Below are 230,686 nucleotides of genomic sequence, written 5' to 3'. Positions count from 1 at the left end.
CAGGCATTGACCAGTTTTTGTCAATGGATTCGCGAACCATAAGAAGTTGATCATTTTTAAAAATGGCAGCACGTGTTGCCAGCTTGGGTGTTTGGTAACCATCTTCGCTGCTAAAAAGAGCTTTAACCTGCTTGATTGGCAAACCAGTTTTAGTGGCCATCATTTCTGTTGCAATTTCCCGAATTCGTGTGTAGCGCTCCAAGTCGAATCGGTCGTGACCGAATTCAAGGCCATCTTGAGCCAAACTTTGCAACTCAATCGCCCAGTCAGTAAATTGATCTCTTTTTTCCATAAGTCTTCTCTACAACTTCAGCTATTAAAAAAGCAACTAATTAGTTGCTTTTTTAATCACGTTTAATCAATGCTATCACGTTAAATCAATTTTATCAATGTCAATCATCCAGCCAATAGCAAAAGACTTTTCACCTAAGTGAGTTGCTACCACAGTACTAAACTTGGTAACTGAAATGTTCTTATTAGGAAAGTCCTTCTTTAACCAAACTTTGGCCTCTTCAACTTGCTCTTCATCATTTGAGTCAATAATGAATAATTTTATTTTGTCTTTATATGGTAACTCATTGATTTTGCTAACAGTTAATTTCTGAATTTTAGAAAAAGCACGTTTCATAGAACGTATTTTGTCAAATGCGACAATATTACCATCTTTGAAAGTCAGCAACGGTTTAATGTTGAGCATTGAACCAAAAAAGGCTCCAGCATTGCTCAAACGTCCTCCTCGACTAAGGTTTTTCAAGTCATTTACCACAAAAATCTCATCGATTGTAGAGCGAATCTTCTCAAGACGCTCAAGGATAGTATCCAATTCCAAGCCATTTTTAATCATTCTGGCTGCTGCTAAAACTAAGTCTCCTTGCAAGCGAACGGTCATTGTAGTATCGATTGGATGTAAATTATATTCTGGATTATTTTTGGCGATATTACACAAAGTATGATAAAAACCAGAAATTCCACTGGATAAAGTAATTGCAATAATTGCTTCATAGCCTTCTTTATGCAATTTATCAAAAAGGCGAATTAAATCGCCCATACTTGGTTGCGAAGTTTTAGGAAAGTCAGAACCTTGTCTTTGCATTTCAAATAGTTGGTCGCACGTAATATCAATTTCATCTAAGTACTCTTTGTTACCAATGATGATTGGGATGGGTACGACAACTATATTGTTTTCCTCAGCTTCTTTTTTAGTTATAACGCTTGTACTATCAGTAACTAATGCAATTTTCATCAAAATAACCTTTCGCTTTTTGTATGTACAACATAAAGAAAATTATAGCATAAAAAAACAAGTGGTTCGATATCTAGTTAATTGAATTCAGTTCGGTTTTCTTAACTAGTTTGTCAAAAACTTGATTAAAGACTTTGACTTCTTGATCTGAAAGGCCTGAAAGAAAAGCCTTTTCTAAATCGCCAAGTGTTTTCTCTAGTTCATCAATTTTTTCAATCCCAGTTTTGTTTAGGGCAACAATTTTACTTGAGTCACTCTCGGATCTGGTAATTTCAACAAAACTCAAAGTTTTCTTTTGCTGAAGTTGTCGACTTAGAGTTGAAAGTGAGATTTTTAGCCTTTCAGCTAAATCACCCATTTTAAGAGCAGTATTATTATTTTTGTAAAAATAAAGTAGGATTCGCGTTTGGGAAAGATTCAGCCCACATCTTTGGCTAATTTCTTTTTTGATATTTCCTGCGATTGTACTAAAAGATAAAATATCCATTTGATTTCCTTTTCTTTTGTCAAAAATCAAACCAAGCAAGTTTAAAAAAATGCTCTATAAATCAAGCTGATTCCAGCTTGGACAAAATGCATGTCTAATTTTTCATTGCGTGAAACAATGAACGCTGATATGAAAACAAGTCTATTACCAAAAAGCTATTATCATTTTTAGCTTATAGCTCTTTGTGATGATAATCATAAATCTATATTACCAGTATATCCACTTTTTGCAATAATTTCTTTAACAATTTGCAAAAAGTGGATTATATTAACAATGGTAACTTATTTTCAGGTCATCTCAGATATCCCTTTTACCTTATACATTAGTTCAGATAATTGGTATAATAGGTAACGAATTTTGAGGTGATATTATGGCATTTGATGGCTTGTTCATTCATAGTCTTTTAAACAGTATTCGACCTATTCTAATTAATGGACGGCTTTCTAAAATATACCAGCCGTTTGAACAAGATTTGGTTTTAACTTTTAGAAAAGACCGCAAGAACTACCAGTTACTAATTTCTGCTAATGCGCAGTATCCGCGTTTTTACATTACTAATCAAACCATTAGCAATCCTGATAAAGCTCCTACTTTCGTGATGGTTTTAAGAAAGTACTTAGAAGGCGCAGTATTACAATCAATTGAGCAAGTTGGTGTTGATCGTATTGTTAATTTTAGTTTTAGCAGCCGTAATGAGCTTGGTGACCATATTCAATTGGTCCTATCAGTTGAATTGATGGGACGACATAGTAACGTTATTTTGTATGATAAGGCTACTGACAATATTATTGATCTCCTTAAACGCATAAATCCTGATGAGAATCGAGCTAGAATTCTTCTACCTAAAGCAAAATATGAGCTACCTCCCCTTACCCCGAGTATCGATGGCTTGAAATTAACTGAGCCAGAATTTAAATTGCAATCTTTGACTAAGTCTCCTGTTGAATTTGCCAAGCTAATAGGTGGCCTTGATCGCGATGATCGAAATGAACTGGTTGGTTACTTAGAAGATGATTATTCCTATTCTTCTTTTACAACTTTTATTCAGCAATTTGATAAAAAAGGAGCCTTTATCCTATTAACTCCTAAAAATAAACGCCTGATATACCCTTACCTGCCCTACCATCTTGAATTGGTTAAAGAGAGCTATGACCCAGATATTAATCATGCGCTTGACGAATTTTATCTTTACCAAGCTAACCATGATTGGGTTAAGCAAAAGTCAAGTCAAATTGAGCGACTAGTTAAAAATGAGCGTAAAAAGTTAGTTAAAAAGGTCGATAAACTTAAAAAACAGCTTGAACAAGCAGAAAACTCGGAAGGTTATCGGATAAGAGGAGAAATTATTAATGCCAATATTGGTCAAGTTAAACCTGGAATGACTAAAATTGAGCTGCCTAATTATTATGACAACAATAATTTAATCGAGATTAAACTTGACGCTGCCCTTTCACCTGCTCGCAATGGGCAAAAATATTTTACTAAATATAAAAAATTACGTGACTCTATTAAACACGTTAAAGAACAAATCAAAATGGCCAATGACAATCTGTCCTATTTTGATTCAATTCAGACAGCAATTGACAACGCTGAACCGCAGGATATTGATCAAATTACTGACGAACTGACTAGTCAGGGCTATATCAAGCAATCACAAAAACAAAAGCGAAAAAAGAAAGTTACTGAGCAGAACTTAAATAAGTTTCGTTTATCTTCTGGAAAAACTGTTCTCGTTGGTAAAAATAACTATCAGAATGATTGGCTAACTTTAAAGAAAGCTGCTAAGAGTGATATCTGGTTTCATGTAAAGAATATTCCTGGTTCGCATGTGATTCTGCAGGACGCAAATCCAACCGATGAGGATATTGCTGAAACAGCTGAAATCGCTGCTTACTTTTCTAAAGCTAAGACTTCAGGTCATGTTCAGGTTGATTACGTTCAGGACAAACGGGTCAAAAAACCCAATGGCGCTAAGCCAGGATTTGTAATTTATACAGGTCAAAAGTCAATTGAAGTTACTCCAGAAAAAGAACAAGTTTTAAGTAAAAGAGTAGACTAAAAAACGAGGAAATTGTATATCCTCGTTTTTTATGTTGAAAAATTATTTTAAACTGGTTGCGTAGTCAAAGACAGAGATTCTAAAACTTCCAAGATTAATTCAGTTGTTTCGATACTGGAAAGAACTGGAATGTGAATGTTTAGTGCTTCATCTCTAATTCTAACTGCGTCATCGCTGGCAGTATCGGATAAATCAGTGATATTAATAACCATAACAATTTTGTGCCGGCGAATCTTTTCGAGCAAATTATTAGAATCAGAATGTACCTTAGTTACAACTCCAGTAGTAATACCTGCTTCAGCAAAATCGTTGGCTGTACCTTCAGTAGCAACAATTTTAAATCCTAGCCGCGAAAAGCGCTGAGCTAACTCAGTCATTCGTTTCTTATCTTCATCTCGAACAGAAATAAAAACAGTACCATAACTTGGTATACGTAAACCACTGGCTTCATAACCTTTATAAAGAGCTTTGGCAAGTTTAGTATCACGCCCCATTACGGATCCAGAAGATTTCATTTTAGAATCAAATGTGTTTTCGCTTCTATAGTCTATATACGAAAATACCGGCATTTTGATGTAAATGAAGTTACTTGAATGCCATAGTCCCGACTTATATCCTAAGTCTTTCAAGTTTTGCCCGGTAAGTACTTCCGTTGCACAACCTGCGATGTCTTTACCAAGTGATTGCGAAAGAAATGCAACATTATGTCCGGCGTAAGGCTTGATTTGTAAGAGATAGATGCTCTTATCAACCATTAAGAAATGTAAAGTAAAAATTCCCCGCATTTGAACTCGTTTAATCAGTTCAATAGCGTAATCTGTTAGTCTTTTCTTTCCGCTTTTTGAAAGATTCTGCGGTTGAAAAACAGCAATTGAATCTGAAGCGTGCGAGCCAGATTGTTCTAAATGCTCAATGATACCGGGAATCGTAACATCTTTACCATCTGAAATAGCAGTAATTTCATACTTATTTCCTTCAATAAAATGCGATAAAGAAACCTTTGAGAGCTGATTTTCGTCAAGATATTTTAGTAATGCTGGTCGATCGTAAACAACGGCAGACTTTTGCTTAATACCTTGGTTATTAAAGCCACCAATTAAAATCGGAAAATCATTTTCGTGAATAAAATTTTTAGCTTCTTCCCGGTCAACAGTTGTTAGCAATTCGTTTTGCTTTAATGATTTTAACGGAGTAGACAAAACTTGCTCAATTTTATCTCTAGGATTGATACTTTGATTACCAAAAATATGTAAGCCACTTTCAACAAGTTTTTTACTCAAAGCATTGATTTCTTTACCTGAAAATTGTAGCAAAACATCTTTTATTTGTTCTTTTTCGGCAACTTGCAAAATACTTTCGGTATTAATTGGTTCAAAATAAATTTTGTCAGCTTTTTTAAAGCTAGTAGCAACCGACTCATCATTATTTGAAATTAATACAGTGGCATAATTATTATTATGTAAAGTATCAATTGCATGACTTATCATATAATCAAATTCGCTGGTTACTGATACTTGTGACGGGAGCATGCCAATTATCAGTACTTTTTTAGCACTTTGGAGAGTGGTTGATTCATCCTGTACGCCAAATGCACTGTAATAAGCATGAACTCGGGGCTTATAAATACCGGCTGCCCCATCAATTTGTAGGTACGTTTGCTTTAGATGTAATTTTTCTAGTCGCTTTTTGATTGCATTAACATTAGTTCCAGTTAATTCTGAAATCAAAACATTGCGGAAACCACGCTTTTTAGCTTCGATTAATAGTTCATCTGTTAACTCTTCTTCAGCTAACTCATGGCCAATCTGCGCAAGATGTTCAAGTTTTTGATAGTAAACTGGATGGATACTAATAATCTGCTGTAGTTCTTGATAGGAAAAACCTTTTGAGATTGCAGCTAGCAGTTTAATTAAGTGTAATTCGTCGGGATGCAATAAATCTTGCACAATTTCGTCAAGGTCTTTTGCCTTTTCATCACGAAAAGTTTGTATTGCAGCCTTAACATTAATCATGGAAGCTAATCCTTTTAGAAAAGCCGACTCAAAATTTTGCCCAATCCCGATTGCTTCACCGCTTGCTTGCATTTTATTTCCAAGTAGATAGTGGTTGGTGCCTGATTGAGTTAGTGACCAAAAAGGCATCCTAATGGCCACTTTATCTTGCGCAGGTTCAATTGCAGCATTAAGGCCAGACAATGGATCAGTAATCTCATTTAAATGATAACCAATGGCCACTTTACAGACGACATAGCCTAAGCTATATAAACCAATTCTCTGCGACCAGATTGCACTGCGGGTCAAACGCGATTTAATTGTTAATATTCTGACGGTAAATCTAGTTCCTTGATGCTTAACCGCAAAATGAATGTTTAATATACCAACTGTTCCCAAGCCAGCTGCGATTTTCTTGGCAATACGACGTAATTCTTGTACTTGGTCATTATTTAGCGTCAAAGCAGGCATTACAGCTGCCGAATCACCTGAATCAATTGAAACTGGCTCGATTGTATCAGCTAAACTAGTAAAAAGTACATTTCCATTGCTGTCACGAATGATGTTAAGAATGACTTCTTCCCATGAGGAAAGATCTTCGGTTAGCTGATATTGATCAGCTGAGAAATCATCTTTTTGACGTTCCTTTTTAAGATGTTCAACAAGATCTGTGGCCGAACTAAAAACAACTTGCTTATTATTGGAGTATCGTTCTTCTTTAATGAGCATAACGGGAAAAGTAATCTGTTCAGTTAATTGCTTCTCAATATTATTGGTATCAAAAGAAGACAATTTCCAATAGCGATTGACCGGAACATCGTTTTGCTCTAAAAAGGTGGTCAACTTTTGGTGAGTATTAATTCCCAGAGTTTGTTTATTCAAAGTAAGCAAACGGATCCCCATTTGGTTTAAAATGCCGTCTTTGACTAGCTCACGCGTAACTTTAATGCCCATGGTCGAACCATATGCAGGAATAATTGCATTAGGCTCTTCCATCCGAATAATTCTTTTCAGAAAATCCAATGACATTGGTTCTAGGTAGACAGTAACACCGGGTTGTTTATCAGTCGAAATGGTTGCCGGGTTTGGATTTACAAGAACAACCTGAATGTCATCTTCTAAAAGTGCTTGGATTGCATCAGTGGTGAGCACATCAGTTTCAGAAACATTACCAATTAAGGTGGGACCTGCTCCGATAATTAATACTTTGTTTAAATCGTTATCTAAAGGCATTATTACACCATCATCTTTACAAAATCGTCAAAAACGCTGAGTGCGTCTAAACTTCCTGGTGCTCCTTCAGCATTGAAAGCCGTAGCAATCACTTTGTTTTCTTTATTACTAAAGCCAGCTAGTAAATCGCTGTGCAGGTCATAATATTCTTTTTCCATTTTCATCTGAACGCTGTTTGGTAAAATCAGCTGATCAATATTCATGGCAACTTGCCAAATTCGGTTAGTATTTTGGTCGATTACTGGATAATTTGTTCCATTGAAAGCCTCAGGTAAATTTACTAGTTCAAAGTTTAAGTAGTCACTTAATACTAAAAAGCCAAGCCCGATACCCCAAATTGGATATTGACCATAAAAAGCATCAAAAATAGGTTTGAGATTAGCTTTAACTTCTTCAACTTTACCTGGTCCGCCAGAAACAATAATACCTTCTGGGCGAAGATTTCTAATATCAGGTACGGAAACGTCATAAGGTAAGACAGTAGCGTTAACTTTTCGCAATGATAATTCCCGTAGCATCGAGTGCTTAAGTCCTAAATCAATGATAGCGACTGTTTTACCGACGTTAGGTACCGCATACGGGTTCTTAGTTGAGACCGATGCTGACTTATTTTTAGGTAAAACTAGTGCTTTAATTTGATCAAAAGAGTGTTCATCATTAGTATCCATGATTGAAGCTTTAATTGTTTTCTCTTTAATTAGACGATGAACTAGTGCCCTGGTATCGATGTTATAAATTGCGGGAATACCCTTTTCCTTTAAGAAAGAGTCCAAGTCTTGAAAATTTTCGCTATCCGAGATGTTACTTGCAACATCATTAGCAATAATTCCTTTTACAGTTGGATTGATACTTTCATAATCAATGGCATTAATGCCGTTGCCGCCAATCATAGGTGCAGTAAAAATCAAAATTTTACCAGCATTTGTTGGATCAGTTAAGGCCTCCTGATAACCAAAATTTCCGGTTTGAATTGCTAATTCACCAGTTGAAATAATTGAAGCTCCAAGCCCCTCACCTGCAAATGAACTACCATCTTCTAAAATTAGATATCGTTTCATTTCATCACTTTGTTTCTCTTAACTCAGCTAGTCTTTTTGTAAAAATTTCAGGCGGTCTAACTTTAAATTCAAGCCAATTTCCTGTTCGGGGATGATTAAAACCAAGAATCTCAGCGTGTAAAAACTGCCCCTTGCCCTTTAAAGTGTGGTGAGGTCCATATAATGGATCACCTGCTACTGGATGCCCAATATAGCTTAGATGTACCCTAATTTGATGGGTGCGTCCGGTTTCCAATTGACAGCAAATCAAACTGTAATCATTAAATTGTTCTAAAACCGTAAAACGAGTCACAGCTTTTTTGCCATTTTCGACTACTGCCATCTTTTTACGATTGTAATGGTCGCGTCCGATTGGCGCCTTAATTACTCCTGAATTTTCAGTGAAATTACCATGAACAATTGCTAAGTACTGGCGCTTGTTTGTCTTGTGAGCTAGCTGATCTTCAAGATTTTCGCGCGCACTTGCAGTTTTAGCAATCATTAATAAACCAGATGTATCTTTATCGATTCGATGAACAATTCCTGGACGAAAGCCTTCTGGGCTAGTAGCTAGTTCTGCAGTATGATACATGAGGGCATTTACTAGGGTATGCTCGGGATGCCCCGCAGAGGGATGAACGACCATTCCTTGCGGCTTATTGACAACAATTACATCATTATCTTCGTAAATAATATCAAGTGGAATGTTCTCTGGCAAAACTGAAAGTGGTTTAACCGCTGGAACAATCACCGTAACTAGATCGTTTTTTTGCACCTGATAGGACACTTTTTCGGTTTGCTCATTTACTAAAATGAACTTATCTTGGATTAGTTCTTTAATTCTGGTTCGAGATAAAGAGTTGATTTTTCCAGCAATGTATTTATCTAACCTACCGGTTTCCTGCTCTACTCTAAGGCTGTATTTTTTCATTTTCTTTTTTTTCACTCTTTTCCGATTTTTTATCAAAAATCAGCAAAGAGATAAACACAACAATAATACCAACTGTTATGGCAGAATCGGCAATATTAAAAATATTAAAGTTGATAAAATCGACTTGCAACATGTCAACTACATATTGCAAATGAATGCGATCAATCAAATTACCAATTATCCCGCCTATTACCAAAGCAAAACCAACAGCTAAAAGAGCACTTTTGTTGTAAAAATTAAATAGGTAATAAAGACAGACTATAATTGAAAACCCACTCATAATATAAAAAAGCCACATTTGTCCCGGTAAAATATTCCAAGCAGCTCCATTATTTTGAACGTAATTAAACGATAAAATTCCAGGAATAACTTGATGTACTTCACCTAGGTGATAATTATCAACAATAAAGGACTTTAGGCCTTGATCGGCGACAACCACTATTAAAGAAATAAGTAAATATAAAAATTGCATAGGTATAACTTAAAATAATCCGCTAATTTTGCCGTTACTATCAATATTAATATCAAGAGCAGCTGGATGCTTAGGCAAACCAGGCATGTCTAAAACATGACCAGTAGTAATTACGATGAAACCAGCACCATTTTTGAGACTAGCACCTTTTACGTGCAAAGTGAAATCAGATGGCGCACCCAAGAGTTTTTGATTATCAGTAAACGAATATTGTGTTTTAGCGATAATAACAGGCAATTTATCTTTACCAATTTGCACTAATTCACGAATATCCGTTTCAGCTTTGTCACTATATTCAACAGCTTTGGCATGATAAATTTTCTGAGCTATTTTTTCAATCTTAGTTTTAAGTGAGTCACTTTCATTGTAAGTCGATTCTAAATTAGCTTTTCCAGAATTTGCAAGCTCCACAACAGCTTGAGCAGCTTCAATGCCACCTTTTGAACCTCTTTCATGGTAGTCAACTACCATTGCTTTAATTCCTTGCTTTTGAACGAGTTCTTGTAATAAATTCAGCTCAGCTTGAGTATCAGTTGCGAAATGATTAATCAAAACGATGACTGGTACATTGTAGTTTCGCATATTATTCATATGTCGTTCTAAGTTCTTGAACCCTTTGCTTAAGGCATCCAGGTTTTCTTCGTTTAAATGCTCGGTAGAACCTTCGGCTTGATATTTTAAAGCACGCACTGTTGCTACGACAACACTAACATCAGGTTTTTTATCCAGATGCTTAGAAACAAAGTCCATAAATTTTTGACCACCAAGGTCACTACCAAATCCCGCTTCAGTTAAAGTATAATCACTTAAATGAAGTGCTAGATTAGTAGCCATTACTGTATTAGCGCCATGGGCAATGTTTGCAAATGGCCCACCGTGTACAAGTGCAGGAGTGTGTTCAAGTGTTTGTACTAGATTGGGTTTTAAAGCATTTGAAAGAAGTACAGCGATCGCACCTTCAAATTGCAAATCTTTAACGTAAACTGGCTGATTGTCAGTAGTATAGCCAACTAACATTAAGCCGATTCGTTTCTTTAAGTCGTCAATACTAGTCGCTAAGCACAAAATAGCCATTAGCTCATTAGCAACCGTAATGGCAAAACTAGACTTGTGCTCAACTCCATTGAACTTCGAGCCTTGTCCAATGGTAATATTACGCAAACTACGATCATTAACGTCTATTCCGCGTTTTAACAAAATTCGATTAGGATCAAGACCAATTTCATTTCCTTGATATATGTAGTTATCTACTAAGGCCGCAAGTGTATCAATGGCCGAAGTTAAGGCATGCATGTCACCAGTAAAGTGCAGGTTAATGTCTTCCATCGGGATAACCTGAGCTTGTCCTCCACCAGTTGCACCGCCTTTTAGCCCAAATACTGGACCCATTGATGGTTCGCGCAAGGCTATCATAGTTTTTTGATTAAGTTGCTGGCTAATTGCGTCGCCAAGACCAATTGTCATGGTTGACTTACCTTCGCCAGCAGGAGTTGGCGAAATTGAAGTCACTAAAATTAACTTACCTAAGTGATTATTAGAAGAAAATTTGTTAATAGCTGACCAATTAATTTTGGCTTTGTCATTGCCATACGGTTCAATATCATCTACGGTTAAGCCGATTTTGGCAGCAATTTCTTTAATCGGTAATGCGTGAGCTTCTTGAGCAATTTGAATATCTGTTTTCATTACGCATCCTTCTTTCTATAATACAAAAATAAACTGTTATTTAGTCATTTTCCTTTTCATATTAGAATCTAGGTCACACCCTTTTATCAATCAGTCTTAATTATAACAAACTTTTGGTAAGAAACATTGGATATGGTGAATGAAAACAGATTTTTAGGATATAAACTACTGTATAGTTATAAATTGCGGGGCTGGTATTTAAATTTTGCTTTTAATAACTAGTTTCTTTTTTCAAATCTTAATAAATAGTATTTTTCTAAGTCAGTTACTTTGACTTCATATATTCTGAAGATTTGCCAATTATAAACTAATTTAGGGGCTAGGTTTTTCTTAACCTTTTTGGTAAATGGCAACTTTAAACTGTCTTTCGTCCAAAATGATGTCATAAATGTATACAACAGCAATATTCCAAAAACTAGAAAAATTACTATTGCCGGCCAATTAACTGCCTTTGTACTTTCATAAGCTAAAATTAGACTAACGAATAAAACGATTAGCAGCCAACTGTAATACACTAATCCAACGCGTCCTAAAATAAAAAAATGTTTTTTGTTCATTAATACTTCTTCTTTAATAATCTATTTTTGCGTGTAAATTGCTATGATTGGTTGTATCATACAACGATTTAATATATTTAGTAAAACGTGGGTGTTGTTTCACTAGGGTTTTGAATTCTGGAGAAGCATACAATTGATGAAGTTCTTCTTCACTAATATGATTGTGACCAGTGAAATAGTTATAATTCATATCAATAAACAAGCGGTTAATGTTTTGCTGCAGAGATGACTCCGGTTTTCCAATTTTAACTTTGCGTTTAGAGTTATTTGCTAGGTTGCGTAATTGAATTTCTTTTAAATAATCATGAAAATGAGTCAATGTATAATCACTTTGCTCATTTTCAGTTAAAAAGCTAGTCATTTCAAAAGTCTGCCGATCATAAGTCAAACCATCTGGATGTACTTTTACTACTCCGTATGCTTGATCATAAGAACAAAAACTAGAAGTGGCAATTTCAGTAGTTGGTGTTTGTCCTTGTGGCCCAACTATATTCTGAGCATGAATATGTCCAGAAAAAGCGAGTTTTATATCAAAGTCCTTACAGAACTGTCGCAAAAACGGAGCATTGTTTAAAACAAATCCACGATTAACCGCTGGATTATGAATGTACAAGTTATGATGTAAAAACAAAAGAGGTCTTAAATTGCTTGCTTTTGCATAGTTAAGCTGCTTTTCCAGCCAGACGAGCTGCTCTTCGTTAATCTGCCCCTCAGTATTTGGCGCACCACTGACTTCATGAGTTCCGTAGATATTTGAGTCAAGAAGTAGCAGTAAATACTGTGGATTCAATTGGACGCTATATGCTAAAGAAAATGCGTCCTCATTTAATGCACAATTATAAGACTCACTAAAAATACTCTTCCAGTTTATCGGGCTGATTTGCTCTGTATAAAGTTGTTTTGATCCCTTAAAACTGCGCGCCCAACCATCAAAAATGTCATGATTCCCTGGTAAAATTAACAGCTTGGTATCAGTTAAAGAGCTAAAAATTTCTTGAAATTTCTGCGCAGATATTAATTCACCGTTAAAAGTAACATCACCTGTGACAATTAGCGCGGCTGGCTTTTTTAGATTAATTAACTTGCAAAAAGCCTTAAGAGCAATTTCCTGGTAAACCAAGTCTTTACCTTGGCTAGTTGTTTGAATATCCTGAAATGCTTTACCATTATCATGAAGCTCATCAGCAATCAAATGGGTATCAGTAATCACCCAAAATTCAGTGTTTAACTTGTCCGTAATCATTTTTGCTTGCCCAGTACTGATAAAAATCAACTCGAAGATTACCATTAAATAATTTACGTTTTTTGGTTGCTTGTTTTCCAAAGCACTTTTCAAAGTCAGGGTCACCGACTAAGTAATATTGGCTGAAGTCATTGTACTTAAGAAAAGTCTCTCCCATTTGCGTATATAGTTCTTCAGCAGTTTTCTTTTCTTTTAAACGTTTACCATATGGTGGATTAGCAATAATTATGCCATTTTTAAGGTCAGTTGCAAAATCTTTTACCGCAATTTGTTTAAAGTAGATGTCTTGTAAAACACCTGCATTATTAGCGTTTAACTTAGCAATTTCTAAGATTGATTGATCAATATCGCAGGCCCAAATTGTCTGCTCAAGCGGTTTTATTTTGGCTTTAGCGTCTTTAATTGCTTCATTATGAAATTCGGGATTAAACCAATCAAAGTCATCAAATGCAAATTTACGCCATAAACCTGGAGCAATGTTTTTTCCAATTAATGCGGCTTCGATTGCCAATGTTCCCGAACCAGTCATTGGATCAATTAAAGGATGACTACCATCATACGGCGTTAGCTTAATTAAAGCTGCGGCAAAATTCTCTTTAAGTGGTGCTCCACCATGTTCAATGCGGTATCCACGTTTAAAAAGACTTGCTCCTGTTGTATCAAGAGAAACGCGCGCCTTATCTTTATAGATATGTATGTCAAGCGGATACTCACTGCCACTTTCTGGTAAGAAACCGCGACGATGGTATTGCTCCGACATTTTGTTGACGATAGCTTTTTTGACAATTGACTGAATACCAGGCTCAGAATGCAGCTTTGAACGTACGGATCTTCCTTGAACCGGGAACTTGGCATCAACCGGTAAAAGTTCGGCCCAGTCAATTTCATAAACTTGATCATATAGTGTTTCAAAATCTACTGCCTTGAATTCTTTTAGTAGTATCTTAACCCGATCAGCTGTTCTAAGCCATAAATTGGTTTTGACAATGTCAGATTGATCACCTTTAAAAAAAACTCGACCATTTTCGGTTTGCGTATCATAGCCAAGAGATTGTAGTTCTTTGGCAACAACGCTTTCAAAGCCTGCTCCCATTGTTGTGTAAAGTTGGTACTTATTCATTTTTATTCTTTCATTTCTAAAAAAAGCGTTGAGCCCTTTGAAAAGCTCAACGCTGCCAGTGCAAATTTCTATAAGCCACGTTCTGTTCGAGTTGTTTTTGGCATAAACAACTTTTGGCAGCCATCTATCTTTGCTAAAATAGCAATCTAGCCTTTAGTTCAATTCCCTAGACTAGACGCCCCCACCAAATTTGGGTTGCACGCTCGCAGGGTTTACCTCGTTCCACCAAGAGTGTTTCCACTCGAGCTTCGTCACTGTGGCACTTTTCAGAATATTCATGCATATCAAAAGACTTAGCACTTTTTTCGCCGTAATTTGTAATAAAAATTCTTTAGCTTATTGGGCTAAATACGATCACTACAAGCATCTCAGCCTGTGCGTGCGTGGACTTTCCTCAGCTTGACCTTAAAGGATCAAACCGCGACTGCTCAAAATTTGCACTATTAAAAATTATACCAGAGCTTATTGTTTTTGTAATCCGTAAACTCTTTGTTCCAAGTTATAAACTTTGCGTTCCAGCGTTGAAATACGTTGAATTATAGCCATGTTAGTTGAATTTTCAGTCGGCGATTCTTCACTAAGGGTGCTAAAAGCAGCACTAGAATTTTGACTTGGAATATATGTCTTAACATTTTCCTGAGGTTCCGAACTAACTGGGGGCATTTTTCTAGTTCTTTGCTCTTGAACTTCCTTTTCTTTATGGTTGTCACTCATTAGTTCGCCTTGTAATTTACCAATCTGTCCATACAAGTCTTCAATAATTTGTTCAAATGTATCGTAATCGGCAATTACTTGGTCTAAAAAAGCATCAACTTCATCTGGGTCTATTCCCTTAACTTTTGTTCTAAATTGTTTTTTTAATATATCTTGTGTAGATAATTTAACATCATTTAAATCTGCCATAGCTATGACGCTCCTTTATTATTCCTACTCTATTCTAGCAAAAAGCAAAGTTTCTTAACACTGAAAAGTTAAGTTTAGCAAAAGTTTTAAGATTATTCATTAAAAAAATCATCTTCCAGGTTTGACTGATATTCTTCGGCTGCATCCTGAAGATCATAAAAATCAATTAATTCTAATGCATAATCATTTGTTTTTTGATATTTTTTGATTAAATTATAATCAAACTGGGGTTTGCCAGGATTTTCTAAATCATAAACCATTAATGCTCCATCGGTATGGGTTAACATGAAGTTCTGGTAATTTCGCAGTTGAACCGGACTTTGGTATGTTTGATTAGAAGTCGAAGCAAAAAAATCAACCTGTTTTTTCAAATTGAAAAATTTTTCTTGGTTAGTTTCATTCCATCTGTTAGTGAACTCTTCATAAGGAATAATCATTGAAACACGCAATGGATATGTTTTGCGCAGCTTAATTGCAACTTCACTAGCCCACTGCTCTATCCCAAGATTAGCGCCAGTGATTACCCAATCAAGTTGTTGGCTTTCCAGCAATTCGATTAATTGTTTTTCAATAACCAGTTTTATAATTTTGATTTTTGGATCTTTATCGCCAAAAGTATTCATTTCGTAATTTCGGTATCCGGTTACCCATAGACGTTGCATATTGAAATAGGTAGCTCCTTGTTCAAAAACTTTTTCTTTTTGCTATAATGCTAGCAGGAGTGAGATTGATGGTCAAATATCCAAACGGCAGTTCAGCTGAATTTCATAAATCTGAAAAAGATCTTAAGCTTAGAAAAAAATACACGCTTCGTAAGAATGCGAGCTTTTCTGATCGTGGAATGACACTTGAACAGATGATTAACGAATCAAATAAATATTATCGTAATAAGGAGATAGCGGTTGTTCATAAAAAACCAACGCCGATTCAAATCGTTAAGGTAGACTATCCTAAAAGATCCAGAGCGGTCATTAAGGAAGCATATTTTCGTCAAGAGTCTACGACAGATTATAATGGTGTATATAAAGGCTACTATTTGGATTTTGAAGCTAAAGAAACTAAAAATAAGACTAGTTTTCCTTTAAAAAATTTCCATGAACATCAAATTCTCCACCTAGAGCAGTGCTTGAAACAAAAAGGTATTTGTTTTACGATTATCGGTTTTACTACTTTGAACAGGTATTTTGTCACTCCTGCAAGTGCAGTGATTAAAGCCTGGTGGACTAAAGGAAAAGGTTCTGTAACGTTAAAAGAAGTTGAAGAATGGTCAGTCGAAATTAAAAGTAGCTTTCAGCCTACTCTACCGTATCTAGTCGCAGTAGATCAATTTATCGCAGATAGGAAATTTAATAATGGCAAACAGAAGTTATAATTCAAATAATGGACGCGAATCACGACAAAATTACCGAGAAAATTTGCCCAAACCATTGTGGCGACGAATTGTCAAATGGTCTTTTATGGTTATATTTTTAATTTTACTTTCGGGAGTCGGCCTTTTTGCTTTTTATGCAAAAGATGCACCTAATATCAGTCGTGCTCAACTTGAAAGTGGCGGTTCAACCGGACTTTATACAACTAGTGGTAAATTTTTATTATCACTGGGTTCGGAAAAAAGGATTTATGCCAAAGACAATGATGATATGCAATTGTTAAAAGATGCCATTGTTTCTGTTGAAGATAAACGCTTTTATAATGATAACTTAGGTGTTGATCCCATCAGAATCGTTGCTTCGATGCTAACAAATGCGCAAAGTCAGAGCATTTCAGCTGGTGGTTCAACAATTACGCAGCAGCTCGTTAAACTGACAGTTTTTTCGACTGATCCATCGCAAAGAACTCTTCGCCGTAAAGCGCAAGAGGCTTGGTTAGCAATGCGAGTTCAACGTGAGTACACTCATGATGAAATCTTGGAATTTTACATTAACAAGGTTTATATGAATTATGGTAATTACGGAATCGGTACCGCAGCTAATTATTACTACGGTAAGAAAATTGGTGAATTAGACCTTTCACAGACTGCTCTACTTGCTGGAATGCCTAACCGTCCAACGGCATATAATCCATATACATATCCTAAGTATGCGAAATATCGTCGCGATATTGTTTTACAAGCGATGCTTGAGAATAAGAAAATTACTCAGGCCCAGTATAATCAAGCTAAAAATGAGAGTATTAAAAAAGGTTTGAAACCTCATCAACAAAAAACACAGTCGAATTTACGTAAAATTTACGATCCTTATATTAAGGAAACAATTCAGGAAGTTAAAGATAAAGGCTTTGATCCTTACCGAGATAACTTAAAAATCACGGTAAATATGAACCAAAATGCTCAAAAGAAACTATATCAGTTAGTTAATGACAATCAGGTTCCGTTTACTGATGGTAAGATGCAAGTCGGAGCTTCCGTAGTTGACCCAAGCAACGGTCATGTGGTTGCAATTATTGGTGGACGCCATATCCCTTCTACGGTTCAACTTGGTCTTGACCGTGCGGTTCAAACTAGTCGTTCAACAGGTTCTTCTATTAAACCAGTGCTGGATTATGCTCCAGCAATTGAGTATCTCAATTGGTCAACCGCGAAAGTAATTGATGATAGTAAGTACATTTATCCTGGGACCAATGTCCAGTTATATGACTGGGATAATAAGTATGAAGGTTTAATTAACATTCGTCATGCCTTAGAGCAGTCAAGAAATGTTCCTGCTGTTAAAACTCTAAAAGAAGTTGGTATTCGGCGAGCTTCTAAATTTGCTAGAAAAATGGACATCAACGTTCCAAAGGACTCCGGTTTGGCTGTAGCCATTGGAGCTGATGCCTCTAGTTTACAAATGGCTGGTGCATACAGCGCTTTTGCGACGATGGGAGTTTACCATAAACCGCAGTTTGTTTCTAAAATTGAAACGCCAGATGGTCTAACCAGAAATTATGATTCTGAAGGAATTCGCGTAATGAGTAAGTCAACAGCTTACATGATTACTGATATGCTCAAGGGTGTGATTAAGCGCGGCTCCGGTACTAATGCGCAGATTAAGGGACTTTATCATGCAGGTAAGACAGGTTCAGTTAAATACTCAAACGAAGAATTAGCTCGTTACCCAGCTTATGGTGCAACTCCGAAAGATTCCTGGTTCGTGGGCTATACGCAAAACTACTCAATTGGTATTTGGACTGGTTATGATAATCTCAAAGATGGCACAATTTCAGGTGTCGGCCAACAGTCTGCTCAATTACTCTATAAGAATATGATGACCTATTTGATGCAAGATAAAGAAAATGTAGATTGGCAAAAGCCAGATTCCGTAATTAGAGCAAAAATCCGCAAAAACTCAAATCCTCCGGAGGTCTCTCCTACTGGTGAATGGCAGTTGTTTGTTCGTGGACATGCTCCTGCTGGCATTGTTGATGATACCAGTGATGATGATGGAAGTGAAGCGCAGACAAGTGACCAATCCTCATACTCTCAGCAGAAAAAAACAATCAAGCGTAAGAAAAACCCTTCTGAAACCCAATCGGATGATAATCCTAATAATTCTGGTCATGACAAAGATCAAAATCCTAATAATAACAATAATCAGTCACCGGAGCAAAATAAAGATAAGGACGAAAATCAATCTGAAGAATCCGGAAGCCATGATAAAAAGCCAAACGAAAATGGCTCGCCGGGTATTGAACAAGGTGATCATCATTAAAGTAAATTAAAAGAGTATAGCTTTTTATTAAGCTATACTCTTTTCTTTATTTTGTTTTCAAATAGCTGTATGGGTCTTCTTTATCCCGAGCAGTCATTGAGTAACGACCAAACAATATCATTGCATGGTGAGTGTGAACCCACTCTTTTTTGGGCAAAATTTCTTCAAGTCTTTTTTCAATTTCAAGTGGCTTGGCATCCTGAGGAACAATATGAAATCTCTTCGAAATACGAGACACATGTGTGTCAACAGCAATTGCCGGTATGCCATATCCATCTGCTAAAACGACATTGGCAGTTTTCTCACCTACCCCAGGAAGCGTTACTAATAAGTTTTTATCTTTTGGAATCACACCGTTGTACTTTTTGACTAAAATCTTAGCAGTTTCTTTGAGATGTTTTGCTTTTGAGTGATAAAGTCCAATTTTTGAAATATGCTCTTCAATATCTTTAATTGTGGCCTGGGCTAAATCCTTTGGTTCAGGATAGTCACTAATAAATCTAGGCATAACCCGGTTGACCATCTTGTCAGTCGTTTGGGCACTCATCAGGACGGCGCAAAGCAAGTGAAATTTATTATCCCAAACTAATTCACTTTTGGCATCAGGATACATATTGTTGATAGCATTTAGCACTTTTCGTGCCTCTTTTGCGCTTAATAATTTCTCATCAGGCATTTTTACCGATTCCTTTGTAAAAACTTTTGTACTTCACTAGTTGTTTTTAGATTATGTCTTTGCCAATTAAGCAATACTCGGTCAACGTACTTTATACTATAGGCTTGAGATAAGACCGCCTCTCTTAACGCCATTTTAATTATTTCTGGATCGTAATGGTCAACATTAAGCCAACCAGCAATTTCTTCGCGTTCAATTGGACTTAAATAACGACCAAATTCAATTTCAAATTGGCGCATTAGCTGATTTAGGGGACTATTATCTACGTTGGTAGCAGGCTTTTCATTTTCAGCTGAGTCATTTGGTGTTAGGTTTTTAGCTAATAGATCATCTAACTTTAAATAGAGCTGATCAAGATTATAACGATTTCCAATACGTCCCTTATCATCAGTTATTTGATCAATTGTTAGATTACCTTCTTCAATTAGCTGTTGAATGATGCTGGCAACTTCAGTAGTTGAAAAGTTCATATTACTTGCGAGCGATTCATTAGAAGGAAATGTTTCTCCCTTTTGAGCAAACATTTCTAGTTGAATAACTAAAACCAACTCGGCATCACTAATTTTAAGTTGAGAATAATACGCAAGGAGGCCATTTGAAAGCGTAGTAAAACCTAAAGTACGGTATTTATTATAATGCAAAATAACTTCTCCTTTTAAAAAAGCTGAACTAAAATTAGTTCAACTTTTTAAGTAATTGATTAATATCTTTATGGCTCAATACGGTTGATCATTCTTGGGAACGGAATAGTCTCGCGCACATGATCTAACTTGCAAATCCAAGCAATTACACGCTCAAAACCCATGCCGAAGCCAGAGTGAGGCACACTACCATATTTACGCAGGTCTAAGTACCAGCTATAGTTTTCTTCGTTTAAGCCAGCTGCTTTAATTTGCTCTTTTAGTGTGTCGTAGTCGCTCTCACGTTCAGATCCACCCATGATTTCGCCATATCCCTCAGGTGCTAATACATCAGCACAGAGATATTCCTTGGGATTTTCAGGATTTTTCTTCATGTAAAATGGTTTAATGGCAGTTGGATAATTAACAATAAAGAACGGACGATCAAACCTTTCAGAAATAAAAGCTTCATCAGGAGCGCCAAAATCTTCTCCCCACTTAAAGTCACGACCATCTTCTTGGAGCATTTTAACCGCGTCATCGTATGATAAACGTGTGTAGTTGCCTTCAGCAGCAGGTTGCAATTTCTTAGGATCACGACCAAGTATTTCTAATTCGTATTGACAATTATCCAGTACTTGTTTAACAACATAAGAAAGGAATCGTTCTTGAAGATCGAGCGACTCATCTTGATGCATCCAAGCCATCTCTGGTTCCATCATCCAAAATTCAGTCAAATGACGTCTAGTTTTTGATTCTTCAGCTCTAAAAGTTGGACCAAAAGTAAAAATCTTACCAAAAGCCTCTGCCCCAACTTCACCATATAATTGACCAGATTGAGAAAGATAAGCATCTCCGCCAAAGTATTCAGTATGGAATAGTTCAGTAGTGCCTTCAGGTGCTGAATGCATAAAAATCGGAGCGTCAAATTTAACAAAGCCCTCGTTTTCAAAGAAATCGACCGTTGCTTTGTAAATCATGTTTCTAATCCGCATGATAGCGAATGGGCGTCTGCTTCGAAGCCAAAGGTGACGATGATCAAGCAAGAACTCAATACCATGTTCTTTGTTTCCAATTGGGTATCCTTCATTGTTGGTAAACACTTTTAAGTCAGAAATTTGAATTTCATAACCAAAGTGAGAACGTTCATCCTGATGAACTGTACCAGTAATGTAAAAACTTGCTTCTTGATGCAAAGATTTAGCAGTTTCAAAAACTTCTTCGGAAACGTCATTTTTGCGGATAATACCTTGAAAGAATGCCGTACCATCACGTAGTTGTAAGAAAACAATTTTACCGCTTGATCGTTTGTCAGTTAACCAAACATGCATCTGGACCTCTTCGTCTACATGCTTGGAACAATCTCTAATTGAAATTAATTTTGTCATAAACTCTTATTCCACTTTCCTTATCGTATCAACTTAATAATACCAAAGTTTCTTTTAATTAGCGACTTAACCTATTAATTTTCCACTTTTAAATTCGTAGAGTTGGTAGTGATAGTCACCCATTGCATTTTTACTGGTAACTTCCCAGACGGCTTGATTGCGATACCAACCCAGATTTACTTTTGAAATTTGATCAGATGGACGTTTTGTAGCAAACTTTTTACGAACAGTTTGCTCACTAACACCTTTGGTAGCAGGAAACAGATATGCCTTTTTTGAACCCGGTAAATAAATAAAATAATACTTACTGTGATCTTTTGCAGTACCCGCTAGCGCGTAGCTATTAGTTCCCCGATTTAAATGATAGTTCTTTTTAATTTGTCTAATTGGTGATTTTTGCAACGCAATTTGGTTCATTTGGCGTGTTTCATTACGTTCCGGACTACTTGATTTGTAAAAAATAACCAAGAACGCAAAGTAAATAAAGACAATTATTCCAACTAACCACGCTACAAACTCAATTGTTTGTCTTGTATCGTCTTTTATCATAGTTATCTAACTTGTTCCGTAATTCTTTTAAACTTATTTTTTGGGTATTTACAGGAATTGCATTTAAAAATACTTTACCATAATCTTTCGTCCAAATGCGCGAATCTAAAATTAAAAATTGACCATAGTCGTTTTCGCCACGGATTAGGCGCCCCATTCCCTGCCTAAATCTAATTACTGCTCGGGGCATCGTATCATTTTGAAAGACATTAATACCCTGATTTTGCAGTTGACGCTGCCGAAGCCTAACTTCTGGTAGATCGGGTGATTCAAATGGTAATTTAGCAACAATCACTAAATCAATACCACAGTCATGGAAGTCGATGCCTTCCCAAAAACTGTCCGCCCCAATTAAAATAGCTTTTTTTGCAATAGCAAAGCGCTTAGTAATCCGATTATTTGATCCTGAGACACCTTGAGCTAAGATTTCAAAGTCGCGCAAACTTGGTGAATTTAAAATAGCACTGAAAATTTCTCTAATTTTATCCAAATTAGTCATCAACACAAGAATATGATCTTTTTTAGACAAATCATTTTCTAAGATTTGTGCGAGTGTTTTGTCAAACTGTTGGTTGGCAATGTCCGGTAGATCAGTGACTGAAAGAACTTGCAGGTGTTCGGCTAATTTAAATGTGCTAACTCCAATGTATTTTTGTGGATTAAGGTCAGATAATGCGAGTTGCTTAATTGTAAACGCGAAATCATTTTCACTAGTTAAAGTTGCACTAACAAAAGCAAGATGATTAAAACGCTCATATATTTGCTTAAGTTCATTTGAAGCATCAAGCATCAACCAACTTAAGTTGACACTTAAAGGATCTTGCGGGTTTGTTAAAGTGACCAAAAATCCTTCTTGCTTCAGATTAGCCGGCGAATGTAGTAAGTCAGACAGTTGGTAGCTTTTAGTGATGTAGTAATCCAAGTGGTCGATTTGGGTTGTTATTTCACTTAAAACAGCATCGCGATCGGCGCCAGAGCTATCAGTTTCATTATATAATTTAAATAAAATTTGATTAGTTTGTTGGCGAACATCTTCAAGCCTACGCTGGAATTCCATTAACTCGCTTAAAAATTTGCCCGTCTTTGGAAATAAATCTAATGCTTCAAAGCTCAACAACAAATTGCTATTTGATAAAACATTTTTGTTAATTGCTTTACCCCGCTTGGAATAAAGCAGTTTTTGCAACCGATTGATCACACTGATTAATTCCAAAATTGCCGGGTCCAGTTTTTCTAGTAAAAAATTAAGTTGAACATCGCTACCATACTGGCTAAGAATGCTATCTTCGGCATAGAAGAGTAAGTTACGCAAATGATTTAGCGTTCCCCATAATGATTCAAACTGAAATGAGTCGTTTCTCGAATTGATGACGTTATCGACAAACCGGTGAGCTTCATCGACTACTAAATAAGGATTCTGTCCCCAAATTGTGTCATTATAGTGATTTGCCAGATAGGCATGGTTTGTAACCAGGATATCGGCTTCTTCTTGTCTTTGGCGCGCTAGGTTCCAAAAATCAACATTGGCAAAACTACTTCCAACACGTGCATCTCCGGGATGACTAATTTGGATAAACAGTGGCGCCTTATAATTAGTTAGTTGCAATTCGTCTAAATCACCAGTTTTTGTTTCTGTTAACCAAACTAAAATCCGCATTTGTAAAACCAAAGTTAGTTTATTAGGTGTTCCTTGGTATAGACTTTGGTAAAAACCATCTAAATCAAGGTAATGACTGCTTGATTTAACCACTTCAGCGGCTAAATCTAAGTTAGTCACATCAAGTAGCTGAGGAATTTCTTGGCTGACGATTTGGTCTTGTAAAACTTTGGTTGGTGTTGCTACTACTAGTTTTCGACTTGTATATAATTGATAAGAGTATGCAAAAAGATAAGAAAAAGTTTTACCAGTTCCGTTTGGTGCTTCAACCAGTAATGCTTTTTGAGTTGGGTCTTCAACAAATTGGTTAATGCGATTGATTAAATCAACTTGCGGCTGTCGATAGTTAATTTTCCCTTTAAAAAGCTTATGTTTTGCTTTATTACTAGAAGGAAAAACCGAATCAGCAGGATTTTCATGTTTTGAAGGAATCGTTTGCTGTTTTTGCAAGATAATGTTACGCACTTGAATATGGTCTTTACTGAGCGGCCGCTTTTTTTTGCGTGATTCATCGGCTATTGTAGTAAAAATCCATGAAGTATCTCTAATTAATCCGTGCGCTAGCGAACTTAATGTGTTTAAGGTAGCTTGCGGTAGTTTTTCCAGCTTTTGGATGATTTTAAGTAGCAAGACTGCCGTACCATAGGCATCAGAATCGGCTTTGTGCGGATTAAGATGTTCAATTTTTAATTGATTAGTTAAATCAGTCAATTTATATGAAGGTGATGTAGGAAAAGCAATTTTAGCTAACTCAACGGTATCGATTGCGCGATTCGTCAGGGCCTCATATCCATGTTGAACGAGTTCATAATTTAAAAACGGCAAATCAAAGTTGACGTTATGCGCAACAAAAACCGTGTCTTTCAATATTTCGACAATTTTTGGTGCATAATAGGAAAAATCTTTCTGATTGGCAACGTCAGAATTATGAATATGGGTTAAATTTTGAATTGCTAAAGGAATTTCACGATGCGGATTAATCATGAACGAATATGTCTTGACCACTTCCATATTTTTAATAATTGCGCAGCCAAACTGGATAATATGGTTATTGTCTTCGCGCTGAGTGCCAGTAGTTTCAAGGTCAACTACTGCAAAGGTGTCCTTAGCAAATAAGGTCATTATTGGTTTTTCTCCTTTCTATATATTTATTTGATTTCTACAATTTTCTTCGCATCAAGTAGAATCAGATATTTTTGACTTACTTTCTGGTCAGCAAAAGAATTGAGTGCTTTTTCATACAAACGTAATTGTCCAGTATATTTTTGCTTAACTAGGTCAATCGCTAAGTCAATGTGATTCTGATCAATGTGATCAGTTTTGTAATCAAATAATATTATGCCATCATTATTAATAAAATAACCGTCAATTGTTCCATGAATTAAAATTTTAGCATTTGGATCGCTAAAGTTACTAAACAAAGTTTGTGCTGACAATAAACTTGAAAATTCAATTTCACGTTTAAGGTTCTCAGGCTTTTGCCAGAATTCACGAGCAAAGTCACTGTGAACAAACCAGTTAATTTGATCCTTGTTTAAACTCGAAACAATTTCAGGATTTAGTTTATCTTGATCAATTAAATTTTGAATTTCTTGTTCGAGTTGCTGTTTGTCACCTTTCCCCCGATAGTCATAATACTGCAGGATTAGGTGGGTTGCTGTACCAATTTCAGCGCCAGTAAATTTAGTTTCAAATAAAAAGCTCGGCTTGGTTTCAATTGGTTGCAAATAGCGATTAGTTGATGATAAAAGATGTGCGTTTTCCAGCTCAGATTCTAACGGGTCATTAAAAGCTTTTTTTATTTCGGAAACGGATTGATAAGCTGTAGTCGAACTGGCATCTTTAAAGGGATAAGTAAAGTCATATAGTTTTTGAGCAGTCTGGTTTAAAAGCTCAAAATTATCATCTTGACTGCTTTCGTCTTTTTTAGTCGAATCAGCTGAAATTTGTTCACCTTGATAATGAAGTAATAAAAAATCCGTACTTTCATCTAACTCACTGGTTACATCGCCTATTTCATGACTAACAACTTTTTCGAGTCGAAGGCTAGGACCTATCAGACTCAATGGACGGGATGCACTTAACTTGTTAGAGAGTGTTAATTTACCCTGGCTGTCTAACATTTTACGCCATTTTTGAACTGTTTTTTCGTAATTGTCAATGTCTGCAATTAAGATTAGTTTTTGACGTGCTCTAGTCATTCCTACATAAAGAATTCGCGCCTCTTCTTCAAGAAGTTGCTTTTTCTTAGCAATATTATCATAAGATTTTACTAGTGAATCGGCGCGGTAGTGCTCACAGCGAATTGTCAAACCAACGTTATCGGGACTAATAATGTAGTTGCCAGTTACGTCACTTGTTTGAAAACGGTGTTGTAATCCAATATAAAAAACAATTGGAAATTCCAGTCCTTTTGATCCGTGAACTGTCATCAACCTAACTGAGTTTCCAGCTTCCTTAGTTAGTAAGGGCTGGGCTAAGTCTTTTTGGCTACGACGCATCCGCTCAATAAAGTTGATAAATTGATAAAGACCTTTGAATCCAGCACTTTCATATGAGCTAGCGCGCTCATACAAGGCTTCTAGGTTTACTCGGCGCTGTTTTCCATTAGGCAATGCGGTCATAATTTCTAATAAATTAGTGCGCTCATAGATACTCCAAATCAATTCGGAAATACGATGATTGGCCGCAAATTGCCGTAATTGCTCTAGTTGATTCAGAAATTCTTTAATAATTTGGCTTAATTCATCATTAACGGCAATATATGTGGTTAATGCTTCATAAAAACTAGCATTTTTATTATGAACTCTGATTTTAGCTAAATCGGACTCCGAAAAGTTAAAGAGCGGCGAACGCAAAACTGCAACTAACGGAATATCTTGGTCAGGATTATCAATAACGCGTAGATAATCTAGTACAACAGTCAATTCTAAAGTTTGAAAATAATTTTTGGCATCAGTCACTAGCAGCGGGAGATCATTTTTAGCAAACTCTTGCATGATGGCTAAGTTGTCAGAGCGGCTTCTGGTTAAGATGGCAATATCACTGTACGCAAACGGGCGTGTTTTGCCCAACTGCGGATCGTATACTTGGAAATTTTCGTTTTTAAATTGTTTAATGCGGTTAATTATTATTGCGATTTCTGCTGAGTCAATTTCCGCATCGCTTTCTTGCCCCGCTTCGCCCTTATCATGATAAATAAACTCGCTTGCTTGAGGAAGATTTTCCGGATAGTACTTAGCCCCTAAAACCAGTTGACTCTCTTTTTTATAGTCAATCCCGCCAAAATCAGGTGTTAAAATACTATCGAAAACTTGATTGACCGTTTTAACTACTGGATTAGTTGAACGAAAGTTCTCGGAAAGTAAAATCCGTTCGTCACCTTCATTCTCTTTTTTAGCGGCTTCTTGATATTTATGCAAAAATAGAGTTGGTTCTGCTTGACGGAAGCCATAAATGGATTGCTTGACATCGCCTACCATAAATAAGTTATTTTGACCGTCTTTTTTAATTATTTGTAGAATACGTTCTTGGAGAGGGTTAATATCCTGATATTCATCTACTAAAATTTCTTCGAATTTATTACGGTAAAAAGAACGCGCTAGTTGTGAGTTAGAAGTGTCTTGGCTAAGAATTTGGTAAGCAAATTGTTCCATATCACTATAATCTACTAAATTTTCGGCTTTCTTTAATTCCCCAAACCGTTCAATCAGTGCTTTTTCAGCTTTAGTAAGAGCAATCATGATCTGCTGACCTTTTTTAAGAAGGCTAACTTGTTCTTGTTCATCAGCAGCATAAAAAGCAGTAAAGGTATCATAAATTGTTTTATTTATTTCGCTTTTTAAATCTGAACATTCTTGATAAAAATCAAGCAGATCTTCATCCCATTTTGAAGATTTGCTAAATCTTGTAAAGGTACAGTTTCTGAGCAATTCACGTTGTTGGTTATAATTATCATCATTTTCAAGACTGTTTAGATAGAGCTTTAGACATTTTTGCAACAGTAAATAGCTCTCTTTAACTTTGGCTAACTCTTTAGTTTCAATGATTGAACTTGAACTAATATGCGTAATTTTTGCGTTTAAGTCAGAAAATGTAGAAAGTAAATACGGTTTAATCTCATTTTGCCATAATTTTGAAGAGATGATGTTTTCGTTAACTTCATACTTTTCAGACAAGCTTTTGAGCCATTTGTCGTAATCAGGCTTAGCCATGGCATATTGGTATAGATCTAGCAATAAATCTTGTGCCGACTCAGCATCTCGATCACCAGCAAAATTATTGTAAAAGGCAATGAAGTCTTGGTCGTCATTTTCTAAAAATTCACTCTCTATTTCACGTAATGCGCGTTCACGTAAAAGAGCTGCTTGGGTTTCATCAGTTAAAACACTAAAACTGGGATCAAGGTCAATAACATAGTAAAAACGGTGAATTACATCAAGGCAAAAAGCATCAACAGTAGAAATATTTGCAGTATCAACTAAGTTGAGTTGTTCACGTAAATAGCGGTGTTGCTTAATTTCTGCTGTTTTACTCATTTCATTTTGCAAAACTGTTTTGATACGATTTTTCATTTCCTGAGCCGCAGCTTTGGTAAAAGTTACAACTAGTAGTTTATCAACACCAGTTCCAGCTAAAATTTCTTGCAGCAATCGTTGAACTAAAACGGTAGTTTTACCGCTACCAGCGGAGGCAGAGACTAATATATCAAGGTCGTGATCATCAATGGCCTTTTTCTGTTGTTTTGTAAACTGGGTCATTACTTAATCTTCCTCTCTTGTTTTATCTTCAATGTTTGCTAACAATTCTTTTTTAGTTAAACTACCAATTTGATGATATTTATTATTTGGAAGCATTGCGTCAAAAAAGAAAATATCACGATAATCTGAATAAGTTAAAGCACTTATCCCCTTACCCGCTCTGTATGGATTAAGTTTGATTTCTCCAGCTAAAATTTGGCGAGCGGCTTCAGCTATTAACTTTTCGTCATATTCAAACAAAGCCCTGATTTCTGTTTCAGTAAAGAATCGATCTCTAGGAAAACTTAGTTCACCATTGTTTTTTTGGCGAACACTCGCATATAACTGAGAAGATTGACCCGGTTTTAAGTTGGGTTCAGCAGCTAATACGCTGGCTTGATCACTGTTAATCAAACCAGTGTATTTCAAGCGTTCTTTGCCATCTAGTTTTTCTGTTTTAAGTTGCATCTGGCTATTATATAAATCGTTTCCATTCAGACGCTCAGTCTGTCGGGTTATTGTTTGGTAAAAGGCTCCCAGCAATGATAACGGAGTATCACCAGTGAAAAAGGTTTGGTTTTTCGCTAATACATCAAGATATGAAACCATTTGTAAAGAAATTCCATGATAAAACAATCCCAAATCAAATTTTTTGGCGGACGATTTATAGTCTATAACCTGAGCTATATACTCATTTTGGTCAGACACTTTTGCCAGATCAACTCGGTCCATTTTTCCTCGTAGGTTAACCTGATGGTCCCCAGAAAGATCAGGAACCTGTAAATCAATTCCCTTTACTTTCTCACCAGAGCCAAAACTTAACTCTGAATATTTGGCCCGCAGCGGCGTTTGCTGGACGGCTTTTTGCCAATTGAACGCTACTTTAGTAGTAGTTTTATCAAGGCAAGTAAACAAAAACTCATTAAATGGGTCATTACGCAGCTGCTTATATTTAGCCTCGTCTTTCATTTTGGCTCGAGCCAATTCAAGTAGTTGATTAAGGGTTGGGCTATCTATTGTAGCTAAGTCTAACGACTGGGCGTTAAGCTCTTTGACTAAACGGTCAAAAGTTTCGTGAAAATAATTTCCAGCTTGGATAATATCAAACTCGTTTTCAAAACGTTTCCGCAGACGTAACCCATAATTTAAAAAATACTCATATGAGTTTTCATAAAAGGTTTCCAGCTGCGAAACCGATGAATTCAGGTTTTGTCCATAGAGCTCTTGAGCAAGATTAGCTCCAATATTAGCTGGTCGATTATCAAATTTGCTCGCTGCAAGGACTAGTTTTGTTCTATATGGTATACGGTCTCGAGTTAATTGCAGAAGATAATTGAGGTTGACTGGCTGCTCAGTTTGCTTGAGATAAGTTAAATAACCAAGACTAGCTTCGGGATTCGTCAAAAAGGTCAACAGTTCTTGAAGTTTTTCGGGTAAATTGTGCTGATTAAACTCTGGCGCACCAGCGTTCTTAAAGCGCTCATAGTAAATAGATGGATCTACTGTTTCATTTTCTGCATTTGTTACTGAATAAGAAAGATAAACTTTGTCTTGAGCTAACGCTAAGCAAAGTCCAAATTGATAATTTTGATCTAAATTACTCAGTTGCTGCCGGTCCTCTATATATGAATCTTCACCAAAAGATGAGCTCAATTTTTCAATGTTTTCAGTACTCAAAAAGCCCGGAGTGTTTTGTATTTTTGGTAGACCAGAGCTAGTGGCGCCTAAGATGAAAACTTGCTTGTAACCATCTACTTGGACGATACCAGTTTCAGATATATCGACCGCGTCAATGGTTGAAGGAATCTGGGCAAAAGTTGCCTCCTTGAAGCCGCTGATTAAGACCTCAAAAAAACTAACTGGGTTAAATTCTGTGGGATTGATTAGTAAATAGTCATGAAGCAAATTAATTAATAGGTCCCACACTTGTTCGGATTGACGCGCCTGTTGTAAGTCCCCTTCTTCTTGAGAAGCTTCGCGCCAGCTTTCTAAGACAACATTGACCTTATTATTCGTCAAAAAAGTAAAAAAGTTGGTGATTGCTTTTTGCGAATTTTTTTCTGCTTTTAAGTTATCAAGCAACAATTCGATTTGGTTGATAAAGTAATCTTTTAGCTTACTGATTTTAGCAACTTCGTCGGGTACTTTATCTAAACGAATGACTTCCGCAGCAACATAATCGGTAAAATCACGTTTCCATAACTGGTGGTTAATGCCGTGTGCCAAAACGAAATTTTCTAGTTCGTCAACATCATGAATAAAAGAAACTTCGTCTTTATACCAGTCAGGAATAATCAAATGGGTTTTCATAAGTGCTAGTATGTTTTGCGTTTGAAAAGGATGCTGTAAAAGTTGGGCAATGTTCTCTATTAATACAACCAAGGGATGATATTTCATTTCTTGTTGTAGGTCATTGAAAAACGGAATACGATTCTGTCGCAAGATTGGGGTTAGATAAGTTTCGTATTCATGTAAATTAGGCGCTAAAATCAAGAAGTCACGATAGCGGTAGTTACTTAATGCTACTTGCTGATATATTGTGCGTGCAACAAAATAAGCTTCCGCATACCGATTATCAGCACGAACAAGTTGAACTTGGTCGTGCTGATCGATAGCAGGAACTGCTCCTGTCCAAAATTCATTGATTAATTCTCTGTTGGTTGGATTAGGTGCAATTGGCATTTTTTCAATCTGGTAACTGAGATTATGCTGTTGCATGTAATGGACTAGTTGATTTATTGTCTTTTGAATTACATAATCATAATCACCCGGTTGAATGTTAGGTTCAACATCGCCAACTTTGGTTTTAAAAGCAACTGTAACACTGTGCGCATGCATCATGAGCAGCTTAATTGTTAAGCACTCTTGAAGTGAAAAATGCGAAAAATCACTAAAATAAAAATCAGTCTGCCCTAAATTGCTTTTTTCAGCTAGATATTCATTTAACTGCAGTTGAACTTCATTTGCGGTTGAAAATTTATCTGTTATAGCTGAGATAAACGCTGCATAAATGATTTTTAAATCAGCAATTTTATTTTTAGTTTCAAGATCTAAATTATCTTCGTCAACATCGTCTAGATCAAGGTTACCCTCGCGAATCTGCAAGATAGTGTCATAAAGTTGGTTAACTAATCCGGGACTGGCACTGACATTTTTAAAAAGGTGCAAGTCACTGCGTTTTTCTTCAATAATTTTGGTCAAAATCATCGCAGCAGCAGCGTTATCAAGTTGGGTCAACATCCCCTTATCGGCATTTTTAAGGAAAAACCAAGCAAGTCGAGAAAAAGACAAAACTTGTAGATTTTTGACAGATTGTTCAGTATTGCCTTGATTAACAGCAAGTTTATTTATTGCTCTTACTTCTGTGGTAAACTTAATGTGATTAGGAACAATGACAAAAGTTTGATGTTCTGGGAAGTTCTGGTAGTTATCGACAGCTTCTTGCAAGATTTTTTCTTGTAAAAAATCAGTTTGCCGACCGACTATAATTTTGATCATTTGTTCTCTTCTCCTTTGCTATTTATTTTAGCATAGGCGGTCAGTTTTTTTTCACAAACATTAAGGATCTTTAAGTAAAATGAAATCTAGTTATTTAGCCCATGGAAAAGTGATTTTAATTGGTGAACATTCGGTAGTATATGGTTATGATGCCTTGGCCATGCCGATTATGTCACTCAATATTAAAACGACCGTTGAACCAGCCAATGAAATGTGGATGAATACGGCTCGTTATCAAGGGCCTTTTTTTCTGGCTCCAAGTGAATATGATGGACTAAAATACGTGGTTCAAACATGTTTAAAGAAAGCATCAAAAAAGGATCAGCTTAAGATTACGTATTCCGGCGAAATTCCAATTGAACGAGGACTAGGTTCTAGTGCGACGGTGGCCCTAGCGACAACGAGAGCGTTAGATGACTATTTTGATTTGAAGCTTAGCGAAGACGAAATAATTGCAATTACTAATCATGCTGAAATGATTAACCACGGTAAAGCTTCTGGTTTAGACGCCGCAACCGTTAATTCAGATCATTTAATCTTTTTTAACCAAAAAAAAGGAGCCCAAGTTTTGAAACAAAAACTGCATGCGACTCTTTTAATTATGGATACTGGTGAGTTAGGCAGTACTAAACAAGCTGTTAGTCAAGTTCATGAACAAATGAAACAATCCTCTGACGCAGTTGAGCGTATTAAAACTCTTGGTCAATTAGCCGATAAGACGCGAGATGCTTGGCTTAAACAAGATTGTCAAGAAGTAGGACGGATTTTTACCCATGCTCAGGAAATCTTGCATACGTTTAATCTTTCGACAAAGAAAATTGATGACTTAGAACACATTGCTCTAGAGAATGGTGCCTTAGGATTTAAGTTGTCAGGCAGTGGTCTTGGTGGTATAGTTATTGCCTTGTGCGATAGTAATGAGACAGCTAAAAAAATTAGGCAAAAATGTCAACGCATTATCGAAAAATCGTGGATTGAGGAAATTTAATGGGAGAAATAGTTCGGGCACATAGCAATATTGCTTTAATTAAGTACTGGGGTAAAGCCAATTCTGAGCTGCGCCTGCCTTTAATGTCCAGTCTTTCAATGACACTTGATGAGTTTTATACGGACACCAAAATAACTGATAGCGAAACTAATTGCTTTTATTTAAATGGAATTAAACAAACTGGTAGTAACTTTGATCGGGTATTTTCATTTTTGAAAATGTTGCAAAGGCGATTTGGAGTGCAAGGGAATTTAAGCGTCGAGTCTTTTAATCACGTTCCCACTGCTGCAGGACTTGCTTCATCTAGCTCTGCTTTTGCTGCCCTTGCCGGCGCATTTTGCTCGCATTATGCCATTTTAATCGACAAAAAAGAATTGTCTCGTCTTGCCCGTCTTGGCTCGGGATCGGCATGTCGCTCGGTTTTTGGCGGGTTTTCAGTTTGGCAAAAAGGAAATGACGATGAATCTTCTTTTGCCTACCCTTTAGATGAAAACCCGAAAATGGACTTACATCTTATAGCGATTGAATTAAATCAAAAACCTAAGAAGTTATCTTCAACTGAGGGAATGAAACAAGCTCAATCTTCGCCATTTTTTAAACCGTGGCTTGAGCGCAATCAACATGAATTAAATGATATGATTAGTGCAATTAAAAAAGATGATTTTTCTGCCTTAGGGATGCTTGCTGAAATGAATGCAAATGAAATGCATGCAATAAATTTAAGTGCTCAACCGGGGTTTACCTATTTTGAGCCAAACACAGTTCGCGCAATTAAGCTAGTAGAGCAAATGCGCCGCGAAGGAGTAGAATGTTACTACACAATTGATGCTGGTCCAAATGTAAAAGTAATGAGTCGTTTAAAAAATGTAAAAGAAATTACTAATAAGTTTGTATCGGAATTTGACAATGTTAATATAGTTAATGCAAGTTTTGGTCCTGGAATTTCTAGGACTAGCTAAGAAAGTTTAATTGGTTAGGAGATTAAATTCTTTTGATAACAGAACAAGCACCTGGAAAACTGTATATTGCCGGCGAATATGCTGTGTTAGAACAAGACTGTCCTGCAGTTTTAGTGGCAGTAAATCAGTTTATTCGGGTTTCAATTACTGAAACAAAATCATCTACCGGTTTAATTCACTCAAAACAATATTCGCAAGATTCGATTCACTGGGAACGGCGCGGTGCCAAAATGGTTATTGATAATCGTGACAATCCTTTTGAATATATTTTAGCAGCAATTTCCTTTACTGAGCGTTTCTGCATTGAACAGCACATCAAAATGAAAGTATATGATTTGCACATCAATTCTGATCTTGACTCAGCCGATGGCAAGAAATACGGTTTAGGCTCTAGTGCAGCAGTGACTGTAGCTACAGTCAAAGCCATTTTGCGCTTTTACCATGTTTCATTTACGAATGAATTAGTGTACAAGTTGTCTGCTATTTCCCACTATTCAGTTCAAGGAAACGGTTCAGCTGGCGATATTGCTGCCAGTGTATATGGTGGCTGGATTGCTTACCAAACTTTTGATAAAGCTTGGCTAAATCGAGAACTAGCTCAAAAGCAATTGTCGGACGTTGTTAATGAAGCTTGGCCGGGTTTAAAAATTCAGTTATTAACACCACCTGAAGGCATGAATTTAATGATTGGGTGGAGTCAAAAGCCTGCTTCTACCTCCCGCCTTGTTGATGAAACTAACGCTAATAAAGCAGCGTTAAATGGCAAATATAAAGAATTTTTACGTTTATCACGTGAATGCGTGCTAAAAATGATTGTTGGTTTTGAACAAAATGATATTGGATTAATAAAAAAACAGATTCGAAAAAATCGCCGTCTATTACAACACTTCGCTCAAATTAACCAAATTACAATTGAAATCCCGCGGTTATCAAAACTAATCAATATTGCTGAATCGTTTGGCGGAGCAGCTAAGACTTCGGGTGCAGGAAACGGAGATTGTGGAATTGTTATTACAGATGCAAACACAAACGTGGTTGCTCTTGAACAAGAATGGCGCAAAAACGGAATTATGCCTTTAGGTCTTCGGGTTCACCAAGTAAAACTCACACAATAAGAGGAAATTATGTCTATTAGGTCCAAGCGCAAAGAAGAACATCTCGCTCTAGCCCATAAATTTTATGAGCCCCAAAAATCAAACAGTTTTGATCAGATGCATTTAGTGCGCCCTGCTCTTCCGGAAAGTGAAGTTGTTGCGTCTTCGACTGAAACGACCATGTTTAACAAAAAAGTTGCTGCCCCCTTCTTCATTAATGCAATGACTGGTGGTTCGCGTCAATCGCGAGCGATTAACCAGGCACTTGGCAAGATTTCTCAAAAAGCGCAAATTGGTCTTGCCTTAGGCTCTGCAAGTATTTTAATTAAAGAACCTGAACAACTTGACAGCTTTTTGATTGCCCGTGAAGAAAACCCTAGCGGTGTTGTCATTGCGAATATTAATGCTAAAACAAGTCCTGATAATGCAGCAAAAATCATACAAGAACTGAATGCTGATGCACTGCAAATTCACTTAAATGCCGTGCAGGAAATTGCTATGCCGGAAGGTGAACGCGACTTTTATTGGTTGGATAATTTGCAGGCTCTAAGACAAAAAATTACTGTACCAATTATTATTAAAGAAGTTGGCAGTGGATTAGATACTAAGAGTATACACAAGTTAAAGGAAACCGGTTTTTCTCTCTTCGATGTCGCTGGAAGTGGCGGAACAAATTTTGCCCAAATAGAAGCTGCTCGCAATCCAAGCGATTTATCTTACTTACAGGATACGGGCTTACCAACTGTGATTTCAGCAATGATGGCGACCAAAGAGCAAGTTGATTTTATAGTTTCCGGTGGTGTGCGTAATCCGCTTGATGTCTTCAAGGGTCTTTGTCTTGGTGGCAAATTTGTGGGGATCTCAAACGTTTTCTTACAAGCTTTAGTTCAAAATGACGAGCAATACTTACTTAACATGATTCAAAATTGGAAAAATGAACTTGCTGGATTGCTCTCGATATATGGTCAGCATGATTTGGCTGATTTGACCAATATCGAACAATATTATGACCTACCGTTAAAGAATCTAATTGATCAATTGATTTAGTTTAACATAATTAAAAATATGCAAAGTACAAATTAAGTACTTTGCATATTTTTTCGCTTATAATTCAAGCGTTTAGTAAATGCCAAATTTCTTTTTGAACAGCGCTCTCATTACTTGAGCCAATAACCCGATTTGCAGCGCTTTTAGCCACAGGTAAAGCTGTTTTAGTTGCAAAACTATGACCGGCATACTTGAGCATGCCCACATCATTCCCACTATCGCCAAAAGCAACCATTTCGCGCGGATTAATGTGATATTTTTCGCTCAAATACTTTAAACCGACTGCTTTATTCATACCTTTAGTTGAAATATCAATTGAAGTGGATGAACCAGAGACAAAGTCAATTTGAGTATATTTTTGCTTAAGCTCCGCAAGTATCTTTGGCATTCTATCTTCCGGAACATCTAAGGTAACTTTGAAGATCTTATCATCTAAATGATTAAAGTTTGGCACGACGATTAGTTTTTCGTAGTATTTTCGCAGTTCGCGGGCATATTCAGGCCCATCGCTTTCTAAAACATATGCACTTGCTAAACCAGAAACTGTAACTTTTTCTTCTGAGTATTCGCGAGTTATTTGCAAAATAGTTTGAAAATCTTCGTCAGATAAGCTATCTGTGTGAAGCACCTGCCTCCCCTTAGCGACAAGTGCGCCATTTTCAGCGATAAAGAACATTTTTCGCGCAGTTCTTGGAAAACGCGAATAAATGTTTTCGTATTGGTTTCCGCTCGCGATAACAAATTTAATATCACGTTCTTGCATTACTGCAAATTCTTGCAAAAATAATTCTTCATCATAAGTTTTGTTGTCAGACAGCCATGTACCATCCATGTCAGTTGCAATTAGTTTAATCATTAATCTATCAATCTTTCTTAAGTGTCCGTAATCCTTTAGGATAAAAGTTCTTTAAAATACCATTTCCAGTAATTTTACCAAAACTAAAGATAAAATCACGACAGCTTACTAATACAAATCCTTTTAAATGGGATTTGACCGGTAAAGTTTCTCCATGGAGGTAACTCGCAAATTCTTCGTCAGTTAAGTTCAATACACGAGTTTGCTCAATTTGTCCCAGTACCATTGCTAAATGATGACTAGGTTCAAAGCGGTTTTTCTTTAAAACGCCAAGTTCAATACCATTATCTAGAATTTTCGTGTGTAAATCTTGGGTTTTTATAGCTGGAATAAAAACATGGTCATGGCTGACACAAGCACTTTTTTTCCAATCGCTAATTGAATTAGGTAGCTCAAATTGGTTTAAAATTTCACTGACAAATAATGTTTGTTGGCGCAATAAACTGTTATTACCAATTTTTTTCTTGTTAAACCTAACCTTTTTAGAAGAAGAAGCAATCGTTGTTTCATTTGGCTTTACAAGTTTTGCAACAAATTGCCCTTCACCCAAATTGTCATAGGGCCAAAATCGTAGGGCATTTTTAAGGTCAGTATTTCCATTTGACCAATTAGGATGGCCATGATCAACAGACGAGTTTAAAAGTTCAATTGGCAAAATTTTAAATCCGTATTCATCCATTAACCAAGAAACAACTTGCTCATTTTCTTCAGGAGCAAATGTACAGGTTGAATATATTAGTTCACCACCTGCTTTTAGCATCTTAATGGCTTCAGTTAAAATTTTCTTCTGACGATTTTGGCAAACCAGAACATAGTCTTGTGACCAGTATTCTGTAGCAGCAATATTCTTGCGGAACATACCCTCTCCACTACACGGAGCGTCAACAAGTATCTTATCAAAAAAACCAGGAAATTGCTTAGCCAGTTTTTCGGGACTATCGTTTGTAATTAGGGAATTTGTAATACCCCAACGTTCTATGTTCTCCCGCAAAATTCTGGCACGAGAATTTGAAATTTCGTTAGCAACTAAAATCCCTTTTCCCGCTAGCTGCTCGCCTAAAGCGGTACTTTTTCCTCCAGGTGCTGCACAAAGATCTAGAATTCGCTGACCCGGCTGAGCTTGAGTAATTACTGCTGGAAACATTGCCGCTGGATCTTGTGAGTACACTGTACCACTTACCCACTCTGGGTCTTGACCACTAATTTGCCCGTAATACGCATTACTAATACTTAAAACAGGATTACTGGTAGAATATCGGATTGATTTTAATTCTTTTAAAGAGTTGATTCGAAAAGCTTTGCGTTCGGGCTGCTTGATTGCGTTGAATAATTGTTCAGACTTTTCGGTTCCCAACAATTTACGGTATTTATCAATAAACTCCTTAGGCAATTTAGGCATTCATTTTTTCCTTTCGCAAGAAATAAAAAATACTGTAGCAATAAGTTAAAGTGATAACTAACCAGTTTCCTAACAAGAGCAGTAATAAATGCTCAGGTTTTGATAAAAATGCTCGCCAGCACAAGAAAAAGTAAGAGCAGCATGCCAGTAACAATTCAGACAAAATAGTTCTTATGCCGTGGTTAATCAGCCAATTACGCAGTAGACTACCACTAAGATGGGTTTTCTTAACAGTTTGCCAGTCCAGATAAGCCAAAATAGCGTTACTAAAAATAGCAATAATAACAAATAAGAATGCGAGTAAGATTTCTTTAATTATAGAAAATTGGTGATTTTGATGGCTTTTGACAAAATCTGGTGTTTTGACTTTTACGCCATAATGCGCTGCGATGCGCCGAATTACTCTATTTGAACTATCAATGATTATTGTATAGTTCTTTAATTTAAATTGACCTGTTGGCTGCATAGGTCCAGTAGTTAGATAGTATCCGTTTTGCTTCATTTGGCGGTAGTGCTTAAGTGTGCCAATGACGGTATAATATTTGTCTTTTAGTACAATGTACTCGTTTCCTTGGGTAGAATACTTATTTACTTTTGCGTTGAGTCCTAATACTCCAAACGAAACATGACCTTTAAAGTCATCTAAAGTAAAATAACGACCAGATTCTGTTGGCAGCGACAAAACATCGTGATTGGACCAAATTAAAGTTTGGTTATCTGCACGTTTACTGGTTAATTGTAATTGAATTTTATTTTTGGGGAATCTAGTTTCTAAATAACGTAAAAAACTACTAACTTTTTGCTCACTCTTGATTTCAATATAGCGGGTATTGTTACTCAAGCCGTATGCTTCAAGAAGTTGATCAGCTTCTTGTGATTGTATATTGGAAAGTAAAGAGCCAACACCTAAAAAGGTTAGCAAAATAGTAAGTAACAAGAGTATCTTTTTAAATCGCATGTTCTATCTCAAATATTTGTTCATCAATAAAGTCAAAACTAGTAAAGGATTGATTAATTTTTTTAAGTTCGTAAGAGTTCTTAAATTTCATACGTTGCCAAAATTGTGGCGAATTAGTAACACCATTTTTTTCACCAATAAAAAGCAAATGACTAGTAGGATTGAACTCTTTCCAGGCTTTGACAACTTGTAAATCACTTTGATCAAAGTTAGGCGCCCAAGAGCAAATTACCAAGTCAACATCTGAAAAGCGCTTAATTGCCTCAGCAGCATTCAAATCCAAAATAGGGATAATTGGCCTACTCCCTGTTTTAGACGTCTTAGACCACTCCAGAGAGTCAGTAGCGACTGTTTTTATGCCAGCTTGACTCAGTGCTTTTGCCCAATAAGCGTTGCCAGCCATAATTTCAAGTGCCGAACCAATTCTCAGTTGGTCTTTGATTAATCTTGCTGTTGTTAAGTTAGGTAAAGACCAAACACCACAATTAATTGACAAAAACTGTCGCACGCTGTTAAACAATTGATTAATAATTTTTAATTTTGGCTTGGCTTTTAAGTCAACCTGCGACAATATCTGTTCCATTTCATCTGGTAGAAACCCAATTGATTTTGGAGCTGACTTCAAAATTTCTTTTTGTCTAGTTTGTAACACAATTTGTTCGACTTTCAAAGCTTGTTTATGGACTCGAAAGTCACTAATTTCTGCATCTAACTGCTTAATTTTCTTTAAAAAATCTGTCATATCAAATACCTATATTGATTTTACCATTCAAATGAAATGATTTCAGTTATAATAAAAGATAACTTAATAAAGGAGAATATTTTATGGCAAAAAATGTAACTAAAAAACAAGATCCGGAAGAAGAAAGCCTAGGAAAATTCATCTTAGATGTTTTAATCATGATGGTTGTAATTCTAGGGGTCTTTTATGCCTTGTTTCATTTTGTTCTTTCAAATGATCGGGTTTCTGGGCCTTCAATGCAACCAACTTTTGAAAACAATGATCGGCTTATTTCTGTACGACATTTTACTCCTAAGAGAAATGATGTAGTTGTATTACTAGCCCCAAAAGCTGCCAATGATACTCCTGGTGCTTTATATATCAAGCGCGTAATTGGCCTTCCCGGCGACAAAGTTGTTTCTAAAAACGACAAGATGTATGTTAATGGCAAACTCATTGATGAACCATACTTGAACAACAAGTATAAAAAAGCTGATAATGCAGCTGGCCAAAATTATACGGCTAACTTCACCTGCAAAGTACCAAAAGGTTACTACTGGGTAATGGGTGATCACCGTGATATTTCCAAAGATTCGCATATTTTTGGTCCTGTAAAACGAGATAATCTGGTTGGCAAAGTCGTATTCAGATATTGGCCGTTTAATAAAATTCAGGGATTTTAGTGTCACTTTTCTTTGAATTTGCGGGTTTTTTCGCTAAAATAAAGTTGTAAAGGAGATTTTTATTATGAATCAGCAACTAGAAGAATTGTCCGGTGCAATTATTAATTATCAAATTAAACATCATGTTACTGACACAGACTTGGCTTTTGCTAGTCACCTTTCAGTAGAAAAAATTCACGCAATGAAAACCGGCGAAGGAGAATTTACGACTGAGGAAATCAATCAACTTTATGACTATCTCTCAGCTAATCGCTAATTTTATCACTAAAAAAGGCATCAAGGTTAAACTTGATGCCTTTTTGGTGCGAATTTACTTTTTTTGCCATGCTTCATAAAATTTGTTATATAGAAGTAAGTTGATACCTAAGAGAATAGCATTTAAAGTAATCATTACTAGGAGGCTTCCAGCCAAAGAAAAGTTTGAGTCTAGTACACTACCAAATATAACATCTATTGGAAAAAGTAATGCTTGTCTTAAAAAGCCACTAACTCTAGTTATTGCCCAAGTTACAATACAAATTAGGAAAATCGTGGTAATTCGAATGTACTTACCTCCTCGTTTTACTGGAATAAAGTCTGTAATTGAACGACTTGAAAAATTCAAAAAATCAGCTATGAAGTAAAATAAAAATCCAATCAAAATTATTAGAATCAAGCTTTCAACCATATCTCCAACAAGTTCTGCAATCTGACTGGTAGACATCCTTGTAAAAGCATCTTGAATATCTTTAATTACGATTGTTACTTGTTGATAGAATTTCTTGTCTACTAGCATTGCAAAAAGACAAAGTCCAACATTGATTAGTGCTTCGTAAATTGCAAAGCAGAGAGCTGAAACAAATGAGCTAAGCATATTATCAGTGTACAAAGCTATACTGCTTAGCGGAATTAGGCGCCAGGTTTGATTTCCATTAATCTGTTCATGAGTAATGCAAGTTACGCAGTAAAAGACTATAAAAAGAAGAAAGGATACGAAGAAGAAGCAAGCAACCCATAAAGTCATAAAGCTCAATTGATTAGGCTTTTGTACTAATCTGCCAGATTCAAATTTAAATGAGGAAAATACAGTAAGAGCAAACGATCCAATAAGTCCAATAAGCATCAATAGATTAGCTTTTTTAATTTTAGTTTTGAATAACTCAGTAAAGCTACGATAAAAAATCGACATTAGTCTTCCTCCTTCAGGTATAGCCCTTCATAGTAACTTTCAATGCTTTCATTATTAGCTCTGATTTCTTCAGTAGATTTATGTGAATAAATTGTCTTATCTTTAATAATAACTACTTCGTCAAGTAATGAAGAAATTTCATTAACAAAGTGATCTGAAATCAAAATTGTTGAGTTTTCAGATTTCCAAAGAATAATTGAGTTAATGATTTTTTTTCGAGCCATAACATCGATTCCTGAAAAAGGTTCGTCAAGTAAATATAAATCAGTTTTACGCGCAAAAGTTAATGCAATAATCAACTTCTCACGCATACCTTTTGATATTTCAGATAAACTCTGTTCAGAGTCTAGTTTCATGAATTCGCTTAATTTATCAAACTCTTCCATTTCAAAGTCTTGATAAATTACTTGATAGAATTTAACAATTTCTTTTATTTTGGTTGAATCCGAAAATCCGGATAAGCTATCCGTAAATGATAAGTGCTTCTTTATGTCAGATTCTTTTGTTTGCTCGGCTACGCTTACACTTCCACGGTAGTTTTTAGCTACCCTACTGATGATCCGCATTAATGTGGTTTTTCCTGCCCCATTCTCACCTAAAAGGGCGACAATTTTCCCAGTCTGTATATTCAAATTGATATTTTTTAAAATTGTTTTTTGATTCTTTTTATAGGTTAGATCTTTAATTTCTAAAAGATTTTCCATAGCAATACTCCTACTTTAAATAATTCGCTAAGATTGAGGCAATTTGATTTTCGTTAATTCCTAGTGCTTCCATGTTCTGAACGAATTTATCCAGTTCAGTATGAATTAACTTTTCCTTTGTTTTTTCAAGCATTTCTTGATCCTCCGTAACAAAATTGCCCTCACCTCGTTTAGTATAAAGCACGCCTTCATTATTCATTTGCATCAGAGCGCGTTGTACAGTGTTAATATTCACCGTTAACTGCATGGCTAAATCTCTGACTGAAGGAACTTTATTGCCAGGACCTAGCGTACCAGAAATAATCTGACGATAAAGGTACCGTTTAATCTGCAAGTATATGGGCATATTATCTTTAAATTCCATAAGTTATCCCCTTTTACTGTATTATATTTCTAACACACTATTATATTAAACCACTTTAGTTTATTATGCAATCTTTTTTTAAACTAAAAATCTAATAACAAAAGCCCCAAAGTCAATTGAGATTTTGGGGCTTTTGTTATTAGATTATAGAACCAGTTATTATCGCTCTCTTGGTTCGAAAAATTTCTCAAATAAAAATAAATCTGCTGCTAGAAAAACCATATCGATGACAAACAGCCAAATATTGGCAATTGCTAGGTCACTAATAGTACTTTTACCTATTCCGTTACCACTAAAAAAAGGACCGTTTGAGCTGATAATTGTGCCTAAAAAGTTAAATGCTCTTGAGATTAACCATGCTATTAATAGGATTACTATTATGCGAATAATGCCTAACACTATGCGATTTGACGTTCCAGGTAAAAAGTTCATAATTGTCCGACTAGTGAAGTTTAAAAAACTAACTATAAAATAAATATAAAAGCAGAAAAGGATCAATATGAAGAATAAATTGGCATATGTGAGGTAAAATTCAAAATTTAACTTTGGCAGGGTTGTAATCAATTGGTTTAATGTATTAATTGTATTTTGTCTAAAATCGTTATTTAGCAAGTAGGATATCCCAGAGAGCAGTGCCAAACAAACTATTTCCAAAAATACAAAGTAAACTAAAGCCGCAAAAGAACTAAGAATATTGTTTAGATAATACTTTGAATCACTTAGCGGAATTAATCTAAATGATTGGTTGCGGTTATCACGTTCATTTTGAATGATTGTGAATAAATAATAGTAAAATCCAATAAAAAAGGCAAAAAATAAAAATATCGTGAGTATTTCAGGAAAAAAACTGCTGGTGTCGTTAGTAAGATAAAAGTGCCAGTTGCTAAAACGGACGAAAATGAAAATTGTACACGCCAGTGCTACTACAAACTGAATCAAGATCATTGTGTATGCTCTTTTGCTTCTCATCTTAAATTGGATTTTAAAAAGTCGACCAAACATTATTCATCCTCCGTTTCGTACAGGCTTTCATAAAAGTTTTCAATGCTTTCATTATTAGTTCTAATTTCCTCAGTAGATTTATGGGTGAATATTGTCTTGTCTTTGATTACCACGATCTCATCTAGAATTGTCGCAATTTCATTAACAAAATGATCGGAAATTAGAATAGTTGCATTATCAGTTTTCCAACGAATGATTGAACTGATAATTTTTTTGCGTGCCATCGCATCAATTCCTGAAAATGGTTCATCTAAAAGATAAAGATCAGTTTTACGAGAAAAAGTTAGTGCGATTATCAATTTTTCACGCATTCCCTTAGACATTTCGGATAAGCGTAAATTGTCGTTTAATTTCATGAAATCGCGGAGTTGCGCAAATTCGCTTTTATCAAAATCATCATAAATAACTTCGTAAAAGTTAACGATTCCATTAATTCTATTTCCTTCTGCAAATCCAGACAAACTGTCCGTAAATGATAAATGAGCTTGCCGTTCAAAGTCTTTTACTTGGCCAGCTAAACATACACTTCCGTGGTAATTCTTGGCAATACCACCAATCACGCGCATCAAAGTAGTCTTTCCAGCCCCATTTTCGCCTAAAAGAGCAACAATTTTTCCTGGTTTTAAGGTCAAATTGATACTGTCTAAAATTGTTTTTTGATTTTTCTTATAGGTTAAATTCTTAATGTCTAAGAGATTTTCCATCAAATACACTCCTACTTGAAATACTCGGTCAAAATTTTAGTAATCTGATTATTCGTAACACCTAAATCGTGCATACTCTGAACAAATTTACTTAGCTCCTCAGTAATTAGGTCTTGCTTAGTTTTTTCTAGCAAGTCAACATCTTCAGTGACGAAGTTGCCCTCACCACGTTTTGTATATAAGATACCTTCAACATTCATCTGTTGCAATGCTCTTTGTACTGTATTTACGTTAACTGTTAATTGAACAGCAAGATCACGTACAGAAGGGATTTTTTGCCCTGGTTCTAGTTCACCAGTAACAATTTGCCGGTAAAGATATTGCTTAATTTGTAGATAAATGGGAATGTTATCCTTGAATTCCACAAGTCCACCATCCTTTTTTTGCTGTATTACAATTCTAATACGCTGTAATAATAGCGCAGTTTTTCCTATTGTGCAATCTTTTTATTTATACGATTGTAAATCTTTATTTATTGTTAAGTGTTCCACGTCTTAGCTAAATTGGACTAGACAGAGTTAAAGAGCCCGTAAAACCTATTTTATCAATGATTTTATGGGCTCTATTTTACCATCATACTAGATGTGCATAATTTTAACGACTAGTCTAAAGGTCATTTTTCCTTACTAATTTTAGCTTTTTTTAGTTTAATTAAAATTTGTAGAAAAGATTTTTTACGCAGTTTTGTTTCACTTGCGATTATTTGCGGCGTTCATTTCCGTCATGGCAACCATGACATCTACGGCTTTATACATAGATTCTAACACAGTATACTCGTAGCGACCATGCATGTTTTCCTGTCCAGAAAATAGGTTTGGACAAGGCAATCCTTTGTAGGTTAGTTGCGAGCCATCTGTACCACCTCTAATTGGATCTTCATTAATTTCGTTAAGTCCCTCTTTACGATATGCGTCTCGAGCTAAATTAACGATATCCATGTGCTTTTCCAGTTCATCTGCCATATTGTAGTATTGATCTCTCATGGTCAGTTTTATGCGCTCTGTTCCAAACTCATCGTTCATTTTTTTGACAATTGCCTTAACTAAATCTTTGCGGTTCTCAAGGCCATCACGCTCAAAGTCACGTATAATGTACTCTAATTGAGCATTATCAACTGAACCTTGAAAGTTAGTTAAATGGAAAAAGCCCTCTCGCCCACTTGTTTTTTCAGGAACTTCAGAGCTAGGCAGTTGATTTTGAAAATCGATACCGATTTGAATAGCATTAATCATTTGGTCTTTAGCTACTGATGGGTGTACATTTACTCCTTGAATATCAAGTGTAAACGTTGCGGCCGAAAAAGTTCCCCAATCAAGTTTCCCTGGCGCTGCTCCATCTAAAGTGTACGCAAATTCTGCTCCAAAATCTTCCACGTCGAAATGAGGGGCGCCCATACCAATTTCTTCATCAGGTGTAAAACCAATGCGAATTTTGCCATGCTTAATTTCAGGGTGATCAAGCAAATACTCGGCTAAAGTAACAACTTCAGCTACCCCACATTTGTCGTCTCCACCAAGCAATGTATCACCAGAAGTCGTGATTAAAGTCTTACCTTGGTATTTTTTCAAATTAGGAAATACTTCCGGATCCAAATAAAATTCGGAATCACCTAATCGGATTTTTGACTTACCGTCATAATTTTCATGAATCTGTGGTTTAACATTTTCTGCGTTGAAATCAGCAGTATCAACATGAGCTAAAAACCCCATTACTGGCACGTCATAGTCAACTGTTGCAGGAATTTCAGCAATTACACATCCTGATTCAGGGTTATAGTGGACGTCGCTTAAACCTAGCTTTTCAAGATCTTTCATGATTACTTGTTTTTGAAAATCATCCTGACGTTTAGTTGAAGGAAAACGATCTGAATGTTCATCGGAACGCGTGTTAACTTTGACATATTTTATAAATCTTGGTAATAAATTTGGATACTCCATTTACTTTTCTCCTATACTAAAATAAATCCTGAAACGGATTAGTTGAAACCTTAGATTTCATAACTTTAATATTCCAACAATTTTCAGTATTCCATTTAACTATTTTTTCGTAGATTTTCTGACTAAATACCTTTTCAGTATAATGTCCTGGATCTACGACCGTCAAGCCTGCTGAAATCATATCATGGCCGGTATGGTAATAAACATCTCCTGTAATAAAAGCATCAATGTTATCTTCGACTGCATTATGCCAGTATTTTCCACCATCACCACAAATAAAACTAACGGTAGAAATTTCTTTTTGATTATCTGCTGCAATCAGGCGTACCATTTTAACCTTCAATTTGTCTTTAACATAATAGGCGAAATCATACGCAGACATTGGTTGTGGGAGTTTACCTTTACGACCAATGGCAATTCCATCGTCATCTAAACAAAACGGTTCGACTTCGGTTAGTCTTAATTCTTCAGCTTGCCAGTCACTTGATCCGCCTTGCGCTTTATCGGAGTTAGTGTGAATAGAGTATACCGTGATACCATTAGCAATTATTTTACCGTACATTTCATATTGTGGATTCGCAAAATTTAAATTTGCTGCAGGGTGAAACATTAAAGGATGATGGCTAATAATCAAGTCCACTCCTTCTTTAATTGCTTCTTCAACAACTTGCGGACGTACGTCTAAAGTCGTCATTAGCTTGGTAACTCTTTGTTCTAATGAACCAATTTGGATTCCAACGGGATCTCCTTGACTTGCGATTTCTTCAGGAAAGTTTGCTTGTAGAATTAGAACAATATCTTTAACTTTGGTCATTTAATGCTCCTTTAATCATCTCAATATGACGCTCTACTTGGTTGATAAGGGTTTTATTTTTATGCTTGGCTTTATTGAGATTAACTAGTAGCTTACGCTGATACTCTAGTTGTCCTTGCCATTTTTGATAAAAAACCTGATTTCGATTTTTCAGTAAAATTGGGCCAAAATATAATTCTTCAGAAGTTAGTTTGACGATGGCGGAATATTTTTGCGCCTTTATGAGCTCGTATACGTGACCAGCTTCAGCAACAATCTTTTCATCTTCGATTAGATATTTATGACTAGTAAGCCACTTACGTACACCACATTCGCCTACATTTGGCTCAAGAATTAGCGTTTCAAACTGTAAACTATTTTGCCAAGCGTCATCTAGAATCTGGGTTATTAATTTTCCACCCATTCCGGCGATAACGACAGTGTCTATATTGTCTTGCGGTTTTATAGTCATTAAACCAGCACCAAGCCGAGTTTCAATTTGATTTTCTAAGCCTGCTTTAGTAATGTCCTGCTTAGCATTTTCAAGGGGTCCTTTGGCAACATCGCTTGCAATTGCAAAACTAACTTTACCAGATTTTACAAGTTCAATTGGCAAGTATGCGTGGTCAGTACCGATATCAGCAATCCGACTACCGGCGCCAACCATATTTGCTAAAGTATTTAAACGTAAATTCACTTTATAGCCTACTTTCTTTGTATAAAAAATTTTAGCATAATCTAATGATAGTTTGTGAAAAATAACTAGAAACTACTATATTTTTACTCTTTAAAAGTCATATAATGAAAGCAACTTGTTTTTAAGGAGAGGGGCTTTTTAATGGACAGAACTGAACCTGTAACTTTAACTAATATGTGCATGATTACAGATAATAATAAAATCTTAGTTTTAAATCGCAATGATCCATACTGGCCTGGCTTAACTTTTCCTGGCGGACATGTTGAGGCCCATGAGTCTTTTTTTGATTCAGTTGTTCGAGAAGTAAAAGAAGAAACTAATTTAGTAATTACTAATCCAAAACTTTCAGGAATTAAACAATTTTATGATGAAAATGATCATCGTTATATTGTATTTTTTTATACTGCAACTGATTTTAGTGGGAAAGTTAAGGCTTCAAGAGAAGGTAAATTAACTTGGATGACCAAAGAAGAACTGTTAAACGAAAAACTTGCTTATAACTTTGACCGAGATTTACTTGTTTATTTTAATCAAAACATTGATGAGCACATTCTTGATGATGAAAGAGACGAACTGTTTTAAAAACTATCTTCTACCAGTCATATTGAGCTACTTTAAAGCACGTTTTCCTAACAAAAAAGACACTTCGCATAAAGCGAAATGTCTTTTTTAATTATTCTAATCTAAAAAGTCTCGTAATTGATTTGATCGACTAGGATGACGTAACTTACGAAGTGCTTTGGCTTCAATTTGACGAATCCGTTCACGGGTCACGCCAAAGACCTTGCCTACTTCTTCCAAAGTTCTGGTTCTACCATCATCAAGTCCAAAACGTAGTCGCAGCACGTTTTCTTCTCGATCAGTTAAAGTGTCGAGTACTTCTTCCAACTGTTCTTTAAGCATTTCATATGAAGCATGTTGCTCCGGACTTGTAGCATCTTTATCCTTGATAAAGTCACCCAAATGAGAATCGTCTTCTTCACCAATCGGCGTTTCAAGTGAAACTGGTTCTTGAGCAATTTTTAGAATGTCGCGCACTTTGCTTGTTGGCATATCCATTTCGGCACCAATTTCTTCTGGAGTAGGTTCGCGACCGAGATCTTGAAGTAGCTGTCTTTGAATTCTGATTAACTTATTAATGGTTTCCACCATGTGAACTGGAATTCTGATTGTACGCGCTTGATCAGCAATTGCTCGGGTAATTGCTTGTCTAATCCACCAAGTTGCATAAGTTGAGAACTTAAAGCCCAAGCTATAATCAAACTTGTCAACCGCCTTCATTAGTCCCATATTACCTTCTTGAATCAAATCAAGGAAAGACATACCACGACCAACATAGCGCTTGGCAATTGAAACGACTAATCGAAGATTAGCTTCAGCTAATTCTTGTTTAGCTTCTTCGTCGCCTTTTTCAATTCTCTTTGCCAATGAAATTTCCTGATCAGCATTAAGAAGTGGAACACGTCCTATCTCCTTTAAATACATCCTAACGGGATCATTCATCCTAACGCTTGACGGAGCTGACATATCCTTTAATTCAGCTTTTTCAACATCTTTTTGCTTTTTCAAAGCTAATTTAGATGGTTCACCGTCTTCATCAACAATACTGATACCATTGTCTTCAAATTCTTGAACTAACTGATCAACTGCTTTACCCTGCAGTTTGTAGGGCTTGACAAGACGGTCAACAAACTCATCTTCAGTAATTGCCTTTTCTTTTTTAACAGCTTTGACAACTTCCTTTACCACTTTATCTAAAGATGGCTGTTCTTTCTTGTTTGTGCTTTTCTTTTCTACCACTATAAGCCCCCCTTTAACCCTGGATTCTTTTTAACTGTAAAATTTTTTGAGTAATGGAAATAATCTCATCAGTATCCATTTTTCTTTTGGCGTCTTGCAAATTATTCATTAATTTACTAAGCTCTGCGTTAATTTGGCGCTTTTTTAAAGCGTTAATTTGCTCATCAATTTCACGGTCAGAAAAATCCTGAGGCATGTCTGTCATTTCAGCATTAACTATTATACCTTGAAGTTGTCCAGGAATAAAATCTAAAAACCCATTAACAGTTGATTTTTTTTCTGCTTTACTATAATTTAACCATAATTCCGCTAATTTTTGATAATCTTGATCCGGAAATAAGAACTTTTGCTTAATTAAATAATCACGTGCATGCTCGGAATGTAAAAACAAATATAAAAGTCGTGTTTGCACCGGATCATTTACTGTGTTTTGCTCAATGTCACTTTCAAGTGAAATATCGCCGGAAAATTCTGGTGAAGGTGCAAACTGATTGCCTTGGTGTTGCTTTGCGGCATTCAACTGCCGACGATATTTCACAAGATTTACTTTTAAGGAATCCTTTGAAACGCCTTGTTGCTGCGAAATTCTATCTAAGTATAAATCTTGTTCCACTGGATTTGTAAGTTGGGCAATCTCTTTTACAGCTTCATCTAAGTAGGTTAACTTTTCGCGATCGTTGTCCAGGTTGTATTTTTGAGCAAGCCGTTTAAGAAAGAAATCGGTAGGAGTTAATGCACCTTTAATCTCGTCTTGATACTTCTTTTCACCATACTTTTTTACATACTCGTCAGGGTCAAGTTTCTCTGGAAGAATGACAATTCCGAGGTCAAATCCACCTGTTTTGTCAAACAATTTTACTGCACGTTCTTCGGCATGGACTCCTGGTTCATCACCATCATAGTTAATAATAACGTTTTTGGTAATTCGTTTAATCATATATATTTGCTGATCCGTCAAACTGGTGCCCATTGAAGCAATACCTGATTTTACTCCTGCCTGGTAGGCAGCAATCACGTCCATGTAACCTTCATATAGAACTAAGTGTCCTTCCACACGAGCGGCTTTTTTAGCTTCAGCAAAGTTAAAAAGAACTTTCGACTTTTCAAAAATTTTAGTTTCCGGACTGTTGATATATTTGGCTTCTGTTTTATCAGTTGATAACCTTCGTCCCGAAAAACCAATAGCATAACTGCCTTCATTGGTAAGGGTGAACATTAATCGATCGCGAAAACGGTCAAACATTTCGCCTTTTTTTGACTGAACGAATAAGCCGCTTGCAGCTAAGTCTTCATCTTGGTAATCTTTACCACGCAAATACGTTAATAAAAGATTATTTTGTTTTGGCGCATAACCAATTCGAAAGTGATCAATTATTTCTTCGTCAAGTCCGCGTTTATGGGCATAATCAAGTCCTCTTTTACCCGCGTTTGTTGAAACTAGTACACGATGATAAAAATCGGCAGCATCCTCATTGATTTTAATTAAAATGTTGGAGTACTTAGGCTGATGATTACTAAATTCGCCAATTTCAATATGCGCAAATTCAGCTGCTTTTTGAACGCTCTCAGGAAAGGTCAGATTTTCTTTTTCCATTAGAAAAGTGAAAACGTTACCGCCTTTACCACATCCAAAACACTTAAAGAACTGTTTGCCTTCATTAACGGTAAAAGATGGGGTTTTTTCTTCGTGAAAAGGACAAAGTCCAATAAAATCCTTGCCCTTTTTTTCAAGTGAAACATATTGGCTGATTACATTTACAATATTGACATTATTACGAATTTTAGTAATTGTCTCTTCAGGTATTAATCCAGCCATTTTTTCACCTACCTTTATCAAACTATTTGATTACCAGTTTGCTTAAATCACCCAAGTGCTCAGCTAGTTGAGCGACTGAGCTAAGCTGATCTAAGCGGTTATTTTTAACCGCTTCATCTTTATCCATAATCATGTTGGTATTAAAGTACAACTCAATTATTGGCATTAATTTTACAAACCCTTTATACAATTCGGTCAAATTAGTGACGGTTTGTAATGCGTTAACGCCTTGATATAATTCGGTCTCGCTGTCGCTTTCGAATAAGTCTGGATTAACCGCATGCTTGCCCTTGTATTTTGCTTTTTTCAAAATATTATTAATTCTAATGAGGCTTTCAACTACAGGCTTAAATTGTTCGTCGTCATGGTGTAATTGTAGAACATTTGCAGCCGCTAAAATTTGAATTGGATCTTGCTGACTAGATGCCAAAACAGCATCAATAATATCATATCGGTAGTTATTCTTTTGTAAATACTGATTAATTCGATCTCTAACAAATGATGCAATTTCATTATCTTGATCGTTTGTTTTTGGTAATTTTGCTGGAGTTTTACCTTCAAGTGCTGAAACTATTTCAGGTAAAACCTCATTGAATGGTAGCGACCATTTTTGTTCAAGTAGAATGCGAACAATTCCATAGGCGTAACGCCGAAGAGCATACGGATCATTTGAAGAACTTGGAATCATTCCAGCGGCAAAGAAAGTAATAACTGTGTCCAATTTATCAGCCACTGATAAGAGAGAACCAACGGTTGTTTTAGGAAGCTCTCCCTCAGAAGTCGTTGGCATGTAATGTTCTTTGATTGCAACAGCAACATCTTCTTTTTCTCCAGCGAGTATAGCATAGTGCATACCCATTACGCCTTGTAATTCAGCAAACTCTCCCACCATTTGAGTAACAAGATCGAATTTATACAGTTCACTTGCTCGATCAAAATCTGCAATAGTTTGTTCGTCGAACCCCCAGCGTTTAGCCAGTATATCCCCAATTATTTGAACTCGTTTCATTTTCTCAGACATTGAACCAATTTTATCGTGGAAAGAAACATTCTTTAATTTATCGACAAAATGGCTTAGGGGATATTTACGATCTTCATCATAAAAGAATTGCGCATCATCTAAACGAGCAACTAGAACTTTTTCATTGCCTGAAACCACATTTTCAAGATAATTCTTATTACCATTTCTGACTGAAATAAAGTAATTGATTAAGTTACCATCTTGATTGTAAACCTCAAAGTAACGTTGATTATCCTTCATTGATGTTATCAAAACTTCTTGAGGCATCTTCAAGTACTTTTCATCAAATGAACCTGAAAAAACAGTTGGGTATTCAACTAGGTTAGTGACTTCTTCTAGCAAGTTTTCATCGATTTTAATTTGCCAATTATGTTGTTTAACTAAATCATTCATTTGGTCGACAATCATTTCTTTACGTTTGTCGGCATCAACAATCACAAATTGATCCTTTAGCGCTTCTTCGTAATCAGCAGTATTAGCTAAAACAACAGAATCACCTAAAAAACGATGTCCTTCAGTTTTGCGACCAGCAGTAATATCAAGGATTTTAACTGGGATTATTTCGTTACCAAATAAAGATACTAGCCAGTGAATTGGCCGAACAAACTCAAAGTCTTGTGAGTTTCCCCAGCGCATTTTGGTTGGAAAAGTCATTGACTTAATGATGTCGCTCATGCCAAGAAGTATATCGTTTGCTTTTTTCCCTTCTTTTTTGACGTGAACATAGGCATATTCCGTGCCCTTAAGTTCTTCAAAGTAGATGTCATCGGTAGTCATACTCTGACCACGAACAAAACCCTCAGCAGCCTTTGTCCAGTTCTTATCACTATCTAAAGCTATCTTCTTAGCTGGTCCTTTTTTAACTTCATCTATATCATTCTGCTTTTCGGCCAGTTCTTCAACCAAAATTGTAAGTCTACGTGGCGTAGAAAAGGTCTTGATATCTTTAAAACTTAGACCATTTTCTTTTAAATATTTTCGAGTTCTTTCAGCTAATTGCTTAACGCTGCGCGTAACAACATGCGCAGGCATCTCTTCAGTACCAATTTCAAATAAATAATCTTTAGCCATTTTCTTGTCCCGCTTTCTTTTCTTCAGCATTTTTCAACAGCGGAAAGCCTCTTTTTTCACGCTCTTCGACAAAACAGACCGCTACTTCATGAGCTAAATTTCTGATTCTTGCCAAATATCCTGCGCGTTCAGTGACGGAAACTGCACCGCGAGCATCAAGTAAATTGAATGTTTGCGAACACTTCAAGATATAATCATATGCAGGCTGAACCAGATTCAAACCAATTAGTTCTTTTGCAGTTCTTTCGTATACTTCAAAGAAATTGAGCAAGTCTTCTTGGTTTGATTCTTCAAATGCATATTTAGAATTTTCGTATTCTGCCTCTTTAAATATATCGCGATAAAGAATCCCATTGCCCCATTCTAAGTCAAAAACAGAATTAACATCTTGTATGTACGAAGCGAGGCGTTCAACACCATAGGTGATTTCACTCATCGTTGGCTTAACGTCTAGCTCTCCGACAGTTTGGAAATAAGTAAACTGGCTTACTTCCATTCCATCAAGCCAGACTTCCCAGCCAACTCCAGCACACCCCATTGAGGGATTTTCCCAGTTGTCTTCGACGAATCTAATATCGTGCTCAAGTGGATTAATCCCTAAAATTTTTAGACTATCTAAGTAATATTGCTGTATTTCCTTTGGCGCAGGTTTAATTACAACTTGAAATTGGTGGTGCTGAAATAAACGATTGGGATTATCACCGTAACGACCGTCAGCTGGACGACGAGAAGGTTCTACATAGCAAGCTGCCCACGGTTCCGGACCAACAGCACGCAAAAATGTATAAGGGCTCATAGTACCTGCCCCCTTTTCAACATCATATGAAGGCATTACCATACAACCTTTAGAAGCCCAGAATTCTTCTAGTTTAAAAATCATGTCTTGAATTGTTAGTTTTTTGTTTGCCATTTTTGTTCCTCCCTGCATCAGGCCATAAAAAAAGCCTATGCAAAACTTGCATAGGGACGATCTAATCGCGGTTCCACCCTAATTCAGGGAAAAACTCCCTGCTCTCAATTAGCTTGACTAGAGGTGCCTTTTCCTATGTGTCCTTGCACTATCTAACACTCGCTGCACTAGTACTTTTTAAATCCTCATCATTGTCAAAATACAATTATATTTTATCATAAACAGGCTCTAACCTAAAGTGCTAGTCAAACAAATTAAGCTCATCAAGAAATTTCTTAGTTTTTAAGTTTAAATCAATCGTTTCTTGATATATTAGATCTATTGCTCTTCTTGTTGCCTTTTTGGTTTCTTTATTAAGTTTGATTGCCCCCAATCGTCTAGTAGGCAAAAGTGCTATTGTTCGTAAAACTGAAGTTTCTTTCGGTTTTAAACGTAATCTTGTTGTATCAGCGTAGAAGTGTTTACTACATAAAATTCCACCTAGTTTAATGGAATAATCAAAATCGCCTTGTTGTTCACTACAAACAACGCAATGATGCATTTGAGGCTCTACTCCATATGCTGATAAAAGTTTCATCTGAACCATCTGTGTAATCATCTCAGAATCAACACCGGCATCAATTTTCTGCAAGGCAAACTCAGTTAAGTCGTAGTACGTACCTAAATTCTGATATTCACTAAAGGCGTGGTCCACTAGGTCTAGTATAAAAGACGCATAAGCATTTTTGGCTAAATCGGTAAAAATGCCATCAAATTGTCTGACTCCTTTATACGTTCGCAAACTACTTAGTCCCTGTCCGGAGTAATAAATAACATAAGTGCCGTACGAGAAGTTGAGCAAACTAGCTCCTAATTTTGATTTAGGTTTTAATGCGCCCCGCGCAATCATTGTGATTATACCGCTATCTTTAGTCATAATTTTAGCCAGTAAATCAGCCTCATGGTACTTTTGGCGCTTAAATATAATTCCCTGAACTTCTTTAAGCTCACGAGTCATTTTTAAGAAAAGTCCTTAGAATTGTAGCCAATTTGCTTTAAAAATCTAGGATCCGAGCGCCAGTTGCGTTGCACTTTAACCCATAAGTGTAGGTTAACTTTCTCTCCTAATAAGTCTTCAATTTGACGACGCGAATTGATTCCAATTTGCTTAAGCATGCTACCTTTTTTACCAATAATGATTCCTTTTTGACCACTTTTTTCAACATAAATTGTAGCTTCTATTTGGAGTTTGTTTTTTTCATGCTTATTCATCTGTTCAACCCAAACTGCAGCCGCATGGGGAACTTCTTCAGCCGTCAATTTTAATATTTGTTCGCGAATCAGCTCTGCTACTAGAAAGTATTCAGGCCGGTCAGTAATTTGTTCAGGATCATAATAATCAGGACCTTCAGGAAGATAATCACGTAAAACCTGAATTAAGTCCTGAATCCCAATACCTTGAGTTGCAGAAATTGGCAAAAACTCTTTAAAAATATTTAATTTGCGATAATCATCAATTATTGGCAATAAATCGTTAGGGTTTACTTGGTCAACCTTGTTAATTAGTAATAAAACTGGCACTTTTACTTTCTTTAAAAGGTCAACAATATACTGATCACCTTTTCCCATTTTCTCAGGTTCAATCATAAACAAAACGAGGTCAACATCGTTTAAGCTTGAGATGCTAGCCTTATCCATATAGTCATCAAGTTCTAAGCGAGGTTTAAAAATTCCTGGAGTGTCAACAAAAACTACCTGCATATCATTAGCGGTATAAATACCAGAAATTTTGTTTCTGGTAGTTTGTGGTTTATTAGAAGTAATTGCAACTTTTTGTCCTACCAGAAAGTTCATTAGTGTTGATTTACCGACATTTGGTCGACCAACAAGAGCCACAAAACCAGATTTATTTTTCTTTTCTTCAGCCATTATTTACCTCTGCCTTCATCTAATTGTTCTGGATATAATGGTAAGCCGTATTCTTCTAATATTTTACCCTGAATTCTAAACATTGTTTTAGCTTCTTCTGAATCAATGTGGTCAAAACCGTTCAAGTGTAAAAAGCCGTGAACAAGAGTGTAGCCAAATTCTCGTTTCCACCCGGTGCCATATTCTTTACTATGTCGTTGGATAACACTTGGGCACATGAACAAATCACCAATATCCTCTTGAAAATCTGGGTCTTGGCCAAATGCTAAAAAGTCGATTGAATCATCACCATCTTCGATTGCAAAAGAAATAACATCAGTTGGTCGATCTTTTTCACGGTATTTTTTATTAATTGTTTGACTACGCGTTTCATCGACAAAATTAATACTCATTTCCAGATTGCTTTTTTGATTGATTTCTTTTTTGGCGAGTATAAGTAGGTCAAAAATCCACTTTTTCCAATCTATTTCTTGATTATCCAAAAAACCAATTTCATCATTATAGGTAATATCAATTGGCGTCATTAATTCTGTTCTTCTTCCTTTTCATAAGCACTAATAATTTTGGCAACAACTGGGTGACGCACTACGTCATTTGCCGAAAAATGAATAAACTTAATTTGTTCAATGTTTTTTAGGATATGCTGAGCATCAATTAAGCCACTACGTTGTTTACCCGGCAAATCTACCTGAGTCATGTCACCATTAACAATCATTTTTGAATTAAATCCTAAACGAGTTAAGAACATCTTCATTTGCGCATCAGTGGTATTCTGTGCTTCATCAAGAATAACAAAGGCATCATCAAGTGTTCGCCCACGCATATATGCTAACGGTGCAACTTCGATAATCCCTCTTTCCATTAAATGGTCAGTAGTATTTGTTCCCAATATTGAATATAGAGAGTCATAAATTGGTCTTAAATATGGATCGACTTTTTCTTTTAAATCTCCAGGTAAAAAACCAAGCGATTCACCTGCTTCAACTGCAGGTCTGGTAAGAACAATTCGAGAAACTTCTCCTTTTTTAAAAGCAGCAATTGCACAAACAACCGCCAAGAAAGTTTTACCGGTACCAGCAGGTCCGATACCAAATACAACATCATTTTTGGCTATTGCATCTACATAGTTCTTTTGACCCACATTTTTTACTCTAATCGGTTTGCCTTTAGCATCTCGAATTAAAATCTGTTTATACAGGTCAGGAAAGTATTCAGTTGTACCTTTATCAGCCATTTTCATTGCACTAACAACATCAGTAGCACCGATGTTAATATTAATGCTCACAATGTCATCCAGCGCTTTCAGTACAGCTAGTACCTTTTTTGCACTAGTATCATTACCTTCAATTTCAATCTGATTTCCGGTATCAACTACACTGACATCATATCCTTCAGCTAAAAGAGAAAGATTACTGTCGTTAACTCCAACTAATTTTTGGATATTTCCAGGATTCTTAGGTATAAAAGTGGTTTGGGTCAAATAACTCTGCTCCTTTTTTGATTAATTTAGTTGATTGCGTACGGTAGCAGAAGCTGCTTTTCCATCTGCTTTGCCCTTAATTTTAGGCATAATTGCTTTCATGACTTTACCAAAATCAGACTTTCCGGTTGCGCCAACTTCTTTAATTGTATCAGCAACAATTTCTTTAAGTTCTTCGGCTGAAAGTTGCTTAGGCAGATAACTTTCGACAATTTTTAATTCCTGCTTGGTTTCGTCTGCTAGATCATTTCGGTTGGCATGCGTAAATTCAGCAATGGATTCTTCACGTTGCTTTTTTTCGCGATTAAGTACGGTTAATTCTTCGTCAGAGCTCAATTCATGTCCAACTTTAATTTTTTCATTCATAAGGGCTGACTTGATCATCCGCACGGTATTTAGCTTAACCTTATCACGCGCTTTCATAGCATCTTTCAAATCAGATGCAATTTGTTCTGATAAATTCAAAGTAACTCCTTCTTTCTAACCAAAATCTATGTAAATTATACCAAATTCTGATCGTTAATTGATAAAAAACAATTAGATTGCTTAAGCTTGTTTTTCAAAAACAAAAAAGACAACTATCTAATGATAGATGTCTTTTTCTATTTGATTAATAATGTTTACGTTTGCGAGCTGCTTCAGACTTCAGCTTTCTACGAACACTAGGTTTTTCGTAAAATTCGCGCTTACGGTATTCTTGTAAAGTACCACTTCTTGAAACGGAACGTTTGAAACGACGAAGAGCATCATCAATAGACTCGTTTTCGTGAACGACTGTCTTGGCCATATGTGATCCCTCCTTCCATTTCTTGACGTTACCGCCATGCATTTATTTAAATTATATCAAACCACACTAATCGGTCAATACAAACGAACGATATTTTTTTAAAAAAATTATTTCTTTTTCATTTATTTATACTAAATCTGTAAAAGAAGTTCGTTAAATTGTATAATTAAAACAAAAACAAGGAGCAAATAATGGTTGAAGAAACACCTAAAGTAGAGGTAAATATTGTAATTATATCTGATTCAGCTGGCGATACTGCCTTTAACAATGCAGTTGCAGCCGCTGCCCAATTCCCAGAGGCTCAAATAAATTATCGTCGTTACCCTTTTATTATTAATAAAGAAAAGCTCGACGAAACTTTTAATGAAATTGAACAATTTCCAAATTTGATAATTATTTATAGCTTGGCAAAAGATGAAATGCAGATTCCAGTCATTCGCTTTGGTCGCGAGCACCATATTGAGACCGTTGACATACTTTCACCTTCAATGGAGGCAATCCAAAAAACTACTGGTCTCCATCCTCAAAAGAAAATTGGGGCTCAGCACAAAATGAATCAAAAATACTTTGATCGAATTTCGGCAATGGAATTTGCTGTTATGTATGATGATGGTAAAGATCCTAAGGGCTTTTTAGAGGCAGATGTTGTCTTATTAGGTGTCTCAAGAACTTCGAAAACACCGTTGTCGCTTTTTCTTGCCAACAAAAATTTAAAAGTGGCAAACTTGCCGCTTGTTCCAGATACTCACATTCCTAAAGAAATCTACCAAATTGATCCTAAAAAAATTATTGGCTTAACTAACGATCTTTCTGTGTTAAATGAAATTAGACGACAAAGAATGATTTCTTATGGCTTAAATCCTGACACAACCTATTCAAATACTGATGCGATTAAAGCTGAACTTGATTCTGCAAAAAAACTTTACGATAAGCTTGGTTGTTACGTAATTAATGTTGCTCATCGTTCTATTGAAGAAACAGCAGCCTTAATTTTGAATCATCTTGGTATTGAGGATTAAAAATAATTTTTTGCGAGTCGCAATTTTGAGTTTTGAATTTTCTTTCAAAACCCTTTATATAAGCACAATAATTGCATAATTTAAGTTTCTGAAATAGAATCTGTTCAATACCTTGAACTAAAGAAAGCGTGATGCGAATGTCAAATAAAAATCACACTAATTCAAACTTTGACACGGCAATTTTTGCGGGTGGTTGTTTTTGGTGTATGGTTGAACCTTTTGATTCTTTACCTGGAATTGAAAAAGTTGTTTCTGGTTATACCGGTGGTCACGTAAAAAATCCCACCTACGAACAAGTTTCTACTGGAGAGACTGGCCATACTGAAGCCGTTGAAATAACATTTGACCCAGCAATAATATCCTATGAGAAACTTCTGGAATATTATTGGCAAGTCACTGATCCAACGGATGCTGCTGGTCAATTTCAGGATCGCGGACAAAATTATCGTCCGGTTATTTATTATAATTCTCCTGCTCAGAAGCAAGCAGCCGAAAAGTCAAAGCAGCAGTTACAAGACAGCAAAAAATTTGCTGAACCAATTGTTACTGCAATTGAACCCGCTCAACCGTTTTATTTGGCTGAAGAATATCATCAAGATTTTTACAAGAAGGATCCTGAACGCTACCAACTTGAAGAAGCTGGCGGTCGAGCTGACTTTATTAATAAACATTGGAATTAATATAAAATAGTTTATTAATTTTGACATTCACGGATTATCAAAATGGTGCTAGTATATTTACGGACTTTATTAAATAAGCATTTTACTAAGTTTATCAGTGTGCTCTCCTCTAACGAGTGCAGGCTTTAGGTGAAGGGGTTTATAATTAAATGGATCAACTTGACACATTTAATCGGCGTTACAATCTATTATCGAAAATTTCGGCATCACTTTTTTATTCAATAGCGGTTGCAGTTGCGTTAAACTTTTTTTGGCAGCCTGGTCATATGTATTCGTCGGGAATTACCGGCTTTGCCCAATTGATTAATACCTTAAGTGAAAGGTTTTTGCCAGTCACCTTCTCAACTTCAGTCTTATATTTAGCTTTAAACTTGCCTTTGCTTTTACTTGCGTGGTTTAAAATTGGTCATAAATTTACTTTTTTTACGATTATTACCGTCATTCTCGGTTCAATTATGATGCGCGCAATTCACCCAATTAATATGCAAGTCGACCCGCTAGTTTGTGCAATCTTTGGTGGAATGATCAACGGCATGGGTACTGGCTTCGCTCTAAAAAATGGAATATCTACTGGTGGACTGGACATTATCGGGATAGTAATTAGGAGAAAAACTGGTGCAAGTTACGGAAAAGTAAATATTCTAATTAATTTAGTCATTATTGTGGCCGCAGGGTTTACCTTTGGCTGGAATCGTGCCCTCTATTCTGCTTTAACAATTTTTATTAACGGTCGGGTAATTGACGGCGTTTATACTCAACATCAAAAACTCCAAGTAACGATTGTTACTGAACAACCACAAGCAATTATTGATGGCATTCAAGAAAAAATGCACCGTGGTATAACCATTTTTCATGACGTTGAAGGCGCGTATAGCCATATCGAAAAAAAAGTTTTGATTACCGTGATTGATCGTTATGATATGTATGACATCCTTCAAATCGTAAAAAAGAGTGATCCGTATGCTTTTATGAGCGTAACCGAAGTTGAACGAGTTTATGGTAGTTTTAAGGAACAAGAGATAGTTTAAAATGAAAACTGCACCTAACAACTAAGGTGCAGTTTTTTATTTTAATCAATTAAATAATTTGCGGTATTCGCCGTATCCTTCTTGGTCAAGTTGATTGAAAGGAATGAACTTTAATGCTGAAGAATTGATGCAATATCTTAGGCCACCCTTATCTTTTGGGCCATCCGTAAAGACATGGCCTAAATGAGAATCAGCATGGGGACTTTTAACTTCTGTTCTTTCCATGCCTAACGACTGGTCTCGATTATAAACCAATTTTTCGATTGGCTTAGTAAAACTTGGCCAACCGCAGCCTGAATCATATTTGTCTTCGCTTGAAAACAATGGCTCACCAGAAACTACATCGACGTATATGCCCTTTTGATAGAAGTCATCGTATTTCCCCTTAAAGGGATAATCTGTCGCAGCATGCTGAGTAACTTCGAATTGCTCATCAGTTAAGGCTTCTATGCGTTTACTCTTTTCTTCTTGATCCATATTTAATCACCGCCTCAAAGTAACTATAACAGAATTTCTATTAAAAACCTTAAAAGCAGCTCAATAATTTAATACTAATTTAAACTTCCGTAGAACTAATACTGGGTTATAATTATACCTGAACAAAAATACAAGAAAGGTCCTTTTTATGCCAACTTTAGCAAAAAGTTTATCTGAAGAAATCAATACAGAAATTAATAAAATACCTAAATCTGAAATTCGCGCTTTTAGTGATCGGATTTCCCAAATTCCTGGAATGATCAAACTGACTGTTGGTGAGCCAGATTTGAAAACACCAGAGCATATAAAAAAGGCCGCGATGGACGACATCGCTCAAGATGATTCTCATTATGCACCAGAAGCAGGAAAAGAAGAGTATTTAAATTCAGTCAGCAACTACCTTGACAAAAGTCTAGGCGTTTTTTATGACCCTAGTTCTGAAATTTGCGCAACAGTTGGAGTTACTGAAGCGCTGAACGTATCTTTCATGTCAATTTTAAACCCCGGAGATAAAGTTATAGTCCCTACTCCAGTTTGGGGTGTTTACTTTGGTATTATCCGAATGGCAGGTGGCGTTCCAGTTGAAGTGGATACCTCTGATAATAATTTTATTCTTGATGGTCAAACCTTGAAAAGAGTAATGGAACATGAAGGAAAAGGTGCCAAAGCAATTATTATAACAGATCCTTCTAATCCAACCGGTCGCGTTTACGAAAGAAGTGAATTAGCAAGTTTAGCCAAGGTTATCAATGATTACAACTTGTATGCACTAAGTGACGAAATTTATGCGGAATTGATATATGGTGATAAGGAACACTTTTCGTTAGCTCAGATAATTCCTGAGCGCACCATTCTGGTGTCTGGCTTATCCAAAAACTTTGCCATGACTGGATGGAGAATTGGGTACATAGCTGCTCCTGCAGAAATTATGAGATCAATTATTAAAGTAAATTCATTTATGATTACTGCTGTTACCGACAACGTTCAAATTGGAGCTGCGGAAGCTTTAAATAATGGTGAGGAAGACTACGTTAGAGCACGTAGTATTTATGCTGGTCGTCTCCGAATTGTTCAAGAAGGATTGGAAAAAAATGGCTTTAAGATGGCTACACCTGAAGGTGCCTTCTATGTTTTTGCTAAAATTCCAGGTAAGTTTGGCGAAGACGATGTAGCTTTTGCCAATGATTTAGCTGCAAAGGCTAAAGTTGGAGTTTTACCAGGAAGATACTTTGGTGAAGGTGGCGAAGGCTTTGTTCGCCTCTCCTATGCCTATTCTGAAGAGGACTTAAGAACTGCAATTGACCGAATTACTGACTATGTTGAGGCTCTTTAAAAATAAAGTGCTTATTATTAGGTTCATTAGTAAAAATTAGTTTAAAATTTAAAATATAATATTGTTCTTTAATCAAAGAAAGGCCAAAAAAATGCAAATTACAAGATTTGATAAACCAATGTCTACCAATGGTGAACCACCTGTTGTTGATCAGAAAATGCCAGATTTTAAAGTCAGTAAAGCTGATGGCACCTTGGTTACCACAAGCGATTTAATAACTAAGCCAACATTAATTAGTGTAGTTCCCAATATTAATACTAGCGTCTGCAGCATCTCCACAAAGCGTTTTAATGGCGAGGTTGATAAATACGGAAATATTAACTTCTATACCATTTCAACTAATACGCCAGCGGAACAAAAAGATTGGTGTGCTGCTGAAGACGTTACCAACATGAAACTTCTATCTGACCAAAATCTTGATTTTGGAAAGAAAATGGGACTTTATATTAAAGAAGCAAATGTTGACTCAAGAAGTATTTGGATTATTGATTCCGACAAGAAAATATTGTACCGAGAATTGGTTATTGAAATGACTCATGAACCTAATTATGATGCAGCTTTAGACTTTTTAACTAACTTAAAATAAATATAAAAAGGCAACCAAAAAGTTGCCTTTTTATATTTAGAAAGCCGGTTGATCGAGTACTTTCCATTCTGCAAAAGTCTGATCTGCTAAAGTAAAAGTGTTTTTATTAGTTAAAAAAGCTTTCGCTAAAATAACTAAGGGTGAGGAATTAGCAATAGTCAGTTTTTCCAAATTTATTCTAATTGCTCCAAGAGAATCCTGACCCTTAAATTGGCGCACTTCGGGTTGAAGCTCTCCTTTAATTTTCTTAATATCATATAAAACGCAAATGTGTTGGTTATAATGCCATTTTTTATAATTCCAGGGATAGCGAAAAGAAGTGACCCCGACTTGTTCATACTGCAAAATTATTAAACCCGTTTCTTCATTTATTTCGCGAATTACAGCTTTATCAATTTCTTCCCCATCCTCAAGACTTCCACCCGGTAAGTCATAACGATTGATATAGGGACCACCTAACTTTTTAATTACAACTAGTTCTTTTCTGTTTCCAATCCCATAACACCCAAAAGCACGATGAAAGTTACCTGACATATTAATTTCTCCTAAAAACATAGTTAATAATGAGATTTAACTATAACATATAAGAAGAGAAAAAGTACTATACATAAAACCAAAGTAAAAGCCTGAACTCTTAGTTCAGGCTTTTTTTGATATTTATCTCTAATTTTCTTTCCAAGTTGAATGACTTGCATAGTCTTTAACAGCTTGTTTTTGCAAGTCCTCATCAGTTTTAGCGACACTTTCCTGATATTGGTCTTCAATCTCAATTCCAAGATCAGATAGTTGTTGCTCAGCAACTGGTGCTGGAGCATGCATCATTGGTTCTGAAGCATTGGCGTTCTTTGGAAAAGCTAAAACATCGCGAATATTATCTTTTTCAGCTAACAACATTGCAAAACGATCTAAACCAATTGCTAAGCCGGCATGTGGTGGGAATCCCATGTCTAAAGCTTCAAGCAAATAACCAAATTGTTCGTAAGCACGCTTTTTGGTAAAGCCAAGTGCTTTAAACATCTTTTCTTGGATTGAGCGCTTGTGAATACGTATCGATCCACCACCAAGTTCATCACCGTTCATAACAATATCATAACTACGAGCATGTGCCTTATGCGGATCAGTATCTAATAAAGCAATACCTTCATCATCAGGCATTGTGAATGGATGATGGGCAGCAATCCATCTACCTAGACCTTCATCATATTCAAATAATGGCCAATCAACTATCCAAACGAAATCAAACTCGTGTTTTGGAATAATATTTGTTTCTTTAGCAAATTCACGCCTTAGATGGTCAAGTGAGTCGCAACAAACCTTCCATTTGTCAGCAACAAATACTATGAGTTCATCTCCAGTCAAACTAAATTCTTTGATTAAAGCCATCTGATTTGTTTCAGTTAAAAAGCGTGCTATTGGACCTGAAAATTCGCCATTTTCAAATTTTACCCAAGCCAGACCTTTAGCATGGAAACGCTTGATATATTCCTGTTTCTTTTCAATTTGCTTACGTGAATATGCCTGAGCACCATTTTTAACCGCAATTCCTTTAACGAAACCACCGTCTGCAATTGCATTAGAAAAAACTTTGAAATCACTATTTTTAAAAATTGGACTTAAATCATGAATTAACATATCAAAACGAATATCAGGTTTATCTGTTCCGTAGTTATTCATCGCATCTTCCCATGAAATACGGTCAATCGGTGTCTTTAAATCGATTCCCATGACATCTTTCATGATTTTCTTTAATAAGCCTTCAGTATAATTTTGAACTTGCTTTTCATCCGTAAAAGAAGTTTCCAAGTCAATTTGCGTAAACTCAGGTTGACGATCACCACGCAAATCTTCATCACGGAAACATCTTGCCAATTGGTAATACTTGTCAAAACCTGCTCCCATGAGAAGTTGCTTAAATAACTGCGGAGATTGCGGTAAGGCATAAAAGCTACCGGGATAGATTCTCGAAGGAACTAGATAGTCTCGAGCTCCCTCTGGCGAAGATTTACCTAAAATAGGAGTTTCAATGTTAATAAAACCATTTTGGTCAAAGTATTCATGAGTTGCTTGAAGAATTTTTGATCTTAAAATAATTGCTTTTTGTAAATTCGGTCGACGTAAATCAAGGTAGCGATACTTTAGCCTTGTCTGCTCGCTGACTTCAGCGTCATCTTTAACTTCGAAAGGTGGTACTTGAGACTTATTCAAGATAACGACTTCACTGGCTTCAACTTCAACTTCTCCAGTTTTCATGTCCGAATTAACACTTGAGCGCTTTACAACTTTTCCTTTAACTTGAATAACGTACTCATTACCAAGAGAATCAGCTATTTCCATTAGCTCTTGACCTGAATCATGATTAATGACAACCTGAACGATTCCCTCACGATCACGCAAGTCAATAAATACAAGATTACCAAGATTTCGTACGCGTTGCACCCAACCGTATAAGTTAAAATCTTTTCCAATATATTCAGCAGTTATATTACCGCAATAATTTGTTCTCAGTTCCATTTCTAATCCTTTAATTCTTTCAAGATACTTTTCATGTTAGCGATGTCCGCAAGTTTTAATTCTCGCGTTTTTCCATCAGTAAGCCGTTTAATATTTAGAACTCCATTGGTTAATTCTCTTGCCCCAAGAGTAATCACATACTTTGCATTTACACGATCAGCTTTTTTAAACTGCGCTTTAAGTTTCTTTTGGTCAACATCATATTGTACTTTATAGCCCTGACTACGTAGCGAACGCGCGAACTCTACTGCTTTTAATTCAGTACCGTCACCAATGTTAGCGATGAAGAAATCGATTCCTTGATCTTTAAACAAATCTGGATTCTGTTTTTGTAGTACCAACATTAATCGTTCTTCACCGATTCCAAAGCCAACTGCAGGAGTTGCCGGTCCGTCAAATTCTTCTACAAGATTGTCATAACGACCGCCACCTAATATCGCAGTAGCAGATTCCCATAAACTAGGATCATTGACCAGGAATTCAAAAATAATTCCTGAATAATAGTCTAATCCACGAACTAAATCATTATCGATTGTATATGAAATGCCGAGTTGATCAAGCATCTGCGTAATTTCGTTAAAATTCTTTCTTGCATCATCATTAAGATAATCGATTATTTTAGGGGCATTTGGTAAAAATTGTTTATCTTGTTCATCTTTAGAATCTAAAATCCGCAGTGGATTCTTTTCTAATCGACGCTTAGAATCGTCCGATAATTGCTCTTTTAATGGTCTAAAGTAATCAACTAAAGCATCATGATAATCTTGCCGAGCCTGAGCATTACCCAAGGTATTAATGTGTAATTCGTAATTTTTAACACCAAGTTCTGCTAGTAAATCATGAGCCAAAACAATTGTTTCAACATCAGCTAATGGATTTTTGGAACCAAAACTTTCAATGCCAATTTGGTGAAATTCACGTTGGCGACCAGCTTGTGGTCTTTCATAGCGAAAAAATGATTCAATATAATAGACATTATAAGGCTTAACCATTTCTGGAGCATATAGCTTATCTTCAACATACGCTCTAACTACCCCAGCTGTTCCTTCTGGGCGAAGAGCAACGTGTCGTCCACCTTTGTCATTAAAATCATACATTTCTTTCTCAACGACATCTGAAGTTTCGCCACTAGAACGGGAAAAGACTTCATAATTTTCAAAACTAGGTGTTCGAATTTCCCGATAATTAGCCTGCTTAAAAAAATCACGCAGTATTTGTTCAACTTTTTCCCAAGAACCAGATTGGTCTGGCAAAATATCAACTGTTCCCTTTGGTCTTTGAACTCTCATTTAATCATCCTTTTTAATAAAAAAGCACCCTTGAATAAGAATCAAGGGCGCTCTGAATTAGCACGGTACCACCTTTTGCCTGCTGCGAAATAACGCTCGCGATGCGGTTATTATCTGGTAAAGGGGTCACAGTTAGCTTTTTTAATCCACTCTTTTCAGCAAAGCGAGTAGTCTCTAAAATAAAAATGCTAAACTTCAGTCTTCGTCATTGATAATTCTTGTTTTAGCTTATAGTTTTAACGTAAAAATGTCAACCAAAACTGGCAGTCAGGACAAACTATTTTTACATATCTAAAACAATTGTAAACGGTCCATCATTTTCAAGATTAACCTTCATATCAGCACCAAATTCTCCAGTTTCAACTTTTAAACCAGTATTTTCAAGTTCATGATTAAATGCTTGCCACAATTGGTCTGATTTTGGCGGTTTCATTGCTTGAATAAAACTTGGGCGATTGCCCTTTTTAGTATCGGCTAGTAATGTAAACTGGCTAACACTTAAGATTTCACCTTCAACATCTTTAATGCCTAAGTTGGTTTTGCCAGTTTCATCCTCAAAAATACGCATCTTAGCAATCTTAGCAGCAGTTTTTTTAACTACTTCAAGGTCGTCATTTTCTTTAAGACCAACAAAAAGTAGCAGCCCTTTTTTAATTTGGCCAACAATTTTTCCGTTAATTTTAACATCAGCGTGGTTGACTCGCTGAATTACAACTCGCATTAGTTGTCTGCCCTTCTTGTTTCATATACGTCAGGAATATCACGTAATTTGGATAAAATTCCATCTAGCTGATTGGAATTAGTTACCGCAACAGTTGCGTATATATGAGCTATATTGTCATCGTTTACTTTTCCTGATAGGTTATTAATATTAGGCGTTAAAGAGTTCAGTTTAGTCAAAACATCACTTAGAAGTCTGCTACGATTGTAGCCGAAGACCTCAATGTTTGCGTTAAATGCTTGCTGATTACTCTCTTCAACATTTTCCCATTCTACTTCAACTAGGCGTCCTTGACTATCATTATTGTTAGTAATATTGCGACAATCTTTGCGGTGAATTGTAACACCACGCCCCTTAGTTACATAGCCAACAATTTCATCACCAGGAACCGGATTACAGCACTTAGCTAGATGAAGCATCAAGTCGCTAACGCCTTGAATCATTACTCCATTTTTATGCTTGATTTTCATCGATGAAGAGTGGTTCTTGTTACCTGTATCAGTAATCGATTTTTGTCCTGAATTTAAAATTTGCTCTTCAAGCTGCTTTTGCCGCTTTTTTTCATCTTCATGACGAATATCCGCAGTAAGTCGATTAACTACACTGATTGCTGATAAATCACCAAAACCAACGGATGCGTACATTTCGTCTGCAGTATGATAATTAAGCTGCTCTAAGAGCTGCTCAATGTGCTCTTTATCCATAAACTCTTTAGGTGAGTAGTTTTGCTCGCGCAAATTATCTGCAATCATTTGCTCACCTTGTTCGATGTTGCTTTCACGATCAAGGCTTCTAAAGTAGCGGCGAATTTTATTTCGAGCTCGGGAAGTTTTAACCATATCAATCCAGTCGGTTGATGGACTTGCATTTGATTGGGTCATGATGTCAATAACATCACCATTTTTCAATTTGTAGTCCAGCGGAACTAACTTACCGTTAACTTTAGCCCCCACTGCGTGACTACCAACTTGAGTATGAATTTCGTAGGCAAAATCAAGAGTTACTGATCCTTTGGGAAGTTCGTAAACTTCGCCTTTGGGGGTGAAGACGTAAACACGATCTGAAAAAATTTCACTCTTTACATTCTTCATGAATTCGCCAGCGTCTTGTGTTTCATCCTTTAGCTCAAGGATTTCTCGTACCATATCTAGTTTTTCATTTGAACTAGTTTGTTCGACTCCAGTAAAATTCCCCTGTTTATAAGCCCAGTGAGCAGCCACACCGTACTCGGCAACTTCATGCATTTGTTCAGTTCTTATCTGAATTTCTAGCGGACGACCGCCTGGGCCGATAATTGTCGTATGTAATGATTGATAACCATTAACTTTAGGAACGGCAATGTAGTCTTTAAAACGACCTGGCATTGGTTTCCACTTAGTATGAACTGCTCCTAAAACGGCATAACAATCTTTAACGGTCTGAACAACTACCCGAACTGCTAATAAATCATAGATTTCGTTGAAATCTTTATGCTTATCAAGCATTTTTTTATAAATTGAATAAATGTGCTTGGGCCGCCCGTAAATTTCGTACTTAATACCAAGACTGTCCAAACTCTTCTTTAGGGTCTGTGTAGTTTCTTGAATGTAGCCTTCACGCTCACTACGTTTTAAACTCATTAAATTGACAATTTGGTAATACGCTTCAGGATTTAAATAATGAAAACTGAGATCTTCTAATTCCCATTTGATTGTACCAATACCTAACCGGTCAGCTAGAGGAGCATAAATGTCCATGGTTTCAGAAGCAATTCGGCGTTGCTTATCTGGACGCAAATGCTCAAGCGTGTGCATATTATGCAACCGGTCAGCTAATTTAACCATGATAACCCGAATGTCCTTTGCCATTGCAATTAACATTTTTCGGTGGTTCTCAGCTAAAAACTCTTGATGCGATTTATATTCGTATTTATTTAGCTTGGTTACCCCATCAACAATAAAGGCAACATCCTTGCCAAACTTTTCCTTGATATCATCATTGGTAACTTCAGTATCTTCAACTGTGTCATGTAAAAAGCCGGCAGCAATAGTATCAGCGTCCAAACTCAAACGAGCTAAAGTACCTGCTACCTGAGTTGGATGGACAATATATGGTTGGCCAGACGCGCGTTTTTGTTCCTTATGCGCCTCTTTTGCAAATTCATAAGCTTTTTCAATAAAAGCAATTTGCTCTTCAGTCATATATTTTTTACAGGTATCAATTACTTGGTCATGAGTCATTTCAACATACTTTGACATAGAACCCGGCCCTTCTATTTATATATTTGTTTGTCCATTAAGCCAAAAATTTCGAAAATAAGATAAATCAAGCCAAACAAGAAGTTATATTTCGCATATTTCATCAAAACAATCAAGCAAAAGCAGATGGGCAATAATAATAACCAGTATCGCTTTAAATTGATTGTTTTGATTAATTTACCTACGTGATAGCTAACCACGCAATTAAATACAATAAACAACAGTCCGACTCGCCAAATAACTGAAATTCTCAATAGACTGAAAACAAGTGGTAAGACTGTAACCAGCATAGTCCACCAAATAATTGGCATCGGCTGATATTGATTTAGTTTTCGAATTAATGGTATTTGTTTGAATTTATCAATCAATTCGCTTTTTCCTTACTTAGTTTAATTTCTTATTATAACTCTTTTAATGTTCTTTTCGCTCAATTATTAATCCAATCCACCGATCTTGCTTCATGGTCAAATTGATTTTGAAACCATTCTGAGTAAGGGCTTGTTTAATTTTATCCAATTGTAAGTAATCAATTCCTGAAAAAATTACCTTACCATTCGCAGCTAAGTGTTCATCAAGTTGCGGAATCAAATCAAGCAAAATCTCTGCCAAAATATTAGCAACGATCACGTCAAATTTACCATCAATATTCTTTAATAAACTTGTTTTCTTGATTTTAACATTGTTCAAATGATTCAATGCAATATTCTCTTGTGCGGCTGTAACTGCCTCCTCTGTAATATCTGTTCCTAATACTTGGCTAGCCCCAAGTAAGGAAGCGGCAATTGCTAAAATACCAGATCCAGTGCCAACATCAATCACACTCTTAGGCTTGTCAAGAACACGTTCTAAGCCCATCATTGATAGTTGTGTAGTTGTATGACCACCTGTTCCAAAAGCAAGTCCAGGATCTAAATTAATTAACTTTTGATCAGGAAATTGCGGTTGGTAGTTTTCCCACTCAGGTACGACTGCCAAATACCGCGAAAAATTAATTACATGATAGAACTTCTGCCAAACAGTATTCCAATCACGATCTTCAATATATGAAGCACTAACTTCGGCAAGGCCTACATTCAAGCCATAGCTTTTTAATTCAAGTAGTTTATCTTGATATTTTTTAATTAGTTCCTTTCGGTTAGCATCTTCATTAAAATATGCCAAAAATTGCATATCGACAGGCAAATTTTCAATTTCAGACAAATCAACAGTGCTTGAGTCGTTTTCCCAACCTATTTCTTCAAAATCTGAGCGTTTGCGCGTTTCTGTTCCCAGACAATGTAAGATGTCCTGGCTGTAAACGCTGAGAGCATCTTCTACTTCGTGACTAGTTTCAATTTTTATAATAAGTAACTTCATGCTTCAAACTCCTTTATCAAACTTTCTGATCAATGCTATTATTAAATTGGTGAGATTTATGTCTAAGAAAAAAAATAAAATCGAAAAAACGCTAGTGGAAAAAATTCTTGATCGAAACAAAGTAAAATATCGACAGGTAGAGTTTGCTACATCAGAGGATTCAGGTGGCGTAGCGCAAATAGATACTTCTATTTTAAACGAGAATGAGCATTTGGTCTACAAGACGCTTGTTTGCACTGGTAACAAAACCGGAGTAATTGTTGGTGTTGTCCCGATAACCAAGCATCTAAGTATGAAAAAACTGGCAAAGCATTCTGGAAACAAGAAATGCGAAATGCTACCTTTAAAAGAACTGGAAAAAACTACCGGTTATGTTCATGGAGCAAACACTCCAATTGGAATCTCTTTTAACCATCATTTCCCTATTTATCTTGATAATAGCATGATAAATGAAACTGAAATTGGTGTTTCAAGTGGTAAAGTTGGAAGAAGTGTCTTTTTAAAGCCAAGTGATTTGCAAAAAATTACAAAGGCAGAATTTTGCGATTTGGTTGAGAGAAGTAATTAAGTGTTTTTTCCTAGTTCAATTTACTCTAGTAACTAAAAACTATATTTAATCTTAAAAATTATTTACAAGGATAGTATTAGTAGCATCTTTTGTACTATAATTTGAGATAATAGGAAAGTTGAAGGGATAGACAAATGACACTATTACCGGATGAGCAATTAGCTAACATTGCACACGATTATTTTCTTAGTAAGTTAACTATTGCGGATATATCCCAAAAATATAACCTTTCTCGCTATTTGATTTCCAAGGCAATTGATGAGGCCAAAGATAAGGGAATTGTAAAAATCACCATTTCTCAAAGTCCAAAAAGATCAGAAAAATTAGAGCGTAAATTTCAAGAGCTATTCCAGCTTAAGGAAGTATATATTCTCAAAAATTTAGCTACTAAAAATCAAGACCAAGAAATGATTGTTAATTACGCAGCTAAGCAAATCCAAAATTACACCAACTCAGCTCATGTAGTTGGTTTAACATGGGGAACGTTGATTAAAGACATCATTGACAATTTTTCAGAAGTTAACCGTGATGACCTGACTTTTGTTCAGCTTGTTGGCCAAATAGTGAATTCAAGTAAACTGCAAAACCAAGTCACTCAAGAAGCCGCTGATAAGTTCAAAGCCAAATGTTTAGCCTTCCCAGCCCCGCTTTATTCAATAAATTCTCAATTAGTAGAGAATATTAGAAAAGAACCATTTTATCAATATAACGAAAAGGAATTTTCACAATTAGACTTAGTATTTGCAAGTATCGGAACCGCTCAGTCACTAGAAACTGACCAGTTTTTTATGGACCACTATACTAAAGAATTGTTAAAAAATGTAGATAAAGACCAAATTGCTGGAATTATTCTTGGACGGCCGTATGATATCAACGGCAATTTTTATAAACCAATTGAGTCGCATATTTGTGGTATCAGTATAGAAGACTTTATGCATATACCTATCCGTTTTGTAATTGTTAAGAACCGCTTTAAAGAAGATGCTCTTTTAGGTGCTCTCAGAAGTGGTATCATCACCCATTTAGTAACTAATTCTGAAATTGCCGAAGCAGTTTTACGAAAAAATCAGAGTTTCACTTAGTCTTCTTAATTTAAATAGTCGTTTTAAGTAACGGCTATTTTTTTGCTGTTGAATATTTTTGGTCGGAAAATTCTTTGCACGAAACTGTTTTTCTTGCTTGATTATATTTAGGCTCTCTTACCTAGTTTAGATTAATTCCATCTAGAATTTCTTGCATTTTATCAGCTGAATCATTCATTTTCACGAGTTCTCGTTTAGACAATTTTGCTTCAATCACATGATTGATTCCCGATCCGTCTATGACGGTTGGCGTACCCAAATACAAATCATGCTTAATGCCATACTCACCATTAATTGGTGCAGAAAGCGGTAAGACAACTGCCCGATTATTTAAAATTGCACTAACAATTTGTGTTAACATAACGGCAATTCCATAAAAAGTAGCACCTTTATTTTCAATGATTTTGCTCCCCTTTTGTCGAATATCAGTTTCAATTTCTTTTAAAACTTTATCATCAATTTCATTGAATTTACGTAAAGGCTTATCGGCAACAGTAGATTCATCAAAATTTTCAAATGAAGTATCACCGTGTTCACCAAGAACCATTGAATTAACTGCGGTAACTGGAACCTGTAGTTTTCTGGCTAATTGGACTTGAAGGCGAGCTGAATCAAGTGAAGTTCCTGTTCCAATAACCTTATTCTTTGGAAACCCAGATAATTTTTGAGTCAATGTAGTCAAAATATCAACTGGATTAGCCGAAACTATAAATATTCCAGCAAAACCTGATTTAATTACTGGATTAATAATGCTTTTTAAAATGGCGACATTTTTATTAACTAAGTCCAGCCTAGTCTCACCTGGTTTACGGGGAATTCCAGCAGTAATTACTACGATATCTGCATCCTGTGCATCGGAGTATTCGCCCGCATGAACATTGCATTCACCTGTAAAAGGAGTAATATCTTCCAAATCCAGCGAATCTCCAATTGGACGCTGCTTAACTACATCGGTAATAACCAGTTCGTCAACTCTAGTATGTTGTAATAAATCATTGGCAAAAGTTGAACCAACCGCCCCGTCACCGACAAGCATTACTTTTCTATTCATAGTTCTTTCCTTTCATGTTAGCAACCATAGTCATCAAATACGTTTCACATTATAAAAGTGATAGCTACCTTTAGCAATATTAGTTTTTTAAAATTAAACACAAACAAATAAAAAGCACTTAGATAGATCTAAGTGTTTTTTTAAGTATTAACTTTTCTTTCCTGAATAAACAAACTTACTTATTTGCATCCCGGCTTGTCGACCAAAAATAACAGTTTCAGCAATCGAGTTACCACCAATTCGGTTGTTGCCGTGAAGACCACCAGAGACTTCACCAGCAGCATACAAACCAGGTATTACCTCTCCATTAGTATCTAATACTTCGGTCTTGGTATTGATATGAATACCTCCCATTGTGTAATGAATTGCTGGATTAACATGAATTGCAAAAAATGGTCCATCGTTAATTGCTCGTTCCATTCCCGTCATTCGTCCAAACTCCTTATCGTTCTTGGTTGCAACTGACTCATTCCAAGTTTTAATGGAAGTGGCCAAACTAGATGGATCAACACCTATTTCGTTAGCAATATCATTTAAAGTAGCCCCAGTTTTTACCAGACCAATATGATCATAAAACTCAACCGCAGAAAAATTATTGCGAATATTCTGATCAAAAATGAGAAAAGCACCATTTTCATGCAAATTATTAATTGCATTAGAAACGATTTTTCGCGTATTCATTTCATTAACAAATCTCTTTCCAGATTTATTAACTAAAATCGCTCCCTCACCTCGCAATCCTTCACCGATTAAATATACATGATCCCTATCGGTCTGGGCAGTTGGATGAACCTGAATAAAGTCCATCTGCTCAAGCTGTGCACCCACCTGGCTTGCAAGAAAAAGGCCATCACCTGTTGTTCCGGGCTGATTAGTAGTTTTAAAGCCAATTAAGTCAGGTCGATATTGTTCAATTAACTTTTTAGAAGATCCAAAGCCCCCAGACGCTAACAAAACTGCTTTTGCATTTACTGTCTTATTTCCGTTATCAGTTTCTAGTTGAATCCCTAAAATGCTTTTATTTTGGTCTTGAATTAGTTTGGTTACTTTAGAATTATTAAAAACCGGTATGTTGTTTTTTTGTACTTGTTTTAAGGCGCCTGTTATCAAGTAGTTACCAACTGGAGCCATTGAACCGGGACGATGAGCCCTTTTTTTACTCATTCCGCCAGTAATGGTTAAGTTAGTTAATTCGATGTCATGATCTTTTAACCAGTCAATCGCTATAGCAGAATGGTCAACAAAATAACGTAATAATTCTGGGTCATTTAGACGACCTCCACCTTGCATAGTCTCTTGATAAAAATCTGCTTTGTCATCGATTATGCCTGCATTTATTTGAACTAGACTTTCTGAAGCATTCATACCCGAGGAAGCCCGACTGGTATTGCCACCAAGCTCAGTGTTTTTTTCAAAAACGGCAACCTTTAATCCCAGCTCATTTGCTTGAATCCCCGCGGTTAGACCTGCTCCGCCGCTTCCAATGATAACTGCATCGTAATATTCTTCAATTTCAGAACTTTTATTTGGGGTAAAAATAAATTTAGCCATTAATTTATTATTCTCCTTTATTTTTCTGGTTCAGTTCGATCTAAATTAGTCATTTTCATATAGTTCATCCATTCGTCATATTGTTCAGCAGTAACCTCTTTACTCTTTAAAGCCGCCTCTTTTAAAGTAATTCCTTCTTTATCAGCCTTTTGCGCAATTTTTGCAGCCGCGTGATAACCAATATGTGGCGATAATGCGGTAACTGTCATCAGGGAATTTTCTAGTAACTCATCCATCTTTTCTGGGTTAACGGTTAAACCAACAATCAATTTTTCTGTAAAACCTATAATTGTCCCAGTTAAAATGTCGCAAGAATCTAAAAAAGCAGCAATCATTACCGTCTTAAAAACGTTCATTTCAAAGTTTCCCTGCGAAGCCGCAAAGGTAATGGTAGTATCGTTGCCAAAAACTTTTGCAGCTGCCATTGTTACAGCTTCAGCTTGGGTAGGATTAACTTTACCAGGCATAATTGACGAGCCAGGCTCGTTTGCTGGTATATTTAATTCGTGGTAGGCAGCTCTTGGTCCAGAAGCTAAAAACCGAATATCCTGTGCAATCTTAAACATATCAGCAGCTAATGTTTTTAAAGCGCCATGAACTACATCAATACCAGAATGGTGAGCTAGTCCCCAGAATTTATTAGTTTTAACTTTAAATTCATGCCCATATACCTTGGATAATTTGCTTACTATTCTCTCGGTCATGTCTGGAGCAGCGTTTAAACCAGTTCCTACAGCAGTGCCACCAATAGCTAATTCGTACAAAGTAGGCTTAAGTTCTTGAATGTACTCTAAATCATGTTTTAAGGCAGAAATATATCCAGAAATTTCTTGCCCAAAAGTAATTGGTGTGGCATCTTGAAGGTGAGTTCGCCCAACTTTAACTGTTTTCCAATATTTGTTTTGTTTGATTTTTAGTTCATCGATTAATCGCTTAATTGCGGGTTCTAAACAGTCAAGTGCTTCAACTGCTACAATGTTCATTGCAGTTGGATAGGTATCATTTGATGACTGGCCGCGATTAACATCGTCATTTGGCAGGATGTTAAGATCTGGATGAAGTTTATTTGCCAGATTAGCGACTACTTCGTTAACATTCATGTTGCTTTGTGTTCCCGAACCAGTTTGCAAAACATGCAAGGGAAAATCTTTACGTAAATCTTCATCACTCAATTTTAATAGTTGGTCAATTGCATCCTTAATTGCATTACCCTTTTTTTCAGGTTCTTCACCAACTTCAACATTTGATTCAGCAGCAGCTTTTTTCAAGTTAAGAAATGCCCGAATAATTGCTAAGGGCATTAGTTCACCACTTGTAAAATTGTTGCGACTTCGCTCAGTTTGCGGGCCCCATAAAGCTTCTTTGGGAATTTTGACTGGACCTATAGTGTCTTCTTCAATGCGATATTCTACTTCACCCATTTAATTTTCCTTTTTTATTTGTCTCAATAGTGTATTTATCCTTGTATCATGATAACTGTTATTGCCACAGTTCTCAATGCTTTAAAAAGTGTATGCCTTCTGAATATTTTAAAATAGCTTTTAATTTACCAAAAAAAAAACACTTCAGTGGAAGTGCTTCTTAGTACTAATTTAGATTTTTAAGGTTTCGGCATTAATTGCAACAATCACTGTTGATAGTGACATGAGTAAAGCTCCGATTGCTGGCGGAAGAATAATTCCAACTGGTGCTAAGATACCAGCAGCTAAAGGTAAAGCAATAATGTTATATCCTGCTCCCCACCATAAATTCTGAATTGTCTTTTTTTGCGTATTCTGAGCTAGTTTTAAAAAACTAATGATATCGGTTGGCTCACTATTAACCAAAACAACATCTGCGGAATCAACTGCGACATCAGTTCCAGCTCCGATAGCTACCCCAATGTCGGCTTTAGCCAAACTTGGCGCATCATTAATTCCGTCACCAACCATCATTACCTTATTGTTTTCCTCTTGTAATTGAGCGACAATTTTTTGCTTATCTTCAGGCATCAATTCTGAGTATACTTCAGTAATTCCTAACTTGCTGGCAATGCTCTCAGCGGCTTTTTGGTTATCGCCAGTCAACATAACTGGAGTGATATTTAGTTGTTTGACTTGTTTAATCAGAGAAAGATCCGAAGATTTAATTTGGTCTCCAACTGCAATATAACCAAGAAGTTGCGTGTCATGAATCAAGTAACTCACAGTGTAGCTGGAAACATCGATTTCAGGAAAATTTTCAATTTGAGTTCGGGCAGTTTTTTCGTTAACTAATTGGTAGTTTTGACCATTTATTGTACCAGTAATACCTTTGCCAGCCATATCTTTACTGTTTGAAACAGGAAGTATTTCAGTCTTTTTTTCTTTAGCAAACTGTAAAATACTCTGGGCAATTGGATGCGTTGAATCTTGTTCAATGGATGCAATTATTCTTAATATCTCTTCTTGACTGTACTTTCTATTCAAAGTTCCAAATTTTCGCACTTGGAATTTGCCTTCCGTTAAGGTACCAGTTTTATCCATTAATAGATAATTAAGTTTAGAACTTACACTAATCACGTTCCGGTTTCTAACTAGTAGCCCTTTTTTGGCACCAATCGATGTACTTTTAGCATTTACCAACGGAATAGCTAATCCTAAAGCGTGCGGACAAGCAATAACTAAAACTGTTACCATTCTTTCCAATCCGTTAGCTATTCCTTGCAAACCAGTCCAAACTATAAAAGCAATGATTCCTATAATTAAAGCCGCGTAAAACAGCCATCCAGATACCTGATCAGCCAGGTTTTGCAGCTTTGATTTATTCATTTGTGCCGTTTGTACAAGTTTATTAACGTTAGCTAGAAAACCTGAATCAGCCGAATTTGCAACTTTAACAGTTAGTGTTCCTGAACCGTTAATCGATCCACCAATCACTTTATCATTTTTTGACCTAGTAACATCTTTTGATTCTCCAGTCACTAAGGATTCATTTACATCACTTGCGCCAGCTAAAATTTGACCATCAAGCGGAATGCTCTCACCTGGTTTGACAATAATTATTGTATCTTTTTTAACACTATTAAGATTAATATCTTCAATGTGACCATCACTTTGAACATGGACTTTATCTGGAAGCAGCTTAGCCAAATCATTAACTGAACTATTAGCACTCATGACGGAAGACATTTCAATCCAGTGACCCAACAACATAATCAAAATAAGCGTTGCTAGTTCCCAAAAAAAGTCCATAACATGGTTTTGATTCCGTAAAATACTATTTTGCACAAAGGCATATAAACTATAAATATATGCGGTACTAATCCCCAGAGAAATCAGTGTCATCATTTCCGGTTTTCGTTCCTTAAGTTCATAGTAGGCACCTTTAAGAAAAGGCTCTCCGCCATAAATAAACAAAATTGTTGCGAAGATAACTACAATCCACTCAGAACCTGGAAATGAAAATTGAAATGGCAGCTTTACTCCCATCGCTGGTGCTAGAAAAAGAATCGGAACGGAAAGTATTGCCGAAACCCAAAACTTCTGTTTTAAATTGCCCATGTGCATCATGCGACCACCATGCATCATCATGTCGCTGCCCATCTTCATTGAAGAATTGTTTGACATTGAGTGCATTTGTTCTTTATCGTGATCCTTGTTCATGTTCATATTGTTCAAATTAACCAGTCCAATCTTCTATTCATTAACTGCATATCCGTTTACTTAAATCTACTTTCATACGCAGCTGATGTCAAAGAAGAGGCTCTATTATTTGAACCATTTGATTAATTACTTAGGCTTTTTTAGATTTTTTATTTTGATAAAAATGTACGATCAAGCCAATTGCTAATCCAATAACTGCAGGAATTACCCAGTCCATACCGATATCAGCAAATGGTAAAAAGCGAAGTTGAATAGACTTCAACTGAAGGGCCCAGGGTTGTTGGCTAACAACAGGTGGGAACGATGCAAGCATATCAAAAACTGCAGGAATTAAAGTTAAGCCAACGCCCCAAATGTAAACTATTGGATCATAGTTAAACAGTGTGCCTGTAATAGATAAAATAATAAGTACTATAGCTATTGGATAAAGAAACATCAGCATTGGGGTTGACCAAGAAATAATTGTATCTAATCCAAAATTAGCAGTAATAAAGGAAGCAAAAGTCATAATTGCTAGCCAAGCATGATAGCTAATCTTACTAAAGCTACGGTGAAAATCTTGCGCAAAAGCAGCTAATAACCCAACTGCCGTAGTTAAACAGGTTAATGTAACTAAAGTGGCAAGAAGAGCGTGTCCAATGTCACCTAAATAGTAAGTAACAATTTGATTAAAAACTGTTCCTCCTTCAGGAGAAATTTTAAAGTGGTTAAGTGTAGTTGCACCAAGCCAAATTAAACCGATATAAATAATACCAATTGCCCCGGTTGCTATTACACCGGCAATTGCGGTTACTTTAGCATTACTTTTAGCAGAAGTTTTTCCTAATTGTTTGACTGCTGAAACAATTGTATAGCCGAATGCTAGCCCAGCTAATGCATCCATAGTATTATAGCCTTCTAAAAATCCATTAAAAAATGGCTGAGCTTGGTAAGCTGAAGTAACAGCTTGATTACTTGCTTTTCCCATTGGTGCAAAAGCTGCTAACAGAAAAATTGAGAATAGCAAAATTAAAAACAAAGGGTTTAAAATCCTGCCAATACTATCTAAAATAGAAGATTGCTTATACGCAATAATAAATGCCAAAATGAAGAAAATAGCTGAGAAAACCAAGAGACTAATTTTTGCATATTTCTGTGGCAAAACTGGTGCTAAACCGACTGAAAAAGAAATACTTGCTGTACGAGGAGTGGCAAATAAAGGACCAAGCGTCAAGTGAATTAAGACCATAAAAGCTAAAGCAAATTTTGATCCCAATGGTAAGCCAATATCATAGACTCCTTTGGCATGGCTAGCACTAATTGCTAAAACAGCTAACAAAGGCAAAAGGACGGCTGTAACCAAGAAGCCAAAAGTGGCAACTCCCCAATTTGCTCCGGCTAGTTGACCTAAGTGAATTGGAAAAATTAAATTTCCTGCTCCAAAGAACAAACCAAATAATAACGAAGCGACAACTAAATACTGTTTCCAAGTCAACGGCTTTTTATTTAAATCTTGCTCAAAATCTCCCATATTTTTCCTCCAATTAGAGCTCCTCTTCAATTTAAAATTGAAGTTAAACATATTTGTTACTTACGGCTTTGTCTTTATTAATAAAAATGATATTGAGTTTGGTGATAGTTTACTTGAGCACTAAAAAGCACCCTTGATTAAATCAAGGGTGCTTTTGGCACGGTACCACCTAACTTACTGATAAATCACTTGCTGATTTATCAAGTCACTTCACACACGGCAATATTGCGATGCGCTAACACGTTAATGGGTGTTACCAATATAAGCTACTTAAATTTCACCATATAGCTCAAAGCTACTTTCAATTTGTCTTCACGGTTCTTTTTCAGCAATCAGAACTCTCTATGACGTTACATACAAATCTACTCTTCTTTTCATTGCTTTATTAATATTAATAATATTTTAATCATGGTCTTAACTATTGTCAACAAAAAATTGCTTCATTTACGAACTTATTGTGATTTTCTAATAACCAGGCAGCAAAATGCTTTGCAATTTTGGTAACACCATAGTTAAGCACAGCAAGACCATAATGGGGTTTAGTCTCATATTCTAAAAGTAAGCTATGCTCATTTTGATCTTTCGCACTAGAAACAAAATTAGCCCAAATGCCAACGCCTAAATCTGCTTTTACCATGATGCTTGAGTTTAAAATGTTATTTGCATATACCAAATTTGTTTTTTCATTTACTTTTTTGATTTCTTTTTGTAAATCATTTTGAGATGGCGGACACCATTGACTATCTAAAAAAATCAATCTGAATTTACTCAATTCTGATAACTTTATAGTTTTTTTCTCACTAGACTTTAGCTTTTCATGAAAATTAGCACAATACGAACCTACTGTTAGATCATAGTATTTTATGTTCTCCATTTTTGAGACGATATCGGGCATAGTTAGAATTACGTCACAATCACCATTTAATAAATGATCTTTCAAAGCATTGTGTGCGAAATTCTCTAAGTAAACATTAATATTCTCAAATGGACACTCCCGATTATATTCTTTAATTATCTTAGGTAAAATAGATATTTCAAAAGGTGTTCCGCTATATCCAATTGTTAAATCATGTTCCCTTCTCTGCTCTATTCTTTGAGCCCTTTGAACTGATTTATTGTAAAAGTTTAACATTGGCTTCATAGATTGATAGAAGTCTTCACCGCTTTTTGTCAATCTAACTTGTTTTCTCGTACGGTAAAATAACAAAATATTAAGTTCTCTTTCCATAGTTGAAATTGTTTGTGAAACCGCAGATTGAGAAATATTCATTTGAAGTGCAGTCTGAGAAAAGTTCAGAGTTTCAGCCAAATTTAGAAAAACTGCTAAGTGATCATGATTCATTTTTTCTCCTTTTATAAGTAAAACTGATTAATAATAATAAAACTGATTATATGTGATTTCTTTATCAATGTTATATTAACTATGTAATTGTTAGCAAGTACTAATTAATATTATTTTTATAGGAGAAAAATATGCCAAGTTTAAAATCAGGTAATTATTCAGTTATTGCCAAAGAATATGAAAGTGAAAGCATGCCACTTGAAATTAGTATAGATAATAATAAAATTACCAAAATAACTCCAAAACGAGAGATGATACCAGGTAGCTTAGAAGAAACAGTATTTACTAAAATACCAAACGAGATTATCAATAAACAGAGCCTTGAAGTTGATGCAATTTCAGGAGCCACTCATTCAGTAAATGGTCTAATAAATGCCGTAGGCAAAGTAATAAAACAAGCTGGAGGCAACTTCGATACTTTTAAACCGATTTTAAAAGAAAAAGATACACAGAATACGAAAACAAGTAATATCACTAATGAAAAACAAGCTAAATACTCAAAATGGCAATCAAAGCCAAATAAAATCTATAAAGAATATGATACAGATTTATTAATTGTAGGAGCAGGAATTTCTGGATTAGCAGCTGCAGTTCAGTCTCGACAATTAGGAATGGAAACTATTGTTATTGATAAAAACGGTTTTGTCGCTGGAAACGGTGGTGGCGTTGAAGGAATTTTTGGAATTAACACTCAAATGCAGCAAAAAGCTGGAATTCATGCAAATAAAGAAGAAATTATTTCTAAGGAAACAGAATTAGGACAATATCGGGTAGATGGATCTTTTTGGGTAGACTTAATAAATAACTCTGCATCAAATATTGAATGGTTATTAGATTTAGGCGTAAAGCTAACCAATGTTGATGACTACCATGGAACTTGCATGTTTCCGACATTTCATTGGTTTAAGGGGGGCTTTGCATCAGTTGGTTATGTTCCATACATGAAGAAAAAAGCCGATGAACTAGGCGTTAAGTTTTTATTGGAAACATCTGCAACGAGTATAATTTATGATGATAGTAAAGTAATTGGAATTTATGCTAAAACTCCACAAGGTTTTATAAAGATTAATGCCAAAGCAACGTTACTATCAACTGGAGGTGTCGGACATAATCCTAAGCTTCTTGAGGAACAAGGATGGTCAACAGAAAACATTCATTATTGCTCAATGCCAAGTAACACCGGAGATGGATATCAAATGGCTATGTCGGTTGGAGCAAAAGATATGTTGAAAGAATCACCGGAATTTATGATGAACTATATTCAAGCTTTTCCACATGAAGGTGTGCATTTGTACCTTGATCCTATTAACGGGTTTATGTCACTTCCTTCAGGTGGTCCAGTTGTTTTTGTCAACCAAGATGGACGAAGAATTGTTGATGAAAATGTTAAAAAATATAACCTACTTTACCAACGCATGGCTATTAAATCCACAAAGGTAACTTATGAAATCTTTAATCAGAAAATCTACGAGAAGTTAACAGAAAATGTTGAAAACGCTAATAGTATTTTAAATGAAGCAGTAGAAACTAATGAAGGCGAATCCCTATTTAAAGCTGATAATATTAGTGACTTAGCAAAAGCTGTTGATTTATCACCTGAAGTTCTAGTTCGCACAATGAGTAATTACAATGATTTTTGCAAGGCAGGTCGTGATTTAGAATTTAATAAAGATAAAGAAATGCTTGTTTCAATGGAAAATGGTCCATACTATATTGCCAGACTTGATCCCTCTAACTTAATTGGAGTTGGTGGTATCGGTTCAAACCAAAAGTTTGAAGTTATTACTGAGAAATTTGAAAAAATTTCAGGATTATATGTTTCGGGTATGGACTCTACTATGCAATACCGGGACGTTTACACCATTACATTAGGTGGCTCAGCTTGTGCTCATAATGTTAACTCTGGCAGACATGCTGCTATGAATGCGAAAGAATATATTACTAATCTATAAAAAATATAAAAAAGCTTTCTTTTAAAGAAAGCTTTTTGTTTGCTTTATTAAGAGTTGACTACTTTAGTTCCGTGTAGCTGATTGACGCCTAAAACTTGCACTATTTTGTTTTGGTTAACTGTAGTTATTCCGCCGCCTGGTAATATTTCAATTTTATTTTGGGCCCATTCTACAAGTTCTTTTAAGTGAGCAAAATTGTCTGAGATTGGTTTTTCCAAGTTTCCACCATGAGTTAGAATGCGTTTTACCCCTTTTTCTGCCAGCCAGTTTAAAGAGTCTCTTTGATTACTGACTGGTATTTCATCAAAAGCCATGTGCATTACAACTTCTAAGCTAGAAAACTCAGCCATGTTAATTAACTCACTCATTTGAGTTTTATTTAATTGCTTATCAGTATTCAAACAGCCAAAAGCTACTCCATCTGCCCCAAGTAAACCAACTGCCTGAAGATCATCTCTCATTATCTGAAATTCATCGTGATTGTAGACAAAGTCACCACCTCGTGGTCTAATCATTACTACAACAGGAGTGCTCTTTTCATGTGCATATTCAACAGATTTTTTGATTACACCAAAAGACGGAGTCGTTCCACCTGCTGACAAATCATTGTTTAGCTCAATTCGGTTAGCTCCAGCTGCAATTACACTTGGAATATTTGAGAAATTTTCAACACAAGCTTCCTTTAGCATTTTATCACCGTTTTCTTTTTGTGAATTAAACTTAGTCGATAGTCATATGTCTCTTTTTTTCATAATCGTCAAGCCATTTTTGTGACGCAGGAAAAATCGTAGTTGAGCCGTGTCCACTTGGTTCTGCGATCATAATTTTCGGTTCTTCTTGCTTAGTTGCTACACAAAATGCAAACTCAACGTTGGTAGCAACTCCCCATTCCCCATTCTTATTTAAGGCAATAAGAGAAATTGCATCACAAGTTCCGTATCTGGCCGTTAGTTTCTGAACAAACGGAAAAAGTGACTGATCACAAGCTTCTTGTGGCGATAAGCCATCAGCCATTTTTCTGACAATTTCGTATGACAAACACCCCTTCATTATGTCCTCACCTAAACCAGTAGCTGCAGCGCCACCTACTTGGCTATCGGCGTAAAATCCCGATCCTGAAAGTGGCGAATCGCCAATACGACCATTTTTCTTCATAAAGAGACCGGAAGTTGAAGTTGCGGCAGCTATCGAACCACTTTCGTCAAGCGCTACTGCACCAACAGTATCATGACCATCATAAGCAGTTAGTTGCCCTTGATAGCGGTCTTGGACCTTTTTTTGCCAAGTTGATTTTGCCTTATCAGTAAGCATATTAGTCATTTCAAAACCATTTTGCATGGCAAATTTGGTTGCTCCTTCGCCAACTAAAAAACTATTTGTTTTGTTATGACTGAGCAGGCGAGCTACTGACACAGCATTTTTAACGTTTTCAATTGCTGCAACAGATCCTTGGGCTAAAGTATCACCATTCATAAAAGCGGCATCCATTTGAACAACACCATCTTCATTTGGCAAACCGCCGTAACCAACTGATTTATATTCAGGAGTTGATTCAACTAAATTAATCAGTTTTTCCACTGCGTTTCCAGCTGATTCGTTTTTACTTAAAAGTGAACTCGCTTTTTTTAAACCGTCAAATGACATTCTCCAAGTCGATATGGTTGCCCAAGTCATAACATTAACCTTCCTTGATAATTAAACTTCTAAGTCATATATTAGCAAAAAGATTGACCTAATTGCACCCCTTAGAACATAAAAAAGGTTTTGAACTTGGGGTATAAAAAGTTCAAAACCTTTAAAATTTTAATTACCACATACCAATCACTTTAGTCCAAACTAGCCCACCTCCTAACCAGATGATATTAAGTACAACACCAATTATTGCACTTAATTTCCACCAGTCTTTGTTAGAAACATAACCAGTCGATGATAGCAGTGCAGCTGGTCCAGCTGAATAGCTAGAAGTTGACAAGTAAAGTGAGCCATCTAAAGCTAACATTAAGGCAGCCATCACCGGTGGAACTCCTGCTCCAATTGCGATAGACAAAAAGCCGGCGTAAAGTGCAGAAATTTGGGTTGAAACGCTTGGGAACAAGTAGTGTAAGTAAAAGTATGCTAAGTATAGAATTACTAAAACCAGTACCCAGTTCATGCCATGAAGCATGCTTCCCAAGGTTTTTGAAAACCACGGGAAAAAGCCTAAAGTCATTAGTTTTTTTGACATTAACATAATTATTGATAACCAAGTCAGAATATTCCAGGCAAAACTCTGGCCCAAGATGTCCTTTACATTAATTACTCCACAAACAAGTAACAGTGCCACAGCAATAAAACTTACTAAAGTGGCATCAATTTCAAATTCAGGTCCAATTAACCAAAGCACAACCGAAAGTAAAAATACAACTCCCATAATCTTCTCGGCAGATGTCATTTTACCCAGTTCCTTCATCTTACTATCGGCCCAGGCATGAGCATTAGGAGTTTCCTTAATCTTGGGTGGGTAAATCGTGTATAAAATAAACGGTACAACAAGCAGTGAAATCAAGCCTGGGACAATTGCTGCCATAAACCATTGCATCCACGAAATTGTGATATTTTGTGTTTTAGCAATACCCAAAGCAACCATATTACCTGCAAGACCAGTCAAGAACATTGTTGAAGTAACTATGTTAACTTCATATTCATTGAAAACTAGAAACGAACCCATGTCACGTTCAGTACCCTTTTTAGGATCTGAACCCATCTCTTTTGAGAGGTTATCGATGATGGGATACATAATGCCATTTACACGGGCATTATTACTTGGAATACCGATTGCTAAAACTGTCTCCACTAATGAAAGTGCATAAGCTAATCCCAAAGTTCTTTTGCCAAAAGTTTTTACAAAAAAGTAAGCAATTCTCTTGCCTAAGCCTGACTTGATAAAGCCGGCTGCCAAGAACATACACATCGCAACCATCCATGCTGTAGAGTTGCCAAAGCCAGCAGTAACTTCTTCCATTTTAAAAATGCCGGTTAGCGTTGCGATAACAACTGCAATAATTGTAGTGGCCATCATTGGTAATGGTTTAGTCACACATGCAACAATTGTAGCAATAAAAATTGCAAACAAATGCCAAGCTTGGACATTGATTCCTACAGGTTTAATTGGCGTAAGTACCCACAGTATGAGTCCTGTTGCCAGTGGTAAAATCCACTTTTTCCATTCAAATTTATCTAACATTTTTTCTCCTCGCATATTTATTTTTCTGCTTTTTGGATTGCTCGATTGACAGCTTCTTCTAACGCTTTAGTAGTAGTTGAAGCGCCGGAAATCACGTCGACATTTGTTGAATTCTGTTTGACCATTTCTTGTGGTATACGCTCTATTGCCACCGCACCAATCCCTTCTGTCTCATGGTTTTCCAAAACTTCAATACGTCTAATTGTATTGTTTTCATAAGTAACTCGTACTAAAATGCGACCACCTATTCCTGATTCAGAAGAACCCAAATACTGATTTTCTTTCAAATCAATTTGCTCTTCTTTACTACCATTTACTAAATCGTTAATTTTGGGAACCTGATCAGTCAAAGGAACTTTTTCAAGTGGTACCATTTTTGCAGAGTTCTCACCAGCAATTTTTCCAAAGATGAGACATTCTGCTAAATTACCGCCTCCTTGGTATCGATTAACACACATTCCTCCCAATTCGCCTGCACTGTACAAGCGACTAATCGGATGGTTAGCAGTACTCAAAACACGAGCCTGCTCATCATGTTCAGGTCCCCCTTGAGTATTTAAAACTGCTGGCGCTAATTTAACTGCATAAACAGACCCAGTAATGTCAAAAGCTTCAAGGGTTTCTGGCGAGCGACCAAATTCTATATCATTGCCATTAAGAGCAAACTGATTAAATTTAAGAACGGTATCTTTTAAATTCTTGACTGGTATCGCGATTTTTTCTGCTAATTTATCTACTGAGCTCGCCTTAATTACTTTGTCAAAGAACTTCTGATATTTTAAAGTTTGGTTATCGTGCTCTTGAACAAATTTGTCATACTGCTTTTGATCAAATACTAGCCAAGCATTGTCATACGCATGCGGTAACAGATAATCACCATGTTGATAAATGTGACCATGCCTGAATTTAGCATCTTCTCGCATAAACCGAGAACCATCATCAGCAATAGCAAAAATTGAACCAGACTTAATATTTTTCCAGCCACTCACTTGACGTCCGCGTTCGTTTTCATCTTCAGCAATGACGTAACTTGGAACAAGTCCCAGAGATTCGTAGTTAGCTAGATGCCACATTTTGGCACCTACTTCAGCAGCCATTTTTATACCGTCACCTTTGTTGTACAAGGTGCCAAGTGGAGTTAATTTGGTAATGTGTAAGTAATCTTGTTGCATTTGCTGGTTGTTTTCAAAACCACCAGTTGCCAATACAACTCCTCGTCTGGCATGAATATAATAATCTCTGTGATTGCGATTAATTATGACCCCACAAACTTCTCCGCTTTCGGAATCTTGTAAAAGATTCTTAGCAGCTGAATTAAGCCAAATATCAATTTTTTCTTTGCGATCCAATACTTTTTGACGAATTATTTTCCATAACTCAGCATCGAAATCACGATTATGAACAAGCGCAAAGTCAAAAGTATCCGCTCCTTCATATTCAGGATATTCACATAAATTTTTCTTCTTTGCCAAATGGTCCTCTGGTTTGCAGTCAGTTGACCAAATAAATGGATCAATATTATAGTATTTTTTGAAATATTCTGGCATCTGAACAAAACCATCTAGATAAACATCCATAGTTTTCTCGTCAACTGCAAATGGTGCGGCAAGCTGTTGATAATACGTAGAGATTTTTCCTTTATCATGAGCCATTGCTACATGCTGAGCCGAATAACGTGTATTTCCGCCTTCATGACCATAAGGAGCAGCATCAACTAATAAAACCTTAATGCCATTATCGGCTGCAAATCTTGCAGCTGTCCCACCAGCTCCGCCAAAACCTAAAACAATTACATCGTATTCTCCGTTCCATTTAGTTTTTTTATCAATTTTCATTTTTGTTCTTCTTTGCTACTTTTAATGTTATCAATTGCCTGCTTAACAGCATCTTTAAAGGCAGAACTCGTTGTACTTGCACCACTGACAGCATCAATATCCGTTGTTTGTTTTTCAAGCATCGCTTTAGTCAAAACTGGTATTGCTTTTCCGCCAAGATATGGCGTTTCTTTTTGCTGAAGAGTTTCAATATTGATTAATTTACCTTCATCAACGGTTACCCGAACTACAATTGGTGTATCATTGATTCCATTTTCACTGATACCTATACCTTGATTTTCATTAGTTTCATAATTTGTAGTTGAAAAATGGGCATCAGATTTTAAGTCAGAATTGTTTGAAGCTGCGGTTACAACATCAAGATTGACTTTATCGATTTTGCGCTTTGGCTTTGCCGCGTTTTCACCAGCAATTTTTCCTGAAATAAGTAAATCAGCAATACTGTTAGCACCTACATACTTTGTAGCAAAAATATCGCCAAGTTCACCCGCTTCATAAAGGTGCGGAATGACATTATTTTCTAAATCTAAAACTTCACAATTCTCGTTGCGACGAGCTCCACCATGCGTATGCAAAATATTATGACGAATCGGAATTGCGTAATATGGTCCATTTTTAAAACTACGCATAGTTTTAATGCTTCGGTTTAAGAGCATATCTCGTTTCTTTTCAGCAGCTAGGAAGTTAAAGTCTGCAACTGCTTCGGGTAGTTTAGGTGCTTTAATTTGGTCAGCTAATTCGGCGATTGTTTTGGCTTTAATTGCATAAGAAATCAATTCTTTAACTTGTGTTGAATTAGCGGAATCATCATTCAGAAGCTGCTCGTATTGCTTTTGATCCATGATGATATGGGGATGATTTTGGTTAGGTAACATAATCCAGTTACCGTGATTGTACTTGTAACCGTGTCGATCTTCTTCATCTTCACGATAATATCGAGTACCATCATCTCCAGCAACAAAAATACTGCCGTCGAACAAGCTCTTCCAGTTGATCATGTAAGCAAATTTTTCTCTAGGCTTACCTTCATTTAGAGAAAATCCATGAGAATCATAATTGGTCATGTGCCATAGGCGTGCGCCTGCTTCAACTGCTAAGTCGATGCCCTTTCCCTTATTGTACAGAGATCCGATTGGTGCTAATGAACCTTGTCCTAAAAACGTCTGTACCATATCTTGATTATTCTCAAATCCACCACAGGATAAGACAACTCCATTTTTAGCCGCTATATTTCGATTAATTCCTTTATGTTTAATCTGAACGCCAATTATCGTTTTCGTATCGGGGTCTTGAATCAAGTGCTCTGCTGGACTTGAGAACCAAATATCAATTTTATCCAAACGCTCGTATACTTTTTTTCGAAGCAATTTCCAAAAACCGCCGTTATACATTCCGACAGTCATACTTTGAGAGCGCATGGTGTCCGCATGAGCGTATTCAGGATATTCACCTTTTGGTCGTCTTCCTGTATATTGCGCATCAATGCCAAAGTACTTTTTGGAGTATTCTTTCATCTTTAAGACATTGCTGACAAAAGCATCTAGCGCTTTAGGATCGTACTTAAACGGAAAATAGGTTTGTTTATAGTAGTCGCGTAAATCACTAAAATTATCGCTCCAAGCAAATGCACCACCGGCATAGCGTGTATTACCACCTTCGTCTCCTTCAGGAGCAGCGTCAACCAGCAAAACCCTAGCATCTTGATCGGCCGCAAATCTTGCTGCCCCAGCACCTGCTCCACCAAATCCAACTACGATTACATCGTAAGTCGAATCCCATTTAACTGTTGAATCGTAGATCATTTATTTGCCACACTTTCTTAACACTCTATTTATAAATGAAATATATCCTGTTTCATTTATGTAGTCCAATTTATTTTCACACTGGTTTAGTAATACTTATCTGTAAATAAATGTTGATGTTATAAGGTTTATTGCAATTATGGGTTAGATTTAATATAATCAAAAAAGATAAGATTATAAAAATTATTTATTTAATTCTAGGAGATCATAAATGAACGAAAAAGATCTGCTTTATTTTTGCAAATTAGTCGAAACAGGTAATTATACTGCCACTGCTGCTATCTTTGATGTGACTCAGCCAACTATCTCAATGGCAATTAAGCGATTAGCTGATAAATTTGATGACCCCCTTATTTTGCAAAAAAATCGAAAGAGCAAAATTACTTTAACCGATGCTGGAACACTGCTTTACCAAAAAGCCAAAATCTTATTACGAGAAATTTCTAGCATCGATCATGACGTTAGACATGCCAGCGATAAAAAAATCCGGCTTGCCTTCTCAGGTGAAGCCGGAAATTACTTTATTGCGGATATTATTGCCGAATTTTATCAAGCTGGATTAACTAATCTTATCGAAACAAATATTGAAAGATCAGCAGATGCCTTTTCAGATTTGACTAATGGAGAAGTTGATGTGGCAATATATTCGTGGATGGTTCCCATCAACGATCCAGAGTATTTTGTTCATAATCTTAAACGAACTGAATTGGTGATTATCACAAGCCAAGAAGATGCTTGGAAAGATGTTCTTGAAATAAGTGCTTCCGACTTACGTGAACGAAAATTTGTTGCCCGGTCTCGCGGTTTTTTAACCAGGGAATGTCTTGAGGAAGTTGGAAAGTTGGGTAATTTCTCACCCAATGTAATATACACTACTAAAACTATGCAAACGATGATTAACTTAGTCAAAAGAAATGTGGGCATTGCATTAGCAATGGAAAGTAGCCTAAAAGACCAAAGCGGTCTTCATATTATTAGGATGAAACCAGAGCAAAAAATATACGCTTATATGCAAATTGCAATGCGCAAAAGCTTTGTACCAAATAAGTATCAACGAAAAGGAATTGAGATTTTACGTCATTTTAAACCATGATGTTTTTAAAAACCTGCTAAAGGCAGCCTTTATGAATAAAAATCACTTTAAAGTAAAAAAACTCATGATTGTGAAATCATGAGTTTTATTATTAAGCTAATACATTGAATAATAATGCAGCTAATCCACTACCGACTAACGGTGCAACAACTGGAATCCAACTATAGGACCAGTCAGATTTACCTTTATTAGCGATTGGCATTAACTGATGGGCTAATCTTGGACCGAAGTCACGTGCTGGATTAATAGCAATTCCCGTAGGCCCACCAAGTGATAAACAAATCGAAGTGATTAGGAAACCTGCTAGTAACGGATTCAAGCCATCAGCTAAATCTCCGTTTGTCAGCGCTAGTAAGCCATACACCAAAACAAAAGTTGCAATTCCTTCGGTAAAGAAGTTCCAAACGTAATTCCGAATCGCTGGAATTGTTGCAAAGGAACCCAAAATTGCTTCTTGATCATTAGTTTCGGCCCAGTGAGGATAGTATGTTAACCATACTAAGATTGCTCCAACAAAAGCACCTGCAATTTGTACCAAAAAGTATGGTGCAACTGATGACCACGGCAATTTGTGTGCAATCGCCATACCAAAAGTTACAGCAGGATTATAATGACCTGGACAAAGCCAACGAGCACAATACACACTGAAAGCAACTGCAAAGCCCCAACCAAACGAAGTAACAATCCAGCCACTTCCTTTAGCCTTTGACTTGTTCAAGTTTCCACCTGCACAAACCCCATCACCTAGCAGAACTAGAATGGCCGTACCCAAGAACTCGCCTACCAATTGCATCGTAAAGTTATTATTCATTTTTCTACTCCTACATCGATTATTTGGCTACAAAGTAGTCTTTTGAAATAATTATCTGTAGTAAATTACTCCCGCATTAAATATATAACTTTATTCAATGTTTGTAAATTGGGTCTTCTATTTTGTACGAGTTTTCATCTTGTTTTCTTAGAAAAATTCTGGTTAAAATTAGGATTTATAGTGCAACGTTCAAAATCTAACCACAACTTACTTACTTTATTCTTTAATAGTTAGCGGCCGAAGCTGTTCTTCTATCTGCTCAATATTTACACCAGCTTGTACGAGGCTGGCTGCAGTGTATGATCCTTCAATAAAAGCTGTGTCATATACATGAACTGTTTTGTCAGTCATTTCAACTGCCATCTCTAAGTTCATCTTTGCGCTGCCTAAATCATAAAAAGCCAGTATTTCGTTGGCTTTGTTGTCATTAAAGGCTTGCAAAATTTTATCCATACTAGTGCCAATATCTTCATTATTTGTACCACCAGCTGTCGTTATTGAAACGTCCTGAGCAACTTGATCTAACAGTTTTTTAATACCAAAAGCAATTTCTGGTACATGAGATACAATTGTAATTCCTAAGTTCATAAGATACCGTCTGTTTCTATCAACGCTTCAAATAAATATCCACTTGACTGGGATCCGGGGTCGACATGTCCTGCAGAACGATCGCCTAAGTAGGAAGCTCGTCCCTTTTTGGCAATCATTGGCTTAGTTGCTTCAACCGCAGCAGTTATTTTACCCTCAGTCAACGTTTGATTCTTAATTTCCGGTAACAAGCTTGTCCAGACATCAACCATTGTTTTATCGCCAGGTCTAGCACCACCACGTTTTTCGATTCCAGCTAAACCAGCCTCAAGCAGGTCATAAATATCATTGGTAGAACTACTTTTTTTAGCCATTTCAAGAAAAGCTGTACCGTATAAAGGGCCCGAAGCACCACCAACTGTTGAAATTAAAGTCATGGCTATTTGTTTAAAAGCATCAGTAATTGTTGCAGGCTGATCAGTTAACTTTTTACTGACTGCTTCCATACCGCGATTCATATTGAAGCCATGGTCTCCATCACCAATCGGTGTATCTAAATCACTTAAAAACTGCTTATTATCAGCAATTTTTTGGGTGAATTTGTTCATCCATACGGTTAAATTTCCAACTGTTATTGCCATTTAATTATTTTCCTTTCTTTTTTACCATGCCATCGTCTCAACAGGAGTATTCAAATATTTTAGCCATTTATCATCTTGCAATTCAAAAAGTGTAAGTGAGATACCTGCCATATCAAGTGAAGTCATATAATTACCAATTTTTATAAAGGCTGGCCTAACACTATATTCAGCAAGTTTATCATAAAGATCATTTGTAAAAATATACTGCTCCATTAGTGGAGTCGCTCCCATTCCGTTAACCAAAACTGCATATTTCTTTTGGCCATCAAGGCTCATTTCATCATTTAGTTTGCCTACTAGCTCAGTAACCAACTCTTTAGCCGGTTTGCTTTTTTCGCGGCGGTAACCAGGCTCGGAGTGAATGCCAACGCCAAATTCAATTTCATCGTCATTTAATACGAAACCAGGCTTGCCAGTTTCCGGGTTAGTTGCCGCCGATAAGGCAACGGCAATTGTTTTGATATTTGGCAAAACCTTTTCGGCTAATTCGGCAATTTCGTCTAAACTGGCTCCGCTTTGGGCGGCTGCACCAAGAATTTTATGCATAAAAATTGTTCCAGCAACGCCACGCCTCCCCTGCGTATATGTACTATTTTCAACAGCAATATCATCATCAACCACAATTGATTTAACCTTAATATCATCCATATTAGCCATATCTTTGGCCATATCAAAGTTCATCACGTCGCCAGAATAATTTTTAATAATTAAAAAGACTCCTTCTCCTTGATCAACCGCCTTGATAGCAGCATAAATTTGATCCGGAGTGGGCGAAGTGAAAACTTGCCCGCAAACTGCCGCACTGAGCATTCCTTTGCCTACAAAGCCTGCGTGCGTTGGTTCGTGACCTGAGCCTCCGCCACTAACTAGACCAACTTTTCCCTTCATTGAATCCTTGTTAGAGCGCACAACTGCCTCTGTATCTTCAGCACGTTCAATGTATTGGGGATATGCTTTAAGCATACCGTTGACCATTTCCGAAACCACATCACTTGGATTATTAATTATTTTTTTCATTTTAAAAGCTGCCTCCATTAAATTAGTAGCAATATATGATAATTATAACAATAAGCGCTTTCATCTACTATAAATAAAATAAAAAAGTGAAGTTTTTAACTTCACTTTTTCTACTTACTTTCTGGTAATTTTGTACCTGTTTGATCGATCAGAATTTGGATGCTCTGCCGCATAACCACAAGCAACAATGACACTTGCTTCGTAATCTTCCGATATGTCTAAATTATTTTTTAACTCAGCATCGGAATTTAAAATTCTAGCTGCATTCATTAAGTAAACTGAACCTAAACCTAAACTAGTTGCCTCAATCATAATATTTTCTGCGGCAACTGAAGCATCGCGTTCACCAAAAATACTGCTTCTCTTTACGCTTATTACAAATAAAAGTGGAGCACCATAACAAGCATTTTCGGTTAAGGTTTCAATTTTGTTAAGTAGGTGATTATCTTGAACAACGGTCATTCTCATGTCATCTGTTTGATGCATTCCACATGGCGCTGCTTGGAAAGCAACGATTAATTTCTCAACATCACCTGCAGCGACTTTGTCATTCATATATTTCCTGATTGCCACCCTTTTTAAGATTGGATCATCCATTTTTAAGCATCTCTTTTCAAAAGCCAGATATTAAAAGTTAAGCAGAAAGTACTTTTGCACTCTTTTTATCCAAGGTTGACCACTTGATTAAGTAGTTACCATTAACTACAACATACTTAACACCATTAATCTTTTTGGTTTTAGTAACGATAACTTTAGCGCCTTTTTTAATGTAAAATCTGTTGTTACGCTGACCATTAAGATCATAGACATACGCATTTGTCTTTAGCTTATATTGAACTGCCTTAAACAGTTCAACATTCTTGACACTGATATATCTATTTTTCTTCCCATTATATCCAATAAGAACTTTACCATTAGTGGTTGTAATTGTTCCAACCGCAATCACAGTACCTTTTTTTAACTTCTCGTTTTTAACACGCTCGCCTTTTCCGTTGTATACATAAGAAGTTTTAGTTAATTTTGCATATTTATTTCTTAAGGAAATAGCCTTATTAAGGTCCTCAGTATTAATTGTTTGTGAACCGGTATTGTTATTTCCGGTATTCGGACTTTGCGAATCATCAGTACTTGGCTTAGTTTGATCATTGGCTGCAGTCGTACTATTAGCCGGAGTTGAAGTAGTATCAGCTAAAATTGGAGTAACAGCGTTTAAACTCAATACAATTGCTGCAGCACTTGTTATACTTAACATTACTTTTTTCTTCATATTAATACCTCATTATAAAAATTATCTAAATACATTTTACTACTTTAGATTACCAATTTCTTAGGTAAAATATTTTTAAACGCTAAAAACTAGCTTAAATTTATAATTTCTTTTAAGGTATAAGAATAAGATTTGCTTTATACTAGTCAGGTAAAGAAATCAAATTCACTGACAAGGAAGGTCAACATGGAACAGGAAAAAAGCGAAACTATCGAGATTTTAGTCACTATTGATCAAAATTACATTAAACCACTCGAAGTAATGATGTATTCGATGAGACTTAATAACTTAGACGAAACACTGCGAGTTTGGCTTATACACGATAATATTGATAACTCTGCCCTCTCCGGTTTAGAAAAATTTGGCGAAAAAATTAATATTGAAATTAAAACCGTAGCTATGAACGAAAATATTATTTTCCCAGATTCGTTACTTAATTTTCATGATTATCCTAAAGAAATGTACTTTAGACTTCTTTCTAGCCAAGTTTTGCCTAATGATTTACACCGAGTAATTTATCTTGATCCAGATATTTTGGTGATTAACTCGATTAAACCGCTTTGGGATTTAGATTTAAAGGGTCAAATGTTTGCCGCTTCAGTACACGAAGGTTTAACTGATATTATGAGCTCCATTAACAATATCAGACTAGGAACATCAACTGGCTACTTTAACTCCGGAATAATGCTCATGGATCTTGATAAAATGCGTCAAAAAATCAAAATTGAAGACATTACTAAGGCAATTGAGGAGCATCATGATACCCTTATTTTGCCTGATCAAGATATTCTAAACTACCTGTATGGCGAAGATATTTTGAAGATTCCTGAAACGCGCTGGAATTACGATGCTCGCGCTTACTCAGTTTATCTTACTAGAAGTACCGGAACGTGTAATATAGAATGGGTTATGGAGAATACTTCTATATTACATTTTTGCGGTAAGCCCAAGCCTTGGCAAAAAGAAAAGCATTCGCGTTTTAAAACACTATATTTAAACTATCAGCAAATGGTCAATCGCACATTAAATCAACAAAAATAAATTAAAGATTTTGCTTTTTTTTCTTGAAGCGTGGACGAACTGTGATAAAATATAAGAAGTTGTCGGATATCAAGCGACACAAAGCATCACGTGCTTTATGCTTAGTTTAATGTAAGTGATGTTTAAAGAATATTTTTTAGAAAAGAGAAGAGAACATGGCATCAATTAATAAATCTGAACTCACTAAGGAAGTTTCAGCAAAAACTGGTCTTAAGCAAAAAGACGCAGAAAAAGTTATCGATTCATTAATCGAATCAATCAAGGACAACTTGTCAAAAGGCGAAAAAGTCCAAATTATCGGCTTTGGTTCATTTGAAGTTCGCGATCGTGCTGAAAGAAAAGGTCGAAACCCTCAAACTGGTAAGACTTTAACTATTCCTGCTACTAAAGTACCTGCTTTCAAGCCAGGTAAAGCTTTAAAGGATGCTGTTAAATAATTTTATTTAATCAAAAAAACAACAGGTTGTTGGCACCTGTTGTTTTTTTGTGCTAGCGACTTTGATGATTCAATCGCTTGGCTAAGAAATCTCCTATAATCTGTACAATAAAAATTAAAATGATTACCAATGCGGTAGCAACAAAAGTAACATCATTATTAAAGCGCTGATATCCATATGAAATTGCTGTATTACCTAAGCCACCGGAACCAATAGCTCCTGCCATTGCAGTTAATCCAATTAAACTAATAATAGTTACAGTCGAAACTCGTGCTATTTCAGAACGTGCTTCATTTAAGTAAACGTTAAAAATAATATCCCAAGTTGTGGCTCCTAAACTCTGCGCAGCTTCAATTTTGCCATGGTCGACACTTTCAAGTGCCACTTGAATTTGTCTAGCATAAAATGGAAAAACGCCTAAAGTCAACGGTACAAGTGCAGCATTGATACCAATTTGTGTTTTAGCAATTATTTGCGTAACAGGTGCAATAAAGGCCAATAGAATAATAAAAGGTATTGCTCGAAAAATCGAAACAATTTTATCACAAATATTGAAGATAATTTTATTCGGTCGAATACCATCGTCTTTGGTCAGTACGAGAATCAACCCAAAGATAATTCCTAATAGACCGCCAAATATACCTGACCAAAAGGTCATAAATAGTGTTTGATAAATGCTTGTGGCCCAGCCAGTATCTCCGGTCCAACCAAGACTGACTACATTTGGAAAAACTCTATTAAACCAACTAATCATATGGATTCCCCTTTTCATTTAACCGTGTAACTGCTACTTCTTCTTTTTGAAGAAATTCCACGGTCTGCTTTTGCTTTTCACTATCACCTTTAACTAAAACTAATAAAGTCCCAATTGGTTCATCATCAAGCAATTCTACATTACCATACAGCATGCTTGCTTCTACTCCAACTTCACGATATAGATCGATAATAATTGTTTTTGTTACATTAGCCACGCTATAAACTAACTGGTAAATAGCTTCACTGTCGCTTAGTGAATTCAAATTAAGCGATTGTAAGGTATTAATGACTTCAAGCGAACCGCCAACAAAGCTCTTAGTTAGTTCATTCTTGGGATGAAGAACAACATCCCTTAATCTTCCTTTTTCAACTACCTTACCTTGCTGCATTACTGCCACTTTATCACAAATCTTTTTTACTGCACTCATTTCATGCGTAATAATTACAATAGTTAAACCAAGTTCTTCTTTTAGTTTTTTTAGTAAAGTCAAAATTTGTTGGGTATTTTGTGGGTCTAGTGCGCTTGTAGCTTCATCAGAAATTAAGATATCAGGATCATTTGCTAAGGCTCTAGCTATTGCTACACGCTGTTGCTGTCCCCCAGATAATTGAGCAGGATAAAAGTCAGCTTTCTCCTTTAGGTCAACTAATTCTAGTAACTTAAAAGACTTTTCTTCAACCTCTTTTTCTTTTAAGCCTGAGTGCTTGAGCGCAAATGCAACATTTTCTACTACAGTTATTTCGTTTAGCAAATTGAAGTTTTGAAAAATCATTCCAATTTTCCGACGGGCTAACTGTAAGTCTTTATTTGAAATGGCTTGCTCCCCGTCTCTAATAAAGTCAGTTCCATTAACTTTAATATTGCCTGCGGTTGGTTTTTGAAGCAGATTAATCGTCCTAACCAAAGTTGACTTACCTGCTCCCGAAAATCCCACTATTCCATAAATATCTCCTTTTTCAACGGTTATATTTACGTCATGAACAGCATGAACAACTTTTCGTTTTTTTTCAGAAAAATCAACATTGACATGTTGCAGTTCGATAATACCCATTACAATCTCTCCGTTCGCTTAAACTAACTAAAACTTAATGTCCCAAGCAGTTTTTTGCATATCACCATAGTATTTTTTATCAAGACGCTTAGTTTCTTCTGTTTGGTAAGCTTTAACAACTGCCAAGTAATCCTTTTTCTTTTCTTCGCCTTTACGAGAACAAATGATATTAACCCACTTTAATGAATCTTTATTTACGGGTTCAACAAAGATTGTTTCTTTCTTACCTAAACCTGCAGGACGAGCAAAGTCATTGTTAACAACCGCTGCATCTACAGAATCAATTACCCGACCACATTGGTCAGCATTAATTTCTTTAATCTTCAAATTCTTTGGATTCTTCACAATATCTGCAACTGTAGCAAGTTCTTTTCCTTTACGTAAATCAATTAAACCAGCGTTCTTTAAAACAAAGAGAGCACGTGATTCATTGCTGGCATCATTTGGAACTGCAATAGTTGCACCATTTGGTAAATCTGAGATTTTATGGTACTTCTTTGAATATAAACGAATTGGGTTAATTTCAGTACGCCCAATGGCAACAACACCGCCTTTGTTTGCTTTATTCCAAGCGTTTAAAAATGCGTAATGCTGAAAGGCATTTAGATCTATATCACCATTTTTAACGGCCTTATTTGGTTGGTTGTAATCCGTAAAGTTTTTAATCTTTATAGTCACTCCATATTTCTTTTTGGCAGTCGCCGCTACATGATTCCAAATATCCCGTTTTGGTTTTGACTCACTAACAATTCCAACAGTTACTACGTGATCGCCACCAGCTTTTTCATTATTTGGTTTTGGTCCAAAACTAAACCAGCCAATAATTATTAAAATTACAGCAACAATTACTCCAATAATAATATTTCTATTTCTCTTCTTCGACATTTGAGAAACCTCCAAAATAAAACAAAAAAGCACTCATCCTATTAACAAGGACGAGTGCTTCGTGTTACCACCTTAAATTTATTTATTACTCACGTAATAAAACTCAACAGCTATCAATCAATAGCTTGCAATGCTATCGGATGCAACTCCGCCGAAAGCTAAATATCACTATCGGTCATCAATTAGAAGCCCATGTTCACTATGCCTTGCTGTCTGACTCTCACCAAACTGTCAGCTCTCTTTATCAACAAAAGAAATAGTTACTCTGCTTTTCAAGATGTATTAATTATTTAATTGTTTATTAATTTAGCATTTGATTTTATATCTGTCAACAAGTAAATTCGAAAAAATTATTTTATTAGAATCATTATGCTGATTCAGATAGATATTCTCTACAATCATAATATATATCACATTTATCCACAATCAAAAATATAGCCTACATTTTAATTTACAAATTTCCATTCGTTAAGTGCAAAATATTAACTTTTAAACCTAGATGGATAATTTAAAGAACTTTTCATTTTGCTTTTTTTGTTTAAGTTAAATTAAAAACTGACCCAATTAGGATATTTTTGTGATTGTTTTTAAGCGTATTTTTAACCAAAATTATGACAGTAAAATCATCGGCATTATGCTATAGTAAGTAAAGAAAGGAAGCTAATTATGAATAAGTCAACCGAGAAGTTTTCCGAAGAAAAATTTAATAACTTGAAAATTACTGAAGCCGACTTGGTACGCGATTTACAAGCTGTGGTTAAAGACCCTGATAAAGAAGCTGATTTAAAGGATGATATTTTTAAAAATCACCAAAAATGGCTAAAACTAGTAATGCCCAACTACACCCCTGAAGTTCACCTTGAACTGGTTAATAGCTATGAACAAAATGAGCGATACCAATCTTACTACGATGATAAGGCTGGGAAAGGAGCAGCAAAGATATTAATCAGAGTAGTCAAGGAACATTTAACTAAATAAAAGGAGAAGTTTTTTATAACAGGCTTCTCTTTTTTAATTACTATTATTTAATGAAACCAGTGTATTCGTTTATCAGTAAAAGCTAACACGTTATTGCTAATATACAAAACGTAAGTGCAAAATAGTGTTAAGTTCGTATCTCCTTGAAAAGCAGTTACACCACATTAGCATAATTTTGTGCATTAATTGAAATTACAATATAGATAATCGTTGATAATAGTCCTAAAACGCCATTAATAGGTATAGCATTTAGTAATTGCAAGTGTACAAGTAAACCATAATACCGCAACAACCATAGTAATCAGAGAAATATAATTTAAGGGCGAAGAAATGGTCGATCCAATTTTTAGCCCTATTCCGAGCATTAAAATCAGGTAAGTCTTAAGCTTCACCCACGCATTAGGTTAATGTACCAACCAAAGTAAAAAAATCAGTTTGCAATTAAAAATCATCTCTTCTATCTGTTTTTCTTAATTGTACTAACAAGAACTTGACATATATCATCTAGAGCAAAAAATCAAAATTATTTAGCTCGATACTTTATTATTGCTATAACCAATAGTAAATTTCAGAAATAAAGGTGCAATTACAGTTGTAAGCACAATTACCCCTACCACAGTTGAGTACGCTGAAGAAGTAAGTAGATGGCTGCTTAAACCAATCTGCGCTATAACTAATGCCATTTCCCCACGAGAAATCATTCCGGAAGCAACTCGAAACGAACTAATAAATGAAAAGCCAGCTATTTTTGCTCCAATTCCGGCTCCAAGAAGTTTTGATAAGATACTGCTAATTAAAAGAACAAAAAAGAAAGCTAAATTACGAAAAATTCCAGTTAAACTCATTTCAAGCCCAATACTGGCAAAAAAAACAGGAATAAAAGTGCTATATCCAAGGTCAGTAAAGCTTGTCTGTAACCTGTCTTTAAAAGAAGATTGACTTAAGGATAATCCAACAAAAAAAGCACCAATTGCACTACTTAGGTCTATTTGTTCCGCACTTACCGACACCGCTAAAACAATTATTATACACATCACTATGTCCGCAGAAGGTAACGAAATATTACGGGAAATTTTAATCAACCAAGGAAAAAGAATAAATCCAACAGAAACTAAGATAACTAAAAAGCCAACTTGAAGTATCAGTGACCAAATCAAGGTTGACTGTGTTGATGAACTAGCTTTTGTCGTTTTAATAATATTAGTTAAAATGCTTAGTAGAAAAACAGCCAGTATATCATCAACCACAGCTGCTCCTAAAATAGTCATCCCCTCTTTTGTTTCTAGACAATTCATTTCCTGCAAAACAGCAACTGAAATAGAAACAGATGTTGCCGCGAAAGTTACGCCTAAAAATAAACTACTCATTTTAGAAAATTGAAAAAGAACCCCAATCCAATAGGCTATCAAAATCGGTATAATCACACCAAGTGTTGCTACTAAAATACTGGGGCGCCATAATTTTTTTAGAATTTCTAAATCACTTTCCAAACCCGCTAAAAACATCAAGAGAATTACGCCAAGATCTGCAAAACTCTTTATTAAACTATTAGGCTGAACAAAATTAAGTAGCGCTGGTCCAATAACAATTCCCGCTAATAGTTCTCCAATAACTGCTGGTAATTTACATTTAACGCTTACTTGCCCACCTATCATCGTTGATAGAAGTATTAATCCTAATGAACCAATTGCTTTCATTACCCTTCCAACTTTCCAAACCAAAAAGGCTCTCAAAAATTGTCTAGGCAACCCAAACCTAGTGACAATTCTTGAAAGCCAATGACTCCAACCGAAATTATTTTTAATTATTATAACGACAATTCATGAAAAATGTAAACTAGTTTCTATATGATATATTCTTTACATGTAGAAGATAGATATAAATTATCCTTTTAAAAACAAAGCTTTATCATCTTTAATCTTTTAGTCAAGCTTTTAAAAAATTGTTTTTAAATTAAACGCAGTATAGCTAATGAAACTATTCCTACTGCAACTATTACTAGCAGCGATTTAGTAATCATTGCGGCCAAAAAAGTTGGCAATGAAGCTAACAAGTAGTCAAAGTTAACTTTTGGCAAATGTCCGGGAACAGCAATAAATAAGTTGCTAAACCACAAGGCAGCCATTATTACAATCGGTACAAAGGAAAGAAAGTCAATAACTATTTTGGGTAAAGTAAACTTTTTTAGTAAAACAAATGGCAAAACTCGAGAAAGCCAGGTTGCTAACCCACAACCAATTATCGTTATTATTGTCTTATTAGTAGAAAGCATGTTTAATCACCATCCCTAAAATACACCCAATTACTGTAACAGCAATAATAACTAAATTAGCTGGCAAAATTGTTGTAAGTATATATGTTAAGACCATAGTTAAAATGATAACAATAACTTGAAGTGATTTCTTTAGCTTCTGATCACTAATTACTTGAAGATATAATAAGCCAATAAACATTGCTACTATTGCAAAATCAAGTCCAAATTTTCTTGGATCTGAAATGAATCCACCAAGTAAAGAACCAACTAAGGTAGCCACAAGCCATGTTATGTAGGAAACAATATTGGCCGTATTAAACCACTCAAAGGTCATTTTTCCTTTAGTGTAATTTAACTTGTTAATTCCAAGAGCAAAACTTTCATCAGTTAATAATGTACCAATTAGTATACTCTTTCCTAGACTCTTTTTTCTGAAATGTGGTGCTATAGTAGTACTCATTAATATAACTCTTGAGTTAACTAAAAAGGTAGCCAGAATTATAGAAGCAATGGGACTTCCCGCTGCTAGCATGCTTACCGTAGTAAATTGGGCTGACCCTGCATAAATAATAACCGACATCAGAAAAACTTCAAAAGTTGAAAAACCGCTAGCGCGACCAATAACACCAAAGGCAATTCCAATCCCCAAGTAACCAAAAACTGTTGGTATAGTATCAATAACTGCTGCTCTTTTGGTAAGAGAACTATCCACTTTAACACTTCCTTTTAGAACAATCTAGTTAATAAAATATCTCAAGTTTAAATCGGTTATAATTTCACGTCAATATTTTTTAAGTTCGGAAAAGCTCACTTAAGTTCTACGAGCTAGTCACACTGTCAGCTGTTCAGATTTTAAATCAATAGTTAATTCAGCTGTCTAGTGAAAAATCTAAAAGAACCAAACTTTCTAAGAGAATAAAATAATAGGTGCTTAACTGCACTCTATTTTTCTTTCAATAGGAAATATGGAAAAAAGATCTGGAAATTTTGCATTAGTTAATAGCAAACTAAAATATAAAGACAGAACTAATTTTTAATATATATAATGGGAACTCATTGACAAACTTCTATAGAAGTTATGGGAGCCTATCTGTTATTTTATATTTTATTAATATAATAAAATCAATAATATTAACTCTATTATTAACCTAGTTTGGCTTACTGATAAAGAGTATAATTTATATAGTATATAATGCTGTAATGCCAATTTTACAACTATAATATTGGAGGACTAATGAATGAATCTCAAAAAAATGATTATTGCTACTTTAAGTCTTTTGGCAGTAGTATCAGTTGTCGGTTGCTCAAATAACAAATCAAGTAAATCAGGTGTTAATAACAAAACTGAGCAAAAAGCAGATCCAAATCAGGCAAAACTTGGTCTTAAAGCAAAATATGACCAAATAAAAGTTGGTTATCGGATAGACACATTCAAAAACAAGAAGTTCAAAAAGATAAAGGGAGCAACTTATAAAGAAGTAAAAGAGATTTTGGGTGAGCCAGATATCGCCTCAGTTTCTAAGTACAAGAATATAAAAACAACAGAGTATAGGTGGGAAAAGAAAAAAAGAGCTATTATAGTTGAGTTTGCTAATGGCAGAGCCGTTGGTAAAGATATTACCGTCTTAAAGAGTAAAGATGAACATGAAATTACTGTTAAAGAGTTTAATGCGGTAAAAGTTGGAAGTTCGTACGCTAGCATAATTAAGAAACTTGGTGAGCCCACCACACTAACTGAAGACATTAGATATGACGGCAAAAAACGGGTGTCGGCTGATTATGAATATTATAATAACAATAAAAAAAATGGAAGCAACCAAACTAAAGATAGTAAAATCTTCTATCTGCAATTTATTAATAATAAATTAGTAAGTAAATCTCGATATAACTCTAAATAACTTAAAAAACACTTTGAACAATTCAAAGTGTTTTTATATGCAATAATTGAGTTTATATTCAAAAAGTCTATGAAAAAGATGAGAAAACTGAAACTTGATTTGGATATTGTGCAGTAAGTAGTCTTGAAGAATTTAATATTGATAAATGGCTTATTTTATCTATAAAAACAGAGTTCTGAGTGATAGATACCCACACTGCCCTTATCCTACCCGTTACATGGAAAGTAAAAAGAGAATTCAAGATGATATCTTTCTAGTTCATTAATAACTCAAATAACATTATACCTATTTCGTATATTATTGATATAATTAATTAAGTACTGTACTAAATTACCTTTACAGTTTCAAAGGTGGAGAGTAATAGAGTTATTAACGAAGTCGTAAGCATTCTATATACGGCCTTGTCAATGGAGGAATAATGAAACGGATAAAGAAAATTATTATTGCTGCTTTTAGCGTTCTAATCGCAGTTTCAATAGTTGGCTGTTCGAATAAATCAAGCCAAAAAGCTGATCCAAACCAGTTCAGACGGGAATATAAAGAAAAATATGACAAAGTAAAAATCGGATCATATGATAAAGATGATACTAAAGGTACTACTATAAAAGAAGCAACCGATATTTTGGGCAAACCTAATTCTACTTTAACTACCAAAGACAGCCAAGGCACAAAGATTATAAAGATTAAGTTATATACCTGGAAGAAAAAGAAAATGCAAATTGCTGTTTATTTCAAAAAAAATAAGGCAGTTACGAAAGGCATTACTGGATTGGACTGGAAAAGAGACCAGAAAAACACTGTTAAGGACTTTGACGCTGTAAAACTTGAGAGCTCTTACAAGAGTGTAATTAAAAAATTGGGCGAACCTGATAGCATGGGCGAAGTTCGTGTACTAGATAATAAAAGTGTCACTTTAATTTATAATTTAGACACACCAAAAAATAAAGACAAAAAAGTCAAAACAGTAGGTAGGCTCATGTTCGATGATAATGATGAACTAATATATAAAGTAAAATCTAAAGTAAAATCTGCTGATTAACAAAAGGAACACTTCATTAGTTTGAAGTGTTTTTTGTTTGCTGAAACTCTGAAAGCAATTATTAACTATTACGCCCAATGTAACCTTAATTGAAACAGCAGTGGTTTAAAACTGTTAATCGAGATTGCTGATTTAAATGCTGTAATTAAATATTGAAAGGTTATAAAATCAGCAAAAAGAAAAATGTGCGTTATAGTATCGAACTCCTTTGTCCAATCTTGCGTAAGAACTTATCTAATCTTTTCGGTGTGCCAAGATAATCTGAAAAATAAAAAGCAGAAAAAATAATGAGACGTTACTTTTTTCTGCTTTTTACTCTAAATCAATTAATTTGAACGTCCCCTTTTGCTTTTACTTTCCCTTCTGATTTCTTTTTTTGAATATCTCTTGGCTACATTAAAGGCATTTAGCACTTTAAGAAAAACAGACCGAAAATTTTGCATTCGTTAATAACAGACTAAAAATATAGAAAGAGAACTGGTTTTTAATATTGACATATAATGAGAACTTATAGATAAAATAAAATGAAATTTTATAAAAAAATGGAAGCAACCAAACTAAAGATAGTAAAATCTTCTATCTGCAATTTATTAATAATAAATTAGTAAGTAAATCTCGATATAAATTTAAATAACTTAAAAAACACTTTGAACAATTCAAAGTGTTTTTATATGCAAATAATTTAGTTTATATTCAAAAAGTCTATGAAAAAGATGAGAAAACTGAAACTTGATTTGGATATTGTGCAGTATGTAGTCTTGAAGAATTTAATATTGATAAATGGCTTATTTTATCTATAAAAACAGAGTTCTGAGTGATAGACACCCACACTGCCCTTATCCTACCCGTTACATGGAAAGTAAAAAGATAATTCAAGATGATGTCTTTCTAGTTCATTAATAACTCAAATAATATTATACCTATTTCCTATTTCGTATATTATTGATATAATTAGTTAAGTATTGTACTAAATTACTTTTACTGTTTCAAAGGTGGAGAGTAAAAGAATTATTAACGGAGTCGCAAGCATTCTATATACGGCTTTGTCAATGGAGGAATAATGAAAAGGATAAAGAAAATTATTATTGCTGCTTTTAGCGTTCTAATCGCAGTTTCAATTGTGGGCTGTTCAAATAATGGAGCAAATAAATCAGGCCAAAAAGCTGATCCAAACCAGTTCAGACGTGAATATAAAGAAAAATACGACAAATTAAAAATCGGATCATATGATAAAGATGATACTAAAGGTGCTACTATAAAAGAAGCAACCAATATTTTGGGCAAACCTAATTCTACTTCAACTACCAAAAACAGCCAAGGCGCAAAGATTAAGTCCTATATTTGGAAGAAAAAGAAAATGCAAATTGGTGTTTCATTCGTAAAAAATAAAGCAATTATGAAAGTCATTGCTGGATTGGACTGGAAAAGAGACCAGAAAATCACTGCTAAGGACTTTGACGCTGTAAAAGATGAGAGCTCTTACAAGAGTGTAATTAAAAAATTTGGTGAACCTGATGGCATAGCTGAAGCTCGTGTACTAGATAATAAAAGTGTCACTTTAATTTATAATTTAGACACACCAAAAAATAAAGACAAAAAAGTCAAAACAGTAGGTAGTTTCATATTCAATAATGATGTATTAATATCTAAAACAAAATCCGCTGAGTAACAAAAAGAACACTTCAAATTAATGGAGTGTTTTTTGTTTGCTGAAACTCTGAAAGCAATTATTAACTATTACGCCCAATGTAACCTTAATTGAAACAGCAGTGGTTTAAAACTGTTAATCGAGATTGCTGATTTAAATGCTGTAATTAAATATTGAAAAATTTTTGTCTAGCAAAAAGAAAAATGTGCATTATAGTACCGAACTCTTTTATCTAATTTTGCGTAAGACCTTATCTAATCTTTTCGGTGTGCCAAGATAATCTGAAAAATAAAAAGCAGAAAAAATAATGAGACATTACTTTTTTCTGCTTTTTACTCTAAATCAATTAGTTTGAGCGCCCCCTTTTGCTTTTACTTTCCCTTCTGATCTCTTTTTTTGAATATCTCTTGGCTAGATTAAAGGCATTTAGCACTTTAAGAATAACAGACCGTAAATTTTGCATTCGTTAATAACAGACTAAAAATATAGAAAGAGAACTGGTTTTTAATATTGACATATAATGAGAACTTATAGATAAAATAAAATGAAATTTTATTAAAAAGTAGACTATGGAACTTATTTGTTGCTTTTTTAATTATTGATATAATGAAACTGATCAGCACGAAAGTGCTCATATTAACTCTGCTATTAGCTTAATTTAGTTTTCTTAGCAAAGAAAATATATAAATGTCGTAAAGCGAATTTTACAACTCTAATTATCGGAGGATTAATAAATGAATTTTAAAAAAGTGATTACTGCTACTTTAAGTCTTTTGGCAGTATTATCAGTTGTCGGCTGCTCAAATAGCAAATCAAGTAAATCAGGTGTTAATAACAAAAGTGAGCAAAAAGCAGATCCAGATCAAGCAAAACTTGATTTTAAAGCAAAATACGACCAAATAAAACTTGGTAATGATGCTGAGCAATTAAAAGGAAAGAAGGTCAAAAAGGTCAAAGGAGCAACCTATAAGAAAGTAAAAAAGATTTTGGGTGAACCAAATTCCGTCTCAACTCCCAAGTATAGTGATGTAAAAAAGATTTATAAGTGGAAAAAGAAAGAAATGGCTATTGAAGTTGGTTTTAATAAAGGCAACAGGGCTATTTCAAAAGGTATTTCTGGTTTAACGTGGAATGACGAACATAAAATTACTGCTAAAGAGTTTAATGAGATAAAAGTTGGAAGTTCGTACGCTAGCATAATTAAGAAATTCGGTAAGCCTAACCAACAGGACGAAACCTATATTTACGGCAAAAAAGAGGCAGATGCCCTTTATTTTCACAGATACTCTATAGATCGTAAAATCGTCTACTTTATATTTGTTAATGATAGACTAACAAGTAAAACTCGGAGTAACTTAAAAAACACTTTGAACAATTCAAGATAATATTTTAATTCATGTAACTCAAAAACAATACTGTTAATCAAGATTGTAGTTTAAAATGCTATAGATAAATATTTAAAGGATTTGTTTAGCAAAAAGAGAAATATTCATTTCACTGAAATTTCGTATAAGAGTTTACCTAATCATTTTTAGTAAAATGATTAGATGAAAAAAAGCAGAAAAAAGTAGTGTCATACTCTTTTCTGCTTTTTACTTTAATACAGTTAATTTGAGCGCCCTTTTTACTAGTTACTCGCCCTTCTCATCTCTTTCTTTAAAAACTTCTTTAGCTACATTAACCGCATTTAGCACTTTAGGAAAGCCAACGTAAGGAATAGCTTGAATAAAGGTTTCAATAACTTCTTCCCTTGTTAATCCTACATTTAGAGCTCCGTTAATATGTACATTAAGTTGTGGTTCAGTGTCACCTTGCGATAATAAACTGGTAATAGTAATCATTTCTCTTTGCTTTAAGTCTAAAACTCCTCGATCATAAATATCACCAAAAGCAAATTCAATAATATACCTGCCCACGTCTTCTGGTAAGCCTGCTAATGAGTCAATAACTGCTTGTCCTGACTCTTTATCTACTTTATTTAAATTCTCTAATCCGCGATCATAACGTTCTGAATTTGTCATTTTTATTCTCCTTAATTTAACTGTTTAAAACAGAATAAATCCTGGAGTGCACTCCACGTCAACTGATTTCAAAAATTCATTTGACAATTAAAAGTCACAAGCGTACTTTTTAGAAATAATTAGTATTTAGATAAAGGAAGTTAATATGCAGTATTCAATTGGGGAATTTTCAAAATTATGTGGACTTTCGATTGACACTTTACGCTTTTATGAAAAGCAAGGATTAGTTTTTTCCAATCGTAGAAAAAATAACCGTCGATTTTACACGGATAAAGATCTTGCTTGGGTTGAGTTCATTATCCGACTAAAAAAGACTGGTATGAGTATTAAAAACATGCAAGAATATGCAAAACTGCGCTATAAAGGTGATGAAACTATTCCTCAACGGCTAAAATTGCTATTTGATCAATTGGATTCTTTACACTATCAACAAAAGCAACTTGATGAAAACATCGACTTTATTGAACATAAAATCAAAACATATTTGAATTTAAATGATCAATAAGTCGACAACAAAGATTCTGAACATAGCATAATACAGCCCTCACGTTTGATTTTCACCCAATCTTGAGAGCTATTTTTATGTATTACAAAAACCTCTTGTGTTGCACCAGTTTCCTTATGGTTTTTATACTAACACCAAAAAAATAAAATTAGCTCGGTTTGTCGACAGCATTTCATAACAAAAAAACTCGATTTTTAATCGAGTTTTTGCTTTTTGCATAACTTGTTTTCCGCATTGTCAATGTTTGGCCCTAAAGTGCTGTAAAAAAAGCTAAAAGTCCAAAAACAAACCCAACAGAGTTACATGCTGCAATCGGAATATCACGTTCTTCCTTAAAAAGAGCATAAACTATCCAAAAGAAAGTATTGATTGTTGCGGCTAGAGGCTGAATAGGGTTCCCTTTTACTCCCTGCAAGTTACTTATGATTTGCGGTATATAAGATACATACATGATAATTGCAGTAATTGATGCAACCCATCCTAAAATTTTCATTGCTTTTTCTAGTTTCACTTTTTCATCACCCAGCGCTATATCCTATCATTGGCTACTCTTCCTCTCCAGAGTATTTAGTGTTTCTTTCAATTCCAACTTTATAGTTTCAGTTATCGCTTTCAAGTGTTTTCATCTTCGTAACTTTAATTCAGAAGTATTTTCGAGTATTTAAGATCCAGCCAAAGAAAGTTTCTTTTGCAAGCAATTAACTTGCATATAAAAAAGAGATTTCAGGTTTCTAATAGTAAAAAGGTAATCCTAATCTGATGACTAGGAGTTGAACACTTATGTAGTTATAATCCAGTCTATATTATATTTTTAAAATAATGTTACTATAATTTATTGATATTTTTGTATCATATATGATACATTAACGTTAATTTATTAAAATAAAGATAGGAAAGAAAAATATGAATATGCGTAGTAATAAGAACCGCCGTGGCGAAAAATTATTATTTAGCAGTTTAACTGCAGCTGCTTTAGCTATGGTTAGTACAAATCCCAAGTTAGTTAAAGCCGATAATATTTCATCTAATAAAGTATCAGTCAAGTCCAAAAATATATGCTCTCCAGACAAAAGGATAAAGTACAGCCGATCTATCAAAACGGAGACACTAAATACTTTAAAATCTGAAGAAAACGTACCTGCAGAAACTGATTCGGCTGATAAGAATGTCGACGAATCTCAAGATTCTGTTCCTGAAATTTCAACAACTCAATCAGCTAGAGAGACTTCGCCGAGTATATCCCCGAAGTCCAGCACTAAATGGAATAATCTCGATGTGGATTTTGATACCGGCATTCTTACTATCTATGGTAATGACCAGACTATTGCAAATCCAGATTGCATTTTTTCTAATCTCGATAATATAAGTGATAGAAGTATTACTAAAATTAAACTTGATGGCAAACTGAAAATCACTGGTTCCGCAAAGGATTTATTTAGCTACTTGAGTAATCTAGAAGAAATTCAGGGTTTAGAAAATCTTGACACTTCCGAAGTTACTAATATGTCTTCTATGTTTGCACATATTAACGTAAGCTCCCTTGATTTAAGCAACTTTGATACCTCAAAAGTAGAGAACATGAGCAATATGTTTTCAGGGTGTTCATCTTTAAAGCAATTGGATTTAAGCAACTTTGTAACAACAAAAGTAACAGACATGAGCAATATGTTCTCTTTATGTGAAAGCTTAACTGAATTGGACTTAAGAAGCTTTGAAACTGCTATAGTTGAAAACATGTCCGAAATGTTCTATGAGTGCTATGATCTTGCGCTTTTAAACATTGATACTAATAAATTCAATACTAAAAATGTAGTTGATATGTCTGGCATGTTTTCTAATTGTGAGAATTTGACGACTGTCGATGTCAGCAAATTTGATACCAAAAAAGTAACTAGTATGAGCTGTATGTTCATGGACTGTGAGAACTTAGCAGCTATAAACGTAAGCAATTTTGACACTCAAGTTGTAGAAGACATGTCAGGAATGTTTTACGGTTGTAGAAATTTAAAGGTTCTAGATTTACGCAATTTTTACTTTAATGAAGATACCCAAACACATCCGGAAATGATGTTAGCTGACTTAGATAAATTAAATACCTTAAGGCTTGGCCCAAATTTTCTATATGAATTAACTACATACACTGAGCTTAATACCGAAGGAATTTGGTTAAATGTCGGTAACCAAACCGAAACTGATCCTCAGGGTACTCAAAGATGGACTTCTAGAGAATTAATAGAAAATTATGATAAAGATCATCCTGATACCTATGTCCGTATTGGACATGTTAATGTTCATTATGTTAATAAAGACACTAACGAGACTATCTCTCCTGATAAAATCTCTAAAGGGAAAACTGGCGATTCCGGAGTTATTACTGCCCCTGTTTTGAATGGTTATACCATCAATTCTAAAAAAATTAATGATGCCCCTACGACCTCTTCTAGCCCAGATACTGCAGATGTTGTTTATGGTAATATTAGTGAAACTTCTCAGGAAGTCACTTTCTTTTATACTGAAGATCCGTTGGCGGCAAATGGTAGTGTTACTGTCCGCTACCAAGACGAAAATGGCAACCAAATTTCATCTGATACTGAACTAATTGGTACCATTGGCGAAATTTATACCACTTCAGCTAAAACTATTGCAGGCTATACTTTAAAAACTACTCCTGCTAATGCGACTGGTTTGTTCACTGAAACGCCGCAAACTGTTATCTATATTTACTCTAGTGATTTCGTTACTCCTGAGCCACCAGCTGAAAATGGTCTCGTTAACGTTCATTATCAAGATGAAGATGGGAACCAAATTTCACCAAACTCAGTTTTAAGTGGCAAGGTAGGTACAAGCTATGTCACATCAGCTAAGACCATTACGGGCTATACACTTAAAAGCACCCCAAGTAATGCAACCGGATTGTTTTCTGCACTACCTCAAGAAGTAATTTATATTTATGAAAAAGAAAATTCAAACCCAGAAACACCATCGAAAACTGGTGTGGTAACTGTCCACTATCAAGATAAAAACGGTAATTCCATTGCCTCTAATACTGTGTTGACAGGTAAAATAGGTACAAGCTACGTTACGTCAGCAAAAGTTATCAAGGGCTATACACTAAAAATTTCGCCTGCTAATGCCAAAGGTCTCTTTAACGAAACACCGCAAACTGTTGTTTATGTTTACTCAAAAATTATTGTTGATACTTCGCAAGTTAATAAAAAACCTCATCTAAGCAACGCAGTTTTAAAGAACCCTACTCCTAACATCAGTAAAGATACCGCTATTGATTCAAATGAGTTACCAAAAACTGGTTTAAATAATCAATCCAAGTTAATTTCATTAATTTTAGGAACTTTATCTTTAATTGGAACCTTATCTGGAGTTTGGTTAAATCGCAAAAAAAGTAAATTAAAGTAAATATATAAAAATGCTAACGAGATTATTAATACTCGTAAGCGTTTTTTATTTGGAATACTAATTTCATATAAGAAGAATATTGTTGGAAAAGCTATATCTTTTGAAGTATTTAAAAAATCGCTAAAACTTATATACGTATTTATTTGTTCTCAATATACTCTATGATTATAAAACATCAATTACTAAATATTGATTTATGCACTTTTTTGTATTCTGTGCTATATTTATATTAAGTATCATTTTAAATTGGGAAAGAAAAGTGGAAAATGGAAAAGTATAAAAAAATAGAGCAATTCAGAAAGAAAGTCTTAACTGCCACAACTATTGCGAGTTTAGGCCTGATTGCAACTAATGCTGACTTGGTGAAAGCCGACAATCAGCAAGTAACAGCTGAATCTAATTCTATAAGTGAAATAGATTCTCAGGAATGCCAACAATCAACAAGTGACAGCAACCAACGTACGATACGACAAACAATTGCAAATGAAACATCTTCTTTGCTCAGAAATACATATACCGGGCAACCAGTTACTGTTCGTTATATAAGTTTTGAAACTGGTCAAGATGTTGCACCTTCTGTTACTATGAACGGTGATTTAGGAGCATCTTATTTCTGCGATGAGAAATGGGTCCGGAATCACAGGCTAAAAGAAGTTAGAGGTAATCGCACTGGAACATACACTAACAGTCCTCAGACAGTTACGTTTGTTTATACTAATCAAGGGGCACCTGTTACCTTTCGTAATCACGATGAAGATGGTAATGAAATTATACCGGACCAAATTACGACAGGTAGTTTTGGTTCGGCTTGGAGTATAGTTCCTCGCTCTAGAGAACCAGAATTTACGTACGTAAGAACCGAAACAACAGGGCCTGTTAATCCTGGAAGTCTCTTTCCCGCTGGTAATTATGGCTCCTATCCTACAATTGTTACTTTTATTTATCATAGAAATCCAGTGAGTCCTGTTACTCCAACGGAACCTGTTAGTCGAACTAGCACAGTTACCGTTCATTACCAAGATGAAAATGGCAACCAGATTGCTACTAGTGAAGTATTAACAGGCAAAGTTGGTGATGGCTATGTATCATCGACTAAAGAAATTAGTGGCTATACATTAAAAGTTCGCCCTGATAATGCGACAGGATTTTTCACTGAAGCTCAACAAGTAGTTACTTATATTTATTCTGCTAACGTTGAAGAACCTGATGATTCCAAACAGCCAAGTACAAATCACCAAAAGCTAGTAGTTACTCCTGCTAATAAGCATCAATCACGTAACAGTGAGGTTCGCCCTATTTCAAAAGATCCTAGTAATAGAAAGAAACAGTTACCGCAAACCGGTGCTGATGAACAAACGGATTACTCATTGCTTGCTCTCGGGATAACAATCTCGCTTTTGAGTAGTTTTGTTGGCTACATCTTTACGCGGAGAAAAAGAGAGAACTAATATTAAATAAGAGCGGTATTTAATATAAAGTAAAAAGACCTATCTATTATCCTAGATAGGTCTTTTTCTACACTGATTATATAAGTCAGTGTCCTTCTGTTAATATTATTTTTGTTTACGTTTTAGCCAAGCTCTACCTGCCGTACTAATCAGCAACTTCATACTGCCTAAAACAGATAAGATAACTTCATCTTATCTGTTTTAGGCCCATTTGAAAGTGGTTGACTTTCTTTTGGTTTTTCAATGGACTATTTTCTTGATTTGTTATGTTTAACTGACTCAGTAGCATTTGTAGTTTCAATACTATTTTTAGTATATATAAGTTACTGTTTGATTATTAGTGGCAAAGAAAACAGTAGCATTGCCTTTAACTTCTTTAAAGGTATAACCAAAAATAGATTTTGCTCAATCTACTTTCCCAACTTAAAAATAATCAAAATCTAGTTTTCACAAATAGCAATGGTAAAGTCCCTTCACAAGCTGGCATAAATAAATTTTTTCACGCTCATTTAAAGGAAAGTGATATTGATCGCAACGGTTCCCACTTTCGCAGTTTAAGACATACACACGTTGCTCTTTTACTATTTAAGGTGTGTTGACCTCTTTAATCAACTTCAAAACGCTTAGATTATTCAAATATTACTATAACTGCTAAAACATATGCTTACATGCTAGACGAATATAAAGCTCAACAAGATGATATTATAGAGGAAATTCTTGATGAAATATAAAAAAACTATCTAAATAAAAAGATAGTTTTTTTATACTTCAGCGAATATTTGGCGAACTACATAGAGTTAAATGCTATAATATCAATGGTTTAAGCCACTATTATAAGGAGAGTACAGGATTTGAACCTGCGCGCCAAGGAAAACTTGGTTCGCCGGATTTCGAGTCCGGTGCATTACCACTCTGCCAACTCTCCACAACGAAATTAATTATACATTATCTGACCTTAATTTCCAAATAACATTTATTTTTTTGACTACATTTTTAGAGTAGTTAAGATGCTCCATTGAATTTTTGTATTTCTTAAATTTTACTCAAGAGTAATCGCAAAATAGAGTCGCACTATTGTTAGCTGTTAAAATGTTTTTGAATAGTATCACTATAGGTGGGGATTTGATTTGCATACTTATATCTGGCTTACATTAATATCAGCAATAACATTGCTAATACTCATTTTTAGCCTTAGAAATTCTCGGCGCTTCAACTTATTTGATCATTGGTTACATCATAAACTAGTCAGAAGACATGATGGCTTTAGCTGGAAAGTAATTGCCTTTATCAACGATCCAAAGTTATTAGTGATTTTAGACATTTTTATTGCTAGTTTTTTAATTAATGAAGAAAAAGAACTACTAGCGTTTTGGGCCCTTTTCACTCTTGGCTTTACAGATATGGTTGGACTGCTTTTAAAAAAATGGATGCATCGCAAACGACCAATTAAACACTTGAGCCTTGAAACAGGATATAGTTTTCCGAGTGGACATGTATTAGGAACAACTATTATGGTTCTAATTGTCTGGGAACTCTTTAAAGCTAGGTTTGGTGCTGCCTTTGTCATTGCTCTAATGGCAATTTGGATTATGGTAGTTATTTCACGTATTAGCTTGAAGGCGCATTATCCTTCTGATGTACTGGGTGCGACGACACTTGCAGTATTCTGCTTTGGCATTTCTCAGCAGCTTTTCTTGTTAATCTAAATTGAACTTCCTTTTAAAAATATTACCTATCTAACTCAAAACTAATTGAACATAAAAAGACAAATTCTTTAATTAAAGAATTTGTCTTTTTATGTTCTTTATTTTAGATAACAAACAAAAGTTCCTTCTATAAAATGTAAACATTTCCAAAGCTCCCAATCTGCCAAAGTTTTTACTAATTTTAAATGGCACTATTATTTATAGATACTATTTTTTCTATTGCTTAAAAAAGTAAAAACATGTAAAGCAAATAAATAACATTAAAATTAAAACCACAATAGTAATAACTTATGATATACTAAAGCTCGTTCCGGTATCATTTGCGATACTGAAAGGTTATAAGTAACATTACTTTTAAAATTATCAAAAAGGTGAAACCCTCAATAAAGTAGACCTACTAATTGACAGTTTATTCTAAATAAATCAACTTTTTACGTAAAATAAGGAAATTAGTCAAAATGAAATATAATAAAGATAACAAGAAAACAAAATTAGGCATACGTACCCTTACCTACTGTACGCTGATTTCAGCTTCTTTACTCTCGGCTAATCAAGTACATGCCGCCACTGATTCTTCTGCTTCAACGACAAGCGCGCAAGCTTCAACTAACGAGTCAACTGAATACCAGTCGGAAGGTGCAAGTACTTCTCAGACTCAAGAGCCTTCTCAAACAACTAGCAATGAAGAAACACCAGATATTTCTGCACCCGAATCATCTTCAAATAGCAATATTGTAAGAGCTTCAAGTGAATCTATTGATGATTGGATGCCAGACAAGAACTTACAAAAAGCAGTAGCTGAGAATTATGGCGTTGAAGTAAATCAATTAACTAAGGAACTTGTAGCTAATCATCATTGGGTAGTTTTAAGATTAACTGACGATATAGATAAAGCTGAAAACGATGGAAGCTATTATGTTAAAAGTTTAAAAGGTCTAGAGTATATACCGCAGCTGACTTGTAACATAAGATTGTACAATACTACTAATGAAGGTATGAGTATTGATTTATCTTACTTTCTTACCATTAAAAACAATCCCAATATAAGCCACAACATCATGCTCAGTAACGAAAACGCTGATTTTACAAATTTTCACCTTTTCTGGGATTATTTGAATTCTAGCAATAATGAAGTTACTTTTTCCGGTTTAACACTATTTGATTCAAATTTTGTTAATCGATATTCATTTCCATCTCTCGAAGCTAAATTAAGTGACTATCAAGAGTTAATCTTACCTATTTCCAATTTTTATAATAAAGGAACTGCTTTTGCAAACGGTTCAGAACACGGTGGCGCAGTACTAGTAATTAATCCAATGAGACTTCCAAATAGCCTTGATTTTGACACAACAGATGAGGACAATTCTGCTAATTTCTTAACTTACACGCTCTTTAATGACGGTCATAATGACTTAATTTACGCTGTATATTTAGAAGATGACAACCTGGTTTTTAAACTAAAGAAAGGTAGTCTGCAAAGCTCAGTAAACTCAGTAACTCTAAGTACCAGATTTCACTTTACACACATGACTCGCCTTGCATATAGTGTAGTTTCTGTTACGAGTAATTACTACTTCCATACCGATGTATCGCTTAACATTACATTGAACTCAAACGGAACTGTTAAAGTTAACTATGAAGATGAGAATGGAACCCCTATTGCAGCTAGTGAAACTTTAACTGGAGCTGTGGGAGCTTCATATACCAGTGTGCAAAAAACAATACCAGGCTACACTTACAGAAATTTAAAAGCTGGTAGTGCCAGTGCATCTGGAGTATATACTACCAGCGACCAAGTAGTGACATATGTTTATACTCGGAATTTTATTCCCAACCCTACTAGTTCTTCAAAACTAACCGTTCATTACCAAGATACCGATGGTAATAAAATTGCCGATAGTAAAACCATCTTTGGCAATGTTGGAGATAGCTATGATGTATCTGAAAATGCAGGTTATAAGTTAAACATTGCAGGCTACACCTTTAAAGAAATCAAAGGCTCTCCTACTGGTACTTTAACTGACACTGAACAAACAGTCATTTATGTCTACACCAAAGATCAAACAGACAAACCCGAAATTGAAATCACTATTGTCGATAAAAATGACAAGCATAAAAAGAATGAAAAAGAAGTTAACAAGAAGTACATCAATAACACTAAGCAACCAACTCCTACTCAGAAGAACAGCCTTCCTAAAACAGGAAAGACTTCTGGTATAGCGCAGGTATTAGCTGGCATTGCCGTTCTATTTACTACTTTTGGTGCTTGGGCATTTAAGCGTAAGCAATAGTGAGTAAGACGTAATATTCTCTTTAGACTATTCAAATTATAATAATTCAACCCCAGGCTAATTTGTTAACCTGGGGTTTTTGGCTACGACCTTTACTTTCATATAAGTAATTACAAGCTATACCAAATGGCGTGAATGTCCTAAGTATACAAATTTAGCAACATATGCTAGCTATGAAAATATTAATGACACAGTCATAGAGATAAAAGGTAGAAGTTAGTTTTCAAACTTGCTATTAAAAAATGCCAATAAAAAAACATAAAAGTACAACAAATATGGTATACTAAAAATCATCAGTATCATATATGATACTGATGATTTGCAAACAAATTATAATTTTGTAAAAACTAACATAGAAGGAATAAAGGAAATTAGTCAAAATGAAATATAATAAAGATAACAAGAAAACAAAATTAGGCATACGTACCCTTACCTACTGTACGCTGATTTCAGCTTCTTTACTCTCGGCTAATCAAGTACATGCCGCCACTGATTCTTCTGCTTCAACGACAAGCGCGCAAGCTTCAACTAACGAGTCAACTGAACACCAACCAGAAGGTGCATGTACTTCTCAGACTCAAGAGCCTTCTCAAACAACTAACAATGAAGAAACACCAGATATTTCTGCACCCGAATCATCTTCAAATAACAATATTGTAAGAGCTTCAAGTGAATCTATTGATGATTGGATGCCAGACAAGAACTTACAAAAAGCAGTAGCTGCACAGTATGGAATTACTGTAAGTGAGTTAACTAAAGATTATATAGCCTCTAATTGGCGATATGTGTCGTTGAACCTTACTGACGACGAAGACAAAGCTAATACTGACAGCAGCTTTTACTATGTACGCACTCTGAAAGGTCTTGAATTTATACCTGAATTACGATGTTACATTGAGTTGCATCACACCACAAATCAAGCTTTGAGCGTTGATTTGTCATACTTCCTAACTATCAAAAACGATTCCACCAAGCGCCATCATTTTGACATTGATAATGAGAACGCTGATTTTACAAATTTTCACCTTTTCTGGGATTATTTGAATTATAGCAGCGAAAGTGAGGCTCAACGTTCTAGTTCTTCAGTGTCACTAAATGACGGCGGTATTACCAGAACTCCATCAGTCTCACTCGAAAAAGCAATTAATGACTATCAGAAACTGGTTCTACCTATTTCGTCCTTTTATAATAAAGGGACAGATTATGCATTAGGACCTGGTTATAATGTCGCAACCTTATCCCTTACACCGGATAGAACCCCATCTGATGACGATCTTGATTTTGACACAACAGATGAAGATAATTCTGCTAATTTCTTAACTTACACGCTCTTTAATGACGGTCATAATGACTTAATTTACGCTGTATATTTAGAAGATGACAACTTGGTTTTTAAATTAAAGAAAGGTAGTATTGCGAATTCAGATGGTCCTGTAAATTTAACTTCAAAATTTAGTTTCTTACATGAAACGGTGCCATTATTTAGTAGTTTTTTGAACGGTTCTTATTCCTTCAGAACTGAAGTATCGCTTAATGTTGCATTGAGCTCAGCTATAAATTCAAACGGAACCGTTAAAGTTAACTATGAAGATGAGAATGGAACCCCTATTGCAGCTAGTGAAACTTTAACTGGAGCTGTGGGAACTTCATATACCAGTGTGCAAAAAACAATACCAGGTTACACTTTCAGAAATTTAAAAGCTGGTAGTGCCAGTGCATCTGGAGTATATACTACCAGCGACCAAGTAGTGACTTATGTTTATACTCGGAATTTTATTCCCAACCCTACTAGTTCTTCAAAACTAACCGTTCATTACCAAGATACCGATGGTAATAAAATTGCCGATAGTAAAACCATCTTTGGCAATGTTGGAGATAGCTATGATGTATCTGAAAATGCAGGTTATAAGTTAAACATTGCAGGCTACACCTTTAAAGAAATCAAAGGCTCTCCTACTGGTACTTTAACTGACACTGAACAAACAGTCATTTATGTCTACACCAAAGATCAAACAGACAAACCCGAAATTGAAATCACTATTGTCGATAAAAATGACAAGCATAAAAAGAATGAAAAAGAAGTTAACAAGAAGTACATCAATAACACTAAGCAACCAACTCCTACTCAGAAGAACAGCCTTCCTAAAACAGGAAAGACTTCTGGTATAGCGCAGGTATTAGCTGGCATTGCCGTTCTATTTACTACTTTTGGTGCTTGGGCATTTAAGCGTAAGCAATAGAGAATATTTTAATTAACAGTCTTTGTAAAAAACAGTCAATAAAATTTTATGACTGATTTAGCCCTGAACCACATAGTAGTTCAGGGCTTTTTTAGTGACCATAGTATTTCCCAGGAGTTTATTTTACGACTGTTAACTTCAAATCAACAGATGGATTGATATTGACTACAAACAAAAACCTGTTAATAGAATATAGGAACTAGCCTACCTTCTCGATTAACAGGAATTAATGCTAAATAATTTGCTTTTATTTTTATAGCAAGCTAAACGCTTTACCTAGAACAAACACAATTACACATAAAACTAGAGTATACAGCGCACAATAAGGCAAGGCTTTTTTCAAAAGAACGCCTTCTTTACCTTCAAGTTTAGTGGCTCCAGTAGCAATGGCAATACTTTGGGGGGAAATCATTTTACCTGCAGTAGCTCCGGCCATGTTTGCAGCCGCTAACCAGTAAGGGCTTACGTGTAGCGCATTTGCTGCTTGTACCTGCAGCGCCCCAAAAAGAACATTTGCGGAAGTATCACTACCAGTAATGAAAATTCCAAGTACTCCGATAATCGGAGAAATTACTGGATAAAATGCTCCAGTTAATTTTACTAAGCTAATCGCAATAGTAGCAATCATACCACTATAGCCCATTACTTTTGACAAACCTACGATTGCGCATACTGTGACAATTGTCTTAGTTAATTGTTTAATTGTATTAAATAGTACTGAGAATATCTCTTTCAATGATAGTCCTTGAATTAAACCGCCAACAAAGCTAGACAGTAAGATTAATGTACCTGGTGAAGATAACCAGTCAATATCTACAGGTTTAGCATTAGGACCATGATAAAAGTGAAAGCTCGTTTTAATACTTGCTAAAGCACCTTTAATTGTTGGAAACAGCGACGAAGTAAAGATGATTAATACGAAAACCAAAATGAACGGTAGCCAAGCTTTAATTTTATCGCCAGTTGATTTAGTTTCCGTATCATTTTCTGACTCGTCTTCCTCTTCGTTTCTGCCATAAAATCTCGTAATTAAAACAAGCGCTAAAATACAAATAATTGCACCAACAATTGATGGCAATTCGGGTCCCATATACTTAGTAATAAATATTTGCGGCACTGCAAAGGTAAAACCTGCCAGTAAAGTGGAAGCTAGTACCCCATTCCCTTTAAATGATTTTAGTCCCTTGCCATCAGTAACAAGTACTAAAACAAAAGGAATGATCATAATTAATACAAACAGTTGAATCGCAACAAAATACGATAGCTGAGTTGCACCAAGCCCCGTAACTTTTGCCAACGTTGTGATCGGTAAGCCGACAGCACCAAAGGCAGTTGGTGCCGTATTAGCAATCAAGCAAACAACCGCAGCTTTAAGCGGGTTCATTCCTAAAATGATGAGAATGCTTGCCGGAATGGCTACGGATGTACCAAAGCCAGCAACTGCTTCTAAGAACCCACCTAAGCCCCAGGCCAAAATCAATACGAGTATTCTCATATCTTTGGTAATTGAGGTGAGCATCGACATAATCGTGTCAAGTCCACCAGACTTTTTACTAATATTATAAATAAAAAGAGCCGATATGATTACATAAATGATGGGCCAAATTGCCATCATTATTCCATCTAAACCGGCAGTTATACTATTTATAAATGAAAAGTTAAAGCCGATAATACTCAATGCAATTGCACCAACGAATCCAATCGCACACGCAACATCTCCTCGCACATGAAATACGCCTAAAGAGATTATTAACCAAATTATCGGAACTAGGGCAATAACAGTTTTTAATAAATCCATTCTAATTTCCTCCGTTAATCTCGTTCAAAATTAACAAGATAATTTCTTCAAAATTCTGAAAAAATTACACGAAACAGTGTCTATCGCGTGATAAGACACAACAAACAAATTAAAATGTAAATTACCCTTAAACGTATTCTATCACGCTATTAATTTCATTAAAAGTAGGTTGAGCGGATTTTTAGTAATCGCTTTCAAAATCTATTTTTTAAAAATAAAGTAAAAGCCTAACGTAATTTAATTACGTTAGGCTTTCTAGCAATGACAAATTTTCAAAAATTAGTTAACTCACACGATTTATAAATCGTCAAAGCCAACCATTAAGCTACCTTCTTCAGCATAAAAACTACAGATTCCGCGCATAGAGCGAATCACAATTTCTGCTTTTGGATATAATGCCTGAATTCTCTCTTTCAGACTCTTGGCATCTTTTTCATTTTTGCATTGATCGATGACGATTCGACCACCCTTATATTTTCTTTCTTCCATTAATCTCAAAGTCTCTTTAAAAGCACGTTTCATCCCCCGTACTTTTGAAATTGGTTCGAGCTTTCCCTCATCACTAGCTGTTCCAATAATATCAATATTTAACATTTTGACCATTTTAGCAACTGCCATGTTAACGCGACCATTCAAAGCAAGGTTATGTAGAGACTGGAAAATAACTAACAAGTGGGTATGCGTTTTATACTCTGATATCTTTTGCTCGATATCAACAAAACGTGTATGCCCGTCAACTAAACGCTCAATTTCTCTTTGGATAACTGATTCTTCTGGACCTGCAGTGCGTGAGTCAACTACAATCACTTTGCTGCCAGGGTTCTCTTTTTCATAGATTTGTTTTGCCTGATAAGCAGATGAAAAGCAGCCACTCAAGCCACTGGTAATTGTTAGTAAAATTGCCCGCTTGCTACCTTCAAGAGCTTTAAGCCAATCGTCAATACTTGGGCAAGATGTTCGTCCCTCTTCCGTATTTTTTTTCATACTTTCGAGAAATTCATCCATATTAAGGTCTTCGTTATCGAGGAAGTCCCGACCCGCAATAGTAATCGTTAACGGAACAACCGTTAACTTTTCGCTAGCATTTTCGTTAGCGCCAGAATCTATTATAAATTTTACTTCTTCCATAATTAGAAACTTCCTTAGATTAAAAATAAACCAATTTATCTTAAAATTGTATAGATAAATAATAATACAATTTAATTTAAAAAGCGACTAAATATTATTTAAACTTTTTTAATGCTAGAAATCGTTTACAAAAGTTTACATAATCACAAACTTAAGCTAAAATTTGTCTTGTAGAGATGGAGCCTTTGCTCCTCTTAATGTATGTACTAGCTGTTAGTACAGCATTTATTATTTAGGAGGTTTTTAGATGTTAAAATCAGTCATTGAAAATGTTCATGCACTGGAAATCTATGATTCACGTGGTAACCCAACTGTAGAAGCTTTTGTTACTCTTTCAAACGGTGTCGTAGGAAAGGCTGAAGTTCCATCAGGTGCTTCAACTGGTGAAAACGAAGCGGTTGAATTGCGTGATGGCGGTAAACGTGTTGGCGGTAAAGGTGTTTCCAAAGCTGTTAACAATGTTAATACTGAAATTGCTAAAGCTTTAAAGGGTTTAGACCCTCACGACCAAGCTAATATCGATCGGGTAATGATTGAATTAGATGGTACGCCAAATAAAGCTAAGCTTGGTGCTAACGCTATTTTAGGTGTTTCAATGGCAACTGCAGATGCAGCTGCTAAAGACAGCAACCAACCATTATACAGATACCTTGGCGGTACTGATCTTGAAATGCCACAAACTTTCCACAACGTTATTAACGGTGGTGAGCATGCTGACAACGGTATTGATGTTCAAGAATTCATGATTACGCCAGTTAAAAAGACATCATTCCGTGATGGTTTTGAAAAGATCGTTAACACATACCATACTTTAAAGAAGGTTCTTGAAGACATGGGTTACGAAACTGGCCTTGGCGACGAAGGTGGTTTTGCTCCTAGCATGAAGAGCTCTGAAGAAGCTTTACAAGCCCTTCATGATGCGATTGTTAAAGCAGGTTATAAGCCTGGTGAAGACATTGCTATTGCTTGTGACTGTGCTGCTTCGTACTTCTACAACAAAGAAGACGGCAAATACCACTTTGAAGGCAAAGTATTTGATGATGATCAATTAGCAGCATACTACGACAAGCTACTCGATGAGTTCCCTGAATTAATTTCGATTGAAGACCCATATGATGAAAACGATGTTGAAGGTATGATTAAGTTTACCCAGAGTCATAAAGACAGAATTCAAATTGTTTTAGATGACTTCATTTGCACTAACCCTAAGCTTTTAACTAAAGCTATCAAGGAAGGTGCGGGTAACGCTTCATTAATTAAATTGAACCAAATCGGTACTGTTACTGAAACTTTGGAAACTATTCGTCTTTCTCGTAAGAATGGTTACAACACCATGATTTCTCACCGTTCAGGTGAAACTGGTGATACCTTTATCGCTGACTTCGCCGTTGCAATCAATGGTGGTCAACTTAAGACTGGTGCTCCAGCACGTTCAGAACGTGTTGAAAAGTATAACCGTTTACTTGAAATCGAAGAAGAACTCGGTGATGGCGAACGTTTAGCTACTTTTCCAGATAGCGTTGACAAAGATTAATTAGTTTAAGCTATTAAAAACAAAAGCTTGCAAGTACTGCAGGCTTTTTGTTTGCTTATTTTATATGTTGTCTATTATGGTAAAATTTGAAGAAGATACAAACTGAATAAAGTGAATTGACTAAAAAACAGTCTGATATCACACCATTCTGATAAGTTGCGTTTAAATAAAAAAACTCGCCATTATTGACGAGTTTTTTTAATCCTTTTGCTTGGCGTTTTTTGGTTAAATGCTTGAACATAGTATATTTTTGCGTGCTTTTTGGAACTTCAGCACAAATAATAGTTTCTTGAACAATCGGGTTAATTCTATCGGTTAGTGAGTTATGAATCATCATTGGTAAACTCGTTAAAACTAAAATAATGCCAATTACTATTCCGGCTGATTTTCTAATTGACATAAACTACTCCTCTATCAATAATTTTATTTTGTCTTTGTTGTAATAGTGCGCTAGTATTTCAAACACTTTTTAAATTTCGTGATTGGAGGCATGTGCTTTTCTTATTTGCTAGAAATAGCAGTACAATTGTGCTAACTTAGATTATGAATTATTTAGTTAAGGAAGGTAAATTATGGCTGAAAAAAATGATGGTTTAACGCAAGCCGAAGCAGATAAGCTCCTTAAACAAGATGGATTAAACGAAGTTCCGGAACCTCAATTCAACTTCTTCAAGGAATTTTTATCTAAATTATGGAATTTGTCAGCTTGGATCTTAGAAGCCGCATTAATTTTAGAGTGTATTTTGGGCAAATGGGTGCAATCTTTATTTGTTTTATTAATGTTGCTATTTGCTGCTTGGAATGGCGCTTCAAAGAAAAAGCAATCACGAACGGTTCTAAATAATATATCACATAAACTGACTCCGAAAGTTTCTGTTCAACGTGATGGCAAATGGCAGAATATTGATTCTAAATACCTCGTAGTTGGAGATTTAATTAGTGTTCAAGCCGGTGATGTTCTGGCTGCAGACGTTAAATTAATCAGTGGTCAAGTTTCTTTTGATGAAAGCTCAATTACGGGTGAAGCTAAAACCGTTAAAAAAGGTATCAATGATACAGGCTTTGCGGGCACCACTATCGTTGATGGAAACGGCTTAGCAGTAGTTACGGCAACTGGGGCTAATTCTCGTTCCGGTAAAACCATCAACTTAATCAACAATTCAGCTGCACCAGGACATTTACAACAGCTATTAACTAAAATTATTTACTATTTATGTATCTTAGACGGAATTTTAACTCTAGTAATTATTATTGCCTCGTTCTTTAAGGGCGGCGATTTTAATAATTTCATTAATATGCTACCGTTTTTGGCAATGATGTTCATCGCTTCAATTCCTGTAGCTATGCCTTCAACCTTTGCCCTTTCAAATTCATTTGAAGCTACAAGATTAAGTAAAGAAGGCGTCTTAACCTCTGATTTAACAGGTATTCAAGATGCTGCTAACCTAAATCTATTGCTGCTTGATAAAACTGGCACGATTACTGAAAATAAAACTGCGGTTGCTAGTTGGACAAATTTTAGCGATATAGACAATACCACCCTGCTTGAACTTGCCTCCGCCGCAACTGACCAAAGAAATAAAAAGATCATTGATAATGCGATTGATGATTATGTTTCGGAACTTGGTTTGACAATAAAAACGAGCGACGATTTCACTCCTTTTACTTCAAGCACAGGTTATTCAATGGCCAATATAGAAGGTCATAATGTCAAACTAGGATCATTTAAGCAGTTGTCCCTGATTGACTCAACAGCTAGTGCCAAAGTGAAAGATATCGACTTTGGTGCAGGACGTTCAGTTGCATTGCTGGTTGATGACAAATTAGCAGGTGTGTTTATTCTTCAAGATAAAGTTCGTCCTGATTCAAAAGCAGCTCTTGCTGAACTTAAAAAACGTGGCGTTTTACCAATTATGCTAACCGGTGACAACCAAAAGACCGCCCAAGCAGTTGCCCAAGAAGTTGGTCTTAAAGGCGACGTTATTTCAATTCACGATTTTACTGATAATACTGATACTAGTCAGCTAGCCGGTATTGCTGACGTTTTACCTGAAGATAAATTACGGATGGTTAAATTCTTTCAAAAGGAAGGATACATTGTCGGTATGACTGGTGACGGGGTTAATGACTCACCTGCCCTACGCCAAGCTGAAGTTGGGATAGCAGTTTCCAATGCTGCTGACGTAGCCAAACGTTCTGGCAAGATGGTTTTACTTAATGATGGTCTTACCTCAATTGTTAAAATATTAGACGCGGGACATCGCGTTTATCAAAGGATGACAACTTGGTCTTTAACTAAGTTGGCTAGAACTGCCCAGCTTACTATGCTGTTAACTTTTGGCTATCTGTTCTTTGACTATATCCCAATGGCACTAAATGCAATGGTCATTTACACGATTATGAATAATATGGTAACCATGATGATTGGTACTGATCGCACTCATATTACTTACAAACCAGAAAACTGGAACATGGCCAAACTAGCGAAAATTGCATTTTCCCTGGCTTCTGGTTGGACAATTGTTGGTATTGTGGCAATTGCCTACCTTAATACGCATGGCTGGAATCATGGCACTATTTCAACGATGGTTTATGTATACCTGGTCTTGAGTGCAATGTTTATCATTTTAATCACTAGAACAAAGCGCTACTTTTGGCAGGATTATCCTTCAAAAGCGGTTGGACTGACACAGTTAGGTGATATTATTTTGACAATTATTCTTGCATTATTTGGCATTGCTATGACTAAAATTAATTGGCTAAACTTGTTATTAGTCTTCATTGTTGCTTTACTGGCAGCAATTGTCATCGACTTGTTCTATCAACCAATCATGAAAAACAGATAAATTGCAATATCTAAAAAGCTGAGCCTTTTCGATTAGGCTCAGCTTTTTTATTCTAAATAAATGCTGTAAACAATAAAAGATCACAATTAGGATCTTTTCCTTTTAAAAACAGTTATTTTTTCATCTCGTATACATAAGAAGTTTCTTTTGGACGATAAACTCCATGAAGTTCTCCTACACGTGTAAAGCCCATTTTATTAATTAAATGCTGCATGGCCTTATTATTTTCATGGGTATCTATTCTAATTGAATCAACCTGTTCGCGTTCTTTAGCTTCTTGAATTACAGAATCTAATAACTGCGTAGCATACCCTTTTCCAGCATGCTCAGACTTAATTGCTACACGGTGAATGACCACATAATTGTCTGTATTACATAGCCAATGACCACTTAAATGATCATAAACATGATCAGGACCATCAACAACGGCAATTGCTCCTACTGTTTCTTGATCATTGGAAACAGCCAAGTATGCCCAGCCGTTTTGGATATCCTCTTTAATCTGATCAGTTGAAGGATAAACACCTTGCCATTGATCGACACCTCTTTCTGCTAACTGATTAGCTCCGTCTTTTAAAATAGTTATAATTTGGTCAAAATCGGCCATAGTTGCTCTTCTTAATTGCAAATTATTCTATTCTCCTTTTTTTGAAATACTGTACCATTATATATATTCGACCTCGTCTTGTAAAAAGTTTTATCTCTTAATTTCAAAAAAATTTTGATAAAAATAAAATACCGTTTTTACTGTTGTAAAGCGGCTTTTATTTAGAATAATTACTTAAATAATTTAGATTTTAAAAATAGTCTGCAAACTCAAAAATGTTTTCCTTGTAAAAGCACGTCTATTTTACTTACCAAGGTTTCAAATATATATTGCAAATTAACTAGTGATGACATAAGATTAAATTGTTCTTTAACAAATGGTCATATCTATAAAAAATGGAGTCTAAAGTGGATAAAAAAAATAATAATGAACATAGTTCAAGTTTAAGCTCAAACTCTAACCAAAAGCCATTGTATAAAAAAAGCTGGTTCTGGATTGCACTCGCAATTGCAATTGTTATTTTGATAATTGGTTCTTGGTTTTTAATAAACAGAAAGAGTAAAAACTCTAATAATGCCAATAATTCTATTAAAGTTGAACAAAAAGCAAAAAAGAGAGCAAAGGGTCCATTTGATAGTGTTGAAACCGATAAACCCGGTGTTTACAGAAATCGCTTTGGAGATGAAACCAGTAAAGGCAACTTTGTCATCTGGGAAATTTTTTACAACATTATTCTGAATAAAGATAAAGGCAGAAGAGCAAACTCTAAAGAGGTTGCCTCTATGTTTGGTTCTAAGCCATCAGGTTCTATTAAAATAAATCCAACTTCAAAAGACAAAATTGAGGCAAAAAGCTGGAAATTTAAGGATATTATGGTAGTTGTTTATTTCAAAAACGATATTGCTTTTAAAGTTCAGTCAGCTAATTTTCGTTGGAATTCACGTGGTCATAAATTGGATCTTAAAGCATACAAGTCACTTAGTGATTTAAGTGACTTTAAAAAAGAACCTACTAAATACACAGCGTTTATCAAAAAATACGGTATGCCTGATAATTTGACAATCCTTGCTTCAGAGCCTGATAAAAATCACAAAAAAGAAGACTATTCTATAACAGCATACTGGTCAACAGGTATTAATGGCAAATCCAAAAAATCAGAAGTAATACTGTGGTTTACGAATAATCAGCTCTTATTAAAAAAAGAAAAAGGCTTAAAGTAGTTAGTAAATAAAGCTAGCAGCCTTAAAATATAGTTACTCAACTATTTAAAAACAAAGAAAAAACCGATGAAACTATCATCGGTTTTTTCTTTTCTTAAGCACCATGAAATTGCACGAGTGAATATACATCAAGACCCGGCAATTTTTCTTTTCCTTTTAAGTCAGGAAGTTCAACATAGAAGGCAGCACCGACTAATTCAGCACCAAGATCTTCAACTAATTGCTTACATGCCCGTAAAGTACCAGCAGTAGCCAGTAAGTCATCACAGATAACTACTTTCTGACCAGGTTTAAATGCATCTTTGTGCATTTCCAGACTATTTGAACCATATTCCAAGTCATAAGAAGCACGTTCAACTTCACGAGGAAGCTTGTGTGGCTTTCTCGCAGGAACAAACCCAATTCCTAATTCAGTTGCAACTGGACAACCAACGATAAAGCCACGAGCTTCAGGACCAACGATTACATCAGCCCCTCTACTTTTAGCGTATTCAGCCAATTTATGAGTGGCTTCTTGAAACAACTTACCGTCTTGCAGTATCGGGGTAATATCACGAAAGATAATGCCCTTGTTGGGAAAGTCCTTAACACTTGCAATGTGTTTTTCAAAATTGTTTGTCATAAGAAGAAAATCCTCCAAAACTCTAATTGCTTTTCTAAAGCTTCTTTTGACCTACTTATTCTAGCAGACTTTCGCAATAAAAGCATTAAATGCCAAGAACTAATGTGGTTTTAAGTGTTGATTTACATACTGTAATAACTTTGAAGTCGACATTTGTCTGATTTCTTGAACAAAGTTGATTTGCGAGTGAGTTGCGCAAAAATACTTAGACGAGTTTAACGGTTTTTTTGCGGGATTAGGAATAGCATATATTTTGCCTTGCTCCATTTTGATAAATTTCAATTCAAAGAAAACACGCAAAATAAATAGAAGATTGCGATAATCGAGATTCAAAAATGGTGCAACTTGACGATAATCTTCCGCTGATAATCCCGGATGTTGATGCACATACTTTAAAACCTGTTCAAAGGATAATTTATCAGGTATATGCTGCACCGGGAGCTGATCAAGTAAAAACCGAAGATATAACTGCTCAAAGCTATTATTATCTAATGCCAAATCAAACTCTTTTTGGTTATGCGGAACATCTAAGAATACAACAACTTCTCCTTCGCTGTTGTATTCATTTATCAAAGTAACCTTTTCAGGGTCGATATCATAGCGGTTAATTGCAATTGCTTTGTTCTTTTCATCAAACAGTAGGTACTTATCCGCAAACCCCATCACGTATTCTTCTTGACGAAGATCAATAACGGCGGGTATAGCAATGCTAGATCTTGGTGCCGAAAAAATCATTCCCTTCATTATTCCTTGAAGATTAACCTGGTTGCGATAACAATTCTCTCCCAGCTGAATAAAAATTTGATCAATATATGGTAAAAGCGTTCTGGTAAGATATTTTTTATTAAAGCCAACGACTTCTAGCTTGTTATTATTTCTGGACACGGTTAATTTAATGTGGCTTTTGTCCTTGCCCATGAAAAAACAGCTATTGATATTGGGATGAGTAATGCTAAAAACTGGCTGAATATTATCTGTTCCAAAGGGACCTACTTGGTTAATTTCAGCCATCGTATCAACACTAAGATTTGCAAGCGGCAGCTCAAAATCATAGTATTCAACCACATTTGTCTTTTTACCAGTAAAACTACCTTCAAAGGCCTCTCTTAAGGGCTCTATCTTTGTTTCGGTCATTGACAAACCACAAGCAAAATCATGACCACCAAATTTAGTAAAAAGTTCGTTTTTTAATGGATCAAGTGCATTAAACAAATTAAAACCAGAAATTGATCTCCCAGAACCTTTAATTTGACCGGCAGCATTTTTAGTTAACACAATTGTTGGCTTATGAACTTGTTCAACAAGTTTATTTGCCACTAAACCCAGAACTCCTTCATGAAAATCAGGATCATAAATAACCAGAGTATTTTTAGTCTGCCAACCATTTGATTTAATTTGCTTCAAACAGCTTTGAAAAACTTCCTCAGTAAGTTCTTTACGAGTTTCGTTTAGCTGCTCAATTTGATCTGCTAGGCTCTGCGCTTCTTCTTCATTTTCGCTTAAAAGAAGATCAACTGCCAAGCTGGCATTATCGAGCCTACCAACTGCATTTAAACGCGGAGCGATATTAAAACCTACATCAGTTTCATTAATTTGTCCCAGATTTAGACCAGCATTTTTAATTAAAGCACGAAGACCAGGTCTTTCAGTTTGATTAAGCACTTCTAAACCACGTTTAACAATAATATGCCCTTCTCCAGAAACCTTAACCATGTCGCCTATTGTACCAATCATTGCTAGTTCAAGTAGTTCGCTCATTGAATCTTGCATCAATTCTCGGCAAATTGTATATGCAACACCCGCGCCGCAATAGTCATCAAATGGATAAGTTTGACCAGGATAGTTGCAATGAACTAGTGCATAACTTTCGGGAATTTTTTCCTGAATCTTGTGGTGATCAGTAATAATCGTATCTACACCATTGCTTTTAGCATAGGCGACTTCTTCAATGCCTGTAATACCATTATCTACCGTAATGATAAGTTTGGTGCCATTAGCAACAATTTTCTTATATGCATTAAGGTTAGGACCATAACCATCACTAAAGCGATTAGGAATATAAAAATCCACATCAGCACCAAGAATACTTAAGGTTTCCATCATAATAGTAGTAGCTGTGATGCCATCAGCATCATAGTCACCATAAATAGTGATTTTTTCACCATTGTCAATTGCTTGATTAATCCGTTCAACTGCTTTTGACATATCATGCATCAAGGAAGGATCAGCAAGGTCATTTTCCGTAGCGTTGAACCAAAAGTTTAATTTCTCATCAGTGTTAACATCACGCAAAGAAAATAACTTAGCTTGAATTTCACTAAGCTGATATTTTTCTACTAACTTGGGGTCTAACTCTGCTCCAGAGCGTTGTTTCCAGTCTATCATTTAATTATTAAGCCTTTTTCTAAAAAGTGAATCATTATGAGTTGGGATTAAACTAAAATTAGGCAGTTTTTTAAACCGCCCAAAAATAACTAATTTAAATCATCATCGTTCATTCGCAATACAGCCATAAACGCATCTTGAGGAACTTCAACACGACCGACTGCTTTCATCCGTTTCTTACCGCGTTTTTGTTTTTCTAATAGCTTTGCTCGTCGATCTGGATCACCGGTATGAATCTTCCAGGTAACATCCTTTCGATATGGTTTAACTGTTGCACGAGAAATTATTTTTGCCCCAATGGCGCCCTGAATATCGACCTCAAAGTTCTGTCGAGGAATTAATTTCTTTAAAAGCGAAGTCATTTGACGAGCGCGATTTTGCGCTTCATCCCTATGAGCTATGAAGCTTAATGCGTCAATTACCTGCTTGTTAAGCAAAATATCAATTTTTACTAGGTCCGTTGCACGATAACCAGTTATTTCATAATCTAATGAAGCATAACCTTTTGTAGAAGATTTTAAATCATCAAAAAAATCATAAATGATTTCCGCAAGTGGCATATTGTAAATTACATTTACCCGATACTTATCCAAGTAATCCATTGTTACAAAATCGCCGCGCTTTTTCTGGCATAACTCCATAACTGGACCAACAAAGTCATTTGGCACCATTACCTCAGCTTTCACATAAGGTTCCTGTACCTCTTTATATTCTCCAGCCGACGGTAAATCTGATGGATTATCAATAATTTTAGTCGAGCCATCATTCATAATCGCGTGGTAGTCAACCGAAGGAGCTGTCATTATTAAATCAAGATCAAATTCTTGCTCTAAACGTTCTTGAACTACATCCATATGCAATAGTCCCAAGAACCCACAGCGAAAACCAAAACCCAGCGCGGTGGATGTTTCCGGCTCAAACTCTAAAGCCGCATCATTTAACTGCAACTTTTGTAAAGCCTCTTTTAAGTCATCATACTTAGAATTGTCCACCGGGTACATACCAGAGTATACCATCGGAGGAATCTGACGATAACCAGGTAGTGGTTCCGCCGTAGGATGTGCAGCCGAAGTAATCGTGTCACCAACTCCAGTTTCGCGAACTGACTTAATATTAGCAGTTAAATAGCCTACGTCACCAGCAATCAAGATGTCCTTTTTGACTGGATGCGGACTGGAAACTCCAACCTCGGTAACTTCGTACTCTTTGTCGGTGTTCATAATTTTAATACGATCACCGGGTTGAACAGTTCCTTCTTTAATTCTCACAGATAAAACGACACCACGATAGTCATCATATTTAGAGTCAAAAATCAGTGCTTTTAATGGATCTTCTAAATTGCCATCAGGGGCTGGAATTGTCTGCACAATTTGCTCAAGTAATTCTTCAATTCCCTGACCAGTTTTTCCAGAAACTTCAGCAGCGTTTGAAGCATCGATACCAAGCATTTCCGTAATTTCTTCTTTGGCCTGTTCTGGATTAGCTGATGGTAAATCAATTTTATTAATTACAGGTAAAATCTCTAAGTCATTATCAATTGCCAAATAGGTATTAGCAAGCGTCTGCGCTTGCACCCCTTGTGAAGCATCAACCACTAAAAGCGCACCTTCACATGCAGCCAGGGAACGCGATACTTCATAGGAAAAGTCAACGTGTCCCGGAGTATCGATTAAGTGAAAAATATAATCTTCACCATTTTTAGCATGATACTTGATTTCAACTGAGTTCATTTTAATCGTAATGCCTCGTTGACGCTCAAGAGGCATATCATCAAGCATTTGATTCTTTAATTGACGCTCAGAAACTGTATCCGTTAATTCTAAAATTCGATCCGCAATAGTCGATTTACCATGATCAATGTGCGCTACAATCGAAAAGTTGCGAATATGCTGTTGATAGTCTTGCAGTTTTTTAATATCCATAAATTATTTGCACCCTTTTTCTGTCTTTACTATTATAGCAAATTCAATAGTAGGTATAAAACGAATTGAAGAAAACTATTATTTTGGTTTATATCTAAAAAAGCGTCAAGCTACTTAAAAGCCTGACGCTTAATTGTTTATTAAACTCCACTAAAATGATTGGTCAAAAACCGTGTTACTGTAATTTCTCTTTTAATCTTTCGAAAAAGCCTTTTTCTTGTGGAGTGATTGAGCCTCCACCTGCTTTAACAAAATCAACTAACGCCTGTTTTTGTTTCTCATTAATCGTCTTAGGTATCTGAACCTGAATGGTGGTAATTTGATCCCCATTACCGTTACCACGTAAATAAGGTACACCTTCATTGTGTAAAGTAAACTTCTTATTCGGCTGCGTTCCTGCCGGAATCTTTAACTTCTTTTCACCATGAACGGTTTTAACATTTATCTCATCACCTAAAGTAGCTTGAGCAAACGAAATTGGTACCGTAGTATAAATGGTACTGCCATTACGCTCAAAGTCCTTAGAAGGTTTTATTCGATAGCTAATATATAAGTCTCCGTATGGGCCGCCATTTCTACCAGCTTCGCCTTGACCTTCATAGCGTAACTGTTGGCCATTATCAATACCAGCTGGAATATTAACTTCAATTGTGTTTTTACCATCAACAATCCCATTGCCGTGACAAGTTGGACATGGATGCTCAATAATCACGCCTCGTCCACGACACTTGTCGCAGGCGGTTTGCCGGCGAATAACTCCAATCATTGATTTTTGGCTAACCGTTATAAAGCCACTACCATTGCATTTATCACAAATAATCGGCTGCGTACCCTTTGCAGCACCATTACCGTGACAAGTTGAGCAAATCTCACTACGCGTGTAAGAAACCTGGGTCTTTTTACCATTGATTGCATCCATAAAGTCAATTGTTAGGGTGTAATCAAGATCTTCTCCACGACTAGGCGCTTTTGGATCAACATGACTCGAAGTACCAGCATTATTGAACAAATCACTAAAGATATCGCCAAAGTCACCGAAACCGCCAAAATCGCTGTAGCCCTGACCTGCTCCGCCGCCAAAACCGCCTTGACCATTTACTCCAGCAGAACCGAATTGGTCATATTGGGAACGCTTTTGCGGATCATGTAAGACTTCATAAGCTTCGTTAATTTCTTTATATTTTTGTTCCGCACCTGGCTCATGATTAATGTCTGGATGGTATTTTTTGGCTAATTTACGGTACGCAGAATTAATTTCTTTATCACTAGCATTTCGATCAACGCCTAGCACATTATAATAATCTTCTTGTGCCATCTAAAAGCTCCTTACTTTCCAAAAGAAAAGAACTACTTATACGGCAGTTCTTTTCTAGTTTATTCAATTATAAACCCTTTACTTATCTGGGTCTACTTTATGAAATTCACCTTCATCAGCTGAACCATTATTTGCGTTGCCATCTTGTGAGCCTGGGTTTTGTGGGCCTGCCTGTGGACCAGCTTGACCAGCTGCACCTTGATCTCCACCATTAGCTTGATATAACTTAACAGCTAAGTCTTGAGCAACTTTTGATAGTTCATCCTTTTTAGCTTTCATTTCGTCAAGATCATTGTCTTTTTGAGCCTTCTTTAATGCATCTAAAGCTTCTTGAACCTTCTTCGTATCATCCTCAGATACCTTATCCTTAACTTCACTTAAAGTCTTTTCAGTTGAGAAGATTAATTGGTCAACTTCGTTACGAAGATCAACCTCTTCTTTCTTCTTGTTATCTTCTTCAGCATGTTCTTCGGCTTCTTTTTGCATCTTTTGAATTTCTTCGTCAGATAATCCGGATGAACTCTTAATGGTAATCTTTTGTTCTTTTCCAGTGCCCATGTCTTTAGCAGAAACATTTACGATTCCGTTCTTATCAATGTCGAAAGTAACTTGAATTTGTGGCACACCACGAGGAGCAGCAGGGATATCAGTTAATTCAAAACGTCCTAAAGTCTTATCATCAGCAGCCATTGGACGTTCACCTTGTAATACGTGAACATCAACGGCAGGTTGATTATCAGCAGCAGTTGAAAAGATTTGACTCTTTGAAGTTGGAATAGTTGTATTCTTTTCAATCAACTTGGTGAAAACTCCACCCATTGTTTCAATACCAAGTGAAAGTGGCGTAACATCTAACAAAACAACATCTTTAACGTCACCAGAAATAACTCCGCCTTGAATTGCAGCACCCAAAGCAACAGCTTCATCAGGATTGATTGAGTGATCAGGTTCTTTACCAGCCCATTTCTTAACTGCTTCTTGAACAGCAGGAATACGAGTAGAACCACCATTCAAGATAACCTTATCAATATCATTAACTGTTAATTCAGCATCTTTCAGTGCATTGTCAAATGGAACTTTAGTACGGTCAACTAAGTCAGATGTTAATTCATCAAATTTAGCACGAGTTAAATCAGCTTCTAGATGAAGCGGACCTGACTCACCAGCAGAAATAAACGGAAGAGAAATGTGAGTTGAAGACACGCCAGACAAATCTTTCTTAGCTTTTTCAGCAGCGTCCTTTAGTCGTTGCAAAGCCATCTTGTCTTTAGAAAGATCAACACCATTCTCATCTTTAAAATTCTTGACGAGCCAGTCAATAATCTTATTATCAAAATCATCACCACCAAGGTGAGTGTCACCATTGGTTGAAAGTACTTGAAAGACTCCATCACCTAATTGTAGAACAGAAACATCGAAGGTACCACCACCGAGGTCGTATACCAAAACTTTTTCATCTTCGGCATCTTTATCAAGACCATAAGCAAGTGAAGATGCAGTTGGCTCATTGATAATTCGCTTAACTTCCAAACCAGCAATCTTACCAGCATCTTTAGTAGCTTGACGTTGCGCATCATTAAAGTAGGCCGGAACAGTAATAACTGCTTCAGTAACCTTTTCACCTAAATAATCTTCAGAAAATTTCTTGATATATTGTAAAATCATTGCTGAAATTTCTTGAGGAGTATAGGCTTTGTCACCTATCTTAACTTTATAATCAGCTTCACCCATATGACGCTTAATTGAAGAAATTGTGTTTGGATTAGTAATTGCTTGTCTTTTTGCAACTTCACCAACTTGAATTTCACCATCTTTAAAGGCAACTACAGATGGAGTGGTACGATTCCCTTCTGGGTTAGTAATAATCTTTGGTTCTTTTCCTTCAAGAACGGCAACTGCAGAGTTAGTAGTTCCGAGGTCAATACCGATAACTTTTGACATTAATAATCTTCCTTTCAATTACTGTGCAACAACAACCATTGCTGGTCTTAATGTACGGTCTTTATATAAATATCCTTTTTGTAATACTTGAACAACATGGTCTTTTTGTTCATCAGTTTCAGCTTCAACTGTTTGAACAGCTTGGTGTAAATTAGGATCAAATTTGGCACCTTCAGCGTCAATTTCGCTAATGCCATGATCTTTCATCGCTTTAACTAGAGCATCTAGAGTCATTTGAACTCCCTTTTTAAGCTGTCTTGAAGCATCATCATCAACTTCAGTGTCTAAAGCTCGTTCTAAATTGTCCATAGCTGGTAGAACATCTTTAGCTAGTGATTGCGATTCATACTTTATTAGTTGGGCACGTTCATTATTATAGCGGTTTTGCATATTCTGTATTTCCGCTTGACTACGTAAAAACTTATCTTCCAAGTTTTTCTTTTCTTCTTGTGCCTTTAATAATTCTTCCTTGATTTGTTTCTCAGGGGATTTTTTTTCGTCAGCCATAGTGTCTACTTTAGCTTTTTTACTCGACTTAGATTTTTCTTCAGTCTGTTCTTTATTAAGATCTTTTTCGCTAATATATTTATCCTTACTCACGGCTAACCTCCTTTACTTAAATCTACCATAATATTCGAGTAACTTTTTAGCCAATTCGTTTCTGAAATACTCTAAAAGGCTAATTACTTGCGAATAAGGCATATTGTTAGGGCCAAGTAAAGCGATTACTCCTTTACCATGTGAGCCGACGCTGTACTCTGCCGTAAGCAGACTATAATCTTTTAACAAGTCATTTGACAATTCTGAACCCAGACTAACCCGAATTGGATACTTGCCACCCTGAGAAGTCGCAGTTTCATCCAAAATACTAGAAATCAGATCATTATGGTCAATCAGTTCGTATAATGAGCGCAAACTAGATGCATCGGCTAAAGACGTGTTATTAAGCAAATTAATTTGCCCATCAACATACATCTGTTCACTAGCAGCATCATTAATAACATCTTCTACTAGATCAATTAACTCCGTTGCATGATTATTAGTGAGTCTCTTCCCCAACGTACTATTGAGCAAGGATGGAGTGACTTCATCTAAAGTCTTTCCAACTAACTCATCATTAATCATCCGCACAGCTTTCTCGATTTCATCACCATATACATTATACGGCAAACTATAAACCTGATTATGTACATTGCCGTCACTGGTAACTAAAATTGCCATAATCTGACGACTAAACAGTGGTACAATTCGAAAACCAGTAATAGTTAGAGCACTACTTTCAGGACCTTCGGCAAAAGCTGTATAATTGGTTAAATCAGATAAAATTTTTGCAGCTTCTTGAACAATCTCATTAACTTGATGAAAAGGTTGATCCAACTGACTTCCAATTTTTTCATAAACAGAAGATGGAATCTGCAAAGGTTCAAGCAAGTTATCAAGATAATAACGATAACCTTCAGTTGATGGTACTCGCCCACTCGAAAGGTGTGTTTTTTCAAGCAAACCTTTATCTTCCAAAACAGCCATTTCATTGCGAATAGTTGCACTCGAAACCTTGATTGGCAGTTGATTCATGACAGTCTTAGAACCGACCGGATCGTGTGTCTGCGTAAAATCGTTAATAATTGTTTTTAAAATTAATTCTTGACGTTCGGTCAACATAAACATCGCCCTCACTTTTAGCACTCATACTTCTTCGGTGCTAACAATTATTATGATACTAGCTTTTAGCAGAATGTCAAGCTGAGTGCTAAAAAAATTGTAAATAAATTTAATTGCTGAGTTTTAGCCTTTTTCAGCAAAATATTTCTTTATTTCCAATTCATCTTGTTCCATCTGCTTTTTCAGATCTTTTAAGTTGTCGAACTTAATTTCACCACGGGTATATTTGTACCAAGCAATGACCATATCTTTATCGTATGCTTCTTCATCAAAACCAAACAGATTAGATTCAATAAAGATTTTTTTACTATCATGAATCGTTACATTATAACCGACGCTTGTCATTGACTCGTACCATTGACCATCAATTTTGGTTTTGGTAGCATAAACTCCTACTTTAGGAATAACTTTACTTCCTGTCCATACTAGATTAGCAGTTGGAAATCCAAGCTTATGACCATTCCTGAGTCCATGACCGATAGTTCCTGACATTACATATGGTTCACCAAGCAATTCTTCAGCAAGACCCATATTACCCGCAGTTATCGCTTTTTTGATCTCAGTTGAACCAATTTTTTGCCCCTCATATGATTGCTTGGGAACGTCAACAATCTTGAATCTGTTTTTAGCAAATTTAGGGAAATTAGCCATATTAGCAATATCTCTAGGACCGTATGTATAGTCAAAACCAGCGACAACTGTATCTGCTTTCAACTTCACAATAATATTATCGACAAATTCTTGAGCCGCTAGTTTACGAAATTGATTATTGAAGTGCATCACCACTAAAAAATCAACTCCAAGTTTCTCCATCTTATAAGCTTTTTCAGCTAAATTATCAATATAAGTTACATCAGTATTTTGATAAACTTCTTTTGGATGGCGATCAAAAGTCATTACCACTAAGGGAAGATGCTTTTCAACCGACTTATCCTTCGCTATTCTAATTAAATGTTGATGTCCGCGATGGACACCATCGAAAAAGCCCAAAACTAAAATAATTCTAGTTTGGAATACCTCTTTTTTAATTGGATAAGTTAAATGGATAATTTGCACAATAAAACCTTCATTCCACCTATTCGTTTTGCAACAACATTAAAAATGGTCGGTAAACGGCATTATCTTTCTGGTATATTGCCTTAATGCTATTATTGTACCGTAACGCAATGCTTTTTGCATCCGTTTTCAAAACGATTGAATTGCCATTTTTAACCTTTAACCATTGTCCTTGATTTAAGTTAACTTGATCATAGTCTTTAAAAAAGGTATCAATGGGTTGAACTAATTCGTTTGCTTTTGCTGGATTATTGATAATCTCGTCTAGCTTGACTGCTTGACTAAGGTTAAAGCCGGAACTAGCTGTCCGTCTCAATGTTTGCATAACTGCCGGAACGCCAAGCTTTGCGCCCAAGTCATTAACTAGTGACCTTACATAAGTTCCTTTACTACATTCAATTTCAAAATCAAACGTTTCTTGGTTACTATTTTGATCAAAAATAGGCTCAGACTTAATATCATATGAATAAACTTGAACAGTTCTTTTAGGTCTTTCAACTGCAATACCTGCACGAGCATATTCGTATAAATGTTTACCATTAACTCGAACAGCAGAGTATAACGGAGGAACCTGGTCTATTGTACCAACAAAGTCTTGCATTTTATTCTGAATTTCTGACTTAGCAATCGGATTAACCAACTTTTGGGACTCCGTAACTGTACCACTCACATCATAACTATCTGTTGCATAACCCAAAATACCAGTTCCTTCGTATTTCTTGTTTTGCGCATGCATTAATTCAATTAGCTTAGTAGCTTGCCCAATCGCAATTGGCAAAACTCCAGTTACATCTGGATCAAGGGTTCCTGCATGACCAATTTTTTTAATATGTAGTGCCTTACGCAAATGGTAAACTACATCAGCACTTGTCATGCCCTTGTCTTTATCGATTACTAAAATTCCGTTTATCATTTTACCTTATCCATCTAAAAAAGCGCCATAAACGGCGCTTTTTTTGTTAATTATCTCGATCGGCATCCTGTTTTTTCACTTCAGCGATTAAACGATCGATTTTGCTTCCATACTTAACCGAATTGTCGCGCTTAAAAATTAGCTCAGGCACTTTGTATACCGTTAAAATTTGACCGAGCAGATGGCGCATCATGCCTTTAGACTTTTCCAATCCAGCCGCAACTTCTTGTTCTTTTTCAGTGTCTTCAGAAAGTATGCTGTAGTATACAGTTGCGTAAGATAAATCATTAGTGCATTCAACCGCAGTAATTGTAACGTCGCTGACACGCGGATCTCTAATATCTTTACGCAAAATTTTAGTTAATTCACGGAGGATTTCTCCTTCAACGCGACCCACTCTGTGCTTCATTTTCGCCTCCTAGTTAAACTTAGCTAGGTTTAACTTCTTGCTGTTCAACTGCTTCAAGCTCATCACCGACTTTAATGTCATTGTAGCCTTCAATTGTTAAACCACAATCGAATCCTTGCTTAACAATTTTAGCATCATCCTTAAAACGTTTAAGCGAAGCAACTTTACCACTGTAAATTACTACACCGTCACGAATTAGGTTAACATCTGCATCCCGTGAGACGTAACCTGAGTCAACAAAAGCTCCAGCAATTGTACCAACTTTAGATACTTTCCAAGTTTCACGTACAGTCAAATTACCGACAACTTTATCTTCGTATGTTGGTTCAAGCATACCTTGCATAGCTGCCTTAACATCATCTATTGCCTTATAAATAATGCTGTATAAGCGGATATCAACACCATCAGTTTCAGCTTGAGATTTAGCAGTTGCTGTAGGGCGAACATTAAAACCAATAATGAATGCATTTGAAGCACCGGCAAGTGTAACATCAGACTCATTAACTGCCCCAACTCCGGCATGGATAATATTTACCCGCACGCCTTCAACTTCAATCTTTTCAAGTGATTGTTGTAAAGCTTCTGCTGAACCTTGAACATCTGCTTTCAAGACCACGCCAACTTCTTTCATGTTCTCTTTCTTCATTGTATCGAATAAATTATCAAGAGTAACATGTTGTACATTTTCACGCGATTGTTGCAATGCTTGCTGAGCTCTTTGCTCACCAACACTACGAGCAGTCTTCTCATCTTCAAAGACAACAATCTTATCAGCTGATTCTGGCACATCATTTAAACCAGTAATTTCGACTGGCATTGATGGTGTTGCTTTGTCAACCTGACGACCACGATCATTAGTCATAACTCTAACGCGACCAAAGCGATTACCAACAACAATTGGGTCACCTGTATGCAAAGTACCTTGTTGAACTAGTAAATCGGCCACAGGACCACGCCCTCTTGACAAACGCGCTTCAATAACAGTTCCGATTGCCTTCTGCTTTGGATCAGCTTTGAGTTCCATGACATCAGCCTGCAACAGTATCATTTGCAACAATTCATCAACATTATCACCTGTTTTAGCCGAAATGTTTACAAATATGGTGTCACCACCATAGTCCTCTGGAATTAAGTTATACTTCATTAATTGCTCGGTAACATGCTGAGGATTAGCACCAGGTGCATCCATCTTGTTAATGGCAACAATGATCGGAACTTTCGCACTCTTAGCATGATCAATTGCTTCAATAGTTTGTGGCATTACGCCGTCATCAGCAGCTACTACCAATACAACAATATCAGTAATCTCGGCACCACGTTCACGCATGTTTGAAAAAGCGGCATGTCCTGGAGTATCCAAAAAAGTAATCAAGTGGTTATCAAATCTGACTTGATAAGCACCTATTTTTTGGGTAATACCGCCAGCTTCATGATCAGTTACGTGAGTATGGCGTAACCGATCGAGCAAAGTCGTTTTACCATGGTCAACGTGCCCCATAATTGTTACTACTGGTGGACGTTTAATTTGATGCTTAGATTTCTCAGAGGCTTCCATACGCTTGCTGTATAAGTTGTCAATATCAGCAATGTCCTCATGCACTTTTTCTTCGGCATTTATGCCATATTCGGCGGCAATTAACTCAATTGCATCTTTATCTAATGACTGGTTTTGGTTAGTCATCACACCAAGCATAAACAACTTTTTAACAATTTCAGCTGGCTCACGGTGTAAAGTTTTGCCTAAGTCTTGCGCATTCATCCCAACTTCATAAACTAAAGTTTCAGGTAATGGACGCTCTTTTCTTTGAGTAGGTTGCTTTTTAGGTATTTGTTCAACCTGACGCTTCTTATTTTTATTTTTGCGCTTTTCCTGATGCTTTGAATAGGTATTATTTGTACCATAGGCTTGGTTTTTCCCTTTACGACCAGGTTTACCACCATTGCGAGAATTGTGACCATTTCCACGGCGATTTTCTTCTTTGACTGGTTCAGGAACCGCAGCAGTATCAACCGTTCTATCTCTATACTGATCAGAATTCGAGTTAGTCTGGCTTTGCTTCATTCTTGCCGGCGAAGGCTTAATAATCTTAGGGCCAACAACTTCGGTTGTTTGGGCTTCAACTTTAGTATCTTTTACTTCAGTCCTTCTAGTTGTTTTTACTTCATCTTTGGCAGTTTTTTGTTTATTTTGCTTATTGATATAAGACTCATGAGCCTGTTCAGCTTGTTGGTTTAACGTATTTTCTTCAACTCTCTGCTTTTGTTTTAATTGCTTAAGTAAATCTTGAGCCGCAGGTTTTTGGGTTCTTTGCGTATTTCTTGGATTAGAACGTTGTTGAGTTTGCTCTTGCCCTTGACGATTGCGGTTATTAAAGCGCTGGTTATTATTGCTACGCCGGTTACTTTTTGCGCTTTTACCGTCTTCGTTACTTTTTTCATTTTTCCGAATCGAAGTAACAGAAATCTTAATCTTACTGCTCTTTTTGGCAGGTTTCTCTTGCTGCTTAGCGGGAGCGGGTTTACTAAAACTACCCTTTAATTGATCTACTTGTGAATCTTCTAGTGATGACATATGGTTTTTTACATCAAAGCCAAGGTCTTTCGCCTTTTTGACCACGTCTTTATTATCGATGCCTAAATCTTTTGCAATTTCATAAATTCTTTTCTTAGCCATCAAATCACACTCCTTCATTAATCTTTTGTACTAGCGCTTCGCAAAAACCTGTATCAGTAATCCCTAATACTTTTCGTTTTTTACCAATCGCCTGTGACATTTCTCTACTATCAAAACAAGAGATAACTTTAACATTGTTCTGTTGAGCAACTCTTGAAAGTTTTTCGCTCGTATCAGCGTGACTGTCATTAGCTAAAACCACAATTTTAACTTTTTTAGCTTTTAGACCAACAATAACTAGTTCAAGTCCTGAAACTAATTTTCCAGCTCGTTCAGCAAGCCCAAGCAAATTTAATGCTTTTTGTCTATTTTGCAAATCTACTTATCACCAAACAATTCTTTCCTAGCCTTTTGATGATCTACATAAGAATACAACTCTTCGTAAAACGAATCTGGAATTTTGGATCCTAAACTTCTTTCAAGCAGACCCTTTTCCTGGGCTTGCTTAATCATACTCGGATCTAGTGAAACGTAAGCTCCTCGTCCTGGCTTTTTGCCAGTTGGATCAACGGAAACTTTTTTTTCCTTATCAATCACAATGCGAACCAGTTCTTTTTTTGGTTGCATGCTGTTTGTCAGCAAATCTTTTCGCATTGGAATTCTTCTTTTTTTCAAAAGAACTCACCCCTCAACTTGTTATTCGTCGGTTGCTTCCTCTTCATCAGTAACTAATTCCGAATCTGAATTTTCGTCAGTTTCTTCGTCCGCTATCGAACTATTTTCATCAGTAACTGAATCAGCTATATCTTCAACGGCTTCGTTTACAGCCTCACTAACTACCTCATCTTCGTTTTCTTCGTTAGCCTCATTTGGAGTTTCATCAACAAATTCAACTTCAGACTCTGGTCTAATATCGATCTTGTACCCAGTTAACCGAGCTGCCAAACGAACATTTTGCCCTTTTTTACCAATAGCAAGCGATAATTGATAGTCTGGCACAATGACTAATGCACTCTTTTCATCATCCTCATCACCAAACTGAACCGCAATAACTTCAGCTGGGTTTAAAGCATTAGCAATAAAATCAGAAGGATCTTCTTCATATTTAACAACATCAATATTTTCGCCATCGAGTTCATTTACGACATTTTGCACACGGGCTCCGCGCTGACCAACACAAGTTCCAACCGGATCTATATTAGGGTCGTTTGACTTAACAGCAATCTTAGTTCGGTCACCGGCTTCCCGAGCGATTGAAACAATTTCAACTGTTCCATCATAGATTTCCGGAACTTCCTGTTCAAACAATCGTTTAACCATATCAGGTGCTGTACGGGAAACGGTAATTTGTGCTCCCTTAGAATCTGAACCAACATGGGTAACTAGTACACGAATTTGATCTTGAGGATTGTAATTCTCATTTGGCATTTGATCATTTCTTGGCATTACAGCTTCGACATTATCAATTTTAACATAAACAAAGCGATTATCGCGTCTTTCGACTGTACCAGTAATTAATTCGTCTTCATATTGTGAATACTCATTAATGATGTGATTTCTTTCAGCTTCACGCAAATGTTGCATAATAACTTGTTTAGCAGTTTGTGCAGCAATTCGACCAAAGTTCTTAGGAGCAACTTCAAAGCGAATTGTATCGCCAAGCTCATATGCTTTATTTATTACTAATGCATCTTTTAAACTGACTTCGAGCCGGTCATCATGAACCTCTTCAACCACAACTTTCTCGGTCATTAATTTAAAGTCGCCCTTGTTTTTATCAAATTCAACTACTACATTCGTTGCTTGATTATAGTTCTTTTTATAAGCCGCAACAAGCGCAGCCTCTATAGCCTCGACAATAACGTCTTGTTTGATACCCTTGGTTTTTTCTAAAGTCGCAAACGCCTCTAGCATTTCTTTAGACATAAGTTTTAATCAGCCTTTCTAAAATTCAATTGCAAAACGAATATTTGCAATCAACTTACGGAGAATCTTTATTTGTTTCCGTCTTGTTTTTATCTTGACTTCCAGTTCGATTTCATCATCATTATATGACTTCAGAATTCCTTCAAACTCCTTTTCACCAGAAACCTTTTGGTAGAGCCCAACATGAATATAATTATTTAATGCTGCTTGCCAATCGTTTTCGGTTTTTATTGGACGCTCGATGCCAGGAGAAGATAGTTCTAAAACGTAAGGATCAGGAAACGGATCAGGTTCAATTTCATCAAGCTTAGCTGAAATCAGTTCGCTAAGACCAGCAATTTCATCCATATCTATTCCATTTTCACGGTCAACGTATATTCTTAAATAATTCTGACCTTTTTCTTTTACGTATTCAATATCCACCAATTCATCATTGCGTGAAGCAATAATGGGCTTGATTTCTGCAAGAACAGAATCTTTAACTTTCGCCAAGTACTTTCCTCCGTAATAAAAAGAGTGAGCACAAATTGCTCACTCCGAATCACTTATTCGAACTTCTTTAAGAAGTATACCATAACTAGATAAATACTGCAAAATTTTAGAAAAGAGAAAGCTGATTTTGATCTGGCATCCCTTCTAAAACTTCGTTTTCTTCCAAGTAGTCCATAATTGTTTGCGATACTTTGCCTCGATTTGCCAAATCCTCTTTTGATAAAAATGCCTGTTCACCTCTGGCAGCAACAATTTGTTTGGCAGCATTATTACCAAGACCAGGAACAGCATTGAATGGAGCTAAAATCGTGTGATCATCCAGAATTTTGAAATTCATAGCTTCTGACTCATTAATATCCACCATTTTAATCTTAATTCCCCGTTCCAAACATTCGTTAGCTATCTCCAAAACAGTTAACAAACTTTTATCTTTAGCAGTCGCATCGTTTCCTTTTCCTTGGATGTCGGCCATGGCTTTTTTAACCGTGTTCTTACCATGACTCATCGCAACCAGGTCGAACAAGTCAGCACGAACTGAGAAGTAAGCAGCATAATATATTTCAGGATAATAGACTTTAAACCAAGCAATTCTTAAAGCCATCAAAATATAGGCAGTTGCATGTGCCTTTGGGAACATATACTTGATTTTGAGACAAGATTGAATATACCAGTCAGGTATTTTATCGTTTTGCTTTAAAACTTCCATGTCTTCATCACTGATACCTCGTCCATGTCGTACCGATTCCATTGTGGAAAAGGCCACTTCTGGTTTAACGCCCCAGTGAATTAAGTCTGTCATGATGTTGTCCCGACAACCAATAACGTCTTTTAATACGCAAGTTCCGTTATTAATTAATTCTTCTGCATTACCAAGCCAAACATCAGTACCATGTGATAATCCAGAAATCTGCAATAATTCAGAAAATGTGGTCGGCTTCGTTTCTTCGAGCATTCCCCGAACAAATCTGGTTCCAAATTCAGGTACGCCTAAAGTGCCAGTTTCCGATTGAATTTGTTCCGGAGTAACATCAAGAATTTTTGGACTTGAAAATAGCGACATTACTCCAGGATCATCGGTTGGAATAGTAAGTGGATCAACACCTGATAAATCCTGTAGCATTCTAATCATTGTTGGATCATCATGTCCAAGAATATCAAATTTTAAGATGTTATCGTGAATTGAATGGAAATCAAAGTGGGTTGTTTTCCAAGCCGCATTAGTATCATCAGCAGGATATTGAACAGGAGTAAAATCATAAATATCCATATCATCAGGTACAACGACAATTCCTGCTGGATGTTGACCTGTTGTTCTTTTAACACCACTGACACCAGCCGCTAAACGATCAAGTTCTGCTTTACGCAGATTAAGTTCTTTTTCATCATCATAATGTTTTGCGTAACCGTATGCAGTTTTGTCAGCAACTGTTGCAATTGTCCCAGCTCGATACGAATTACCTGGACCAAACATTACTCGAATAAAGTTATGGGCAACTGGCTGATAATCTCCAGAAAAGTTCAAATCGATATCAGGTACTTTATCTCCATGAAAACCTAAGAACGTAGCAAACGGAATATCTTGTCCATCTTTAACTAAATCAGTCCCACATTTCGGACATTTTTTATCAGGTAAATCGTAGCCAGAACCATATTCACCATTTTCAAAAAATTCAACATATTTACATTCAGGACAACGATAATGCGGTGCTAGCGGATTAACTTCCGTAATACCGGACATGGTAGCTACCAAACTTGAACCAACTGAGCCTCGCGAACCAACTAAATATCCATCTTTATTTGACTTCGCAACTAGCCTTTGCGAGATTAAGTAAATAACAGCATAACCGTTAGAAATAATTGAGTTTAGTTCCATATCTAAACGATCTTGAACGATTTTAGGAAGTGGCTTGCCATATAGTTCATATGCTTTGTCATAGGTTAGCTTTTTCATCTCTTCATCAGAGTTTTCGATGTGTGGCGGATAGAGCCCATCTTTAATCGGAGAAATTTCCTCAACAGATTCGGCAATCTTATTTGGGTTGGTAATTACAATTTCTTTAGCTGCTGCTTCACCTAAGAAACTAAAGGCGTCTAACATTTCTTGCGTAGTATAAAAATGCAAATCAGGTTGCTTTTTATTACGATCAGGGTTACTTCTTTGAGCTGAAATTAAAATGGTACGGTAAATTGCATCATGCTCTTCTAAATAATGCACATCACCAGTTGCTACAACAGGTTTTTCCAGTTCTTTTCCTAGTTTATAAATGTTGGTCAGGATTTCTTTAAGTTCAGCCTCGTCAGAAATTAAATGGTCTTCAATTAACTCAGCATAGCTTGCCGGAGGTTGCACTTCAATATAATCATAGAATCGAGCCTTTTTGCGTGCTTCTTCATAGCCTTTTTGCATCATAGCTACAAAAACTTCACCCTCCGCGCAACCAGATCCGTATAATAAACCTTGATGATTTTTAACTAAATCTGACTTTGGCGTACGCGGAATGCGGTAAAAATATTTTGTATTTGCAATTGATACAAGACGATACATATTCTTTAAACCGGCTTGGTTTTTGGCCAAAATGGTCATGTGCTGCGGTCGCGCTCTTTGGAAAACTTTGCCATGGGCAGCATAATCGTTCATTTTTCCAAGATCATCTTCATCGTACTTTTTAGTAAAAGCCTCAAGCAATTTGAACATTAGATAGCCAGTAGCCTCAGCATCCTGATTTGCGCGATGATGGTGTTCAAGAACTACATTATACTTTTTGGCAAGTGAATCCAATGTATGACGAGTTTGTTCAGGATGAAGTAAGCGAGATATTTCCAGCGTATCAACCACCGGTTGCGTTATTTCCGCTAAATTTGCCCGACGTAAGGCCGCATTAATAAAACCAACGTCAAATTGAACATTATGACCACATAAAGGGCGGTCTCCATAAAAATCTTGAAACTGCTTAATGACAGTATCTTCGTTATCGGCTGAACTAACCATTTCATCTGTAATTGAAGTCAGATTAATAGTTTGTTCGCTCAACGGGTGATGTGGATTAATAAACTTGTCAAACCGCTCAATTACTTCACCGTTCTTCATTTTTACGGCGCCAATTTCAATAATTGTGTCGTATACGGAAGAAAGCCCGGTGGTTTCGACATCAAAAATCACAAATTCTTGGTCCTCATATTTCATTGGAGCAGGATTGAGAACCAAAAGAGCATGATCATCAATCATATTTGCTTCAAGCCCATAAACAATTTTTACATCATTTTTTTTGCCCGCATTGTATGCTTCAGGGAATGCTTGAACATCAGCATGGTCCGTGATAGCAACTGCTTTTTGCCCAAACTTTTTAGCTGCCAGAACAAAATCAGTTGCTGTATTAGTGGCATCCAACTGACTCATATTAGTGTGAAGATGTAGTTCAACTCGCTTTTCATCATCTTCATATTTTTCTTGGCGACCAACATGCTGAACCGACTCAAAACTCGAAATATTAAAAACAACATCATGACTCCACTGATCTTCTGTAGCAGAGCCTTGCATTTTCGCCCATGAACCCGGTTTTAATTCACTAATGCTCTTTAACTGGTCCTTATCTGAAATAAATTTTTTGAATGAAATTGAATCAGTATAATCAGTAATTTCTCCAGTATAAATTACTGTACCGGTTTTTAGTTCTCGAGAGTCTATATTAAAAATATTACCCTCAATAACAACATTAGTAGTGCCGTCAACAACATCCTTAATTTGTGTTATTGGCAAGCTTTCATCAAGTTTACGGTTTCCATAACGTGTTTTCTTTGTTGGGTAGATCTGAGATTGTGGCTTTTCTTTGATTGGAGCAGTATTATATGCTTCCTGCATAATTTGCTCGTGTTGTTCGTGAAGCTGTTCCAAACTATCTAAATTACTTTGAGAATTTACTTCGTCAATTTCAGTAACGAATTTGAGATTGAAAAAGCCATAATCTCTCATTTCTTCAGCTAGCTGGTCGAGTAGCTTTTGTTCAATTAGACCGTCAACTACCAGGTTATCAACCGGAATAATCCAGCGACCATTTTCTTTTTTAGGTTTATGACTAGAAATAAACTCACGAGCAACAGGTTGTAGTATCTCAGAATTTTGAACAGCATATTGCCAATAATCAGTTAAATATGCATCAAGCCCGTCTTCAGTTCGCACAAAAAGGCTCACTTCCACAAAAGAAGAAAAGTTAGCTTTTATTGCTTTGCTCAAAGCATCATAGGTTTCAAATTTAAGGGGTGTAGTAAAAAGAACATGGATATCCCACTTATGTTCGTTAGCGTATACATCCACGTTCTCAATTTCGCCTTTTTGCAATAAATCATTATCCTCAAATTGATCTGGAAAATGGATTTGTTGTAAAAGTCGTAAGAAAAGTTCGTTTTTATCAGTCACGAAAATTATCCTAACTCTTTAGTAACAAAATCATCTAGTTCAGCTAATGTCATTTCAACAGCTTTCTCATCTGTCGAACGCTTAACTTCAACGATTCCTTCAACAGCTTTTTTCCCAATTGTGATTCGAATTGGAGCACCAAGTAAATCAGCATCAGCAAATTTAACTCCTGCCCTTTCTTTTCGATCATCATATATTACATCATAATCAGTACTGTACTTTTGTTCAAGTTGCTCAGCTAATTTTAATTGCGTATCATCGTTCATTTTCATTTGCACGATATGAATATCAAATGGCGCTATTTCTTTTGGCCAAGCAATTCCAAATTTAGTTAAGTGCTGCTCAATTGCAGCTGATAAAACTCGCGTTACGCCAATTCCGTACGAACCCATGATCACTGGCTGAGCTTTACCATTTTGATCTAAGAAATTTGCCCCCATCGTTTTAGTGTAATAAGTACCCAGTTTAAAAATATGACCGACTTCAATTGAAGTAGTGAATTGTAATGGCAAATGATCAACTGGGTCAGGCTCACCCTCAGCGGCAACACGCAAATCGCCAAATTCGCTAACTTTAAAATCACGATTCAAATTGGCATTCTTAAACTGAGTATCCTGCTTATTTGCTCCTACAATAACATTATAGAGATTTTTAACCGTGTTATCAGCAATGATCTTATCAGCCCAGTCGGCATTCACAGGACCAACTCCGCCCTTGCCAACACCAGTTGCTTTTGCAAGTTCGTCATCAGTAGCGACACGCAAGGAATCAGCATTAAGAAAATGAGTTAGCTTAATTTCATTAATTTGCTTGTCACCTCGAATTAAAACTAAAACATGTTCTGTTTCATTTACCACATAAAGAACACTCTTAACAATTCTAGTTTCGGGTACTTGTAAAAAGCTAGCCAAATCAGCAATTGTTTCTTGTTCCGGAGTAGCGACTTCTTCTAGTTCACTGAGTTCTTCAGGATCCTGCTTAAATGTATCAACACTAGCAGCCATTTCTAAGTTGGCTGAGTATGTATTCGTCTCATTTGTTGCAATTGTGTCTTCTCCTATTGCAGCAGGTGCTTGGAATTCAGTGGAATTTCTACCTCCCATTGTTCCTGAATCGGCAATTACTGGTGTAACTTTCACGCCGCAACGATGAAATATAGCTTCAAATGCATGTTTTTCATCTTCAAATTGTTTATCAAGTTGTTCAGTAGTCGCCGCGAAACTATATGCATCAAGCATGATAAATTCACGAGTTCTTAACAGACCAAAGCGCGGGCGATTCTCATCACGAAACTTAGTTTGAATTTGGTAAAGAGCAATTGGCATTTGTTTATAGCTCTTTAAATTCTTTGCCACAATTTCAGTGAAGGTTTCTTCATGCGTTGGACCTAGAAGGCTTAAACGACCATGACGATCCTTTAACTGAAACATTATTGGACCGTATTTTTGCCAACGACCAGACTCTTCCCACAAAGTAGCAGGCAATAGTTCAGGCATTGCCATTTCAGGCACGTTGATTTTAGCCATTTCTTCTTCCATTATCTTTTCGACTTTGTTTAAAACACGGTAGCCTAACGGCAAATATGCGTAAACTCCTGCCGTAACTTGGCGGATATAACCGCCACGAAGCATTAGTTTGTGGCTTTCCGCAACAGCATCAGCTGGTGCTTCTTTTAAAGTAGGCATAAATATTTTAGATTGACGCATTAAATTTTCTCCCAGAAAAAACAATTTTTACATTTTTTACTTAATGAAATAGCGATAAATATCGTTGCCGGTAACGGCAATTATTAATAGTAACAATAAGCCAAATCCAACTAGTTCAACCATAGCTTCATGATCTTCAGAAATTGGTTTACCACGGAATATTTCGATGATATTTAATAGAAATTTACCACCATCTAGGCCAGGAATCGGAACCATGTTCACAATACCTAAGTTAATTGAAATCATTGCTAAAAAAGCTAGCAAATATGAAAAACCCATTTGCGAGACTTGCGAGGTCTGTGAATAAATTCCAACTGGACCTGATAGTTTGTTTAAACTGAAGTGGCTAATTAAGCCTCCAAGGGCATTAAATATCATTCCGGTAGTTGACACCGAAGTATCCCAACCCCGCTTCACTCTTGCAATAAAACTATTATCGCTTTTAGCTTTAATACCGATTTGATAAACAGTCTGTTTTTGAATCTTAACGGCTTTGGGTCGAACTTTGACACTTTTTTCTTGACCATTTTTGGCTAAAAGAATATTGAGATCTTTACCTTTACTTAAATCGATTTGGTTGGAAATCTCGTCAAAAGTGGTTGTTTTATGTCCATTAATTGAAATAACTTTTGAGCCTGGCTCAATCTTAGCTGTTTCTGCTGGCGATCCAGAAACAACAGTTGCAATAGTTGTAGTCGCTGGACCAGGAATAGTAAATGTCCAAATCATAAAGACAACAAAACCCAAAATGATATTCATCATGGGGCCAGCAATATTTGTCGCAAGTTTCTGCCATACATTTGCCTCTTGAAACTGCGTATCGCGCGGAGCAATGATTAATTCTGTTTTTGATTGATCGATAACAGTTGCATCATGGTTGACGGAATAAGTAACTAGTTTTTCGTCATCACCATTTTCAAAACCCTTGATAAATAAAGCATCTACTAAATCAACTTCTGTAATCTGGATTGGAATTCCTTCAATTGGTATATCCGACTCAGATGCATCAATTCTAACCACTTCATTTTGATTATTTAGTTGGCAAATAACAGTCATGCCAGCTGCAAGTTGTGTTTCGTCATCCTTACTTGCCAAACGAACATAACCACCAAGTGGAAGCCAGCGAATAGTGTAGGTAGTTGGATTACGTCTAACCTGAAAAAGTTTAGGTCCCATTCCAATTGAAAATTCACGCACTAAAATACCACTCTTTTTTGCCACGATAAAGTGCCCAAATTCATGAACAAAAACTAGCAAGCCGAATACAACTAAAAAAATTAGTATACCTCTCATGGAGTTCTCCTAATGTACAATTCCAAGTAATGCTGCAAAAACTGGAAGAACAAAGAGCATACTATCAAAACGATCTAAAATACCGCCATGACCAGGTAAAATTTTTCCTGAATCTTTCACGCCATAAAAGCGTTTATATGCTGACTCGACCAAATCTCCCATTTGCCCCACAATTGAAAGAACAAAGGCAAAAATTAGCATTTGCCATAAGGGAAAACCGACTTTAACAAAATATACGTAAATAGCCGCACAAATTACTGCACAAACGGTACCGCCAATTGAGCCTTCCCAGGTTTTGTTAGGACTAATTACCGGCCATAGTTTGTGCTTGCCAATTTCTCTACCAATCATATAAGCTCCGGTATCAGTTAACCAAACGACCACGAAAACATAGCACAGAAGCGCTAAACCATTAGAACTATTTCGAATGCTTGCCATATAGTGGAAACCTGTACCAATGTAAAGTGAGCCAAGGGTATAAACTCCAACGTCATCAAAGGTTGTCTTATTTTTTGATAAAACCGTCCAAGTGAGCATCATCATAATTAATGCAAAATAAATACCATACTTTGTCCAATGAAATGGCATTCCCTTAATAAAATTGTCTGGAACAGCCCAAGTAATGGTTGCCAAAAGAGCAAGTAAAAAGTTAACGGAAACTAATATTTGCTTCCTCATTAAGAAAATCTCACTAATACCCACTGCTGCAAAGGCAACGGTTAGCCAGTCCATCCAAAGACCACCAGCAATAACGATTGGAATAAATAAAATTAAAGCAATAACTGCAGTGATTACACGTTGTTTCATAAAATAACTACCTAACTATCCGATTCATCTAATTTACCATAACGGCGATGACGCTTTTGAAAATCAATAACAAAGTTTTGAAGGTCTTCTTTTGTAAAATCTGGCCAGTTTTTCGGACTAAATGCCAGTTCAGAATATGCTAGCTGCCAAAGCATGAAATTAGAAATACGTTGCTCTCCAGAAGTTCTTATTAATAAGTCCGGATCCCGGTATTGTTCAAAGCTAGCTGTCATTAACCGACTAGAAATCATTTCCTCATCAATTTGATTACTTGAAATAGCGCCAGTTTCAATTTGCTTACCAATTTCTTTAACAGCAGAAGTGATTTCGCTTCTGGAACCATAATTAAAGGCAAAATTCAAAACTAAGCCCGTATTATTGGCTGTTTGTGCCATTGCGCGCTGGACTACTTCATAAGTTTTAGGAGGTAATTCATTTAAATAACCCATAATATTAACTTTAACGTTTTTTTCCAATAAAGTTGGCATGAACTTATCAAAAAAGCGAACCGGTAAATTCATCAGGTAAGCTACTTCTTCTTTAGGACGAGCCCAGTTTTCAGTGGAAAAAGCATATAAAGAAAGTACTTTTATTCCAAGTTCATCAGCAGCTAAAGTAATTCGTTCGACGTTATTCATGCCCTCGTAATGACCAGCAATGCGTCGTTTTCCTTGCTTAGTTGCCCAACGACCATTACCGTCCATAATAATCGCAAGGTGATTTAATTGATTTTTATTCGCTGCCATCAGTTAGCCTTGAGTAATTTCTTTACGCTTCTGTTCGGCAAGTTCATCAACCTTCTTAGTAGCTTGATCAGTTACTTTTTGAACTTCTTTTTCAAGATTACGTTGCTCATCTTCAGTGATTTCGTCATCTTTTTGTTGCTTTTTTAAGCTGTTCATCGCATCACGGCGAATGTTCCTGATGGCAATTTTGCCTTCTTCAGCCAACTTATTCACTTCTTTAGCAATTTCCTGACGTCTTTCACCAGTTAATTGCGGAATAACCAATCTAATAACTTTTCCATCATTAGCTGGGGTTAACCCTAAATTTGACGCTAAAAGAGCATGTTCAATGTCATCCACACTATTTTGATCATATGGAGTAATCAAAAGTACGCGCGGCTCCGGAATAGTTACACTTGACATTTGAGTAAGGGGAGTTGGGGCTCCGTAATAATCAACTTTAACGCCATCAAGTAAAGCAGCATTGGCCACTCCTGCACGAATTGAGCCTAAATTGTTTTCAAAAACTGTAACCGACTTATCCATACTTTTTTTTGCTTTAGATATTACTTCATTATTCATTATTTGCCTCCTTCGATCACGGTTCCGATGTTTTCTCCAACAACAACCTTTTTGATGTTGCCTTCAGTATTGACGTTGAAAACGATTAGCGGAATATTTGTATCCATCGATAGCGAACTAGCGGTTCGGTCCATAACTTTTAAGTCTTTCGAAATAACATCAAGTTGGGTCAGTTCATTATATTTTTTAGCACTTGGGTCAATTTTTGGATCAGCGGAGTAAACCCCGTCAACACCATTTTTAGCCATTAAAATGACATCGGCCCCAATTTCAGCAGCTCGTAGAGCAGCAGTAGTATCGGTTGAGAAATATGGATTACCTGTTCCTCCGCCCATAATTACTACTCGACCCTTTTCTAAGTGGCGGATTGCTTTTCTTCTTATGTATGGTTCAGCAATTTGCCTCATCTCTATTGAGGTTTGCAGTCTAGTTGGGACACCAACATGCTCCAAACCATCTTGAAGCGCTAAACCGTTCATGATGGTGGCAAGCATTCCCATATAGTCAGCTTGTGAACGTTCCATACCAAGCTTTTCACCGGTTTCGCCGCGCCACATGTTACCGCCGCCACAGACAATACCGATTTCAACTCCTAAATCGTGAACTGACTTAATTTCTTCAGCTAAATGGCTGATAACCGTTGGGTCAATCCCGGTTCCATTATCGCCAGCCAATGCTTCTCCAGAAATCTTTAAAACAACTCGCTTATATTTAACTTGAGTCATGACACCCTCCTCTATTAACTTCAATTATTCTAACATATAAAGAAGTCAAATGTAGATTAACAAAATAAAAGACGGAAATTTTATTAAAAAATTAGTAAGCGATTTTTCGGTAAATTGTTCAAACTAATTAGCATGCATTTAATGTAATTTGGTTAGTTTACGTTTTAAAAACTATATTTCACCCAACCATTTCAACCGGCTTTAGTTTTTTTCTAACAAAAAACCCTGCTACATTGAAGCAGGGACTTTTAATTAAACTACTTTAAGTACTTTTGAGCATGTCGTGCTGCATTTCTACCTGAATAAAAAGCATATCCAGCACAAGTTCCTGGCATGTTAGGGCCGTACGTGTCGCCTATTAATCCGGCGGCATCATTTCCAGTAGCATAAACACCTTCTATTGGTTTACCTTTTTCATCCTCAATTTCGTTATTTGGAGTTATTCTTAAACCACCCAGAGTACAAAATGCGCCAATAGATAGTTCAAAGCCATAAAATGGGCCTTTTTCAACTTTTCTAAGGAATTTACTCTCTTTTCCGTAAACCTTGTCTTTTCCTGCATCAACGTAGCCATTATATTCACTAATTGTATTGACAAGAGTTTCTTTTGACAGATTCATTTTTTCGGCTAATTCTTCAATCGTATTGGCTTTAAAAATGAAAGATTTTTTTTGACGAACTGCATCATTTATTTCAGTTTGAAGTTTATCCATTTTATGCCCACGCTTAATATAAACGCCAAGACCCATAAAGTTCCCTTTTTCAGCCATTTCTTCGATGTTCTTAGTATCTAAAATACTGTAGACCTTGTTTTGACTATATAAAGCATTACCAGCATACGAGAAGTTATAAACAACGGATTCATCAACAAATCTTTCGCCGTTTTCATTTACCCATAAAAGTGGTTGTTGTCCAGCTGCAACATTCATCTGACTTCTCATCATCTTAAATGATGGTTCTCCTGAATCTTTCAAATAGCCTCCAAATAGCATCGCGGTGCCCATTCCGTATTTCTGACCACCAACATGCCAGCCCAGCCTCAAACCATCTCCAGTACCCTTTCCACAAGATACGGTGATCATTCTAGATAAATCATAGTTCGTTTCTTTAGCCATCATTTCGTCGTTATTTAAGTAGCCTCCTGAAGCAAGAATTACTACTTTAGCAGTGATAGTATCAATATCGCCATTTACTTCATTTCGAATAGTTACTTTCTTATTACCATCATAATCAACTTCTAAATTTATAGCAGAAGTTGAAGTTAAAAGTTCGCCACCGAGTTCTTTAAACTTTGGTTCCAAAGCGCTGTGCATCGCACCATCACCGTATCCTTTATAGATGTGCCAGGTTGCTTCTCCTGCCCCCATTGCTTGGACTCCTTCATATTCAACACCTTCATCGTGAAGCCATTTAACGTTTTCAGCACTGGTATCTAAGTATCTACGCCAAATTCTGGAGTCAGCTTTAAAATTAGAATACTCAACTTCTTCTTTTAGAACATCTATAGTTGAAACATCAATGCCTTTCTCTTTCTGAAGATAAGAGCCTACTGCAAATAATCCTTCACTGTAATTTGCCGAACCACCAGTGTGGCGACCTTTTTCTAGCATTAAAACACTATTTCCGCTTTCAACGGCTGTCAGCGCAGCTGCTTGACCTGCAGCACCAGATCCTACAACAACTACATCGTATTCATTCAACCTTGATATAACCATAAATAATAACCTCCTGAAATTTAATTTTTGCTTTAATTGTATCTGCTTACAACATATAATTATAGGTATAATCTATTTCGTCAGCCGAAGATAGGAGTTCGTCTAATAATGAATTTTAATCAGCTAAGTACTTTTCTCACCGTGGTAGAAACCGGTAGCTTTCAAAAGACTGCAGAAGTGCAATACATCAGTCAACGAGCAGTTTCTCAATCAATGCAAAAGCTTGAAGATGAACTCGGCTTTAAGCTGTTTGAACGCGGTATAAACAAAATTTCTATCACTGAACAAGGAGAAGCTTTTTTCTTAAAAACCAAAGACCTAATGCATAGTTTTTCGGTCGAGATTAATTCGCTGAGACATCAAACGTCAGCAACTTATAAAGAAATAAAAGTTGGATACTTTTCTCCGTTCGAAGGAACATTAGTGCTTCACAAAATTTATCAATTCAATAAAAAAGATTCTTCAGTTAAATTTAAAATAACTGAAGAAAATATTGAACATTTGATATCCGATGTATCATTGGGGATTCTAGATTTAGCTTTTATTTTAGACTACGGGTCCCAGGAGTTTTTAACTAACAATCTTACCAATAGAAGTGTATTTCAAAGCACTATGATAATAGGCGTCAGCAAACTTAATCCATTAAGTAAAAAAAACGCTTTTCCTTTATCCGCTTTAAGCGAAAAGCCAATGCTTTATTATGGTCCTGAAAAAACCAATTATTTAAAGCACGCTTTTTTAGCAACGCTGCCGGAAAGTTACCGAAATATCCCAGTTGCACGTGTATCAACAATTGAGCAGATGCAAATACTAGTTGCCACCAATCAAGCACATGCCTATTATCCTGACGAATTAGTACAACGTACATCTCCGCCAAACTCAAAAATTAAATATTTACCTCTAGATAGCCTTGACAACAATAGAATTACACAAAAATATAGGGTTCAAGCAATTTACAAAAGGCGTAGTAAGAAAGCTAACCTAATTGATGATTTTTTAAATTCGGAAAAATAAAAATCCATTCAGCATGAATGGATTTTGTGAGTTAAATTCTTTTATTTCTTGTTTGCAACAACAAATTGTATAACGAGCCATATAAATTGGACTCATTTCTATATTTGGCAGCTACAATTTTAGGCTTAATTAAAGTTGAGCCAATAATCGAATTATATTCATTAACTAGTCGATCATATGCTTGGTTAATTCCTTCAATTAGAATTGGCTGAGCACTTATTCCGCCTCCAATAGCAACTTTGCTTGGATCAGTTACAGTTTGCATATTGAGAATTAATGTCGCAATGGATAGACAATATTCATCAAAAATTTCAACTGCCCTAGGCACTTTATTTTTAATTGCTTCAAAAGCATGAACACCGTCATTTTCTTCCGCATAAGCCAGTTTACGATTTATTTCTTTAACAAAACGTACCGCAGAGCAAAGTCGGCCAACGCTACCCTGCATGTTTTTAGGAGCAGAAACATTACAAATCATAAAGCTCATTTCACCAGCTTGATAATGAGCACCCTGTAAAAGATGACCATCAGCAATAATACCACCACCAACTCCGGTGCCTAAAGTTAGTACTGCACAGTTCTTTTCATCTTTTAGACTACCAAGCCAGCTTTCAGCAAGAATGCTAGCTTTACCATCATTGATTACAGTTACGGGGAAATTTTCAGTTTGATAAATTCTTCCAAAATCAATCCCATCAAGAAAAGATATTGCCCCACCAAACCTGATAGTCGTGTCTTCAATTTTACCTGGGGCACAAATTGCAAGACCTTCTATATCCCTGGAATACTTCTTAACAATTCGATCAACTTTATCGAGAAAATCCACTCTGTTATCCGGAGTACTTACTTTACCCTTCTCTCGAATGTTTCCTAACGCATCTATTTGCGCAAACTTTATCTCTGTCCCACCAATATCAACACTTAAATAAATCTTCATACTAACTCTTCACCAAAAATTCTAGTTATACATTTTTGAATAGCACTTTATCAATTGGCTATAATAAAGTACTTTTTACGCTTAAAATTATAACTTAATTAGAGAGTTGCTTTAACTGAATTTATTTTTTCTTTAGTTGTTTTCCAGCGTTTCGACCAAAAGTCTGTGCGTGACTTGATTCTAATTCTTGAACACAGTCATTATATGAATCCTGAAGAAATTTCCTGATTCGTTACGATCATCATCTATGTGCTTAGTTTACTTTTTTACAGTATTCGTAACTAATCACTGTTAGATCTTTAAAAGCACAGTAACCTATGAGTTTCACGATGGAACCAGTTTGCAACTTTATCTCTATATTCAAAAAATTAAACATCTCCTTGCTCAGTTCTTGAGTAGAATCATCTTGATGTCCTCTTTCCAAGCGTTAATTTCTTTATTCACAGAAGAGTGGTTAGAAAATGATGGCAAACATTTTTTTCAGTTAGGCCTTATGTGGAAGGTATCATGTTTTTCAACAAGTAGGTCAACACTTTCGTCGTCTCGAAGGTGCGATTCTTTCAAAAACCAGCTTTTTGTTTGGAAGGGGAAAAGACCTTAAGAAATACGCCAGTCGTTGACGTACTGATGAAAGCAATCTTTACCTTCTTGTATTTCAATATAGTATATTCAATTATAATCGAATTAAAATTTTAAAATCACCCAATGAGCAAAATAAACTTACGTTATTTTCGCCTTTAATTGCAAATTAATCGACATTATTAAAGCACAAAAGAGCTCCTATCCATAAGAATAAGAGCTCGATTATCAAGTTATTTTTAATTTATAAATATCTTTCGAAACTAACGCGGTCTTATATTCACATCATTAACAGTGTTCTTTTCTTCCAAAACTCTTTCCATTAAGTTCTTATCCACAAAGCACTCAATAATCGTTCTCGCCATAGCTTTAGCAGATCGAGAAATTGCTTTATGAGATATATCAGTGCCACTTAGCTTTTCATATTCTGCTGTATGCAAAGATGTTCTAGTCTTATGGAGGCTGAAATATGGATTAGTAGTGGGCATGATTTGACTAACGTTACCAAAGTCAGTTGAACCATAATCATCGGGAAAGCCTGGCAAAACAGGTTCTCCTAAATCCTCTAGCGATCTTCGACAAATGTCGCCTAAAGTTTGATTGTATACTCTAGCCCCATATCCAGGCTTTTCAGTAATGTTTGCATCACACCCTGTAGCTATAGCTGCTCCTTGAACGCAATTCTTAACTTTTTGGACCAAGTCTTTTAATTCATTCTCTTCCATACAACGCAAGCTAAAGCTAATTTTTGTGCGCTCAGGAATAATGTTTGTAGCATCGCCACCATCATTTATAATCCCAGATAATCTAACATCAGAAGTTAGCTGTTGCCTTAATAGTCCAATCGCAACAAAAAACAAATTTGCTGCATCTAAGGCATTATGCCCTTTAAAAGGCTGACTAGCAGCATGAGCAGCCAGGCCAACGTATTCTATTTCTAAATTATACGTTGCCGTGCATCTCCCCGCAATGCGCGTTGTGCCAGAACTTGGGTGAACCATTAACGAAGCATCAACATCTTTAAAGGCTCCTCTTTCAAGTAATTTAATCTTTCCACCACCACCTTCTTCAGCTGGACTACCAATCAGCGATACTTTTCCAGCAATGTTAAACTTTTTCATCGCTTGACGACAAGCCAAAAATGTACCAATAGCAGCTGTTGCAATAATATTATGTCCACAACCATGCCCAATTTTTGGCAGAGCATCAAACTCTGCTAGTACGGCAAAATGATATTCAGGCTTTCCTTGAACAAATGTAGCTTCAAAAGCTGTTGGAATATCACAAAAATTATCTTGCAGTTTAACTTCTTGAGTTTGTAAATAATCTTTGATTTTTTTGACTGTTTCAAACTCGTGATAACCGAGTTCCGGATGGTCGTGGATATCTTGACTTAATGCAAATAAACCATTCTGAAGCTCATCTACCTTATGATTTATTTCTGAAGTAATTTCTGCTTTCATTAATATCGTTCCTTTTTAAATTTAAAATAAGTTGATTGCAGCACCTATAAGCGAGCAAGCTAGAACTCCTAGTAAAACTGTAGTATATTTAACCTTTCTCTTGGTAATTAAGTAGTAAATCAAAAAGACAATTGCAAATGGTAACAAACCAGGAATAATCTGATCAACATAAGATTGAATTGGTTGCAGCGTTTTTCCAATCATTACTTTAGGTTTAAGTGATAATTTAACATATTGTGAAGATAAAGCCCCCATCATGAACATTCCGAGTACACCTGCGGCAGTTATAAATTGGTTGATTCTTCCATTTTTCAAAACTTGTAAAATGCTTCTTTTACCAAACTTGTAGCCAAAATTCCAAAGATAATAACTAAGAACTGTTGAAATTGCACTACAAATAACAAATGGACCAATGCCAGCAACCCAACTCCCAGCAGAAGCTAACGGTAAAAATAATCCTACTACAATCGGTCTAATTGTTCCCCAATCGATGGTATCACCAATGCCAGCTAAAGGACCCATCATTCCAGTCTTCAGACCTGTAATCATTTCATCTGATATTTCTGCACCTTGCGACTTTTGTTCTTCCATAGAAATTACAACACCATGTATCAAACTTCCCCAAATCCCTTCGGTATTAAAGAAAGTCAAATGTCTTTTTAAAGCCGCTGATAAATCCTTATCATCTTTATAAAGCCGTTTTAATATGGGAGAAAGACTTGCCGCAAAAGCCAAACTCTGCAAACGCTCATATGAGTTGGATAATTCACAAGTACCCAACCAGAGCATCCAAGATTTTACAATATCCTTCTTAGACAGTACTTTTTGTTCAGTATTGACAATTTTATTATTTTCAGCGTTTTCTTCAGAATCTTTAACCTTGGTTTTAGTAAACGTGATATGTAGAAAAGCCAAAAACGCACCAAACAGTGACATGGCAATCATGTTTACTTGTGAAGCATACTGGCAAAAGAAAAAGCCAAAAATGAAGTAAGGAATCAAGTCTTTGCGCCCAATAACTGAAATTGTAATCGCAAATCCTAATGCTGGCAAAACACTACCAGTTACTTTCAAGCCTTCCATAATCCAATTTGGCAAGACGGCCATAAAGCGACTAACTGCGTTAGGACCTAAATAAATTGCCAATGTAACTGGTATAATATAAATAAAAACCAGTGACAGAGTCGGGTATAGTAAGTGAGCCCGCATAACACCATTGGCATTCCCTTTTTCAGCGTAGCTATCGGCCATGTGTATCCATACTGCATTAATTGTTCTACGAATATAGTCTAGCAAAACTCCTAATAAGCCTACCGGGACTGCTAAACTGACTGCCACAGCTGGTGACATATGAGAAACCAAAGCTAAGGGGACAGCAACGAATGTCGCTAATACTTGGTCAGACGGAATATTTCCACCAGGTTGAATAACAGCAATATAAAGAGCTTGAATGGCTGCTCCAATTATCATAGCTCGGGGCACGTCACCTAAAACAATTCCAATTAGCAATGCACCAAACAAGACAATATTTTTCGGCCAAGTATACAGAATTCCCATACGACAAAAGCAAAACAGAATTCCGAGTATAATTGCTTGTATAATAGTCATAATTTCACTTCCTTTTTAATCAGCTAGTAAGTTAAAACTTTTTTTCGATCTTTTCTAACTTAAGTTCTTTATCTTCAGGCACGGTCTGTAAGAATATATTCTTACCCTGAGCCTCTAAATCTCTCAACTCATCGTACTCTTTTTTTGTTAAAGTGATATTATTGTAGACAACGGTTCTTCCTTGTCCACCACCAATGCCACCAATTTGGATACTATCAAAGGGCAAATATATTTGGGAAGCCTTCATTAATGCTGTAATATCCCTAAAAAGAACAATTGAATGAGTTAAATCACGATTCTCAAGAAAAGGCTGCATTTCTTCGTCAATTGGTTTTACAATTAACGCCACGCCTTCTGGTGCTGCCATTTCGAAAACTTCTATCATAAACTGGTCAGAAGCTAATTCATCATCTAAAATAATGACTTCTCTAGCATCAACTTGCTTGATCCAACGAGTTACTACTTGTCCATGTAATAAACGGCTGTCAACTCTTACTAATCCTACCATACTCTCCATATTTTCATCTCCAATATCTAAAACTAGTTATTAAGTCTACTTAACGTAAATACTGATAGATAATGATACCGGTTTCATTATCTTTAATCTTAATATTATTAAATATTTTCAATTTGTCAATATCATTTCTAAAAAATTTTAAAGAGGATAAACTATGAAAGACATGAATGATCTAAAAGCTAAAATTAATGCTTTATTCCCATCAATGACTACTAAGAAAAAACGTATTGCTCAATACATTTTAAACAATTATAGCAAGGCTAAGGTAGAAACAATTTCTCAAATTGCTCAAATGTGTGAAGTTTCCACTGGGACAGTGTCCTTATTTGCACATGATTTAGGGTTAAATGGCTTTAAAGAGCTTTCAGTACTGATGTCTAATGATAATGATTACAATAACTTTTTAAATGTTGTTACTGATCAAAGCAGTAATGCAAATATTGTTGACAAAGTAGTTAAATCTAACATTGTAAACATCAACAACACAACTAAGAATATTAATATCAACGAAATCGAAAAGGCTTCTCAGTGGATTATTAATTCTAAAGAAACGGTAATATTTGGTCTTGGTGGATCAGCTGGCATTGCAGCCGAAGCTTATAATATGTTTTTAAAAACACCGGTAAACATTAAGTTTAACCAAGATTATCATATACAGCTAGCCCTAGCGGGAAAAATGTCATCAAATGATTGTGCCATTATTATTTCTCATAGTGGGAGTAGCGAGGACATTCTGAGAGTTGTTAAAATTCTAAAATCTAACAATGTAAGGATAATTGCCATTACCAGTTTCGACAACACAAAATTAACTAGTAAAGCAGATATCTACTTTTTGTCCATTACTGACGAATTTAAATATGACGATATTCCTATTTATTCGCGTAGAATACCTCAAATGCTAATATTGGACATTTTATTCACTATTGTTGTCCATCAAGACAGTGAAAAGACTATACCCAACGTAAAAAAGCTACGCCAGGCACTTCAATTAACCAATAAAAATCTCTTTTAGTTCCTGAAATTAAACTATAATAAAAAAGCCGCATTCAATATATTTGGATACGACTTTTTTATAAAAATATATACAACTTTAAATTACAGCTTTCTTCAACTGTATCTAAATAAATTGTAATTTATTTATTTCATTTGTTCTTTAACTTCAGCGGCAAAATCTTCTTGCTTCTTTTCGATGCCTTCGCCCACTTCATAACGAGTAAATGCATCAACTTCGCAACCTTCTGATTTTGCATATTCAGCAACTGTCATATCGCCATCTTTAACATAAGGTTGATCGACAAGACATATTTCGCTTAAATACTTATTTACGCGGCCTTCAACAATCTTAGGAATAATGTTTGCTGGCTTACCTTCTTTTTCAGTTTCCTTAGTGAAAACAGCTTTTTGACGGTCAAAGTCAGCCTTTGGAACTGATTCCTTGTTTAAGTATTCAGGATTAATTGCAGCAACATGCATTGCAATGTTCTTAGCTGCTTCTTCATTGCTACCCTTTAAGGTAACAACAGCAACAATTGCACCACCGTTATGCTTGTACGCACCAAATACTTCATCATCGTTCTTACTGATTAAGTCAAATCTTCTTAAGGTAATCTTTTCGCCAATCACAGCAGTTAAATTAGTAATTGCTTCACCAATAGTTGATTCACGCATTGGAGCCTGCAAAGCTTCTTCAACGTTAGCTGGTTTAGCAACAAGAATAGCCTTAGTTACATCATCTACTAATTTGATGAACTTATCATTTGATGAAACAAAATCAGTTTCCGAGTTAATTTCAACCAAAGCAGCAGCATTGCCTTCAAAAGCGAATTCTGCTAAACCTTCAGCAGCAATTCGGCCACTCTTCTTAGCAGCTTTGGCAACACCATTTTCTCTTAAAATATCAATTGCCTTTTCAATGTCTCCATTAGCTTCAACCAAAGCCTTCTTGGAGTCCATCATTCCAGCACCAGTACGATCACGTAACTCTTTAACTTGTTTAGCAGTAATATTTGCCATTGATGTTTCCTTCCGAATAAAAGCTAACTAATAAACTATTCTTCTTCTGAACTTTCTTCAGTTTCAGGTGCTGCTTCTTCAGCAACTTCAGGTTCAGTATTTTCAACCATTTCAGCTTCAACGTTAGCATCGCTGTCGTCTCGACCTTGCTTGCCTTCGATAACCGCATCAGCCATTGCACCTGTAATTAAGCGAATCGCACGAATAGCATCATCGTTTGAAGGAATAACAACATCAACTGGATCAGGATCAGTATTAGTGTCAACCATGGCTACAACTGGGATTCCCAAAATGTTTGCTTCGTGTACAGCAATCTTTTCCTTCTTAGGATCAACTACAAACAACACATCTGGAATCCTAGGCATATCTTCAATACCACCTAAAAATCTCTCAAGCTTGTCTTTTTCTTTAGTCAAAAGTGAAGCTTCCTTCTTAGGTAATACATCAAAAGTGCCGTCTTCTGACATCTTCTTTAAATCTTTTAATCTTTGTACTCGGCTCTGAATAGTCTTCCAGTTAGTCAAAGTACCACCTAACCAACGTTGGTTAACGTAATATTGACCTGCACGAGTTGCTTCTTCAGCAATAGAATCTTGGGCTTGTTTCTTAGTACCTACAAACAGAATCACGCCACCATCTTGAGCAACAGCTCTGACAAATGCATGAGCATCATCTAACATCTTGATTGTCTTTTGCAAATCGATAATGTAGATGCCATTTCTTTGAGTGAAGATATAAGGAGCCATCTTAGGATCCCATCTTCTGGTTTGGTGACCAAAGTGGACACCAGCTTCAAGTAATTGTTTCATTGAAACTACTGACATAATAACTTCCTCCTACGGTTTTATACTTCTCAAGCGATCATTTCAACGTTTCACCATTGTGTGGCACCAAAACGTTGATCACTCTTGATGTTTAACTTGTGCATGCTGTGACACACAAATAAAATCATACTAGATTTAAGCCAAAGATGCAAGACTAAAAGTCAACTCCGTGTTCATGCAAAAACTCTTCTTTCCATTGCCGACTATGGTGCTTAAACCAATATTCTCTTTTTAATGCAAGTCTCTTATCGGTAAACTTTTCATGATATATCATTCTTACCGGTCTTCTGAATTTGGTGTACTTAGCCCCTTTTCCCTTGTTGTGGGTCTCTATACGCTTCTTTAGGTCATTAGTAAACCCGCCATAAAAAGTGCCATCATTACAAAGTAAAACATAAAAGTAATATGGCTTACCTTCATCATGTTTAGCTTTGTCTTCATCACTTTCACGAATAACTCGTTGAATTGCGGGCAAAAAATTGCCATCTTTGTCATGAACTTCTATTGCATCTTTTAAAACTAGTCCATCACTTGCAGTATGCCTAACTGCTTCAATAATTATTAAATTTGTTTCTTCACCGCGATGAGAAACATAAGGTTGAATGAATTTAATGCTTAAATCATGTTTTAAGCAAAAATAAGCAATTTCATTTAGCCTTTCAGGACGATGTACCATGTACATTTTCCCTTTCATTTTTAACAAAGCACTTGCAACAGTAATGATTTCTTCCAAGTTAATTAATAGTTCGTGACGAGCAATGGCTTTTTTGGGATCAGGATTAACTTTGTGATCTTTAACAACCTTAAAGTATGGCGGATTGACAACGACGACATCATAGGAATCTTTGCGCAAAAACTGCGACGCATCTTTAACATTCTTTTGATGAATTTGGATACGATTTTCCATTTGGTTTAGTTCAACTGATCGACGTGCCTGGTCAGCTATCTCTTCTTGAATCTCTACGGCATCATATTTTGCTTGATTGAAATAAGCCATGTACATTGTGGCAGCGCAGTTACCAGCACATAAGTCTGCAACTTTTGAACTGTCTTTAATTGATTCTTTTGCCAGTGCAGCTAACAGCAGTGTATCGAGTGAAAAACTAAAGGCTTCTTTATCTTGAATTATCCTTAAGTTATCACTGTACATATAGTCAACTCGTTCATTTTTCATCAAATTTGCCATAAAAATTTTATCCTCTCGCAAAGCTCTGTTATAATATTTTACATCAAATCGGAGGAAATTATGTTTTATCATATCATTCGTCCAATTGCCCGCTTTGTTGTCTGGCTAATTAATGGACATTTACACGTCAATCATAAGGAACGCATTCCCGAAGGAAACTACATTTTAGCTGCTCCTCATCGAACTTGGTGGGAACCGATTTTATTTGCGCTAGCGGCTAGCCCGAAAGAATTTATGTTTATGACTAAGATTGAACTATTCAAATACCCTATTTTAAACGTCATTTTAAAGCATGCGCACGCTTTTCCAGTAGACCGTGATAATCCCGGTCCTTCATCCTTAAAAACACCAATCAAGGGACTAAAAAGCGGTAATTATTCACTAATTATCTTTCCTTCTGGAACTAGGCATTCTACACAACTAAAAGGCGGAACAATTGCAATTGCCAAACTTTCAGGTAAACCAATTGTTCCGGTAGTATATCAAGGCCCATTAACTTTTACCGGTCTATTAAAAAGAAAACCCCTCGAAGTTTGCTTTGGCGCTCCTATTCAAGTTGACCGCAAAATCAAATTAACTCATGAAAATGAAGCAGTCTTTGATAAGCAATTACAGGATGCCTGGGATAAAATTGACTTTGAGCAGAACCCAAATTTCCATTATTTAGCAAAATAAAAAAGATTGAGTACTTTTTGGCTCAGTCTTTTTTGTTAGTGTTAGAATATCATTGCAATAATTGAATGGAGGAATTCGAAAATTGTTAGAAAAGACATTCTATAAAAAAATGCTGAGCAAGTCCTTCCCATTTCCAGTAAAAGTAACATACTGGGATGGCAAAAGCGAAGTATACGGTAATGGAAATCCAAACATTGAAATTATTTTCAATGACAAAATTCCGATTAGTGACATTACCCGTAATGCTTCTCTTGCCTTAGGCGAAGCATATATGGATAAAAAATTGAAATTAAAGGAAGCTTACAACAACTGATTTTTGGTGCTTACGAAAGTGCGAATAGTTTTTTACGCTCAAGCAAATTTCGAAAATTTATGCCCCAACAAAAGCACACTGAGCAACAAAGTGAAAAAGATGTTCAAAGTCATTACGATATTGGTAATGACTTTTACGAACTATGGCTAGATCCTACCCTAACATATTCTTGTGCTTATTTTAAGGGTAGTAATAAAAATGACCTAGAACAAGCACAAATTGATAAAATCAAACATATTTTAGATAAACTAAATCCTCAAAAGGGTCAGACTCTCCTTGATATTGGATGCGGTTGGGGCACTTTAATGCTAACTGCTGCCAAAGAATATGGCTTAACGGTTACGGGTGTTACACTTAGCGAAGAACAATACAAGTTTGTCCAAAAAAAGATCTACGATCAAAATCTCCAAGATGTTGCCGAAGTTAAACTTGAAGATTATCGAGAACTTAATAATGAAAAATGGGATTATATTACTTCTGTTGGCATGTTTGAACATGTAGGTAAAGAAAACTTGGGGCAGTATTTTAATGATATTGCAAAATGCCTTAAGCAAGATGGCGTATCTTTGATTCACGGTATTACTCGTCAACAAGGTGGCGCAAGTAATGCCTGGCTAGATAAGTATATTTTCCCGGGCGGTTATATTCCCGGTCTTGACGAAAATGTTCAACATATTGTAAATAGCGGCATGCAAATTGATGATATTGAAATGCTTAGAAGACACTATCAACGTACAATTGAAATCTGGGACGATAATTTTAATAAACAACGTGAAGTTATTGAAAGAAAAATGGGTGAACGCTTTACTAGAATGTGGGATTTATATCTGCAAGCGTGCGCAGCATCATTTCAATCAGGCAATATTGATGTGGTTCAATATTTGTTAACTAAAGGTCCATCAGGTAAAAACTTACCGATGACAAGAGACTACATGTTGGGAGAGTGATTTTAGTATAATCACTTTAAAAATATCAAAAGAGCACAGTTCTAAAAATAGAATTGTGCTCTTTGGTTTTAGTCGACGTTATTACATTTTAAAAACTTTGCCAGGGTTAACGATATCGTTTGGATCAAACAACTTCTTAACTTGGCGAAGTAATTCAGTATAATCATGACCATAGAAGTCTTCGAAGTAACTGGCACGCGCATATCCTATACCATGTTCACCTGACATATTTCCATCAAGTGATTTTGCCGTCTTGTATAGTTCAGAAATAACTTTATCACTAGTTTTAGCATATTCTTCATCCGACATATCATCTGAGCAAAGATAAATATGTAAGTTACCATCACCAGCGTGACCAAAGTTAGGAATACGAATGTTTAACTCTTTTTCAAGTTCTTCAATCCGGTCTAAAACAACCGGAATGTGATTAATTGGTACACAAACATCAATTTCATCCATCTTAGGAGTTGATTTTTGGATTGCTAGCAATAATTCTTCACGGCATTTCCAGATTTTTTTCGCCTCTTCAGAATCAGCACTTAAAACAATCGCGTCTTCAGCCTTAAATTTCTTTACAGCTTTTAAAGCTTCATCCAATTCAGCTCGCCATTCATCATCAGTAAATGAATCAAGTCCCATGATAATAAAGCCATCGCCATCTTTGATTGGAAATTCATCATTGGCATATTGTTCCCATAACTTAATTACTTTCCGACCCATAAATTCAACTGTAGTTGGCACAACTCCCGAAGCTAAAATGGCAGGAACTGACTTGATTGCATCATTTAAAGTTGGGAATGGAATAACTGCGTTAATTGACTTGTGCGGTTTTGGATACAGACGCAAAGTAACTTCGGTAACAACTCCAAGAGTTCCTTCAGAACCGATAATTAAGTCCTTTAAAGAATATCCAGAAGATGATTTAACTGCCTTCGAGCCAAATTTATAGAGCTTACCATTAGTTAAAACTACCTTTAACTCGCGGATATGTTCTCTAGTAACACCATACTTAATTGCCTTTAATCCACCAGCGTTAGTTGAAACGTTGCCACCAATTGTTGCCCAGTGCATGGCCGGAGCAGGCATGTAAGTAAACGGTTTATCTTCAAGATAAGCATCTATGTCATTCAATCTCATTCCTGCTTGCACTGTCATTGTTAAACTATCAGGATCATATTCTAGAACCTTGTTCATTTTTACCATGTCAAGAGAAATACCACCATCAACTGATAAGTTGGCCCCCATTAATCCGGTTGAATTTCCGCGTGGTACTAATGGAATATGATGTTCGTTGGCATATTTTACAACATTACTTACTTCCTCGTTATTTACAGGTTGAATAACCAAATCTGGCATAGCTGTAACTGTTCTAAATTGATCGTGATCCCAGTGCTTAGTAGGCTCAGTTACAAAACGTTCTGGATCCGAAATGAACTTACTTAGATTAGTACGATCAGTTTGATTTACTTTATGATATTCCATAATACTTCACTTCTCATTTCTAAAATATATACTTTTCTATATAAACTAATATTAATGTACTCTTTTATGTAAACGCTGTCAATATGCGCTGTAAAAGAAAAGCTCGAGACTAATTGGACTCGAGCTTTTTGCTACTTTTGATTATTTTGTAAAGTATATAAATTGTAATAATAGCCTTTTTGAGCCAATAGCTCTTCGTGATTTCCCCGCTCAACAATTTTACCATCATCAAGCACAATAATCTGATTAGCATCAACAATTGTTGAAAGTCGATGCGCAATTGCTAAAGTGGTTCGTCCCTTACGCAGGCTCTTTAGTCCTTGTTGAATCAATGTTTCAGTTTCAGTATCTACGTTAGCAGTTGCTTCATCCAATACCAAAACCTTTGGATCGGTAACAAGTGTGCGAGCAAACGAAATCAACTGTCGCTGACCTTGACTGAATTCACTACCGCCTTCACCAACTTTAGCCTGATACTTACCCGGCAAATTCTCGATAAAACTGTCAGCCTGAACAGCTTTTGCCGCATCTTTTATTTGCTCATCAGTAATATCTTGGTTATACAAACGAATATTTGAATTCACGTCGCCGTAAAACATGAATGGTTCTTGAAGAACCAGACCTAATTTTTGGCGTAATTCTTCTTTGGGGTATTTCTTGATATCAACGTCGTCGATTAAAACTTCACCCTGATAAAATTCGTAAAAGCGCATCATGACATTAATAATTGAACTCTTGCCGGAACCGGTATGACCCACTATACCAAGAGTTTCTCCCGGATTAACTGTAAACGAAATATCATGTAGAATTTCGTTTTTACCATCATAAGAAAAGCTAACATGTTTAAATTCAATTTTTCCTTTAGTGATTTTTAAGCCCGCTTGCGCATTTTGCTGAGGTTCAAAATCAGTATTATCTAATATACGAAAAATTCTCTTACCAGCAACAATTCCATCTTGGAAAAAAGTCATTTGGTCCATCATAGTGGCAATGGGATTAAAAAACTGTGATATATACTGCGAAAAGGCGTAAACCACCCCTGCCGGTACAAATGTTTCTCGCAATGGAAAGCCAAAATACATTAGTGTTAACGAAAGCGCCAAAGAGTAGAGCAAGCTAGTCAAAGGTGATAGCAAAAGCGAATTTAGATTAATCATACTAAAACGCGTTTTCATTAAAGAAGAGTTTTCATCTTTAAAATTGCCGATCATTCGATTTTCTTGTTTAAACTGTTGAATAAGCGATACGCCTTCAATTGACTCATTTAAATTGGTATTGATACGGCTTAAGCGTTCACGGTAATTACGATATAGTTTTGAGCTACGGCGAGAATATTGCCAAATAATCAGCAATAATATAGGCAGAAAAGCTAATACAATCAATCCGGCTAAAAAGTTTGTGCTAAACATCGCTACCATGGCCGAAATAATTGAGAAAAAGGACATAACGACACTAGCTAAAACTGTCAAAAAATTGCTTAGTGTCATAGTGTCGTTTGTCACGCGGGACACGATTGAACCCGCAGGAGTCTGATCAAAATAACGCATTCCCAGTTTATGAAGCTGTTTATATAAAGCTGATCTAAGTCCCTCCAAAGATTTTTCTGAACCTAAAGCAAAGAAATACTCGTAAGTAAACTGTAAAGCACCTTTAATTAATGAACCAAAGGCATATAAAAAACCAGCAAACAGAATTACCTGAGTAGTCACATCAACTTTTACCAAATAGTTATCTAAGAAAAACTGCAATCCGTAAGGCAAAAGCATGTTTATCACACTAACTAGAAATGCCCCAACGACTGCAATAATCATTTCGTTTTTAAAACGAAGAACAAAGCGCATCAAACGCTTGAATATGCTTATTTGTTCTTTAACTGGTATTTCTTTAGACCAAACTGATTCATAATTACTTTGGTCATCCATGCTTTTCACCTACCTTATCTTCTAATTCTTGTCTTTGCCACATGTCTGCATACCAGCCATTTTCAGCTAATAATTGATCATGTGTACCACGCTCAACAATTTTTCCATCTTTTAAGACTAAAATTAGGTCCGCTCCCATTACTGAAGTTAAACGATGTGTTGCAATCAGTGTTGTCTTACCCGCACGTTCTTGGCGTAATGATTTTAGAATCGCCATTTCAGTTTTTGCATCAACAGCCGAGAGAGCATCATCAAGAATTAAAATTTGACTCTGTTTTAGCAGAGCTCGAGCAATTGACATCCGCTGTTTTTGCCCACCTGAAAGCGAAACGCCGTTTTCTCCTACAAGGGTGTTGTATCCGCCTGGCATTTGTAAAATATCATTATGTAAGTCACTCTTTTTAGCAGCTGAAACAATGGCGCTTTCGTCAGATTCAGCATTTGAAAAAGCAATATTTTGCTGGATACTGGTTGAAAACAAATAGTTATTCTGTGGCACATACGAAATTTGGCGTAGCAAAAGATTCAATGGAATTTCACGAATATCGTGCCCATTTAATGTTATCTTTCCGTCGTACTTGTCAAATTCGCGTAGTAGTAACTGAATAATGGTCGTTTTACCGGCACCAACCTTACCCACTAAGCCTAATGTTTGCCCTGTTTCTAAAGTAAAATTAATATTGTGTAACACTGAAATTTTTGGTTCATCAGGATAAGCAAATGATTTAATTTGATAATTTAAATCACCTTCAATATCTTTGGCATGCAAATTTTGATCAGCATTTTGGTCGGTAATTTCAGGTTTTTCTTCAAGTAATTTCTCAACACGATCATAGCTTGCGCTGCCTCGTTCCAGGATATTAAACAAGTATCCAATTGCAAACATTGGCCAAACCATGTTTCCAATATAAGCAATAAATGAAACCAATTGACCGATTGTTAAAACTTTATGACTAACTAATAGGCCACCGTAAATAATGGTGATTGTATATGTCAACCCTATCAGCAAGGTGCCTAGCGGATCAAACAATGAATCCCATTTAAAAACTCGTTTGTTAATTTTGATTGTGTCATCAATCATACCGTCAAAAGCAGCAGTATCTTCTTTACCTTGTCCAAAAGTTTTGAGTACTTTGATACCGGAAACTGATTCCTGGGTCTTATTGTTCAATCGAGAAAATGCTGCTTGCGATTCATCAAAAGCTACATATAACTGATCGCCAAGTTTCCAGGCTCCCCAAGCTAAAAATGGCAGCGGGATTAATGCCACTATAGTCAAGCGCCAATCAACAAAAATAACCATCGCAAACATAGTTGATACACTCATTAAGAGCGAATCGACTAAAGTTAAAACTCCTTCACCAGCAACTTCTTGGATAGCTGAAACATCATTTGTTGCATGGGCCATTAAATCACCAGTTCGATGGCGCTGATAAAAGGTTCGATCCATTTCCATAAAATGGCTGAAAAGTTTCGAACGCATTTGGAATTCAAGTTCGGCAGCCCCACCCCATATTTGTCTACGCCAAAAATAGCGGAATCCATATAGTAGTATGGCCGAAAAGATAATCGCTAAAATTAACATTCCGTATTCTTGCCAAGAAATATGTCCGCGTTCCAGTTGATCAGCCATTAAACCTAAAATTCGGGGTGGAACTAAGTTAATTATTGAAGTCAGAGCTAAGAAAGTTACACCAATTAAATAGCGTTTTTTCTCTTTTTTAAAAAACCATCCCAGTTTAAAAAATATGCCCATTGTTCACCTGTCTTTCCAAAATAAAAGGCGGAGAAAAACCCCGTCTTTTTTCAATCTAGCAAGATTAATTATTCTGATGTTTCATCATGTTCATCACTTGGTTAACCTTCTTGGCCGAAGGTTTTTGTCCCATTTGTGACATCATGGCAACAATCATATCCTCACTGATTGGTGGATTATCTTTAAAGTACTTCTTCATGTAAGATCTTGCACCATAAAAACCGCCTACCAAGCCGATTAATAGTGCCGCAACAATTAATACAATCGCTAATGCTAAATTCATAAAACATTCACCTCAATTTGTCCAATAGATATATCTTACCTAAAATTTAATTAGATTAAAAGGGATAAATCAGTCTTTTCTTAAACCTTTTTTACGCTGAGCTTTTTTAGCCTTCTCAGACGTTACTTCATTGCCATTCTTGTCGATAATAACCAGATTTTCAACATCTTGTTTAAAACCGGCACGGAAGTTCTTAATGAACTTCTTATGGAGTTCTTCACGTTCTTTTTCTTCTTCAGCGGTCAAACCTTCAGCTTCCTTTTTATGATATAGTTCATTAATCCGGTTGATCATCTTTTTTTCATTATCTTCAGTCATTTTTGCACCTCTTATTCTAAAAAGTCTACCCTATTTTTGATCAGAAAAAAAGTTTATTATACTTAGAACGCTTGTTTGTATTTGCTTCAAACTTCTGCTAGAATGAACTTATACGATGATTGATTATTTTTTGGAGAAACAAATGACTAGTAAACAAAACTCGAAGCAATTACAAATTTTGCATTACATATATGATACAGTTGAAAAACGCGGATTTCCGCCAACTGTTCGCGAGATCTGTCAAGGCGTTGAACTTTCTTCCACTTCAACCGTTCACGGTCACCTCTCGCGACTAGAAAGAAAAGGTCTCATTGTCAAAGACGCAACTAAGCCCCGCGCGTTAGAAATAACGGAAGAAGGTAAAAAAGCAATCGGCATTAAACCAGCTGAAATACCGGTGGTTGGAGTTGTAACCGCTGGACAGCCAATCTTAGCCGTTGAAGACATCGAAGATTACTTTCCTCTACCACCCGATTTAGCTAACGATGCTGGTGACCTTTTCATGTTACGTGTTCGCGGGGAGAGTATGATTAATGCTGGCATTTTGAATGGCGACAATGTTATTGTTCGTAAACAAACAACAGCAACTAATGGCGAGATTGTTGTTGCAATGACAGATGAAAACGAAGCTACTGTCAAGCGTTTCTACAAAGAGAAGGACCATTTTCGTTTACAACCCGAAAACGACACCATGGCTCCAATTATTCTTACTAGAGTATATATCGTCGGTAAAGTCGTTGGTCTTTATCGAAATAATATAATTTAATCACTGTAACAATGTATTTTAGTCATTTAGATGAAACCAGAAACTACTTAACCTATAGGTTGAGTAGTTTTTAGAACCTAAATTACTAAAGTAAAAACTTAAGGTTGATTATAGAAAAATTATTTTTCCACATTCATTAGCAAAAAGCAATTCACAATCTTATTAATAAGTTTCTATAATACAATCGTTTAAACTAAAGCAATTCCATTCAAACATTGTGAATCAATCTACTGTTCCACTTGCGTTTCACAAGGCTGTTTTTCACAAAGTAAAAATTATAATTTGTCAATTACTGTTGCTGCCAAGTTTAACGCCATTTCATGTGCATCTCTACCCCAGTCACGTTCTCGATGATTCTCTAAATCATTAAGCGAATCAGCAGTAAACAGAATTTGTGCAAAATCTGCTTGCCGAAATTGTGCACACGCAGCCATTGCGGCACATTCCATTTCAACGCAAGCAGCACCAAGTTCCTTAAACTGCTTGACCTTCTTGGCTGTTTCCCTGAAAAAACCATCGGTCGTCCAAGTCATGACTACCTTAACTTTAAAGTTATTTTGCTCCATTAGCTTTTCGGCTTTAGTCAAAAACTCTGAGCTAAGGTCCACAAAATTACCAGGTGCCATGTAATGAAACGACGTGCCTTCATCTCGAATAGCTTTAGTCGGAACTAGAAAATAGTTTTCTGGCAAATCATCAAGTGTCCCTGTTGATCCGATTGCCAGAATCTGCTTGACACCATAGCTAATGAGCCAGTCTAATAATTCAACCGCAGCTGGAGCACCAAGCATTGCCTGACATAAAGTGATTTTCCCTTTTGGCAATTCCACCTCATAAATTAATATCTTTTTTCCAAAGCAATCAAAGTGTCCCATGACTTGGTGCGGGTGTTGGGCTAAAAAGCCATCAATTGCTTCTTGTGTTAAAAAGGCAAAGAGCAATTTTTCATGAAAGTGATAATGCGTTTCATTTCTTTCGTGATTCGGTTCTAAAACCGCATGCGGAGTAGAATCAAAATCTAATAAAAATGGTTTACTCATCAAATTACCTCCAAATTAAGATATTGACTAAAATGCTATCATAAAAAATGCAAAAAAAGAACCATCCTTCATAAGAAAGATGGTTCTTTTTTAACAGTGAATTAACGACGCTTCTCGGCAATTCTTGCAGATTTACCGTGACGGTCACGTAAGTAATAAAGCTTAGCACGACGAACACGACCGTGACGTAATACTTCAACTTTAGCTACACGAGGGTCGTTAACTGGGAAGGTACGTTCAACACCAACACCAGAAGCAATCTTACGAACAGTGTATGTAGCAGCAATGCCTGCACCCTTACGCTTGATTACGACACCTTCAAACATCTGAATACGTTCATGACTACCTTCAACAACACGTACGTGAACACGAACTGTGTCACCGGCACGAAAGTCAGGAATATCATCACGTAATTGTTCTTTAGTCAATTCTTGAATTAATGGATCCATAATTTTTCTCCTTCTACGGCATTCATCAACGTCAAATGCGCCAGCGGAACACCCATAACTAGTAGTGCATAAAATGCACCTCAATCATATTAGCAAATTAAACCACTTAAATCAAGCAAGGTCTTCTTCTTGTTTGATTTCTTCCAACAATTTTTTGTCATCACTGTTTAGATGATATTCTTTTAGCATATCCGGCCGATGTATAAAAGTTGAGCGCAATGCTTCCTTATGTCGCCACTCATCAATTTTTTGGTGGTTGCCAGAAGTCAAAACTTCGGGAACTTTCATTCCTTCAAAATCATCGGGACGGGTATATTGCGGATATTCAAGCAATCCATGTGCAAAGCTCTCTTCAATTGGTGAAGCAGAATTACCAAGAATACCTGGAATTAAGCGAATTGTTGCATCAATCATGCTCATCGTTGGCAGTTCTCCACCTGTTAAAACGTAGTCGCCAATTGATACGATTTCGTCAGCTAGATCATAAATTCTTTGGTCAAAGCCTTCATAGTGACCACAAATAAAAGTTAAGTTTTCTTCTTCTGCCCAGTTTAGCGCCATTTTCTGGTTAAAAGTTTGACCTTGTGGAGCAGTAATGATAACTTTCCCTTTATTTTGCAAAGAATCTAATGCCCTTTTTATCGGCATGATTTGTAGTACCATTCCTGCACCGCCGCCATACGGAGTATCGTCAACATGATGATGAACATCATTAGTAAAATCGCGGAAATTAACTAAGTTGAGGTTCCATTTGCCATCTTCAAGACCGCGTCCCAGCATTGAAGTGGTCAACGGTGTAAACATATCGGGGAAAAGGGTTAAAACATTAATTTTCATCGCGTAAGCCCTCCATCAACTCAACATAAACCTTCTTTGCAGTTAAATCTACTTTTTTTACAACATCGTCAATATAAGGAATTAAATACTCGTTACCAGATGCTTCAGTAATTTCCCATACGTCATTAGCTCCAGGACTTTCAATTCCTGTGATGTTACCAAGGTTTTCACCAGTAATATTATCTAGAACAGTGCACCCAATAATATCGCGATAATAGTAAAAACCTTCTGGCAGTACATGTTGATCATCTTCGCTGATTACTAATGTTTTGTTCTTTAACTTTTCAGCTTCGTTAACATTATCAATTTCTGAAAATTGTACTAACCAAAACTGCTTGAACGGTCGACTAGATTTTACCGTCAAAGTACTGTCCTTATCATCCTTTAAAGTTAACTTGTTTCCTGGTGCAAACCGTTTTTCAGGAAAATCAGTGATTAGTGCTACCTTGACTTCTCCATTTAAACCGTGAGTGGTCAGTATCCGCGCAACATCATAAAATTGCATCTTTTCTCCTAAATTCAAACAAGAAAAAAGTTTGAAGCAAATTACTCCAAACTCTTAAAAGCTAACCAATCAATTATTTGCTATGTTTTGATTCGTGCAGTTTCTTCATCAATCCAGCACCTGAAAGCAATGAGCGAACAGTGTCTGAAGGTTGAGCACCTTTTTGTAGCCATTCAAAAATCTTATCTTCGTCAAGCTTTAATTCCTTCGGCTCTGAAACTGGATTGTAGTAGCCAACTTCTTCAATAAAACGACCATCACGAGGCATTCTTGAATCTGCTACAACTATTCTGTAGAAAGGTTTTCTTTTAGCACCCATACGGCGCATACGAATTTTTACTGACATAAATTAAAATCCTCCTAAAACTTACGAATAATAATATAGCACTTTTTAAAAGAGGTGTAAAGTGTTTTTACTTAACAGTCATTTTTTAAGAATGGTAACGTTTCACTTTCATCCGCTTTTTCTTATTTTTCTTGAAGTTTTTGCCCATGCGCCGCATTGCAATTCGTCCCATTGGAGAATCCATCCCCGGCAAGTTTTCCATTCCTTTTAAGTTGCCATTAGTAATTTTACTCATCATGTCACGTGCTTGCTTAAATTGCTTAATCATACGGTTGACTTCAACAACTGGACGACCTGAACCATTGGCAATTCTCCGTCGACGGCTTGGATTAAGCAACTCAGGATTTTCCCGTTCAGCTTCAGTCATTGAGGAAATAATTGCCTTAACATACACTATTTGTTTTTTATCAAAATTAGCATTCTTAAGTTGCGGATTATTTGCCATTCCGGGAATCATCTTCATAACTTGATCAAGCGGACCCATTTTTTCGACTTGTTCAAGTTGATCAACAAAGTCGTTGAAATCAAAGGTATTTTCCTTCATCTTTTCAGCAACTTCTTCAGCCTTTTTAGCATCATAATCTTGTTGAGCCTTTTCAATTAAGGTCAGCATGTCACCCATACCTAGGATTCTTGAAGCCATTCGATCTGGATGGAACTGTTCAAGGTCAGTTAATTTTTCGCCTTGACCAGTATAAATAATCGGCTTACCTGTGACAGCTCTGATTGAAAGTGCAGCACCACCACGAGTATCACCATCTAACTTGGTTAAGATGACACCAGTAATATCTAAACGGCTATCAAAGCCTTTAGCAACATCAGTTGCTGCTTGACCGGTCATCGCATCAACTACAAGTAAAATGTTATCTGGCTGAGATACTTCTTTTACACGTTCAAGCTCATCCATCAATGCTTCATCGATTTCTAAACGACCCGCAGTATCGATAATGACATAATCATTTTTGTTTTCATCTGCTTGTTGCAGACCATTTTTCACAATATTAGCAACGTCTTTTTCAGTGTGTTCACTATATACTGGAACATTTAACTGCGTGCCAATTTGTTCAAGTTGATCAATAGCAGCTGGACGATAGATATCGCCAGCAATTAGTAACGGACGTGCCTTTTCTTTTTCAATTAACCGCTTAGCTAACTTACCAACTGTAGTAGTTTTACCGGTACCTTGTAAGCCGACCATCATGATAATGGTTGGAATGTGCTTGGACTTATTAAGTGTAGTAGCACTTTCACCCATCATCTTGGTCAGTTCATCATTAACGATTTTAATGACCTGTTGACCAGGGTTTAAGCTTTCCTGAACCTCTTTACCTAAAGCTTCTTCCTTAATTTTCTTAATGAAGTCCTTAACTACTTTGAAATTAACATCTGCTTCTAAAAGAGCTAGCCTGATCTCGCGACTCGCAGTATTAATATCTTCTTCCGAAATTTTACCTTTGCCAGTTAAATTTCGCAGAGCCTTTTGAATTCTTTCGCTTAAATTCTCAAAAGCCATAAATCATTCTCCCCTCATTTTACTTAATAGTTGATTGATTTCCGTCAAAGCCTGATTAGGCTCATTTTGCTTTATTGCATTGGCAGCAACGACTAATTTTTGTTCAATTTCGTCGAAGTCATTTTGCATATGTAGCTTTTCTTCGTAATTTGTTAAAAGTTTGCGACAGCGTCGTAAATTGTCATAGACAGCTTGTCGAGAAACCTGATGGTTAAGCGCTATTTCACCTAAAGAGAGATCATTATAGTAGTAATCTTCAAAATATTCTTGCTGGCTCTTAGTTAGCAGTTTGCCATAATAGGCATATAAATCGCCTAAAATCTCATTTTTTTCAAGTTCATCCATTGCTCTCACCTTGAACCAGTATAGCAAAAATGGTGCTGATTGACGATGAAGAAAGTCAATATTTAATAAACTAGTTATAAACTTTCTTGCATTTTAACCAGATTGTTTGTATTATTACCCATGCTTTATTTACAAAAGATAATTGGTAAAGCAAGTGACAAAAAACTATTCATAGTACTTGATTCATAATTCAAGTACTTTCTAAATTAGTGTTATAAATTTCTTTTTAAATTTTTGATATTGAACCAAGCGCACAAAATTCACTTTTATTCTTGTGTGCTTTTTAGTGGTGGGCGACCACTATTTATATTCCATTATAAAAAAGAGGAGATTTTTAACTTGAACTTATGGAAAAAAATGAATCGAAAAGAAGATCCTAGTACTTATCGGAAAAAGGATGGTCATCTAATCCGCTCATTAAAGGTACGCGACTTTCTTGCTCTAGGAGTTGGAACAATTGTTTCAACTTCAATTTTCACTTTACCAGGTGAAGTTGCCGCAATGCACACTGGACCCGCAGTAGCAATATCTTGCGTTGTGGCCTCAGTTATTGCTGCTTTAGTAGCATTTGCTTATGCCGAAATGGCCGCAGCAATGCCATTTGCTGGCTCAGTTTACTCCTGGATTAACGTCATTTTTGGCGAGTTTTGGGGATGGCTTGCCGGTTGGGCTCTCTTAGCTGAATATCTGATTGGAATGGCATTTGTTGCTTCCGGATTGTCAGCCAACTTCCGAGCTTTAATTGCTCCCTTAGGTTGGAAATTCCCAAAAGAAATATCTTATCCTTTGGGAGTTAATGGTGGAATTATTGACCTAGTTGCTTTAAGCGCAATTTTGATTGCTTCTATCTTGGTTAGTTTCGGTGTTTCTAAAGCTTCCAAAGTTGAAAATGTGTTAGTAGTCTTTAAAGTAATTGCAATTGTTCTTTTTGTAATCGTTGGTCTAACCGTCATTAGAAAAGCGAATTTTATCCCGTTTATTCCTCAGTACCGTTTGACCGCAAATGGCCCATTTGGAGGCTGGCAAGGAATCTACGCCGGAGTATCAATGATTTACATTTCATTTTTAGGATTCGATACAATTGCTTCCAATTCTGCTGAAGCAGTTAATCCACAGAAGACAATGCCGAAGGGGATTATTGGTTCTTTGTTGATTGCAGTAATTTTATTTGTTGCTGTTAGTTTAGTACTCGTTGGTATGGTACCCTACCAGCAATATTTAAATTCTGCTGAACCTGTTGGTTACGCTTTACGACAAACTGGTCATGGTACTATTGCTATTATTGTTCAATCAATTGCTGTCTTAAGTATGTTTACTGCTTTAATTGGTCTTTGTATGGCCAGTTCACGCCTAGTATACTCGTTTGGACGCGACGGTATGCTGCCTAAAAAACTAGGTAAACTAAACAAAAGCCATCGGCCAGCAAATTCCCTTTGGACTGTGGCAAGTGTTGCAGTTTGCGTTTCTATCTTGGTTCCATTTTCTTTTCTGACCCAGCTTGTTTCAGCTGGAACTTTGATTGCATTTATGTTTGTTTCTATCGGTATCTATCGATTGCGTCCTCGCGAAGGACAAGATATAGCTGATCCAGCTTTTAAGATGCCTTTTTATCCAATCTTGCCGCTACTAGCATTTCTCGGATCTCTGGGTGTTTTTTGGGGATTAGATAGCCAAGCTAAAAAGTATATGTTATTTTGGACGATGCTAGGCATGCTAATTTACTATTTATATGGTGTTACGCATTCAAGTATCAATAACCGCAAAATGAGCTAGAACAAACTTAAATTAAGTAATTTCTCAAAAGCTACGAAAAAACGACTAGAAAATTCTAGTCGTTTTTATTTTTACAAATTAGCGTCCATACTAAAAGTCAGCTTGGACATGTTAATTGAATCAATCATCATCTGCGCCCAAAGTTTTTCAGACTGTTTCCGCGTATAAGCAACCGTTTCTTGGTTTGCCTTAGTCAAATAATCCGTTAATTCAGCACCGGTCTTTTCACCGGCTTTGTCAATAACATCATGAACACGACGTCGGAAATACTGATTCAGGTCTTTTAGATAGTCATTATCCAATTGAACGAATTGCGGGTAATGACTTTCAACTAATGCCGCCAGAGATTTATAATACCACCAAGCATCATTCATGTTATAGTCCATTGAAGTATTGTTATATGATGAATCAGTATCACTCATGTTAGCAAAGAACGGAACAAAAGGTGTAAAGGTCGGACCACCAATGCATAGCCACATTATGGCAGCCTTATCTTTAGAAACATCATTTCTAATTTGCAAAATGTGGGCATTCTGTGTTCGGTTTAAACCAATTGGACGATAGCGGTGCTTTTCTTCTTCCGTACCTTTACCAAACGGGTCATATGGAGTGTTTTGATAATGACTTCCTAAAACAAATTCAATGTCTTCACGCGTAATTTTTTTAGCTGCCCGACGAATAAATGGTAAATCACCATCAGTTGGATCTTGTTCAATTTCTGGATTGAAATACTTTTGACCATACCAAACTCGATTAGTGTTATAAAAACGATCTTGCTGAGTATATGTACCAAAAATATGACGGAAGTTCCACCCTTTGTAATCAACATTTAAATGGTGCTCAGTTACAAACTCTTGAATGCCCTCACTCCATAAAAAGTTGTCTGAATCATTGAAATCAACTTGCTCAATCGAAACTCGATTAGCTGCAACAGCATAAGCATCATCCGGAATACGTTGCGCTACCCAATGGTGACCAGTAACAATTTCCATATACCAGATTTCATCTTTATCACCGAATAAAACGGAATTGCCCGCTGGTGAACCATACTTAGCAATTAATTTACCCAAAAATTCAACACCATTTCTGGCAGAATGGATATAAGGCAGGACAACTGATTGCATACAGTCTTCATCAAGTCCATCTTTGACAAGTGGATCGTAAGCTAAAGCCCGTTCGTTACCATAAGTTGACTCAGTACACGACATTGCAACGTTTTCTTGGTTAATTCCACTTTCGTCGTAATAACCGCGATTTTTGTAATCAACATTGGGAACAGCAGGGACCGCTTGCGCATCCTCGGGCAAATCCATTTCAAATTTGTTGAGCCAAGACTTGATCTTACGGCCCTTTTCCCCCTTAACTTCAGGGTGAATAATGAACTTTTGCGGTGTGATAGGACGGAAAGTATCATCATTACGAGCAATCATAGTTGAGCCGTCAACTGATGCTTTCTTTCCTACCAAAATTGTAGTACATGCACTGTATTCTTTCATTCGATATCTCCTTTGATATATTTATACTAAATCGTGGAATAACCCAACCGCATAATCAGCTGCATTAAAGTCAGCTAAATCAGTGGCTTTTTCACCTAAACCGACTAGTTTTACTGGTAATTTCATTTCATTTCTAATTGCTAAAACTACTCCACCTTTAGATGAACCGTCAAGTTTGGTTAAAACTAAACCGGTCAATTTAGTGGTCTTATCAAAATCTTTAGCTTGTAAAAGAGCGTTTTGACCAGTTGAACCATCTAAAACTAGCAAAGTTTCGGTTGGCTCATTCGGAGCTTGTTTTTTAATCGTGCGCTCGATTTTTTCTAGCTCATTCATCAGATTCTTTTTGTTTTGTAATCGTCCAGCCGTATCCACAAGTAAGTAATCAACATTGTCCGCAATTGCCTTAGTTGTTGCATCATAAACAACTGAAGCCGGGTCAGCTTGTTCTTCACCTGTTACTACAGGCACATTAACGCGCTTTCCCCATTCACTTAATTGTTCAACTGCTCCTGCTCTAAAGGTGTCAGCCGCAGCAAGCAAAACCGATTTTCCTTCATCTTTAAGCCGTTTAGCTAATTTACCAATCGTGGTTGTTTTTCCTGCGCCGTTGACTCCAACAAAAAGATAAATATTGGTTTTACCATCTTCGTGATGCTTTAATTGCTCATTTTCGGCATCTCCATTTTGGTCATATAGTTCAACCAGCTTTTCGACAATTACTTTCTTTAAGTCATCACGAGATTTTGCATTTTGAAGTTTAGCCTCATCCCGCAACTGCGAGGTTAGCTGTTCTGCGGTTTCATAACCTACATCGGATTCAATTAACAATTCTTCTAAATCGTCAAAAAAATCATCATCAACTGTTCTGAACTGCGCAAAGAACTTATTTAAACGGGCACCAAAGCCTTGATTCGTTTTTTCTAACCCTTTTTCGTACAACTCAGTTTGACTTTCGGGTTCAGAATCAGCAACTTCATCTTTCTTTGATATATCTTCTTCCAGAGATGAATTTTCAACAGCGTCAATATCAGCGGATTCAGATTCAAATCCTTTATCGCTTTCTGATTCTTCATTTTGTTCAGAATCTTTTTGGCTAGAATCAGCGGATTCAGAATCTTCTTTTTTTGTAAGCTTTTCCTTTTCAGTGCTTTCTGCTGGTTGCTTAGACTTGTCCTCTTCTTCACCAAATAATGATTTTTTTATGTTATCAAATAGGCCCAAACTTAATTCACCTCATTCTTTAATTCTTTTAATGAAACCGATAATACTTGCGATACACCAGACTCTTGCATGACAACTCCATATAATTGGTCAGCTCTTTCCATCGTCCCGCGCCGGTGTGTAATCACAATAAATTGCGTATGCATATCATATTTTTCTAAAAACTGCGCAAAACGGGTTACGTTTGCATCATCAAGTGCTGCTTCAACTTCATCTAATACGCAAAACGGTACCGGTTTATATTTTAGCATTGCAAACAGTAAAGTTATAGCTGTCAATGCGCGTTCACCACCCGAAAGCAGACTTAATCGTTGCAATTTTTTACCAGGTGGTTGAGCAATAATCTCCACTCCAGTAGACAACATATCTTCTGGATCTGTTAAAACCAACTTAGCTTCACCGCCACCAAAGACCACCGGAAATAGTTCAGTAAAACTTGCTGCAACAGCATTAAAAGTTTTACTAAATCTAGAGCTAACTTCCTGGTCTAATTCTGCCATTGATTCACGCAGATTGTCACGACCTTTGATTAGATCATTTTGCTGATTATTTAAAAAATCATATCGTTTTTTGACGTTTTCATATTCCTCAATTGATTTAAGATTGACCGGTCCAATATCCTCAAGCGACATTCTATGTAACTTAACATTCTTTTGAAGCTGTTCACGCGTTTCATCATTATTTTCTACTTCTGCTTGTTCAAGTGCAGCCTCGAAAGTTAACGAGTAATCCTTACTTAATTGATCAAGACGCTGATCAATTTTGCTAGACAATTGAGCAATTTTGACGGAAAATCCCTCTTGTTCTCCTGCAGCATCTTTTCTTAAATCATAATTACGACTCGCCACTTGGTCAAGCTGATTGATTTTTGCATCAAATTGCCCCATTTGTGAGCTTAAATTGTTTAACTCGTTTTGTAGCTTTTCTTTTCTATCTGCTTGCGTTTTACTTTCAGCATCAAGCTGTTTTTTCTTTGCTTGATCTAATTCTCCACTTTGCTCAAGCGTATCAAGTTTTTCAGCAAGAGTACTTATTTGAGCTTGTTGTTGAGTTAATTGCCGATTTTTTTCAGCTTGCTGCTTAACAAGGTTTTCCAACTTATTAGTATAGACCGCAATTTGCGGATCAAGTTCAGATAATTTTTCTTGAACTTGTTGATTAAGCGTTGTGAAATTTTCTATCCGTTCTTGTAACTCTTTAATAGCAGTTTTTTGTTGATTAATTTTAGTTATAAAATCAGCTTTTTGTTTCTGAGCTTGCTTAATTTTTTCGTTCAATTCTAAAACTTGCTCATCACGTTCTTGTTTGCGAGCTTCAAAAAGCTGGTTAGCAGCTTTTAAGCGATTAACTTCTTTTTCTTGATTTTGAAAAGATAAAACTGCCTCCCCTAACTCACGGCTATACTCCTGTTCTTTTTCTTGTACACTAGCGATTTCTTTTGCTAAAGACTCACTTAAAGCCGACAGTTCAGTAAAAGTATCCTGATCAGCTGCCATTTGTTTTTTAAGTTTAGCAATTGTTTGTTTTAACTGATTAAGCTCAGAAACGGTTTGTAGCGGAGAGTTATTTTTCTGATTTCGCGCACCACCAGTCATTGAACCACCAGGCGAAATAACATCCCCATCCAAAGTAACAATGCGGTAACGAGCAATGCGGTGACGAATTTTCATCGCATGATCAATTGTATCAACAATAATCGTACTGCCTAGCAGATAATTAATTGCCGAACTGATATTTTGACCGGTTGCACTTTCAACCAGTTCACTGGCAATTCCTTGATATCCATCATAGGACTCGATTATTTTCACGGTTGAAGGAGGAATAACATTTTCACGTAGTCCGTCTAATGGCAAAAAGGTAGCACGACCAGCATGACTACTTTTAAGTTGATTAATTGCATCCCGCGCACTAGCTCGAGTAGACGTTACTATGTCCTGTACACCTCCACCAAGGGCAGTTGTCATTGCTGCTTCTAATTCTGCTGGAAATGAAATTAACTCACCAATTACTCCAATCACACCCGGATACGCACTCAGATTATTTAAAACATTTTTAACGCCATAATAATATCCTTCATGACGATTTCGTATATTTTCAAGCGCTTCGTAGCGAGCATTAACTTGACTAAATTTTTGACTATTATCATTAACAATTTGTCGTAAATTTGCTAAATCTGCCTGTTTTTTGGCATGTTCTTTTGTTAGTTCTTCTAGCTTTTTCTTTTTAGCTTGGTGCTTTTCTTTAAGGAGCTTACCTTGATCTCGCAAACGCTCTAACTCCGCGTTAGCCTTTTCTAATTGGTTTGTAACATCGTCATTTTGGTATTCACGATCATCAGATGTACGTTTTAATTCAGAATTCAGATAAACTATTTCATTATTATTAGAAGTTTGATCCTGTAATAACTGAATATAGTCATTTCTAGAATCTTCTAGTTTTTGATTCAGCTGTTCCGGATTATCAGCTAATTGCTTAGTTAATTCAGTCCGTTGACTTTTTAGAATACTTTGTTGAGCAGCTAATTCTTCTTTTTGTTTAGTCAAAGATAAACATTCTTCTTTTAAACTAGCAACTTGTTTTTTCAGATCTACTAACTCAGCTTGATATTCTTTTTTGGTAGCCTCACTATATTGTTTACTCTGCTCAGCCACTTGCAAATCGGTATTAATGTCAGAAAGTTTCTTTGTCAAAGCTAGTAATTCACTTTGAATTTGCTCACGTTGTTGGCTGACTTTTTTATATTCATCACGTTTTGCAGCAACGGCAGCTTGCGATTCTTTTACTTCGCGGTCAAGCTTTGACAAAAGAACTTGATTTTGCTCAGCTTTGGCTTGAACGGATTTCTTTTGAACATCTAAGTCTTCAATTTCAAAAGCAAGAAGTGTTTTTAGTTCACGATCAAGTCCGCTTTTTTGAAATTGATATTCTTTGGCAAGTGAACTCTGTTCATGTAATGGCTCAATCCGTTGCTCAAGTTCTTTAACAAGATCATTAATCCGAATTAAGTTATCAGTTGTTTGTTCCAACTGGGCACTTGCTTCTTCTTTTTGTTTCTTAAAATGGAGAACACCAGCTGCTTCTTCGAACAGACTGCGCCTGTCCTCAGGTCGAGAATTTAAAACTTGATCAACTCGTCCCTGCGAAATAATTGCCAAGCTATCTTGTGAAATTCCAGAATCTAAAAAGAGCGCACGAATATCCTTTTGTCTAACGCTACGTTTATTAATCAAATACTCGTTATCTCCAGACCGTAAAATACGACGAGTAATGGTTACTTGATTATCATCAAAGTTAAGTTCACGCTTGCGATTGTCAAAAATCATCGAAACTTCAGCATGATTGGCAGGTTTACGAAATTCACTGCCAGCAAAAATGACATCCTTCATATTTGAACCACGGAGTGATTTAGCACTTGCTTCCCCCATCACCCAGCGAATTGCTTCAGTAATATTGCTTTTGCCGCTTCCATTAGGACCAACAATGCCAGTAATTCCCGTGTCAAATTTGATTTTTGTTTTTTCAGCAAATGATTTAAAACCATCAATCATAAGTTCAGTTAATGGCACACACTTATCCCCCTAGTTGAGCTTATTCAAGGCAGCTTTGGCTGCTTCTTGTTCAGCAGCCTTTTTATTATGACCTTTTCCCTGAGTCATTATTTTACCATTAACAACAAGCTGAACCGTAAAATTTGATGGCATTTGTTCTTCTTTAAGTACTTCATATTCAATTTTTACAGGACCGTCTTGTTGCAAGAACTCTTGCAAATCAGTTTTATAATCGCGAGAAGCATCAAACTTACCTGCATCAATTAACGGAAAAACGGTTAAACTCAAAAAGTGTTCGACCGCACTCATTCCTTGGTCAAGGAATAATGCACCATTAAATGCTTCAAAAATATCTTCTAAAAGTGTTTTGCGTGAACGTGCTCCAGCTTTTTCTTCGCCGCGACCAAGATTGATTTCATCAGGAAAACCAAATTGTTTAGCAAATTCAGCAAACCCTTCGGTATCAACGATATTTGATCTCATTCTAGTTAATTCGCCTTCATTTAATTGCGAAAAATTGCGATATAAATAATCTGAAATTGCCAGTTCAAGCACTGCGTCCCCTAAAAATTCCAGTTTTTCATAATCGCGTACCCCATCATTAGGATGCTCATTGGCATACGATGAGTGCGTGAAAGCTTCTTCTAATAGTTTTGGGTTATCAAATTTAATTTTATATTTCGATTTTAATTGATTAATAAACTTTGTACTAACCATCTGTTCAGCCCCTTTACCTCTTTAGATTATACCAGTTTTTTTCTTTAAAAATGAAAAAGAAAACTATTACACAATATAAATGCAATAGTTTTCTTATTTACTAATATAAGTAGATATTCACTTTTTATTTAGCGAAGCCGACTTGATACCATAATTGGTGATTATTATTTTGTTGTGAAGGTTTCAGAGAATAGCCAGTCAACTTGCTATTAACAGCATCAATTTGATATTCGTTGTATGTTGGAACAACATATGCTTCATCAGTCATGTAGTCTTGCCATTCATGGAACTTGTCTACACGATATTTATGATCAAAGGCCTTTTGAGAATCCATTTCCTTAATTAGCTTTGTATTCTTAGCAGTTACAAAACGAGAGTAGTTAGACATCGTACCTTCACTGTACATTTGTTCTTGTGAAGGTTCGGATGATAGGCTCCAGCCAGCCAAGAACACATCAACTTTAGGATCATCATGTTGAACTTTGTCGTAGAAAGAGTTGAACTCTGTTAAACGACCACCAACTAGTTTAACATTCAAACCAATCTTCGCCCATTGTTGGATAAAGTTTTGCACAATTGGCTCATTAATTGATTGGCCAGACATTGCTAAGAAGTTAATCTTAAGCGGTTTGCCTTCTGGCGTAGTACGCCACTTGCCCTTCTTCTTATACCCAGCCTTATCTAAGATTTGGTTAGCCTTTTTAATATTATAAGTATAGCCCTTATTACTCTTATCGAAATAATCACCAAATTGGGCAGGAATTAAAGTTGGAATTTGGAAACTTAAACCATCTGTATAATGCTTGTATACTTGATCAGTGTTCATTGCATATGCCATAGCTTGACGCAATGATTTATCACCCATTTTAGCTTTTGGATCCATTACGTTCTTAGAAGTCTTAGCATCCCATTTACCAACTTTGAAAGCTAAGTAACGATAAGCTAACGGAACCTGAGCAACAAAAGTAACATCTTTAGTATTCTTTACTTGCTTCCATTGACTGTTTACTACACGTGCGATATCAAACTTATGACTCTTAATTGCTTGCGAAGCGGAATTCTGAGAAATAACTTGGTAAACAATCTTATCTAGTTTTGGTTTACCACGCCAGTAATACTTATTAGGGACCCAAGTAACAGATTGACCACGGTTAATTTTTTGAACTTGGTATGGTCCAAAGTACAAAGGCTTCTTTCTAACTTGGTCAGAAGCTTCCAGCTTTGAAAATGGAATATCCTTTAAGTAATGGTACGGTGCAGCATTTTCCCAAATATAGCCGTTACCACTGTAGTACATACCAGGCTTCAATTCCTTGCAGTGCAATACAACAACTCGTCCGTCTTCACCATCAGGCATTTCAATTCCAGAAATAGTCTTGGCTTTACCTTCATGATATTCTTCCATACCATTGATGATGTTAAACTGTGAAGCATAACGCTGAGATTTAGTTGCTTTATTAGCAATAATCTCATATGCAAATTCAACATCTTTAGCGGTTACTTGCTTACCATCAGACCATTTAACACCTTTTTTAATGGTAATTGTGGCAGTTTTTGCTTTCTGATCAAGTTTTAAAGTAGCAGCACCTTTATCATTAATCTTATAGTGATCATCAGTATCAAATAATGATTCTTGACCTGGACTGGATACATCCGCATCAGGTTGACTCATTTGCAGTTCTTCGTTAAAGATACCAATAAACGGTGTATCTGTTTCTTCAGCTATCTTAAGAGTTCCACCTTGCTTGGAAGTTTTAACTGGCATTTGAGCTGGGAACTTGCTGGCTGTTTTAGCACTTTCGTTATTGCCACTATTAGTACTATTGCTCTTACCGCAAGCTACTAAAGTTAATGCAGCAGCAGTAACAGTTCCTATAGACCCTAAAATTTTACCTTTTTTCATAAATCGAGATTCTCCTTCTTAATTGAAATTTGAATTAAATTCTCGAAACAAGTTAACAAATAAATGATATCATTTTAAATGGGATATGCAACCAGGAAATTAATTTTTATTTAAGTGTTTTTTATCATTATGTATATTAATGAGACGAACATAAAAAAACTCGGATATATCCGAGTTTTTTTATTATCTGATTTATTTCGCGTAAGCAACTGGATACCAAATGTAGTTGGAATGTGATGGCTTCACTGAATATCCGGTTAACTTACTGTTTACAGCAGTAATTTCATAAGAATTATTCATAGGTATTACATATGCTTGATCATTCATGTATTCTTGCCACTTGTGGAATTGATCTACTCGATATTTATGGTCAAAGGCTTTTTGCGAGTCAATATTGTTAAGTAATTCTGTATTTTCTGGTGTTACGAAACGTTCCATATTGAATGGTGCACCTTCACTATATAAATCAGCAGGAGACGGCTCACTTGATAAGCTCCATGCTCCCCAGAACATATCAATTCCTGGCGCATCACCTTGTAGTTTTTGTACATATGAATTGAACTCAGATAGTCGACCACCCACAAGGCTAACATTTAAACCAATTTTCGCCCATTGTTGAATGAAATTTTGAATGGTTGGTTCTTTAATTGGATCACCTTCACTGACTAAGACTTTAATCTTCAAAGGCTTACCATTTGGTTGAACACGCCACTTCCCTTTCTTCTTATAACCAGCTTTATCTAATAGTTGATTGGCCTTCTTTAAGTTATAAGTATATCCTTTAACATTCTTATCAAAGTAGTCGCCAAATGGTGCAGGAATTAATGTTGGTATATGGAAATTCAGTCCACCAGTGTACTTCTTGTTAACATCATCAATATTCATTGCATAAGCCATAGCTTGCCGCAATGACTTATTATTCATCTTTGCCTTAGAATCCATTACATTCTTGTTAGTCTTAGCATCCCACTTACCAACTTTGAATCCTAAGTAAGAATATGATAGTGGAATCTTTGCTACAAATGTAGTATCCTTGGTGTCTTTTACTTGCTTCCATTGGGAGTTAACTACAGCAGCTACATCAAATTTCTGGCTCTTAATTGCCTGAGATGCTGAATTTAACGACACAACTTGACAAACAATCTTGTCTAGTTTTGGCTTACCACGCCAGTAATACTCATTAGGTACCCAAGTAGCAGATTGGCCACGAACAAGTTTACTTAGTTTGTATGGTCCAAAAAACAGTGGGCTCTTTCTAATTTTATCTGAAGACTCGAGCTTACTAAAAGGTACATCTTTTAAGTAATGATATGGCTCAGCCCCTTCCCAGAAATAACCGTTACCGCTGTTATACATACCGGGCTTTAGTTCATCATAATGAAGAACCATGGTACGACCATTTTCGCCGTCTGGTAATTCTATTCCAGAAATTGTTTTTGCTTTGCCTTCATGATATTCTTTCATCCCTTTGATAGTTGCAAGGGAACTAGTGTATCTTTGTGATTTCGTATCCTTATTAGCTATAATTTCATAAGGGTATTCCATATCCTTAGCCGTTACTTGTTTACCATCAGACCATTTTACGCCTTTTTTGACGGTAATCGTAATAGTTTTAGCGCTCTTATCAATTTTAAAAGTTGCTGGTCCACTATTGATAATCTTATAGCTATCATCTGTGTCAAATAATGCTTCTTGACCAGGAGAAGCAACATCCGTATCCGTTTTAGTGGTAGATAATTCACCAGCAAAGATGCCAGTAAAAGGTGAATTTGCTTCTATAGCATATTTAACTGTTCCACCTTGTTTAGTTTCTTTTTTAGGAACTTCAGTTGGGAACTTGCTTGCTTTTTTAGAATCGTCTGTGTTGGCAGTATTACCACTTTTACCGCAAGCCACTAAAGTTAACGCAGCAGCAGATACCACACCTATAGATCCCCAAATTTTTTTCTTATTCATATTCAATAACTCCTTCTCATATTACATGGGTGATGTTCTGGAACAAGTTAATAATTAAATAATAACACATAGTATTAAATAAATAAACTAACTATTTAATTTTATATTCATTTATTATATACTTAGCTACATAATCTTTTAGTTTTATCGGTTTAGAAAAATAAATAAAATCAGGCAATTTAGTATCAATAACTTAATAACATTTATTGATAAAAATTGCTATTTTCGTACGTCTTTAGCTTTGATTTTGACTTCCCCTATTTATATCTTTTAAAATCCTTAAATTCTTAAAAGTAACTTTTGGGTATTGACCGAAATAACATCTACTAAAAGTCTAAAACATGGCCTTACATTAAAAAAACTCGGATACATCCGAGTTTTTTATTATCTGATTTATTTTGCGTAAGCAACTGGATACCAAATGTAGTTGGAATGTGATGGCTTCACTGAATATCCGGTTAACTTACTGTTTACAGCAGTAATTTCATAAGAATTATTCATAGGTATTACATATGCTTGATCATTCATGTATTCTTGCCACTTGTGGAATTGCTCTACTCGATATTTATGGTCAAAGGCTTTTTGCGAGTCAATATTGTTAAGTAATTCTGTATTCTCAGGTGTTACGAAGCGTTCGAAGTTGAATGGTGCACCTTCATTATATAAATCAGCAGGAGACGGCTCACTTGATAAGCTCCATGCTCCCCAGAACATATCAATTCCTGGCGCATCATTTTCTAGTTTCTGGATATAAGAGTTGAACTCAGATAGTCGACCACCCACAAGGTTAACATTTAAACCAATTTTCGCCCATTGTTGAATGAAATTTTGAATGGTTGGTTCTTTAATTGGATCACCTTCACTGACTAAGACTTTAATCTTCAAAGGCTTACCATTTGGTTGAACACGCCACTTCCCTTTCTTCTTATAACCAGCTTTATCTAATAGTTGATTGGCCTTCTTTAAGTTATAAGTATATCCTTTAACATTCTTATCAAAGTAGTCGCCAAATGGTGCAGGAATTAATGTTGGTATATGGAAATTCAGTCCACCAGTGTACTTCTTGTTAACATCATCAATATTCATTGCATAAGCCATAGCTTGCCGCAATGACTTATTATTCATCTTTGCCTTAGAATCCATTACATTCTTGTTAGTCTTAGCATCCCACTTACCAACTTTGAATCCTAAGTAAGAATATGATAGTGGAATCTTTGCTACAAATGTAGTATCCTTGGTGTCTTTTACTTGCTTCCATTGGGAGTTAACTACAGCAGCTACATCAAATTTCTGGCTCTTAATTGCCTGAGATGCTGAATTTAACGACACAACTTGACAAACAATCTTGTCTAGTTTTGGCTTACCACGCCAGTAATACTCATTAGGTACCCAAGTAGCGGATTGGCCACGAACAAGTTTACTTAGTTTATATGGTCCAAAGAACATTGGGTTCTTTCTAATTTTATCTGAAGACTCGAGCTTACTAAAAGGTACATCTTTTAAGTAATGATATGGCTCAGCCCCTTCCCAGAAATAACCGTTACCGCTGTTATACATACCGGGCTTTAGTTCATCATAATGAAGAACCATGGTACGACCATTTTCGCCGTCTGGTAATTCTATTCCAGAAATTGTTTTTGCTTTGCCTTCATGATATTCTTTCATCCCTTTGATAGCCGCAAGGGAAGCGGTGTATCTCACCGATTTCGCATCCTTGTTAGCTATAATTTCATAAGGGTATTCCATATCCTTAGCCGTTACTTGTTTACCATCAGACCATTTTACGCCTTTTTTGACGGTAATCGTAATAGTTTTAGCGCTCTTGTCAATTTTAAAAGATGCTGGTCCACTATTGATGATCTTATAACTATCATCTGTATCAAATAATGCCTCTTGACCAGGAGAAGCAACATCAGAATCTATTTTGGTGGTAGATAATTCACTAGCAAAGATGCCAGTAAAAGGTGAATTTGCTTCTATAGCAAATTTAACCGTTCCACCTTGTTTAGTTTCTTTTTTAGGAACTTCAGTTGGGAACTTGCTTGCTTTTTTAGAATCGTTCGTGTTGGCACCACTTTTACCACAAGCTACTAATGTTAATGCAGCAATGGACACCATACCTACTGATCCAAAAATTCTTGCTTTATTCATATTCAACAACTCCTTTTTGTATTATTATAGATGGCACTTTGAAACAAGTTAATGATTAAATTATAACACATATTTTTAAAAAATAACTAATTATTTAATTTTATACTCATTTATTATATACTGAGTCACAAAAATAATTACTTTTACAAAAAAGCCCTCATTAAAATGAGGACTTTTGTTGCTATTTAACGTAACCAACTTGATACCACAGCTGGTGTGAGTTATTATTTTCAGACGGTTTCAACGAATAACCTGTAATTTTGCTATTAACAGCGTAGATATTATAGCTATTAGTAGTTGGAATTACATAAGCTTGATCAAACATATACTCTTGCCACTTATGGAACTGTTCGACACGGTACTTATGATCAAATGATTTTTCAGAATCCATTGCACTCATGAGCTTAGTGTTTTCAGGTGTTACAAAACGAGTATAGTTTGATGGAGCTCCCTCTTCATATAGAGCTGCTGGAGAGGGTTCGGTGGATAAATTCCATCCTGCCATAAACATATCAACGCCAGGATCATCGTGCTGAACCTTATCATAAAATGAATTAAATTCAGTCAATCGACCGCCAACCAGCTGTACATTTAATCCAATCTTATGCCACTGTTGAAGATAATTCTGAATAATTGGTCCATCTGTAGGATCTTTGCTTTTAGCTAAGAAGTTTATTTTAAGTGGTTTACCGTTAGGTTGGGTGCGCCATTTGCCTTTCTTTTTAAAACCAGCTTTATCCAAGATTTGGTTAGCTTTTTTAAGATCATAATGGAATCCCTTTACATTTTTATTATAGTAATCACCAAATTGTGCCGGAATAAGAGTTGGTACTTGGAAAGTTAAGCCACTAGTGTAATGCTGATTAACTTCTTGAGCATTCATAGCATAGCCAATAGCTTGACGCAAAGCCTTATTGTTCATTTTGGCATTAGGATTCATCACATTCTTACTCGTTTTTGCATCCCATTTACCTACTTTAAATCCTAAATAGCTATATGCCAATGGAATTTGTGCCACAAATTTAACATCTTTGGTATCTTTTACTTCTTTCCACTGGGCATTTATTACAGCTGCCACATCAAATTTATGGCTCTTAATCGCTTGCGAAGCAGATTTAGTAGAAACAACTTGGTAGACAATTTTGTCTAGCTTAGGCTTACCTCGCCAGTAGTACTTATTTGGAGTCCAAGTAGCTGATTGACCACGTACTAATTTAGTAAGCTCAAACGGTCCAAAGTACACCGGTTTCTTTCTAACTTCGTCAGAAGATTGTAACTTACTAAAGGGTACGTTTTTAAGGTAATGATAAGGAGCTGCACTTTCCCAGAAATAACCGTTTCCGGAATTGTACATTCCTGGTTTCAGCTCTTTATAGTGTAATACCATTACACGACCATTTTCGCCATCTGGCATTTCAATTCCTGAAATTGTCTTGGCTTTGCCTTCGTGATATTCTTTCATACCCTTGATGTAATCAAACTGGCTAGTATATCTTTCGGATTTGGTAGCTTTATTAGCCATTATTTCATATGAATATTCCATATCCTTAGCAGTTACCTGTTTGCCATCAGACCACTTAACACCCTTTTTAACCGTAATTGTTACAGTCTTGCTTTTTTTGTCAAGTTTTAACGTAGCTGCCCCTTTATCATTAATTCGATAATTATCATCTGTATCAAATAATGATTCCTCTCCGGGTGAAGAAACATAACCATCAATTGCAGTCATCGATAATTCATCTGAAAAAATTCCTGTAAAAGGTGAATCCGTTTCAAGTGCAACTTTTAATGTTCCACCTTGTTTGGCTTCTTTTTTTGGCATTGCTTGCGGAAATTTGCTGGCTGATTTGGAATTGTCATTATTACTTTCAGTATTCCCGCTCTTTCCACATGCGACTAAAGCTAAGGCGGTTACACTGACTACTCCAATTGAACTAAATAGTTTAGATTTTTTCATGTTAGGAATCTCCTTATTCACTCACTGACTTCTGAAACAAGTTAATAATTAGAATATTAGCATAATAATTAAAAATAATAAACAATTATTTTAATTATTCGCTAATGTTATATTAACTAATTTTAATTATCTAGCAAATCCAACTTGATACCATAATGGATGATCATTATTAGATTCTGATGGTTTTAAGGAGTAACCAGTTAATTTATCATTTACCGCATTGATTTTATATGCATTGGACATAGGAATGACATATGCTTGATCAAGCATGTATTTTTGCCATTCGTGGAACTTTTCAACCCGATACTTATGGTTAAACGCTTTTTGCGAATCAATTTCTTCAATCAATTTATTGTTTTCTGGAGTTACAAACCTAGTGTAATTAGCTGGACCGCCTTCACTATACAGGCCATTAGGAGATGGCTCATTTGACAAGCCCCATGCGGCCATAAACATATCTACTGATTGGTCGTCATGCATAACTTTATCATAAAAAGAGTTCATTTCTGTCAAACGCCCATTAAGCAAATTAACGTTGAGTCCTATCTTATGCCATTGTTGGATATAGTTCTGAATTATCGGTTCATCTGTATCATTACCAGACTTTGCCAAAAGATTAATTTTTAATGGTTTGCCATTTGGTTGTACACGCCACTTGCCTTTTTTCTTATATCCTGCTTTGTCTAAAAGCTCATTTGCTTTTTTTAAATTGTATGTAAAGCCCTTAACATCATTGTTATAAACATCGCCAAATTGCTTAGGTATCAAAGTTGGAATTTGAAAACTCAGTCCATTGGTATAGCGCTTATTAACTGCTTCTATGTTCATTGCATACCCAATAGCTTGTCTTAATGACTTATTATTCATTTTACTATTTGGATTCATGACATTTTTGCCTTTTTCAGCATCCCATTTTCCAACTTTAAAACCTAAATAGCTATAATACAGAGGGATCTGAGCAATAAATTTTACTTCTTTGGTATTCTTGACCTCTTTCCATTGCGAATTAACAACTGCAATTACATCAAACTTATGAGACTTAATTGCTTGAGATGCCGAATTTGGCGATACCACTTGATACACTATCTTATTTAATTTTGGCTTTCCACGCCAATAGTATTTGTTAGGTTCCCAGGTAACGGACTGACCACGTACCACTTTAGTCAATTTAAATGGTCCGTAATAAAGCGGGTTCTTTCTGATTTTATCGGAAGACTCAAGTTTATTAAAAGGTACATCTTTTAAGTAATGATATGGAGCCGCAGATTCTAAATAATAATCGTTGCCACTAAAGGACATTCCAGGTGTCATTGACGTGAAATGTAAAATCATAGTGCGACCATTTTCACCATTCGGCAGTTCGATTCCTGAAATAGTTTTTGCTTTGCCCTCGTGGTAATCTTTCATACCTTCGAGAACTTCAAGCTTCGAAGAATATCTTTGTGCATTCGTTTTTTTGTTACCTAGAATTTCATAAGGGTACGCCAAATCTTTTGCCGTTACCTGCTTTCCATCTGACCACTTTACCCCTTTTTTTACTGTAACTGCAATGGTCTTATTTTTTTGATCAATTTTTATTGTAGCAGGACCTTTATCATTTATTTTATGATAATCATCTGTATCAAATAGTGATTCAGCGCCTGGAGAGGCAATTTGAGCGTCAATAGAAGTAACTGCTAATTGGTCTGAAAAAATACCCGTAAATGGCGTATCCGTTTCAACTGCTACCTTGACGGTTCCACCTTGTTTTGCAGCTTTCTTAGGCATAGAATCAGGAAATTTACTGGCAGTTTTAGCATCATCGGAATTGTTACTTGATTCTCCTTTACCACACGCCACTAAAACTAGCGAGGCTAAGCCAATAATTACTAGCGAACTAATTCGTTTTAACTCTTTCATTGTGCTGTACTCCTTTTTGTAAAAAATTAACAGCTTAATTAGTTTATGATTAAATAATATCATATTTATTAATGATATTCTCCTTTTAATAATAAATATATAATTGTATTGTTTTTTAGAGCTGAAAATTAATTAAGCAACGCGTTCAGCAATCTACTATGAAATTTAGTTCACTTTTGAAAAACCACCCTATCAAGTTAAAATAGAATTTTTCGAATCAAGTTAAAATAGAATTTTTCGAAAATAAAAACGGTTCTGCTGACTTCAGCAGAACCGTTTTTGAAAAATATTTAGTTTTCTCTTTGCCTTGCGTCACCAGCACGCTGCAAAGCACGACCAACATAGTTAACACTTAATGATATAGCTAACAGCATAACAGTAGCAGGAAGCCATAACCATGGTCTATTGATAACGTTAACCGGGTCATTGGCAAAGCCAATCAAGGTACCAAGAGATGGTATTGTTGGCGGCAAACCGTAACCAATAAATTCTAGTGTAGTTTCAATTCCAATATTTCCAGCAAGTGTTAAGACAACATCAATGATTATCATTGATGTAATGTTTGGTAAAACTTCACGGAACATTATTTTAATATCAGAAGAACCTGAAGTTTTTGAAGCAAGAACATAGTCTCTGCCTCTTTGTGATAAAACAAAAGCCCTAAAATATCTTGCGGTATTCGTCCATCCAAAAAGGGAGATAATTCCTACTAAATTAGCTGGTGTATAGTTTGGAATAACACTGACCAAAACAATTTCGATTGGCATTGCTGGCAAGACCTGAACAAAGTCAACTATTCTCATTATAACAGCGTCAATATAACCACCATAATAACCAGAAATAAGACCTACTAGTAAACCAACAGTCTCACAAATAACCGTCACACCAAGTCCAATTAAAATGGAATTACGACCACCCATAATTAGCAAGTTGACGATATCATGACCACCATCATCTGTTCCAAGCAGGTGACCATTCATTCCCCAACCATTATAGGCATCAATAATATTAATCTCGGTTACCTTTTCAGGATTTAAGAATAGCGATCCGCCAAAAGTGAACAATAGGACTAAAACAATGACAATAAATGCAGTTAGCGCAACTTTATCTTTAACGATTTCTCGAGCAATGACCCTAAAACTTGAGGCAGGTGAAGAAATTTTTTCCTTAGTTTCTTTGGCAGAAGTATTTTGTTTCTTTTCAGACATTTCTTTCCTCCCCTTATTTAATTCTAATTCTTGGGTCAACAATACTCATGATAATATCTGACAAAAGATTACCAAGTAGAGTTAGCAAACCGAAAATCAAAATCAATGCTGTTAAAGTTGTATAGTCACGTTGCCCAATTGAATCAAGGAACAATTTACCCATTCCAGGGTAACTAAATACCGATTCAACAATCATTGAACCACTCAAAAGTCCTGTTATAACAGTACCAAATGAAGAAGCAATTGGTAATAAAGAGTTACGTAAAATATGCTTGCGGAACACAACGTTTTCTGGAACACCTTTACTGTGAGCCGTACGGACGTAGTCTTCAACCTTATTATCAACAATACCTGTTCTTAAGTACTGAACAACTGAAGTTGTTGTAATCAAGGCAACCAAACAACCCGGTAAGATAATATGGTAAATTTGACTCCCAAGTGTCCCCCAGAAACCGGAAGCATTTGGCGAAACAGAGCCAGAAATTGGGAACCAACCTAGGGTAAAGCCAAATAGCCAAATACCTAGAATGTAGAATACAAATGGTGGGACTGCAAAAGTAATGTAGTTAAAAATTTGAACGGCCTGATCTTGCCATTCATCCTGGTGACGACCAGCAGTGACACCAAGAGGAATAGCGATTGAATAACTAACAATTGTTGAGAACAATGATAGCCAAAAAGTATTAACGGCACGGTCAGCAATTAAAGAAGTTACGGGAACATGTTGAATGTAACTAGTTCCCAAGTCACCTTTAAACAAGTTTCCAACCCAGCGACCATACTGAACAGGAACCGGATCGTATAAACCTGCTGCTCGCTTTAAAGCTTCAAGCTGCTTAGCATCGGTATTTGGATTAATCTGACCACTAAATGGATCCCCAGGCATCATTTTAGCTAAGAAGAAAACCAAGATACTCAGAATTATCAATTGAGGGATCATGATTAATATACGTCTTAAGACTGTTTTCCACATTTTCTAGTCCCTCTCTTTCTCATTTAACTCTTCCTGCCTAATTTCATCTTTAGGCAGCGCAACCAAGTGTTTTTCAGATACCTTTTGCAACGGGAAGACGCGACCATCCTTGTCATACCATTTACTTTGATCATTCTGAAATTCTCGTTCAACTTCTTCTCTATGCTTCTTGTGTTCTTCCCTGTGTTCAACGTCAACTACAGGAATAGCAGATAGTAGTCGTTTAGTATAAATATGCATTGGATGATTGTATATATCATCACGCGTTCCAAGTTCTACCAGTCGGCCCCGGTGCATGATTGCCAAGTTCTCTGACATGTGTTTAACAACACCTAAATCATGTGAAATGAACAAATAAGCAATGTTATATTGTTGTTGAATATGCTTCATGAAGTTCAGGACTTGAGCCTGAACCGACAAGTCCAAAGCACTTGTTGGCTCATCGGCAACAATTAGCCTTGGATTTGTTGCAACCGCACGAGCAACACCAATTCTTTGTCTTTGACCACCTGAGAACTCGTGAGGGAATTTATAAATGGAATCGCTAGGCATGCCAACAATATCCAATAATTCTTGGACCCGATCACGCTCTTGATCTGTAGTTAAATTTTCAAAATTACGAATTGGTTCAGCAATGATGTCTTCAATACGTTTTCTCGGATTCAAACTTGACATTGAGTCCTGGAAAATCATCTGAACATCTTTGTTGTACTGCAATTTTCTACGGTTCTTCGATTTAGTAATATCAACATCTTTATAAATGATGTGACCACTAGTTACAGGTTCAACACCGACAATGGCTTTACCAGTCGTTGATTTACCCGATCCAGACTCGCCAATCAAGCCATACGTTTCACCTTCGTTAATGGTGATACTGACGTCATCGACTGCACGCACATAATCAGTAATTCTGTTCCAAAAGCCAGACCTAATTGGGTAGTGAACCTTTAAATTTTTAACTTGAATAATTTCTTTAGCCATAATTACTCCCCACTAGCTTCTTCATCTTGAAAGTGGAACGTTTTCCAGCATGAACATCTTACCCAATGTCCTGGCTCAGCTTCATGCATTACTGGATCTTTTTCGTGTGCACTAGCAGGAATCCAAGGAATTCTAGCGGCAAAACGATCACCTTCGCGCGGCATATTTTGTAATGAAGGAACTGTTCCTTGAATAACATGTAAATCTTCTTCGTCTTCATCCTCAGACTGAGGCATTGAATTCAGAAGTGAACGAGTATATGGATGAAGTGGATGTTCAAAAATCGTCTTCACATCCGCTTTTTCAACAACTTGACCAGCGTACATAACAGCTACCTGATCAGCAGTTTCAGCAACAACACCCAAATCGTGAGTAATTAAAATAATACCCGAGTGAGACTGACGTTGAATATCTTCAAGCAAGTCCAAAATCTGAGCTTGAATAGTAACATCCAAAGCAGTTGTTGGCTCATCAGCAATAATTATTTCTGGCTTACATGCAATTGCCATCGCAATAACAATACGCTGACGTAACCCACCTGATAATTCGAAAGAATACATCGCGTATGTTTCTTCAGGCTTGGGCATGCCAACTTGGTTGAATAACTCAATAACACGCGCATGACGCTCTTTTTCATTCATATCAGTGTGATAATAAAGAGTTTCAGCAACTTGGTCACCAACTCGCATTAGAGGGTTTAAACTGGCAAGCGGATCTTGAAAAATCATTCCAATTTTGTTTCCCCGGATTTTGTCAAATAAAGACTCATTCAACCCTACAAGGTTCAATTCATTATACAGAATATCCCCAGTTACTTTCGTATTCTTATGGTCATACAAACCAATAATACTTGCGGCTATTGTACTCTTGCCACAGCCAGATTCGCCCACAACCGATAAAATTTCATTACGCTTCAGTGTTATGTTGATATCATCTGCAGCATCATAAAATTTTCCTTGTAAACGGTATGCAGTATGCAAATGCTGAATATCTAGCAAGAGATCACTTTGTCTTTCCAAAGGTCATTTCCCCTCTCAAATCTTCAATAAGTTTATTAAAGATACTTAATAAATTTATTTAATTTCTAATTATATACATCAAATCAACTACTTGCAAATGCCAAATCAGTTTTTTAGAAATTATTTTTGATGAGCTGCAACGTAATTAACTGCATCACCAACCGTTTTTATCTCTTCTGCGTCTTCATCAGAAATCTCGGCGCCGAACTCATCTTCTAGTTGCAAAATGAACTCAACCAAGTCAATGGAATCAGCGTCCAAATCACTAGTGAAGTTTGTTTCTTTGGTTATTTTATCCTTATCAACTTCAAAATTATCAGCCAAAATGTCTCTTATTTTGGTAAAAATCTCTTCTTCAGTCATTTTTTCTCCTTATATTCTTTAGTAAAACTTATTTGTCAGTGGCAAATTCAGCTCTAAACTCGTCAATAATCTTCTCTTCGATAATTTTATCAACCTGTTTAATTGTGAAATAAACTGCCCGCTGGTCTGAACGACCATGTGTCTTAACTACTGGTGCGTCAACACCTAACAAAACTGCTCCGCCATACTTATCTACATCAAATTTTGAAATCAATCCCTTCAAGGCGTTTTTTATTAATAAAGCACCAATTTTAACTAAAAAACCATTATTTAGCAAACTGTCTTTCAGCAAGTGAATTAACACCGAAGAGGTTCCCTCAATGTTTTTTAATACTGCATTACCAGTAAAGCCATCAGTTGCAATAACATCGGCCTTACCATCTAAAAGTTCATTTCCTTCAATATTACCGACAAAATTCAGCTTGCTATCAAGCAATAGCTGATAAGCTGCTTGGTGAACATCATCACCCTTGTCGCTTTCTGAACCGTTATTTAAAAGTGCAACGCGCGGATTTTTAATCCCGCGAACTTTTTCAGCATAATAGGAAGCCATTTTTGCCCAGTTTAAAATATATTCCGGCTTACTTTTTGCATTAGCGCCCGCATCAATCAGGTTAAAACCATCATCTGAATTCTTAACCGGTAAAGTCGGCATAAAACCTGGACGAGCAACCCCTTTAATCCGTCCAATGATAAAAATACCACAAGCAAGAAGTGATCCCGTATTACCTAAAGATAATAATGCATCTGCTTTGCCTTGCTTCACAAATTGCGCAGCAACGACAAGTGAGGAATCCTTCTTTGTTCGAATTGCTTTAACAGGTTCATCTTCGTCATTAATAATTTCTGAAGTAGCAACTATTTCTATCCGTTCGTGATCAGAGCCAACTAAATTACTTATTTTCTTTTGATCACCAAATAAAATAAATTTGGTTTCTGATAATTCAGCCTTTGCCTGTAAAACGGCTTGGACGATAGCTTCAGGGGCGTTTTCACCACCCATTGCATCAACTGCAATTGTTCTCATTTGTCACCACAATCTTTTCTAAGTACGCTCTTGCTGTAATTGTTTATATTTTAGCACTTGTTTTAAGTTTTTATGCACTGGATTATTTAATTCTGGATCATTTGACACTAAGTTTTTTGCTACTTGTTGAGCAACAACCATTGTTTCATAGTTATTAACAACGTTGCCAACTTGGAATTCAGGTAATCCAGATTGTGCTTTGCCAAATAAATCACCCTCGCCACGCATTTTTAAATCCTCTTCAGCTAACTTAAAACCATCTGTTGTTGCAGCAATGACCTGCATACGTGATTTACCGGCTTCTGTCTTAGGATCAGCCAGAAAAATACAATAGCTTTGGGTACTGCCACGTCCAATCCGTCCACGAAGTTGGTGCAATTGACTGATACCAAAGCGATCTGCATTGTAAATAACCATCATATTGGCATTGGTAACATCAACCCCAACCTCAATCACACTAGTTGCAACTAAAATATCAATTTTACCTTCGGCGAATTTACCCATAATTTCATCTTTTTGGGCACCTGGCATTTGGCCATGCAATAAAGCAACTTCCTGGTCTGGAAAATCATGACTCAATTTTTCAAAGAGTTCTTCGGCATTTTTTAAATCAAGCGCTTCTGATTCAGTTATGAGCGGCGTCACAGCATATATTTGAAAACCTTGATCAAGTTGCTCATGCATTAAACGATACACTTCGTCTGTTTGACTGCTTGTTTTCCAAAAAGACTTTATTTTTTTTCGCCCAGCTGGTAAATGCCGTATTTCTGAAACAGTAGTATCACCATAAATCGTCAAAGCCAAAGTTCTAGGTATTGGTGTAGCGGTCATAGTTAAAACATCAGGAACGTTTCCCTTATTAATTAAAGCTTGACGTTGACCAACGCCGAAACGATGTTGTTCATCTATAATTACTAAACCAAGATTTTTAAAAATCACTTTAGGCTGAATTAAGGCATGCGTTCCGATAACAACATTGATAGTTCCGTCGGTTAATTCCTTATATATTTCACGACGCTCCAACGTTTTTGTTGTTCCAGTTAAAAGCGCAGTTCGAACACCAAGAGGACGTAATAGATCATCAACTTTTCTAAAATGTTGTGTCGCTAGAATCTCTGTTGGTACCATCAAGGCAACTTGATAGCCAGCAGTAATTGCCGCAAAAGTGACATAAATTGCCACAATCGTCTTCCCTGAACCAACATCACCTTGCAAAAGGCGGTTCATTTGCTTTAAAGAATGGATATCAGCGAAAATCTCATTGATTACTTGCTTTTGGTCGTCTGATAATTCAAATGGCAATTCTTTTGTTAACTTAGATATTTCCTGCAAATCATATTTTTTGGTAATACCTTTAGTCTTAGAATTGAACTGCGTAAGCTGCGCCAATTCTGTCTGAAAAATGAAAAACTCACGAAAAATAGCACTTCTTTTAGCTAGTTCTTCTTCACGACCATTTTTAGGATGATGCATTTGAATGATAATATCTTTTTCCGGTAATAAACGATATTCTTGTCGAACCGCTAGCGGTACCACATCCTCAACTTCTGGCAAATAATCTGTCAGAGCTAAATCAATCAACTCAACCAGTTTTTTCTGCCGAATATGACGATTAACCGAATATATCGGAGCCATGCCACTATCATTTTCTTTTTCAGCAATAAATTTAAAACCAGACAAACTCTGTCTTGACACATTGTACTTTCCGTAAACTGCTATTTCTTTACCAATTTCAATTTTATCTTTGAGCCACGGTTGATTAAAAAAATTGACCATGACAACATCATGGTCGATTCGAATTTTAAAACTAAGACGGCTTTTTTTATAGCCAAAACGACTGATAAAAGCCTCAGTAGCCACAATCCCCTTTAACATTACCTTTTGACCATCCATGATCTGATCTAATGGTATTGTTTGGAGCTCGTCATAGCGATAAGGAAAATAAAATAGTAAGTCATAAATGCTATAAATTCCTAAACTACCAAGAGCTGCTGCAGTTTTCGTTCCCACACCTTTAATATTGGTAACAGGAGCAAATACTTTGTTAGCATCCATTTTTATTCTACGGAAATTAGGAAATTGTAGACAGGTTGTCCGCCATTATGAATTTCAAATTCAAGATCATCATGCTTGGCTTCAAGAGCACTCACAACCTGTTGGGCTTCTTCTTTATTAGAATCACGACCAAACATAACAGTAATGATTTCAGAATCTTCATCGAGCATTTTTTCAACCATATCAACAGTTGATTTAATCAAGTCGGATTCAGCCACTTTAATATCACCGTCAATAATACCGAGATAGTCATTTTCATGAATTTCAACACCATCAATCGTGGTGTCACGATTAGCTTGGGTGACCTCCCCTGATACAACATCTTCGAGTGCATCAGTCATGCTTTCAACGTTTTCTTCAATTGATTCATCTGCATCAAAAGAAAGCATAGCCGTTAATCCTTGAGAAATTGTTTTGGTAGGAACTATTCCAACTGGAATATCACTAACCTCGGCAGCTTGTTTAGCAGCCATAACAATATTGCCATTATTTGGTAAAACAATTGCCTTTTTTGCACCAGACTTTTTAATGGCATCAATAATGTCTTGAGTAGAAGGGTTCATCGTTTGACCACCTGAAATAATTCGGTTTACACCTTCACTCTCCAGCATTTTACGAATACCATTACCAGAGGCGACCGCGATTACTGCAAATTCAACACTTTCCTGCTCTTCTTCGCTGTTATTAACAATTGTCTCATGCTGAATACGCATATTATCAATTTTGATTTTACCTAATTGGCCGAATTCACTACCGTATTTAAAGATTTCACCTGGATGCTCGGTGTGAACGTGCACTTTAGCAACTTCGTCATCGGAAACAGCTAAAAGTGAATCGCCTAATTTTGATAAATGTTCTCTAAATTCTTCAAGTTCAAACGATTTTTTCTTTGGAATATCAGCTGTCAGGTCAACCATAATTTCAGTACAGTAACCATTGGCAATATCTTGCGTTGCAAGTTGAGATTGAACAGATTGATGGTGCATGGCATTAATCATCTCGTCCATTTCACCTTCATCTGGCTGATAACGATCCGCATAGTTTTCACCAAGGAGACCTTCGAGAAAACCTTCGTAAATGAATAGTAGCCCTTGACCACCAGAGTCAACAACGCCAACTTGTTTTAAAACTGGAAGTAAATCAGGAGTTGTTTTTAAAGAAGCTTTTGCACCTTCAACAATTGCTTGCATTACCTCTTCAACATCATCTGTTTCATTAGCCTTGTTAGCACCTTCTTGGGCAGCAACCCGAGCAACCGTTAAGATAGTTCCTTCAACGGGCTTCATTACTGCCTTATAAGCTGTAGCTACACCATTGGAAAAAGCATTGGCTAACTCTTGAGCATTCAAAGTTTTCATACCCTGAGTGGCTTTATAGATACCTCTAAAAAGCTGAGAGGAAATAACACCACTGTTGCCACGAGCACCCATAAGCATCCCTTTGGCTAAACTTTCAGTTAAATCGCCAACGTTTGAACTAGGATTTTCGGCAACAGCCTTTGCTCCACTTTCAATAGTTAAGTTCATGTTAGTTCCGGTATCACCATCTGGAACTGGAAAAACGTTCAAAGAGTTTATAAACTCTGCGTTACGACCAAGCCGGTGCGTAGCCACACGAACCATATCTCTAAACTTTTTACTGTCTATTTCCTTTAAAACCAATATTCTTCCCTCCGCCTGAGTTATTCGTCAAGCACTTTAACACTTTGAACGATGACATTAACTGATTTAGTATTAATTCCAAGCTGATTCTTTAAGTTGAATTTAACACTGGTTTGTACGTTGCGGCTAACTTCTGAAATTTTCAGACCATAACCAACAATAATATAAACATCAACCGTAATTTTATTATCTTCTGACTTAACGACAACGCCACGCTTGTAATTTGCTCGATTAAGAATTCCATCAAAGCCATCGCGAATTGCATTCTTTGACGCCATTCCAACAACACCATAATTAGATGTAGCTGCGCTACCAACGACAATTGCAATTACTCCGTTTGAAATATCAATCAAACCATCTTTTGTTTTGATTTTAACAGCCATGTTTATCCTCCGAATCATTGTTCTCGATATTATGAATCTATTTTATCATAGTAATCAAGTATAAATACAAAATTCCCTTTATAAAAAATACTTTTCTAGTTGCAAAGAGCTGGAAGTTATGCTATCTTAAGCTAGTATGAAAACACAAATAAAGGAGGTTTAGCAAATGGCAAAAGATTATATAACTGGTAAAAAGACCACTTTTGGTAATACACGTTCGCACTCGTTGAATTCAACACGTCGTACGTGGAAGCCAAACCTTCAAAAAGTTCGTATTCTTGTTGACGGTAAACCAAAACGTGTATGGGTTTCAACTAAGACTTTAAAGTCTGGTAAAGTAACTCGTGCGTAATAACGTATAAGAACTGGCAAAGTTAGCTTTGCCGGTTTTTTATTTAAAAAAGCCACTTTTCGCAATTGAAAGGCGGCTTTTTTAAATATTTGGATAACGAATAATATCTCTTGATTGAATAACAGCAACAAGTCCTTTTTTAAAAGAGAGTTTAAAAGTATCCTGATTAGGCAAGAATTCATTCGAACTCAACGAAACAGGATTAGTATTGGAATAATTTCCAAGATTATATTTAGCTCCTGAAATGTTCAACCCTTCAATAGCAGTAAGTGAAATCACCCCAAAATAGTTATATTCTCGCATTTTTTTAACCGTGTGCTTACCGGCATTGAAGAAGCGAATCAGATTTTGTTGATCCATAATTGCTAGTTTTTCCGCATACTGCCTAAATTCAGGTTTCAATACCATAAATAAATTAGCTAGAAAATGATCAAGTCGACCTCCAGTTGCACCAACTAAAGTTAAAAATTCTACCTGATAATCCTCAAAAGCATACCAGAGTGCAAGTTCAGTATCAGTTAGGTCTTTTTCGGGAACTGAATAACGAACATCAGGTACTGCTTTTTCAACTTGAAACAGCTCGCTTTTTTTTAGTGAGTCAAAATCACCTACTGCTAAGTTAGCAGCAAGCCCCATTTCTTTTAAGAGTAAGCTTCCTCGGTCTACTCCAATTAAGATTTCACCTTCAGACTGGGCTTGTTTTAACTGATTTGGAAGATTAAGCGGCCAGCTAGTTTTGGGCGCCCCCAAAAGGGCAAAAGATCTCATTATTTTAAAATCTCCGATAATTCCGCAATTTGATTAGAAATGCTTTCTTTACAGAAAAGATATGAACCAGCGACAAAAATACTAGCCCCTGCATCTCTAGTTAATTTTGCAGTTTCACTATTGATTCCGCCATCAACTTCAACTGGAATTTTATCACCAAGTAATTCGGTAACTTCTCTGATTTTGTCGCAAGTTTCAGGAATAAACTTTTGACCGCCAAATCCAGGATAAACTGACATAATAAGCACTTGATCAATTTTTGAAGAGAACTTAGCTAAAACTGTAGCTGGAGTGTCCGGATTAAGGACAATTCCGGCTTTAACACTTTTACTATGCAAAAAATCAATCCACTTATTAAGTTGATCTTCTGCCATTGCTTCATAATGCAATAACATAATCTCTGCTCCTGCTTCAACAAAAGCGGGTACCATATCATCGGGATTGTTGCTCATTAAATGAACTTCAGCCTCTAGGCTAGGAAATTGGAGTTTAAAATCGCTAACTAATTGTGGGCCAAAAGATAAATTAGGTACAAAATGACCGTCCATGATATCAATATGAAAGCGGCTAATACCAGCATCTGCAGCCGTTTTAATATCTGGTTTTAAGTTCAAATTATTTATGTTTAAAATTGAAGGTGCAATCATTTTTCTCTCCTTATTTCAAATATTCTGGTAAGCGACCGTGCTCAATTTCCGTCCGCATTACCAAATAATCATCATAACGACTTTGCTTAATTTGTTTTTCTTCGACTAACTTTTTGACTTCACAATTAGGCTCTTTTAAATGTTGACAACCTCTAAATTTACATTGACTGCTGGCCCTTTTAAATTCAACAAAGTAATTACATAATTCATTAATTTTAATTGGCGTAAAGTCAATAGCTGAAAAGCCGGGAGTATCGGCCAAAAAACCTTTCCCAAGTTGGAAAAGTTGGACAGTTCTAGTCGTATGTTTGCCACGATTCAAACTAGTTGAAATCGCAGCAGTTTCTTGTTTAAGACCCTGCTTGATATGATTAATTAACGTCGATTTGCCAGCGCCAGATTGACCAGCCAAAGTCCAAATTTGATCTTTTTTTATTTCATTAGGAAGCTTATTTGCTAATTCTTCCCAGTTGTCAAAAAATTGATAGCCTATTTTGGCGTAATAACTCAGATTAGATAAAATCTTACTTAACTTAACTGACTCAGTAAGATCACTTTTAGACAAATAAATGCTAACACTAACATCTTGCCATGCAAAAAAAGTTAAAAATCGATCCAAAAGTGGTAAAGAAAAGTCTGGCTCCACTGCCGATATAACCAACAAGACGTGATTGACATTTGCCAGCGCTGGGCGACCAATTAAGTTAGTACGCGGGAGTACTTCGACTAAATAACTGGTTCCTTGTTCGTCAATCTGAATCTTGACACGGTCACCTACTATAGGTTTTTGGTTATTTTTTCGAAAAACACCACGAGCTCGCGTACGCACAACTTGATTTTCAGTTTGTACATCATAAAAGCCAGCAATTAGTCCAACAACAATCCCCTCAGTCTGTTTTGTCATTTATTTACCTTTTCGTTTAAAACCGTTTGTCCATCACGAACAACACGAAGCATACCTGAACCTTTCCTGAGAGAGAAAGGAATTGAAAAGTTCATATCTCTCCTAATATACAAGTCACGATAAATATTATTTATTGAATGCTCATCATCTGAAATATAAATCTGCACATGATTACCGTTTCTATTTGATGATTCATTATTTTCATTGCCTTCGTATGTGACCGTAAAAGTCTTAATTGCCGTTGAGTCTTTTTCTGTTTTTGAACCTTCTGAAACACTAACCGCAATTGTACTTCCACGCGAAACCTCGGTTCCAGCTGCTGGACTCATCGAAACAATCATCCCTTTTTCAACTTTATCTGAATAAGTAGGATTTACTTGTAATGTTAAATTATACTTACGCGCATACTCTTGAACTTCCTTTAGCGTATAGTTTTTAAAATTAGGCAGTTTAACGCTACCATGCCGGTTATGATCATCGCGTCCTTTAGAAACAACTAACGTAATTGTTGTTTGCGTTGGCTTAACCTCAACATCAGCAGCAATACTCTGCGAAACGACATGACCTGCGGGAACATTATCAGAATATTGATTGTCTCTAATAACTTCAAAACCCATTTTTTCTAGCTTACTTACCGCGGTTTCATATTCATCTCCTGTGACATCAGGAACTCGAACCATTCCACTACCGTCAGAAACATAAATATCGATATACCGACCTTTTTTAATCCTCTCACCAGCATTCGGCGAAGTTTCAATTACCTTACCTCGTTCAATATTATTTGAACTTCGATGCTTGACGCGACCCACTCTTAAGCCGACATTTTCAATTGTTTGGCGCGCGTTATCTTCGGACAGATTAGTTACATCGGGTATCCGAACTTCACTATTACTATTATTAGTAACCACAAACAGCATCAATCCAACTACAACGATTGCAGCTAAGCCAATAAATAACCACCACCATTTATGAGTACGCAAAGCTTGAAAGAAGGTTTGATTTTCGGGCTTTTCTTGCTCTTCAGACGCTTGAATGCTCTCTTCAACCTTTTCCGTATTGCTTTCAGGTTTAGCAGCTGGCTTAAAATTCGGTAAAATAATGGTTTCTTCATCATTTTTCTCGTGAGTGGGAATAAAAACCGGTTCACCAGCTCGTTCAGGACTTAGGCTTGTATCTAAATCTGCCTGCATTTCTCTAGCAGAACTGTATCGATCGCGCGGATCTTTAGCGGTTGCACGTAAAACGACATTTTCTAATGCTTGCGGTACTTTTGCATCTTTTGCTCTAATTGAAGGAATCGATTCTTGCGCGTGCTTAAGGGCAACTGCAACTGCCGAATCTCCATTAAAAGGTACAGATCCTGTAATTAACTCATAAAGAATAATTCCTAATGAATAAATATCAGATTGTTTAGTAACCAAACCACCGCGTGTTTGCTCCGGAGACATATAGTGAACCGAACCAAGTGCAGAATTAGTTTGAGTAATAGAATTTTGATTTAAAGCAACAGCAATTCCAAAATCAGCAATTTTTATATTGCCACGTTTATCCATTAAAATATTCTGTGGTTTCAAATCACGATGAATCACATTATGCTTGTGAGCCAATCTCATTGCACTAAGAATTTGATCCATAATACGAATTACGTTCTGTAAATCTAAGGGCGAGTTTTGCAGAATATAGTCTTTTAAGTCTGGACCATCAACATATTCCATAACCATATAAGGCAAGCCATGGTCCGTTCCAACATCTAAAACCATGACAATATTAGGGTGACTCAGTTCGCTAGTAGCTAGAGCTTCACGTTGAAAACGGGCTAGAGTTTGCGGCTCTTTTTGTAAATCTAATCGTAAAATTTTCACAGCTACTTTTCGCTGCAAAATAATGTCTTCAGCTAAATAAACATTTGCCATTCCGCCTTCGCCTAGTGTGTCTAATATGCGATAACGATCTCCTAGTAAATATCCCTTATTAATCACTGATCATCACCACCTTCATTTAAGACTAAACAGACTGTAATATTATCGCCGCCACCTAAGCGATTGGCTTCATTGATTAGTTTATGGCAACGATCCATTAACGAAAGTTCTCTTGTAGCTAAAATTTGTTGAATTTGCGGATCATCAAGAGAATTGGTTAAGCCATCAGTGCAAAGCAAAATAAGGTCGTCCTCATTCAGTTCAATTTGCCGAAATTCAGGGTCAATAGTACTAGAAACGCCTAAAGACTGCGTAATTATATTCTTTTGCGGATGATTTTTAGCTTGCTGTTTGGTGATTTGACCCATTTTTACCAGTTCATTGACTAGTGAATGATCTTCCACGAGCTGAACAAACTTACCATTTGAATAACCATATGCCCTAGAATCGCCTAAATGAGCAATTAAGGCTTCGTGATCAAAAGCTATAGCCAAAACAATAGTTGTACCCATGCCATTCAAATCGGGAAAACGATCAGCTGTCTGTATGATCATCTCATTTTCAGCACTTAACTGCACTTCTAACCATTTACGGGCACTATTAATGTCATTAAAATCAGTTTCACTAAAACTATGACCTAAGTGGCTAACTGCCATCGTTGAAGCAACATCGCCACCTTGGTGACCGCCCATACCATCGCAAACAACCGCAAATGTTACGCCACACTTGTTTTTGAAAACTTGTACAAAATCCTGATTGCTTTTTCGTATCCGACCGATACTGGAAGCAAAAGCTGTTTTAATCAAAACGTTAACCTCGTAGTACAAACTTAGCAATGAAAAAGCCATCACTGCCATAACTATCAGGCAAAATCTTTAAGATTCCGTTTGGTGCTTCAAGTTCGCCTGTTTTGAATGATTGTAATTTAAAATTCGGATGCTTTTTCAAAAAGCCTTCAACTACCTGCTCATCCTCTTCTTCACTAATTGTACAAGTTGAATAGACTAGCTCACCTTTTTTACTTAAAAGTGAACTGGTGTGTTCAAGTATGTCTAATTGAATTTGTTGCAAATTGAGTAAGTCAGAAAGTTCTTTATTATACCGAATCTCTGGCTTACGTCTAAGTAAGCCAAGACCTGAACAAGGAGCATCTACTAAGATTTTATTAAACTTTCCTTTTTCAAGCGCACTATCTGCTTTACGAGCATCCATTTGCCTCGTTATAACTTTGTCAGTAACTTTCATTCTTTTAGCATTTTGCTCAACCAAGCGTAGCTTATTTTCGTGAATGTCTAGCGCAGTAACCTTGCCATTAGTCAAGTTTTCAGCAATCTGAACCGTTTTTCCGCCGGGTGCACTGCAAGCATCTAAAACAGATTCGTGACCATCAAAATTGAAAGCACTTACCGCCAAACTAGCAGCTTCATCTTGAATTGTCAAATTACCATTTTTAAATAACTCAGTTTCGGCAATCCCGCCGCGACCTAAACAAAAAACATCATTGGTCATAATTGATTTTTTAGGAGAAAAACCTAATTCCGACAACTCATTAAAAACTACTTTAGAGTTACATAAACGCGAAACTCGTACTGTGTTTTTAGCTGGTTCATTAAGGCTAGACAAAATACTAGCGGTTCGCTTTTCTCCCCAAAGAGAAATGAAATACTGTACAAGCCATTCCGGAACGCTATTTTTTACACTGAGAAAAGTAAGCGAATTATCAGGTGTTGGTAAAATAGTACCACGTCTAATTAAAGCGCGCAAAATACCGTTTACAATTTTAAATCCGGTGGCATTCGGTTTACCAAATTTTTTAGCCAAGTTATTAGCTTCATTCAAAACAGCCCGGTTTGGAACTTTATCCATAAAGAATATTTGATAAGCTGACATAAGTAATAACGGGCGAAGGTAGTCTTCCTTTAACCTAGTTTTTATCAGAGGTTGCAATTGGTATTCTAAGTAAATCTTATATTGAACCGTACCGTATACTATACGGGTCGCAAAATTACGGTCAGTTTGCGATAAGTTAGCATCGCGTAAACTATTATTTAAACTAATGTTTGAATACGAGTTGTCACGAAAAATCCGAATTAGCGTTTCTAATGCAACTTCGCGAGCACTGCTAACTGTCGACAATTTTATCGCCCACCTTAAATTTACTGCCTTGACCATTAATAAAGCTCTTAATATCCATTTTTTTCTTGCCTGAAGGTTGAACTTCTAAAAGCTCCAATACCGTGTTTTGTGCAAAGCCAATTGCAAACCGACCTTGATTATCTACTAAGCTACCCGCTGATAATTTTGTTTTTTCATTACTGACTTTTGCCTGCCAAACTTTCAACCTTTTCCCATCGATCATTAAATAGGCACCAGGATCAGGATTTAAGCCTCTAATTAGATTGTTAGCTTTAGCAGCAGTCATATCAAGCTTAATCTGTTCTTGTTCTTTAGTTATGTTTGGCGAAAAAATCACTCGATCTGAATCTTGCTGAGTTTTCGCTGTCGGATCAGCTATTATTTTGGGTAGTGTACTTAAAAGCAGATCGCGTCCAACAATTGATAGTTTCGCAAAAAGGCTGCCACTAGTATCGTCATCGGCAATTTTTACTGTCTCTTGAGCATAAATATCACCGGCATCCATTTGTTTGACCATTTCCATAATTGTTACACCTGTTTCCGCATCCCCATTAATCAGCGAATATTGGATTGGCGCACCTCCACGATATTTGGGCAAGAGTGAACCATGAACATTGATTGCAGCAATTTTCACAGAATTCAGGAATTTAGTCGGCAAAAATTGCCCATATGCAGCAGTAACAATTAAGTCAACATGCAGCTTAATCAGCTCCTCAACTTCAGTAGAACGTGATAATTGTACTGGTTGAAAAACCGGCAAATTTAACTCTTCGGCTAGAACTTTTACTGGTGTTTTTTTGATCTCTTGTTTACGACCAACCTTTTTATCTGGCTGAGTTACAACACCTTTGATTTCATAATTGTTTTCGACTAGTCCCTTTAAAATCGGAACAGAAAAATCAGGCGTGCCCATGAAAATTACTGATGTCATTAAACGTTCCCCTTTACATAATGCGCTCAGGCTCATTATCAATATAGATATTTAAGCCATATTTTTTAACTTTTTGCGCAGAATTCTGAATTTGGTGCAATAGCTTATTCAAATTATCTTCTTTTTTATATTTTACCAGTATTTGATAATAATATTGATCTTTTAATCGCGAGATTGCACTTGGTGTTGGACCCAAAATAATTGTAGATTGATGCAATTTTTGGGTAAGCTGATTTTTGATTTTAAAAGCTTCACGAGCAGCGTTTTGCTCCTTTTTGGCAGCAACTGAGATTAAAACAGTATAGAAATATGGCGGATAGTTGCCCGCATGTCTAACTTTCATTTCATAAGAGTAAAAACGTTCATAGTCCTGCTTTTTCGCCAATCTAATGGCATAGTGATCTGGATTAAAGGTCTGAATGATTACTTCACCTTTCTTTTCTGCCCGACCTGCTCTGCCAGCAACTTGAGTCAACAGTTCAAAAGTGCGTTCAGAAGCATTGTAGTCCGGCAACCATAATCCAGTATCAGCATTGATAACACCAACCAAAGTAACATTAGGAAAATCAAGCCCTTTAGCTATCATTTGCGTACCCAGTAGGATATCGGCTTCATGATTACCGAATTGATCCAAAATCTTTTTATATGCTCCTTTTCGTCTTGTCGTATCAACATCCATACGCAAAATTTTGGCTGCTGGCAAGAGTTCGCCTAATTCTTCCAATATTTTTTGCGTTCCACTGCCTAAAAAACGAATCTGCTTACTTTGGCAATTTGGGCATGTTCTAGGAATCGTCGTATTATAGCCACAATAATGGCACTGCATTTGCTGGGTATCTTTATGCATGGTCAAAGAAAGATCACAATTTGGACATTTCATTACATATCCGCATTCGCGACAAAGCATGAAGTTAGCAAAACCTCTGCGATTGAGCATTAAAATTACTTGCTCTTTTTTAGCCAAACGGTCTTTAATGGCCTCAACTAATTGAACGGATAAGTCTAACTGTTGACCAGCAAAATCAGTTTGTTTTAAATCAATTAAATTAACTTCAGGGAGTTCTTTATTATTTGCACGCTTATGAAGCTGCAAAAGCTGATAAACACCCTTTTGTGCACGAGCCCGGCTGTCTAAAGATGGTGTTGCACTTCCAAGAATAAGCGGACACGAGTTGTATTTACTGCGCCAAATCGCTACATCACGGGCGTGATAACGCGGAGTATCCTCTTGCTTATACGATGATTCGTGTTCCTCGTCAATTACAATTAAGCCAATATTAGTTAACGGCGCAAAAACAGCGCTTCGCGCGCCAACTACAACATGAACTTCACCGCGCCGAATTCTTCGCCATTCATCATACAGCTCACCTTCAGACAAACCGCTATGTAAAACCGCAATTTTCTCACCAAAGCGTGACTTAACTTGCTCTACCATTTGTGGTGTTAAAGAAATTTCTGGTACTAACATGAGCGCGTTTTTTTCATTTGCAAGAGTTTCACTAATTGCATGAAGGTAGACCTCAGTTTTTCCACTTCCGGTAATTCCTTCTAACAAAAAAGTTTGTGCTTTCTTGGCTTTAATTGCAGGCGCAATCTTTTCTAAGGCAACTTTTTGTTCAGCATTTAACTTGTTTTTTCTATCATACGGACGTGCTTCAGCAAAGTCAGTTAACGGATCACGATAAATTTCAGTTTCTTTTTTTTCTAACCAGCCTTTTTTTACTGCACCAGTCAAAGTAATTGTTTTAATATTTGATTCTTTTTCCAGTTCATTCTGAAGTTTAGGAAATTCTGAAAAATGTTCAATTATATACATCAAAAGTTGCTTTTGGTTGATAGCATTTTGTCGCAAACCTTCATACGCTTGGAGATATTGCTTTTTGGCTAAAGTTAAGGAATAGCAATTTTGCGTCTTTACTTTTGCTCTGTTTTCAACAATATACTCGATTTTAGCATCTTCATTACGGAGCAACTTTCTAATATAAGCAACTTCTTGGTTATCGTTTATCTTATTTAAATCTATTGGACTACCCTGAAAAAAAGGTAATCTTTTAGCTTTATCTGAAATGGGCGTAAGAATCTTTCGATAATTTGCCCGCATAACTCGGGGAAGCATTGTTTTTAAAATAGAAATACGGTATGAAAATACTCGGTTAGCAAGAGCTTTTGATAGTTCAACTAACTCGTTGGTTAATGGTGGCATTTCATCAACAACCAAAAGTAAGTCCTTTAGTTGTCCTTGAAATTGACTGGTTTCACTTAAACCAACAACAAAGCCCTGTAATTTCCGCGGACCAAAAGGAACAAAAACACGTGAGCCGATTTCCACGTCTTCAAGTTCCTCTGGCACATGATATTCAAAAATACGGTCTGTTTGTTTTGCGGCAATATCGATTATTATTTGCGCAATCATTCAATCACCTTTAGAAAAAAAACCTCCATCTCTTTTGGGATGGAGGTCATAAATTTAACCAACTACTGATTAACCTCGCGATGGTTTGGATCAACAGTTACTTTACCTGCTTCAATTTCTTCAAGGGCTTTTCCAACTGGTTTTTGAGATTTATATTCTTTCAAAGCTTCTGGGTCACCAGCTTCTAGTTCGTGTGCCCGTTTGGCAGCAAGTACGGATAATGAATACCGCGAATCTACTTGGGCTAATAATTTATCAATTGATGGGTATGTAACTCTCATCTTTAATCCTCCCTAACCATTTTACGATAAGTATCTATAACACGCTTAACGCTAACGTGTTCAGCATCAACAATGGCCTTAATGTGGTCAACCGCATTAGCCACCGTGTCGTTAACAACAGCGTAATCGTAATCTTGCATGACCAAGATTTCATTACGTGCTTGTTTAATTCGTCCCTTAATTACATCTTCAGATTCAGTTCCACGATTTTCTAAACGTAGATGTAAAGTATGTAAATCTGGTGGAGTTAAGAAAATGAAAACACCATCAGGCATATTTTCTCGAACCTTTTTTGCACCATTAACATCAATTTCTAACAAGACATCTTTGCCTTCACTAATCATTTTTTTGACAGGTGCAAGTGGCGTTCCATAGTAGTGGTTCACATATTTATTATATTCTAAAAGTTCACCACACTTAATAGCTTCCTTGAACCGTTCTTCGCTAACAAAGTAATAATCTTTGCCATCGACTTCTCCAGGTCTAGGTTTTCTAGTAGTCATCGAAACTGAATACTCGAACGGGAAAACCTTATTTTCAACGATCGAACTTTTAACAGTTCCTTTTCCAACTCCAGAAGGACCTGAAAGGACAAGTAACAAACCTTTTTCTGTCATGCCAAACTCCCCTATAAAAAGCTATTACGTCTAGTTTGCACTAAATGGACAAGATTTTCAAGTTCGGACTATCAGTTATATTTTAACACTGAAGATATTGGTAAGAACTTTAAGTAGTTATTTTAAATAAAAAGCTTGTTTTTCTGAACAAATGTTCTTATAATGTAATTAATCAAACAAATGTTCGAGTAATATTGAGGATGAACTGATGAAAAACTCACTTAAAAAAATCTATCATTACTTTTTTGAATATGATGACGAAAAACTAAGTATTTACAGCCAGTATCAAAATGAAATTTTAGCTTCATTGAACTACGCATTGTTACGGCGAGCTTATGTTTTACTCAATTATCATGATGGCTCCAGTGAAATTGGTCAAATTACCAAGCGACTTTCAGCTGGTCGCTTTGTTTTACGCACTACTAACCAAAAACTGATTAAAGTAATCGACTTAGACAATGTTTTTAGGGTTGATTTAGCCTAATTCTCTTATAAATATTAATTAAAAAGCCCAGAATTTTTCCATTCTGGGCTTTTTACGCTATCTTTTTCGTTTTAAATAAACAACTTCACTTTTTATTTCAAATCCAGCATTTTGGTAAGCATGAACTGCTGCAAGGTTATCAGGTTCAACTTCAAGTTCAAATTCCTTAGATCCTCTTTCTTTCAGCTCTGCCATCATTTTTTTGATAAAAAAGGTTGCGTATCCACGACCACGAAAATCATCTCGGATAAATAAACCAAAAAAATAGTCACGTATGCTTAAGTCTACAGCGCAATACCCAGCAATTTCATCTTGATAAGTTAAAACAAAATTGACTTTTTCTTTGTCTTTAAAGCTTTCAAGAATGTAATTTTTCGTTGATTCAATGTTTTCATCAAATGCTTTACTGTAATGCTGTACTACTTTTTCTATGTCATCTTTGTTCATTTCTCGAACTGCCAAATTCAGATCAAGATTATCATTTTTTGCTATTCGTTCAGGTTTAGAGGCCACCATATAGAAATCATGATCATCAATTTCCAACTTAGTTTTTGCCAGAAAATCAACATTTTTTGTAATAAATGATTTTTCTGAAACAAAACAGTATTTGTTATAACCGTATTGGGCCATGATTTTTTGCGCACGTTTAGTCATTTCGCGCGCAATACCTCGCCCGCGGTAGTCCGGGGCTACTTCAACGTGTAATTCAACCTCACCATCTGGTTTTTCATCTGCATAAAGCATTGTGAGTCCAATCATTTTGCCATTATCAATTGCATAAATAAACGTTGGCATTTCAGTAAAATAATTAAACTGATTGCTTAAATAAATTCCCTTATAGGTATGGTCTTCTATTTGTACAATTTTAGTTAGCTTTTCTGCCTGGACAACTTCGTCACTATTCAGCGCTACCTTTTCATAATATTTCATTTTTTCTTTTTAAAACTCCTCATTAAATCTTGAGCATTTTGTTTAGCTGCTTGCGTTACATCGCTGCCAGCCATCATTTCCGCAATTGCAGTTACTGTTTCTTCTTGTGTCAACGGTCCAATTTGTGCATAAGTGGCTCCGTTTTTAACTTGTTTAGCTACTAAATATTTTTGGTCACTAGCTGCCGCTACTTGGGGCGAATGCGTAATCGCAATTACCTGCTTACTTTCACCAATTGAATGAAGTTTTTCGCCAATTGCAGCCGAAACTCTTCCTGAAACCCCGGTATCAATTTCATCAAAAATCATCGTACCAACTGGTTCTACTCGGCTGAAGACAGTTTTAAGTGCCAAAATTAGGCGCGATTGTTCACCACCAGAAACAATTTTAACCAGTGGCATTAAATCTTCTCCCGGGTTCGGAGCAATCAAAAAAACAACTTCATCCATACCTTTTTTGGTAAAAGTTTTCTTAGTTGAAATATCAATTACAAACCTTGCTTTGGCCATGTATAAGTCTGCTAGTTCTTGCTTAATTTTTTCTTCCAGTGTATTAGCTACTTTTACACGAATCTGATGCAAGCTTTTAGCTTCGGCAGTTAATTTTTGCTCAATTGCAGCAACCTGTTTTTGGAGCTTTTCTTCATCTAAGCCACCAGTTTCAAATTGTCCAAGCTCTTTTTGGACTTTTTCATAGAAATCAAAAACATCTTGTAAATTCGGTCCGTATTTTTTCTTTAGTGAATTAAGTAAATCAAGTCGATTAGAAACATACTGAAACCGTTCTTCATCAAAGTCCATTTCATCAAGCACATTAGATAATTCACTACGTGCATCACTTAAAGCATAAACGCCATCATCAATTGTTTTAGCAATATCCTTAAACTTAGCACCATATTCAGCTAAATCATTTGCTGCATTTTGCGCATTATCAAGAAGAGCTTCTATTCCGTGGTCTTCATCGTCATATAATTGCATTAAATAATTAGCCGTATCGACAATTTTTTGATAATTATTTAGCTCATTATATTCTTCTTCAAGTTGCTCATCTTCATCAGGGTCAGTCAAGTTTGCCGAGGATAGTTCATCATTTTGATAACTCAAAATATCCTGCTTCTGAGCAAGTTCTTGCGCATCACTTTTTAAATGATTAAGTTGAGCAGTTAGCTTTTGCCAAGTATAAAAGTCTTCCTTATATTGCACTAAATCGGCTTTAAATTGCGCGGAAGCGTAATTATCAACCAAGTCAATTTGTCGCTCTTGATCCATTAAAATTTGTTGGTCATTTTGCCCATGAATGTCAACTAAGTAATTACCTAATTCGCGCAGTACATTAATCGTAGTAAGCTGTCCATTAATTCGCACAACGTTGCGACCTTTAACTGCCAATTCACGGCTAATTACCAGTTGACCTTCAGAATCTGGTAAGCCATATTTTTCACATAACTTATTTATTTGTTTTGATTCTTTATCAATTTCAAATAAGCCAGTGACAATGGCCTTTTTTTCGCCGGTGCGAACCATTTCCTTTTGGCTACGTCCACCCATTAATAATGAAACAGCGTCAATAATAATTGACTTACCAGCTCCTGTCTCACCAATTAAAACCGTCATATTTTCTTGAAAGCGAACCTTCAATGTTTTAATAATAGCGAAGTTCTTAATATCCAGCTCAACTAACATAATTTTCTCCTACAGCTCGGCAACTGCTCGTTCAACCACATCTTCAGGGGTTTTTGTCCAAACTAACTTCCCACCATCGTTTTCGTCTTTTTCTATGTGAATTAAGAACTCAATGTTACCTTTACCACCTTTAATAGGTGAATAATCAACATCTAAAACATTAAACCCTATTTTTCTGGCCTTATCAATTGTATGCTGAATAACATCACAATGCACACTATGGTCATGAACAATACCATGTTTACCAACGTTTTCAGGTCCTGCTTCAAACTGGGGCTTAATTAGGCAAACTGCATCACAGTGATTTTTTAAAATTGCAAACATTGGCGGCAAAATCAAATCAAGTGAAATAAATGAAACATCGGTCATCGCAAAATCTGGTAAGCCTTTAGTAAAATCTTGCGGCTTACTAAAGCGGAAATTCTGTTTTTCCATTACCACTACACGCCGGTCGTCCCGTAATTGCCATGCCAACTGGTTGTATCCAACATCAAGTGCATAAACTAGTTTGGCTTTATTCTGTAAGGCCACATCAGTAAAGCCCCCAGTCGAAGCACCAATATCAAGACAAATCTTATCAGTTAGATCAATCTTAAATGACTTTAACGCTTTTTCTAGTTTAAAGCCCCCGCGCGAAACATACTTTTTACCTGAGTCCTTAATATAAAAGTGTTCGTCAGTCGGAAAACTTGTTCCACTTTTATCAATTCTTTGGTGATTATGGTCAGAAACTAAGCCCGCCATAATTGCTCGTTGAGCTTGTGTCCTAGAATGAAACACACCTTGTTTTGCTAATAAAACATCCGCTCTTTCTTTTGCCATTATAGTACCTTTTGGTATAAATCAAGGAAGCCAGCTAAAACAAAACCATTTAGTCCTTTCAAACATAGCCTAGCATGATTAATTAACTCAGTTAGTTCTTTTTTGCTTTTTTCGACTCCAAGTAAAGTCAGAGTATTATTCTTGCCGTTTTCTTGATCCTTATGCGTTGTCTTGCCAGCTTCTTGAGTTGTTTCAATAACATCGACTAAATCATCATAGATTTGGTATGAGCGCCCAAAATCCTGCGCAAAAGCCATCAGCTTAGTTTTTGTTGTTTCATCAGTACCAACATAAACAATTGCCATTTCAACGCAAGCTTCAATAAGACATCCCGTTTTAAGCCATTCCATTCGACTAATAAATTCTGAATTATCTGCTACATTTGTATTATTAGTTGAATCAATGTCTAAGTATTGACCGCCAACCATACCGTTTGGACCTATTGCTTTGGTTATAATTTCAACTACTTTTGCCGATTTACTACCGGTAGTAATCCACTGAATTCCAAGCGGAAGAAGAGCATCACCAGCTAGAATTGCTTCTGCTTCGCCCCATTTTTTGTGACTGGTTAAATTACCACGACGGAAATCATCATTGTCCATTGCTGGCAAATCATCATGAATTAGTGAGTATGTATGGATCAATTCAATTCCACAAGCAATTTGAATTTCTTTTTCGCCAATTTCTTTACCCAGAGCATCCAATGTGGCTAAAAAAAGCAACGGTCTTAACCGTTTACCACCAGCCATCACCGAGTATGACATAATCTGACTAAATTTTTTATCAGCAATATCTTGTAGTAAGTGCTTTTTTAAAAATTCATCAATTGATGGTGTCCATTTTACTTTAAATTCTTGAAAGTTCATTATTATTCTTCCGGTGCAGCTGCGTTGTTTGGATCAAGTTTGTGTTCCGTACCATCACTATCAATTAGCTTTGCGACAGTTTCCTCAGCCTCAGTCAACCTTTTATTTAAATCTCGACTCAGCTTTACGCCTGTTTGAAACTCATTTAAAGCATCCTCAAGCGGAACATTACCATTCTCTAAGTTGCTAACAATCTTTTGTAATTCAGTTAATTCTTCTTCAAAATTATTTTTCTTTGTTGCCATTTTTAGTTCTCCTAATTGATTTGATAATCGCTTGCGCATTTCCATCTTTAAAATGAATATCTACTTCATTATTTGTTTTAATTTGCTCAATTGAACTGACTGTCTTTTGCTGATCATTAGTTACGAATGCATATCCTCGATCAAGCGTTTTAAGTGGACTATAGTCATCCAACTGCTGGCTAGTTTGAGCAAGCCCATGTCGTTTTTCTCGCAGCATGTTTTGCATATTAGCCACTAATTTTTGGTAGTAAAAATCTTGCTGTTGCGAAACTTGTTCAATTTTTTTGGCAGGACTTGCTGATACTAATTTCTGCTGAGTTAATTGATAACCTTGTCGAGCACGCTCTAATAAATGCACCATACTGCTATGAAGACGGTCACGTAAGAGATCCAAGGTCTGAGCCTGTTCATCATAAAGCCTAACCGGTTCACGCATTATAATTGAATTGTTGATTCGATTTAAGGCATCTCTTCGAACGCGAATATTATTTTGCATACTTGCAAGTAAACTGCTTTGCAACTGGTGAATATTGGCTAGTTCATCAGTTAAATTTGGGGTTGCATATTCAGCTGCGGCAGTGGGAGTCGCAGCGCGAGCATCAGCTACCAGATCGCATAATGTCGTATCAGTTTCATGACCAACTGAAGAAATCACGGGCATCTGCATGTCATAAACTTGACGTACAACCGCTTCTTCATTAAACGGCCAAAGGTCTTCAAGCGAGCCGCCGCCCCGACCAATAATCATCACATCGTATTTATCACCGTACCCAGCAATCTGTTTCATTGCCTTTACTAGTGAATCCGCAGCTCGGTCACCCTGTACTTGTGCAGGAAACAAATCAACTTGTGCATGCGGAAACCTCCTGTTCGCAGTGACTAAAATATCATGAATTACGGCCCCTGAAGCACTTGTAACAACTGCAATATGGTCAGGGAACTTTGGTAGCTTTCTTTTGTGTGTTTGGTCAAACAGCCCTTCATCCGATAGCTTTCTTTGCAGTTGCTTTAATTGCTCGTAAAGAGCACCAAGGCCAGCGGGTTCCATTGTTTCAGCATAAAACTGATAAGTTCCTTGTGGTCCATATACGCTGACATAGCCAGTTATATAAACTTTCATTCCTTCTTCGGGCTTAAATTTTACCTTATCAAAATGAGAGCGAAACATAACTACATTAATTTTTGATTTTTCATCTTTAAGCGAAAAGTACTGATGAGAATTTCGCCGGTAACGATAATTTGAAAGCTCACCTTGAAGGAAAATCTTATGTAAATACGGATCGTTTTTAAATTTTTGGGTAATATAGTAATTTAAGTCCGTAACGGTAAGATATTTGTTATCTTCCATATTTTCTCCTTGTTAATTGGACTACCTGTTCCATTAAAGATTCGACAGTAAGGGGACCTATTCCCCCAGGAACCGGAGTTATATAACTAACTTTTGGCTCAACGTCAGCAAAATCAACATCACCTACCGTTTTACCATTTAACCGATTAATTCCAACATCAATTATCACTGAATTTTCTTTGACCATTTTTGCCGTAATTAACCTAGCCTGACCAGTAGCTGTAATAAGGACGTCAGCTCTCTTAGTATATTCTGCAAGATTTTTAGTCTTCATATGCAAAATTGACACCGTTGCATCTCGCTCCAACATTAATGCCGCTAACGGTTTACCAACAATACTACTACGCCCCACAATTACAACATTTTTGCTACGTAAACTAATCTGATAATAATCAAGCAGTGCTAAAATTCCATGGGCTGTTGCTGGTTCAACAAAGTGATCCCCACGCCATAAACGACCCACATTGCTTGGTGTTAAACAATCAACATCTTTTTCAGGACTTATATGCGCCAGTGCTTCGTTCAAATCAATCTGATTTGGCACCGGTAACTGAATCATAATTCCATCAATATTGTCGTCTTTATTAAGTCGGTCAATTAGAGTAAGCAAATCGTTTTGTGATTCATCAATTGGTAATTGATAAACTTTCTGTGCGATTCCAATTTCAGTGGCACGTCTTTTTTTCGTTCTTAAGTAAATTTGACTACTGGTATCATCACC

199 protein-coding genes, 1 tRNA gene, 1 other RNA gene, 1 pseudogene and 1 other annotated feature (2 of these 203 running past the window's edge) are annotated in these 230,686 nt (G+C 36.1%); of the genes and pseudogenes, 43 read left to right on the top strand and 159 right to left on the bottom strand.

All coding sequences use genetic code 11. The annotated features are described in order from the left end of the window. The 3 genes from AC2JF9_RS01360 to AC2JF9_RS01350 form a co-directional block, all read right to left on the bottom strand. On the bottom strand, positions 1-292 hold the 5' end (the start) of the coding sequence (locus tag AC2JF9_RS01360) for an NUDIX hydrolase (protein ID WP_500724896.1). It extends 344 nt beyond the left edge of the window; the window shows 292 of its 636 coding nt (coding positions 1-292); it begins with the start codon at positions 290-292; its stop codon lies beyond the left edge, outside the window. 75 nt (positions 293-367) lie between these two features. Beyond that, a complete protein-coding gene (locus AC2JF9_RS01355) occupies positions 368-1,243 on the bottom strand; it encodes a DegV family protein (RefSeq protein WP_500724895.1) in 876 nt (291 codons plus the stop codon). A gap of 73 nt (positions 1,244-1,316) precedes the next feature. After that, positions 1,317-1,730 carry a MarR family winged helix-turn-helix transcriptional regulator gene (locus AC2JF9_RS01350; RefSeq protein ID WP_500725381.1) on the bottom strand — a complete coding sequence of 138 codons (414 nt, stop codon included), beginning with the start codon at positions 1,728-1,730 and terminating at the stop codon, positions 1,317-1,319. Between the two features lie 370 nt (positions 1,731-2,100). Here AC2JF9_RS01350 and AC2JF9_RS01345 point away from each other — a divergent pair, with 370 nt between their 5' ends. Beyond that, the gene (locus tag AC2JF9_RS01345; protein ID WP_500724894.1) at positions 2,101-3,789 is read left to right on the top strand and encodes an Rqc2 family fibronectin-binding protein; all 1,689 of its coding nucleotides are present in this window, start codon (positions 2,101-2,103) and stop codon (positions 3,787-3,789) included. A 47-nt stretch (positions 3,790-3,836) separates the two neighbouring features. Here the strand turns inward: AC2JF9_RS01345 and carB are convergent, their stop codons facing one another. From carB to AC2JF9_RS01290, 11 genes are all read right to left on the bottom strand, one after another. Beyond that, positions 3,837-7,013, bottom strand: coding sequence for a carbamoyl-phosphate synthase large subunit (gene carB, locus AC2JF9_RS01340; RefSeq protein WP_500724893.1), 3,177 nt, complete (start codon positions 7,011-7,013; stop codon positions 3,837-3,839). 2 nt (positions 7,014-7,015) lie between these two features. Next, complete coding sequence (locus AC2JF9_RS01335) at positions 7,016-8,071, bottom strand: carbamoyl phosphate synthase small subunit (RefSeq protein ID WP_500724892.1); 1,056 nt, start codon at positions 8,069-8,071, stop codon at positions 7,016-7,018. A 4-nt stretch (positions 8,072-8,075) separates the two neighbouring features. After that, a complete protein-coding gene (locus tag AC2JF9_RS01330; protein ID WP_500724890.1) occupies positions 8,076-8,981 on the bottom strand; it encodes an RluA family pseudouridine synthase in 906 nt (301 codons plus the stop codon). Continuing rightward, positions 8,962-9,453: a signal peptidase II gene (gene lspA, locus AC2JF9_RS01325; RefSeq protein ID WP_500724888.1), complete on the bottom strand. Its 492-nt coding sequence runs from the start codon at positions 9,451-9,453 to the stop codon at positions 8,962-8,964. The genes AC2JF9_RS01330 and lspA overlap by 20 nt, the downstream gene beginning before the upstream one ends. A gap of 9 nt (positions 9,454-9,462) precedes the next feature. Further along, a complete protein-coding gene (locus AC2JF9_RS01320; protein WP_500724887.1) occupies positions 9,463-11,139 on the bottom strand; it encodes a formate--tetrahydrofolate ligase in 1,677 nt (558 codons plus the stop codon). 218 nt (positions 11,140-11,357) lie between these two features. Further along, positions 11,358-11,696: an acyltransferase gene (locus AC2JF9_RS01315; RefSeq protein WP_500724886.1), complete on the bottom strand. Its 339-nt coding sequence runs from the start codon at positions 11,694-11,696 to the stop codon at positions 11,358-11,360. 13 nt (positions 11,697-11,709) lie between these two features. Continuing rightward, positions 11,710-12,939 (bottom strand): metallophosphoesterase family protein, encoded by a 1,230-nt coding sequence (locus AC2JF9_RS01310; protein ID WP_500724885.1) that lies wholly within the window; start codon positions 12,937-12,939, stop codon positions 11,710-11,712. After that, on the bottom strand, positions 12,914-14,059 hold the full coding sequence (locus AC2JF9_RS01305; RefSeq protein ID WP_500724884.1) for a THUMP domain-containing class I SAM-dependent RNA methyltransferase: 1,146 nt from the start codon (positions 14,057-14,059) through the stop codon (positions 12,914-12,916). The genes AC2JF9_RS01310 and AC2JF9_RS01305 overlap by 26 nt, the downstream gene beginning before the upstream one ends. Before the next feature lie 66 nt (positions 14,060-14,125). After that, an RNA gene (gene rnpB / locus AC2JF9_RS01300) (RNase P RNA component class B) lies at positions 14,126-14,495 on the bottom strand. A 26-nt stretch (positions 14,496-14,521) separates the two neighbouring features. Further along, on the bottom strand, positions 14,522-14,962 hold the full coding sequence (locus AC2JF9_RS01295) for a DivIVA domain-containing protein (protein ID WP_500724883.1): 441 nt from the start codon (positions 14,960-14,962) through the stop codon (positions 14,522-14,524). Between the two features lie 92 nt (positions 14,963-15,054). Continuing rightward, positions 15,055-15,624, bottom strand: coding sequence for an SLOG family protein (locus tag AC2JF9_RS01290; protein ID WP_500724882.1), 570 nt, complete (start codon positions 15,622-15,624; stop codon positions 15,055-15,057). A gap of 68 nt (positions 15,625-15,692) precedes the next feature. Here AC2JF9_RS01290 and recU point away from each other — a divergent pair, with 68 nt between their 5' ends. After that, complete coding sequence (gene recU, locus AC2JF9_RS01285) at positions 15,693-16,334, top strand: Holliday junction resolvase RecU (protein WP_500724880.1); 642 nt, start codon at positions 15,693-15,695, stop codon at positions 16,332-16,334. Beyond that, a complete protein-coding gene (locus AC2JF9_RS01280) occupies positions 16,315-18,651 on the top strand; it encodes a transglycosylase domain-containing protein (protein WP_500724879.1) in 2,337 nt (778 codons plus the stop codon). The genes recU and AC2JF9_RS01280 overlap by 20 nt, the downstream gene beginning before the upstream one ends. A gap of 46 nt (positions 18,652-18,697) precedes the next feature. Here AC2JF9_RS01280 and nth read toward each other — a convergent pair whose 3' ends face one another. From nth to AC2JF9_RS01245, 7 genes are all read right to left on the bottom strand, one after another. Further along, positions 18,698-19,327, bottom strand: a complete 630-nt coding sequence (gene nth / locus AC2JF9_RS01275; protein ID WP_500724878.1) for an endonuclease III — start codon at positions 19,325-19,327, stop codon at positions 18,698-18,700. Positions 19,328-19,329: 2 nt separating this feature from the next. Next, on the bottom strand, positions 19,330-19,968 hold the full coding sequence (locus AC2JF9_RS01270) for a DnaD domain protein (RefSeq protein ID WP_500724876.1): 639 nt from the start codon (positions 19,966-19,968) through the stop codon (positions 19,330-19,332). Positions 19,969-20,036: 68 nt separating this feature from the next. Next, the gene (gene asnS, locus AC2JF9_RS01265; RefSeq protein WP_500724875.1) at positions 20,037-21,335 is read right to left on the bottom strand and encodes an asparagine--tRNA ligase; all 1,299 of its coding nucleotides are present in this window, start codon (positions 21,333-21,335) and stop codon (positions 20,037-20,039) included. 66 nt (positions 21,336-21,401) lie between these two features. After that, positions 21,402-21,884 (bottom strand): hypothetical protein, encoded by a 483-nt coding sequence (locus tag AC2JF9_RS01260; protein ID WP_500724874.1) that lies wholly within the window; start codon positions 21,882-21,884, stop codon positions 21,402-21,404. Further along, a complete protein-coding gene (locus AC2JF9_RS01255; RefSeq protein ID WP_500724873.1) occupies positions 21,853-24,663 on the bottom strand; it encodes a helicase C-terminal domain-containing protein in 2,811 nt (936 codons plus the stop codon). Before AC2JF9_RS01255 ends, AC2JF9_RS01260 begins: the two co-directional genes overlap by 32 nt. A 26-nt stretch (positions 24,664-24,689) precedes the next feature. Further along, on the bottom strand, positions 24,690-28,301 hold the full coding sequence (addA, locus tag AC2JF9_RS01250; RefSeq protein WP_500724872.1) for a helicase-exonuclease AddAB subunit AddA: 3,612 nt from the start codon (positions 28,299-28,301) through the stop codon (positions 24,690-24,692). A 3-nt stretch (positions 28,302-28,304) separates the two neighbouring features. Beyond that, positions 28,305-31,778 (bottom strand): PD-(D/E)XK nuclease family protein, encoded by a 3,474-nt coding sequence (locus tag AC2JF9_RS01245; protein ID WP_500724871.1) that lies wholly within the window; start codon positions 31,776-31,778, stop codon positions 28,305-28,307. Positions 31,779-31,857: 79 nt separating this feature from the next. Between AC2JF9_RS01245 and mvk the strand changes: the two genes are divergently transcribed. Genes mvk through fni form a run of 4 tightly spaced genes read left to right on the top strand, consistent with a single transcriptional unit; the run spans position 31,858 to position 35,866 of the window. Next, positions 31,858-32,766, top strand: a complete 909-nt coding sequence (gene mvk, locus AC2JF9_RS01240) for a mevalonate kinase (protein WP_500724870.1) — start codon at positions 31,858-31,860, stop codon at positions 32,764-32,766. Continuing rightward, positions 32,766-33,725, top strand: a complete 960-nt coding sequence (gene mvaD, locus AC2JF9_RS01235) for a diphosphomevalonate decarboxylase (RefSeq protein WP_500724869.1) — start codon at positions 32,766-32,768, stop codon at positions 33,723-33,725. Before mvk ends, mvaD begins: the two co-directional genes overlap by 1 nt. A gap of 32 nt (positions 33,726-33,757) precedes the next feature. Continuing rightward, positions 33,758-34,840 carry a phosphomevalonate kinase gene (locus AC2JF9_RS01230; protein WP_500724868.1) on the top strand — a complete coding sequence of 361 codons (1,083 nt, stop codon included), beginning with the start codon at positions 33,758-33,760 and terminating at the stop codon, positions 34,838-34,840. Positions 34,841-34,849: 9 nt separating this feature from the next. Beyond that, positions 34,850-35,866 (top strand): type 2 isopentenyl-diphosphate Delta-isomerase, encoded by a 1,017-nt coding sequence (gene fni, locus AC2JF9_RS01225; protein ID WP_500724866.1) that lies wholly within the window; start codon positions 34,850-34,852, stop codon positions 35,864-35,866. 64 nt (positions 35,867-35,930) lie between these two features. Here the strand turns inward: fni and AC2JF9_RS01220 are convergent, their stop codons facing one another. Genes AC2JF9_RS01220 through AC2JF9_RS01205 form a run of 4 tightly spaced genes read right to left on the bottom strand, consistent with a single transcriptional unit; the run spans position 35,931 to position 39,821 of the window. Continuing rightward, entirely contained in the window at positions 35,931-36,722 is a 792-nt protein-coding gene (locus AC2JF9_RS01220) for a Cof-type HAD-IIB family hydrolase (protein WP_500724865.1), read from the bottom strand. A 7-nt stretch (positions 36,723-36,729) separates the two neighbouring features. Further along, entirely contained in the window at positions 36,730-38,121 is a 1,392-nt protein-coding gene (locus AC2JF9_RS01215; protein WP_500724864.1) for an RsmB/NOP family class I SAM-dependent RNA methyltransferase, read from the bottom strand. Continuing rightward, entirely contained in the window at positions 38,114-39,079 is a 966-nt protein-coding gene (locus tag AC2JF9_RS01210) for a hypothetical protein (RefSeq protein ID WP_500724863.1), read from the bottom strand. Before AC2JF9_RS01210 ends, AC2JF9_RS01215 begins: the two co-directional genes overlap by 8 nt. Further along, complete coding sequence (locus AC2JF9_RS01205; protein WP_500724862.1) at positions 39,069-39,821, bottom strand: SAM-dependent methyltransferase; 753 nt, start codon at positions 39,819-39,821, stop codon at positions 39,069-39,071. The genes AC2JF9_RS01210 and AC2JF9_RS01205 overlap by 11 nt, the downstream gene beginning before the upstream one ends. A gap of 83 nt (positions 39,822-39,904) precedes the next feature. Between AC2JF9_RS01205 and lepB the strand changes: the two genes are divergently transcribed. Both lepB and AC2JF9_RS01195 read left to right on the top strand, forming a co-directional pair. Further along, a complete protein-coding gene (gene lepB / locus AC2JF9_RS01200) occupies positions 39,905-40,483 on the top strand; it encodes a signal peptidase I (protein ID WP_500724861.1) in 579 nt (192 codons plus the stop codon). Positions 40,484-40,547: 64 nt separating this feature from the next. Then, positions 40,548-40,739 carry an LBP_cg2779 family protein gene (locus AC2JF9_RS01195; RefSeq protein ID WP_500724860.1) on the top strand — a complete coding sequence of 64 codons (192 nt, stop codon included), beginning with the start codon at positions 40,548-40,550 and terminating at the stop codon, positions 40,737-40,739. Between the two features lie 54 nt (positions 40,740-40,793). Here the strand turns inward: AC2JF9_RS01195 and AC2JF9_RS01190 are convergent, their stop codons facing one another. The 9 genes from AC2JF9_RS01190 to AC2JF9_RS01150 all read right to left on the bottom strand — a co-directional run bounded on the left by AC2JF9_RS01190 (position 40,794) and on the right by AC2JF9_RS01150 (position 47,852). Next, on the bottom strand, positions 40,794-41,651 hold the full coding sequence (locus tag AC2JF9_RS01190) for a hypothetical protein (protein WP_500724858.1): 858 nt from the start codon (positions 41,649-41,651) through the stop codon (positions 40,794-40,796). Continuing rightward, on the bottom strand, positions 41,651-42,355 hold the full coding sequence (locus AC2JF9_RS01185) for an ABC transporter ATP-binding protein (RefSeq protein ID WP_500724857.1): 705 nt from the start codon (positions 42,353-42,355) through the stop codon (positions 41,651-41,653). Before AC2JF9_RS01185 ends, AC2JF9_RS01190 begins: the two co-directional genes overlap by 1 nt. A gap of 10 nt (positions 42,356-42,365) precedes the next feature. Then, the gene (locus AC2JF9_RS01180; protein ID WP_500724856.1) at positions 42,366-42,719 is read right to left on the bottom strand and encodes a GntR family transcriptional regulator; all 354 of its coding nucleotides are present in this window, start codon (positions 42,717-42,719) and stop codon (positions 42,366-42,368) included. Positions 42,720-42,878: 159 nt separating this feature from the next. Further along, positions 42,879-43,664 carry a hypothetical protein gene (locus AC2JF9_RS01175; RefSeq protein WP_500724855.1) on the bottom strand — a complete coding sequence of 262 codons (786 nt, stop codon included), beginning with the start codon at positions 43,662-43,664 and terminating at the stop codon, positions 42,879-42,881. Between the two features lie 56 nt (positions 43,665-43,720). Next, the gene (locus AC2JF9_RS01170; protein ID WP_500724854.1) at positions 43,721-44,425 is read right to left on the bottom strand and encodes an ATP-binding cassette domain-containing protein; all 705 of its coding nucleotides are present in this window, start codon (positions 44,423-44,425) and stop codon (positions 43,721-43,723) included. Positions 44,426-44,436: 11 nt separating this feature from the next. Further along, entirely contained in the window at positions 44,437-44,790 is a 354-nt protein-coding gene (locus AC2JF9_RS01165; protein ID WP_500724853.1) for a GntR family transcriptional regulator, read from the bottom strand. Positions 44,791-45,114: 324 nt separating this feature from the next. Then, a complete protein-coding gene (pepT, locus tag AC2JF9_RS01160; protein ID WP_500724852.1) occupies positions 45,115-46,362 on the bottom strand; it encodes a peptidase T in 1,248 nt (415 codons plus the stop codon). 16 nt (positions 46,363-46,378) lie between these two features. Next, positions 46,379-47,176 (bottom strand): Nif3-like dinuclear metal center hexameric protein, encoded by a 798-nt coding sequence (locus AC2JF9_RS01155; RefSeq protein ID WP_500724851.1) that lies wholly within the window; start codon positions 47,174-47,176, stop codon positions 46,379-46,381. Beyond that, positions 47,163-47,852, bottom strand: a complete 690-nt coding sequence (locus tag AC2JF9_RS01150; protein ID WP_500724850.1) for a tRNA (adenine(22)-N(1))-methyltransferase — start codon at positions 47,850-47,852, stop codon at positions 47,163-47,165. The genes AC2JF9_RS01155 and AC2JF9_RS01150 overlap by 14 nt, the downstream gene beginning before the upstream one ends. Before the next feature lie 141 nt (positions 47,853-47,993). On the opposite strand from AC2JF9_RS01150, the gene AC2JF9_RS01145 reads away from it, so the two are divergent. Beyond that, positions 47,994-48,434: an 8-oxo-dGTP diphosphatase gene (locus tag AC2JF9_RS01145; RefSeq protein WP_500724849.1), complete on the top strand. Its 441-nt coding sequence runs from the start codon at positions 47,994-47,996 to the stop codon at positions 48,432-48,434. A 96-nt stretch (positions 48,435-48,530) separates the two neighbouring features. On the opposite strand, the gene rpoD is transcribed toward AC2JF9_RS01145, so the two are convergent. The 10 genes from rpoD to rpsU all read right to left on the bottom strand — a co-directional run bounded on the left by rpoD (position 48,531) and on the right by rpsU (position 58,645). Beyond that, a complete protein-coding gene (rpoD, locus tag AC2JF9_RS01140; protein ID WP_500724848.1) occupies positions 48,531-49,652 on the bottom strand; it encodes an RNA polymerase sigma factor RpoD in 1,122 nt (373 codons plus the stop codon). A gap of 13 nt (positions 49,653-49,665) precedes the next feature. Beyond that, positions 49,666-51,468, bottom strand: coding sequence for a DNA primase (dnaG, locus tag AC2JF9_RS01135; RefSeq protein WP_500724847.1), 1,803 nt, complete (start codon positions 51,466-51,468; stop codon positions 49,666-49,668). A 22-nt stretch (positions 51,469-51,490) separates the two neighbouring features. Further along, entirely contained in the window at positions 51,491-53,560 is a 2,070-nt protein-coding gene (glyS, locus tag AC2JF9_RS01130; protein WP_500724846.1) for a glycine--tRNA ligase subunit beta, read from the bottom strand. Further along, positions 53,553-54,470, bottom strand: a complete 918-nt coding sequence (glyQ, locus tag AC2JF9_RS01125; protein WP_500724845.1) for a glycine--tRNA ligase subunit alpha — start codon at positions 54,468-54,470, stop codon at positions 53,553-53,555. Before glyQ ends, glyS begins: the two co-directional genes overlap by 8 nt. Before the next feature lie 241 nt (positions 54,471-54,711). Further along, the gene (gene recO, locus AC2JF9_RS01120; protein ID WP_500724844.1) at positions 54,712-55,467 is read right to left on the bottom strand and encodes a DNA repair protein RecO; all 756 of its coding nucleotides are present in this window, start codon (positions 55,465-55,467) and stop codon (positions 54,712-54,714) included. Positions 55,468-55,469: 2 nt separating this feature from the next. Next, positions 55,470-56,378, bottom strand: a complete 909-nt coding sequence (gene era / locus AC2JF9_RS01115) for a GTPase Era (protein ID WP_500724842.1) — start codon at positions 56,376-56,378, stop codon at positions 55,470-55,472. Next, entirely contained in the window at positions 56,378-56,902 is a 525-nt protein-coding gene (gene ybeY, locus AC2JF9_RS01110) for an rRNA maturation RNase YbeY (RefSeq protein WP_500724841.1), read from the bottom strand. The genes era and ybeY overlap by 1 nt, the downstream gene beginning before the upstream one ends. Further along, a complete protein-coding gene (locus tag AC2JF9_RS01105; protein ID WP_500724840.1) occupies positions 56,902-57,858 on the bottom strand; it encodes a PhoH family protein in 957 nt (318 codons plus the stop codon). Before AC2JF9_RS01105 ends, ybeY begins: the two co-directional genes overlap by 1 nt. 21 nt (positions 57,859-57,879) lie before the next feature. Beyond that, a complete protein-coding gene (locus AC2JF9_RS01100) occupies positions 57,880-58,323 on the bottom strand; it encodes a GatB/YqeY domain-containing protein (RefSeq protein ID WP_500724839.1) in 444 nt (147 codons plus the stop codon). A gap of 145 nt (positions 58,324-58,468) precedes the next feature. Continuing rightward, a complete protein-coding gene (rpsU, locus tag AC2JF9_RS01095; protein ID WP_046306945.1) occupies positions 58,469-58,645 on the bottom strand; it encodes a 30S ribosomal protein S21 in 177 nt (58 codons plus the stop codon). A gap of 191 nt (positions 58,646-58,836) precedes the next feature. On the opposite strand from rpsU, the gene AC2JF9_RS01090 reads away from it, so the two are divergent. The 3 genes from AC2JF9_RS01090 to AC2JF9_RS01080 all read left to right on the top strand — a co-directional run bounded on the left by AC2JF9_RS01090 (position 58,837) and on the right by AC2JF9_RS01080 (position 61,372). Continuing rightward, on the top strand, positions 58,837-59,664 hold the full coding sequence (locus AC2JF9_RS01090; RefSeq protein WP_500724838.1) for a pyruvate, water dikinase regulatory protein: 828 nt from the start codon (positions 58,837-58,839) through the stop codon (positions 59,662-59,664). A 137-nt stretch (positions 59,665-59,801) separates the two neighbouring features. After that, positions 59,802-60,344 carry a peptide-methionine (S)-S-oxide reductase MsrA gene (gene msrA / locus AC2JF9_RS01085; RefSeq protein WP_500724837.1) on the top strand — a complete coding sequence of 181 codons (543 nt, stop codon included), beginning with the start codon at positions 59,802-59,804 and terminating at the stop codon, positions 60,342-60,344. A gap of 149 nt (positions 60,345-60,493) precedes the next feature. Then, complete coding sequence (locus AC2JF9_RS01080) at positions 60,494-61,372, top strand: YitT family protein (protein WP_500724836.1); 879 nt, start codon at positions 60,494-60,496, stop codon at positions 61,370-61,372. 45 nt (positions 61,373-61,417) lie between these two features. On the opposite strand, the gene msrB is transcribed toward AC2JF9_RS01080, so the two are convergent. After that, positions 61,418-61,849, bottom strand: coding sequence for a peptide-methionine (R)-S-oxide reductase MsrB (gene msrB / locus AC2JF9_RS01075; protein ID WP_500724835.1), 432 nt, complete (start codon positions 61,847-61,849; stop codon positions 61,418-61,420). A 148-nt stretch (positions 61,850-61,997) separates the two neighbouring features. On the opposite strand from msrB, the gene AC2JF9_RS01070 reads away from it, so the two are divergent. Then, complete coding sequence (locus tag AC2JF9_RS01070) at positions 61,998-63,182, top strand: aminotransferase class I/II-fold pyridoxal phosphate-dependent enzyme (RefSeq protein ID WP_500724834.1); 1,185 nt, start codon at positions 61,998-62,000, stop codon at positions 63,180-63,182. A 91-nt stretch (positions 63,183-63,273) separates the two neighbouring features. Then, positions 63,274-63,768: a thiol peroxidase gene (gene tpx / locus AC2JF9_RS01065; RefSeq protein ID WP_500724833.1), complete on the top strand. Its 495-nt coding sequence runs from the start codon at positions 63,274-63,276 to the stop codon at positions 63,766-63,768. Between the two features lie 36 nt (positions 63,769-63,804). Here tpx and AC2JF9_RS01060 read toward each other — a convergent pair whose 3' ends face one another. The 6 genes from AC2JF9_RS01060 to prmA all read right to left on the bottom strand — a co-directional run bounded on the left by AC2JF9_RS01060 (position 63,805) and on the right by prmA (position 71,882). Further along, the gene (locus tag AC2JF9_RS01060) at positions 63,805-64,302 is read right to left on the bottom strand and encodes an NUDIX hydrolase (RefSeq protein ID WP_500724832.1); all 498 of its coding nucleotides are present in this window, start codon (positions 64,300-64,302) and stop codon (positions 63,805-63,807) included. A 129-nt stretch (positions 64,303-64,431) separates the two neighbouring features. Continuing rightward, complete coding sequence (gene aspS / locus AC2JF9_RS01055; RefSeq protein ID WP_500724831.1) at positions 64,432-66,279, bottom strand: aspartate--tRNA ligase; 1,848 nt, start codon at positions 66,277-66,279, stop codon at positions 64,432-64,434. Positions 66,280-66,281: 2 nt separating this feature from the next. Beyond that, positions 66,282-67,568, bottom strand: coding sequence for a histidine--tRNA ligase (hisS, locus tag AC2JF9_RS01050; protein ID WP_500724830.1), 1,287 nt, complete (start codon positions 67,566-67,568; stop codon positions 66,282-66,284). A gap of 283 nt (positions 67,569-67,851) precedes the next feature. Then, complete coding sequence (dtd, locus tag AC2JF9_RS01045; RefSeq protein ID WP_500724829.1) at positions 67,852-68,289, bottom strand: D-aminoacyl-tRNA deacylase; 438 nt, start codon at positions 68,287-68,289, stop codon at positions 67,852-67,854. After that, positions 68,289-70,526, bottom strand: a complete 2,238-nt coding sequence (locus tag AC2JF9_RS01040) for a RelA/SpoT family protein (RefSeq protein ID WP_500724828.1) — start codon at positions 70,524-70,526, stop codon at positions 68,289-68,291. Before AC2JF9_RS01040 ends, dtd begins: the two co-directional genes overlap by 1 nt. Positions 70,527-70,937: 411 nt before the next feature. Beyond that, positions 70,938-71,882, bottom strand: coding sequence for a 50S ribosomal protein L11 methyltransferase (gene prmA, locus AC2JF9_RS01035; RefSeq protein WP_500724827.1), 945 nt, complete (start codon positions 71,880-71,882; stop codon positions 70,938-70,940). A gap of 58 nt (positions 71,883-71,940) precedes the next feature. On the opposite strand from prmA, the gene AC2JF9_RS01030 reads away from it, so the two are divergent. Together AC2JF9_RS01030 and AC2JF9_RS01025 are read left to right on the top strand one after the other, a co-directional pair. After that, positions 71,941-72,450 (top strand): aminoacyl-tRNA deacylase, encoded by a 510-nt coding sequence (locus AC2JF9_RS01030; protein WP_500724826.1) that lies wholly within the window; start codon positions 71,941-71,943, stop codon positions 72,448-72,450. A gap of 134 nt (positions 72,451-72,584) precedes the next feature. Further along, on the top strand, positions 72,585-73,532 hold the full coding sequence (locus AC2JF9_RS01025) for a sugar-binding transcriptional regulator (RefSeq protein ID WP_500724825.1): 948 nt from the start codon (positions 72,585-72,587) through the stop codon (positions 73,530-73,532). Positions 73,533-73,653: 121 nt separating this feature from the next. Here the strand turns inward: AC2JF9_RS01025 and AC2JF9_RS01020 are convergent, their stop codons facing one another. From AC2JF9_RS01020 to AC2JF9_RS00995, 6 genes are all read right to left on the bottom strand, one after another. Beyond that, on the bottom strand, positions 73,654-74,583 hold the full coding sequence (locus tag AC2JF9_RS01020; RefSeq protein ID WP_500724824.1) for an L-lactate dehydrogenase: 930 nt from the start codon (positions 74,581-74,583) through the stop codon (positions 73,654-73,656). Positions 74,584-74,730: 147 nt separating this feature from the next. Then, a complete protein-coding gene (locus tag AC2JF9_RS01015; RefSeq protein ID WP_500724822.1) occupies positions 74,731-76,134 on the bottom strand; it encodes a flavocytochrome c in 1,404 nt (467 codons plus the stop codon). 17 nt (positions 76,135-76,151) lie between these two features. After that, the gene (locus AC2JF9_RS01010; protein ID WP_500724820.1) at positions 76,152-77,555 is read right to left on the bottom strand and encodes a class II fumarate hydratase; all 1,404 of its coding nucleotides are present in this window, start codon (positions 77,553-77,555) and stop codon (positions 76,152-76,154) included. A gap of 171 nt (positions 77,556-77,726) precedes the next feature. Continuing rightward, entirely contained in the window at positions 77,727-79,757 is a 2,031-nt protein-coding gene (locus tag AC2JF9_RS01005; protein WP_500724819.1) for a copper-translocating P-type ATPase, read from the bottom strand. Positions 79,758-79,887: 130 nt separating this feature from the next. Continuing rightward, positions 79,888-81,267 carry a branched-chain amino acid transport system II carrier protein gene (gene brnQ, locus AC2JF9_RS01000; RefSeq protein WP_500724818.1) on the bottom strand — a complete coding sequence of 460 codons (1,380 nt, stop codon included), beginning with the start codon at positions 81,265-81,267 and terminating at the stop codon, positions 79,888-79,890. 141 nt (positions 81,268-81,408) lie between these two features. After that, positions 81,409-81,654 (bottom strand) — a binding site (T-box leader). A 37-nt stretch (positions 81,655-81,691) separates the two neighbouring features. Continuing rightward, entirely contained in the window at positions 81,692-82,609 is a 918-nt protein-coding gene (locus tag AC2JF9_RS00995; protein WP_500724817.1) for a LysR family transcriptional regulator, read from the bottom strand. Between the two features lie 131 nt (positions 82,610-82,740). Between AC2JF9_RS00995 and AC2JF9_RS00990 the strand changes: the two genes are divergently transcribed. Next, positions 82,741-84,561: an FAD-dependent oxidoreductase gene (locus AC2JF9_RS00990; protein ID WP_500724816.1), complete on the top strand. Its 1,821-nt coding sequence runs from the start codon at positions 82,741-82,743 to the stop codon at positions 84,559-84,561. A gap of 47 nt (positions 84,562-84,608) precedes the next feature. On the opposite strand, the gene AC2JF9_RS00985 is transcribed toward AC2JF9_RS00990, so the two are convergent. The 5 genes from AC2JF9_RS00985 to AC2JF9_RS00965 form a co-directional block, all read right to left on the bottom strand. Next, entirely contained in the window at positions 84,609-85,250 is a 642-nt protein-coding gene (locus AC2JF9_RS00985) for a copper homeostasis protein CutC (RefSeq protein ID WP_500724815.1), read from the bottom strand. A 31-nt stretch (positions 85,251-85,281) separates the two neighbouring features. Next, entirely contained in the window at positions 85,282-86,235 is a 954-nt protein-coding gene (locus tag AC2JF9_RS00980; RefSeq protein WP_500724813.1) for a glycosylasparaginase, read from the bottom strand. A 133-nt stretch (positions 86,236-86,368) separates the two neighbouring features. After that, on the bottom strand, positions 86,369-87,784 hold the full coding sequence (locus AC2JF9_RS00975) for a DASS family sodium-coupled anion symporter (RefSeq protein ID WP_500724811.1): 1,416 nt from the start codon (positions 87,782-87,784) through the stop codon (positions 86,369-86,371). A 17-nt stretch (positions 87,785-87,801) separates the two neighbouring features. Continuing rightward, positions 87,802-89,619 (bottom strand): FAD-binding protein, encoded by a 1,818-nt coding sequence (locus tag AC2JF9_RS00970; protein ID WP_500724810.1) that lies wholly within the window; start codon positions 89,617-89,619, stop codon positions 87,802-87,804. After that, a complete protein-coding gene (locus AC2JF9_RS00965) occupies positions 89,616-91,421 on the bottom strand; it encodes an FAD-binding protein (RefSeq protein WP_500724809.1) in 1,806 nt (601 codons plus the stop codon). The genes AC2JF9_RS00970 and AC2JF9_RS00965 overlap by 4 nt, the downstream gene beginning before the upstream one ends. 211 nt (positions 91,422-91,632) lie before the next feature. Between AC2JF9_RS00965 and AC2JF9_RS00960 the strand changes: the two genes are divergently transcribed. After that, positions 91,633-92,514 (top strand): LysR family transcriptional regulator, encoded by an 882-nt coding sequence (locus AC2JF9_RS00960; protein ID WP_500724808.1) that lies wholly within the window; start codon positions 91,633-91,635, stop codon positions 92,512-92,514. Positions 92,515-92,605: 91 nt separating this feature from the next. On the opposite strand, the gene AC2JF9_RS00955 is transcribed toward AC2JF9_RS00960, so the two are convergent. The 6 genes from AC2JF9_RS00955 to AC2JF9_RS00930 form a co-directional block, all read right to left on the bottom strand. Then, positions 92,606-93,325 (bottom strand): MIP/aquaporin family protein, encoded by a 720-nt coding sequence (locus AC2JF9_RS00955; protein ID WP_500724807.1) that lies wholly within the window; start codon positions 93,323-93,325, stop codon positions 92,606-92,608. A 216-nt stretch (positions 93,326-93,541) separates the two neighbouring features. Next, complete coding sequence (gene dhaM, locus AC2JF9_RS00950) at positions 93,542-93,913, bottom strand: dihydroxyacetone kinase phosphoryl donor subunit DhaM (RefSeq protein WP_500724806.1); 372 nt, start codon at positions 93,911-93,913, stop codon at positions 93,542-93,544. Continuing rightward, a complete protein-coding gene (dhaL, locus tag AC2JF9_RS00945) occupies positions 93,910-94,494 on the bottom strand; it encodes a dihydroxyacetone kinase subunit DhaL (RefSeq protein ID WP_500724804.1) in 585 nt (194 codons plus the stop codon). Before dhaL ends, dhaM begins: the two co-directional genes overlap by 4 nt. A 21-nt stretch (positions 94,495-94,515) precedes the next feature. After that, positions 94,516-95,511 carry a dihydroxyacetone kinase subunit DhaK gene (dhaK, locus tag AC2JF9_RS00940; protein WP_500724803.1) on the bottom strand — a complete coding sequence of 332 codons (996 nt, stop codon included), beginning with the start codon at positions 95,509-95,511 and terminating at the stop codon, positions 94,516-94,518. A 114-nt stretch (positions 95,512-95,625) separates the two neighbouring features. Continuing rightward, positions 95,626-96,108 carry a nitroreductase family protein gene (locus tag AC2JF9_RS00935; protein ID WP_500724802.1) on the bottom strand — a complete coding sequence of 161 codons (483 nt, stop codon included), beginning with the start codon at positions 96,106-96,108 and terminating at the stop codon, positions 95,626-95,628. Between the two features lie 37 nt (positions 96,109-96,145). Next, positions 96,146-96,778 carry an SLAP domain-containing protein gene (locus AC2JF9_RS00930; protein ID WP_500724801.1) on the bottom strand — a complete coding sequence of 211 codons (633 nt, stop codon included), beginning with the start codon at positions 96,776-96,778 and terminating at the stop codon, positions 96,146-96,148. A 186-nt stretch (positions 96,779-96,964) separates the two neighbouring features. On the opposite strand from AC2JF9_RS00930, the gene AC2JF9_RS00925 reads away from it, so the two are divergent. Continuing rightward, positions 96,965-97,819 (top strand): glycosyltransferase family 8 protein, encoded by an 855-nt coding sequence (locus tag AC2JF9_RS00925; RefSeq protein WP_500724799.1) that lies wholly within the window; start codon positions 96,965-96,967, stop codon positions 97,817-97,819. 155 nt (positions 97,820-97,974) lie between these two features. After that, on the top strand, positions 97,975-98,256 hold the full coding sequence (hbs, locus tag AC2JF9_RS00920; RefSeq protein ID WP_500724798.1) for a non-specific DNA-binding protein Hbs: 282 nt from the start codon (positions 97,975-97,977) through the stop codon (positions 98,254-98,256). Between the two features lie 52 nt (positions 98,257-98,308). Here the strand turns inward: hbs and AC2JF9_RS00915 are convergent, their stop codons facing one another. From AC2JF9_RS00915 to AC2JF9_RS00905, 3 genes are read right to left on the bottom strand one after another with little or no spacing between them, the layout of a single operon-like run. After that, positions 98,309-99,010: a methionine ABC transporter permease gene (locus AC2JF9_RS00915; protein ID WP_500724797.1), complete on the bottom strand. Its 702-nt coding sequence runs from the start codon at positions 99,008-99,010 to the stop codon at positions 98,309-98,311. After that, complete coding sequence (locus AC2JF9_RS00910; protein WP_500724796.1) at positions 99,003-100,064, bottom strand: methionine ABC transporter ATP-binding protein; 1,062 nt, start codon at positions 100,062-100,064, stop codon at positions 99,003-99,005. The genes AC2JF9_RS00915 and AC2JF9_RS00910 overlap by 8 nt, the downstream gene beginning before the upstream one ends. Before the next feature lie 27 nt (positions 100,065-100,091). Beyond that, the gene (locus AC2JF9_RS00905) at positions 100,092-100,949 is read right to left on the bottom strand and encodes a MetQ/NlpA family ABC transporter substrate-binding protein (RefSeq protein ID WP_500724795.1); all 858 of its coding nucleotides are present in this window, start codon (positions 100,947-100,949) and stop codon (positions 100,092-100,094) included. Between the two features lie 666 nt (positions 100,950-101,615). Between AC2JF9_RS00905 and AC2JF9_RS00900 the strand changes: the two genes are divergently transcribed. Next, positions 101,616-101,927 (top strand): TipAS antibiotic-recognition domain-containing protein, encoded by a 312-nt coding sequence (locus AC2JF9_RS00900; protein WP_500724794.1) that lies wholly within the window; start codon positions 101,616-101,618, stop codon positions 101,925-101,927. Positions 101,928-102,454: 527 nt separating this feature from the next. Here the strand turns inward: AC2JF9_RS00900 and AC2JF9_RS00895 are convergent. The 3 genes from AC2JF9_RS00895 to AC2JF9_RS00885 all read right to left on the bottom strand — a co-directional run bounded on the left by AC2JF9_RS00895 (position 102,455) and on the right by AC2JF9_RS00885 (position 104,893). Beyond that, entirely contained in the window at positions 102,455-103,624 is a 1,170-nt protein-coding gene (locus AC2JF9_RS00895) for a cation:proton antiporter (RefSeq protein ID WP_500724793.1), read from the bottom strand. Between the two features lie 251 nt (positions 103,625-103,875). After that, positions 103,876-104,199 (bottom strand): AzlD domain-containing protein, encoded by a 324-nt coding sequence (locus AC2JF9_RS00890; protein ID WP_500724792.1) that lies wholly within the window; start codon positions 104,197-104,199, stop codon positions 103,876-103,878. Then, positions 104,186-104,893 carry an AzlC family ABC transporter permease gene (locus AC2JF9_RS00885; RefSeq protein ID WP_500724791.1) on the bottom strand — a complete coding sequence of 236 codons (708 nt, stop codon included), beginning with the start codon at positions 104,891-104,893 and terminating at the stop codon, positions 104,186-104,188. The genes AC2JF9_RS00890 and AC2JF9_RS00885 overlap by 14 nt, the downstream gene beginning before the upstream one ends. A gap of 526 nt (positions 104,894-105,419) precedes the next feature. Between AC2JF9_RS00885 and AC2JF9_RS00880 the strand changes: the two genes are divergently transcribed. From AC2JF9_RS00880 to AC2JF9_RS00865, 4 genes are all read left to right on the top strand, one after another. Then, positions 105,420-106,079: a DUF3862 domain-containing protein gene (locus AC2JF9_RS00880; RefSeq protein ID WP_500724789.1), complete on the top strand. Its 660-nt coding sequence runs from the start codon at positions 105,420-105,422 to the stop codon at positions 106,077-106,079. Between the two features lie 418 nt (positions 106,080-106,497). Beyond that, a complete protein-coding gene (locus AC2JF9_RS00875) occupies positions 106,498-107,118 on the top strand; it encodes a DUF3862 domain-containing protein (RefSeq protein WP_500724788.1) in 621 nt (206 codons plus the stop codon). Between the two features lie 1,060 nt (positions 107,119-108,178). Continuing rightward, positions 108,179-108,787 (top strand): DUF3862 domain-containing protein, encoded by a 609-nt coding sequence (locus AC2JF9_RS00870; protein ID WP_500724787.1) that lies wholly within the window; start codon positions 108,179-108,181, stop codon positions 108,785-108,787. A 713-nt stretch (positions 108,788-109,500) separates the two neighbouring features. Next, the gene (locus AC2JF9_RS00865) at positions 109,501-110,151 is read left to right on the top strand and encodes a DUF3862 domain-containing protein (protein ID WP_500724785.1); all 651 of its coding nucleotides are present in this window, start codon (positions 109,501-109,503) and stop codon (positions 110,149-110,151) included. A gap of 246 nt (positions 110,152-110,397) precedes the next feature. Here the strand turns inward: AC2JF9_RS00865 and AC2JF9_RS00860 are convergent, their stop codons facing one another. Further along, the gene (locus AC2JF9_RS00860; protein WP_500724784.1) at positions 110,398-110,787 is read right to left on the bottom strand and encodes a carboxymuconolactone decarboxylase family protein; all 390 of its coding nucleotides are present in this window, start codon (positions 110,785-110,787) and stop codon (positions 110,398-110,400) included. Positions 110,788-110,932: 145 nt separating this feature from the next. Between AC2JF9_RS00860 and AC2JF9_RS00855 the strand changes: the two genes are divergently transcribed. After that, positions 110,933-111,292 (top strand): MerR family transcriptional regulator, encoded by a 360-nt coding sequence (locus AC2JF9_RS00855; protein ID WP_500724783.1) that lies wholly within the window; start codon positions 110,933-110,935, stop codon positions 111,290-111,292. 250 nt (positions 111,293-111,542) lie between these two features. Here AC2JF9_RS00855 and AC2JF9_RS00850 read toward each other — a convergent pair whose 3' ends face one another. After that, a complete protein-coding gene (locus AC2JF9_RS00850; protein WP_500725380.1) occupies positions 111,543-111,785 on the bottom strand; it encodes a SemiSWEET family transporter in 243 nt (80 codons plus the stop codon). 410 nt (positions 111,786-112,195) lie between these two features. Between AC2JF9_RS00850 and AC2JF9_RS00845 the strand changes: the two genes are divergently transcribed. Together AC2JF9_RS00845 and AC2JF9_RS00840 are read left to right on the top strand one after the other, a co-directional pair. After that, positions 112,196-114,706 (top strand): MucBP domain-containing protein, encoded by a 2,511-nt coding sequence (locus AC2JF9_RS00845; RefSeq protein ID WP_500724782.1) that lies wholly within the window; start codon positions 112,196-112,198, stop codon positions 114,704-114,706. 266 nt (positions 114,707-114,972) lie between these two features. Beyond that, positions 114,973-116,154 (top strand): MucBP domain-containing protein, encoded by a 1,182-nt coding sequence (locus AC2JF9_RS00840; protein ID WP_500724781.1) that lies wholly within the window; start codon positions 114,973-114,975, stop codon positions 116,152-116,154. 309 nt (positions 116,155-116,463) lie between these two features. On the opposite strand, the gene AC2JF9_RS00835 is transcribed toward AC2JF9_RS00840, so the two are convergent. After that, complete coding sequence (locus AC2JF9_RS00835; RefSeq protein WP_500725379.1) at positions 116,464-116,550, bottom strand: MucBP domain-containing protein; 87 nt, start codon at positions 116,548-116,550, stop codon at positions 116,464-116,466. Positions 116,551-116,990: 440 nt separating this feature from the next. Then, positions 116,991-117,079, bottom strand: a tRNA-Ser gene (locus AC2JF9_RS00830). Between the two features lie 202 nt (positions 117,080-117,281). On the opposite strand from AC2JF9_RS00830, the gene AC2JF9_RS00825 reads away from it, so the two are divergent. The 3 genes from AC2JF9_RS00825 to AC2JF9_RS00815 all read left to right on the top strand — a co-directional run bounded on the left by AC2JF9_RS00825 (position 117,282) and on the right by AC2JF9_RS00815 (position 122,391). Next, the gene (locus AC2JF9_RS00825) at positions 117,282-117,860 is read left to right on the top strand and encodes a phosphatase PAP2 family protein (protein ID WP_500724780.1); all 579 of its coding nucleotides are present in this window, start codon (positions 117,282-117,284) and stop codon (positions 117,858-117,860) included. Positions 117,861-118,318: 458 nt separating this feature from the next. Beyond that, the gene (locus AC2JF9_RS00820; RefSeq protein WP_500724779.1) at positions 118,319-120,151 is read left to right on the top strand and encodes a MucBP domain-containing protein; all 1,833 of its coding nucleotides are present in this window, start codon (positions 118,319-118,321) and stop codon (positions 120,149-120,151) included. A 380-nt stretch (positions 120,152-120,531) separates the two neighbouring features. After that, the gene (locus tag AC2JF9_RS00815; protein WP_500724778.1) at positions 120,532-122,391 is read left to right on the top strand and encodes a MucBP domain-containing protein; all 1,860 of its coding nucleotides are present in this window, start codon (positions 120,532-120,534) and stop codon (positions 122,389-122,391) included. A 253-nt stretch (positions 122,392-122,644) separates the two neighbouring features. On the opposite strand, the gene AC2JF9_RS00810 is transcribed toward AC2JF9_RS00815, so the two are convergent. Both AC2JF9_RS00810 and AC2JF9_RS00805 read right to left on the bottom strand, forming a co-directional pair. Further along, on the bottom strand, positions 122,645-124,189 hold the full coding sequence (locus AC2JF9_RS00810) for an L-lactate permease (RefSeq protein ID WP_500724777.1): 1,545 nt from the start codon (positions 124,187-124,189) through the stop codon (positions 122,645-122,647). Positions 124,190-124,486: 297 nt separating this feature from the next. Next, entirely contained in the window at positions 124,487-125,317 is an 831-nt protein-coding gene (locus AC2JF9_RS00805; RefSeq protein ID WP_500724776.1) for a DegV family protein, read from the bottom strand. Between the two features lie 247 nt (positions 125,318-125,564). Between AC2JF9_RS00805 and eno the strand changes: the two genes are divergently transcribed. Beyond that, positions 125,565-126,851 (top strand): phosphopyruvate hydratase, encoded by a 1,287-nt coding sequence (gene eno / locus AC2JF9_RS00800; RefSeq protein WP_500724773.1) that lies wholly within the window; start codon positions 125,565-125,567, stop codon positions 126,849-126,851. Between the two features lie 55 nt (positions 126,852-126,906). Here the strand turns inward: eno and AC2JF9_RS00795 are convergent, their stop codons facing one another. Beyond that, positions 126,907-127,251 carry a hypothetical protein gene (locus AC2JF9_RS00795; RefSeq protein ID WP_500724772.1) on the bottom strand — a complete coding sequence of 115 codons (345 nt, stop codon included), beginning with the start codon at positions 127,249-127,251 and terminating at the stop codon, positions 126,907-126,909. Positions 127,252-127,423: 172 nt separating this feature from the next. Here AC2JF9_RS00795 and AC2JF9_RS00790 point away from each other — a divergent pair, with 172 nt between their 5' ends. Beyond that, complete coding sequence (locus AC2JF9_RS00790) at positions 127,424-129,697, top strand: HAD-IC family P-type ATPase (RefSeq protein WP_500724770.1); 2,274 nt, start codon at positions 127,424-127,426, stop codon at positions 129,695-129,697. A gap of 112 nt (positions 129,698-129,809) precedes the next feature. Here the strand turns inward: AC2JF9_RS00790 and AC2JF9_RS00785 are convergent, their stop codons facing one another. Next, positions 129,810-130,325, bottom strand: a complete 516-nt coding sequence (locus AC2JF9_RS00785; RefSeq protein ID WP_500724769.1) for a GNAT family N-acetyltransferase — start codon at positions 130,323-130,325, stop codon at positions 129,810-129,812. Between the two features lie 326 nt (positions 130,326-130,651). On the opposite strand from AC2JF9_RS00785, the gene AC2JF9_RS00780 reads away from it, so the two are divergent. Continuing rightward, the gene (locus AC2JF9_RS00780) at positions 130,652-131,464 is read left to right on the top strand and encodes a DUF3862 domain-containing protein (RefSeq protein ID WP_500724768.1); all 813 of its coding nucleotides are present in this window, start codon (positions 130,652-130,654) and stop codon (positions 131,462-131,464) included. A gap of 94 nt (positions 131,465-131,558) precedes the next feature. Here the strand turns inward: AC2JF9_RS00780 and AC2JF9_RS00775 are convergent, their stop codons facing one another. The 23 genes from AC2JF9_RS00775 to vprA all read right to left on the bottom strand — a co-directional run bounded on the left by AC2JF9_RS00775 (position 131,559) and on the right by vprA (position 160,688). After that, positions 131,559-132,086, bottom strand: a complete 528-nt coding sequence (locus tag AC2JF9_RS00775) for an adenine phosphoribosyltransferase (protein WP_500724767.1) — start codon at positions 132,084-132,086, stop codon at positions 131,559-131,561. A gap of 99 nt (positions 132,087-132,185) precedes the next feature. Continuing rightward, complete coding sequence (recJ, locus tag AC2JF9_RS00770) at positions 132,186-134,468, bottom strand: single-stranded-DNA-specific exonuclease RecJ (protein ID WP_500725378.1); 2,283 nt, start codon at positions 134,466-134,468, stop codon at positions 132,186-132,188. 92 nt (positions 134,469-134,560) lie between these two features. Further along, a complete protein-coding gene (gene lepA, locus AC2JF9_RS00765) occupies positions 134,561-136,393 on the bottom strand; it encodes a translation elongation factor 4 (RefSeq protein WP_500724766.1) in 1,833 nt (610 codons plus the stop codon). Positions 136,394-136,568: 175 nt separating this feature from the next. Then, positions 136,569-137,708, bottom strand: a complete 1,140-nt coding sequence (gene dnaJ, locus AC2JF9_RS00760) for a molecular chaperone DnaJ (protein ID WP_500724765.1) — start codon at positions 137,706-137,708, stop codon at positions 136,569-136,571. Between the two features lie 78 nt (positions 137,709-137,786). Then, positions 137,787-139,649, bottom strand: a complete 1,863-nt coding sequence (gene dnaK, locus AC2JF9_RS00755) for a molecular chaperone DnaK (RefSeq protein WP_500724764.1) — start codon at positions 139,647-139,649, stop codon at positions 137,787-137,789. An 18-nt stretch (positions 139,650-139,667) separates the two neighbouring features. Continuing rightward, complete coding sequence (gene grpE / locus AC2JF9_RS00750) at positions 139,668-140,249, bottom strand: nucleotide exchange factor GrpE (protein WP_500724763.1); 582 nt, start codon at positions 140,247-140,249, stop codon at positions 139,668-139,670. 12 nt (positions 140,250-140,261) lie between these two features. After that, positions 140,262-141,311 carry a heat-inducible transcriptional repressor HrcA gene (gene hrcA, locus AC2JF9_RS00745; RefSeq protein WP_500725377.1) on the bottom strand — a complete coding sequence of 350 codons (1,050 nt, stop codon included), beginning with the start codon at positions 141,309-141,311 and terminating at the stop codon, positions 140,262-140,264. A 123-nt stretch (positions 141,312-141,434) separates the two neighbouring features. Next, on the bottom strand, positions 141,435-142,367 hold the full coding sequence (gene ribF, locus AC2JF9_RS00740) for a riboflavin biosynthesis protein RibF (protein WP_500724762.1): 933 nt from the start codon (positions 142,365-142,367) through the stop codon (positions 141,435-141,437). A 19-nt stretch (positions 142,368-142,386) separates the two neighbouring features. Continuing rightward, positions 142,387-143,280, bottom strand: a complete 894-nt coding sequence (gene truB / locus AC2JF9_RS00735; RefSeq protein WP_500724761.1) for a tRNA pseudouridine(55) synthase TruB — start codon at positions 143,278-143,280, stop codon at positions 142,387-142,389. A 46-nt stretch (positions 143,281-143,326) separates the two neighbouring features. Continuing rightward, positions 143,327-143,689: a ribosome-binding factor A gene (locus AC2JF9_RS00730; RefSeq protein ID WP_500724759.1), complete on the bottom strand. Its 363-nt coding sequence runs from the start codon at positions 143,687-143,689 to the stop codon at positions 143,327-143,329. 19 nt (positions 143,690-143,708) lie between these two features. Next, complete coding sequence (infB, locus tag AC2JF9_RS00725; RefSeq protein ID WP_500724758.1) at positions 143,709-146,363, bottom strand: translation initiation factor IF-2; 2,655 nt, start codon at positions 146,361-146,363, stop codon at positions 143,709-143,711. A 4-nt stretch (positions 146,364-146,367) separates the two neighbouring features. Continuing rightward, a complete protein-coding gene (locus tag AC2JF9_RS00720; RefSeq protein WP_500724757.1) occupies positions 146,368-146,679 on the bottom strand; it encodes a L7Ae/L30e/S12e/Gadd45 family ribosomal protein in 312 nt (103 codons plus the stop codon). A gap of 2 nt (positions 146,680-146,681) precedes the next feature. Further along, complete coding sequence (gene rnpM / locus AC2JF9_RS00715; RefSeq protein WP_500724756.1) at positions 146,682-146,978, bottom strand: RNase P modulator RnpM; 297 nt, start codon at positions 146,976-146,978, stop codon at positions 146,682-146,684. A 21-nt stretch (positions 146,979-146,999) separates the two neighbouring features. Next, the gene (gene nusA, locus AC2JF9_RS00710) at positions 147,000-148,229 is read right to left on the bottom strand and encodes a transcription termination factor NusA (RefSeq protein WP_500724755.1); all 1,230 of its coding nucleotides are present in this window, start codon (positions 148,227-148,229) and stop codon (positions 147,000-147,002) included. Positions 148,230-148,247: 18 nt separating this feature from the next. Beyond that, on the bottom strand, positions 148,248-148,721 hold the full coding sequence (rimP, locus tag AC2JF9_RS00705; protein ID WP_500724754.1) for a ribosome maturation factor RimP: 474 nt from the start codon (positions 148,719-148,721) through the stop codon (positions 148,248-148,250). 106 nt (positions 148,722-148,827) lie between these two features. After that, positions 148,828-153,135, bottom strand: coding sequence for a PolC-type DNA polymerase III (locus AC2JF9_RS00700; RefSeq protein WP_500724753.1), 4,308 nt, complete (start codon positions 153,133-153,135; stop codon positions 148,828-148,830). Between the two features lie 5 nt (positions 153,136-153,140). Next, positions 153,141-154,841, bottom strand: a complete 1,701-nt coding sequence (locus AC2JF9_RS00695) for a proline--tRNA ligase (RefSeq protein ID WP_500724752.1) — start codon at positions 154,839-154,841, stop codon at positions 153,141-153,143. Positions 154,842-154,877: 36 nt separating this feature from the next. Next, the gene (rseP, locus tag AC2JF9_RS00690; protein WP_500724751.1) at positions 154,878-156,134 is read right to left on the bottom strand and encodes an RIP metalloprotease RseP; all 1,257 of its coding nucleotides are present in this window, start codon (positions 156,132-156,134) and stop codon (positions 154,878-154,880) included. A gap of 9 nt (positions 156,135-156,143) precedes the next feature. Continuing rightward, entirely contained in the window at positions 156,144-156,941 is a 798-nt protein-coding gene (locus AC2JF9_RS00685; RefSeq protein WP_500724750.1) for a phosphatidate cytidylyltransferase, read from the bottom strand. 11 nt (positions 156,942-156,952) lie between these two features. Beyond that, entirely contained in the window at positions 156,953-157,687 is a 735-nt protein-coding gene (gene uppS, locus AC2JF9_RS00680; RefSeq protein ID WP_500724749.1) for an undecaprenyl pyrophosphate synthase, read from the bottom strand. 3 nt (positions 157,688-157,690) lie between these two features. Next, a complete protein-coding gene (frr, locus tag AC2JF9_RS00675) occupies positions 157,691-158,248 on the bottom strand; it encodes a ribosome recycling factor (protein WP_500724747.1) in 558 nt (185 codons plus the stop codon). Beyond that, positions 158,248-158,973: a UMP kinase gene (gene pyrH / locus AC2JF9_RS00670; RefSeq protein WP_500724746.1), complete on the bottom strand. Its 726-nt coding sequence runs from the start codon at positions 158,971-158,973 to the stop codon at positions 158,248-158,250. Before pyrH ends, frr begins: the two co-directional genes overlap by 1 nt. Positions 158,974-159,230: 257 nt before the next feature. After that, positions 159,231-160,688: a vinyl phenol reductase gene (vprA, locus tag AC2JF9_RS00665; protein WP_500724745.1), complete on the bottom strand. Its 1,458-nt coding sequence runs from the start codon at positions 160,686-160,688 to the stop codon at positions 159,231-159,233. 108 nt (positions 160,689-160,796) lie between these two features. On the opposite strand from vprA, the gene AC2JF9_RS00660 reads away from it, so the two are divergent. Continuing rightward, positions 160,797-161,702: a LysR family transcriptional regulator gene (locus tag AC2JF9_RS00660; RefSeq protein ID WP_500724744.1), complete on the top strand. Its 906-nt coding sequence runs from the start codon at positions 160,797-160,799 to the stop codon at positions 161,700-161,702. 31 nt (positions 161,703-161,733) lie between these two features. Here the strand turns inward: AC2JF9_RS00660 and AC2JF9_RS00655 are convergent, their stop codons facing one another. The 4 genes from AC2JF9_RS00655 to AC2JF9_RS00640 form a co-directional block, all read right to left on the bottom strand. Next, positions 161,734-162,639: an ROK family protein gene (locus tag AC2JF9_RS00655; protein ID WP_500724743.1), complete on the bottom strand. Its 906-nt coding sequence runs from the start codon at positions 162,637-162,639 to the stop codon at positions 161,734-161,736. 842 nt (positions 162,640-163,481) lie between these two features. Next, the gene (locus tag AC2JF9_RS00650) at positions 163,482-164,681 is read right to left on the bottom strand and encodes a M20 family metallopeptidase (protein ID WP_500724742.1); all 1,200 of its coding nucleotides are present in this window, start codon (positions 164,679-164,681) and stop codon (positions 163,482-163,484) included. Positions 164,682-164,702: 21 nt separating this feature from the next. Beyond that, on the bottom strand, positions 164,703-166,289 hold the full coding sequence (locus AC2JF9_RS00645) for a PTS system mannose/fructose/sorbose family transporter subunit IID (protein ID WP_500724740.1): 1,587 nt from the start codon (positions 166,287-166,289) through the stop codon (positions 164,703-164,705). 31 nt (positions 166,290-166,320) lie between these two features. Continuing rightward, a complete protein-coding gene (locus tag AC2JF9_RS00640) occupies positions 166,321-166,806 on the bottom strand; it encodes a PTS sugar transporter subunit IIB (protein ID WP_500724738.1) in 486 nt (161 codons plus the stop codon). A 154-nt stretch (positions 166,807-166,960) separates the two neighbouring features. Between AC2JF9_RS00640 and AC2JF9_RS00635 the strand changes: the two genes are divergently transcribed. Continuing rightward, positions 166,961-167,818, top strand: coding sequence for a MurR/RpiR family transcriptional regulator (locus tag AC2JF9_RS00635; RefSeq protein WP_500724737.1), 858 nt, complete (start codon positions 166,961-166,963; stop codon positions 167,816-167,818). A 125-nt stretch (positions 167,819-167,943) separates the two neighbouring features. Here the strand turns inward: AC2JF9_RS00635 and tsf are convergent, their stop codons facing one another. From tsf to AC2JF9_RS00620, 3 genes are all read right to left on the bottom strand, one after another. Continuing rightward, positions 167,944-168,819: a translation elongation factor Ts gene (gene tsf / locus AC2JF9_RS00630; RefSeq protein ID WP_500724736.1), complete on the bottom strand. Its 876-nt coding sequence runs from the start codon at positions 168,817-168,819 to the stop codon at positions 167,944-167,946. A 35-nt stretch (positions 168,820-168,854) separates the two neighbouring features. Next, positions 168,855-169,643, bottom strand: coding sequence for a 30S ribosomal protein S2 (rpsB, locus tag AC2JF9_RS00625; RefSeq protein WP_500724734.1), 789 nt, complete (start codon positions 169,641-169,643; stop codon positions 168,855-168,857). Positions 169,644-169,797: 154 nt separating this feature from the next. After that, positions 169,798-170,829, bottom strand: a complete 1,032-nt coding sequence (locus tag AC2JF9_RS00620; protein ID WP_500724733.1) for a GIY-YIG nuclease family protein — start codon at positions 170,827-170,829, stop codon at positions 169,798-169,800. A gap of 60 nt (positions 170,830-170,889) precedes the next feature. Here AC2JF9_RS00620 and AC2JF9_RS00615 point away from each other — a divergent pair, with 60 nt between their 5' ends. Together AC2JF9_RS00615 and AC2JF9_RS00610 are read left to right on the top strand one after the other, a co-directional pair. After that, entirely contained in the window at positions 170,890-171,504 is a 615-nt protein-coding gene (locus AC2JF9_RS00615; RefSeq protein WP_500724732.1) for a lysophospholipid acyltransferase family protein, read from the top strand. 82 nt (positions 171,505-171,586) lie between these two features. Beyond that, a pseudogene (locus AC2JF9_RS00610) lies at positions 171,587-172,764 on the top strand (class I SAM-dependent methyltransferase). 81 nt (positions 172,765-172,845) lie between these two features. Here the strand turns inward: AC2JF9_RS00610 and AC2JF9_RS00605 are convergent. From AC2JF9_RS00605 to AC2JF9_RS00585, 5 genes are all read right to left on the bottom strand, one after another. Next, positions 172,846-174,246, bottom strand: coding sequence for an FAD-binding oxidoreductase (locus AC2JF9_RS00605; protein ID WP_500724731.1), 1,401 nt, complete (start codon positions 174,244-174,246; stop codon positions 172,846-172,848). A gap of 131 nt (positions 174,247-174,377) precedes the next feature. Continuing rightward, positions 174,378-176,168 (bottom strand): ABC transporter ATP-binding protein, encoded by a 1,791-nt coding sequence (locus AC2JF9_RS00600; protein ID WP_500724730.1) that lies wholly within the window; start codon positions 176,166-176,168, stop codon positions 174,378-174,380. Beyond that, positions 176,161-177,924 (bottom strand): ABC transporter ATP-binding protein, encoded by a 1,764-nt coding sequence (locus AC2JF9_RS00595; protein WP_500724728.1) that lies wholly within the window; start codon positions 177,922-177,924, stop codon positions 176,161-176,163. The genes AC2JF9_RS00600 and AC2JF9_RS00595 overlap by 8 nt, the downstream gene beginning before the upstream one ends. Before the next feature lie 64 nt (positions 177,925-177,988). Continuing rightward, positions 177,989-178,207: a YneF family protein gene (locus tag AC2JF9_RS00590; RefSeq protein WP_500724727.1), complete on the bottom strand. Its 219-nt coding sequence runs from the start codon at positions 178,205-178,207 to the stop codon at positions 177,989-177,991. Between the two features lie 69 nt (positions 178,208-178,276). Beyond that, entirely contained in the window at positions 178,277-178,525 is a 249-nt protein-coding gene (locus tag AC2JF9_RS00585) for a DUF896 domain-containing protein (RefSeq protein ID WP_500724725.1), read from the bottom strand. A gap of 142 nt (positions 178,526-178,667) precedes the next feature. Between AC2JF9_RS00585 and lexA the strand changes: the two genes are divergently transcribed. After that, entirely contained in the window at positions 178,668-179,291 is a 624-nt protein-coding gene (gene lexA / locus AC2JF9_RS00580; protein ID WP_500724724.1) for a transcriptional repressor LexA, read from the top strand. 275 nt (positions 179,292-179,566) lie between these two features. On the opposite strand, the gene AC2JF9_RS00575 is transcribed toward lexA, so the two are convergent. The 7 genes from AC2JF9_RS00575 to ylxM form a co-directional block, all read right to left on the bottom strand. Continuing rightward, a complete protein-coding gene (locus AC2JF9_RS00575) occupies positions 179,567-180,334 on the bottom strand; it encodes a nucleoside phosphorylase (RefSeq protein ID WP_500724723.1) in 768 nt (255 codons plus the stop codon). A gap of 98 nt (positions 180,335-180,432) precedes the next feature. After that, a complete protein-coding gene (gene rplS, locus AC2JF9_RS00570; protein ID WP_500724722.1) occupies positions 180,433-180,780 on the bottom strand; it encodes a 50S ribosomal protein L19 in 348 nt (115 codons plus the stop codon). A 111-nt stretch (positions 180,781-180,891) separates the two neighbouring features. Continuing rightward, on the bottom strand, positions 180,892-181,617 hold the full coding sequence (gene trmD, locus AC2JF9_RS00565) for a tRNA (guanosine(37)-N1)-methyltransferase TrmD (protein WP_500724721.1): 726 nt from the start codon (positions 181,615-181,617) through the stop codon (positions 180,892-180,894). Further along, on the bottom strand, positions 181,607-182,122 hold the full coding sequence (rimM, locus tag AC2JF9_RS00560; protein ID WP_500724719.1) for a ribosome maturation factor RimM: 516 nt from the start codon (positions 182,120-182,122) through the stop codon (positions 181,607-181,609). Before rimM ends, trmD begins: the two co-directional genes overlap by 11 nt. Positions 182,123-182,195: 73 nt before the next feature. Then, the gene (rpsP, locus tag AC2JF9_RS00555) at positions 182,196-182,468 is read right to left on the bottom strand and encodes a 30S ribosomal protein S16 (RefSeq protein ID WP_500724718.1); all 273 of its coding nucleotides are present in this window, start codon (positions 182,466-182,468) and stop codon (positions 182,196-182,198) included. An 85-nt stretch (positions 182,469-182,553) separates the two neighbouring features. After that, positions 182,554-183,981, bottom strand: a complete 1,428-nt coding sequence (ffh, locus tag AC2JF9_RS00550) for a signal recognition particle protein (protein ID WP_500724716.1) — start codon at positions 183,979-183,981, stop codon at positions 182,554-182,556. A gap of 3 nt (positions 183,982-183,984) precedes the next feature. Continuing rightward, entirely contained in the window at positions 183,985-184,326 is a 342-nt protein-coding gene (gene ylxM, locus AC2JF9_RS00545) for a YlxM family DNA-binding protein (RefSeq protein ID WP_500724714.1), read from the bottom strand. A 339-nt stretch (positions 184,327-184,665) separates the two neighbouring features. Here ylxM and AC2JF9_RS00540 point away from each other — a divergent pair, with 339 nt between their 5' ends. After that, positions 184,666-186,099, top strand: a complete 1,434-nt coding sequence (locus AC2JF9_RS00540; RefSeq protein WP_500724713.1) for an APC family permease — start codon at positions 184,666-184,668, stop codon at positions 186,097-186,099. 71 nt (positions 186,100-186,170) lie between these two features. Here the strand turns inward: AC2JF9_RS00540 and AC2JF9_RS00535 are convergent, their stop codons facing one another. The 18 genes from AC2JF9_RS00535 to AC2JF9_RS00450 form a co-directional block, all read right to left on the bottom strand. Continuing rightward, complete coding sequence (locus AC2JF9_RS00535; RefSeq protein WP_500724711.1) at positions 186,171-187,595, bottom strand: C69 family dipeptidase; 1,425 nt, start codon at positions 187,593-187,595, stop codon at positions 186,171-186,173. A gap of 21 nt (positions 187,596-187,616) precedes the next feature. Beyond that, positions 187,617-188,819 (bottom strand): signal recognition particle-docking protein FtsY, encoded by a 1,203-nt coding sequence (gene ftsY, locus AC2JF9_RS00530; RefSeq protein ID WP_500724710.1) that lies wholly within the window; start codon positions 188,817-188,819, stop codon positions 187,617-187,619. A 2-nt stretch (positions 188,820-188,821) separates the two neighbouring features. Then, entirely contained in the window at positions 188,822-192,385 is a 3,564-nt protein-coding gene (smc, locus tag AC2JF9_RS00525) for a chromosome segregation protein SMC (protein ID WP_500724708.1), read from the bottom strand. A 12-nt stretch (positions 192,386-192,397) separates the two neighbouring features. Further along, complete coding sequence (rnc, locus tag AC2JF9_RS00520) at positions 192,398-193,084, bottom strand: ribonuclease III (RefSeq protein ID WP_500724706.1); 687 nt, start codon at positions 193,082-193,084, stop codon at positions 192,398-192,400. Between the two features lie 124 nt (positions 193,085-193,208). Then, positions 193,209-194,987, bottom strand: coding sequence for an oligopeptide ABC transporter substrate-binding protein (locus AC2JF9_RS00515; protein WP_500724705.1), 1,779 nt, complete (start codon positions 194,985-194,987; stop codon positions 193,209-193,211). Positions 194,988-195,179: 192 nt separating this feature from the next. Beyond that, entirely contained in the window at positions 195,180-196,943 is a 1,764-nt protein-coding gene (locus AC2JF9_RS00510; RefSeq protein ID WP_500724704.1) for an oligopeptide ABC transporter substrate-binding protein, read from the bottom strand. A gap of 393 nt (positions 196,944-197,336) precedes the next feature. Next, positions 197,337-199,094, bottom strand: a complete 1,758-nt coding sequence (locus AC2JF9_RS00505) for an oligopeptide ABC transporter substrate-binding protein (protein WP_500724703.1) — start codon at positions 199,092-199,094, stop codon at positions 197,337-197,339. Positions 199,095-199,275: 181 nt separating this feature from the next. Continuing rightward, a complete protein-coding gene (locus AC2JF9_RS00500; protein ID WP_500724702.1) occupies positions 199,276-201,051 on the bottom strand; it encodes an oligopeptide ABC transporter substrate-binding protein in 1,776 nt (591 codons plus the stop codon). Between the two features lie 126 nt (positions 201,052-201,177). After that, the gene (locus AC2JF9_RS00495; RefSeq protein WP_500724700.1) at positions 201,178-202,950 is read right to left on the bottom strand and encodes an oligopeptide ABC transporter substrate-binding protein; all 1,773 of its coding nucleotides are present in this window, start codon (positions 202,948-202,950) and stop codon (positions 201,178-201,180) included. Positions 202,951-203,240: 290 nt separating this feature from the next. Beyond that, a complete protein-coding gene (locus AC2JF9_RS00490; RefSeq protein ID WP_500724699.1) occupies positions 203,241-204,158 on the bottom strand; it encodes an ABC transporter permease in 918 nt (305 codons plus the stop codon). A 13-nt stretch (positions 204,159-204,171) separates the two neighbouring features. Next, complete coding sequence (gene opp4B, locus AC2JF9_RS00485) at positions 204,172-205,131, bottom strand: oligopeptide ABC transporter permease (RefSeq protein ID WP_500724698.1); 960 nt, start codon at positions 205,129-205,131, stop codon at positions 204,172-204,174. Positions 205,132-205,134: 3 nt separating this feature from the next. Next, positions 205,135-206,112 (bottom strand): ATP-binding cassette domain-containing protein, encoded by a 978-nt coding sequence (locus tag AC2JF9_RS00480; RefSeq protein ID WP_500724697.1) that lies wholly within the window; start codon positions 206,110-206,112, stop codon positions 205,135-205,137. 2 nt (positions 206,113-206,114) lie between these two features. Continuing rightward, positions 206,115-207,131 carry an ABC transporter ATP-binding protein gene (locus AC2JF9_RS00475; protein WP_500724696.1) on the bottom strand — a complete coding sequence of 339 codons (1,017 nt, stop codon included), beginning with the start codon at positions 207,129-207,131 and terminating at the stop codon, positions 206,115-206,117. 120 nt (positions 207,132-207,251) lie between these two features. Further along, positions 207,252-207,494, bottom strand: coding sequence for an acyl carrier protein (gene acpP / locus AC2JF9_RS00470; protein WP_500724695.1), 243 nt, complete (start codon positions 207,492-207,494; stop codon positions 207,252-207,254). A gap of 28 nt (positions 207,495-207,522) precedes the next feature. Continuing rightward, complete coding sequence (plsX, locus tag AC2JF9_RS00465) at positions 207,523-208,521, bottom strand: phosphate acyltransferase PlsX (protein ID WP_500724694.1); 999 nt, start codon at positions 208,519-208,521, stop codon at positions 207,523-207,525. Between the two features lie 18 nt (positions 208,522-208,539). Next, positions 208,540-210,576 carry an ATP-dependent DNA helicase RecG gene (gene recG / locus AC2JF9_RS00460; protein ID WP_500724693.1) on the bottom strand — a complete coding sequence of 679 codons (2,037 nt, stop codon included), beginning with the start codon at positions 210,574-210,576 and terminating at the stop codon, positions 208,540-208,542. 2 nt (positions 210,577-210,578) lie between these two features. Continuing rightward, complete coding sequence (locus AC2JF9_RS00455) at positions 210,579-212,237, bottom strand: DAK2 domain-containing protein (protein ID WP_500724692.1); 1,659 nt, start codon at positions 212,235-212,237, stop codon at positions 210,579-210,581. Positions 212,238-212,257: 20 nt separating this feature from the next. Then, a complete protein-coding gene (locus AC2JF9_RS00450) occupies positions 212,258-212,620 on the bottom strand; it encodes an Asp23/Gls24 family envelope stress response protein (protein WP_500724690.1) in 363 nt (120 codons plus the stop codon). Positions 212,621-212,786: 166 nt separating this feature from the next. On the opposite strand from AC2JF9_RS00450, the gene rpmB reads away from it, so the two are divergent. Then, a complete protein-coding gene (gene rpmB / locus AC2JF9_RS00445; RefSeq protein WP_500724689.1) occupies positions 212,787-212,972 on the top strand; it encodes a 50S ribosomal protein L28 in 186 nt (61 codons plus the stop codon). An 81-nt stretch (positions 212,973-213,053) separates the two neighbouring features. Here rpmB and AC2JF9_RS00440 read toward each other — a convergent pair whose 3' ends face one another. From AC2JF9_RS00440 to gmk, 10 genes are all read right to left on the bottom strand, one after another. Continuing rightward, complete coding sequence (locus AC2JF9_RS00440) at positions 213,054-213,740, bottom strand: thiamine diphosphokinase (protein WP_500724688.1); 687 nt, start codon at positions 213,738-213,740, stop codon at positions 213,054-213,056. After that, positions 213,740-214,387 (bottom strand): ribulose-phosphate 3-epimerase, encoded by a 648-nt coding sequence (rpe, locus tag AC2JF9_RS00435; RefSeq protein WP_500724687.1) that lies wholly within the window; start codon positions 214,385-214,387, stop codon positions 213,740-213,742. Before rpe ends, AC2JF9_RS00440 begins: the two co-directional genes overlap by 1 nt. Positions 214,388-214,397: 10 nt before the next feature. Continuing rightward, positions 214,398-215,291, bottom strand: coding sequence for a ribosome small subunit-dependent GTPase A (rsgA, locus tag AC2JF9_RS00430; protein WP_500724685.1), 894 nt, complete (start codon positions 215,289-215,291; stop codon positions 214,398-214,400). After that, a complete protein-coding gene (pknB, locus tag AC2JF9_RS00425) occupies positions 215,288-217,270 on the bottom strand; it encodes a Stk1 family PASTA domain-containing Ser/Thr kinase (protein ID WP_500724684.1) in 1,983 nt (660 codons plus the stop codon). Before pknB ends, rsgA begins: the two co-directional genes overlap by 4 nt. Next, positions 217,267-218,016, bottom strand: a complete 750-nt coding sequence (locus AC2JF9_RS00420; RefSeq protein WP_500724683.1) for a Stp1/IreP family PP2C-type Ser/Thr phosphatase — start codon at positions 218,014-218,016, stop codon at positions 217,267-217,269. The genes pknB and AC2JF9_RS00420 overlap by 4 nt, the downstream gene beginning before the upstream one ends. A 4-nt stretch (positions 218,017-218,020) precedes the next feature. Next, a complete protein-coding gene (rsmB, locus tag AC2JF9_RS00415) occupies positions 218,021-219,382 on the bottom strand; it encodes a 16S rRNA (cytosine(967)-C(5))-methyltransferase RsmB (protein ID WP_500724681.1) in 1,362 nt (453 codons plus the stop codon). Continuing rightward, positions 219,333-220,277, bottom strand: a complete 945-nt coding sequence (gene fmt, locus AC2JF9_RS00410) for a methionyl-tRNA formyltransferase (RefSeq protein ID WP_500724679.1) — start codon at positions 220,275-220,277, stop codon at positions 219,333-219,335. Before fmt ends, rsmB begins: the two co-directional genes overlap by 50 nt. A gap of 13 nt (positions 220,278-220,290) precedes the next feature. Beyond that, positions 220,291-222,690: a primosomal protein N' gene (gene priA, locus AC2JF9_RS00405; RefSeq protein WP_500724678.1), complete on the bottom strand. Its 2,400-nt coding sequence runs from the start codon at positions 222,688-222,690 to the stop codon at positions 220,291-220,293. Between the two features lie 62 nt (positions 222,691-222,752). Then, positions 222,753-222,971: a DNA-directed RNA polymerase subunit omega gene (rpoZ, locus tag AC2JF9_RS00400; protein ID WP_500724677.1), complete on the bottom strand. Its 219-nt coding sequence runs from the start codon at positions 222,969-222,971 to the stop codon at positions 222,753-222,755. A 2-nt stretch (positions 222,972-222,973) separates the two neighbouring features. Then, on the bottom strand, positions 222,974-223,588 hold the full coding sequence (gene gmk / locus AC2JF9_RS00395) for a guanylate kinase (RefSeq protein WP_500724675.1): 615 nt from the start codon (positions 223,586-223,588) through the stop codon (positions 222,974-222,976). Positions 223,589-223,796: 208 nt separating this feature from the next. Between gmk and AC2JF9_RS00390 the strand changes: the two genes are divergently transcribed. Further along, positions 223,797-224,072 carry a hypothetical protein gene (locus AC2JF9_RS00390; protein WP_500724674.1) on the top strand — a complete coding sequence of 92 codons (276 nt, stop codon included), beginning with the start codon at positions 223,797-223,799 and terminating at the stop codon, positions 224,070-224,072. Positions 224,073-224,129: 57 nt separating this feature from the next. Here the strand turns inward: AC2JF9_RS00390 and AC2JF9_RS00385 are convergent, their stop codons facing one another. The 7 genes in view from AC2JF9_RS00385 to AC2JF9_RS00355 are tightly spaced (at most 9 nt apart) and all read right to left on the bottom strand, a layout consistent with a single transcriptional unit that may run on beyond the window. After that, a complete protein-coding gene (locus tag AC2JF9_RS00385) occupies positions 224,130-225,002 on the bottom strand; it encodes a GNAT family N-acetyltransferase (RefSeq protein WP_500724673.1) in 873 nt (290 codons plus the stop codon). Further along, positions 224,999-226,684 (bottom strand): DNA repair protein RecN, encoded by a 1,686-nt coding sequence (gene recN / locus AC2JF9_RS00380; protein WP_500724671.1) that lies wholly within the window; start codon positions 226,682-226,684, stop codon positions 224,999-225,001. The genes AC2JF9_RS00385 and recN overlap by 4 nt, the downstream gene beginning before the upstream one ends. Before the next feature lie 9 nt (positions 226,685-226,693). Then, the gene (locus AC2JF9_RS00375; RefSeq protein ID WP_500724670.1) at positions 226,694-227,506 is read right to left on the bottom strand and encodes a TlyA family RNA methyltransferase; all 813 of its coding nucleotides are present in this window, start codon (positions 227,504-227,506) and stop codon (positions 226,694-226,696) included. After that, positions 227,506-228,375, bottom strand: a complete 870-nt coding sequence (locus AC2JF9_RS00370; RefSeq protein ID WP_500725376.1) for a polyprenyl synthetase family protein — start codon at positions 228,373-228,375, stop codon at positions 227,506-227,508. Before AC2JF9_RS00370 ends, AC2JF9_RS00375 begins: the two co-directional genes overlap by 1 nt. Continuing rightward, positions 228,375-228,617, bottom strand: coding sequence for an exodeoxyribonuclease VII small subunit (locus AC2JF9_RS00365; RefSeq protein ID WP_500724669.1), 243 nt, complete (start codon positions 228,615-228,617; stop codon positions 228,375-228,377). Before AC2JF9_RS00365 ends, AC2JF9_RS00370 begins: the two co-directional genes overlap by 1 nt. Then, positions 228,598-229,965: an exodeoxyribonuclease VII large subunit gene (gene xseA, locus AC2JF9_RS00360; protein ID WP_500724668.1), complete on the bottom strand. Its 1,368-nt coding sequence runs from the start codon at positions 229,963-229,965 to the stop codon at positions 228,598-228,600. Before xseA ends, AC2JF9_RS00365 begins: the two co-directional genes overlap by 20 nt. Beyond that, positions 229,955-230,686 carry the 3' portion of a tetrahydrofolate dehydrogenase/cyclohydrolase catalytic domain-containing protein gene (locus AC2JF9_RS00355; protein WP_500724667.1) on the bottom strand. Its footprint extends 117 nt past the window's final position, so the window shows 732 of its 849 coding nt (coding positions 118-849); its start codon lies beyond the right edge, outside the window — the gene reads right to left on this strand; its stop codon occupies positions 229,955-229,957. Before AC2JF9_RS00355 ends, xseA begins: the two co-directional genes overlap by 11 nt.

The organism is Lactobacillus sp. C449L, from assembly GCF_059900815.1.
This window is presented reverse-complemented; position numbering and strand designations above follow the sequence as displayed.

Excerpts from the sequence above, each read along its gene's own strand:
- AC2JF9_RS01015 (WP_500724822.1), bottom strand. The coding sequence starts at position 76,134 with ATGGCTAAATTTATTTTTACCCCAAATAAAAGTTCTGAAATTGAAGAA.
- ybeY (WP_500724841.1), bottom strand. The coding sequence starts at position 56,902 with ATGACGCCAATTGATATTACCTATAATGATGAAATTGGTTTTTTGGAT.
- AC2JF9_RS00970 (WP_500724810.1), bottom strand. The coding sequence starts at position 89,619 with ATGAAAATTGATAAAAAAACTAAATGGAACGGAGAATACGATGTAATT.
- AC2JF9_RS00930 (WP_500724801.1), bottom strand. The coding sequence starts at position 96,778 with ATGAAGAAAAAAGTAATGTTAAGTATAACAAGTGCTGCAGCAATTGTA.
- AC2JF9_RS00595 (WP_500724728.1), bottom strand. The coding sequence starts at position 177,924 with ATGGGCATATTTTTTAAACTGGGATGGTTTTTTAAAAAAGAGAAAAAA.
- AC2JF9_RS01190 (WP_500724858.1), bottom strand. The coding sequence starts at position 41,651 with ATGTCGATTTTTTATCGTAGCTTTACTGAGTTATTCAAAACTAAAATT.
- AC2JF9_RS00895 (WP_500724793.1), bottom strand. The coding sequence starts at position 103,624 with ATGAAAGCAATTGGTTCATTAGGATTAATACTTCTATCAACGATGATA.
- rplS (WP_500724722.1), bottom strand. The coding sequence starts at position 180,780 with ATGGATCCATTAATTCAAGAATTGACTAAAGAACAATTACGTGATGAT.
- AC2JF9_RS00590 (WP_500724727.1), bottom strand. The coding sequence starts at position 178,207 with ATGAATTTAGCATTAGCGATTGTATTAATTGTTGCGGCACTATTAATC.
- rpsU (WP_046306945.1), bottom strand. The coding sequence starts at position 58,645 with ATGGCCAAGACAGTCGTTCACGAAAACGAGTCTATTGATGATGCTCTT.
- rseP (WP_500724751.1), bottom strand. The coding sequence starts at position 156,134 with ATGAGAGGTATACTAATTTTTTTAGTTGTATTCGGCTTGCTAGTTTTT.
- AC2JF9_RS00695 (WP_500724752.1), bottom strand. The coding sequence starts at position 154,841 with ATGCGTCAATCTAAAATATTTATGCCTACTTTAAAAGAAGCACCAGCT.
- hbs (WP_500724798.1), top strand. The coding sequence starts at position 97,975 with ATGGCATCAATTAATAAATCTGAACTCACTAAGGAAGTTTCAGCAAAA.
- AC2JF9_RS00960 (WP_500724808.1), top strand. The coding sequence starts at position 91,633 with ATGAACGAAAAAGATCTGCTTTATTTTTGCAAATTAGTCGAAACAGGT.
- AC2JF9_RS00585 (WP_500724725.1), bottom strand. The coding sequence starts at position 178,525 with ATGACTGAAGATAATGAAAAAAAGATGATCAACCGGATTAATGAACTA.
- AC2JF9_RS00810 (WP_500724777.1), bottom strand. The coding sequence starts at position 124,189 with ATGGATTTATTAAAAACTGTTATTGCCCTAGTTCCGATAATTTGGTTA.
- AC2JF9_RS00515 (WP_500724705.1), bottom strand. The coding sequence starts at position 194,987 with ATGAAAAAAGGTAAAATTTTAGGGTCTATAGGAACTGTTACTGCTGCT.
- priA (WP_500724678.1), bottom strand. The coding sequence starts at position 222,690 with ATGATTGCGCAAATAATAATCGATATTGCCGCAAAACAAACAGACCGT.
- AC2JF9_RS01170 (WP_500724854.1), bottom strand. The coding sequence starts at position 44,425 with ATGGAAAATCTCTTAGACATTAAGAATTTAACCTATAAGAAAAATCAA.
- dhaM (WP_500724806.1), bottom strand. The coding sequence starts at position 93,913 with ATGAACTTAGGAATTACAATTGTATCTCATGTACCAGAAATTGCTTTT.
- AC2JF9_RS00490 (WP_500724699.1), bottom strand. The coding sequence starts at position 204,158 with ATGTCTGAAAAGAAACAAAATACTTCTGCCAAAGAAACTAAGGAAAAA.
- tsf (WP_500724736.1), bottom strand. The coding sequence starts at position 168,819 with ATGGCAAATATTACTGCTAAACAAGTTAAAGAGTTACGTGATCGTACT.
- AC2JF9_RS00845 (WP_500724782.1), top strand. The coding sequence starts at position 112,196 with ATGAATATGCGTAGTAATAAGAACCGCCGTGGCGAAAAATTATTATTT.
- frr (WP_500724747.1), bottom strand. The coding sequence starts at position 158,248 with ATGAATAATGAAGTAATATCTAAAGCAAAAAAAAGTATGGATAAGTCG.
- lspA (WP_500724888.1), bottom strand. The coding sequence starts at position 9,453 with ATGCAATTTTTATATTTACTTATTTCTTTAATAGTGGTTGTCGCCGAT.
- nusA (WP_500724755.1), bottom strand. The coding sequence starts at position 148,229 with ATGTCTAAAGAAATGCTAGAGGCGTTTGCGACTTTAGAAAAAACCAAG.
- rpsP (WP_500724718.1), bottom strand. The coding sequence starts at position 182,468 with ATGTCAGTAAAAATTCGTATGCGCCGTATGGGTGCTAAAAGAAAACCT.
- gmk (WP_500724675.1), bottom strand. The coding sequence starts at position 223,588 with ATGACAGAAAAAGGTTTGTTACTTGTCCTTTCAGGTCCTTCTGGAGTT.
- AC2JF9_RS00855 (WP_500724783.1), top strand. The coding sequence starts at position 110,933 with ATGCAGTATTCAATTGGGGAATTTTCAAAATTATGTGGACTTTCGATT.
- AC2JF9_RS01175 (WP_500724855.1), bottom strand. The coding sequence starts at position 43,664 with ATGATCTTGATTCAGTTTGTAGTAGCACTGGCGTGTACAATTTTCATT.
- AC2JF9_RS01295 (WP_500724883.1), bottom strand. The coding sequence starts at position 14,962 with ATGGCAGATTTAAATGATGTTAAATTATCTACACAAGATATATTAAAA.
- recG (WP_500724693.1), bottom strand. The coding sequence starts at position 210,576 with ATGGATGCTAACAAAGTATTTGCTCCTGTTACCAATATTAAAGGTGTG.
- AC2JF9_RS00815 (WP_500724778.1), top strand. The coding sequence starts at position 120,532 with ATGAAATATAATAAAGATAACAAGAAAACAAAATTAGGCATACGTACC.
- AC2JF9_RS01220 (WP_500724865.1), bottom strand. The coding sequence starts at position 36,722 with ATGATTAAACTAATTGCAACTGACATGGATGGTACATGGCTGTCTGAC.
- AC2JF9_RS00890 (WP_500724792.1), bottom strand. The coding sequence starts at position 104,199 with ATGCTTTCTACTAATAAGACAATAATAACGATAATTGGTTGTGGGTTA.
- AC2JF9_RS00910 (WP_500724796.1), bottom strand. The coding sequence starts at position 100,064 with ATGGGTATTATCGAACTGCAACATGTCAATGTTGATTTTTCTGAAAAA.
- AC2JF9_RS00820 (WP_500724779.1), top strand. The coding sequence starts at position 118,319 with ATGAAATATAATAAAGATAACAAGAAAACAAAATTAGGCATACGTACC.
- recU (WP_500724880.1), top strand. The coding sequence starts at position 15,693 with ATGGTCAAATATCCAAACGGCAGTTCAGCTGAATTTCATAAATCTGAA.
- brnQ (WP_500724818.1), bottom strand. The coding sequence starts at position 81,267 with ATGGGAGATTTTGAGCAAGATTTAAATAAAAAGCCGTTGACTTGGAAA.
- AC2JF9_RS00440 (WP_500724688.1), bottom strand. The coding sequence starts at position 213,740 with ATGAGATCTTTTGCCCTTTTGGGGGCGCCCAAAACTAGCTGGCCGCTT.
- AC2JF9_RS01060 (WP_500724832.1), bottom strand. The coding sequence starts at position 64,302 with ATGTCAGGTAACTTTCATCGTGCTTTTGGGTGTTATGGGATTGGAAAC.
- carB (WP_500724893.1), bottom strand. The coding sequence starts at position 7,013 with ATGCCTTTAGATAACGATTTAAACAAAGTATTAATTATCGGAGCAGGT.
- rpmB (WP_500724689.1), top strand. The coding sequence starts at position 212,787 with ATGGCAAAAGATTATATAACTGGTAAAAAGACCACTTTTGGTAATACA.
- AC2JF9_RS00640 (WP_500724738.1), bottom strand. The coding sequence starts at position 166,806 with ATGGAGAGTATGGTAGGATTAGTAAGAGTTGACAGCCGTTTATTACAT.
- AC2JF9_RS00645 (WP_500724740.1), bottom strand. The coding sequence starts at position 166,289 with ATGACTATTATACAAGCAATTATACTCGGAATTCTGTTTTGCTTTTGT.
- AC2JF9_RS00650 (WP_500724742.1), bottom strand. The coding sequence starts at position 164,681 with ATGAAAGCAGAAATTACTTCAGAAATAAATCATAAGGTAGATGAGCTT.
- dnaK (WP_500724764.1), bottom strand. The coding sequence starts at position 139,649 with ATGTCAAAAGTTATCGGTATTGACCTCGGAACTACTAACTCTGCAGTT.
- AC2JF9_RS00730 (WP_500724759.1), bottom strand. The coding sequence starts at position 143,689 with ATGAAGCACAGAGTGGGTCGCGTTGAAGGAGAAATCCTCCGTGAATTA.
- AC2JF9_RS00660 (WP_500724744.1), top strand. The coding sequence starts at position 160,797 with ATGAATTTTAATCAGCTAAGTACTTTTCTCACCGTGGTAGAAACCGGT.
- infB (WP_500724758.1), bottom strand. The coding sequence starts at position 146,363 with ATGGCTAAGAAAAGAATTTATGAAATTGCAAAAGATTTAGGCATCGAT.
- rsgA (WP_500724685.1), bottom strand. The coding sequence starts at position 215,291 with ATGACAAAACAGACTGAGGGGATTGTTGTTGGACTAATTGCTGGCTTT.
- lepB (WP_500724861.1), top strand. The coding sequence starts at position 39,905 with ATGGCAAAAAATGTAACTAAAAAACAAGATCCGGAAGAAGAAAGCCTA.
- AC2JF9_RS00795 (WP_500724772.1), bottom strand. The coding sequence starts at position 127,251 with ATGTCAATTAGAAAATCAGCCGGAATAGTAATTGGCATTATTTTAGTT.
- AC2JF9_RS00985 (WP_500724815.1), bottom strand. The coding sequence starts at position 85,250 with ATGCTAAAGGAAGCTTGTGTTGAAAATTTCTCAAATATTCCAAGTGTA.
- AC2JF9_RS00975 (WP_500724811.1), bottom strand. The coding sequence starts at position 87,784 with ATGTTAGATAAATTTGAATGGAAAAAGTGGATTTTACCACTGGCAACA.
- AC2JF9_RS01320 (WP_500724887.1), bottom strand. The coding sequence starts at position 11,139 with ATGAAAACAGATATTCAAATTGCTCAAGAAGCTCACGCATTACCGATT.
- AC2JF9_RS01210 (WP_500724863.1), bottom strand. The coding sequence starts at position 39,079 with ATGCGATTTAAAAAGATACTCTTGTTACTTACTATTTTGCTAACCTTT.
- AC2JF9_RS00500 (WP_500724702.1), bottom strand. The coding sequence starts at position 201,051 with ATGAAAAAATCTAAACTATTTAGTTCAATTGGAGTAGTCAGTGTAACC.
- AC2JF9_RS00510 (WP_500724704.1), bottom strand. The coding sequence starts at position 196,943 with ATGAATAAGAAAAAAATTTGGGGATCTATAGGTGTGGTATCTGCTGCT.
- AC2JF9_RS01145 (WP_500724849.1), top strand. The coding sequence starts at position 47,994 with ATGGACAGAACTGAACCTGTAACTTTAACTAATATGTGCATGATTACA.
- uppS (WP_500724749.1), bottom strand. The coding sequence starts at position 157,687 with ATGGCAGCGAATAAAAATCAATTAAATCACCTTGCGATTATTATGGAC.
- msrA (WP_500724837.1), top strand. The coding sequence starts at position 59,802 with ATGTCAAATAAAAATCACACTAATTCAAACTTTGACACGGCAATTTTT.
- AC2JF9_RS00905 (WP_500724795.1), bottom strand. The coding sequence starts at position 100,949 with ATGTCGAAGAAGAGAAATAGAAATATTATTATTGGAGTAATTGTTGCT.
- AC2JF9_RS01290 (WP_500724882.1), bottom strand. The coding sequence starts at position 15,624 with ATGCAACGTCTATGGGTAACCGGATACCGAAATTACGAAATGAATACT.
- AC2JF9_RS00870 (WP_500724787.1), top strand. The coding sequence starts at position 108,179 with ATGAAAAGGATAAAGAAAATTATTATTGCTGCTTTTAGCGTTCTAATC.
- AC2JF9_RS00480 (WP_500724697.1), bottom strand. The coding sequence starts at position 206,112 with ATGGCTAAAGAAATTATTCAAGTTAAAAATTTAAAGGTTCACTACCCA.
- AC2JF9_RS00655 (WP_500724743.1), bottom strand. The coding sequence starts at position 162,639 with ATGAAGATTTATTTAAGTGTTGATATTGGTGGGACAGAGATAAAGTTT.
- AC2JF9_RS00925 (WP_500724799.1), top strand. The coding sequence starts at position 96,965 with ATGGAACAGGAAAAAAGCGAAACTATCGAGATTTTAGTCACTATTGAT.
- era (WP_500724842.1), bottom strand. The coding sequence starts at position 56,378 with ATGGCTGAAGAAAAGAAAAATAAATCTGGTTTTGTGGCTCTTGTTGGT.
- AC2JF9_RS00495 (WP_500724700.1), bottom strand. The coding sequence starts at position 202,950 with ATGAAAGAGTTAAAACGAATTAGTTCGCTAGTAATTATTGGCTTAGCC.
- glyQ (WP_500724845.1), bottom strand. The coding sequence starts at position 54,470 with ATGGCAAACAAAAAACTAACAATTCAAGACATGATTTTTAAACTAGAA.
- pepT (WP_500724852.1), bottom strand. The coding sequence starts at position 46,362 with ATGGAGTATCCAAATTTATTACCAAGATTTATAAAATATGTCAAAGTT.
- recN (WP_500724671.1), bottom strand. The coding sequence starts at position 226,684 with ATGTTAGTTGAGCTGGATATTAAGAACTTCGCTATTATTAAAACATTG.
- rsmB (WP_500724681.1), bottom strand. The coding sequence starts at position 219,382 with ATGGTCAAGGCAGTAAATTTAAGGTGGGCGATAAAATTGTCGACAGTT.
- AC2JF9_RS01180 (WP_500724856.1), bottom strand. The coding sequence starts at position 42,719 with ATGGAATTTAAAGATAATATGCCCATATACTTGCAGATTAAACGGTAC.
- ylxM (WP_500724714.1), bottom strand. The coding sequence starts at position 184,326 with ATGGATGAACTTGAAAAAAATGAGATTTTAGGCGATTTATATGCCTAT.
- AC2JF9_RS01030 (WP_500724826.1), top strand. The coding sequence starts at position 71,941 with ATGTCTAAGAAAAAAAATAAAATCGAAAAAACGCTAGTGGAAAAAATT.
- ffh (WP_500724716.1), bottom strand. The coding sequence starts at position 183,981 with ATGGCTTTTGAGAATTTAAGCGAAAGAATTCAAAAGGCTCTGCGAAAT.
- rnc (WP_500724706.1), bottom strand. The coding sequence starts at position 193,084 with ATGGTTAGTACAAAGTTTATTAATCAATTAAAATCGAAATATAAAATT.
- AC2JF9_RS00990 (WP_500724816.1), top strand. The coding sequence starts at position 82,741 with ATGCCAAGTTTAAAATCAGGTAATTATTCAGTTATTGCCAAAGAATAT.
- AC2JF9_RS01205 (WP_500724862.1), bottom strand. The coding sequence starts at position 39,821 with ATGACAGATTTTTTAAAGAAAATTAAGCAGTTAGATGCAGAAATTAGT.
- msrB (WP_500724835.1), bottom strand. The coding sequence starts at position 61,849 with ATGGATCAAGAAGAAAAGAGTAAACGCATAGAAGCCTTAACTGATGAG.
- asnS (WP_500724875.1), bottom strand. The coding sequence starts at position 21,335 with ATGACAAAATTAATTTCAATTAGAGATTGTTCCAAGCATGTAGACGAA.
- recO (WP_500724844.1), bottom strand. The coding sequence starts at position 55,467 with ATGACTCGTGAGCTTAAAGAAGTTCAGGGAATTATATTTAAGCGCCAA.
- dnaG (WP_500724847.1), bottom strand. The coding sequence starts at position 51,468 with ATGGCTGGATTAATACCTGAAGAGACAATTACTAAAATTCGTAATAAT.
- prmA (WP_500724827.1), bottom strand. The coding sequence starts at position 71,882 with ATGAAGTTACTTATTATAAAAATTGAAACTAGTCACGAAGTAGAAGAT.
- AC2JF9_RS00865 (WP_500724785.1), top strand. The coding sequence starts at position 109,501 with ATGAATTTTAAAAAAGTGATTACTGCTACTTTAAGTCTTTTGGCAGTA.
- AC2JF9_RS00790 (WP_500724770.1), top strand. The coding sequence starts at position 127,424 with ATGGCTGAAAAAAATGATGGTTTAACGCAAGCCGAAGCAGATAAGCTC.
- hisS (WP_500724830.1), bottom strand. The coding sequence starts at position 67,568 with ATGAGAGTTCAAAGACCAAAGGGAACAGTTGATATTTTGCCAGACCAA.
- rpe (WP_500724687.1), bottom strand. The coding sequence starts at position 214,387 with ATGATTGCACCTTCAATTTTAAACATAAATAATTTGAACTTAAAACCA.
- AC2JF9_RS00995 (WP_500724817.1), bottom strand. The coding sequence starts at position 82,609 with ATGAATCATGATCACTTAGCAGTTTTTCTAAATTTGGCTGAAACTCTG.
- AC2JF9_RS01010 (WP_500724820.1), bottom strand. The coding sequence starts at position 77,555 with ATGGGTGAAGTAGAATATCGCATTGAAGAAGACACTATAGGTCCAGTC.
- AC2JF9_RS01025 (WP_500724825.1), top strand. The coding sequence starts at position 72,585 with ATGACACTATTACCGGATGAGCAATTAGCTAACATTGCACACGATTAT.
- AC2JF9_RS00535 (WP_500724711.1), bottom strand. The coding sequence starts at position 187,595 with ATGAAAGAATACAGTGCATGTACTACAATTTTGGTAGGAAAGAAAGCA.
- AC2JF9_RS01040 (WP_500724828.1), bottom strand. The coding sequence starts at position 70,526 with ATGTCAAAGTATGTTGAAATGACTCATGACCAAGTAATTGATACCTGT.
- AC2JF9_RS01245 (WP_500724871.1), bottom strand. The coding sequence starts at position 31,778 with ATGATCAAAATTATAGTCGGTCGGCAAACTGATTTTTTACAAGAAAAA.
- fmt (WP_500724679.1), bottom strand. The coding sequence starts at position 220,277 with ATGACATCAGTAATTTTCATGGGCACGCCTGATTTTTCTGTTCCGATT.
- AC2JF9_RS00620 (WP_500724733.1), bottom strand. The coding sequence starts at position 170,829 with ATGGCAAATTTGATGAAAAATGAACGAGTTGACTATATGTACAGTGAT.
- AC2JF9_RS00915 (WP_500724797.1), bottom strand. The coding sequence starts at position 99,010 with ATGATTAGTTGGTTTAATAGAGTTTTTCCAAATGTAGTCAGTCTTGGT.
- truB (WP_500724761.1), bottom strand. The coding sequence starts at position 143,280 with ATGATAAACGGAATTTTAGTAATCGATAAAGACAAGGGCATGACAAGT.
- AC2JF9_RS00860 (WP_500724784.1), bottom strand. The coding sequence starts at position 110,787 with ATGACAAATTCAGAACGTTATGATCGCGGATTAGAGAATTTAAATAAA.
- AC2JF9_RS00385 (WP_500724673.1), bottom strand. The coding sequence starts at position 225,002 with ATGAAATATTATGAAAAGGTAGCGCTGAATAGTGACGAAGTTGTCCAG.
- addA (WP_500724872.1), bottom strand. The coding sequence starts at position 28,301 with ATGACCCAGTTTACAAAACAACAGAAAAAGGCCATTGATGATCACGAC.
- AC2JF9_RS00635 (WP_500724737.1), top strand. The coding sequence starts at position 166,961 with ATGAAAGACATGAATGATCTAAAAGCTAAAATTAATGCTTTATTCCCA.
- AC2JF9_RS01005 (WP_500724819.1), bottom strand. The coding sequence starts at position 79,757 with ATGAACAAGGATCACGATAAAGAACAAATGCACTCAATGTCAAACAAT.
- AC2JF9_RS01345 (WP_500724894.1), top strand. The coding sequence starts at position 2,101 with ATGGCATTTGATGGCTTGTTCATTCATAGTCTTTTAAACAGTATTCGA.
- AC2JF9_RS00775 (WP_500724767.1), bottom strand. The coding sequence starts at position 132,086 with ATGACAAACAATTTTGAAAAACACATTGCAAGTGTTAAGGACTTTCCC.
- AC2JF9_RS00615 (WP_500724732.1), top strand. The coding sequence starts at position 170,890 with ATGTTTTATCATATCATTCGTCCAATTGCCCGCTTTGTTGTCTGGCTA.
- AC2JF9_RS01155 (WP_500724851.1), bottom strand. The coding sequence starts at position 47,176 with ATGACCAAAGTTAAAGATATTGTTCTAATTCTACAAGCAAACTTTCCT.
- vprA (WP_500724745.1), bottom strand. The coding sequence starts at position 160,688 with ATGGTTATATCAAGGTTGAATGAATACGATGTAGTTGTTGTAGGATCT.
- AC2JF9_RS01090 (WP_500724838.1), top strand. The coding sequence starts at position 58,837 with ATGGTTGAAGAAACACCTAAAGTAGAGGTAAATATTGTAATTATATCT.
- AC2JF9_RS01260 (WP_500724874.1), bottom strand. The coding sequence starts at position 21,884 with ATGATAAAAGACGATACAAGACAAACAATTGAGTTTGTAGCGTGGTTA.
- dhaL (WP_500724804.1), bottom strand. The coding sequence starts at position 94,494 with ATGGCAATAACAGTTGGAAATTTAACCGTATGGATGAACAAATTCACC.
- AC2JF9_RS01080 (WP_500724836.1), top strand. The coding sequence starts at position 60,494 with ATGGATCAACTTGACACATTTAATCGGCGTTACAATCTATTATCGAAA.
- AC2JF9_RS01280 (WP_500724879.1), top strand. The coding sequence starts at position 16,315 with ATGGCAAACAGAAGTTATAATTCAAATAATGGACGCGAATCACGACAA.
- fni (WP_500724866.1), top strand. The coding sequence starts at position 34,850 with ATGTCTATTAGGTCCAAGCGCAAAGAAGAACATCTCGCTCTAGCCCAT.
- rpsB (WP_500724734.1), bottom strand. The coding sequence starts at position 169,643 with ATGTCAGTAGTTTCAATGAAACAATTACTTGAAGCTGGTGTCCACTTT.
- nth (WP_500724878.1), bottom strand. The coding sequence starts at position 19,327 with ATGCCTGATGAGAAATTATTAAGCGCAAAAGAGGCACGAAAAGTGCTA.
- dnaJ (WP_500724765.1), bottom strand. The coding sequence starts at position 137,708 with ATGGCACAAGAAGATTATTATAATGTGCTAGGCGTTGATCGAAATGCT.
- AC2JF9_RS01020 (WP_500724824.1), bottom strand. The coding sequence starts at position 74,583 with ATGAATAGAAAAGTAATGCTTGTCGGTGACGGGGCGGTTGGTTCAACT.
- AC2JF9_RS01185 (WP_500724857.1), bottom strand. The coding sequence starts at position 42,355 with ATGGAAAATCTTTTAGAAATTAAAGATCTAACCTATAAAAAGAATCAA.
- AC2JF9_RS00375 (WP_500724670.1), bottom strand. The coding sequence starts at position 227,506 with ATGGCAAAAGAAAGAGCGGATGTTTTATTAGCAAAACAAGGTGTGTTT.
- lexA (WP_500724724.1), top strand. The coding sequence starts at position 178,668 with ATGACTAGTAAACAAAACTCGAAGCAATTACAAATTTTGCATTACATA.
- AC2JF9_RS01305 (WP_500724884.1), bottom strand. The coding sequence starts at position 14,059 with ATGAATAAGTACCAACTTTACACAACAATGGGAGCAGGCTTTGAAAGC.
- AC2JF9_RS00955 (WP_500724807.1), bottom strand. The coding sequence starts at position 93,325 with ATGAATAATAACTTTACGATGCAATTGGTAGGCGAGTTCTTGGGTACG.
- AC2JF9_RS01335 (WP_500724892.1), bottom strand. The coding sequence starts at position 8,071 with ATGAAACGATATCTAATTTTAGAAGATGGTAGTTCATTTGCAGGTGAG.
- hrcA (WP_500725377.1), bottom strand. The coding sequence starts at position 141,311 with ATGTTGACCGAACGTCAAGAATTAATTTTAAAAACAATTATTAACGAT.
- AC2JF9_RS00850 (WP_500725380.1), bottom strand. The coding sequence starts at position 111,785 with ATGAAAATTTTAGGATGGGTTGCATCAATTACTGCAATTATCATGTAT.
- AC2JF9_RS01315 (WP_500724886.1), bottom strand. The coding sequence starts at position 11,696 with ATGAACAAAAAACATTTTTTTATTTTAGGACGCGTTGGATTAGTGTAT.
- rimM (WP_500724719.1), bottom strand. The coding sequence starts at position 182,122 with ATGCAATTTTATGATGTTGCGCGGATACTGACCACTCACGGTTTAAAT.
- tpx (WP_500724833.1), top strand. The coding sequence starts at position 63,274 with ATGCAAATTACAAGATTTGATAAACCAATGTCTACCAATGGTGAACCA.
- AC2JF9_RS01070 (WP_500724834.1), top strand. The coding sequence starts at position 61,998 with ATGCCAACTTTAGCAAAAAGTTTATCTGAAGAAATCAATACAGAAATT.
- AC2JF9_RS00450 (WP_500724690.1), bottom strand. The coding sequence starts at position 212,620 with ATGGCTGTTAAAATCAAAACAAAAGATGGTTTGATTGATATTTCAAAC.
- AC2JF9_RS00900 (WP_500724794.1), top strand. The coding sequence starts at position 101,616 with ATGAATAAGTCAACCGAGAAGTTTTCCGAAGAAAAATTTAATAACTTG.
- AC2JF9_RS00685 (WP_500724750.1), bottom strand. The coding sequence starts at position 156,941 with ATGAAACAACGTGTAATCACTGCAGTTATTGCTTTAATTTTATTTATT.
- AC2JF9_RS00840 (WP_500724781.1), top strand. The coding sequence starts at position 114,973 with ATGGAAAAGTATAAAAAAATAGAGCAATTCAGAAAGAAAGTCTTAACT.
- AC2JF9_RS01330 (WP_500724890.1), bottom strand. The coding sequence starts at position 8,981 with ATGAAAAAATACAGCCTTAGAGTAGAGCAGGAAACCGGTAGGTTAGAT.
- AC2JF9_RS00980 (WP_500724813.1), bottom strand. The coding sequence starts at position 86,235 with ATGACTTGGGCAACCATATCGACTTGGAGAATGTCATTTGACGGTTTA.
- AC2JF9_RS00365 (WP_500724669.1), bottom strand. The coding sequence starts at position 228,617 with ATGGCAACAAAGAAAAATAATTTTGAAGAAGAATTAACTGAATTACAA.
- lepA (WP_500724766.1), bottom strand. The coding sequence starts at position 136,393 with ATGGATATTAAAAAACTGCAAGACTATCAACAGCATATTCGCAACTTT.
- AC2JF9_RS01310 (WP_500724885.1), bottom strand. The coding sequence starts at position 12,939 with ATGATTACGGACAAGTTAAACACTGAATTTTGGGTGATTACTGATACC.
- dhaK (WP_500724803.1), bottom strand. The coding sequence starts at position 95,511 with ATGAAAAAAATAATTAATAATCCAAGTGATGTGGTTTCGGAAATGGTC.
- AC2JF9_RS00805 (WP_500724776.1), bottom strand. The coding sequence starts at position 125,317 with ATGGAAGAAGTAAAATTTATAATAGATTCTGGCGCTAACGAAAATGCT.
- AC2JF9_RS00880 (WP_500724789.1), top strand. The coding sequence starts at position 105,420 with ATGAATCTCAAAAAAATGATTATTGCTACTTTAAGTCTTTTGGCAGTA.
- AC2JF9_RS00505 (WP_500724703.1), bottom strand. The coding sequence starts at position 199,094 with ATGAATAAAGCAAGAATTTTTGGATCAGTAGGTATGGTGTCCATTGCT.
- opp4B (WP_500724698.1), bottom strand. The coding sequence starts at position 205,131 with ATGTGGAAAACAGTCTTAAGACGTATATTAATCATGATCCCTCAATTG.
- AC2JF9_RS01195 (WP_500724860.1), top strand. The coding sequence starts at position 40,548 with ATGAATCAGCAACTAGAAGAATTGTCCGGTGCAATTATTAATTATCAA.
- AC2JF9_RS00875 (WP_500724788.1), top strand. The coding sequence starts at position 106,498 with ATGAAACGGATAAAGAAAATTATTATTGCTGCTTTTAGCGTTCTAATC.
- mvk (WP_500724870.1), top strand. The coding sequence starts at position 31,858 with ATGAAATCTAGTTATTTAGCCCATGGAAAAGTGATTTTAATTGGTGAA.
- pyrH (WP_500724746.1), bottom strand. The coding sequence starts at position 158,973 with ATGACTCAAGTTAAATATAAGCGAGTTGTTTTAAAGATTTCTGGAGAA.
- acpP (WP_500724695.1), bottom strand. The coding sequence starts at position 207,494 with ATGACTGAAGAAGAGATTTTTACCAAAATAAGAGACATTTTGGCTGAT.
- AC2JF9_RS00605 (WP_500724731.1), bottom strand. The coding sequence starts at position 174,246 with ATGGAATATCATAAAGTAAATCAAACTGATCGTACTAATCTAAGTAAG.
- rpoZ (WP_500724677.1), bottom strand. The coding sequence starts at position 222,971 with ATGAGAGTTACATACCCATCAATTGATAAATTATTAGCCCAAGTAGAT.
- eno (WP_500724773.1), top strand. The coding sequence starts at position 125,565 with ATGTTAAAATCAGTCATTGAAAATGTTCATGCACTGGAAATCTATGAT.
- dtd (WP_500724829.1), bottom strand. The coding sequence starts at position 68,289 with ATGCGAGTTGTAATTCAGCGAGTCAACCACGCTGATGTTAAAATTAAC.
- AC2JF9_RS00965 (WP_500724809.1), bottom strand. The coding sequence starts at position 91,421 with ATGATCTACGATTCAACAGTTAAATGGGATTCGACTTACGATGTAATC.
- aspS (WP_500724831.1), bottom strand. The coding sequence starts at position 66,279 with ATGGAACTGAGAACAAATTATTGCGGTAATATAACTGCTGAATATATT.
- AC2JF9_RS01350 (WP_500725381.1), bottom strand. The coding sequence starts at position 1,730 with ATGGATATTTTATCTTTTAGTACAATCGCAGGAAATATCAAAAAAGAA.
- xseA (WP_500724668.1), bottom strand. The coding sequence starts at position 229,965 with ATGGAAGATAACAAATATCTTACCGTTACGGACTTAAATTACTATATT.
- trmD (WP_500724721.1), bottom strand. The coding sequence starts at position 181,617 with ATGAAAATTAATGTTTTAACCCTTTTCCCCGATATGTTTACACCGTTG.
- AC2JF9_RS00390 (WP_500724674.1), top strand. The coding sequence starts at position 223,797 with ATGAAAAACTCACTTAAAAAAATCTATCATTACTTTTTTGAATATGAT.
- AC2JF9_RS01215 (WP_500724864.1), bottom strand. The coding sequence starts at position 38,121 with ATGCCTAAATTGCCTAAGGAGTTTATTGATAAATACCGTAAATTGTTG.
- AC2JF9_RS00935 (WP_500724802.1), bottom strand. The coding sequence starts at position 96,108 with ATGGATGATCCAATCTTAAAAAGGGTGGCAATCAGGAAATATATGAAT.
- mvaD (WP_500724869.1), top strand. The coding sequence starts at position 32,766 with ATGGGAGAAATAGTTCGGGCACATAGCAATATTGCTTTAATTAAGTAC.
- AC2JF9_RS01355 (WP_500724895.1), bottom strand. The coding sequence starts at position 1,243 with ATGAAAATTGCATTAGTTACTGATAGTACAAGCGTTATAACTAAAAAA.
- AC2JF9_RS00600 (WP_500724730.1), bottom strand. The coding sequence starts at position 176,168 with ATGGATGACCAAAGTAATTATGAATCAGTTTGGTCTAAAGAAATACCA.
- AC2JF9_RS01255 (WP_500724873.1), bottom strand. The coding sequence starts at position 24,663 with ATGACCTTATTTGCTAAGGACACCTTTGCAGTAGTTGACCTTGAAACT.
- plsX (WP_500724694.1), bottom strand. The coding sequence starts at position 208,521 with ATGAGAACAATTGCAGTTGATGCAATGGGTGGTGAAAACGCCCCTGAA.
- glyS (WP_500724846.1), bottom strand. The coding sequence starts at position 53,560 with ATGGCTAAAGATTATTTATTTGAAATTGGTACTGAAGAGATGCCTGCG.